Annotated in this window: 185 protein-coding genes, 2 tRNA genes, 2 pseudogenes and 3 riboswitches (2 of these 192 cut by a window edge); of the genes and pseudogenes, 111 read left to right on the forward strand and 78 right to left on the reverse strand. The window is 73.5% G+C overall.

Features of this window, described 5'->3' with window-relative positions; genetic code table 11:
• Positions 1–463 carry the 5' end (the start) of a glycine oxidase ThiO gene (gene thiO / locus ATJ88_RS04685; RefSeq protein ID WP_098462821.1) on the reverse strand. Its footprint begins 770 nt before the window's first position, so only the first 463 of its 1,233 coding nucleotides appear in the window; it begins with the start codon at positions 461–463; its stop codon lies off the left edge, out of view.
• Positions 454–558: riboswitch (TPP riboswitch) on the reverse strand. Its footprint overlaps the gene before it by 10 nt.
• A 101-nt stretch (positions 559–659) precedes the next feature.
• Here thiO and thiE point away from each other — a divergent pair.
• From thiE to ATJ88_RS19105, 3 genes are all read left to right on the forward strand, one after another.
• Positions 660–1,307, forward strand: coding sequence for a thiamine phosphate synthase (gene thiE / locus ATJ88_RS04690; protein ID WP_098462822.1), 648 nt, complete (start codon positions 660–662; stop codon positions 1,305–1,307).
• Positions 1,308–1,432: 125 nt separating this feature from the next.
• A complete protein-coding gene (gene guaA / locus ATJ88_RS04695) occupies positions 1,433–3,031 on the forward strand; it encodes a glutamine-hydrolyzing GMP synthase (RefSeq protein ID WP_098462823.1) in 1,599 nt (532 codons plus the stop codon).
• Positions 3,032–3,227: 196 nt separating this feature from the next.
• Complete coding sequence (locus ATJ88_RS19105) at positions 3,228–3,935, forward strand: hypothetical protein (RefSeq protein WP_342744836.1); 708 nt, start codon at positions 3,228–3,230, stop codon at positions 3,933–3,935.
• An 84-nt stretch (positions 3,936–4,019) separates the two neighbouring features.
• On the opposite strand, the gene ATJ88_RS04705 is transcribed toward ATJ88_RS19105, so the two are convergent.
• Positions 4,020–4,787 (reverse strand): hypothetical protein, encoded by a 768-nt coding sequence (locus ATJ88_RS04705; protein ID WP_098462824.1) that lies wholly within the window; start codon positions 4,785–4,787, stop codon positions 4,020–4,022.
• Positions 4,784–6,343 carry a PspC domain-containing protein gene (locus ATJ88_RS04710; protein ID WP_170023517.1) on the reverse strand — a complete coding sequence of 520 codons (1,560 nt, stop codon included), beginning with the start codon at positions 6,341–6,343 and terminating at the stop codon, positions 4,784–4,786. Before ATJ88_RS04710 ends, ATJ88_RS04705 begins: the two co-directional genes overlap by 4 nt.
• A gap of 126 nt (positions 6,344–6,469) precedes the next feature.
• Between ATJ88_RS04710 and ATJ88_RS04715 the strand changes: the two genes are divergently transcribed.
• Genes ATJ88_RS04715 through ATJ88_RS04730 form a run of 4 tightly spaced genes read left to right on the forward strand, consistent with a single transcriptional unit; the run spans position 6,470 to position 9,269 of the window.
• On the forward strand, positions 6,470–7,759 hold the full coding sequence (locus ATJ88_RS04715) for an ATP-binding protein (RefSeq protein WP_098462826.1): 1,290 nt from the start codon (positions 6,470–6,472) through the stop codon (positions 7,757–7,759).
• Positions 7,756–8,445 carry a response regulator gene (locus tag ATJ88_RS04720; protein WP_098462827.1) on the forward strand — a complete coding sequence of 230 codons (690 nt, stop codon included), beginning with the start codon at positions 7,756–7,758 and terminating at the stop codon, positions 8,443–8,445. Before ATJ88_RS04715 ends, ATJ88_RS04720 begins: the two co-directional genes overlap by 4 nt.
• 42 nt (positions 8,446–8,487) lie before the next feature.
• Complete coding sequence (locus ATJ88_RS04725; protein WP_098462828.1) at positions 8,488–8,925, forward strand: helix-turn-helix domain-containing protein; 438 nt, start codon at positions 8,488–8,490, stop codon at positions 8,923–8,925.
• On the forward strand, positions 8,922–9,269 hold the full coding sequence (locus ATJ88_RS04730) for a HepT-like ribonuclease domain-containing protein (RefSeq protein WP_098462829.1): 348 nt from the start codon (positions 8,922–8,924) through the stop codon (positions 9,267–9,269). The genes ATJ88_RS04725 and ATJ88_RS04730 overlap by 4 nt, the downstream gene beginning before the upstream one ends.
• Before the next feature lie 82 nt (positions 9,270–9,351).
• On the opposite strand, the gene ATJ88_RS04735 is transcribed toward ATJ88_RS04730, so the two are convergent.
• From ATJ88_RS04735 to ATJ88_RS04755, 5 genes are all read right to left on the reverse strand, one after another.
• Positions 9,352–9,735 (reverse strand): hypothetical protein, encoded by a 384-nt coding sequence (locus ATJ88_RS04735; protein ID WP_098462830.1) that lies wholly within the window; start codon positions 9,733–9,735, stop codon positions 9,352–9,354.
• A 77-nt stretch (positions 9,736–9,812) separates the two neighbouring features.
• On the reverse strand, positions 9,813–10,535 hold the full coding sequence (locus ATJ88_RS04740; protein ID WP_098465121.1) for a sirohydrochlorin chelatase: 723 nt from the start codon (positions 10,533–10,535) through the stop codon (positions 9,813–9,815).
• 56 nt (positions 10,536–10,591) lie between these two features.
• The gene (gene cobA, locus ATJ88_RS04745; protein WP_098462831.1) at positions 10,592–11,878 is read right to left on the reverse strand and encodes a uroporphyrinogen-III C-methyltransferase; all 1,287 of its coding nucleotides are present in this window, start codon (positions 11,876–11,878) and stop codon (positions 10,592–10,594) included.
• Between the two features lie 25 nt (positions 11,879–11,903).
• Positions 11,904–12,785: a phosphoadenylyl-sulfate reductase gene (locus ATJ88_RS04750; protein ID WP_098462832.1), complete on the reverse strand. Its 882-nt coding sequence runs from the start codon at positions 12,783–12,785 to the stop codon at positions 11,904–11,906.
• The gene (locus ATJ88_RS04755) at positions 12,782–14,515 is read right to left on the reverse strand and encodes a nitrite/sulfite reductase (protein WP_098462833.1); all 1,734 of its coding nucleotides are present in this window, start codon (positions 14,513–14,515) and stop codon (positions 12,782–12,784) included. Before ATJ88_RS04755 ends, ATJ88_RS04750 begins: the two co-directional genes overlap by 4 nt.
• A 372-nt stretch (positions 14,516–14,887) precedes the next feature.
• Between ATJ88_RS04755 and ATJ88_RS04760 the strand changes: the two genes are divergently transcribed.
• The 4 genes from ATJ88_RS04760 (at position 14,888) to ATJ88_RS04775 (ending at position 16,871) form a co-directional block, all read left to right on the forward strand.
• The gene (locus ATJ88_RS04760) at positions 14,888–15,262 is read left to right on the forward strand and encodes a hypothetical protein (RefSeq protein ID WP_098462834.1); all 375 of its coding nucleotides are present in this window, start codon (positions 14,888–14,890) and stop codon (positions 15,260–15,262) included.
• A gap of 127 nt (positions 15,263–15,389) precedes the next feature.
• On the forward strand, positions 15,390–15,872 hold the full coding sequence (locus ATJ88_RS04765) for a DUF456 domain-containing protein (RefSeq protein WP_098462835.1): 483 nt from the start codon (positions 15,390–15,392) through the stop codon (positions 15,870–15,872).
• Complete coding sequence (locus ATJ88_RS04770; protein ID WP_098462836.1) at positions 15,869–16,399, forward strand: hypothetical protein; 531 nt, start codon at positions 15,869–15,871, stop codon at positions 16,397–16,399. The genes ATJ88_RS04765 and ATJ88_RS04770 overlap by 4 nt, the downstream gene beginning before the upstream one ends.
• 22 nt (positions 16,400–16,421) lie before the next feature.
• Entirely contained in the window at positions 16,422–16,871 is a 450-nt protein-coding gene (locus ATJ88_RS04775; RefSeq protein WP_098462837.1) for a GNAT family N-acetyltransferase, read from the forward strand.
• A 15-nt stretch (positions 16,872–16,886) separates the two neighbouring features.
• Here ATJ88_RS04775 and ATJ88_RS04780 read toward each other — a convergent pair whose 3' ends face one another.
• Together ATJ88_RS04780 and ATJ88_RS04785 are read right to left on the reverse strand one after the other, a co-directional pair.
• Entirely contained in the window at positions 16,887–17,264 is a 378-nt protein-coding gene (locus tag ATJ88_RS04780) for a VOC family protein (protein ID WP_098462838.1), read from the reverse strand.
• A gap of 88 nt (positions 17,265–17,352) precedes the next feature.
• Complete coding sequence (locus tag ATJ88_RS04785; RefSeq protein ID WP_098462839.1) at positions 17,353–18,993, reverse strand: DUF389 domain-containing protein; 1,641 nt, start codon at positions 18,991–18,993, stop codon at positions 17,353–17,355.
• Positions 18,994–19,066: 73 nt separating this feature from the next.
• Between ATJ88_RS04785 and ATJ88_RS04790 the strand changes: the two genes are divergently transcribed.
• Positions 19,067–21,715 (forward strand): UvrD-helicase domain-containing protein, encoded by a 2,649-nt coding sequence (locus tag ATJ88_RS04790; RefSeq protein WP_098462840.1) that lies wholly within the window; start codon positions 19,067–19,069, stop codon positions 21,713–21,715.
• Between the two features lie 100 nt (positions 21,716–21,815).
• Entirely contained in the window at positions 21,816–23,894 is a 2,079-nt protein-coding gene (locus ATJ88_RS04795) for an acyltransferase family protein (protein ID WP_098462841.1), read from the forward strand.
• Between the two features lie 155 nt (positions 23,895–24,049).
• Here ATJ88_RS04795 and ATJ88_RS04800 read toward each other — a convergent pair whose 3' ends face one another.
• Positions 24,050–24,595 (reverse strand): Clp protease N-terminal domain-containing protein, encoded by a 546-nt coding sequence (locus tag ATJ88_RS04800; RefSeq protein WP_098462842.1) that lies wholly within the window; start codon positions 24,593–24,595, stop codon positions 24,050–24,052.
• Positions 24,595–24,801 (reverse strand): helix-turn-helix domain-containing protein, encoded by a 207-nt coding sequence (locus tag ATJ88_RS04805; protein ID WP_098462843.1) that lies wholly within the window; start codon positions 24,799–24,801, stop codon positions 24,595–24,597. Before ATJ88_RS04805 ends, ATJ88_RS04800 begins: the two co-directional genes overlap by 1 nt.
• A gap of 465 nt (positions 24,802–25,266) precedes the next feature.
• On the opposite strand from ATJ88_RS04805, the gene sucC reads away from it, so the two are divergent.
• From sucC to purN, 4 genes are all read left to right on the forward strand, one after another.
• A complete protein-coding gene (gene sucC, locus ATJ88_RS04810) occupies positions 25,267–26,436 on the forward strand; it encodes an ADP-forming succinate--CoA ligase subunit beta (RefSeq protein ID WP_098462844.1) in 1,170 nt (389 codons plus the stop codon).
• Between the two features lie 33 nt (positions 26,437–26,469).
• Positions 26,470–27,366, forward strand: coding sequence for a succinate--CoA ligase subunit alpha (gene sucD, locus ATJ88_RS04815; RefSeq protein WP_098462845.1), 897 nt, complete (start codon positions 26,470–26,472; stop codon positions 27,364–27,366).
• Positions 27,367–27,496: 130 nt separating this feature from the next.
• On the forward strand, positions 27,497–28,747 hold the full coding sequence (locus ATJ88_RS04820; protein WP_098462846.1) for a cell division protein PerM: 1,251 nt from the start codon (positions 27,497–27,499) through the stop codon (positions 28,745–28,747).
• A 42-nt stretch (positions 28,748–28,789) separates the two neighbouring features.
• Complete coding sequence (gene purN, locus ATJ88_RS04825; RefSeq protein ID WP_098462847.1) at positions 28,790–29,431, forward strand: phosphoribosylglycinamide formyltransferase; 642 nt, start codon at positions 28,790–28,792, stop codon at positions 29,429–29,431.
• Between the two features lie 92 nt (positions 29,432–29,523).
• Here the strand turns inward: purN and ATJ88_RS04830 are convergent, their stop codons facing one another.
• Complete coding sequence (locus tag ATJ88_RS04830) at positions 29,524–30,603, reverse strand: SDR family NAD(P)-dependent oxidoreductase (protein ID WP_098462848.1); 1,080 nt, start codon at positions 30,601–30,603, stop codon at positions 29,524–29,526.
• A gap of 59 nt (positions 30,604–30,662) precedes the next feature.
• Between ATJ88_RS04830 and ATJ88_RS04835 the strand changes: the two genes are divergently transcribed.
• The 5 genes from ATJ88_RS04835 (at position 30,663) to purH (ending at position 36,674) form a co-directional block, all read left to right on the forward strand.
• Positions 30,663–31,247 carry a TetR/AcrR family transcriptional regulator gene (locus tag ATJ88_RS04835; RefSeq protein WP_098462849.1) on the forward strand — a complete coding sequence of 195 codons (585 nt, stop codon included), beginning with the start codon at positions 30,663–30,665 and terminating at the stop codon, positions 31,245–31,247.
• A 399-nt stretch (positions 31,248–31,646) separates the two neighbouring features.
• Complete coding sequence (locus ATJ88_RS04840) at positions 31,647–32,927, forward strand: extracellular solute-binding protein (protein WP_098462850.1); 1,281 nt, start codon at positions 31,647–31,649, stop codon at positions 32,925–32,927.
• A 71-nt stretch (positions 32,928–32,998) separates the two neighbouring features.
• On the forward strand, positions 32,999–33,964 hold the full coding sequence (locus ATJ88_RS04845) for a carbohydrate ABC transporter permease (RefSeq protein WP_098462851.1): 966 nt from the start codon (positions 32,999–33,001) through the stop codon (positions 33,962–33,964).
• Complete coding sequence (locus ATJ88_RS04850; RefSeq protein WP_098462852.1) at positions 33,961–34,860, forward strand: carbohydrate ABC transporter permease; 900 nt, start codon at positions 33,961–33,963, stop codon at positions 34,858–34,860. The genes ATJ88_RS04845 and ATJ88_RS04850 overlap by 4 nt, the downstream gene beginning before the upstream one ends.
• Positions 34,861–34,892: 32 nt before the next feature.
• A riboswitch (ZMP/ZTP riboswitch) is annotated at positions 34,893–35,007 on the forward strand.
• A 38-nt stretch (positions 35,008–35,045) separates the two neighbouring features.
• Complete coding sequence (gene purH / locus ATJ88_RS04855) at positions 35,046–36,674, forward strand: bifunctional phosphoribosylaminoimidazolecarboxamide formyltransferase/IMP cyclohydrolase (RefSeq protein ID WP_098462853.1); 1,629 nt, start codon at positions 35,046–35,048, stop codon at positions 36,672–36,674.
• 160 nt (positions 36,675–36,834) lie between these two features.
• Here the strand turns inward: purH and ATJ88_RS04860 are convergent, their stop codons facing one another.
• Positions 36,835–38,127 (reverse strand): NAD(P)/FAD-dependent oxidoreductase, encoded by a 1,293-nt coding sequence (locus ATJ88_RS04860; RefSeq protein WP_245852128.1) that lies wholly within the window; start codon positions 38,125–38,127, stop codon positions 36,835–36,837.
• Positions 38,128–38,225: 98 nt separating this feature from the next.
• Here ATJ88_RS04860 and ATJ88_RS04865 point away from each other — a divergent pair, with 98 nt between their 5' ends.
• Positions 38,226–38,555, forward strand: a complete 330-nt coding sequence (locus ATJ88_RS04865; protein ID WP_098465123.1) for a DUF3017 domain-containing protein — start codon at positions 38,226–38,228, stop codon at positions 38,553–38,555.
• 138 nt (positions 38,556–38,693) lie between these two features.
• Here the strand turns inward: ATJ88_RS04865 and ATJ88_RS04870 are convergent, their stop codons facing one another.
• Positions 38,694–39,779 carry an aquaporin gene (locus ATJ88_RS04870; protein WP_141538611.1) on the reverse strand — a complete coding sequence of 362 codons (1,086 nt, stop codon included), beginning with the start codon at positions 39,777–39,779 and terminating at the stop codon, positions 38,694–38,696.
• Between the two features lie 205 nt (positions 39,780–39,984).
• Here ATJ88_RS04870 and ATJ88_RS04875 point away from each other — a divergent pair, with 205 nt between their 5' ends.
• From ATJ88_RS04875 to ATJ88_RS04910, 8 genes are all read left to right on the forward strand, one after another.
• On the forward strand, positions 39,985–40,971 hold the full coding sequence (locus tag ATJ88_RS04875; RefSeq protein WP_098462854.1) for a malate dehydrogenase: 987 nt from the start codon (positions 39,985–39,987) through the stop codon (positions 40,969–40,971).
• A gap of 130 nt (positions 40,972–41,101) precedes the next feature.
• Positions 41,102–44,713 (forward strand): ATP-binding cassette domain-containing protein, encoded by a 3,612-nt coding sequence (locus tag ATJ88_RS04880; protein ID WP_098462855.1) that lies wholly within the window; start codon positions 41,102–41,104, stop codon positions 44,711–44,713.
• A gap of 192 nt (positions 44,714–44,905) precedes the next feature.
• Positions 44,906–50,758, forward strand: a complete 5,853-nt coding sequence (pulA, locus tag ATJ88_RS04885; protein ID WP_098462856.1) for a pullulanase-type alpha-1,6-glucosidase — start codon at positions 44,906–44,908, stop codon at positions 50,756–50,758.
• 353 nt (positions 50,759–51,111) lie between these two features.
• Positions 51,112–52,269 carry a multiple monosaccharide ABC transporter substrate-binding protein gene (gene chvE / locus ATJ88_RS04890; RefSeq protein WP_098462857.1) on the forward strand — a complete coding sequence of 386 codons (1,158 nt, stop codon included), beginning with the start codon at positions 51,112–51,114 and terminating at the stop codon, positions 52,267–52,269.
• A 131-nt stretch (positions 52,270–52,400) separates the two neighbouring features.
• Positions 52,401–53,960, forward strand: coding sequence for a multiple monosaccharide ABC transporter ATP-binding protein (gene mmsA / locus ATJ88_RS04895; protein WP_098462858.1), 1,560 nt, complete (start codon positions 52,401–52,403; stop codon positions 53,958–53,960).
• Complete coding sequence (gene mmsB, locus ATJ88_RS04900) at positions 53,957–55,135, forward strand: multiple monosaccharide ABC transporter permease (protein WP_098462859.1); 1,179 nt, start codon at positions 53,957–53,959, stop codon at positions 55,133–55,135. Before mmsA ends, mmsB begins: the two co-directional genes overlap by 4 nt.
• Positions 55,136–55,213: 78 nt before the next feature.
• A complete protein-coding gene (locus tag ATJ88_RS04905; protein ID WP_425432655.1) occupies positions 55,214–56,419 on the forward strand; it encodes an ROK family transcriptional regulator in 1,206 nt (401 codons plus the stop codon).
• Positions 56,416–57,168, forward strand: coding sequence for an ATP-binding cassette domain-containing protein (locus tag ATJ88_RS04910; protein ID WP_098462861.1), 753 nt, complete (start codon positions 56,416–56,418; stop codon positions 57,166–57,168). Before ATJ88_RS04905 ends, ATJ88_RS04910 begins: the two co-directional genes overlap by 4 nt.
• A gap of 22 nt (positions 57,169–57,190) precedes the next feature.
• Here the strand turns inward: ATJ88_RS04910 and ATJ88_RS04915 are convergent, their stop codons facing one another.
• Positions 57,191–57,709, reverse strand: a complete 519-nt coding sequence (locus tag ATJ88_RS04915) for a MarR family winged helix-turn-helix transcriptional regulator (RefSeq protein WP_342744837.1) — start codon at positions 57,707–57,709, stop codon at positions 57,191–57,193.
• Positions 57,710–57,814: 105 nt separating this feature from the next.
• On the opposite strand from ATJ88_RS04915, the gene ATJ88_RS04920 reads away from it, so the two are divergent.
• Positions 57,815–58,429 carry an NADPH-dependent F420 reductase gene (locus ATJ88_RS04920; protein WP_098462862.1) on the forward strand — a complete coding sequence of 205 codons (615 nt, stop codon included), beginning with the start codon at positions 57,815–57,817 and terminating at the stop codon, positions 58,427–58,429.
• 28 nt (positions 58,430–58,457) lie between these two features.
• On the forward strand, positions 58,458–59,336 hold the full coding sequence (locus tag ATJ88_RS04925; protein ID WP_098462863.1) for a VOC family protein: 879 nt from the start codon (positions 58,458–58,460) through the stop codon (positions 59,334–59,336).
• A gap of 120 nt (positions 59,337–59,456) precedes the next feature.
• Here ATJ88_RS04925 and ATJ88_RS04930 read toward each other — a convergent pair whose 3' ends face one another.
• The 5 genes from ATJ88_RS04930 to purU form a co-directional block, all read right to left on the reverse strand.
• Entirely contained in the window at positions 59,457–60,293 is an 837-nt protein-coding gene (locus ATJ88_RS04930; protein WP_098462864.1) for an ABC transporter permease, read from the reverse strand.
• Positions 60,290–61,123: an ABC transporter ATP-binding protein gene (locus ATJ88_RS04935; protein WP_098462865.1), complete on the reverse strand. Its 834-nt coding sequence runs from the start codon at positions 61,121–61,123 to the stop codon at positions 60,290–60,292. Before ATJ88_RS04935 ends, ATJ88_RS04930 begins: the two co-directional genes overlap by 4 nt.
• Positions 61,124–61,181: 58 nt before the next feature.
• Entirely contained in the window at positions 61,182–62,027 is an 846-nt protein-coding gene (locus tag ATJ88_RS04940) for a DUF4097 family beta strand repeat-containing protein (protein ID WP_098462866.1), read from the reverse strand.
• 109 nt (positions 62,028–62,136) lie between these two features.
• Positions 62,137–62,655: a toxin-antitoxin system HicB family antitoxin gene (locus ATJ88_RS04945; RefSeq protein ID WP_098462867.1), complete on the reverse strand. Its 519-nt coding sequence runs from the start codon at positions 62,653–62,655 to the stop codon at positions 62,137–62,139.
• 195 nt (positions 62,656–62,850) lie between these two features.
• The gene (gene purU / locus ATJ88_RS04950; RefSeq protein WP_098462868.1) at positions 62,851–63,738 is read right to left on the reverse strand and encodes a formyltetrahydrofolate deformylase; all 888 of its coding nucleotides are present in this window, start codon (positions 63,736–63,738) and stop codon (positions 62,851–62,853) included.
• Between the two features lie 29 nt (positions 63,739–63,767).
• Between purU and ATJ88_RS04955 the strand changes: the two genes are divergently transcribed.
• The 18 genes from ATJ88_RS04955 (at position 63,768) to ATJ88_RS05040 (ending at position 90,787) form a co-directional block, all read left to right on the forward strand.
• The gene (locus ATJ88_RS04955; protein ID WP_098462869.1) at positions 63,768–64,331 is read left to right on the forward strand and encodes a GNAT family N-acetyltransferase; all 564 of its coding nucleotides are present in this window, start codon (positions 63,768–63,770) and stop codon (positions 64,329–64,331) included.
• 38 nt (positions 64,332–64,369) lie between these two features.
• Entirely contained in the window at positions 64,370–65,392 is a 1,023-nt protein-coding gene (locus ATJ88_RS04960) for a LacI family DNA-binding transcriptional regulator (RefSeq protein ID WP_098465125.1), read from the forward strand.
• Between the two features lie 115 nt (positions 65,393–65,507).
• Complete coding sequence (locus tag ATJ88_RS04965; protein ID WP_098462870.1) at positions 65,508–67,121, forward strand: xylulokinase; 1,614 nt, start codon at positions 65,508–65,510, stop codon at positions 67,119–67,121.
• A 28-nt stretch (positions 67,122–67,149) separates the two neighbouring features.
• Positions 67,150–67,860 (forward strand): L-ribulose-5-phosphate 4-epimerase, encoded by a 711-nt coding sequence (locus ATJ88_RS04970; protein ID WP_098462871.1) that lies wholly within the window; start codon positions 67,150–67,152, stop codon positions 67,858–67,860.
• A gap of 100 nt (positions 67,861–67,960) precedes the next feature.
• Positions 67,961–69,472: an L-arabinose isomerase gene (araA, locus tag ATJ88_RS04975; RefSeq protein ID WP_098462872.1), complete on the forward strand. Its 1,512-nt coding sequence runs from the start codon at positions 67,961–67,963 to the stop codon at positions 69,470–69,472.
• A 224-nt stretch (positions 69,473–69,696) separates the two neighbouring features.
• A complete protein-coding gene (locus ATJ88_RS04980; protein ID WP_098462873.1) occupies positions 69,697–70,716 on the forward strand; it encodes a LacI family DNA-binding transcriptional regulator in 1,020 nt (339 codons plus the stop codon).
• Positions 70,716–72,272, forward strand: coding sequence for a sugar ABC transporter ATP-binding protein (locus tag ATJ88_RS04985; RefSeq protein WP_098462874.1), 1,557 nt, complete (start codon positions 70,716–70,718; stop codon positions 72,270–72,272). The genes ATJ88_RS04980 and ATJ88_RS04985 overlap by 1 nt, the downstream gene beginning before the upstream one ends.
• Before the next feature lie 212 nt (positions 72,273–72,484).
• Complete coding sequence (locus tag ATJ88_RS04990) at positions 72,485–73,498, forward strand: ABC transporter substrate-binding protein (RefSeq protein ID WP_098462875.1); 1,014 nt, start codon at positions 72,485–72,487, stop codon at positions 73,496–73,498.
• Between the two features lie 102 nt (positions 73,499–73,600).
• Positions 73,601–75,139 carry a sugar ABC transporter ATP-binding protein gene (locus tag ATJ88_RS04995; RefSeq protein ID WP_098462876.1) on the forward strand — a complete coding sequence of 513 codons (1,539 nt, stop codon included), beginning with the start codon at positions 73,601–73,603 and terminating at the stop codon, positions 75,137–75,139.
• Positions 75,139–76,215: an ABC transporter permease gene (locus ATJ88_RS05000; RefSeq protein ID WP_098462877.1), complete on the forward strand. Its 1,077-nt coding sequence runs from the start codon at positions 75,139–75,141 to the stop codon at positions 76,213–76,215. The genes ATJ88_RS04995 and ATJ88_RS05000 overlap by 1 nt, the downstream gene beginning before the upstream one ends.
• Positions 76,216–76,304: 89 nt before the next feature.
• Positions 76,305–77,279 (forward strand): galactofuranose ABC transporter, permease protein YjfF, encoded by a 975-nt coding sequence (gene yjfF / locus ATJ88_RS05005; RefSeq protein ID WP_098465126.1) that lies wholly within the window; start codon positions 76,305–76,307, stop codon positions 77,277–77,279.
• A 131-nt stretch (positions 77,280–77,410) separates the two neighbouring features.
• Positions 77,411–82,561 carry an alpha-L-arabinofuranosidase C-terminal domain-containing protein gene (locus tag ATJ88_RS18540; protein WP_098462878.1) on the forward strand — a complete coding sequence of 1,717 codons (5,151 nt, stop codon included), beginning with the start codon at positions 77,411–77,413 and terminating at the stop codon, positions 82,559–82,561.
• A gap of 210 nt (positions 82,562–82,771) precedes the next feature.
• Complete coding sequence (locus ATJ88_RS05015; protein ID WP_098462879.1) at positions 82,772–83,785, forward strand: LacI family DNA-binding transcriptional regulator; 1,014 nt, start codon at positions 82,772–82,774, stop codon at positions 83,783–83,785.
• A 439-nt stretch (positions 83,786–84,224) separates the two neighbouring features.
• On the forward strand, positions 84,225–85,901 hold the full coding sequence (locus tag ATJ88_RS05020; protein ID WP_211287465.1) for a glycoside hydrolase family 13 protein: 1,677 nt from the start codon (positions 84,225–84,227) through the stop codon (positions 85,899–85,901).
• 118 nt (positions 85,902–86,019) lie between these two features.
• Positions 86,020–87,414, forward strand: a complete 1,395-nt coding sequence (locus tag ATJ88_RS05025; protein ID WP_098462880.1) for an ABC transporter substrate-binding protein — start codon at positions 86,020–86,022, stop codon at positions 87,412–87,414.
• The gene (locus tag ATJ88_RS05030; protein WP_245852130.1) at positions 87,411–88,397 is read left to right on the forward strand and encodes a carbohydrate ABC transporter permease; all 987 of its coding nucleotides are present in this window, start codon (positions 87,411–87,413) and stop codon (positions 88,395–88,397) included. The genes ATJ88_RS05025 and ATJ88_RS05030 overlap by 4 nt, the downstream gene beginning before the upstream one ends.
• A 1-nt stretch (position 88,398) precedes the next feature.
• On the forward strand, positions 88,399–89,316 hold the full coding sequence (locus ATJ88_RS05035) for a carbohydrate ABC transporter permease (protein ID WP_098462881.1): 918 nt from the start codon (positions 88,399–88,401) through the stop codon (positions 89,314–89,316).
• Positions 89,317–89,449: 133 nt separating this feature from the next.
• Complete coding sequence (locus tag ATJ88_RS05040; RefSeq protein ID WP_141538612.1) at positions 89,450–90,787, forward strand: helix-turn-helix domain-containing protein; 1,338 nt, start codon at positions 89,450–89,452, stop codon at positions 90,785–90,787.
• 79 nt (positions 90,788–90,866) lie between these two features.
• On the opposite strand, the gene arfA (ATJ88_RS05045) is transcribed toward ATJ88_RS05040, so the two are convergent.
• On the reverse strand, positions 90,867–92,396 hold the full coding sequence (gene arfA / locus ATJ88_RS05045; protein ID WP_098462883.1) for an arabinosylfuranosidase ArfA: 1,530 nt from the start codon (positions 92,394–92,396) through the stop codon (positions 90,867–90,869).
• 141 nt (positions 92,397–92,537) lie between these two features.
• Between arfA (ATJ88_RS05045) and ATJ88_RS05050 the strand changes: the two genes are divergently transcribed.
• The 11 genes from ATJ88_RS05050 (at position 92,538) to ATJ88_RS05100 (ending at position 106,480) form a co-directional block, all read left to right on the forward strand.
• Positions 92,538–93,554 (forward strand): LacI family DNA-binding transcriptional regulator, encoded by a 1,017-nt coding sequence (locus ATJ88_RS05050; RefSeq protein ID WP_245852131.1) that lies wholly within the window; start codon positions 92,538–92,540, stop codon positions 93,552–93,554.
• A gap of 182 nt (positions 93,555–93,736) precedes the next feature.
• Positions 93,737–95,113 (forward strand): ABC transporter substrate-binding protein, encoded by a 1,377-nt coding sequence (locus ATJ88_RS05055; protein WP_170023519.1) that lies wholly within the window; start codon positions 93,737–93,739, stop codon positions 95,111–95,113.
• A gap of 73 nt (positions 95,114–95,186) precedes the next feature.
• Entirely contained in the window at positions 95,187–96,164 is a 978-nt protein-coding gene (locus ATJ88_RS05060; protein ID WP_098462885.1) for a carbohydrate ABC transporter permease, read from the forward strand.
• The gene (locus ATJ88_RS05065; RefSeq protein ID WP_098462886.1) at positions 96,164–97,078 is read left to right on the forward strand and encodes a carbohydrate ABC transporter permease; all 915 of its coding nucleotides are present in this window, start codon (positions 96,164–96,166) and stop codon (positions 97,076–97,078) included. The genes ATJ88_RS05060 and ATJ88_RS05065 overlap by 1 nt, the downstream gene beginning before the upstream one ends.
• A gap of 80 nt (positions 97,079–97,158) precedes the next feature.
• Positions 97,159–98,673: an arabinosylfuranosidase ArfA gene (gene arfA, locus ATJ88_RS05070; protein WP_098462887.1), complete on the forward strand. Its 1,515-nt coding sequence runs from the start codon at positions 97,159–97,161 to the stop codon at positions 98,671–98,673.
• 308 nt (positions 98,674–98,981) lie between these two features.
• A complete protein-coding gene (locus ATJ88_RS05075; RefSeq protein WP_098462888.1) occupies positions 98,982–101,051 on the forward strand; it encodes a carbohydrate-binding module family 20 domain-containing protein in 2,070 nt (689 codons plus the stop codon).
• A 58-nt stretch (positions 101,052–101,109) separates the two neighbouring features.
• A riboswitch (ZMP/ZTP riboswitch) is annotated at positions 101,110–101,196 on the forward strand.
• Positions 101,197–101,278: 82 nt separating this feature from the next.
• On the forward strand, positions 101,279–102,562 hold the full coding sequence (gene glyA, locus ATJ88_RS05080) for a serine hydroxymethyltransferase (protein ID WP_098462889.1): 1,284 nt from the start codon (positions 101,279–101,281) through the stop codon (positions 102,560–102,562).
• Between the two features lie 103 nt (positions 102,563–102,665).
• Positions 102,666–103,553, forward strand: coding sequence for a bifunctional methylenetetrahydrofolate dehydrogenase/methenyltetrahydrofolate cyclohydrolase (locus ATJ88_RS05085; RefSeq protein WP_098465130.1), 888 nt, complete (start codon positions 102,666–102,668; stop codon positions 103,551–103,553).
• A 171-nt stretch (positions 103,554–103,724) separates the two neighbouring features.
• Positions 103,725–104,207, forward strand: coding sequence for a VOC family protein (locus ATJ88_RS05090; protein WP_098462890.1), 483 nt, complete (start codon positions 103,725–103,727; stop codon positions 104,205–104,207).
• A gap of 67 nt (positions 104,208–104,274) precedes the next feature.
• On the forward strand, positions 104,275–105,093 hold the full coding sequence (locus ATJ88_RS05095) for an exodeoxyribonuclease III (protein WP_245852133.1): 819 nt from the start codon (positions 104,275–104,277) through the stop codon (positions 105,091–105,093).
• Between the two features lie 157 nt (positions 105,094–105,250).
• The gene (locus ATJ88_RS05100; RefSeq protein WP_098462891.1) at positions 105,251–106,480 is read left to right on the forward strand and encodes a Na/Pi symporter; all 1,230 of its coding nucleotides are present in this window, start codon (positions 105,251–105,253) and stop codon (positions 106,478–106,480) included.
• A gap of 64 nt (positions 106,481–106,544) precedes the next feature.
• Here ATJ88_RS05100 and galK read toward each other — a convergent pair whose 3' ends face one another.
• Entirely contained in the window at positions 106,545–107,774 is a 1,230-nt protein-coding gene (gene galK / locus ATJ88_RS05105) for a galactokinase (protein WP_098462892.1), read from the reverse strand.
• Between the two features lie 49 nt (positions 107,775–107,823).
• Complete coding sequence (locus tag ATJ88_RS05110; protein WP_098462893.1) at positions 107,824–108,972, reverse strand: Mrp/NBP35 family ATP-binding protein; 1,149 nt, start codon at positions 108,970–108,972, stop codon at positions 107,824–107,826.
• 60 nt (positions 108,973–109,032) lie between these two features.
• Between ATJ88_RS05110 and ATJ88_RS05115 the strand changes: the two genes are divergently transcribed.
• On the forward strand, positions 109,033–109,845 hold the full coding sequence (locus ATJ88_RS05115) for a YflT domain-containing protein (RefSeq protein WP_098462894.1): 813 nt from the start codon (positions 109,033–109,035) through the stop codon (positions 109,843–109,845).
• Between the two features lie 81 nt (positions 109,846–109,926).
• Here the strand turns inward: ATJ88_RS05115 and ATJ88_RS05120 are convergent, their stop codons facing one another.
• A complete protein-coding gene (locus tag ATJ88_RS05120; protein ID WP_098462895.1) occupies positions 109,927–111,444 on the reverse strand; it encodes an aminopeptidase P family protein in 1,518 nt (505 codons plus the stop codon).
• Positions 111,441–112,268 carry an alpha/beta fold hydrolase gene (locus tag ATJ88_RS05125; RefSeq protein ID WP_098462896.1) on the reverse strand — a complete coding sequence of 276 codons (828 nt, stop codon included), beginning with the start codon at positions 112,266–112,268 and terminating at the stop codon, positions 111,441–111,443. The genes ATJ88_RS05120 and ATJ88_RS05125 overlap by 4 nt, the downstream gene beginning before the upstream one ends.
• Positions 112,269–112,373: 105 nt before the next feature.
• Between ATJ88_RS05125 and ATJ88_RS05130 the strand changes: the two genes are divergently transcribed.
• Together ATJ88_RS05130 and ATJ88_RS05135 are read left to right on the forward strand one after the other, a co-directional pair.
• Positions 112,374–113,225 (forward strand): PHP domain-containing protein, encoded by an 852-nt coding sequence (locus ATJ88_RS05130; protein WP_098462897.1) that lies wholly within the window; start codon positions 112,374–112,376, stop codon positions 113,223–113,225.
• Positions 113,222–113,860: a MarC family protein gene (locus tag ATJ88_RS05135; RefSeq protein ID WP_245852135.1), complete on the forward strand. Its 639-nt coding sequence runs from the start codon at positions 113,222–113,224 to the stop codon at positions 113,858–113,860. Before ATJ88_RS05130 ends, ATJ88_RS05135 begins: the two co-directional genes overlap by 4 nt.
• A 14-nt stretch (positions 113,861–113,874) precedes the next feature.
• On the opposite strand, the gene ATJ88_RS05140 is transcribed toward ATJ88_RS05135, so the two are convergent.
• Both ATJ88_RS05140 and ATJ88_RS05145 read right to left on the reverse strand, forming a co-directional pair.
• Positions 113,875–114,174, reverse strand: a complete 300-nt coding sequence (locus ATJ88_RS05140) for a DUF1905 domain-containing protein (RefSeq protein WP_098462898.1) — start codon at positions 114,172–114,174, stop codon at positions 113,875–113,877.
• Positions 114,175–114,319: 145 nt separating this feature from the next.
• A complete protein-coding gene (locus ATJ88_RS05145; RefSeq protein WP_098462899.1) occupies positions 114,320–115,990 on the reverse strand; it encodes a DEAD/DEAH box helicase in 1,671 nt (556 codons plus the stop codon).
• Between the two features lie 219 nt (positions 115,991–116,209).
• Here ATJ88_RS05145 and ATJ88_RS05150 point away from each other — a divergent pair, with 219 nt between their 5' ends.
• Positions 116,210–116,935 (forward strand): ferritin-like fold-containing protein, encoded by a 726-nt coding sequence (locus tag ATJ88_RS05150; RefSeq protein WP_170023521.1) that lies wholly within the window; start codon positions 116,210–116,212, stop codon positions 116,933–116,935.
• A 37-nt stretch (positions 116,936–116,972) separates the two neighbouring features.
• On the opposite strand, the gene ATJ88_RS05155 is transcribed toward ATJ88_RS05150, so the two are convergent.
• Positions 116,973–117,197, reverse strand: coding sequence for a DUF3107 domain-containing protein (locus ATJ88_RS05155; protein ID WP_098462901.1), 225 nt, complete (start codon positions 117,195–117,197; stop codon positions 116,973–116,975).
• A gap of 152 nt (positions 117,198–117,349) precedes the next feature.
• Here ATJ88_RS05155 and ATJ88_RS05160 point away from each other — a divergent pair, with 152 nt between their 5' ends.
• Positions 117,350–120,748, forward strand: coding sequence for a UrvD/REP family ATP-dependent DNA helicase (locus tag ATJ88_RS05160; protein ID WP_245852137.1), 3,399 nt, complete (start codon positions 117,350–117,352; stop codon positions 120,746–120,748).
• The gene (locus ATJ88_RS05165) at positions 120,745–124,308 is read left to right on the forward strand and encodes an ATP-dependent helicase (RefSeq protein ID WP_098462903.1); all 3,564 of its coding nucleotides are present in this window, start codon (positions 120,745–120,747) and stop codon (positions 124,306–124,308) included. Before ATJ88_RS05160 ends, ATJ88_RS05165 begins: the two co-directional genes overlap by 4 nt.
• Before the next feature lie 28 nt (positions 124,309–124,336).
• Here ATJ88_RS05165 and ATJ88_RS05170 read toward each other — a convergent pair whose 3' ends face one another.
• Complete coding sequence (locus ATJ88_RS05170) at positions 124,337–125,260, reverse strand: phosphotransferase (RefSeq protein WP_098462904.1); 924 nt, start codon at positions 125,258–125,260, stop codon at positions 124,337–124,339.
• A gap of 103 nt (positions 125,261–125,363) precedes the next feature.
• Here ATJ88_RS05170 and nudC point away from each other — a divergent pair, with 103 nt between their 5' ends.
• Positions 125,364–126,308: an NAD(+) diphosphatase gene (gene nudC, locus ATJ88_RS05175; protein ID WP_098462905.1), complete on the forward strand. Its 945-nt coding sequence runs from the start codon at positions 125,364–125,366 to the stop codon at positions 126,306–126,308.
• A 30-nt stretch (positions 126,309–126,338) separates the two neighbouring features.
• Here the strand turns inward: nudC and ATJ88_RS05180 are convergent, their stop codons facing one another.
• Positions 126,339–126,605, reverse strand: a complete 267-nt coding sequence (locus tag ATJ88_RS05180; protein WP_098462906.1) for a mycoredoxin — start codon at positions 126,603–126,605, stop codon at positions 126,339–126,341.
• 61 nt (positions 126,606–126,666) lie between these two features.
• Here ATJ88_RS05180 and ATJ88_RS05185 point away from each other — a divergent pair, with 61 nt between their 5' ends.
• The 3 genes from ATJ88_RS05185 (at position 126,667) to ATJ88_RS05190 (ending at position 129,583) form a co-directional block, all read left to right on the forward strand.
• Positions 126,667–128,700, forward strand: a complete 2,034-nt coding sequence (locus tag ATJ88_RS05185) for an ATP-dependent helicase (protein ID WP_098462907.1) — start codon at positions 126,667–126,669, stop codon at positions 128,698–128,700.
• A gap of 178 nt (positions 128,701–128,878) precedes the next feature.
• Positions 128,879–129,043 carry a hypothetical protein gene (locus ATJ88_RS18300; protein ID WP_211287466.1) on the forward strand — a complete coding sequence of 55 codons (165 nt, stop codon included), beginning with the start codon at positions 128,879–128,881 and terminating at the stop codon, positions 129,041–129,043.
• 168 nt (positions 129,044–129,211) lie between these two features.
• Complete coding sequence (locus ATJ88_RS05190; protein WP_098462908.1) at positions 129,212–129,583, forward strand: WhiB family transcriptional regulator; 372 nt, start codon at positions 129,212–129,214, stop codon at positions 129,581–129,583.
• A gap of 84 nt (positions 129,584–129,667) precedes the next feature.
• Here ATJ88_RS05190 and ATJ88_RS05195 read toward each other — a convergent pair whose 3' ends face one another.
• Positions 129,668–130,729, reverse strand: a complete 1,062-nt coding sequence (locus tag ATJ88_RS05195; RefSeq protein WP_098462909.1) for a HesA/MoeB/ThiF family protein — start codon at positions 130,727–130,729, stop codon at positions 129,668–129,670.
• A gap of 127 nt (positions 130,730–130,856) precedes the next feature.
• On the opposite strand from ATJ88_RS05195, the gene ATJ88_RS05200 reads away from it, so the two are divergent.
• Positions 130,857–131,405 (forward strand): M48 metallopeptidase family protein, encoded by a 549-nt coding sequence (locus tag ATJ88_RS05200; protein WP_245852138.1) that lies wholly within the window; start codon positions 130,857–130,859, stop codon positions 131,403–131,405.
• Positions 131,406–131,410: 5 nt separating this feature from the next.
• On the opposite strand, the gene ATJ88_RS05205 is transcribed toward ATJ88_RS05200, so the two are convergent.
• Positions 131,411–132,850 (reverse strand): zinc-dependent metalloprotease, encoded by a 1,440-nt coding sequence (locus ATJ88_RS05205; protein WP_098462911.1) that lies wholly within the window; start codon positions 132,848–132,850, stop codon positions 131,411–131,413.
• A gap of 135 nt (positions 132,851–132,985) precedes the next feature.
• Between ATJ88_RS05205 and ATJ88_RS05210 the strand changes: the two genes are divergently transcribed.
• The 4 genes from ATJ88_RS05210 to ATJ88_RS05225 all read left to right on the forward strand — a co-directional run bounded on the left by ATJ88_RS05210 (position 132,986) and on the right by ATJ88_RS05225 (position 137,802).
• Complete coding sequence (locus ATJ88_RS05210) at positions 132,986–134,164, forward strand: YlbL family protein (protein ID WP_245852139.1); 1,179 nt, start codon at positions 132,986–132,988, stop codon at positions 134,162–134,164.
• A 142-nt stretch (positions 134,165–134,306) separates the two neighbouring features.
• Positions 134,307–137,339, forward strand: a complete 3,033-nt coding sequence (locus ATJ88_RS05215) for a UPF0182 family membrane protein (protein ID WP_098462912.1) — start codon at positions 134,307–134,309, stop codon at positions 137,337–137,339.
• Between the two features lie 97 nt (positions 137,340–137,436).
• A tRNA-Met gene (locus ATJ88_RS05220) sits at positions 137,437–137,513 on the forward strand.
• 212 nt (positions 137,514–137,725) lie between these two features.
• Positions 137,726–137,802, forward strand: a tRNA-Met gene (locus ATJ88_RS05225).
• 321 nt (positions 137,803–138,123) lie between these two features.
• Here the strand turns inward: ATJ88_RS05225 and ATJ88_RS19130 are convergent.
• From ATJ88_RS19130 to ATJ88_RS05250, 5 genes and pseudogenes are all read right to left on the reverse strand, one after another.
• Positions 138,124–138,597, reverse strand: a pseudogene (locus tag ATJ88_RS19130) (endonuclease/exonuclease/phosphatase family protein); the annotation flags it as partial.
• Position 138,598: 1 nt separating this feature from the next.
• Complete coding sequence (locus tag ATJ88_RS05235; RefSeq protein WP_098462914.1) at positions 138,599–139,204, reverse strand: GNAT family protein; 606 nt, start codon at positions 139,202–139,204, stop codon at positions 138,599–138,601.
• 3 nt (positions 139,205–139,207) lie between these two features.
• Positions 139,208–139,912: a VOC family protein gene (locus tag ATJ88_RS05240; RefSeq protein ID WP_098462915.1), complete on the reverse strand. Its 705-nt coding sequence runs from the start codon at positions 139,910–139,912 to the stop codon at positions 139,208–139,210.
• A gap of 119 nt (positions 139,913–140,031) precedes the next feature.
• The gene (locus tag ATJ88_RS05245; protein ID WP_141538613.1) at positions 140,032–141,210 is read right to left on the reverse strand and encodes an IS30 family transposase; all 1,179 of its coding nucleotides are present in this window, start codon (positions 141,208–141,210) and stop codon (positions 140,032–140,034) included.
• A 307-nt stretch (positions 141,211–141,517) separates the two neighbouring features.
• Positions 141,518–142,519 carry an endonuclease/exonuclease/phosphatase family protein gene (locus ATJ88_RS05250; RefSeq protein ID WP_098462917.1) on the reverse strand — a complete coding sequence of 334 codons (1,002 nt, stop codon included), beginning with the start codon at positions 142,517–142,519 and terminating at the stop codon, positions 141,518–141,520.
• A gap of 201 nt (positions 142,520–142,720) precedes the next feature.
• On the opposite strand from ATJ88_RS05250, the gene ATJ88_RS05255 reads away from it, so the two are divergent.
• From ATJ88_RS05255 to ATJ88_RS05270, 4 genes are all read left to right on the forward strand, one after another.
• Positions 142,721–143,227: a dsRBD fold-containing protein gene (locus ATJ88_RS05255; RefSeq protein WP_098462918.1), complete on the forward strand. Its 507-nt coding sequence runs from the start codon at positions 142,721–142,723 to the stop codon at positions 143,225–143,227.
• 106 nt (positions 143,228–143,333) lie between these two features.
• Complete coding sequence (locus ATJ88_RS05260) at positions 143,334–144,191, forward strand: ABC transporter substrate-binding protein (protein ID WP_170023525.1); 858 nt, start codon at positions 143,334–143,336, stop codon at positions 144,189–144,191.
• 7 nt (positions 144,192–144,198) lie between these two features.
• Positions 144,199–145,074, forward strand: coding sequence for an ABC transporter permease subunit (locus tag ATJ88_RS05265; protein WP_098462920.1), 876 nt, complete (start codon positions 144,199–144,201; stop codon positions 145,072–145,074).
• On the forward strand, positions 145,071–145,844 hold the full coding sequence (locus ATJ88_RS05270; RefSeq protein WP_098462921.1) for an amino acid ABC transporter ATP-binding protein: 774 nt from the start codon (positions 145,071–145,073) through the stop codon (positions 145,842–145,844). The genes ATJ88_RS05265 and ATJ88_RS05270 overlap by 4 nt, the downstream gene beginning before the upstream one ends.
• A 33-nt stretch (positions 145,845–145,877) precedes the next feature.
• Here ATJ88_RS05270 and ATJ88_RS05275 read toward each other — a convergent pair whose 3' ends face one another.
• Together ATJ88_RS05275 and ATJ88_RS05280 are read right to left on the reverse strand one after the other, a co-directional pair.
• A complete protein-coding gene (locus tag ATJ88_RS05275; protein ID WP_098462922.1) occupies positions 145,878–146,540 on the reverse strand; it encodes a response regulator transcription factor in 663 nt (220 codons plus the stop codon).
• A gap of 34 nt (positions 146,541–146,574) precedes the next feature.
• A complete protein-coding gene (locus ATJ88_RS05280) occupies positions 146,575–147,885 on the reverse strand; it encodes a sensor histidine kinase (protein ID WP_141538614.1) in 1,311 nt (436 codons plus the stop codon).
• 184 nt (positions 147,886–148,069) lie between these two features.
• Here ATJ88_RS05280 and ATJ88_RS18305 point away from each other — a divergent pair, with 184 nt between their 5' ends.
• Together ATJ88_RS18305 and ATJ88_RS05290 are read left to right on the forward strand one after the other, a co-directional pair.
• Positions 148,070–148,960, forward strand: coding sequence for a hypothetical protein (locus ATJ88_RS18305; RefSeq protein ID WP_170023527.1), 891 nt, complete (start codon positions 148,070–148,072; stop codon positions 148,958–148,960).
• Positions 148,961–149,119: 159 nt separating this feature from the next.
• Positions 149,120–150,352 (forward strand): DUF2235 domain-containing protein, encoded by a 1,233-nt coding sequence (locus ATJ88_RS05290; RefSeq protein WP_098462924.1) that lies wholly within the window; start codon positions 149,120–149,122, stop codon positions 150,350–150,352.
• 3 nt (positions 150,353–150,355) lie between these two features.
• Here the strand turns inward: ATJ88_RS05290 and ATJ88_RS05295 are convergent, their stop codons facing one another.
• From ATJ88_RS05295 to ATJ88_RS05305, 3 genes are all read right to left on the reverse strand, one after another.
• Positions 150,356–150,730 (reverse strand): universal stress protein, encoded by a 375-nt coding sequence (locus tag ATJ88_RS05295; protein WP_098462925.1) that lies wholly within the window; start codon positions 150,728–150,730, stop codon positions 150,356–150,358.
• A 48-nt stretch (positions 150,731–150,778) separates the two neighbouring features.
• A complete protein-coding gene (locus tag ATJ88_RS05300) occupies positions 150,779–151,234 on the reverse strand; it encodes a SufE family protein (RefSeq protein ID WP_098462926.1) in 456 nt (151 codons plus the stop codon).
• Between the two features lie 657 nt (positions 151,235–151,891).
• Positions 151,892–152,797, reverse strand: a complete 906-nt coding sequence (locus tag ATJ88_RS05305; protein ID WP_098462927.1) for a sulfurtransferase — start codon at positions 152,795–152,797, stop codon at positions 151,892–151,894.
• A gap of 177 nt (positions 152,798–152,974) precedes the next feature.
• On the opposite strand from ATJ88_RS05305, the gene ATJ88_RS05310 reads away from it, so the two are divergent.
• From ATJ88_RS05310 to ATJ88_RS05325, 4 genes are all read left to right on the forward strand, one after another.
• Positions 152,975–154,249 carry a helix-turn-helix domain-containing protein gene (locus tag ATJ88_RS05310; protein ID WP_245852142.1) on the forward strand — a complete coding sequence of 425 codons (1,275 nt, stop codon included), beginning with the start codon at positions 152,975–152,977 and terminating at the stop codon, positions 154,247–154,249.
• A gap of 161 nt (positions 154,250–154,410) precedes the next feature.
• Complete coding sequence (gene exaC, locus ATJ88_RS05315; RefSeq protein WP_098462928.1) at positions 154,411–155,934, forward strand: acetaldehyde dehydrogenase ExaC; 1,524 nt, start codon at positions 154,411–154,413, stop codon at positions 155,932–155,934.
• A gap of 13 nt (positions 155,935–155,947) precedes the next feature.
• Complete coding sequence (locus tag ATJ88_RS05320) at positions 155,948–156,379, forward strand: DUF779 domain-containing protein (protein WP_098462929.1); 432 nt, start codon at positions 155,948–155,950, stop codon at positions 156,377–156,379.
• Between the two features lie 116 nt (positions 156,380–156,495).
• On the forward strand, positions 156,496–157,509 hold the full coding sequence (locus ATJ88_RS05325; protein WP_211287467.1) for a hypothetical protein: 1,014 nt from the start codon (positions 156,496–156,498) through the stop codon (positions 157,507–157,509).
• 127 nt (positions 157,510–157,636) lie between these two features.
• Here the strand turns inward: ATJ88_RS05325 and ATJ88_RS05330 are convergent, their stop codons facing one another.
• From ATJ88_RS05330 to ATJ88_RS05355, 6 genes are all read right to left on the reverse strand, one after another.
• Positions 157,637–158,116 (reverse strand): HNH endonuclease, encoded by a 480-nt coding sequence (locus tag ATJ88_RS05330; protein ID WP_098462930.1) that lies wholly within the window; start codon positions 158,114–158,116, stop codon positions 157,637–157,639.
• Between the two features lie 344 nt (positions 158,117–158,460).
• Positions 158,461–161,484: a DEAD/DEAH box helicase gene (locus ATJ88_RS05335; RefSeq protein ID WP_098462931.1), complete on the reverse strand. Its 3,024-nt coding sequence runs from the start codon at positions 161,482–161,484 to the stop codon at positions 158,461–158,463.
• Positions 161,481–162,998 (reverse strand): EH signature domain-containing protein, encoded by a 1,518-nt coding sequence (locus ATJ88_RS05340; protein ID WP_170023529.1) that lies wholly within the window; start codon positions 162,996–162,998, stop codon positions 161,481–161,483. Before ATJ88_RS05340 ends, ATJ88_RS05335 begins: the two co-directional genes overlap by 4 nt.
• On the reverse strand, positions 162,995–163,816 hold the full coding sequence (locus ATJ88_RS05345; protein WP_245852143.1) for an OmpA/MotB family protein: 822 nt from the start codon (positions 163,814–163,816) through the stop codon (positions 162,995–162,997). The genes ATJ88_RS05340 and ATJ88_RS05345 overlap by 4 nt, the downstream gene beginning before the upstream one ends.
• Positions 163,813–165,432 carry an anti-phage ZorAB system protein ZorA gene (gene zorA, locus ATJ88_RS05350; protein WP_141538615.1) on the reverse strand — a complete coding sequence of 540 codons (1,620 nt, stop codon included), beginning with the start codon at positions 165,430–165,432 and terminating at the stop codon, positions 163,813–163,815. Before zorA ends, ATJ88_RS05345 begins: the two co-directional genes overlap by 4 nt.
• A gap of 183 nt (positions 165,433–165,615) precedes the next feature.
• A complete protein-coding gene (locus ATJ88_RS05355; RefSeq protein ID WP_098462934.1) occupies positions 165,616–166,470 on the reverse strand; it encodes a hypothetical protein in 855 nt (284 codons plus the stop codon).
• Between the two features lie 324 nt (positions 166,471–166,794).
• On the opposite strand from ATJ88_RS05355, the gene ATJ88_RS05360 reads away from it, so the two are divergent.
• The 7 genes and pseudogenes from ATJ88_RS05360 to ATJ88_RS05385 all read left to right on the forward strand — a co-directional run bounded on the left by ATJ88_RS05360 (position 166,795) and on the right by ATJ88_RS05385 (position 174,660).
• Positions 166,795–168,876, forward strand: coding sequence for a hypothetical protein (locus ATJ88_RS05360; RefSeq protein ID WP_141538616.1), 2,082 nt, complete (start codon positions 166,795–166,797; stop codon positions 168,874–168,876).
• 65 nt (positions 168,877–168,941) lie between these two features.
• Complete coding sequence (locus ATJ88_RS05365) at positions 168,942–170,510, forward strand: class I SAM-dependent DNA methyltransferase (RefSeq protein WP_098465136.1); 1,569 nt, start codon at positions 168,942–168,944, stop codon at positions 170,508–170,510.
• 13 nt (positions 170,511–170,523) lie between these two features.
• Positions 170,524–171,663: a restriction endonuclease subunit S gene (locus ATJ88_RS05370; protein WP_245852599.1), complete on the forward strand. Its 1,140-nt coding sequence runs from the start codon at positions 170,524–170,526 to the stop codon at positions 171,661–171,663.
• A gap of 255 nt (positions 171,664–171,918) precedes the next feature.
• Positions 171,919–172,188, forward strand: a pseudogene (locus ATJ88_RS18700) (Abi family protein); the annotation flags it as partial.
• Positions 172,189–172,352: 164 nt separating this feature from the next.
• Entirely contained in the window at positions 172,353–172,682 is a 330-nt protein-coding gene (locus ATJ88_RS18705) for an Abi family protein (protein ID WP_245852712.1), read from the forward strand.
• On the forward strand, positions 172,679–173,416 hold the full coding sequence (locus tag ATJ88_RS05380) for a DUF6994 family protein (RefSeq protein ID WP_245852145.1): 738 nt from the start codon (positions 172,679–172,681) through the stop codon (positions 173,414–173,416). The genes ATJ88_RS18705 and ATJ88_RS05380 overlap by 4 nt, the downstream gene beginning before the upstream one ends.
• A gap of 53 nt (positions 173,417–173,469) precedes the next feature.
• On the forward strand, positions 173,470–174,660 hold the full coding sequence (locus tag ATJ88_RS05385) for a Fic family protein (protein ID WP_098462937.1): 1,191 nt from the start codon (positions 173,470–173,472) through the stop codon (positions 174,658–174,660).
• 4 nt (positions 174,661–174,664) lie between these two features.
• Here the strand turns inward: ATJ88_RS05385 and ATJ88_RS05390 are convergent, their stop codons facing one another.
• From ATJ88_RS05390 to ATJ88_RS05400, 3 genes are all read right to left on the reverse strand, one after another.
• On the reverse strand, positions 174,665–176,317 hold the full coding sequence (locus ATJ88_RS05390; RefSeq protein ID WP_098462938.1) for an exonuclease domain-containing protein: 1,653 nt from the start codon (positions 176,315–176,317) through the stop codon (positions 174,665–174,667).
• A gap of 61 nt (positions 176,318–176,378) precedes the next feature.
• Positions 176,379–177,128 (reverse strand): hypothetical protein, encoded by a 750-nt coding sequence (locus tag ATJ88_RS05395; RefSeq protein WP_141538617.1) that lies wholly within the window; start codon positions 177,126–177,128, stop codon positions 176,379–176,381.
• 82 nt (positions 177,129–177,210) lie between these two features.
• The gene (locus ATJ88_RS05400) at positions 177,211–178,029 is read right to left on the reverse strand and encodes an HNH endonuclease (protein WP_141538618.1); all 819 of its coding nucleotides are present in this window, start codon (positions 178,027–178,029) and stop codon (positions 177,211–177,213) included.
• Positions 178,030–178,223: 194 nt separating this feature from the next.
• On the opposite strand from ATJ88_RS05400, the gene ATJ88_RS05405 reads away from it, so the two are divergent.
• The 3 genes from ATJ88_RS05405 to ATJ88_RS05415 all read left to right on the forward strand — a co-directional run bounded on the left by ATJ88_RS05405 (position 178,224) and on the right by ATJ88_RS05415 (position 183,809).
• Positions 178,224–179,468, forward strand: coding sequence for a hypothetical protein (locus ATJ88_RS05405; RefSeq protein ID WP_098462941.1), 1,245 nt, complete (start codon positions 178,224–178,226; stop codon positions 179,466–179,468).
• Between the two features lie 97 nt (positions 179,469–179,565).
• The gene (locus ATJ88_RS05410) at positions 179,566–182,889 is read left to right on the forward strand and encodes a type I restriction endonuclease subunit R (protein ID WP_098462942.1); all 3,324 of its coding nucleotides are present in this window, start codon (positions 179,566–179,568) and stop codon (positions 182,887–182,889) included.
• A gap of 284 nt (positions 182,890–183,173) precedes the next feature.
• Complete coding sequence (locus tag ATJ88_RS05415) at positions 183,174–183,809, forward strand: DUF4230 domain-containing protein (RefSeq protein ID WP_170023531.1); 636 nt, start codon at positions 183,174–183,176, stop codon at positions 183,807–183,809.
• A 190-nt stretch (positions 183,810–183,999) separates the two neighbouring features.
• Here ATJ88_RS05415 and ATJ88_RS05420 read toward each other — a convergent pair whose 3' ends face one another.
• From ATJ88_RS05420 to aceA, 4 genes are all read right to left on the reverse strand, one after another.
• Positions 184,000–184,932 carry a CHAD domain-containing protein gene (locus tag ATJ88_RS05420; protein ID WP_098462944.1) on the reverse strand — a complete coding sequence of 311 codons (933 nt, stop codon included), beginning with the start codon at positions 184,930–184,932 and terminating at the stop codon, positions 184,000–184,002.
• A gap of 238 nt (positions 184,933–185,170) precedes the next feature.
• A complete protein-coding gene (locus ATJ88_RS05425; RefSeq protein ID WP_098462945.1) occupies positions 185,171–185,602 on the reverse strand; it encodes a hypothetical protein in 432 nt (143 codons plus the stop codon).
• Between the two features lie 200 nt (positions 185,603–185,802).
• Positions 185,803–187,533 carry a malate synthase A gene (gene aceB, locus ATJ88_RS05430; RefSeq protein ID WP_098462946.1) on the reverse strand — a complete coding sequence of 577 codons (1,731 nt, stop codon included), beginning with the start codon at positions 187,531–187,533 and terminating at the stop codon, positions 185,803–185,805.
• Between the two features lie 61 nt (positions 187,534–187,594).
• The gene (aceA, locus tag ATJ88_RS05435; RefSeq protein WP_098462947.1) at positions 187,595–188,935 is read right to left on the reverse strand and encodes an isocitrate lyase; all 1,341 of its coding nucleotides are present in this window, start codon (positions 188,933–188,935) and stop codon (positions 187,595–187,597) included.
• Positions 188,936–189,123: 188 nt separating this feature from the next.
• Here aceA and ATJ88_RS05440 point away from each other — a divergent pair, with 188 nt between their 5' ends.
• Positions 189,124–190,635 (forward strand): XRE family transcriptional regulator, encoded by a 1,512-nt coding sequence (locus tag ATJ88_RS05440; protein WP_245852148.1) that lies wholly within the window; start codon positions 189,124–189,126, stop codon positions 190,633–190,635.
• A 19-nt stretch (positions 190,636–190,654) separates the two neighbouring features.
• On the opposite strand, the gene ATJ88_RS05445 is transcribed toward ATJ88_RS05440, so the two are convergent.
• From ATJ88_RS05445 to ATJ88_RS05515, 15 genes are all read right to left on the reverse strand, one after another.
• Positions 190,655–191,881 (reverse strand): acetyl-CoA C-acyltransferase, encoded by a 1,227-nt coding sequence (locus ATJ88_RS05445; RefSeq protein ID WP_098462949.1) that lies wholly within the window; start codon positions 191,879–191,881, stop codon positions 190,655–190,657.
• A complete protein-coding gene (locus ATJ88_RS05450) occupies positions 191,878–193,014 on the reverse strand; it encodes an alpha/beta fold hydrolase (protein ID WP_245852150.1) in 1,137 nt (378 codons plus the stop codon). The genes ATJ88_RS05445 and ATJ88_RS05450 overlap by 4 nt, the downstream gene beginning before the upstream one ends.
• Positions 193,011–193,712: a CoA transferase subunit B gene (locus tag ATJ88_RS05455; RefSeq protein ID WP_098462950.1), complete on the reverse strand. Its 702-nt coding sequence runs from the start codon at positions 193,710–193,712 to the stop codon at positions 193,011–193,013. The genes ATJ88_RS05450 and ATJ88_RS05455 overlap by 4 nt, the downstream gene beginning before the upstream one ends.
• A 3-nt stretch (positions 193,713–193,715) precedes the next feature.
• A complete protein-coding gene (locus ATJ88_RS05460) occupies positions 193,716–194,558 on the reverse strand; it encodes a CoA transferase subunit A (RefSeq protein ID WP_098462951.1) in 843 nt (280 codons plus the stop codon).
• Positions 194,555–195,532, reverse strand: coding sequence for an alpha/beta fold hydrolase (locus tag ATJ88_RS05465; protein WP_245852152.1), 978 nt, complete (start codon positions 195,530–195,532; stop codon positions 194,555–194,557). Before ATJ88_RS05465 ends, ATJ88_RS05460 begins: the two co-directional genes overlap by 4 nt.
• A complete protein-coding gene (locus tag ATJ88_RS05470; protein ID WP_098462952.1) occupies positions 195,529–196,284 on the reverse strand; it encodes a 3-hydroxybutyrate dehydrogenase in 756 nt (251 codons plus the stop codon). Before ATJ88_RS05470 ends, ATJ88_RS05465 begins: the two co-directional genes overlap by 4 nt.
• A complete protein-coding gene (locus ATJ88_RS05475; RefSeq protein ID WP_098462953.1) occupies positions 196,281–196,973 on the reverse strand; it encodes a TetR/AcrR family transcriptional regulator in 693 nt (230 codons plus the stop codon). The genes ATJ88_RS05470 and ATJ88_RS05475 overlap by 4 nt, the downstream gene beginning before the upstream one ends.
• Positions 196,970–198,502 carry a class I adenylate-forming enzyme family protein gene (locus tag ATJ88_RS05480; protein WP_098462954.1) on the reverse strand — a complete coding sequence of 511 codons (1,533 nt, stop codon included), beginning with the start codon at positions 198,500–198,502 and terminating at the stop codon, positions 196,970–196,972. Before ATJ88_RS05480 ends, ATJ88_RS05475 begins: the two co-directional genes overlap by 4 nt.
• Entirely contained in the window at positions 198,499–199,659 is a 1,161-nt protein-coding gene (locus ATJ88_RS05485; protein ID WP_098462955.1) for a branched-chain amino acid ABC transporter permease, read from the reverse strand. Before ATJ88_RS05485 ends, ATJ88_RS05480 begins: the two co-directional genes overlap by 4 nt.
• Complete coding sequence (locus ATJ88_RS05490) at positions 199,656–200,528, reverse strand: branched-chain amino acid ABC transporter permease (protein WP_098462956.1); 873 nt, start codon at positions 200,526–200,528, stop codon at positions 199,656–199,658. Before ATJ88_RS05490 ends, ATJ88_RS05485 begins: the two co-directional genes overlap by 4 nt.
• A complete protein-coding gene (locus ATJ88_RS05495; RefSeq protein ID WP_098462957.1) occupies positions 200,525–201,238 on the reverse strand; it encodes an ABC transporter ATP-binding protein in 714 nt (237 codons plus the stop codon). Before ATJ88_RS05495 ends, ATJ88_RS05490 begins: the two co-directional genes overlap by 4 nt.
• Positions 201,235–202,047 (reverse strand): ABC transporter ATP-binding protein, encoded by an 813-nt coding sequence (locus ATJ88_RS05500; protein WP_098462958.1) that lies wholly within the window; start codon positions 202,045–202,047, stop codon positions 201,235–201,237. The genes ATJ88_RS05495 and ATJ88_RS05500 overlap by 4 nt, the downstream gene beginning before the upstream one ends.
• Positions 202,048–202,049: 2 nt before the next feature.
• On the reverse strand, positions 202,050–203,252 hold the full coding sequence (locus tag ATJ88_RS05505) for a substrate-binding domain-containing protein (protein WP_098462959.1): 1,203 nt from the start codon (positions 203,250–203,252) through the stop codon (positions 202,050–202,052).
• 189 nt (positions 203,253–203,441) lie between these two features.
• Positions 203,442–204,830 (reverse strand): Na+/H+ antiporter NhaA, encoded by a 1,389-nt coding sequence (gene nhaA, locus ATJ88_RS05510; RefSeq protein ID WP_245852154.1) that lies wholly within the window; start codon positions 204,828–204,830, stop codon positions 203,442–203,444.
• 125 nt (positions 204,831–204,955) lie between these two features.
• Positions 204,956–205,525, reverse strand: coding sequence for a DUF1697 domain-containing protein (locus ATJ88_RS05515; RefSeq protein ID WP_098462960.1), 570 nt, complete (start codon positions 205,523–205,525; stop codon positions 204,956–204,958).
• A gap of 251 nt (positions 205,526–205,776) precedes the next feature.
• Here ATJ88_RS05515 and phoH2 point away from each other — a divergent pair, with 251 nt between their 5' ends.
• Entirely contained in the window at positions 205,777–207,117 is a 1,341-nt protein-coding gene (gene phoH2 / locus ATJ88_RS05520; protein ID WP_245852155.1) for an RNA 5'-3' helicase PhoH2, read from the forward strand.
• A 36-nt stretch (positions 207,118–207,153) separates the two neighbouring features.
• Here phoH2 and ATJ88_RS05525 read toward each other — a convergent pair whose 3' ends face one another.
• The gene (locus tag ATJ88_RS05525) at positions 207,154–208,314 is read right to left on the reverse strand and encodes an FUSC family protein (protein ID WP_098462961.1); all 1,161 of its coding nucleotides are present in this window, start codon (positions 208,312–208,314) and stop codon (positions 207,154–207,156) included.
• 67 nt (positions 208,315–208,381) lie between these two features.
• On the opposite strand from ATJ88_RS05525, the gene ATJ88_RS05530 reads away from it, so the two are divergent.
• Positions 208,382–208,870, forward strand: coding sequence for a MarR family winged helix-turn-helix transcriptional regulator (locus ATJ88_RS05530; protein ID WP_211287468.1), 489 nt, complete (start codon positions 208,382–208,384; stop codon positions 208,868–208,870).
• Between the two features lie 341 nt (positions 208,871–209,211).
• On the opposite strand, the gene ATJ88_RS05535 is transcribed toward ATJ88_RS05530, so the two are convergent.
• The 4 genes from ATJ88_RS05535 to ATJ88_RS05550 all read right to left on the reverse strand — a co-directional run bounded on the left by ATJ88_RS05535 (position 209,212) and on the right by ATJ88_RS05550 (position 212,571).
• Complete coding sequence (locus ATJ88_RS05535) at positions 209,212–210,645, reverse strand: class II fumarate hydratase (protein WP_098462963.1); 1,434 nt, start codon at positions 210,643–210,645, stop codon at positions 209,212–209,214.
• A gap of 110 nt (positions 210,646–210,755) precedes the next feature.
• On the reverse strand, positions 210,756–211,406 hold the full coding sequence (locus ATJ88_RS05540) for a carbonic anhydrase (protein ID WP_098462964.1): 651 nt from the start codon (positions 211,404–211,406) through the stop codon (positions 210,756–210,758).
• A complete protein-coding gene (locus ATJ88_RS05545) occupies positions 211,403–212,323 on the reverse strand; it encodes a carbohydrate kinase family protein (protein WP_245852156.1) in 921 nt (306 codons plus the stop codon). The genes ATJ88_RS05540 and ATJ88_RS05545 overlap by 4 nt, the downstream gene beginning before the upstream one ends.
• A gap of 2 nt (positions 212,324–212,325) precedes the next feature.
• Entirely contained in the window at positions 212,326–212,571 is a 246-nt protein-coding gene (locus ATJ88_RS05550) for an exodeoxyribonuclease VII small subunit (RefSeq protein ID WP_098462965.1), read from the reverse strand.
• Positions 212,572–212,694: 123 nt separating this feature from the next.
• Between ATJ88_RS05550 and ATJ88_RS05555 the strand changes: the two genes are divergently transcribed.
• Entirely contained in the window at positions 212,695–214,314 is a 1,620-nt protein-coding gene (locus ATJ88_RS05555) for an ABC-F family ATP-binding cassette domain-containing protein (protein ID WP_098462966.1), read from the forward strand.
• A gap of 27 nt (positions 214,315–214,341) precedes the next feature.
• Here the strand turns inward: ATJ88_RS05555 and xseA are convergent, their stop codons facing one another.
• Complete coding sequence (gene xseA / locus ATJ88_RS05560; RefSeq protein WP_098462967.1) at positions 214,342–215,628, reverse strand: exodeoxyribonuclease VII large subunit; 1,287 nt, start codon at positions 215,626–215,628, stop codon at positions 214,342–214,344.
• Between the two features lie 41 nt (positions 215,629–215,669).
• On the opposite strand from xseA, the gene ATJ88_RS05565 reads away from it, so the two are divergent.
• Positions 215,670–216,707, forward strand: coding sequence for a 4-hydroxy-3-methylbut-2-enyl diphosphate reductase (locus ATJ88_RS05565; RefSeq protein ID WP_098462968.1), 1,038 nt, complete (start codon positions 215,670–215,672; stop codon positions 216,705–216,707).
• A 10-nt stretch (positions 216,708–216,717) separates the two neighbouring features.
• On the opposite strand, the gene ATJ88_RS05570 is transcribed toward ATJ88_RS05565, so the two are convergent.
• Positions 216,718–218,277 carry a DNA recombination protein RmuC gene (locus ATJ88_RS05570; protein WP_098462969.1) on the reverse strand — a complete coding sequence of 520 codons (1,560 nt, stop codon included), beginning with the start codon at positions 218,275–218,277 and terminating at the stop codon, positions 216,718–216,720.
• An 81-nt stretch (positions 218,278–218,358) separates the two neighbouring features.
• Between ATJ88_RS05570 and ATJ88_RS05575 the strand changes: the two genes are divergently transcribed.
• The 9 genes from ATJ88_RS05575 to ATJ88_RS18310 all read left to right on the forward strand — a co-directional run.
• Positions 218,359–219,186: an ABC transporter ATP-binding protein gene (locus ATJ88_RS05575; protein ID WP_098462970.1), complete on the forward strand. Its 828-nt coding sequence runs from the start codon at positions 218,359–218,361 to the stop codon at positions 219,184–219,186.
• Positions 219,162–220,766: a hypothetical protein gene (locus tag ATJ88_RS05580; protein ID WP_098462971.1), complete on the forward strand. Its 1,605-nt coding sequence runs from the start codon at positions 219,162–219,164 to the stop codon at positions 220,764–220,766. The genes ATJ88_RS05575 and ATJ88_RS05580 overlap by 25 nt, the downstream gene beginning before the upstream one ends.
• A 47-nt stretch (positions 220,767–220,813) precedes the next feature.
• A complete protein-coding gene (locus ATJ88_RS05585; RefSeq protein WP_170023533.1) occupies positions 220,814–221,866 on the forward strand; it encodes a GNAT family N-acetyltransferase in 1,053 nt (350 codons plus the stop codon).
• Between the two features lie 90 nt (positions 221,867–221,956).
• Positions 221,957–223,042 (forward strand): redox-regulated ATPase YchF, encoded by a 1,086-nt coding sequence (gene ychF, locus ATJ88_RS05590; protein WP_098462973.1) that lies wholly within the window; start codon positions 221,957–221,959, stop codon positions 223,040–223,042.
• 435 nt (positions 223,043–223,477) lie between these two features.
• Positions 223,478–225,298 carry an ABC transporter substrate-binding protein gene (locus ATJ88_RS05595; RefSeq protein WP_098462974.1) on the forward strand — a complete coding sequence of 607 codons (1,821 nt, stop codon included), beginning with the start codon at positions 223,478–223,480 and terminating at the stop codon, positions 225,296–225,298.
• 203 nt (positions 225,299–225,501) lie between these two features.
• On the forward strand, positions 225,502–227,022 hold the full coding sequence (locus ATJ88_RS05600) for an ABC transporter permease (protein ID WP_098462975.1): 1,521 nt from the start codon (positions 225,502–225,504) through the stop codon (positions 227,020–227,022).
• Between the two features lie 57 nt (positions 227,023–227,079).
• Positions 227,080–228,081 carry an ABC transporter permease gene (locus tag ATJ88_RS05605; protein ID WP_098462976.1) on the forward strand — a complete coding sequence of 334 codons (1,002 nt, stop codon included), beginning with the start codon at positions 227,080–227,082 and terminating at the stop codon, positions 228,079–228,081.
• The gene (locus ATJ88_RS05610; protein ID WP_098462977.1) at positions 228,081–229,904 is read left to right on the forward strand and encodes an ABC transporter ATP-binding protein; all 1,824 of its coding nucleotides are present in this window, start codon (positions 228,081–228,083) and stop codon (positions 229,902–229,904) included. Before ATJ88_RS05605 ends, ATJ88_RS05610 begins: the two co-directional genes overlap by 1 nt.
• A gap of 2 nt (positions 229,905–229,906) precedes the next feature.
• A protein-coding gene (locus ATJ88_RS18310; RefSeq protein ID WP_098462978.1) for a hypothetical protein crosses the window boundary here: on the forward strand, positions 229,907–230,686 show its start. The gene runs 2,025 nt beyond the window's last position; the window shows 780 of its 2,805 coding nt (coding positions 1–780); its start codon is at positions 229,907–229,909; its stop codon lies off the right edge, out of view.

Genomic DNA, 230,686 nt, shown 5'->3' on the forward strand with positions numbered 1-230,686 from the left:
CCCGCGGGTCGACGGCGTGGTCGCCGGGCACCCATGCGGCGGCGGCGAGGCGCTGCCCGAGCAGGGGCTCGTGGCGACGGGCCTCGGCCACGGTGAGCTCGTGCGAGGTGACCTGGTGACGGGCGTGCAGGTCGACGACGCGGCGCAGCAGGGCGGCGTCGGCCGCGTCGTACGCCAGGGTGAGGGTGCCGGACTCCCGCAGCCCGACGCCGATGCCGGTGGAGGCCTCGAGGTCGGCGGCGAACCGCAGCCAGTGCGACGCCCCGGCGAGGTGCAGGTGCAGCGCGGCGCTCTCGGCGAACTCCGCCTCGGTGGCGGGGGCGAGCATCCCGGCGGCCGCGTGGGTGGCGCCGTCGCCCGGGACGGGGTCGAGGACCGTGACGGCGAGCCCCGCCTCGAGGGCGCGCCAGGCCGCGGCGAGACCGATGATCCCGCCCCCGACCACGACGAGGTCGCGTTGCATGAGGTGCTCCCTTCGCTGGCATGACCCAGATCAGGTTCGACGGTCGGCGCCCACGCGCCCTCTCAGCCCTGCGCAGGGCTCCCGTGCTCGGCCCACCCTACCGGCCCGCGTCGGGCCCGGTGACGTGGGCGGACGTCGACGGTGCCGGGGCGGCGGCCGGTGGCCCGCGCCGCGGACGACGCTAGGCTCGCGGCTCGTGACCGCCGTCGACGCCCGCACCCGCCTGGCCGCCGCCCGCCTCTACCTGTGCACGGACGCCCGTGAGGAGCGCGGCGACCTCGAGGACTTCCTGCACGCCGTGCTCGCCGGCGGGGTGGACGTGGTGCAGCTGCGCGACAAGTCGTTGGACGTGGCCCGCGAGCTGGAGCTGCAGGAGGTCGTCGCCCGGGTCGCGGCGGAGCACGGCGCGCTGTGGGCGGTCAACGACCGGGCCGACGTCGCCGGGCTGACCGGCGCCCCCGTGGTCCACATGGGGCAGGGGGACCTGCCGACGTACGCCGTGCGCACGCTGCTCGGCCCGGACCCCGTGCTGGGCCGGTCCACGCACTCGGCCGCGCAGGCCGCCGCCGCGGACGCCGACCCGGGCGTCGACTACTTCTGCGTGGGGCCGCTGTGGGCCACCCCGACCAAGCCGGGCCGGGACGCCGTCGGGCTCGACCTGCTGCGCGCCGTCGCCGCCTCGGACCCGGCGACACCCTGGTTCGCGATCGGCGGGATCGACGCCGAGCGCCTGGACGCCGTGCTCGACGCCGGGGCGACGCGCGTCGTGGTGGTGCGGGCGATCACGCGGGCCGCGGATCCCGAGCGGGCGGCGCGCGAGCTGCGCGACCGCCTCGCCGGCTGACGTCGCCCCGGCGCCCCGACCGCCGCCGTCGCGCCACGGGCGGCCCGACCGGCGGGCCCGCGGGTATGACCGAACCGACGCCGGGACCGGCCGGAGGCGTGCGCGCGGGCGACTATCCTGGTCCGGTGACGTCTCCCGCCACCACCCCCGACAGCGACCCGATCACGCCCCGGCCTGTTCTCGTCGTCGACTTCGGCGCCCAGTACGCCCAGCTCATCGCCCGCCGCGTGCGCGAGGCCAAGGTCTACTCCGAGATCGTGCCGCACACGTTCACGACGGAGCAGATGCTGGCCAAGGACCCGGCCGCGATCATCCTGTCCGGAGGGCCGTCGTCGGTGTACGCCACGGGCGCGCCGTTCGTCGACCCGGCGCTGTTCGAGGCGGGCGTGCCCGTCCTCGGCATCTGCTACGGGTTCCAGGCGATGGCGGCGGCGCTCGGCGGCACGGTCGCCCAGACCGGTGCCCGCGAGTACGGCGGCACCGAGGTCGAGGTGTGCTCCGCCGGCGTGCTGCTGGCCGGCACCCCCGAGCACCAGACCACGTGGATGAGCCACGGCGACGCCGTGCACGAGGCGCCCGCGGGCTTCGAGGTGCTCGCCACCTCGCCCGGCTCGCCCGTCGCCGCGTTCGAGGACGGTTCCCGCCGCCTCTACGGCGTGCAGTGGCACCCGGAGGTCAAGCACTCGGCGCACGGCCAGGCCGTGCTGGAGCACTTCCTCTACGAGGGCGCCGGCCTGGCGCCCGACTGGACGCCCGGCAACGTCATCGCCGACCAGGTGGCCGCGATCCGCGCCCAGGTGGGCGACTCCCGCGTCATCTGCGCGCTGTCCGGCGGCGTCGACTCGGCCGTCGCGGCCGCGCTCGTCCAGCGCGCCGTCGGCTCGCAGCTGACCTGCGTGCACGTCGACCACGGCCTCATGCGGGCGGGCGAGGTCGAGCAGATCGAGCGCGACTTCGTCGCCTCCACCGGTGTCAACCTCGTCATCCGCGACGAGAAGGAGCGGTTCCTCGCCGCCCTCGCCGGGCACTCCGACCCGGAGACGAAGCGCAAGATCATCGGCCGCGAGTTCATCCGCGTGTTCGAGGACGCCCAGCGCGACATCGTCGCCGACGCCGGCGCGCACGGCGAGGAGGTCAAGTTCCTCGTCCAGGGCACCCTGTACCCGGACGTCGTCGAGTCCGGCGGCGGCGAGGGCGCGGCCAACATCAAGAGCCACCACAACGTGGGCGGCCTGCCCGACGACCTCCAGTTCGAGCTCGTCGAGCCGCTGCGCACCCTGTTCAAGGACGAGGTCCGCGCGGTGGGGCGTGAGCTCGGCGTCCCCGAGGAGATCGTCGCCCGCCAGCCGTTCCCCGGCCCGGGCCTCGGCATCCGCATCGTCGGCGAGGTGACGGCCGAGCGGCTCGACATCCTGCGCCAGGCCGACGCCATCGCCCGCGAGGAGCTGACGAAGGCCGGCCTCGACGGCGAGATCTGGCAGTGCCCCGTCGTGCTGCTCGCGGACGTCCGCTCCGTCGGCGTCCAGGGCGACGGCCGCACCTACGGTCACCCGATCGTGCTGCGCCCCGTGTCGTCCGAGGACGCCATGACGGCCGACTGGACGCGCCTGCCCTACGACGTGCTGTCGGTCATCTCGACCCGCATCACCAACGAGGTCAGCGAGGTCAACCGGGTCGTGCTCGACGTGACGAGCAAGCCGCCGGGCACCATCGAGTGGGAGTGACCTCCCGCTCCCCGAGCACCGCGGCGCCCTGCGGAGCCGCCCACGCACGCCCGGCCGGGTCCACCCGGCCGGGCGTGCGTCGTCCCGGGACCCTGCGGACGTAGCCCCTGTTCGCAGCGCGGAATCGACCGTCACGGGCTACCTTGCTGAGTGAAGCACCTCACAGTTTCTTCACCAGCGACGAGAGGTATGAGCCATGTCGAGCACCGTCACTGTCCGTCCTCCGAAGGGTGCCCGGGGGATCGGGCTGTTCTCCGTCATCGTCGGCATCGTCCTCATCGTGGCGGGTGCCGTCGTGTGGGTCGTGGTGTCGCAGACGCTCGCCGACGAGCAGATCACCGTCTCCGAGGACGCGAGCTTCCTCGCGGGCGACGAGGTGGACGGGCCGTTCTCCGCGTTCGCCCAGGCCGAGGTGATCAACAAGCACGCGCTCGAGGCCTCGGGCGGCATGACCTACGCCGAGCTGGACCAGGAGGACCCGACCCGCGCCACCGTCATGAACGCGTCGTTCCTGCGGGCGTCGCTGTTCACGTCGGTCGTCGCGTTCGGCGTGTGCGCCCTCGTCATCGGGCTGGGCCTGATGTTCATCCTCATCGGCGTCGCGCTACGGCGGCTCGCCGGCGGGTCGGAGGTGTCCGTCGAGTCGCCGACGTACGCCTCCAGCGGCTCCATGTCGCAGCCCGCCGCAGCCCCGGTGGCCCCGGCCGCGCCTGCCGCCGCCCCCGCCGCTGCCGCCGCTCCGCCCGCCGCCCCCGGCGCCCCGCCGCGGCACTCGGCGGTCACCGGCGACGAGTCCACCACGGACGCCGGCACGCGCCCGACCGCACCGGGGACGACGCCCCCGGTCGAGCAGACCGAGCCGGTGGACCCGAACCGTCGCGAGGACGGCACCGACCGCACCTGAGCCCCGCGCGCGAACGGCCTGGACGCCACCGTGGTGACGTCCAGGCCGTTCGCGCGCGCCGGGCATCCGGCCGGGGCGTGCCGGTCAGTCGGCGGTGGGGCGGCGGCGCCGCCGGCGGGCCGCCCCCACCAGCGACCCGACGACCAGCAGCACGCCCGCGACGGCGAGCAGCAGGATCGTCGCGAGCTGGACGTCGATGGCGGCGCCCGCCGCCTGCGCGACCAGGCCCAGCCCGACCACCGCTACGACCAGGCCCCACACGACGGTGCTGGTCCGCGGGCCCGTGCTCACCAGCGGTGCCGTCGCCGTCGCGACCGGGGTCGTCGCGGCAGGTGTCGCAGGTGTCGCCGGGGCACCGCCGGCGTAGCCGGTGAACGCGTCCGCGGCAGGCGTGCCGGCGTCGGCGGAGACCGGCCGCGGCGGGTTCCACCGCTCCGGCTCCGGCTCCACGGACAGCGTCCGGGTGTCACCCGCCGCCTCGTCGCCCGCGCCGAGGACCTGCGTGTCCCCGGGTGCCGGCGCGGCGTCGGCGGGCAGGACCTGGGTGTCGCCCGGTCCGGCGTCGGGGGCGACGGCCTCCAGGAGCTGCGTGGACGGCGGCGGCTCCGGGGCCGATGCTGGCTCCTCGTCGGGCTCCCCGGCCTCGTCGACCGGCGCCGAGCCGTCGAGGGGCACGGTCTCCTCGCTCGTCGCCGTGTCGCCGTCGTGCGCCGCGCCGGCGGACGTGCCGGCCGGGCTCCCGGTGGACGCGTCAGCGGTGGGGGTGAGGTCCGCGTCGACGGTCTCCGGCGCGGTGGACGCCGGGTCGGCGTCCGGGTGCTCGGGCAGGTCGCGGGTCGGGTCGGTGCTCACTGGATCTCCTCGATGACGAGCTCTCCGGCGCGGGCGTCGACGTCGAGCAGCAGCACGACGCCTCCGTCGGACGCTTCGACGGTGCGGTAGGTGGCGGGCCCGCCGGTGAAACCGTTGACGGACAGGTACTGGTTGTCGACGTCCCACGCGAAGTGGCCCGCGTTGAGGTCGACGACGGCCTCGACGGCGACGCCGTCGGGGATCTGGACGACGGCGCGTCCGCCCGTCATCTCGACGGGCACGACCACCGGCGACCCCGGCTCGACACCGGCCAGGTCGAGCTCGGTGAGGTCGAGCGTGGCGTCGCCGAACTGGATGCGGTAGCCGCCGGCGGCGTCCTCGACCGTGCGGGGCGTCAGCTCGCCCTGCCCGAGGACGGTGCCCGACGAGGTGGCGACCTGCGGGCCGTCGACCCAGGACCAGTCGTCCCAGTCCCAGCGGTCGTGCGTGGCGGTGAAGGGCCACGTCACGGCCGCGGCGATCAGGCCGAGGACTGCCAGCGCGGTCAGCCCGCCGCCGCGTCGGCCGCGCAGGCCCGCGACGACGAGGCCACCGCCCAGCAGCACGAGCGTGCCGCCGAGCCACAGCGCCCACGCCGGGGCGGTGACACCGAGGACGACGGTGGCGGCGAGCATCCCCGCGCCGAGCAGCAGGGACAGGCCGACGACGACGCCCACGCTCGCGGCACCGGCCCGCGGCGTGCGGGGGCGGGGCGGGGGCGGCGGACCGACGGGCGGCAGGGGTGCGGCGGGAGGCGCCGGCGGGACGGTGCCGGCGTCCCACGGCTGGGTGCCGCGGTCCCGGTGGTGCCGGGGCCGGGCCTGCTGGTCGCCGGCCCACCCGGGGGCGGGGGCCGCGGGCGCCGACGGCTCGGCCACGTAGTGCGCGCGGGGCGCAGGGGTGAACGCCTCGGCCGCGTGGGTCGTGCGACCCGACGGCGCGTCAGCCGAGGCCACGGGAGGGTCCTGGAGGTCCGCCGTCCCGGGGGCGGCCGACGGCGTGGCGCCGGGGGTCCAGGCGGCAGGCGGCGGGCCGGTCGGTGACCAGTCCTGCGGGCGAGGTCCGGCGTCGCGTCGCCGCGAGCGGACCAGCCTGACGACGAGCCACACGACGGCGACCCAGAACGCGATCCACAGCAGCCCGACGACCCACTCGGCCGGGCCGCCCCACCAGGGCCAGCTGCCGCTCCAGGTGAGGCCGACGACCAGCATGATGCCGGCCCCGACGACGGCGACGTCGAACGTGCCGCGGAACGTCTCCTCCAGGTGGATGCGGCCGTCGGACCGCTCCGGCAGGAGCAGCCACGCCACGGCGTACAGCACCAGGCCGAGGCCGCCGAGGAACGCGCTGAGCACGAGCAGGCCACGCACGAGCAGCGGGTCGAGCCCGTAGCGCTCGCCGACCCCGGCGGCGACGCCGCCGATCCACCGGTCGTCGGAGCGGGCGACGCCCATGCGTCGCACGGAGTCGAAGAACTGGGCGCCGGCGGGGCGCCGTGGCGGGTTCTGCCCCGCCCCGGGCGGGACGCCGGGGTCGGAGGTCTCGTTCGTGGTCATGTCAGCATCATGTCGCCGGGCGCGCGGGCGCGGCATGGGGTGATGCCCTGAAACCGTCCCTGATTCGCCGGGGGTGACACCCTCAGGACCGCACCGTGGGGCCTCGGGGCGTGACACGATCGGAGCGTGACCAGCACCGACCGTCCCGCCCGCCTGCCGTGGCGCCGTCCTCGTGACGGCCGCCTGGTCGGCGGCGTCTGCGCGGGGCTGGCCGTGCACCTGGGGGTGGCCGCCTGGCAGGTGCGGGTCGTGCTCGCGCTGCTGACCCTCCTCGGGGGAGCCGGCGCCGTGCTGTACGTGTTCTGGTGGCTGACGGTCCCCGCCGGGGACCCGCACGACGCGGCCGCGCAGGTGCGGCCCCCTGCGGTGTCCCGGCTGGCGCCGCGGCTGCGCCGGGACGCGACGTCCGGGTCCGGGCTGTCCACGCGGGACGTCGTGGTGGGGGCGGTGCTGCTGGTGGGGGCGGCGCTCCTGCTGGCGGTGCGCGCCGGGTGGGACCTGCCCACCACGTGGCTGCCCCTGGCGGTGGTCGCGGGGGGCGCGGCGCTGGCGTGGAGCCAGCTCGACGCCGTGCAGCGGGCGCGCGAGGCACCGGCCTCCCGCACCGGCGTGCTGCTGCGGCTCGTCGGCGGCCTCGTCATCGTCACGGCGGGCGTCCTGCTGCTGTTCGCGCAGGGCACGCCGGGGCGCGAGCTGCTGACGGTCACCCTGGCGTCGCTCGCGGTGCTCATCGGGGTCGCGCTCGTGCTGGCCCCGTGGTGGTTGCGGCTGGTGCGCGAGCTCGGCGACGAGCGCGCGGCCCGCGCCCGCGAGGCGGAGCGCGCCGACATCGCCGCGCACCTGCACGACTCCGTGCTCCAGACCCTGTCCCTCATCCGGGCGCGCGCCGACGACGCCGAGGAGGTGGCCCGCATGGCGCGCGCCCAGGAGCGTGAGCTGCGGGAGTGGCTGTACGACGACCGGCCGCCCGCCGGGACCTCGCTCGCCGCCGAGCTGCGCACCCTCGTGGGGGAGGTGGAGGACGGCCGCGCCACCGAGTTCGAGACGGTGGTGGTGGGGGACTGCCCGCCCACGGAGGCGACCACCGCGCTGCTCCAGGCCACCCGGGAGGCCCTCGTGAACGCGGTCGTGCACGGCGCCGCTCCCGTGACCGTCTACCTGGAGGTCACCGACGCCGCCGCGGAGGTGTTCGTCCGGGACCGCGGTGACGGGTTCGCCATGGACGACGTCGCGCCCGACCGGTTCGGGGTGCGAGAGTCGATCCTGGGCCGCGTGCACCGTCGCGGCGGCACCGCCGAGGTCGTCTCCCGCCCCGGGTGGGGCACCGAGGTGCGACTGCGGATGCCGCGCACCGCCCGCAGCACGTCCAGCGCCGAGTCGCCCACGCCGGCGCCCACCGAAGGGACCCGACCATGACCGACCCCCGTCCGACCGGCCCCGTCACGACCGGCGCCCCCGTGCCCGTCGTCCTCGTGGACGACCACCACATGTTCCGCACCGGCGTGCGCGCCAGCCTCGACGCCCGCGTCGTCGTGGTCGGGGAGGCCGCGGACGTCGACGAGGCCGTCGCCGTCGTGCACGAGCACACGCCGCCGGTCGTGCTGCTCGACGTCCACCTGCCCGGCGGCAGCGGCGGCGGTGGCGCCGAGGTCGTGCGGCGCTGCGCGGACCTCACCGGCACCACCCGGTTCCTCGCCCTGTCGGTGTCCGACGCCGCGGAGGACGTGGTGGACGTCATCCGGGCCGGGGCGCGCGGCTACGTCACGAAGAACATCTCGGCGTCCGACCTGTCGGGCGCGGTGGTGCGGGTCGCGGGCGGCGACGCCGTGTTCTCGCCGCGACTGGCCGGGTTCGTCCTCGACGCGTTCGGCACGGCCGCGGGTGACGTCGCCGTCGCCGACGACGAGCTCGACCGCCTGTCCAAGCGGGAGCAGGAGGTCATGCGCCTCATCGCCCGCGGGTACACGTACCGCGAGGTCGCCGGGGACCTGTTCATCTCCGTCAAGACCGTCGAGACCCACGTGTCCGCCGTGCTGCGCAAGCTCCAGCTCTCCAACCGCAACGAGCTCACCCGGTGGGCCGCAGCGCGCCGACTCCTCTGACCGCCCTGCCGGAGGAACTGTTATCAGTGATAACGTCGAGGCATGGTCGATCTGCGGGTGGAGCGTGAGGAAGCGGGCCTGACCCAGGCTCGCCTGGCCGAGCTCGCCGGCATCGCGCCGTCGAACCTGTCCGCCTACGAGTCCGGGAAGCGGTCGGCCTCGCCCGCGATGATCGCGCGGATCCGCAGGGCGATGGTGCGCCCCTCGGACCGGCTGCAAGCCCACCGGGACGAGGTCGCCCGGATCATCGAGCGCAACGGTGGGCTCAACCCCCGGGTCTACGGGTCGGTGGCGCGTGGCGACGACACCCCGGCGAGCGACCTCGACCTCCTCGTGACCGTGCCGCCCGAGGCGGCCTGGACGTTCGTCTCCACGGCCCGCGAGCTCTCCGAGCTCCTCGGCGTCCACGTCGACGTGGTCAGTGACGGCGGGCTGAAGGAGAAGCACCAGCAGCTCCTCGACGAGGCCGTCCCGCTGTGACGCCACGCACCGAACGGCTGCTCCACGACCTCGTCGAGCACGCCGCCGCGGCCGCCCGCCTCGTCGACCGGGGCCGGCCCGCCTACGACGCCGACGAGATGCTGCGCTACGCGGCCGAGGACCTCCTCATCCGTCTGGGCGAGACGGTCGCGCGGATCGACCGGGACGACGACAGGTTCGTCGGGGCTCACCCCGGCCTGGAGCTGCGGCGCCTCAAGGACGCACGCAACCTCGTCGCCCACGGGTACGACATCGTGGACCCCGCCCTCGTCTGGTCGATCCTCGAGCACAACGTGCCCACCGTCGCCGAGCGGGTGCGGAGGCTGCTCGACGGTTCCGCCTGATCGCGCGCCTGTCGGTCCGCCGCGTCCCGGATGCCGTCCGTGAGCAGGTGACATGCAGTGCCGTCAGGTCCACGCCGCGGGATCATCGAAGGACGGTCTGCCTATCCGTGGTCACGCCGTCGCGCTCCCCGGTGAAGGAGAGCGCGAGGGTCCCGTCCAGGCGGACGTCGCGCTCTCCCTCCGGGAACCCCGGTAGCCGGGTCGCGTCGAGCAGACGCCGCAGGACGTCGGGCCCGGGTTCGGCGGGGTCGGCCTGGAGGACGAAGGGCGGGCCGCCCGCGAACCGTGGCGTGGGTGCCGCGAGCCGGACGACCTCCTCCGCGACGACGACCCCGGCGACGGCTTGCAGGGCGTAGAAGCCACGGGCCGTGCGGATCGTCGGCGTCTCCACGGGCTCGGCGACGAGCTCGCTGAGGACCACCGCCCGACCGACGTCGAGCCCGCCGTCCCTGGCGGCGGCGAGCACACGGGCGAGCGCGTCGGTCGACTCCGGTGTCGTCGTGCCGGGATCGTCCCGCGACTCCGCCCGCAGGGCAACCGGTGTCAGTCGGCGGCGACGCCCGCGGCAGCCCGGTAGCGGTCCACGACGATGCCGACCAGCTCGACGGGTGGCGCCTCGTCGGCGGGTAGCAGGGGAGCGGTGGTGACGTCGCCGCCGGCCTTCTCCGCGAGGGTCTGGAAGTAGCCGGGGGCGACGAGGTAGCTGGCGGTGACGATGCGGGCGCCCGGCCGGTCGGCGCGGACGGCGGCGACGACGTCGGGCAGCCGCGGCACGGCGTTGGCGATGTACCCGACGCGGACCTCGTGCCCGGTGCGCTCGGCGAGCAGGGCGCCGGTGCGCTCGCAGTCGGCGACGGCGCGGTCGTCGGACGACCCGGCGGCGGCGAGGACGACCACGTCGCCCGCCGCGAGCCCGGCAGCGCGCAGCCGCCGCTCCAGGAGGTCGACCAGCCGCTCGTCGGGGCCCAGGGCCCCCGCGAGGTGGACGCTCTGCCCCGCCTGCGTGGCGGCGTCGACGTCCTCGCGCAGGTCGACGTGGACGTGGAACCCGGCGGACAGCAGCAGGGGCACGATCACGGTCGCGGTGCCCGTCAGCGCGGCCAGGCAGGTGGGGACGTCGGGCTGCTGGACGTCGACGAACCCGCCGCGGACCGGGGCCTCGCCGTCCAGGCGGGCGGCGACGGCGTCGACGAGCCCGGCGACGGCTGCGGCGCCCGGCGCGGACGACGTGCCGTGCGAGATCGCGAGGAGGGTCGGGGCGGTCATGCCCGTCACGCTACGCCGCGCACCTGTCGCGGTGGTGTCGGTGGTGTGACGCCGTGTCACGGGGTGCTCACCGGGGTCTCGCCGGCGGTGTGAGCCGTCCAGCCCGGGGCGAGGCGCACGACGTCCCCGATGACGGTGACGGCGGGCGGGCGGACCTGCGCGGCGGCGGCGCGCTCGCCGATGTCGGCCAGCGTGCCGAACGTGGCGCGCTGACGCGGGCCGTACCCGTCCTCGACGACGGCGACGGGGGTGTCCGCGGGGCGTCCCGCGGCGACGAGCGCGGCCGCGGTCGTGGCGAGCCGGGTGACGCCCATGAGGAGCACGAGGGTGTGCTCGGGACCGCCGGGGACGTCGTCCACCGCCTCGTGCGCGGTGAGCACGCTGAACCCGGCGGCCACCTGGCGGTGCGTCACGGGAATGCCGACGGACGCGGGCACGGACACCGCGGACGTCACGCCCGGCACGACCTCGACCTCGACGCCCGCCGCGCGGCACGCGAGCACCTCCTCGCCGCCGCGGCCGAACACGTACGGGTCGCCACCCTTGAGCCGCACCACGTCCCGGCCCGCCAGGGCGTGCTCCACCAGGAGCTCGTTGATGCGTTCCTGGGGGACGGGGTGGTTGCCGGCGGTCTTGCCGACGTCGATCACCTCGACGTCGTCGGCGAGCGTCGCGAGCAGGTCGCGCGGCCCGAGCCGGTCGGTGACGACGACGTCGGCGGCCGCCAGGAGTCGCCGCCCTCGACCCGTGACGAGGCCCGGCGCGCCCGGCCCGCCGCCCACGAGGGCCACCCGGCCCGGGCGGCCGGTCGTGCGGCCACGGCGCAGCGGCAGCTCCCCGGCGTCCAGGGCGGCCGCCACGGCGTCGCGCAGCCGGGTGGCGCGGCGCGGGTCACGGCCCGCGTGCACGGCCACGACGACCCCGCCTTCCCCGGGGGTCCCCGTGGCGTCGGATCCGTCGGTGGCGTCGACGGGGACGTCGTCGAGCCGGGCGACGGCGGGCACCCACGCGGTGGCGGCCGCGGCGTCCGAGGCCACCACGCAGAACGTGCGTGCCGCCTCGGCGTCGGCCGCCACGGCCGCGTCGACCTCGGGCACGCCCGTCGCGGTGTGCACGAGCCACGCGCCGTCGAGGTCGCCGGACGCGTACGGGCGGGCCACGTGCTCGACGTCGCCGGACGCCACGAGCGTCGCCAGCGGCTCGGTGAGGTCGGGGGCCACGACGCGCACGCGGGCGCCCGCGTCGAGGAGGCCGCGGGTGCGGCGCGCGGCGACCGGCCCGCCGCCGACGACGACGACGAGCCGGTCGCGCACGCGCAGGCCGAGGGGGTACAGGTCGGTCACGTCTCGATCTTCGCGCAGGAGGGGGTCAGATGTGCAGGCCGCACTCGGTCTTGTCCACGCCCGACCAGCGGCCGGCGCGGGGGTCCTCCCCGGCCGACACCCGCCGGGTGCAGGGCTCGCAGCCGATCGACGGGTAGCCGTCGTTGAGCAGCGGGTTGACCGTCAGCCCGTGCCGCAGCGCGTAGCCGACGAGCTGGTCGTCGCTCCACGCCGCGATCGGGTTGATCTTGACCAGGTTGTTGTTGTGGTCGAACGTCACCAGCGGGGCCTTGGCCCGGGTGCCGGAGTCCGCGCGGCGCAGGCCGGTGGCCCACGCCTCGTAGCCGCCGAGGATCTCGCGCATCGGCTCGACCTTGCGCATGCGGCAGCAGGACTCGGGGTCGCGGGCGAACAGGTCGGCGCCGTACGCCTCGTCCTGCTCGGCGACGCTGAGCCGCGGCCGGACGTCCACCACGGTGACCTCGATGGAGTGCGCGACGGCGTCCCGCGTGCCGAGCGTCTCGGCGAAGTGGTAGCCGGTGTCGCCGAACAGGACGTCGACCCAGGGGAGCTGGCGGCTGACCAGGTACGACAGCACCGAGTCGGTCATGGAGGACGCGACGGCGAGGGAGTCGCCGAACTGCTCGACGGCCCAGGCGATGACGTCCTCGGCCGACGCCTCGTCGGGTGCGCCGATGCCGGAGCCGCCGAGCTCGGCCTGGCCGCGCCGGGCGATCTCGGACAGCTCCGCGATGGACCGCTGCCGGCGTTCGCGCCCGTCGACCCGGGCGTTGCGGCGGGCGCGGGACTGCTCGCGCTGGGCGGCCCGGCGGCGCGCCTCGGCGGCGGCACCGGCGAGCGACGACACGGGGGCGACGGCGGGCGCGGACGTCGGCGCGACGCCGAGGCTGACGGGGACGGCGGTCATACGAGCGCCTCCTCGTCGGCGCGCAGCGCCCACGCGGCGAACGTCTCGCCGTCGGACCGCTGGTCGGCGAACCGGCGCACGACCCGGTCGACGTAGTCCGACAGCTCGGTGGCCGGGACCTTGAGGCCGCGGACCGTCCGGCCCAGGCCTCCGGCGTCCTGCCCGGTGCCGGCGAGGCTGCCGCCCAGGTGCACCTGGAACCCCGGCATCTGCTCGCCGTCCACGGTGATGATCTGGCCCTTGAGGCCGATGTCGGCGGTCTGGATGCGGGCGCACGAGTTGGGGCAGCCGTTGACGTTGAGCGCGATGGGGACGTCCAGCTGCTCGGTGACGTCCGCGAGGCGCTCCTCGAGCTCGTCGATGACGCGCGCCGCGGTGTCCTTGGTGTCGACGATCGCGAGCTTGCAGAACGCGATGCCGGTGCAGGCCATCGTGGAGCGGCGGAACAGCGACGGCCGGGCGGTGAGGCCGAGCGGCTCCAGGCCCTCGACGAGCTCGTCGACGCGGTCCGCGGGCACGCCGAGGATCACGATCTTCTGGTGGGCGGTCAGGCGCGCGGCGTCGGCGCCGACCTTCTCCAGGAGGTCGGCCAGGCCCGACAGCGTGTTGCCGCCCACGCGCCCCACGACGGGTGCGGCGCCGACGTAGTAGCGGCCGTCCTTCTGCTCGTGCACGCCGACGTGGTCGCCCGGCCGCGTGGCGGGTGCCGGGGGCGGGCCGTCGGCGAGCTCGTAGCCCAGGTACTCGTCCTGCAGCACCCGACGGAACTTGGCGGCACCCCAGTCGGCGAGCAGGAACTTCAGGCGCGCCTTGTTGCGCAGACGGCGGTAGCCGTAGTCGCGGAAGACGCTCGCCACGCCCTCCCAGACGGCGGGCGCCTGCTCGGGGGTGACGAACGCCCCGAGGCGCTCGCCCAGCCGGGGCGCGGTGGACAGGCCGCCGCCGACCCACAGGTCGAAGCCGGGGCCCAGCTCGGGGTGCACGACGCCGACCAGCGCGATGTCGTTGATCTCGTGCGCGACGTCCAGGCTGGGGTGGCCGGAGATCGCCGTCTTGAACTTGCGGGGCAGGTTGGCGAGGTCCGGGTTGCCGATGAACCGGCGCTTGATCTCGGAGATGACGTCGGTGGCGTCGAGGATCTCGTCGGCCGCGACGCCCGCGACGGGGCTGCCGAGGAACGGGCGGGGCGAGTCGCCGCAGGCCGTCGTCGTCTCCAGCCCGACGGAGTCCAGGCGGCGCCAGATCTCCGGCATCGCCTCGACCTCGATCCAGTGGTACTGGATGTTCTGCCGGTCGGAGATGTCCGCGGTGCCGCGGCCGAACTCGGCCGAGATGCCGCCGAGCACGCGCAGGGCCGCCGGCGACAGGGCGGCACCGTCGGTGCGGACCCGCAGCATGAAGTAGCGGTCCTCGAGCTCGTGCGGCTCCAGGGTGGCGGTGCGGCCGCCGTCGATCCCGGGCTTGCGCTGCGTGTACAGGCCCCACCAGCGGAACCGGCCGTGCAGGTCGTCGCCGGGGATGGAGTCGAAGCCGTCGCGGGCGTAGATCGTCTCGATCCGCTCGCGCACCTCCAGCGGCGGGCCCTCCTGCTTGAACTCCTCGTTGTGGTTGAGGGGGGTGGTGCCGTCGACCTTCCACTGGCCGTTCGGCCGGGGGGCGCGCGCCGGGCGGGCCGGGCGGGCCGGCGCCGCGGCGGCCTGGTCGTCAGGGGTCGTGGTCTGCGTCGTCATGTGGGGGGAGATCCTCGGGTCCTCGGGGTGCGGGACGCGCGACGACAGGTGCTCAGCGGGACGGGCCGAGACCGACGGCGCGCGCCGGTGCTCAGGTCCGCGGGGTGCGGGTCGGGCTGAGGTGGGGCGCGATCAGCGACAGCAGCACTGACAGCTGCGCAGGCACATGCGCAGGCTCACCGACATCTCGCGACGCATCGCGAGGGGGGAGAGCGCAGCCGTGGTCATGGAGAGGAATCTAACCCGCCGGGGCGACCGCGGGAAACCCCCGGTCCGCATCGTGGGACGATCTCACGAAGTGAGACTTGTGAAGTATGTCGCAAAGTTCGACGGAGGTTTCTGACACCGGTGTCACCTCGATACGCTGCCCCCATGGAGTTCGTCTACAACCTGCTCGCGTTCCTCCACTTCGTCGGCTGGGCGATCGTCCTCGGCGGGTACCTCGCGTCGCTGCGCAGCCCCGGCCTCTACCGCGGTGTGTTCCACGGTGCCCTCGCCGCGCTCGTCGGCGGCGTCGGCATGGTCGGCGTCGCGGAGTCCAGCGGCCTGTGGGATGACGGCGGTCCCGACATGGCGAAGGTCGCCGTCAAGCTGACCTTCGCCCTCGTCATCGCCGTCCTCGCGTTCCTCGCCAAGCGGCAGGGCGCCAAGGGCGACAACGGCACCGGGGCCGTCGCCCCCGGTCTCAAGCACACCATCGGCGCCCTGACGATCGTCAACATCGTCGTCGCCGTCTTCTGGAACTGACACCCCCCGCTCCCCGCACGACGACGCCCCGTGACCACGACGTCACGGGGCGTCGTCGTCCCGTCCCCGCTCGTCCGCGGCAGCGCCGCTGGTGTCGTCGTCGGGGTGACGTGGGACAGTACGGCCCATGAGCGTCCTCGGTGAAGTCCTCGTCGGCCTGGCCATCGCCGTCGGGCTCGTCGGCATCGTCGTGCAGATCCTGCCCGGCAACGCCCTCACCTTCACCGCGATCCTCGTGTGGGCGTGGGTCACCGGCGGCACCGCCGCGTGGGTCTGCTTCGCCGTCGCCGCCCTCGCCATCGGGCTCGCCGAGCTCGGCCAGTGGCTGCTGGCCGGCCGGCACATGCGCCGAGCCGAGGTCCCCTGGGGCGTCCTCGCCGTCGGCGGCCTCGCCGGTGTCGTCGGGTTCTTCGTCGTCCCCGTCGTCGGCCTGTTCCTCTTCTTCACGCTCGCCGTCATGATCCTGGAGTACCTGCGCCGTCGCGACGCCCGCGCCGCCTGGCGCGCCACCGTCGCCGCCCTGCAGGCCATGGCCATCACCATCGGCGTCCAGCTCCTCGGTGGGCTCGTCGCCGCCGGGGCGTGGGTCGTCGGGCTGATCGTCACGTGACCGCGCCCGACGACGTCGAGAGCATCTCCGACGCCGAGGTCGCGGACGGGTACTTCCGATTCTTGACGCTGTTCCATGGCGACCGGGCTGCACGGCTCGCCTCCGAGGAGCTCTCGCACTTCTACGACGCCGTGTGGGACCGGGCCGTGTTCAGCGCCGACCCGTTTCCCATGCTCGGTGCGCTGATCGACCGGGCCACCGACGACGAGCTCGGCCAGGTCGGGGAAGGGGTCATCGAATCGATGATCGACCTGCCCCAGCACTGGCCCGGCCTGGAGGAGCGGTGCCGCCTGGAGCCCCGGTGGCGCGCGGCGCTCCGCTGCGTGTGCGCCGACGCCGACCTCGTCGCCCGGATGCCGCCCGTCCTGCGGGAGACGCTCACCCACGACCCGTGGGAGTTCGTCGACCTCACCGGCCTTCCGGAGGACGGGGAGCACGAGGAAGCAGAGGAGCACGGGCAGCGCGGGAGGCGGGGGAAGCGCAAGGACCGCGCGCCCCAGCGACGTCGACGCACCCGCGGTCGCTGAGCGGCCGTCCGCGCGTGCGAGCATGGGGGCCGTGCAGATCCTCACCCAGCCGCTCGACGCCCTCGACCCTCGGACCGCGTACGGGATGTGGCGGTTGCGGCAGGACGTGTTCGTCGTCGAGCAGGAGTGCGCGTACCCGGACCTCGACGGCCGCGACCTGGAAGCCGGGACCCGGCACGTGGTGCTGCTCGACGAGGGCCGGGTGGTCGGCACGGCGCGCGTGCTCGACGACGGCGACGTCCAGCGGATCGGCCGGGTCGTGTGCCACCCCGACGTGCGGGGGACCGGGGCGTCGGGCGAGCTGATGCGCGCCGCGGTCGACGCCGCGACGCAGGACGCGCCGGAGCAGGACGTCGTGCTGGGCGCGCAGTCGCCGCTGGTGGGGTTCTACGGGCGGTTCGGGTTCGTCGTCGACGGGCCGGAGTACCTGGAGGACGACATCCCGCACACCCCGATGCGGCTGCGCCGCTGAGGTCCGGGCGGCCCGTCAGGCGGGCGGCTCCATGACGTACAGGGTGTTGCCGTCCGGGTCGCGCAGGGCGAACATCGGCGGCGCGGTGTCCCACAGCAGCAGGTCGCCGACGTCGACGCCGGCGGTGGTCAGGGTCGCGTGGTCGGCGGCGGCGTCGGCCGTCATGAGCCGGATGCCGGTGTCCCGCCCTGCGGCGAAGCCGTCCTCGGCGCGGACGAGGGCGAGCCGGACCGGGGTGTCCGGCAGCGCGACCTCGACCCAGCGGAAGTCGTCGGCGAGGTGCTCGTCGAGGCTGACGGTCAGTCCGAGGACGTCCCGGTAGAAGCCGAGGGCGGCGTCCTGGTCGGTCACGGGGATCGCGACGGCGTGCAGGCTGCGCAGGTGGGTGGTCATGGGCGCTCCTCCCGGCCGCACGGTGCGGCCTCGTCCGGGCAGACCCTGCACGCCGCGGGGACTCATCGGTGGTCCGGCGGCGCGTCGGTCAGCCGGTGGTGGCGGGCAGGCGCTCGGTGACGACCGGGGTGACGGCGACCTCCACGGCCCACGACCCGCCGAGGGCGTCGTCGAGCGCGGTGCGCAGGGCCGCGACGTCGGGCAGGTCGTCGGCGGGTCCGGTGAGGTCGACGGTGACGGTGTCCCCGGCGACGGTGACGTCGGCGAGCCGCAGCGTGCTGTCCTGGCCGAGCCACGTGCCGACGGCGTCCTGCGCGGTGCGCTGCTGGCCCGTGGTGGTGAGCAGGCCGTCCGTGGTGAGCAGCAGCGGCAGCAGGATGAGCAGCGCGGCGGTGACGAACGGCGCGAGGGTGAGGACGATGCGGCGACCTCCCCGGCGCAGTGCGGCCGGGTCCGCGACGCCGGCGAGCACGAACACGACGGCGGCGGACAGCACGATGGAGACGAAGTTCGTGCCGAACAGCAGCAGGGCGCCCGCGGCGTCGTCGGGCCGCCCGGCACCGAGGGACACCCCGACGACGGACAGCGGCGGGACGAGGGCGACGGCGATCGCGACCCCGCCGAGGGAGGACGCGACCCGGCGGTCTGCGGTGGCGAACGCGCCGGCCGCGCCCGCGGCGAGGGCGACGAGCATGTCGAGCAGGGTGGGGCTGACGCGGGACGCGATCTGCGAGTTCGTCTCGAAGGGGACGACGCTCGGCACCCAGGACGAGATGACGAACGCCAGGCCGACGGCGACGGCCGTCCCCGCGAGGATGAGGGCCAGGGAGCGCAGGGTGCGGGTCGCCCAGCCGGAGACGAGCGCCGCGGCGAGCCCCAGGATGGGGGTCATGAGGGGCGCGACGAGCATGGCCCCGATGACGACGGCCGTGGAGTCCTGGAGCACGGCGAACGTCGCGATGGCGACGCTGAGCACGAGCATGGTCCACCACGCGACGCGCTTGGCCGCGACCTCGGGAGGTTCCAGGTACAGCTGCTCGGCGAGCTCGTCGCGGCGCTCGCCGCCGACGTCGGCGTGCTCCACCCACGACCAGAGGATCTCCGTGAACGACGGGTACAGGCCCTCGGGCTTCGGGACCCGCCCGCTGGCGATGCGGTACCCGTACGCGAGGACGATGGTGCCGCCGACGATCGCGACGACGCCGACGAGGGCGGCGAGCCAGTCGGTGTAGACGCCCGGGGTGGCGACGACGACCACCGACAGGGCGAGGCCGACGCCCGCGCTGGCGTACCGCGGGGCGCGGCGGGCGCGGTCCCGGCTCACGACGGCGAGCAGCAGGGTGAGCAGCGAGCGGACGAACAGGTACACGGCGCCGAGCAGGATCGTCGCGGCGAGCGCCACCTGGGAGTAGGCGAGGAAGACGGCGGCGAGCGCGAGCGAGACGAGGCCGCGCAGCGCGGACGCGACCCGGGTGACGACACGCAGGTGGCGTCGTCGCGCGGTGGTCCACAGGTCGTTGAGGCCGGAGGCGAGCAGGCCCAGTCCGACGACGACCACGGTGATGTTGTGCGACAGGGCGGGCACGAGCACGAGGACGAGCCCCACGCCGAGGGCGACCGTGCCGCCGATCGTGGACGGGTTGACCAGGCGTGCCGGGTGCGCGAGCAGGTCCGACGACGCTGCCGGTGGCCCGGCGGGGGTCGCGTCCGCGGACGCCCGCTGCTCCATGCCGGAAACATAGCGGCAGGCGACGTGCTCGGCGCGTCCAGATGTCCCCGGCACCGCCTACGCTGGGACAGCCATGACTTCGCTCTTCGACAGCCTCTCCCTGCCCGGTCTCGACCCTGCCCGGACGAGCGGTTCCGCACCCCTGCCCACGACCGCCCCTCGGTGGGACGACGACGCGGCGGCGCCGGACTGGGTGCCGCACCCGGGTGCCGGCGCTCCCGGCGGCCCGGAGGACGGCGACGACGGCGGCGAGGAGGCCGCGGCGCTGCTCGACGGGCTCAACCCGGCGCAGCGCGACGCCGTGGTGCACGCGGGGTCGCCGCTGCTCATCGTGGCGGGCGCCGGGTCGGGCAAGACGCGCGTGCTGACGCACCGCATCGCGCACCTGCTGGCGACGCGCCGCGCGCGCCCCGGTCAGATCCTCGCGATCACGTTCACCAACAAGGCCGCCGCGGAGATGCGCGAGCGCGTGGAGCAGCTCGTCGGCCCGGCGGCGGGCCGCATGTGGGTGTCCACGTTCCACTCGGCGTGCGTGCGGATCCTGCGGCGGGAGGCGAAGACGCTCGGGCTGCGCTCCAGCTTCTCCATCTACGACGCGGCGGACTCCCAGCGCCTCATCACGCTGGTGTGCCGCGAGCTCGACCTCGACATCAAGAAGTACCCGCCGCGGTCGCTCGCGAACAAGATCTCCGACCTGAAGAACGAGCTGGTCGACCCGGACGCGTACGCGCAGCGGTCCGCCGACGACGCCCCGGCGGGCGGCTGGCGGGAGCGCGCGCTCGCGGGCGGCGGCCTGGCCGACGGGGGCGACCGGTTCGACGCCGTCCTGGCCGACGTCTACCGGCGCTACCAGGCGCGGCTCGCGCAGGCGCACGCCCTGGACTTCGACGACATCATCATGACGACGGTGAACCTGCTGCAGGCGTTCCCCGCCGTGGCGGAGCACTACCGGCGCCGGTTCCGGCACATCCTCGTCGACGAGTACCAGGACACGAACCACGCGCAGTACGTGCTGGTGCGCGAGCTGACCGGCGTGCGCACCGAGGACGACGAGGGCTACGCGCTGGAGCCCGCCGAGCTGACGGTGGTGGGCGACGCCGATCAGTCGATCTACGCGTTCCGCGGCGCCACGATCCGCAACATCGTGGAGTTCGAGGAGGACTACCCCGACGCCCGCACGATCCTGCTGGAGCAGAACTACCGCTCGACGCAGAACATCCTGTCGGCGGCGAACGCGGTCATCGCCCGCAACGCGGGCCGCCGCGAGAAGCGGCTGTGGACGGACGCGGGCCCGGGGGAGAAGATCGTCGGCTACGTCGCCGACGACGAGCACCACGAGGCCCGGTTCGTCGCGCAGGAGATCGACCGCCTCGGGGACTCCGACGGCGTGCGCCCCGGTGACGTCGCGATCTTCTACCGCACCAACGCGCAGTCGCGTGCGCTGGAGGAGGTGCTGATCCGCGTCGGGCTGCCGTACAAGGTGGTCGGCGGGACGCGCTTCTACGAGCGCCGGGAGGTCAAGGACGCCGTCGCGTACCTGCGGGCGCTGGCCAACCCGGACGACGACGTGTCGGTGCGGCGCGTGCTCAACGTGCCCAAGCGTGGCCTGGGGGACCGGGCCGAGGCCCTGGTGGCCGGGTTCGCGGACGCCGAGCGGGTGTCGTTCGGCGCGGCGCTCGGCCGCGTGGACGAGATCCCCGGCATGACGACGCGCACCCTCAAGCCGCTGCGGGCGTTCGCCGAGATGATGGCGGAGCTGCGCGGCATGGTCGAGGCCGGCGCGACCCCGGCCGAGGTGCTGGGCGCCGTCCTGGACCGCACCGGCTACCTGGCGGAGCTGCGCGCCAGCGACGACCCGCAGGACGCCTCCCGCGTGGAGAACCTCGCCGAGCTGCACGCCGTCGCCGTCGAGTTCACGGAGGCCGACCCGGAGGGCGACCTCGGCGACTTCCTGGAGCGCGTGTCGCTCGTCGCGGACGCCGACCAGATCCCCGCCGAGGACGTCGCCGACGGCGGCGCGGAGCACGAGCACGACGCGGAGCCCGTCGAGGACCCGGGCGTCGTCACCCTCATGACGCTGCACACCGCCAAGGGCCTCGAGTTCCCCGTCGTCTTCCTCACCGGCCTGGAGGACGGCACGTTCCCGCACATGCGCTCCCTGCACGACGACGGCGAGCTCGCCGAGGAACGGCGCCTCGCCTACGTGGGCATCACGCGCGCCCGCCAGCGCCTCTACCTGTCCCGGGCGGGCACCCGGTCGGCCTTCGGCATGGCCAACGAGTTCCCGCCCAGCCGGTTCCTCGAGGAGATCCCCGCCGAGCTCCTCGACTGGCGCCGCGCCGAGTCCGCGACGCAGACGCTGCGTCGCGGCGGCTCCGCGTGGGGCGGCGGCGCACGGTCGGGCCAGGGCGCCGGGACCGGGTGGACCGGTGGCTCGGGTGCGACGTCCGGACGCGTCACCACCCGCCGCGAGACCCCTCGCCGAGCGGCCGCCGTCGCGTCGGGCGGCGGGACGGTCGCCGGGTTCGGGTCGGCGACCCCGCGCCAGGACGCCGACATCCCCTCGCTCGCCGTGGGGGACAAGGTCACCCACGACGCCTACGGCGTGGGGCGGGTCGTCGCGCTGGAGGGCGCGGGCCACAACGCGGTCGCGCGCATCGACTTCGGCGCGGACGGCACCAAGCGGCTCCTGCTGCGGTTCAGCCCCGTCACCAAGCTCTGAGCCGGTCGTCGTCGTGCCTCCCGCGTCCTGACGCGGCGCGACGCTAGCCTGTCCCGCGACGGCGCGTCGCCGGACGTACCCCCTGGTCGCGGGAGCGCCCATGGTCGTGGAGGTCGGGTCGGCACAGGACGGCTTCCGTCGTGTCCCTGACCGGGAGACCGCCTCGCGGCGCCCCCGGGCCCCGTACGGCTCGACCGCGCGGGCCGCCGCCGGCGCGGAGCGCGCCGGTGGCGCAGCGCGGCGTCGGCGCCGGCCCACGGCGACGTCGTCCGCAGCACGGGTCCTCGGCCTCGACGCGCTGCGCGCCCTCGCCGTGACGCTCGTCATCGTCTACCACGTCGCCCCGGCGTCCCTGCCGGGCGGGTTCCTCGGCGTCGACGTGTTCTTCGTCGTCAGCGGCTTCCTCATCACCACGCTGCTGCTGCACGAGCTGTCCACGACCCGTCGGGTCCGGCTGCGGGAGTTCTGGCGACGCCGCGCCCGGCGCCTGCTGCCCGCCCTCGCCGTCGTGGTGGTGGTGTGCGTCCTGGCCGCCCGCGTCGTGCAGCCCGACCTGCTGGTCGGCATCGGCCGGCAGGTGCTCGGCGCCGCGACGTTCAGCACGAACTGGCTGGAGATCGCCGCCGGGCAGAGCTACTTCGACGACACGCAGCCGGTGCTGTTCCAGACGTTCTGGTCGCTGGCCGTCGAGGAGCAGTTCTACCTGCTGTGGCCGGTGCTGCTCGTCGTCCTCATCGTCGTGACCCCCACGCCCCGGGCCCGCGTGCGCGTGGCTGCCGCCGGCGCGGTCGCCTCCGCCGTCGCGATGGCGGTCCTGTACGCCCCGGGCGGCGACCCGACCCGCGTCTACTACGGCACCGACACCCACGCGTTCGGCCTGCTGCTCGGCGTCGCCGCGGCGCTGCACGCGAGCACCGGCGCCCGGCTGCTGTCCGACCGGGCCGCCCGCTGGGCCGTCCCGGTCGGGCTCGGCGGCCTGGGCATCCTCGTGGCGACCCTCCACGACGACACCGCGTGGCCATACCGCGGCGGAATCCTCGCCGCGTCGCTGCTCGCGCTGCTGCTGGTGGCGCGCTGCGCCGACGCGACCACCGACGAGGCCGTCTCCGGGCGCCGCACCGGCGGTGTGCGGCTCGCCGAGGCGCGGCCGCTCGTGTGGGTCGGGGCACGCTCCTACGGTCTCTACCTGTGGCACTGGCCCGTCATCCTGCTCGTCGACGCCGTCGTGCAGGCGCAGCCCGGCACCGTCCTGTGGTGGCGCGGCACCGCCGTCGCGATCGGCCTCACCGTGCTGGCGTCCGCGGCCTCGTACCGCTGGATCGAGACGCCGGTGCGGAGGCACGGGTTCCGGGGCACCGCCGTCCGGGTGCGCGCCGCGATCGACACGTTCGGTCGGCGGCCCGTGCTCGCCCGCACGCTCGCCGGGGCGGCCGGGCTCGCCGTCGTCGCGGCGGGTGTCGTCGTCGCGACCGCTCCCGCCGTCTCGCAGGCCGAGCTCGCGGTCGAGCAGGGGCAGGCGATGATCGCCGTGCAGGCGGCCGCCACCGCGCAGGACGGGTCCGACGGCGCGGAACCCGCCGGCACGAAGGCCGATCGGGACGGCAGCACGGCGTCCGGCGGGAAGCAGGGGGCGAAGGGCGGCGAGAAGACGGCGGAGGAGCCCGCCGACCGGCCTGCCATGCGGGCGAGGATCACCGGCGACCAGATCTCCGCCTTCGGCGACTCCGTGCTCTCCGGCGCCGCGCCCGCCCTGTTCGAGAAGTTCCCCGGCATCGCGATCGACGGCGAACCCATCCGCAAGTGGGTCGACGCGCCCGCGATCATCGAGGCCGCCGACCGCCGCGGCGAGATCCGCGACGTCGTCGTCCTCCAGTTCGGCACCAACGGCGGGTTCGCGTGGGCCGGGGCCGAGGAGTCCCTCGACCAGATCCTCGACCTGCTCGGGCCCGACCGTGACGTCGTCCTCGTGGCCACCGTCGGCGTCAGCGACTGGGTGCCCAGCACCAACGAGCGGCTCGACCAGATCGCCGCGGAGCGGGACAACGTGTGGGTGGCGCCGTGGGACGACGTCGTCCGTGACCACCCCGGCCTGCTGCACGCCGACCGCACCCACCCGAACGTCGAGGGCACCTACGCGTACGCCAAGGTGCTCAAGCAGACGCTCGCGCAGATCGACTGACGCCGCCCGGCGCCCCCTCCCGCGAGTCAGCGCACACCCCGCCGACTCAGCGCAGACGTCCGCGAGTCAGCGTTGGATCCGCCGAGTCAGCGCTGGCTTCGCCGAGTCAGCGTGCACATCTGCGAGTCGGCGCCGCCCCGGAGGGCGTGTGCCGGTCACGCGGCCCGTTCGACGACGTCCCGCAGCGTGGGGACGTCGGAGCCGGCGTCGTGCAGCGCGGCCTCCAGCACCCGGCCCCCGGGGCAGTCGGCGCGCAGCAGGCCGAGGAGCAGGTGCCGCGTGCCGATGCTCCTGTCATGGAGGCGGACCGCCTCTCGCAGCGACAGCTCGAGGGCCTTCTTCGCGTCGCGGGTGAACGGCACGTGGCCGCCGCGTCGGGCGGGACGGCGCCCGGCGCGGTCGAGCGCCCCCTCGCCGAACAGGCGGTCGGTCCGGCGACGCAGCGCGGCGACGTCGATCCCGACGGCGGCGAGGGCGTCGTCGTCGAGCGGGTCGCCGGAGGTGACGGCGCGTCGTGCACGGGCGGCGACGTCGGCGGGTGCCAGCCCCGTGTCGTGGACGGCGGCGAGGACGGGACCGGCGCCGTCGAGCATCGCGACCAGCAGATGGCGGGTGTCGATGGTGGCGGACCGGGTCTCGCGCGCCACCTGCTGGGCGCCGACGACGACCTCGCGGGCGTCGCGGGTGAACCTCTCGAACATCAGGACCTCCGGGAGTGCTTCTTGTGGACCGCCTGCCGCGTCACGCCGAGGGCGTCGGCGATGTCCTGCCACGACCAGCCGAGGTCGCGGGCGCGTTCGACCTGCAGCACCTCCAGCCGGTCGGCGAGGTCGCGGAGCGCCCGGACGGCGCGCATGCCGTCGGCCGGGTCGTCCCCGGCGGCGGTGGCGATGGTCTTCTCCGTCATGGCGTCAACCTAGGTTGACACCCGGGGGGCTGTCAACCTTCGTTGACATCGGTGCTCACGCCGACTCGCGCGATCTTGCGCTGACTCGGTGGGCCGTGCGCTGACTCGCGCGACGGTGCGCTGACTCGACGGATCCAGCGCTGACTCGCGGGAGCCTGCGCCGACGGCCCTGACGTGCACCGACCCGGGACGCGGACCGCGACGTCGCGCCCGGCGGTACCGGTGGCCGCGGCCGTGCACCGCGCTGCACCGCGCTGCACCGCGCGGCGCCGGGGCCCGCGGAGTTCCCGTGCGAGGCCTGCTCTTCGTGTGGGATCCGTCACCCGATCGGGGCATCTGGGGACCCGGGGTGCCGCCGCCCCCGCACACGCGGCTACTCTGGGCGGGGATGTCTTGACGTCGAGACATCGCCACAGGCCGGCCCTTGCCGACCCAGGGGCTCAACCGATGGAAGGACGCAGCAGGGTGGACCTGTTCGAATACCAGGCTCGCGACATCTTCGAGAAGCACGGTGTTCCCGTGCTCGGCGGTGTCGTCGCGACGACGCCCGAAGAGGCTCGCGCAGGCGCAGAGAAGCTGGGCGGCGGGACCGTCGTCGTGAAGGCCCAGGTCAAGACCGGTGGCCGCGGCAAGGCCGGTGGCGTCAAGCTCGCGCACTCGCCGGCCGAGGCGCAGGAGAAGGCCGCCGAGATCCTCGGCATGGACATCAAGGGCCACACGGTCCACCGCGTGATGATCGCGCAGGGCGCCAAGATCGCCGAGGAGTTCTACTTCTCCGTGCTGCTGGACCGCTCGAACCGCAACTACCTGGCCATGTGCTCGGTCGAGGGCGGCATGGAGATCGAGCAGCTGGCCGTCGAGCGTCCCGAGGCCCTCGCCAAGGTGGCCGTCGACCCGATCGTCGGCATCGACGAGGCCAAGGCCGCGGAGATCGTCGACGCCGCGGGCTTCGCCGACGACCTCAAGGCCCCCGTCGCCGACGTCATCCGCAAGCTCTGGACGGTCTTCACGGCCGAGGACGCGACGCTGGTCGAGGTGAACCCGCTGGTCCGTACCGAGGACGGTGCGATCGTCGCCCTCGACGGCAAGGTCACCCTCGACGAGAACGCCTCCGAGGTCCGGCACCCGGACCACGCCGAGCTCGAGGACGCCGCGTCCACCGACCCGCTGGAGGCCAAGGCCAAGGCGAACGGCCTCAACTACGTCAAGCTCGACGGCGAGGTCGGCATCATCGGCAACGGCGCGGGCCTGGTCATGTCGACCCTCGACGTCGTCGCCTACGCCGGCGAGGCGCACGGCGGCGTGAAGCCCGCCAACTTCCTCGACATCGGTGGCGGCGCGAACGCGCAGGTCATGGCGAACGGTCTCGACGTCATCCTCAACGACCCGCAGGTCAAGAGCGTGTTCGTCAACGTGTTCGGCGGCATCACCGCCTGCGACGAGGTCGCCAAGGGCATCGTGGGCGCGCTGGAGATCCTCGGCGACGAGGCCACCAAGCCGCTCGTCGTCCGCCTCGACGGGAACAACGTCGCGCTCGGCCGCCAGATCCTGGCCGACGCCGCGCACCCGCTCGTGACCCTGGCCGAGACCATGGACGGCGGCGCCGACAAGGCCGCCGAGCTGGCCAACGTCTGACCGCCGGAACCTGAGAGCAGAGACACCAACACCATGTCGATCTACCTGAACTCCGACTCGAAGATCATCGTCCAGGGCATCACGGGCGGGATGGGTGCGAAGCACACCGCCCTCATGCTCGACTCGGGCGCCCAGATCGTCGGCGGCGTGAACGCCCGCAAGGCCGGCACGACCGTCGAGCACAAGGACCACGAGGGCAACGACGTCACCCTCCCGGTCTTCGGCACCGTCAAGGAGGCCATGGCCGAGACGGGGGCGAACGTCTCCGTGCTCTTCGTGCCGCCGGCCTTCACCAAGGACGCCGCGATCGAGGCGATCGACGCCGAGATGCCGCTGATCGTCGTCATCACCGAGGGCGTGCCCGTCCAGGACACGGCCGAGGTCTGGGCCTACCTGCAGGGCAAGTCCACGCGCATGATCGGCCCGAACTGCCCGGGCATCATCACGCCGGGCGAGTCGCTGGCCGGCATCACCCCGCACACCATCACGGGCAAGGGCCCGGTCGGTCTCGTGTCGAAGTCGGGCACCCTGACCTACCAGATGATGTACGAGCTGAAGGACTTCGGCTTCTCGACCGCCATCGGCATCGGCGGCGACCCGATCGTCGGCACCACGCACATCGACGCGCTCGAGGCGTTCGAGAACGACCCCGAGACCAAGGCGATCGTCATGATCGGCGAGATCGGCGGCGACGCGGAGGAGCGCGCGGCGGCCTACATCGCCGAGCACGTCACCAAGCCGGTCGTGGGCTACGTCGCGGGCTTCACCGCCCCCGAGGGCAAGACGATGGGTCACGCGGGTGCGATCGTGTCCGGCTCGGCCGGCACCGCGCAGGCGAAGAAGGAGGCCCTCGAGGCCGTCGGCGTGAAGGTCGGCAAGACGCCGTCCGAGACCGCTGCGCTCATGCGGGAGATCCTCCAGGCGCTCTGAGTCGAGCAGCCCTGACGCCGAGGCGTCGGGTCCGGTCGCGGCACCACCTCCGGGCGGTGCGCGGGACCGAACCCGGCGCCTCGGCGTTTTGGTGCCCGACGACGGCGGGCGGACGGGCGACGATGGGGGCGTGAGCAGCACCTCCCGCACCTCCCCGCCCCGGCTCCTCGAGCAGATGGCCGCCGTCGCCCCGTGGCGGGCCCGCCTCGCGCTCGCGTCGTCGGGCGTGTGGGCGGCGCTGCAGGCGGTCGGGCTGTCGTTCGCGGTGGTGGCCCTGTTCGCCGTCGTGGTGGTGCTCGACGCCCCGTCCACGTCCGGGACCGACGGCGGCCTGTCCGCCGGCGTGGGCGTCGCGACCGGTCTGTGGCTGCTCGCCCACGGCGTGCCGCTGTCCGCGGGCGCCGCGACGGTGACGCTGGTGCCCCTCGGGCTGACGGCGCTCCTGGTGTTCACCGCGCACGTGTCCGCGAAGCGGTCCGCCGCGCCGACGCTCGCCGCCTGGCTGGGCGGCACGGTCCTGTACACCGGGGCGGTCGTCGCGCTGACGGTCGCGCTCGACCTGGCGGGCACCGCCGCCCCCGACGGGGTCGGCGGGCTCGTCGTGCAGGTGGGCGCGGCCGTGCTCGGCGGCCTCGTCGTGGGGGGCGGCGGCATGGCGCTCGGCATGTTCTCCGCGCCGGACGGCCCACTGCTGGCGGGCATCACGCCCCGCCTGGACCCGTGGCTGCCGGACACCCTGCGCCTGGGCCTGCGCGCGGGGCTCGTGGGCGTGGCGCTGCTGGTCGGGCTCGCGGCGGTGCTCGTCGGGGTGTGGGTCGTCACGGGGCGGGACGCCGTCGCCCAGGTCGCCGACGGCCTCGGCGGGAGCTGGCTGGGCGTCACCCTGCTCGTCGTCGTGCAGCTCGTGCTGGTGCCCAACCTGGTGGTGTGGGCGTCGGCGTGGATCGCCGGGCCGGGCTTCGCCGTCGGGACGGGCAGCGCGTTCACCACGGCCGGGTCGCACGCGGAGGTCCTGCCCGCGGTGCCGCTCCTGGGTGCGCTGCCCGGCGACGCGTGGAGCCCTTCGGTCGCGGTGTGGGCGCCGGTCCTGGTCGTGGCCTGCGGCGCGGCCGCCGGCTGGTTCGCGTGGCGCAACCTGGAGCCGGGCCTCGTCGGCGGGCGAGACGTCGCGTGGATCCTCGCGGGGACGACCCTGTCGGCGGGCGCCACGACGGTGCTGCTCCAGTGGCTCGCGGGCGGCGCCGCCGGTGCCGGCCGGCTGGCCGACGTCGGCGCCGACCCCTGGGTGACGGGCGGGGTCGTCGCCGCCGAGGTCGGGGGAGGAGCAGCCGTCGTCCTGGTCGCCGCGTGGGCCGTCGAGGCCCGTCGCCGGGCCGCGTGACGGCCGGGTCGAGGGCCGCCGGGCGCCGCATAGGGTAGGGCCGTGCAGACTCCGTCCGGCCATCCCGTCGCCCCCGCCCCCGGCGCCCGCCTCGTCGTCCTCGCGTCGGGCGGCGGCTCCAACCTCGCCGCGCTGCTCGCCGCGCACGACGACCCCGCCTACGGCGCCCGGGTCGTGGGTGTCGTCTCGGACAAGCCGGGCGCGGGCGCGCTCGACCTGGCGCGGGAGGCGGGCGTGGCGTCCGTCGTCGTCGCCCCGGCCGACTTCGCGGACCGCGCCGCCTGGAACGAGGGCGTCGCCGAGGCCGCAGCCGTGTTCCGGCCGGACTGGGTGGTGCTGGCGGGCTTCATGCGCATCCTCGCGCCGTCGTTCCTCGGCCGGTTCCCGGGGCGGGTGATCAACACCCACCCCGCGCTGCTGCCGTCGTTCCCCGGCGCGCACGGCGTGCGGGACGCGCTGGCCTACGGCGTGCGGCAGACCGGCTGCACGGTGCACGTCGTGGACAACGGCGTGGACACCGGCCCGATCATCGCCCAGGCCGCGGTGCCGGTGCTGGACGACGACGACGAGTCGTCGCTGCACGAGCGGATCAAGGTGGCCGAGCGGTCGCTGCTCGTCGAGACGGTCGGCCGGGTGGCACGTGAGGGCCTCACCGTGGAGGGTCGCCGCACGCGGATCGGCTGACCCTCCGCCGGGACGGGGACGGCCCGTGCCACCCGGGGCGTCGGGCGGCACGGGCCGTGACCGTGAGGGCCGGTCCCGGCCCCGGGGTGACGTCAGGCGGCGGACCAGCCGCCGTCGGACGCCAGGACCTGCCCGTTGACGTTCGTCGAGTCCTTCGACAGCAGGAACGTGATCGACGCGGCGAGCTGCTCGGGCATGGCGATGTCCGCCATGATCCCCATGCCGGCCTGGACGCGACCCATGCCGAACTCGTCCACGTCCCGCGGCTGCATGCCGGTCGCGACCCCACCGGGCGCGACGGCGTTCACGCGCACGCCGGTGCCCGTGTACATGTAGGCGGCGTTCTTGGTGAGCCCGACGACGGCGTGCTTGGAGGCCGTGTAGGCGGCGCCGGCGGCCGAGCCGCGCAGGCCCGCCTCGGACGCGACGTTGACGACGCGCCCCTCGGCGGCCGCGAGCATGCCGGGCACGACGGCGCGCATGAGCTTCATCGTCCCGGTGACGTTGACGCCCAGGACCCGCTCCCAGGTGCCGTCGTCGACGGAGTGCACGGGCGCGAACCGGTCCATGATCCCGGCGACGTTGGCGAGGGCGTCGATGCGGTCCCCGGCGGCCTCCACGACGCGCGCGACGGCGGCGGAGTCGGTGATGTCGGCGACGACGGGCACGATCGCGGCGCCCTCGGGAAGCGTGGCGGCGAGGTCGGCGGCGAGCTCGTCGAGGCCGGACCGCGTCATGTCGACCGCGACGACGCGGCCGCCCTCGCGGGCGACGCGGGACGCGGTGGCGCGGCCGATGCCGGACGCGGCGCCGGTGACGACGACGGTCTGCCCGGTGAATCGGCCGGGGGTGATCTCCTCGACCCACTCGGCGGGTTCGGGCGCGACGGTCTCGCTCGCGGGCGCGGCGGTCCCGGTGGCGGCGTCGGTCGCGGCGGGGGCGGTGTCGCCGGCGGCGCGGAGCTCGGCGGCGCGGGCGACGAGGGCGTCGGCGGCCTCGGCCGGGAACTTGCCGCGGGAGAGCTTGACGAGCCTGCCGAGGGAGAGGCGACGGGCCGGCGCGAGGGACGAGGGGGTGGTCCCGGCCTCCGCCAGCATCTCGGTGAGCACGCGCTCGCCGACAGGGTCGGCGAGCCACTCGGCGACGGTGTGCTTGAGGGTGAGCTCGGTCATCGGAGGTCCTTCGTCGGTACCGGACACTGTTGTCCGGATGTGGTCACTACACTAGCACCGTGACCACCGAGGCAGGCAGCAGCTCGCGCCGCAGCAACCCCGGCCCCCGGGCCGCGGCGCGCAACCGGGCGGCGCTCCTCGCCGCCGCCCGCGAGGTGTTCGCCGAGCACGGCGCGCACGCCCCGCTCAACGCCGTCGCCCGGCGCGCCGGCGTCGGCCAGGGCAGCCTCTACCGGCACTTCCCCGACCGCGTCGAGCTCGTCATCGCGCTCTTCGAGGAGCAGGTCGTCACCCTCGAGCAGCGCGGCGCCGACCCGGACGCGCGCCTCGCCGACCTCCTCGGGCTCATCACCCGCCACGCCATGGACTCCGTCGTCAGCATCGACCTCGTGTCCGCCCGGCCCGAGGAGCGCCCCGACCCCCGGCTCACGGACCTGCGCTCCCGCGTCGCCGACGTCCTGGCGACCCGTGTCGACGACGCCGTCCGCACCGGCGCCGTCCCGCCCGGGACCACCGTCGAGGACCTCCTGCTCGGCGTCGAGCTCGTCACCGCCGCCCTCACCCGCCGCCCCGCCGTCGAGCGCGCCGTCTACGCGGCGCGCGCCTGGGCGCTGCTCGGCTTCGAGGCCGCGCCCCCGCGCTGAGCGGCGCCGTCCCGTGCCGGCGGGCACCGAGTCGGGATGCGTCGCGACGACTCCCGAGGCTCCGCGCGGACTCGCGCCGTCGTGCGCTGACTCGCGTTGGCCTGCGCTGAGTCGCGTTCTCCCGCGCTGAGTCGCGCCGCCGTGCACTGACTCGCGGACCCTGCGTTGACCTGCACCGATGTCGGACCGCGCCGGACTGCGTTTTCCTCGCGCCGGGGCGTCGGCCGGGGCGTCCGGCCCTGCCCGGCGACGGCCGTTGCGGGCGTGTTGCGGTCTGGTAACAGTTAGAGAGGCGAGGTAGCAAAAAGGTCGAGCGATGGCCAGAGTGTGAGCCACACCACGTCCGAGGGTGGGTGGGGGCCGGTACCCGGGCGCCACCACGACGTCGAAGGAGCTCACGTGAAGCGCACTCGTTCTCTCGCCGCGGTCGCGACCGCGGCGGCCGCCGCCCTGGTCCTCACCGCCTGCGGAGGCACCGACGACGACACCGCGGGCGGTGACGGCGACACCGGTGACCTGACGGTCTGGTTCATGGACGGCTCCGTGCCCGACGACGCGCAGGCGTGGCTCACCGACGAGTTCGCCGCGCAGAACCCGGGCTCGACGCTCACGATCGAGATCCAGCAGTGGGACGGCATCGTCGAGAAGCTCCAGACGGCCATGGCCTCGGAGTCCCAGACGCCCGACGTGGTCGAGGTCGGCAACACGCAGTCGCCGACGTACACGGCGGTCGGGGCGTTCGCCGACGTGACCGACGAGGTCGACGGCTGGGGCGGCGACGACCTCATCCAGTCGTTCATCGACATCGGGTCGGTCGACGACACCGTCTACACCGTCCCGTTCTACGCGGGGTCGCGCATCTTCTACTACAACAAGGACCTGTTCGCGGCCGCCGGCGTCGAGCCGCCCACCTCCCTCGACGACTTCACGGAGGTCGTCTCCACCCTCACGGAGGCCAACCCCGAGGGGACCGACGGGTTCCAGGGCGCCTACATCGCGGGCGTCGACCAGCACACCCTCGAGGCGTGGCTGTACACGAACGGCGGCCAGTACGCCGTGCAGGAGGGCGACCAGTGGGTCGGCAACCTGTCGAGCCCCGAGTCGATGGCCGCCATCGAGCAGGTCGCCGCGCTCTACGAGGCCGGCGTGCTCGGCGCCGAGGACTCCGTCGACGCCGCGCAGGAGCCGTGGAACGACTTCAACGAGGGTCGCGTCGCGATGTTCTCCGGCCTGACCTGGTCGTACCCGAACATCGCCGAGGAGCTGCGCGAGAACGACAAGGTCGGCGTCTTCGCGGTGCCCGGCCTGGAGGACGGCACGCTCGGCAAGACGTTCGCGGGTGGCTCGAACCTCGGCATCGCGGCGAAGAGCCAGCACCCCGAGCTCGCCGCCAAGGTGCTCGACCTGGTCTACTCCGACGACTTCCAGATCATGATGGCGCAGAACGGCTGGGTGCCCGGCAACACGACGTTCGCCGACGCGCAGGGCACGGCCGACAACGCGGCGCTCCTCGCCGAGGTCGCCGCGAACTCGCAGCTCACCCCGCCGGCCCGCTACTGGGCGCTCGTCGAGGGCGAGAACCTGGACAAGGACTTCTGGAAGGCGATCGCCACCGGGCAGGACCCGGCCACCGTGGCCGCGGACACCGACGCCCGCATGGAAGAGCTCCTCAACAAGTGACGTGACGACGCCGGGCGGGGCCGCGACGGTCCCGCCCGGCGTCGCCGTCCCCTCGTCACCCGGAGGTACCCGTGGCCGCACCCACCGCGCCGACACCACCCAGGACGACCCGTTCGTCACCCCGCCCCGCGCGACGCCGAGACCAGGGCTCGCGGCTGCCGTACGCGCTGCTCCTCGGGGCGACCGCCGTCGTGCTGCTCGCCCTCGGCTACCCGCTCGTGCGGCAGTTCGTCCTCGCGTTCCAGGACTACGGGCTGGAGCAGCAGTTCGGCGCCCCGGCCGAGTTCGTGGGGCTGGACAACTTCACCACCGTGCTCACCGACCCGTACACGTGGGAGGTGTTCGCCCGCTCCATCGTGTTCTGCCTCGTCACGGCCGCGGTGACGATCGTCGTCGGCGTGTTTGTCGCCGTCGTCATGATGCGGATGTCCGGGTGGGCGCGCCTGCTGCTGCAGACGGTGCTCCTGCTCGTCTGGGCCGTCCCGATCGTGTCGTCGCTGACGGTGTGGCAGCTGTTGTTCGACACCCGCTTCGGCGTCGTCAACTGGGTCCTGGAGCGCGTCGTGCCGTGGTGGCCCGACGACTACAACTGGCTGGGCCAGGCGACCGGCATGCTCACCATTGCCTCGATCATCATCATCTGGATGTCGGTGCCGCTGGTCGCGTTCATGGCGTACGCGGGCCTGAGCCAGGTCCCCGAGGAGGTCCACGAGGCCGCCGAGCTCGACGGCGCCGGGGTGTGGGCCCGCTTCTTCGGGGTCACCGTGCCGATGGTCGCCCCCGTGCTGCTGCTCATCGGCCTGCTGCAGATCATCTGGGACCTGCGGGTGTTCACGCAGATCAAGATCCTCCAGGACGCCGGCGCGCCGCTCGACGACACCGACGTGCTCGGCACGTACATCTTCCGGCTCGGCATCGGGCAGGGCGAGTTCGGGATGGCGGCCGCGACGGCCACGATCGTGCTCGGCCTGACGGTCCTGGTGACCCTGCCGTACGTCCACCAGCTCTTCAGGAACGACCGGGAGGTCTCGTCATGACCGCCGTCACGGAGGCCCCCGCACCGGCCGAGGCACGGACCGTCCCGACCGAGCGGCGGCGGGGACGGACCCGCGGTGCGCGCGTGCGGCGCGCGGCGAACGTGTTCGCCGTCGTCACCGCCGTCGTGTGGTTCTTCCCGCTGTACTGGATGATCAGCTCCGCGCTGCTGCCCAACTCCGAGTTCCGGTCGTCGACGCCGACGTTCGTCAACACCCATCCGACGACCGAGCACTTCGCGGGCGTCCTCGGCGACGACCGCTTCTGGTCGGCGATGACGGTCAGCCTCCAGGTCACGGGGATCTCGGTCGTGGTCGCGGTGTCGATGGCGTTCCTCGCGGCCGTCGCGATCTCCCGGTTCCGGTTCCGCGGCCGCAAGGCGGTCATCGCCTGCATCCTCGTCATCCAGATGATCCCCGCCGAGGCGCTGTTCATCTCCCAGTACAAGATGCTCGACGGCTGGGACCTGCTCAACAGCGTCGTCGGTCTGTCGATCCTTTACGTGGGCATCATCGTCCCGTTCAACATCTGGATCCTCAAGGGGTTCGTCGACGGCGTCCCGGTGGAGCTGGAGCACGCCGCGATGATCGACGGCTGCACGCGCGTCGGGTCGTTCGTGCGGATCACGCTCCCGCTGCTCGGCCCGGGCCTCGTGACCGGCGCGATCTTCGCGACGATCACGGCGTGGAACGAGTACACCCTCGCGCTGGTGGTGATGAGCGACGGCAACCAGACGCTGCCGCTGTGGCTCCAGTACTTCTCGGGAGCCAACCAGGCGACCAACTGGGGCGGCATCATGGCCGGCTCGCTGCTCATCGCCCTGCCGGTGATCGTGCTCTTCATGACGGTGCAGACCCGCATGGCCGCCGGGCTCACCGCGGGGGCGGTCAAGGGCTGAGGGCCTCCGGGTGCCGGGGCGCCCGGTAGGATCGAGGCGGCCGTGACTGGCGAAGGTGGACAACCACCGGGGAGCGGCCGCCTCGACGCCCGGACCTGACGGGCGCCGTCGAGACCGCCGTGAGCGCCGCCCGCCTGGGCGCCAGGGTTTCCGCGAAGACCTACCCGCGAGGAGACCACACCACGATGTCTGCCGCCCCCACCACCCCGGACGTCCAGCTCGCCGACGACGCGCAGCGTCCCGTGCGCCGCGCCCTGCTGAGCGTCTACGACAAGACCGGGCTCGTCGAGCTCGCCACCGCCCTGCACGCCGCGGGCGTCGAGCTCGTCTCCACGGGCTCCACCGCGTCGCGCATCGCCGACGCCGGGGTGCCGGTCACCCCCGTGGAGGACCTCACCGGGTTCCCCGAGTGCCTGGAGGGTCGCGTCAAGACGCTGCACCCGCGCGTGCACGCCGGCATCCTGGCCGACACCCGCAAGGCGGACCACCTGGCGCAGCTCGCCGAGCTGGGGATCGGCACGTTCGAGCTCGTCGTGGTGAACCTCTACCCGTTCGCCGCGACGGTCGCCTCGGGCGCCGCGCCGGACGCCGTCGTCGAGCAGATCGACATCGGCGGCCCCTCGATGGTGCGTGCCGCCGCGAAGAACCACCCGAGCGTAGCGGTCGTCGTCGACCCGGCCCGCTACGACGACGTCGTCGCGGCCGTCACCGGCGGCGGCTTCACGTTCGCCGAGCGCAAGCGTCTCGCCGCCGCGGCGTTCGCGCACACCGCGCAGTACGACGTCGCCGTGGCCGCCTGGTTCGCGTCGGTGTACGCGCCCGACGCCGCCGCGATCGAGTCGGGTCTGCCGGACGTCGCGGGCGCCGCCTATGAGCGCGCCGACGTGCTGCGCTACGGCGAGAACCCGCACCAGCGCGCCGCCCTCTACCGGGCCGTCGACGGCTCGACGGGCCTCGCGCAGGCCACGCAGCTGCACGGCAAGGCGATGAGCTACAACAACTACGTGGACGCCGACGCCGCGTGGCGCGCCGCCCACGACCACGCCGAGCCGGCCGTCGCCATCATCAAGCACGCGAACCCGTGCGGCATCGCGGTGGGCGAGGACGTCGCGCAGGCCCACGCCCGCGCGCACGCCACCGACCCGGTGTCCGCGTTCGGCGGCGTCATCGCCGCGAACCGGGTCGTGACGAAGGCCGCCGCCGAGCAGATCGCCCCGGTGTTCACCGAGGTCGTCGTGGCGCCGGGCTTCGAGCCCGAGGCGCTCGAGGTGCTCCGGGCCAAGAAGAACATCCGCCTGCTCGTCATGGACGCCCCCGCGGACGGTGCCGCTCGCGTGGAGACCCGCCCGGTCTCCGGCGGCCTGCTCGTGCAGGAGGTCGACCGGTTCCAGGCCGACGGCGACGACCCCGCCGCGTGGACCCTCGCCGCCGGCGAGCCCGCCGACGAGGCCACCCTCGCCGACCTCGCCTTCGCGTGGCGGGCCGTGCGCGCCGCGAAGTCGAACGCGATCCTGCTCGCCGCGGACGGCGCCGCCGTCGGCATCGGCATGGGCCAGGTCAACCGCGTCGACTCGTGCCGACTGTCCGTCGAGCGGGCGAACACGCTCGCCGACGGCGCGGAGCGGGCTCGTGGCGCCGTCGCCGCGTCGGACGCGTTCTTCCCGTTCGCCGACGGCCTGCAGGTGCTGCTCGACGCGGGCGTGCGTGCCGTCGTGCAGCCCGGCGGGTCGATCCGGGACGAGGAGGTCGTCGAGGCGGCCCGGGCGGCCGGCGTGACGATGTACCTCACCGGGACGCGCCACTTCGCGCACTGACGCCCTCGGGCCGGACTCCGGTCGGCCCGTCCGCCTCCGCCGAGCAACGAGCGTGCCGGCAGCCTCCCCTCACGGACCGTCCGAGGAGACTGCCGGCACGCTCGTCGCGTCTCGGCGTCCCCGGGAGGTGGAGAGCGGCCCGGCGGCAGGCGCCGTGCGCTCAGCCCGCGAGGGCGTCGCGCAGGCGCACGGCCGGGTCGGCGGCGGCGTCGAGGTCGACGACCAGCGGTGCGGGCCGGTTCATGGCCTTGCGCACCGCGCCGACGTCGCGGGGGGAGTCGACCAGGAGCACGGCGTGCACGGTCGCGGCGCCGTCACGCGTCGTCCCGGCGGCCCGCCCGTCCGTCGGCCCGGGCTCCACGGCGTCGGTCCAGAACGCCGCCCACGCGCCGTCGCCGGGCGTGCCACGCAGGACGGTGGGGTCGCCGCCGGGCATCCCGAACAGGGCGAGGTCGTGGCCGAGCTGGCGCGAGAACACATAGGGGGCGTGCGGCGCCCCGGCGTCGAGGCCGAGCAGCGCCCGCACGGTGTCGTCGGGGTCGTGCAGCGCCGAGGACCAGTGCCCGCCCGGCACCCGCCCGAGGACCGGGTGCGGCCGGGTCGCGGCGTCGCCGACGGCCCACAGCCCGGGCACGCCGGTGACGGCGCCCCGCGCGTCGACCCGCAGCGTGCCGACGTCGTCGAACGCGTCCGGGGGCAGGGTGGCACGCAGCCACGCGGTGGCGGGCCGGGCGCCGACGGCGGCGAGCACGACGTCGCCGGGGACGTGCTCGCCGGAGCCCAGGGTGACGCCGTCGGGGCGGACGCTGCTCGCGGGGGAGTCGAGGAGGAGCCGCACGCCGGCGTCGGCGAACCACGGGGCGAGCAGGCCGCCGACGCGGGTGCCGAGCTGGCGGGCCAGCGGCGCCGGTCCCGCCTCGACGACGGTGACGTGGGCCCCCGCCCCGGCGGCCACGCCCGCGACCTCGGACCCGACCCAGCCCGCCCCGACGACGACCAGCCGCACCCCGGCGCCCAGGTCGCGGCGCAGCCGCTCGGCGTCGGCGGCGGTGTGCAGGACGTCGGCTCCCCAGCCGGGCGGGACGACGGGGCGGGAGCCGCACGCGAGCACCACCGCGTCGGCGGCGAGGCTGTCGCCGGAGCGGGTGGTGACCGTGCCGGGCCGCCAGGCCACCGCGGGGTCGTCGAGCCGGACCTCGTCCGCGAGGACGCCGACGTCGACGCCGATGTCGGCGGACAGCCAGACGGGCTCCGGGCGGGTGAACAGGTCCTTGGACAGCGGGGGGCGGTCGTACGGGGGGACGCCCTCGTCGCCGAGCAGCACGACCCGGCCGGTGAAGCCGTGGGCACGCAGCGCCGCGACGCTCTGCGCGCCGGCGAGCCCGGCCCCGACGACGACCACGGTGCCGGGCGGCGAGGGACGGTCGGCTGCGGAGGCGCGGGCGGTGCTCACCCGGCCGACCCTACCGGGCACCGGCACGACCCGGAGGGGGCGTCCCGGCCTCCCGACCGGGGCCCGGACGGGCACCGCCCGACGGTACGCTCGTGGTCGTGGTCCCCGACTCCTCGCCCCCCGCGACCCCTCGCTGGCACGCCGTCGACGCCCCGGCGGCGTCCGGTCGCGCCGCGCCCAGCCCGGTGCCCGCCATCCTGGTGGTCCTCACCGGGATCGTCGCCACGGTCGTGCTGGGACTGACGGTCGACGCGCGGACGGGGGCGCTGACGCTGGCCGCGACGCTGGCGGTCGCCGGTGCCTGGCGCGCCACCTCGCCGACGGGGCCGGCCGGGCTGGCGATCCGCAGCCGCGGTTTCGACGTCTTCCTGTGCTGGTCGGCGGCCACCGGGCTGTCCGTGCTGGCCCTCACCGCGCCCGGCATCTGAGCGGACCGGCGGCCCCCGCCCCCGCGTCACGACCGCGGGCGCCCGGGACGGCGGCCGCCCCCCGACGCACGGAAGCCCGCGAGCAGCTGCTCGCGGGCTTCCGTGCGTCCGGGCCCGGTCGGCCCGTCGGACGTGGTGTCAGGGCTTGGCGGGCGGGGTGGCGTCGTCGCCCTCGGTGCGGGGCTCGTCCGTGGCGTCCACGACGGGCTCCTCGACGACGGGCTCGTCGACGACGGGCTCGGCGGCGACCGGCTCGTCCTCGACGACCTCGGTGACGACGACCTCCTCGACGACGTCGTCCTGCCGCGCCTCGACGGCGGCCGCGGTCGCGGTGGCCGTCGCGGCGACGGCCGCGGCCTGGGCGGCGGCGGGAGCGGTGCCCGGCTGCTCGTCCCAGGTGGGGTCCGCGACGCCCTCGGTCAGCTCGTCCGTGGCGGGCAGCGGGGCGAACGCGCGGGCGAACAGCGCGGCGAGGGCGGCGCCGACGAGCGGCGCGACGACGAACAGCCAGTACTGCTGGCCGACCTTGCCGTCGCCCCAGGCGTCCGGGGAGACGAGGGAGGCCAGCGACCGCGCCGGGTTGAACGACGTGTTCGTCACCAGCCATGAGACGATGTGCAGCGCGCCGAGGGTGAGGCCGATGACGACGGCCGGGTAGGCGATCTTCGCGCGCGGGTTGGTCACGCCGAGGATGACGCCGACGAACACGGCGGCGATGAGGATCTCGACGACGAGCGCGGGCAGCAGGTCGAACGTGGCCTGGCCCTGCGTGATCGTGTTGAGCGGCGAGAAGTCGCCGAACCCGTTGGCGGTGGAGGCGAGGACCTCGCCCTTGCTCGCCTTGCCGACCAGCGCGGCGTACGAGTCGGGGATGATGAGGAGCAGGAGGGCGCCGCACGCGGCCGCGCCGACGAGCTGGGCGACCCAGTAGGGCGCGAGGTCGGCCCAGCGGGCGCGACCGGCCAGCGTGAGACCGAACGTCACGGCCGGGTTGAAGTGCCCGCCGGACAGGTGCCCGACCGCCGCGATGGCGGCGATGAGCGCGATGCCGCCGGCGAGGGCGACCGTGAGGATCGAGCCGCCGTTGGCGGCGTTGAACGTCGCGGTGCCGACGATGCCGAGCACCAGCACGAAGGTGCCGAACGCCTCGGCGGCCAGGCGGGTGAACAGGCGGGGCGGTGTCGGCGCCCCGACCTCGACGTCGGTCAGGGTGTGCTCGGCCATGGTGGTCCTTTGCTGGTCGTCGGGTGAGATCACGTGCGCCGGTGCCGGGCGCGCGGTGATGCTGGCACCGGAACCTGGGAGGCGCCTGTGTGGCCGGCGCCACGTCCACGGTGCGACTCCTGCACCGTACCGTGCGGCGTCGGATCGGGGCGGCAACCGGGCCGTCGGAGGTGACTGCACCGGTCGGGTGCGCCAGAGTAGGGCCATGACTGCTCCCGTGAACGTCACCGTGACCGGCGCCGCCGGCCAGATCGGGTACGCACTGCTGTTCCGCATCGCCTCCGGCGCCATGCTGGGGCCCGACACCCCGGTGCGGCTCAAGCTGCTCGAGATCCCGCAGGCCGTCAAGGCGGCCGAGGGCACCGCGATGGAGCTCGACGACTGCGCCTTCCCCCTGCTGGCCGGCATCGACGTCGACGACGACGCCGCGCGGGCCTTCGACGGCACGAACGTCGCGCTGCTCGTCGGGGCCCGGCCCCGCGGCCCGGGCATGGAGCGCGGGGACCTGCTGGAGGCCAACGGCGGGATCTTCGGGCCCCAGGGCCGGGCCATCAACGACCACGCCGCGGACGACGTCCGCGTCCTGGTGGTGGGCAACCCGGCGAACACCAACGCCCTCATCGCGGCGGCGCACGCCCCGGACGTCCCCGCCGCCCGGTTCACGGCCATGACCCGCCTGGACCACAACCGGGCGCTGTCCCAGGTGGCGCACAAGGCCGGGGTGCCGGTCGCGCAGGTGCGGCGTCTCGCGATCTGGGGCAACCACTCGGCCACCCAGTACCCCGACCTGTTCCACGCCGAGGTCGCGGGCGCCCCGGCGGACGCGCTCACGGCCGACACGGCGTGGCTCACGCAGGAGTTCGTGCCGACGGTCGCCAAGCGTGGCGCCGCGATCATCGACGCCCGGGGCGCGTCGTCGGCGGCGTCCGCGGCGAACGCGGCGATCGACCACGTGCACGACTGGGTGCTGGGCACCCCCGAGGGCGACTGGACGAGCGCGGGGGTCGTGTCCCGGGGCGAGTACGGCGTGCCCGAGGGCCTCGTCTGCTCGTTCCCCGTGACGTCGTCGGACGGGGAGTGGCACGTGGTCGAGGGTCTGGAGATCGACGACCTCTCCCGCGGGCTGATCGACGCCAGCGTGGCGGAGCTGGAGGCGGAGCGCACGGCGGTGCGCGAGCTCGGCCTCGTCTGAGACCCGCGCGCCCGGGTCGCCCGCCGCAGGGCGCCCGTCCGGTCGACCGGACGGGCGCCCGCGCGCGACGCTCGGGCGCCCGGAAATTCCGTCGAGGAATGTCGGTCCCGCGACGTACTGTCGACGGGCCATGATCGATGCACCCTCCTCCCTCGACCCGCGCCGTGTCGCGGACGCCGACCCGTCCGCCCGCCGCGCCGTCGACCCTGCCCGCCGCCTGGACTGGCGGCGCCTGCGCGCCCCGCTGGCGGCCGTCGCCCTGCTCGCCCTGACCCTGGGCGCGGTCGGCGCCGCCCTCGGCACCGTCGTCGCCGGCGGCCTGGCCGAGGACCCGACGCTGTCCGCCCTGCTGCTCCTCGCCCTCTGCGTCGTCGGCGCCGCCCTGCTCGACTCCGTCGGGCAGGTCGTGTGGGCGGGCGTCGTCGACCGTGCCGAGGGCACGCTGCGCGGCGACCTGCTGACCGCCGCGCTGCACCAGCCGCTCGCCACCCTCACGGAGCAGGCCGTCGGCGAGGTGCTCGACCGCGTCGACGACGACACCCACGCCGTCGGCACCCTGGTGCGCCGCCAGCTCTGGGGTGCCGGGCGCACCCTGGTGGGCGTCGTGCCCATGTGGGTCGTGGCGGGCGTGACCTGGTGGCCCGCGTGGATCCTGTTCCCGGCGCTCGCCGCCCTCGCGGGTGTGCTGGTGCGGCCGATGCTCGGCGAGATCGCCCGCCGCAAGGTGGTCGAGGAGGCGGCCTGGACGGACCACGCCGCGGCGTTCGAGGAGTCCGTCGCCGCGCGCGACGACCTGCGCACGAGCCTCGGCCAGGCGTTCGCGATCCGACGTCTGGCGCAGCGCTCCGCCGACGTGCACGCCAAGTTCCGGTCCGTGGTGGCCGTCGAGACCCGCATGCTGCGCCGTGCGGGCCTGGTGCTGGCGAGCCTCCTGGCGGGCGTCGCCGTGACCGGTGCCGCGCTGGCCGCCGACGGCGACCTGCCCGTGGCGAACCTCGTCACCCTGTTCCTCGTCACGGCGATGTTCGTCGGCCAGGTCGACAACCTCGTCCACCACCTGCCGGACATCCAGGAGGGTGTGGGCGCGGTGACGCGCCTGCGCCAGATGCTCGCCGTCGTGCCGGAGCCCGTCGGGGGCGACCGCGTCCCGGCCGGGCCGGTCGGGATCGAGGTGCGGGACCTGCACTTCTCCTACGCGGAGGGCACGTTCGCCCTGCAGGGCGTCGACCTGCGCGTCCCCGCGGGGCAGACGATCGCGCTCGTGGGGCGCACGGGCTCCGGCAAGTCCACGCTCGCGTCGCTGCTGTCCCGCGCCGTCGAGCCGGAGCGCGGCAGCGTGTTCCTCGGCGGTGCCGACGTGCGCGACCTCGACCTGCAGCACCTGCGCGCCGCCGTCGGCGTCGTCACGCAGCGCACCGAGATCCTCGCGGGCACCCTCGCGGAGAACGTCGCGCTGTTCTCCGACGTGCCGCGCGCGGACGTCGAGGCTGCCGTGCGCGAGCTGCGGCTCGACGACTGGGTCGCGGGTCTCCCCGACGGCCTGGACACCCTGCTCGGTCCGGGCGGCACCACGCTGTCCGCGGGCGAGGAGCAGCTCGTCGCCTTCGCGCGCCTGCTCGTGCGCGACGTCCAGGTGGTGGTGCTCGACGAGGCCACCGCGCGCATGGACCCGCTCACCGAGTCGCGCGTCGTCGCGGCGTCCGAACGGCTGCTCACCGGGCGGACGGGCGTGCTCGTCGCGCACCGGCTCACCACGATCGAGCGGGCCGGGCTCGTGGCGGTGCTCGACCACGGCCGTGTCGTGCAGCAGGGCCTGCGCGCGGAGCTCGCGCGCACGCCCGGCCGGTACCGCGACCTGCTGGTGGCGAGCGCCGCGCACGGCGGCGACGTGCTCGACGAGGACGAGCCGGACACCGCGGCGGGGTCCGTGGACACCGGGACCGCGGCCGACGGTGCGGTCGACGACGGCCCGGTGACGCCCGGCACGGACGACGACGGACGCCCGCAGGCCGTGGGCGGCCGGCGCCGGCGCGGCACCCCGCCGCCGGCCCGCGACCCGGGTGACGGGCCGAGCCTCGCCCGGGGCGTGCTGCACGCGCTCGTCGTGCGGCCTGCGTGGGGCGTGGTCGGCGGCGTCCTGTTCCTCGTGGCGAGCCTCGTGTCCGCCCAGGGGGCGGTGACGGGCTTCCTGTGGGGCCGCGCGGTCGAGGGCATCGAGGACGGCTTCCCCACCGTCCTGCTCGTGACGTTCACGGTGCTGCTCGTGGCGGCGCCCCTCGCCCTGGCCTACGCGATCTACCTGTACCCGCGCTGGTGGATCGAGGTGCTGCTGCGTGTGCGCATGTCGGTGATGACCGGCCAGACGCGCCAGCAGCGGCTCGCCGCCACCCCGCCGGGCGAGATCGTCGCCCGGGCGATGGACGCCGACCGGTTCGTCCGGTACGCGGACCGCTGGGTCGACTTCGTCAACGGTCTGGTCATCGCGGGCGTCACGGCCCTCATCAGCGGGTCGTGGCTCGCCGGGGGCGTGCTGCTCGCCGTCATGGTGGTCTCCGCGGGCGCCTCGGCGATCGGCCGGCCGATCGCGGGGCGGTCGGCCACGCAGTCGTCGGCGGCCCGCGCCCGGTTCGGGCGGGCCCTGGTGTCGGCGCTGGACTCGGCGCGCACGGTCAAGCTCGCCGCGCGGACCCCCGAGGTGCACGCCCACCTGCGCGAGGTCGACGGCGGGCGGGTGCAGGCCGCGGTGTTCGAGCACCGCGTGCAGGCCGCGCTCGACGGCGTCCCGCAGGTGATGATCCAGCTGGGCGTGGTCGCGGCCTGGGGCGGTCTGCTCGCGGGCACGTGGGACCTCGCCACGGCGCTGCTCGTCGCCAACGCCGTGAACGGCTTCGGCTGGTTCGGCACGGTCGCGGGCGCGGTCGTCACCGAGGCGCCGGGCACGCGGTCGTGGCAGCGGGCCACCAGCCGGTTCGCGGGCGGAGCGGACCTGGTGGACCTGCCGGACGGGGTCGACCTGCTCACGGGGGAGGCCCCGGCGCCGGTGGCGGGCACGCGCCGGCCGCTCGAGCACCTGGAGCTGTCCGGGATGGCGGCGGTCCACGACGACGGCACGATCGGCGTCTCGGGCGTCGACCTCGCCGTGCGGCGGGGCGAGCTCGTGCTGCTGCTCGGCCAGGTCGGGTCCGGCAAGTCGAGCATGCTGTCCGCGCTGGCGGGCCTGGTCCCGCACACGGGGGCGATCCGCTGGAACGGCACGGACGTGACCGACGCCGAGGCGTTCCTGCGTCCCGGGCAGGTGGCGCACGTCGCGCAGCTCCCGCGGGTGCTGTCCGGCACGTTCGCGGACAACGTGCGGCTCGACCACGAGCGGGACGTGCACGGCCCGGTCGCGGCGGCCCGCCTGGAGCAGGACGTGTCGGAGGCGGGCGGGCACGACGCCCTCGTCGGGCACCGCGGGGTGCGGCTGTCCGGCGGGCAGGTGCAGCGTCTGGCCCTGGCGCGGGCGCTGGCGGCGGACGCCGAGCTGCTGCTCGCGGACGACGTGTCGAGCGCGCTCGACGCCGCCACGGAGATCGAGCTGTGGGCGGCGCTGCGCGAGCGCGGCACCACCGTGGTCGGGGCGACGTCCAAGGGCGCTGCCCTGGCGCGGGCGGACCGCGTGGTCGTGCTCGTCGAGGGCGAGGTGGCCGCCGTCGGCCCGTGGGACGACCTGTCGTCCCGGTGGGGGCACCTGGCCGGCTGACCCGCCGCGCCGGGGGTCGACCCGCCGCCGGCACCTGGACCGGGGTCCGTCCCTCCCGGGGGACGGGCCCCGGTCGTGCGTCCGGTCGAGAAAAGGCGCTCCCGACCATTGCTGCAAACTTTCAGCAACGGTACAGTCGGCCCGAGGTCGCGACGCCGCGCGCGCCCCCCGGTCGACGAAGGAGTCCCCGTCATGGTCCGTCCCCTGCCCCTGCCACGCTCGCGGGCGGTGGTCGCCGCCGCGGCGGCGCTCGCGGTCGCCGTGCCCGCCCTCGGCGGAGCCCTCGCGCTCACCGCCACCGCACCGGCTCCCGCGGCCGCCGCGGACCGCACCGCAGCCCTCGTCGGCAGCCTCCAGGCGGCCCTCGGCTGCGCGTCCGACTGGGACCCCGCCTGCCCGGAGACCGAGCTGGTCCCGACCGGCGACGGCACCTACGCGGCCGAGTTCGACGTCCCGGCCGGCTCCTACGAGTACAAGGTCGCGATCGACGACGCCTGGGACGAGTCGTACGGGCGCGAGGGCGGCGCCGACAACGCGCCCCTCGTCCTCGGGGGCGACACCCGGCTGCGCGTCACCTACGACGACACCACCCACCTCACCGCGCTGACACCGCTGGGTCTGGCGGGGGAGTACGACGCCGCCACGGACGACACCCTGGTCGCGGCGCCGGCGCGCCAGGCCGGCGGTGACGAGCAGTTCTACTTCGTCATGACCGACCGGTTCGCGAACGGCGACACCTCGAACGACACGGCGGGGCTCGGCGACGACCCGCTGGTGTCCGGGTTCGACCCGACGGACAAGGGCTTCTACTCCGGCGGCGACCTGGCCGGCCTGCGCGACAGGCTCGACTACGTCGAGGGCCTGGGCACCACCGCGATCTGGCTGACGCCGTCCTTCAAGAACCGGCCCGTGCAGGGCAGCGGGGACGACGTGAGCGCGGGGTACCACGGGTACTGGATCACGGACTTCACGCAGATCGACCCGCACCTGGGCACCAACGCCGAGCTCGAGGCGCTCATCGACGACGCCCACGCCCGCGGCATCAAGGTGTACTTCGACATCATCACCAACCACACGGCCGACGTCGTCGACTACGCCGAGGGCGCCTACGACTACGTCGACCAGGCGACCTCCCCGTACCGCGACGCGGCGGGGAACGTGTTCGACCCGGCCGACGTGGCGGGCACGGCCGACTTCCCGGAGCTGGACGCGGCGACGTCGTTCCCGTACACGCCGGTGGTCGCGGCGGAGGACGCGGACGTCAAGGTCCCGGCCTGGCTCAACGACCCGACGCTCTACCACAACCGCGGCAACTCGACGTGGTCCGGCGAGTCCGTCACCTACGGCGACTTCTCGGGCCTCGACGACCTCATGACCGAGGACCCGACGGTGGTCGACGGGTTCGTCGACGTGTACACGGACTGGGTCGACCTGGGGATCGACGGCTTCCGCATCGACACCGTCAAGCACGTCAACCGCGAGTTCTGGGACACGTGGACCACGGAGGTCATGGACTACGCCCACGCCGCGGGCAAGGACGAGTTCTTCATGTTCGGCGAGGTGTACGACGCCGACGCGCGCCTGCTGTCGCCGTACGTCCGCGAGACGGACATGAGCTCGGTCCTCGACTTCGCGTTCCAGGCGTCGGCGACGAGCTACGCGAGCGGGAACAGCGCGCAGGGCCTGGCGGGGCTGTTCGCGAGCGACGACCTGTACACGACGCCGGACACGTCGGCGGCGGCGCTGCCGACGTTCCTCGGCAACCACGACATGGGCCGCGTCGGCTTCATGCTGGCGAACACCGACGACCCGCTGGCCCGGGACGAGCTCGCGCACGAGCTGATGTACCTCACCCGCGGCCAGCCGGTCGTCTACTACGGCGACGAGCAGGGCTTCGCGGGCGCGGGCGGCGACAAGGACGCCCGGCAGACGCTGTTCGCCACGCAGGTGCAGGAGTACGCCGACCAGCCGCTGGTCACCGGCGAGACCGCCGGCAGCGTGGACCGGTACGACACCGACGCCCCGCTGTACACGCACATCGCGGAGCTCGCGGCGCTGCGGTCCTCGACCCCGGCGCTCACCCAGGGCGCGCAGGTCGAGCGCCACGCGGCGAACGGCGCGGGGATCTACGCCACCAGCCGCGTCGACCGCGACGAGAAGGTCGAGCACCTCGTCGCGTTCAACAACGCGGCCGGCGAGCGTTCGGCCACGTTCACCACCCTCACGCCGGGTGCGACGTACGACGTCCTGTACGGGCCCGACGGCGGCACCCCGGTGGAGGCCGACGCCGCCGGCGAGGTGACGCTCACCCTGCCGGGCACGTCCGCCGTCGTGCTGGTCGCCGACCGCACCGTCGGCGCGGACACCTCGGGCGACGTCGCCGTGGAGGTCCCGGCCGCCGGGGCCGCCGTGACGGGCACCGCCCCGGTGCGTGCCGCCGTCGACGACGCCTGGGCGGAGACGTCCTTCGCGTGGCGCGAGGTCGGCACGACCGACTGGAACCCGCTCGGCACCGCCGAGGACACCACGCCGCGCGTGTTCCACACCGTCGGCTCCCTGCCGGCAGGGACGCTCGTCGAGTACCGCGCCGTCACCGTGGACGCCGACGGCGACCGCGCGGCGGCCTCCACGTTCGCCTCCGTGGGCGTGGACGTCTCGGGCACCCCGGGCGAGGAGGAGCCGGAGACCGACGTCGACATGGTCACCGTGCCCGGCAACCACAACAGCGAGATGGGCTGCGCCGGCGACTGGACGCCCGACTGCGAGGGCGCCCGCCTCACCGAGCGGGCCGACGGCGTCTGGTCCGGCACGTTCGACCTGCCCGCCGGCACCTACGAGTACAAGGTCGCGATCAACGGGTCGTGGGACGTCAACTACGGCGCCGGCGGCGTCCCGGGCGGCCCCAACGCGACGTACACCCACGACGGCGGCGAGGTCACGTTCTACTGGGACCCCGTGAGCAAGGACTTCTCGTCCACCGCGCAGGGCCCGATCATCACCCTGCCTGGCTCGTACCAGGAGGAGGCCGGCTGCCCCGGTGACTGGCAGCCCGACTGCCTCGCCACCTGGGCCAAGGACCCCGACGGCGACGGCACCTACACGTGGTCGACCGCCGCGCTGCCCGGCGGCGCCTACGAGGTCAAGGTCGCCCACGGCCTGTCCTGGGCCGAGAACTACGGCGTCGGCGGCGCCCGCGACGGCGCGAACTACTCCTTCTCCGTGGGGCAGGGTGAGACCGTGACGTTCTCGTACGACCTCGCGACCCACGAGCTGACGATCGGCACCGAGAACCCGCCGCTCGCGGGCACCGGTCAGCAGGCCGCGCACTGGGTGCGCGCCGACCTGCTGCTCGCCCCCGACGACCTCGGCTCCGGCGACGACTGGACCCTGTGGACCGCCCCGGCCGGCGGCCTGGAGATCGGGCCCGACGGCGACGACGGTCCCGACACCGTCACCGGACCCGACGGGGGAGACCTGCCCGACGGCGCGGCCTCCTACGCCCTCGAGCCCGGCGGCGACGTCCCCGACGACGTGACCGCGGACTTCCCGGCGCTCGCGGGCCACACCGCGCTCGTGCCGACGGTGGACGGCGAGCCGCTGGACCGGTCGACGGTCGAGGACCTGCTCACCGGCCAGCTCCTGGTGACCCGCGCCGACGGCGACACGCTGACCGCGGCCACCGGCGTGCAGGTGCCCGGCGTGCTCGACGACCTGTACGCGGACGCCGCGGCGGACCGTGCGCTGGGCGTCGTCGTCCACCCGAGCCTCAAGTGGGCGTCGTTCGCGCTGTGGGCGCCCACGGCGCGCGACGTCGACCTGCTGGTGTGGCCGGCGGGCCGATCGCTGGACGCGGAGCCCGACCGGTTCGACACCGCCCGGCAGGACGACGGGGCGTGGACGCTCGACGGCAAGCAGGTCGACAAGAGGTACCCCTGGTACGGCGCCCGCTACCGCTACGCGGTGGAGGTCTACGTGCCGGCGACGGGCGCGGTGGAGACGAACGTCGTCACCGACCCGTACGCGGTGGGGCTGACCACGGACTCGACGCACGCCGTCGTGGTGTCGCTGGACGACAAGGCGTTCGCGCCGAAGGTGTGGCGCACCACCGCGCAGCCCGTCGTGGAGCGGCCCGTGGACCAGACGATCTACGAGCTGCACGTGCGGGACTTCTCGGTGGCGGACACCACCGTCCCGGAGAAGCTGCGCGGCACCTACCTGGCGTTCGGCGAGTCCGGGTCGGACGGCATGCGGCACCTGCGCGAGCTGGCCGCGGCCGGCATGACGACGGTGCACCTGCTGCCCACGTTCGACATCGCCTCGATCCCCGAGGACCCTGCGGACCAGCGCACCACCGGTGACCTGTCCGGGTTCGCGCCGGACTCGACCGAGCAGCAGGCGGCCGTGGCCGCGGTGCAGGCCGACGACGCCTTCAACTGGGGCTACGACCCGTACCACTTCTCGACCCCGGAGGGCTCGTACGCCGTCCACCGCGAGGGCGGGCAGCGGACGGCCGAGTTCCGCACGATGGTGGGTTCGCTGCACCGCGCCGGCCTCCAGGTGGTGCTCGACCAGGTGTTCAACCACACCGCGGCGAGCGGCCAGGCGGAGAGGTCGGTGCTCGACAAGGTCGTGCCGGGCTACTACCACCGGCTGGACCCGACCACGGGCGCGGTCGCGACGAGCACGTGCTGCCAGAACGTCGCGACCGAGCACGCCATGGCCGAGCGGCTCATGGTCGACTCGGTGGTCACCTGGGCGCGGGACTACAAGGTCGACGGCTTCCGCTTCGACCTCATGGGGCACCACCCGCGCGACAACATGCTGGCCGTGCGCGAGGCGCTCGACGCCCTGACGCTCGACGAGGACGGGGTCGACGGGTCGGCGGTGTACCTGTACGGCGAGGGCTGGAACTTCGGCGAGGTGGCCGACGGCGCGCTGTTCACGCAGGCCGCGCAGGGCAACCTGGGCGGCACGGGCATCGGCACGTTCAGCGACCGCCTGCGCGACGCGGTGCACGGCGGGTCGCCGGTGGACGGCGCGTCCACGTTCACGCAGGGCTTCGGCACCGGGCTGTTCACCGACCCGAACGGGCGCGAGGCCCGCACGGGGGAGCCCGGCACGGTGAACGACGGCGGGGTGGACGAGGCGGCCGACCTCGCCCACCAGACGGACCTGGTCCGCCTGGGCCTGGCCGGCAACCTGCGCGACTACGCGTTCGTCACGGCCGACGGCGAGCTCACCCGGGGCGAGGACCTCGACTACCGGGGCTCCCCGGCCGGGTACGCCGACTCGCCGGAGGAGGTCGTCACCTACGTCGACGCGCACGACAACGAGACGCTGTTCGACCTGCTGACGCTCAAGCTGCCGCAGGCCACGTCGATGGACGACCGGGTGCGGATGAACACCCTGTCGCTGGCGACGGCCGCGCTCGCCCAGACGCCCTCGTTCTGGCACGCGGGCACGGACCTGCTCCGGTCGAAGTCGCTGGACCGCAACTCCTACGACTCGGGCGACTGGTTCAACGCGATCGACTGGTCGGGTCAGGACAACGGGTTCGGCCGCGGTCTGCCGATGGCTGCCGACAACGAGGACAAGTGGCCGCTCATGGCGCCGCTGCTGGCCGACCCCGCGCTGGCGCCGTCCTCCGCGCAGATCGCCACGGCGTCCGACCGGGCGGCCGAGCTGCTGGCGCTGCGCTCCTCGACGCCGCTGTTCCGGCTCGGGTCGGCCGCGGCGATCCAGGACAAGGTGACGTTCCCGGGCTCGGGCCCGGAGGCGACGCCGGGCGTGATCGTCATGGCGGTCGACGACACCGTGGGGGCGGACGCCGACGGTCGGCTCGACGGCCTGGTCACGGTGTTCAACGCCTCGCCCGAGCCGGTCACCGTCGAGGTGCCAGGCTGGGCCGGGCGTGACCTGCGGCTGTCGAGGGTCCAGGCGGGCGGTGGCGACCCGGTCGTGAAGGAGACCCGCTGGGACGCCGGGGCGGGTGTCGTCACGGTGCCGGCCCGTACGGTCGCGGTGCTGGAGCAGCGTCAGCGCTGAGTCCGTCCGCGTCGCAGGGCCCGGCGGTGGGGTGACGACCCCCACCGCCGGGCCCTGCGGCGTCCGGCGAGACCCCCGGGCGGTCGCTCTGTGTTCGGGCCTCGAAGTGATGCCGTGTCCGCGGGCGGACGCGGAGGAAGGCTCGTGGCCTCAGCCGGAGGCCAGCGAACTCAATGGTTTCGGCCTTGTGACCAGATCGTTACCGTTCTTCGCCCCTTCCGCCTTTGACTTCGAGACTCGAACGCAGGAAAGTGGATCCCGGTCACTCGGTGACCCGGTCCAGGCCCCGTGCGGGCACCGGCGGTGAAGGTCGCCGCACGGGAGGACACTCGACGACGAGAAGGAGCGCGAGGATGCGACTCGGCAAGAAGATGGGCGTGGTCGCCGCGGGTGCGGCGCTGGCGCTCACCCTGACCGCCTGTGGTGGCGAGGGCGCCGGTTCCGGCAGCACCGACGGTGCGGCGGGCGACGGCGACGACAACGTCCAGGTCGGCGTCGCCATGCCGACGCAGACCTACGAGCGCTGGATCCAGGACGGCAACAACGTCAAGGAAGGGCTCGAGGAGCTCGGCTACACGGTGGACCTCCAGTTCGCCAACGACGACATCCCGACCCAGACCCAGCAGATCGACTCGATGATCACCGAGGGCGTCGACGTCCTCATCATCGCGTCCATCGACGGTACGGCCCTGACCAGCCAGCTCGAGGCCGCCGCGGCCGCGAACATCCCGGTCATCGCCTACGACCGCCTCATCCGCGACAGCGAGAACGTCAACTTCTACACGACGTTCGACAACTTCGCGGTCGGCGTGGCCCAGGCCAACGCGCTCCTGCGCGGCCTCGGCTACCTCGACGAGAACGGCGAGCCCACCGGTGAGGAGGGCCCGTACAACATCGAGCTCTTCGCCGGTTCGCCGGACGACAACAACGCCGGGTTCTTCTTCGACGGCGCGATGTCGATCCTGCAGCCGCTCCTCGACGACGGCACCCTCGTCGTCCCCTCCGGGCAGACGTCGTTCGACACCGTCTCCACGCAGCGCTGGGAGCTCGAGACCGCCCAGAGCCGCATGGAGGACCTGCTGACCTCCACCTACACCGGCAACGACACCGAGCTCAACGGTGTCCTCGCGCCGGCGGACGTGCTCTCGCGCGGCATCCTCAACGCCCTCACGGGTGCCGGGATGGGTCCGACCATCGAGGACGGCCTGCCCGTCGTCACCGGTCAGGACGCCGAGATCGCCAACATCAAGCTGATCAACGACGGCGTCCAGTCGTCCACGATCTTCAAGGACACGCGTCTGCTCGCCGAGCAGGCCGTCACCGCCACCGAGTCGTTCGTCAACGGCGAGGAGCCGGAGGCGAACGACACCGAGACGTACGACAACGGCGTCAAGGTCGTCCCGTCCTACCTCCTCGAGGTCGAGACGGTCTTCAAGGAGGACATCGAGCCCGTTCTCGTGGACTCCGGCTACTACACCATGGACGAGGTCGAGGCCGGACAGGCGGAGTGATCCGCCCGGTCTGAACGACCCCACCACCCCGGGCGGGCGCGTCCGTCGTCGCACGACGGCGGGCCGCCCGCCCCGGGTCCGCCCGCGAACGGACCGGCGGACCACCCATCGAAGGAGGGACGAGAGCGCAGATGAGCACCATTCTGGAGATGCGCTCCATCACCAAGGAGTTCCCCGGCGTCAAGGCGCTGTCGGACGTCACCCTCACCGTGGAGCAGGGCGAGATCCACGCCATCTGCGGTGAGAACGGCGCCGGCAAGTCGACGCTCATGAAGGTGCTGTCCGGCGTCTACCCGCACGGCACCTACGACGGCGAGATCGTCTTCGACGGTGCGTCGGCCGAGTTCGGGTCGATCAACGACTCCGAGGACCGCGGCATCGTCATCATCCACCAGGAGCTCGCCCTGGTGCCCTATCTGTCCGTCGCCGAGAACATCTTCCTCGGCAACGAGACCCGCGGGCGCTTCGGCCTGATCGACTGGAACGACGCCAACCAGAGGGCCGCCGCTCTCCTCGAACGGGTGGGCCTCGACGAGAACCCCATCACGCCCATCGGCCAGCTCGGCGTCGGCAAGCAGCAGCTCATCGAGATCGCCAAGGCGCTCTCGAAGGAGGTGAAGCTCCTCATCCTCGACGAGCCCACCGCGGCGCTCAACGACACCGACTCCGAGCACCTGCTCGAGCTCCTGCGTGCCCTGCGCGCGGAGGGCATCACCTGCATCATCATCTCGCACAAGCTCAACGAGATCGAGGAGATCGCCGACCGCACCACGATCATCCGTGACGGCCGGACCATCGAGACGATCGACATGCGGGCGCCCGACTCGACCCAGGACCGCATCATCCGCGGCATGGTCGGCCGGGACATCGAGCACCGGTACCCCGAGCGCACCAGCGTCCTCGGCGACGAGGTGCTGCGCGTCGAGAACTGGAGCGTCGACCACCCCACCCAGGCCGGGCGTCAGGTCATCGTCGACGCGTCGTTCAACGTCCGGGCCGGCGAGGTCGTCGGCATCGCCGGTCTCATGGGCGCGGGACGCACCGAGCTGGCGATGTCCATCTTCGGCCGCTCCTACGGACGCAACATCCGTGGCGAGATCTACAAGGACGGCAAGCGCATCCAGGTCCGCGACGTCGCCGAGGCGATCACGCACAACCTCGCCTACGCGACCGAGGACCGCAAGCACTACGGCCTCAACCTCATCGACGACATCCGGCACAACATCTCGCTCGCCGCGCTGCGCAAGCTCGCCACTCGAGGCTGGGTCAACCGCAACGAGGAGCTGCGCGTCGCCGAGGAGTACCGCGGGTCGCTCAACATCAAGACGCCCAACGTCGTCGCCGAGGTCGGCAAGCTGTCCGGCGGCAACCAGCAGAAGGTCGTGCTGTCCAAGTGGCTGTACACCGACCCGGACGTCCTCATCCTCGACGAGCCGACGCGAGGCATCGACGTCGGCGCGAAGTACGAGATCTACACGATCATCAACAAGATGGTCGCAGCGGGGAAGGCGGTCGTCGTCATCTCCTCCGAGCTGCCCGAGCTGCTGGGCATCTGCGACCGCGTGTACACCCTCGCCTTCGGTCGCATCACCGGTGAGCTCCCCGTCGCGGACGCGACGCAGGAGCGACTCATGGAGCTCATGACCATCGAGCGCGACCAGCCCCTGCCCACGAAGGAAACCGCCTCATGAATGCCATCGACTCGGTCCGGAACGTCGTGACCCGGAACATGCGCCAGAGCGGCATCGTCGTCGCGTTCGCCGTCATCGTCGCGATCTTCGCCGCCCTGCACCCCGCGTTCCTGTCCCCGACCAACCTGACGAACATCGTCCTGCAGTACTCCTACATCCTGATCCTCGCGATCGGCATGGTGATGATCATCGTCGCCGGACAGATCGACCTGTCCGTCGGTTCGGTCGTCGCGCTGACGGGAGCGGTGTCCGCGGTCGTGGTCATCCGCGAGGGCATGCCGTGGTGGGTGGGCGTCCTGGCCGCCCTGGTCGTCGGTCTCCTCGTCGGCATGTGGCAGGGCTTCTGGGTCGCGTACGTCGGGATCCCCGGCTTCATCGTGACCCTGGCGGGCATGCTGATCTTCCGCGGCCTGACGTTCCTCGTGCTCGACAACCGCTCGCTGTCGCCGTTCGGCGGGACGTACTACGACATCGCCAACGGGTTCCTCAACGGTCTCTTCGGCGGGTACGGCTACGACGCGTTCACCCTGGTGATCTTCGGCATCGGTGTCGCCGGCTACGCCGTCAGCCAGTGGCGCAGCCGTCAGGGCAAGATCGCGTACCAGCAGCAGGTCGAGTCCATCCCGCTGTTCGTCGTCAAGCTCGTCGCCGTCGCCGCCGTCGTCATGTGGTTCGGCTACCAGCTGTCGGTCTCGCGCGGCCTGCCGGTCGTGCTGATCATCCTGGCCGTGCTGATCATCGCCTACTCGCTGGTCACCCAGAACTCCGTGTTCGGTCGTCACGTGTACGCCGTGGGCGGCAACCGCCACGCCGCCGAGCTGTCCGGCGTCGCGGTGAAGAAGGTCAACTTCTGGATCTTCGTCAACATGGGCGTGCTGGCCTCGGTCGCCGGCGTCGTGTTCTCCTCGCGCATGAACGGCGCACAGCCGGGCGCGGGCAACATGTTCGAGCTCGACGCCATCGCGGCCTGCTTCATCGGCGGCGCCTCCACCACCGGTGGTGTGGGCCGCGTCGGCGGAGCCGTCATCGGTGGTCTGATCATGGCCGTCATGTCGAACGGCATGCAGCTCATGGGCGTCCCGCAGTCGACGCAGCAGGTGGTCAAGGGCCTCGTGCTCCTGCTCGCCGTGGCGTTCGACATCTGGAACAAGCGCCGCGCCTCGGTCGCGCGCTGACCCACACCCCGACGGCGGGCGGGTACCGGCACGGACGTGTCGGCCACCCGCCCGCCGTCGGCGTCTAGACTCCCCCGGGTGAGAGGACGGCGACCGATGGCGGGCACGCAGTCGTCGTTGCGCGAGGCGAACCGCTCGCGCGTCGTCGACGCCGTCAAGAAGCACGGCGGGCTCACGCAGGTCGAGCTCACCGGTGCCACCGGGCTGTCGCCGGCCACCGTGTCGGTGATCGTCAAGGAGCTGGTGGCCGCCGAGGTCGTCGAGGTCCGCAGCACCGTCCGCTCCGGTCGTCGCGCCCAGCTCGTGACGCTCGCCCACCGCGTGGGACTGGTCGCGGGGATCGTCGTCGGCCACCGGCACCTGCGGGTCGCCGTCGCCGACGTCGCGCACGAGATCCTCGCGGAGCAGGCGCTGCCCCTGCCGGCCGAGCACCGTCCCGACACCAGCCTCGACCGCGCCGCGCTGCTCGTCGTCGACCTCCTCGAACGGGTCGGCTCCGAGCTCGACGACCTGCTCGGCATCGGCCTCGGGGTGCCCGCCCCCGTCGACCCCGTGACGGGCATGATCAGCGTGCGCGGCGTGATGCGCGGGTGGGACTCGGTCCAGATCGCCCAGGTGCTCGAGAAGCGGCTGGCCCGCCCCGTCTACGTCGACAACGACGCCAACGTCGGCGCGCTCGCCGAGTCCACCCTCGGGGTGGGCCGGGAGTGGCGCGACATGATGTACGTCAAGGTGTCCCACGGCGTCGGCGCCGGCGTCGTCCTCAACGGTCGCCTGCACCGCGGCGCCGACGGCACCGCCGGCGAGATCGGTCACGTGCAGGTCGACCCCGCGGGCCGCATCTGCGGGTGCGGGAGCCGGGGCTGCCTCGACACCGTCGTCGGCCTGCCGGCCCTGCTGGAGCCGTTGCGCACCAGCCACGGCAACCTCACCCTGCGCGACCTGGTCCGGCTCGCCCGGGAGGAGGACCCCGGCTGCCGTGAGATCGTCGCCGACGCCGGGGCCCGCGTCGGGTCCGTCGTCGCGGCCGTCGCCACCGGCCTCGCACCCCAGGTGGTCGTCGTCGGCGGCGAGCTCGCCGAGACGGGGGAGACGTTCCTCGGTCCGTTGCGCGCCGAGCTGCGGCGACGCACCATGCTGAGCCAGGCAGGAGGTCCTGACGTCGTACCGGCGACGCTGGGCCTGCGGGCGGAGATCACCGGGGCGGTGGCGCTCGCCCTGGAGAACACCGACGTGTTCGACCGGTCCGACAGCAGGGACGAGGAGAGGGCAGAGCGACGATGACGACGCTGCCGCAGCCGGTGGGCCGCACACCGCTGCTCGCGTTGCGCGAGGTGAGCAAGTTCTTCGGGGCCGTGGAGGCCCTGGTGGGCGTGGACCTGGAGGTCCACGCCCACGAGGTCGTGGCTCTCGTGGGGGACAACGGCGCGGGGAAGTCGACGCTGGCGAAGGTCGTCGCCGGCGTGCTCGCGCCCGACGCCGGTCAGATCGAGATCGAGGGCCGTGCCGTCGCCATGGGCTCGCCGTCGGCGGCCAAGAACCTCGGCGTCGCCAGCGTGTTCCAGGACCTCGCGGTCGCCGAGAACCTCGACGTCACCGCCAACGTGTACCTCGGCCAGGAGCTGCGCAACCGGTTCGGCCTCCTCGACGACGGCCTCATGGAGAACGAGACCCGGCGGCTCCTCGAGCACCTCACGGTCCGTATCCCGAGCGTGCGCACACCGCTGGCGCACCTGTCCGCCGGGCAGCGTCAGGCCGTCGCCATCGCGCGGACCCTCATCGGTGACCCGCGCATCGTCGTGCTCGACGAGCCGACCGCCGCCCTGTCCGTGGCGCAGACCGGCGAGGTGCTCACGCACATCGAACGGCTGCGCGAGCTCGGGCTCGGCGTCGTGCTCATCAGCCACAACCTCAACGACGTGCGTGCCGTCGCGGACCGCATCGAGGTGCTGCGCCACGGGCGCAACAACGGGTCGTTCCCCGCGACCGCGAGCCACGAGTCCATCCTGGCGGCGATCACCGGCGCGGCCTGACCGGCCGACGCGGCAGCGCCGCCTACCGCGGGTGCTCGCGGCCGAACGTGTCGTTCGGGTCGACGTGCACGAGGATCTTCGCGAGCACGGCGGACAGCGCGGCGACGTCGTCGGCGTCGAGGTCGTCGTAGACGTTCTCCAGCACGGTGCGGGCGTGGCCGGGGGCGCTGAGGACGAGCTTGTCCCAGCCGTCGTCGGTGAGGCGGGCGACGGTGGCGCGGCGGTCCCGGGGGGCGGCGCAGCGGGCCACCAGGCCGCGCTCCTCGAGGCGCTTCGCGACGTGCGACAGCCGGGGCAGGGTGCTGTTGGTCAGCCGGGCCAGCGCGCTCATCTGGAGCTCGCGACCCGGTGCCTCGGACAGCATGGCCAGCACGAGGTACTCGAAGTGCGTGAGGTCGGCGTCGCGGCGGAGCTGCTGGTCGAGGAGGCCGGGCAGGAGCCCGATGACGGCCTGGAGCCGCAACCAGCTGCGCATCTGGTCGTCGTCGAGCCAGCGGGGCTCGGCCGCGCCGTGCCCGGGGTCGTCCGTCGTGTCCGGCACCGTGACCGTCCTCTCTCCACCTGATGGTTGACGAGACAACTTTACCTCGCTACGTTAGTTGTAGCGTCAACCAAACGGGTCGACGACACGTCTCAGGAGGACGACATGGCCAGCATCTCCATCATCGGCACCGGCAACATGGGCTCCGCGATCGCGCGCCTCGCGCTCGCTGCCGGCAGCGACGTCCAGGTCGTGGCCCGCGACGGCGCCAAGGCCGAGGGCGTCGACCCCGCCGCCACCGCCGCCACGTTCGGTGACGCGCTCACCGGCGACGTCGTCGTCCTCGCCCTGCCCTACCCGGCGCTCGACGACGTCGTCGCCACCTACGGCGAGCAGCTCACCGGCAAGGTCGTCGTCGACATCACCAACCCGCTCGACTTCGCCACCTTCGACGACCTGGTCGTGCCCGCCGACTCCTCGGCCGCCGCCGGACTCGCCGACCGTCTGCCCGGCGCCAAGGTCGTCAAGGCGTTCAACACGAACTTCGCCGCCACGCTGGCCACCGGCACCGTGGGCGGCCTGCCCACCACCGTCCTGGTCGCCGGGGACGACGCCGACGCCAAGGCCGCGCTCGCCGCGACGCTCGACGGCTCCGGCGTCCGCGTCGTCGACGCCGGCTCCCTGCGCCGCGCGCGCGAGCTCGAGGCCGTCGGGTTCCTCCAGCTCACCCTCGCCGCCGGCGAGAAGACCGGCTGGGACGCCGGTCTCGCGCTGGTCTGACCCGACCACCACGACGGAGGATGGACTCATGACGACGGCACGCCCCGCGGGGGACCTGCTCGCGGCCGACACGACGATGGGGGCGGTCACGCTCCACGTCGGCGACCTCGCGACCATGACCGACTACTACCGGGACGCCCTCGCGCTGACGGAGCTCCCCGCGCTCGCGGGCCCCGGACGGGTGGCCCTCGGTCGCGGGGCGACGCCCGTCGTCGTCCTCCAGCACACGCCGGGGCTCCCGGCCACGGCCCGGAACCAGGCGGGCCTGTTCCACACGGCCGTCCTGTTCGAGACCGAGGAGACCCTGGCCGCGGCCGTCGCCCACGCGGCGCGCCACCCGCTGTCGCGGTTCGTCGGGAACTCCGACCACTGGGTGTCCCGGGCGTTCTACTTCACCGACCCGGAGGACAACGGGATCGAGCTGTACTGGGACCGGCCGCGCGACGCCTGGACCCACACGTCCGGCGGCGTCGACATGGGCTCCGACTGGTTCGACCCGCAGGCGTTCCTCACCGAGCACCTCACCGAGGACGCCCTGCGGGGCACCGCGGGCCAGGGCGCCCAGGTGGGGCACGTCCACCTCCAGGTCGGCGACATCCCCACCGCGTCGACGTTCTACGTGGACACCCTCGGGTTCGAGGTCATGGCGACGTTCCACGGTGCGCTGTTCATGGCGGCGGGCGGCTACCACCACCACGTCGCCGTCAACACGTGGAACAGCGCGGGGGCCGGCCCGCGTGCCGCGACCCTCGGCCTCGGGCAGATGGCCCTCACCGTGCCGACCGCCGACGAGGTCGGCGCCCTGCGCGACCGGTTGAAGCACGTCGGGGTCGCGACCCGCGACGACGGCCGCACGCTGCGGTTCGACGACCCGTGGAACACCCTCGTCGAGGTCTCCGTCGGCTGACGGCACCACCAAGGAGCCGCCGGGACGGGACCCCGCCCCCGGCACGACGCCGCAGGGCCGCACCGATCCGGTGCGGCCCCGCGGCGTCCGCGACGGCGGTCCGGGCGACGACCGGCGACGTCAGATGCGCCGCTCGCGGCGGTAGAGCGAGCGGGACCAGGCGTGGCCCGCCGCGCCGATGACGACGATCCAGCCGAGCGCCAGGGCGACGGTGCTCGTCTCCAGACCCGCCCCGCCGGCCAGCAGGCCGCGCACGGTCTCGATGATCGGCGTGAACGGCTGGTACTCGGCGAACCAGCGCAGGCCTGCCGGCATCGTCTCGACGGGGACGAATCCGCTGCCCAGGAACGGCAGGAGCAGCAGGATCATCGGGGCGTTGCTGGCCGTCTCGACGCTGCGGGAGCTGAGCCCCATCGCGACGCACAGCCAGTTGAGCGCGATCGCCAGCGCCGCCGTCAGCCCGAGCAGCGCCAGCCACTCGAGCGGTCCGGCGTCGGGCCGGTAGCCCATGGCGAAGGCCGCCCCGATCACGAGCACCAGGGCGACGAGCGCCTGGACGGCGAACCCGATGACCTGGCCGGACAGCACCGACCCGGGAGAGATCGCCATGGTCTTGAAGCGGGCCATGATGCCGCCCGCGGCGTCCATCGCGGCGCTGGTGGCGAGCGAGGTGGCGCCCCCGACGACGGTGATGGCGAGCAGCGCCGGGGTGATGTACGCGAGGTAGGCGGCCCGGCCGTCGGCCCCCGGCGTGACACCGGGCACGACGCCCGCGCCGAACGCCCCGCCGAACACGTAGACGAACAGCACCAGCATGACCAGCGGTCCGGCGACGAGGAACACCGTCAGGCCGGGGTAGCGCACCGCGCGGAGCAGGGTGCGGCGCACCATCGTGGTGACGTCGGCGACCGGGCGGGGGCGCGCGGTCACGGGCACGGGGGTGGCGACGGCGGTCATCGGACGTCCTCCTTCGGGTTCGGGCCGACGGGGTCCCCGGCGGTCCCTGCGGTGCTGTCGTCGGTGCTGTCGTCGGTGGGGGGTTCGGTGAGGGCGAGGAACACGTCGTCGAGCGTGCCGGCGTCGTGCACGGCCTTGAGCTCGGCGGGCGTGCCCTCGGCGACGACGCGGCCCTCGTGCAGCACGGCGACGGCGTCGGCGAGGCGGTCGGCCTCCTCCAGGTACTGCGTGGTGAGCAGGATCGTGGTGCCGTCCGCGACGAGGCGGCGCACCTCGTCCCACAGGGTGCGGCGGCTGCGCGGGTCGAGGCCCGTGGTGGGCTCGTCGAGGAACACGACGGCGGGGGAGCCGACGAGCGTCATCGCGAGGTCGAGCTTGCGCTTCATGCCGCCGGAGTAGGCCGCCACAGGCTTGCCCGCCGCCACGGTCAGGCCGAACTGGTCGAGCAGCTCCGCGGTGCGGCGTCGCCCGGCCGCACGGCCCAGGTGGTGCAGGTCGGCCATGAGGCGCAGGTTCTCGGCGCCGGTGAGGAGGTCGTCGACGGCCGTGACCTGGCCGGTGACGCCGATGGCGGCGCGGACGGCGTCACCGTCGTGGGCGACGTCGTGCCCGGCGACGCGGACGGTGCCCGCGTCGGCCCGGAGCAGGGTGGACAGCACGCCCACCGTGGTGGTCTTGCCGGCGCCGTTGGGACCGAGCAGGGCGGTCACCGTCCCGGCGGGGACGGTGAGGTCGACGCCGTCGAGCACGAGCTGGGGGCCCTGCTTCGACGGGTAGGACTTGCGCAGACCGGTGACGTGGATCGCCGGTGCGAGGGCAGGGGAGGTCATGGCGTTCTCCAGGTGGGGGTCGGGCGACGGGCACAGGTGCGGGTGCGGGCGGTGCGGCTCAGGCGTGCGGGCGACGGACGACGACGTCGCCGTAGCCGGTGCTGGCGTGGATCTCGGCGGTGGCCTCGTCGGCGACCGGGCCGTCGGTGGGCGTGAGCTGGTTGCGGACCGTGCCGTGCTCGGTCGCGAGGTCGAGGTAGGCGGCGGTGCCCTCCGGCACCCCGACGTCGATCGACCCGAACGACGTGGTGAGCGCGACGCTGCCGGACTCGAGGGCGTCCACCCGGATGCTGCTGTGCGCGGAGCGGGCCGTGACGGCGCCGCGCACCCGGCGCACGGTGATGTCGCCGTGCGCGCCCTGCACGGTGAGGGCGCCGCTGACGGTGCCGACGGTCGTGGTGCCGTTGGAGGCCTTGACCGCGACCTCGCCGGCGACCTCGTCGACGTGGACCGAGCCGGCGCTCGCCTTGACGTTCGCGGTGACGGCCCGCCCGACGTGCACGGAGCCGGCGCCCACGGCGAGGGTGAGCCGGTCGACGACCCCCAGACGGGCGTCGCCGGCGGACAGGGACATCTCGACGGCGTGCAGTGCGCCCTCGACGTGCAGCGAGCCGGTCCTGCCGCGCACCTCGGACCCGGTGGGCAGCTCGACGGTGACGTCGGCGGTGCCGGCCGCGAACGGCAGCACCCACTGCTTCCACGAGCCGGGGTAGGTGACGGCGACTCCGTCACCGGTGCGCTCGACGCGGACCTCCTCGGCGGCGCGGACGCTGCCGGACCGCGACGGGTCGCTCGGCAGGACGGTGACGACGACGTCGTCCCGGTCGCTCGCCACGACGTGGAGCCGGGCGAAGGGGACGTCCACGGTGACGGGGACGGGGCGGGGGGCGGGGAACGTGGGCATGACGAGGTCTCCCTGGGTCGGGTCGTGACGATGTGGTGTCTGGTCCCGGCCGGTGGGCGGCCGGTGGTGTCGCGGTGGTGTCAGGTGCGGCGGGGTGCCGTGCCGGGTGTCAGCGCACCCAGCCGGTGACGCGGCCGGAGCCGTGCTGCGTGGGCCGCGCGGCGGGTCGGCCGGTGGACTGCTCGAGCGCCGCGGCGACGGCGCGCACGAGCCACGTGTTGACGGAGACGCCGTCGCGGGCGGCGGCGACCTCGGCCTGGGCCTTGAGGTGGTCGGGCAGGCGCAGGGTGGTGCGGGTGGTGGCGCCGCCCTCGGCGTCGGCCGGCTCCGCGGCCTGCGCGGTAGCGGCCGGCGCGGGGGGCGGTGGGGTGCCGGTCGGGGTGCTGCGGGGGGCGGTGACGACGAACTCGGGCGACCCGGCGCGCAGGCGGACGTCGACGGAGCCGGGGGCGAGCTCGGCGGAGATCTCCCCGGCGGCGTCGGACAGGGCGCCCAGGAGGGCGAGCCGCGCGGCGGCGTCGAGGGGTGCGGTGAGGCGGGCGGCGAGCTCGCGGGCGTCGTCCCCGCCGGCGGCGGCCGCGGTGGCGAGCTGCTGCTGCAGCTCGGCGACGTACTGGTCGAGGTTCATGACGTCAACTATGACACCATGATGGTGTCACTGCAAGGGGTTTGGCGTCATTCGTGGCGCCAGATGGTGTCGTGATGGTGTCGCCCGACCGTCGCCGCGGCGTCGTCGCAGGTCACCGGCGCCCGGGACGACAGCGGCCCGGGCCGGCAGGTGCCGGCACGGGCCGCGCGGTGCGGCGGGCGAGCCCGCCGAGGCTCAGTGGAAGACGACCGTGCGGTGCCCGTTGAGCAGCACCCGGTGCTCGGCGTGCCAGCGCACGGCGCGGGCCAGCGTGCGCCGCTCGACGTCCTCGCCGAGGGAGACGAGGTCCGTCACGGCGCGCGAGTGGTCCACGCGCTCGACGTCCTGCTCGATGATCGGGCCCTCGTCCAGGTCGCCCGTGACGTAGTGCGACGTCGCCCCGATGAGCTTGACGCCCCGGTCGTGCGCCTGCGCGTAGGGCCGCGCCCCCTTGAACGACGGCAGGAACGAGTGGTGGATGTTGATGACGCGTCCCGACAGGTCGCGGCACAGGTCGTCCGACAGGATCTGCATGTACCGGGCCAGCACGACCAGCTCGACGTCGAGCTCGCGCACCAGCGCGCGCAGCCGGTCCTCGGCCTCGCCCTTCGTCGCGGCGGTGACCGGCACGTGGTGGAACGGCTTGCCGTAGAACGCGGCGTGGTCCGCCAGGTCGGTGTGGTTGCCCACCACGCCGACGACGTCGATGGGCACCTGGCCGGAGCGCTCCCGGTAGAGCAGGTCCACCAGGCAGTGCGCCGCCCGGGACACCATGAGCAGCGTGCGCACGGGGCGGCCGACGACGTCGAGCTGCCACGTCATCGCGAACCGGGCCGCGACGTCGCCGAGCGCCGCCTCCAGCTCGGGGCGGGCGGAGGCCGACTCGACCTGCATGCGCAGGAAGAACAGTCCCGACACCGGGTCGCCGAACTGCTGCGACTCGGTGATGTTCCCGCCGTGCTCGGCGAGCACGCCGCTGACGGCGTGCACGATGCCGGGGCGGTCGGGGCAGGACAGGGTGAGGACCCACTCCGTCGGGCGTGCCGGCGAGGTCGGGTTCGGCTGCGTGGTCACGCACGCCATTGTCGCCCACGGTCTGCCACGATGGGGCCATGAGCGACACCACCGTCAACCCTGCCGCCGGTGCCGACGGCGACGCACCGACCCGGATCGCGCTCGTCACCGACGAGCACGCGGGCGAGCTCCTCACGCTGCGCCGCGCCGCCTTCGTGTCCGAGGCGCAGCTCTACGACGACCCGAACATCCCGCCGCTGACGCAGACGCTGCACGAGCTGCGCGAGGACATGGCCCGCGACGACGTCGTGACGATCGGGGCGTGGGAGGGACACCGCCTCGTCGGGTCGATCCGGGTGGAGGTCGAGGGGTCCCGCGCGACGCTCGGCCGGCTGGCCGTGGCGCCGGACCAGCAGGGCAAGGGTCTGGGGACGACGCTGCTGTTCGCGATCCTCGACCACCTGCCGGAGGACGTCGCGGAGATCTGGGCGTTCACGGGCAAGGACTCCCGGCAGAACCTCGCGATGTACACGAAGCACGGCTACGAGGCCCAGTACGACGAGGCCGCGGGCGAGCTCACCTACACGTACCTGCGCCGCGTGCTGCACGCGGTGGACGCCCGCCGGGAGGCGCCGGCGGGCTCCCCGGCCGACCGGCCGTGACCGTGGCGGGGGCTCGCCGGGTGGCGCGTCGGCCGTCGATGGCGGACGTGGCCGCGGTGGCCGGGGTGTCGCACCAGACGGTGTCGCGGGTCCTCAACGGGCACCCGAGCGTGCGCGAGGAGACGCGGGGTCGCGTGCTCGCGGCGATCGACGAGCTGGGGTACCGGCGCAACAGCGCGGCCCGGGCCCTGGTGACGTCGCGGTCGGCGACCCTGGGCGTCGTGACCACGGGGTCGGCGCTGTTCGGTCCGACGAGCACCCTCATCGCGGTGGAGGAGGCGGCGCGCGACCGGGGCTACTTCGTGTCGGTGGCGACGCTGCGGACGTACGACACCGCCTCGATGCACCAGGTGCTGGAGCACTTCATGGACCAGGGCGTCGACGGGATCGTGGTGATCGCGCCGCACGACGAGGTCGCGGCGGCCGTGGAGTCGTTCCGCGCCCCCGTGCCGGTGGTCGTGGTGGCCGCCCTGGACGACCCGTCGGGCGCGGTGCACGCGGGGGAGGGCTCGTCGACGATGTCGCTCGCGGTCGACCAGCGTCTGGGTGCGCGGCGCGCGACGGAGCACCTGCTGGACCTGGGCCACCGGGACGTGGTGCACGTCGGCGGTCCGCACGACTGGTTCGACGCGCGGGAGCGTGCGGCGGGCTGGCGCGAGGCGATGGAGTCGCGCGGCCTGGTGCCGGCGCGGCCGCGGGTGCGGTCGTGGTCGGCGGCGGACGGGTACGCGGCGGGTCGGGACCTGGCGGAGGCGCTGGCGGCGGGGGAGGGCCCGACGGCGGTGTTCGCGGGCAACGACCAGCTGGCGCTGGGCGTGCTGCGGGCGTTGTGGGAGCGTGGTGTGCGGGTGCCGGACGACGTGTCGGTGGTGGGTTTCGACGACGTGGACGGTGCGGCGTACTTCGTGCCGCCGTTGACGACGGTGCGGCAGCCGTTCGCGGCGCTGGGCGCGCGGGGCGTGGAGATGCTGCTGGCGGCGCTGGAGGGTGCGTCGGTGCCGGTGCAGCGGATCGAGCCGGAGCTGGTGGTGCGGTCCTCGACGGCGCCGCCGCCGCGCTGAGCGGCTGTCGGCGGGTGCCGGTCGACGTGTGTCGACCGGCACTGACCGGCGGGCTTGGGCAGGGCGCGTGTGAGCGCTAACATTGGTGTGACGACCGACAAGGAGTGAATCGGCGATGACGCTGCCAGACCAGGTGACCGAGGTGCGCGACGCCCTCCTCGCAGGACGCACCACCCTCGGCATCGAGCTCGGCTCGACCAACATCAAGGCCTCCCTCGTGGGACCCGACCACGCCCCGATCGCCAGCGGCTCCCACGCCTGGGAGAACGAGCTGGTCGACGGGCTGTGGACGTACTCCCTCGACGCCGTCCACGCCGGCCTCCAGGGTGCCTACGCCGCCCTCGTCGCCGACGTCGAGCAGCGCTACGGGGTGCGACCTACCACGTTTGCCGCGCTCGGCGTCTCGGCGATGATGCACGGCTACCTCGCGTTCGACGCCGACGGTGAGCTGCTCGTGCCCTTCCGCACCTGGCGCAACACCAGCACCGGCCCCGCCGCCGCGGAGCTCTCCGCGCTGTTCGGGCACAACATCCCGCTGCGCTGGTCGATCGCGCACCTCTACCAGGCCATCCTCGACGACGAGCCGCACGTCGGGCAGGTCGCGTCGTTCACGACGCTCGCCGGGTACGTGCACCGCGCGCTGACCGGCCGCCACGTGCTCGGCGTCGGCGACGCGTCCGGCATGTTCCCCGTCGACCCCGCCACCGGCGACTACGACGCCCGCATGCTCGCCCAGTTCGAGCACCTCGCCGCGGCGAAGCGCCCCGGCCTCGACGTGGCGGGCTTCCTGCCCGAGGTGCTCCCCGCGGGCGCCGACGCCGGCCACCTCACCGACGCCGGCGCGGCCCTGCTCGACCCGACCGGCGAGCTGCGCCCGGGCGTCCTGCTCTGCCCGCCCGAGGGCGACGCCGGCACCGGCATGGTCGCCACCAACTCGGTCGCGCCCCGCACCGGCAACGTCAGCGCCGGCACGTCGATCTTCGCGATGGTCGTCCTGGAGAAGCCGCTCGCGTCCGTCCACCACGAGCTCGACCTCGTCACCACCCCCGCCGGTGACCTCGTCGCGATGGTGCACTGCAACAACGGTGCGAGCGAGCTCGACGCCTGGGCCGGTCTGTTCCGCGAGTTCGCCGGAGCGCTCGGCGGCCCCGACGACGCCGACGCCGTGTTCGGCACCCTGTTCACCGCGGCCCTCGACGGCGCGGCGGACGGCGGCGGCCTGCTCGCCTACAACTACCTCGCGGGCGAGCCCATCACCGGCCTGGACGCCGGCCGTCCCCTGTTCGTGCGCACCCCCGACAGCCGCCTCACCCTGGCGAGCTTCATGCGCACCCAGATCTACGGCGCGTTCGGCACCCTCGCGCTCGGCATGCGCGTGCTCGACGGCGAGGGCGTCGCGATCGACGCGATGTTCGCCCACGGCGGCATGTTCCGCACCGCCGGCGTGGCCCAGCGCCTGCTCGCCGCCGCCGTCGACGCGCCCGTCGCCGTCGGCCGCACCGCCGGGGAGGGCGGTGCGTGGGGCATCGCCGTGCTCGCCGCGTTCGCCGCGGCGTCCGCCGCGGAGCCCGGCCTCACCCTCGCCGGCTACCTCGCCGACCGCGTCTTCGCCGACGCCGAGCTCGACGTCGTCGACCCCGACCCGGCCGACGTCGCCGGCTTCGCCACCTACCTCGAGCGCTACGCCGCCGGGCTCGCCGTCGAGCGCGCCGCCGTCGCGTCGCTCTGACCCGCCCCCGCGAACGGAGAACCCCCGCATGGCCATCACCGAGGTCCCGGCGCACCTGCGCGCCGCCGTCGACGCCGCGAAGAAGAAGGTCGCCGACCTGCACGCCGAGCTGCCCCGCTGGGAGCTCGTCGTGTGGACGGCGGGCAACGTGTCCGAGCGCGTGCGCGACACCGAGGGCGACCCCGACGGCGCCGACGACCTGCTCGTCATCAAGCCGTCCGGCGTCTCCTACGACGACATCACCCCCGACGCGATGGTCGTCTGCGACCTGCAGGGCAACCTCGTCGAGGGCGACCGCTCGCCGTCGTCCGACACCGCCGCGCACGCCTACGTGTACGCGCACATGCCCGAGGTGGGCGGCGTCGTGCACACCCACTCCACGTACGCGACCGCCTGGGCGGCGCGCGGCGAGGAGATCCCCTGCGTGCTGACGATGATGGCCGACGAGTTCGGCGGTCCCGTGCCCGTCGGCCCGTTCGCGATCATCGGCGACGACTCCATCGGCCGCGGCATCGTCGCGACCCTCCAGGGATCCCGCAGCCCCGCCGTCCTCATGCGCAACCACGGGCCGTTCACCATCGGCGCCGACGCGAAGGCCGCCGTCAAGGCCGCCGTCCTGTGCGAGGAGGTCGCCCGCGCGGTGCACGTGTCGCGCCAGCTCGGCGAGCCGCTGCCCATCGCCCAGGAGCACGTCGACGCGCTCTACGCCCGCTACCAGAACGTCTACGGCCAGCGCTGACCCCGGCGGGCGCCCCGCGGGGCGCCCACCCCGGCCGGAACCGGCCGGGCAGGTCGCGCAGGTCGACCCCGCACCCCCCGTCCCCGTGAAAGGAAGTCCCATGTCCAAGCCCTACGGCGACCGCGAGGTCTGGTTCCTCACCGGCAGCCAGGACCTCTACGGCCCCGAGACGCTCGAGCAGGTCGCCGCGCAGTCGCAGGAGGTCGCCGCCGTCCTCGACGCGTCCGACGACGTGCCCGCCACGGTCGTGTGGAAGCCGGTCCTCAAGGACTCGGACTCCATCCGTCGCGCCATGCTGGAGGCCAACTCCCGCGACGACGTCCTCGGCGTCGTCACGTGGATGCACACGTTCAGCCCCGCGAAGATGTGGATCGCGGGCCTCGACGCGCTGCGCAAGCCGCTGCTGCACCTGCACACGCAGGCGAACGTCGAGCTCCCGTGGGCCGACATCGACATGGACTTCATGAACCTCAACCAGGCCGCGCACGGCGACCGCGAGTACGGGTACATGCTGTCCCGGCTCGGCGTCGCGCGGACCACGGTCGTGGGGCACGTGACCAACCCGGCCGTGCAGCGCCGCGTCGGCACCTGGGTCCGCGGCGCCGCGGGCTGGGCCGCCACGCACGAGCTGACCCTGGTGCGGTTCGGCGACAACATGCGCAACGTCGGCGTCACCGAGGGCGACAAGACGGAGGCCGAGCTGCAGTTCGGCGTCTCGGTCAACACGTGGGGCGTCAACGACCTCGTCGCCGCGGTCGACGCCGTCGAGGAGTCCGCCATCGACGCGCTCGTGGCGCAGTACGAGGACCTCTACGACGTCGCGCCGGAGCTGCGCGCCGGCGCCGAGCGGCACGACTCCCTGCGCTACGCGGCCCGCCAGGAGATCGCCATGGAGGCGTTCCTCGTCGAGCGCGGCGCCAAGGCGTTCACCACGAACTTCGAGGACCTCGGCGCGCTGCGCCAGCTGCCCGGCCTGGCCGTACAGCGCCTCATGGCCAAGGGCTACGGGTTCGGCGCCGAGGGCGACTGGAAGACCGCCGTCCTCGTGCGCGCCGCGAAGGTCATGGGCGAGGGCCTGCCCGGTGGCGCCTCCCTCATGGAGGACTACACCTACGACCTCACCCCCGGCTCGGAGCTCATCCTCGGCGCGCACATGCTGGAGATCTGCCCGTCGCTGACCACCTCGACCCCGCGCATCGAGATCCACCCCCTGGGCATCGGCGGCAAGGAGGACCCGGTCCGCATGGTGTTCGACGCCGACGCGACCGAGGGTGCCGTCGTCGTGTCGCTGGCCGACATGCGCGACCGGTTCCGCCTCACGGCCAACGTCGTCGACGTCGTCCCGCCGACGCACGAGCTGCCGAAGCTCCCGGTGGCCCGCGCCGTCTGGGCCCCGCGCCCCGACTTCGCGACGTCGGCCGAGGCCTGGCTGACCGCGGGCGGTGCCCATCACACGGTCATGTCGACCGCCGCCGGCATCGAGGCGTTCGAGGTGTTCGCGCAGATCGCGGGCACCGAGCTGCTCGTCATCGACGAGGACACCACGCGTCGCGGGTTCGCCGACCAGGTCCGCTGGAACCAGGTCTACTACCGCCTGGCGCGCGGGCTCTGACCCGCTCCTGAGCCCCCTGGGCCGCCCTCCGGCCGCAACGTGCGTGCCGGCTTCGCACCTCATCCGACGCGATGAGGTGCGAAGCCGGCACGCACGATGCGTCACCGCGGTGGGCGGCAGGAGCCGTGACAGCGCGGGACGGCAAGGGGGCCGGACCCCCACGGACGGCGGTAACCTGTGCTCGCCGCGCCGATCAGTGACCGGCGCGATCCGATGGAGGCCCGATGGCGAACCCCGGCGTCGAGAAGCCGAACATCCGGCAGGTCGCGCAGCTCGCCGGCGTGTCGCACATGACGGTGTCCCGGGTGCTCAACGACCACCCGAACATCCGCGAGGCCACGCGGCGGCGCGTCGAGGACGCCATCGAGCAGCTCGGCTACCGGCCCAGCATGACCGCCCGCGCGCTGGCCACCCAGCGCAGCAACCGCATCGGCGTCCTCGTGGAGAGCGCCACCACGTTCGGGCCCACCAGCACCCTGTACGCCGTCGAGTCCGCGGCCCGCGCGTCCGGCTACGAGGTCAGCTCCGTGTTCCTCCAGGCGGGCGCCAAGATCACCCCGCAGGAGGCCGTCGACCACCTGGTGGCGCTCGGGATCGACGCCCTGTGCGTCGTCGCGCCCCGGTCGTCGTCCATCGCCGACCTGCGCCGCATCGCCGTCGGCGTGCCCGTGCTCGTCGTCAAGCCGGACAAGGACCCGACGTTCCTCACCGTCACCGTCGACCAGCGGGCCGGGACGGCGCTCGCCGTCGACCACCTCGTGGCGCTGGGCCACCGCGACATCCTGCACCTGGCGGGCCCGCTCGACTGGCTCGACGCCCGCGCCCGCGAGCGCGCGTTCCACGCCCGGGCCAAGTCCTGGGGGGTCCGCGAGCGCCCCATCGTGGTCGGTGACTGGTCGGCGGACTTCGCCTACGAGTTCGCGCGCGGCATCCGCGAGCTCCCCGACTACACGGCCGTGTTCGTCGCCAACGACGACATGGCGGTCGGACTCGTCCACGGGCTGCACGAGCGGGGGTTCTCCGTCCCGGACGACCTCAGCGTCGTCGGGTTCGACGACATCCCGCTGGCCCGGCACGTCATCCCGCCGCTGACGACCGTGCGGCAGAACTTCGCCGCGCTCGGCGTGTCCGTCGTGGAGGTCCTGCGGGCCGCGATCGAGGGTCGGGAGATCCCGGACGCCACCCGCATCTCGGCCGAGATCGTCACGCGCGCCTCCAGCGCGCCGCCGCGGAAGACCGACTGATGCCGCCGGAGCGGACCGCGACCCCGGCGGTCGAGATGCGCGGGATCACCGTGGAGTACGGGGGCGTGCGGGTGCTCGACGGCGCGGACCTCACCCTGCGTGCGGGGGAGGTGCACGCGCTCATGGGGGAGAACGGCGCGGGCAAGTCGACGCTCATCGGCGCGCTGACGGGGACCGTGCCGATCCTGGACGGCACCGTCCTCCTGGACGGGGTGCCGTCCACGCCGACGAGCGTGGCCCGCAGCCGGGCCGAGGGTGTCGCGACCGTGTTCCAGGAGTCGCACCTCAGCCCGCACCTGTCGGTGGCCGAGAACATCATGATCGGGCACGAGGTGCGGGGCCGGTTCGGCATCCGCTGGGCCCGGAACCGGGACCGGGCGTCGGCGGTGCTGGCCGCCCTGGGCATCGAGGACGTGGACCCGCGCGCGCCGCTGGGCTCGCTGCCGCCCGCGACGAAGCAGCTCGTGGCGGTCGCCCGCGCCATCGTCCTGGAGCCGCGGGTGCTCGTCCTCGACGAGCCGACCTCCAGCCTCGACGAGTCCGAGGCCGCCCGCCTGCTCGGTGTGGTGCGCCGCCTGCGCGACCAGGGCGTCGCCATCCTGTTCGTCTCCCACTTCCTGGAGCAGGTGCTGGAGGTGAGCGACCGCATGACCGTGCTGCGCGGAGGTCGGGTCGTGGCGGAGTACCGCACGGCCGACGTGGACCGGGCCGAGCTGATCTCGAAGATGATCGGCGAGGACATCGACGCGCTCCAGGCGTTGCACTCCGAGCGTCTGGAGCACCACTACGCGGACTCGCGCCCCGTGCGGCTGCGGGCGTCGTCGATCGGCCGGCGGGGGACGCTCGAGCCGACGGACGTCGAGCTCTCGCCGGGGGAGGTCGTGGGGTTCGCGGGGCTGCGCGGGTCGGGCCGTACGGAGCTCGCGCGTCTCATGGGCGGGGTGGAGCGCCCGGACCGGGGCGAGCTGTGGCTGGACGGCGCCCGCGTGCAGCTCCGCGGCCCGGCGGCGGCCCTGCGGCACCGGATCGCGGTGTCGAGCGAGAACCTGCGCACGGAGGGGATCGTCGCCGAGCTGTCGGTGCGCCAGAACATCGTCCTGGGACTGCAGGCGCTGCGCGGCTGGACGCGGCCGTTGTCGCGGGCCGAGCAGGACGCGGTGGTCGACACCTACCTGGACGCCCTCAACCTGTCCCACGAGGACCTGGACCGTCCGGCGGGCGAGCTGTCGGGCGGCACGCAGCAGAAGGTGATGCTGGCCCGGCTGCTGGCGACGCGGCCGCACGTGCTGATCCTGGACGAGCCGACGCGCGGCATCGACATCGCCGCGAAGCTCGACATCCAGCGGCGGGTCGCACGGCTGGCCGGCGAGGGCGTGGCCGTCGTCTTCATCTCCTCCCAGCTGGAGGAGGTGGTGCGCCTCAGCGACCGCATCGTGGTGCTCAAGGACCGGGAGAAGATCGGGGAGCTGAGCAACGGTCCCGGGGTCACGGTGGACACGATCGTGGAGATGATCGCGGCGGAGCTCGACGGGTTCGCGTTCGACGACGAGGGCTGATCCACCGGCGGCACCGGCCTGTCGCCGTCGCGGCGGTCGCGCCGGTCACCGGCGGTGTTACGAGATCGTGACTCGCGTTCACCCGGCCAGCCATTGTGACCGGTCACATCTGTCGCTATGTTAGCGGTCACAACGCCAAGCGTTCGCCGGAGGGTCGGAGCTGACCCGCAAGGCCGGAAGCACCGGCCGCCCGGCATCTCGAGGAGGAGACCATGGCACGTTCGACCTTCACCCGCGGCGCCGTCGCCGCGCTGTCCGCCGTCGCGCTGCTCGCGCTCGGCGCCTGCTCCAGCGAGCAGGCCGGGAGCACCGACGGGTCCACCGGCGCCACCGAGGAGGCGATGTCCGGTGACGAGACCATCGCGATCGGCTTCTCGCAGGTCGGCGCCGAGTCCGGCTGGCGAGCCGCCAACACCAAGTCCATCCAGGACACCCTGACCGCCGAGAACGGCTTCGACCTCAGCTTCTCCGACGCCCAGCAGAAGCAGGAGAACCAGATCCAGGCGATCCGCTCCTACATCGCCCAGGGCGTCGACGTCATCGCGTTCTCCCCGGTCGTCGAGACCGGCTGGGACCCGGTGCTCCAGGAGGCCAAGTCCGCCGGCATCCCCGTGATCCTCACCGACCGCGCCGTCGACTCCGAGGACGACACCCTCTACGAGTCGTTCATCGGCTCCGACTTCGTCCTCGAGGGCGAGATGGCCGGCGAGTGGGCCGCCGAGCAGTACGACGGCGAGGGCTACAAGGTCGTCGAGCTGCAGGGCACCACCGGCTCCGCGCCCGCCATCGACCGCAAGGAGGGCTTCGGCAGCGCGATCGAGGGCACCGACCTGGAGATCATCGACTCCCAGACCGGCAACTTCACCCGCACCGAGGGCAAGCAGGTCATGGAGGGCTTCCTCCAGAAGTACGACGACATCGACCTCGTGTTCGCCCACAACGACGACATGGGTCTCGGCGCCATCGAGGCCATCGAGGCCGCCGGCCTGACCCCGGGCGAGGACATCAAGATCATCACGATCGACGCCGTCAAGGACGGCATGACCGCCCTGTCCGAGGGCAAGATCAACTACATCGTCGAGTGCAACCCGCTGCTCGGCCCGGACCTGGCCGAGATCGCCCAGAAGGTCGTCGCCGGCGAGGAGGTCGAGAAGCGCATCGTCGTCAAGGACGAGGCGTTCGACCAGGAGGCCGCCACCGAGGCCCTGCCCACCCGCGAGTACTGACGCACCGCCGGCCGGGCGCCACGGCGCCCGGCCGGCGTCGTCCCGCGAACCCCGCGGCGGGGTGCCCCCGCGCACCCCGCCGCGCACCACGGAAGGTCCGAGATGACGAGCCCCGAACCAGCGGTGCGGCCTGTCGTCGAGATGACCGGGATCTCCATCGAGTTCCCGGGCGTCAAGGCGCTCGACCAGGTCGACCTCCGCCTCTTCCCGGGTGAGGTGCACGCCCTCATGGGCGAGAACGGCGCCGGGAAGTCCACCCTCATCAAGGCGCTCACGGGCGTCTACGGCATCGACGCCGGCGACATCGTCGTCGACGGCGAGCCCCACCGGTTCTCCGGCCCGGGCGAGGCCCAGGCCGCGGGCGTCGCGACGGTGTACCAGGAGGTCAACCTCTGCGAGAACCTCACCGTCGCCGAGAACATCATGCTGGGCCGCGAGCCGCGGCGGCTCGGGGCCATCGACTGGCGCGCCACCCGGCGCGAGGCCGCCCGGCACCTCGCCACGATGGGCCTCGACATCGACCCGGCGTCGTCGCTCGGCTCCCACTCCATCGCCGTGCAGCAGCTCGTGGCGATCAGCCGCGCGATGGTCGTCGACGCCAAGGTCCTCATCCTCGACGAGCCGACGTCCAGCCTCGACGCCGACGAGGTCGCCCAGCTGTTCGCCGTCGTGCGCCGGCTGCGCGACCAGGGGGTCGCGATCCTGTTCGTGTCGCACTTCCTGGACCAGGTCTACGAGATCTCCGACCGCATGACGGTGCTGCGCAACGGCCGTCGCGTGGGGGAGTACCTCACGCCCGAGATCGACCGGCTCCGGCTCGTGTCGACCATGATCGGGCGGTCGATGGAGGTCCTGGAGGACCTCCAGGTCACCACCGACCACACGGTGCACGTCGAGGAGGGCGCGACGCCGTTCCTCCAGGCCGTCGGGCTCGGCCGCAAGGGCAGCGTGCAGCCGTTCGACCTCGACGTGTACGCGGGCGAGGTCGTCGGCCTGGCCGGGCTGCTCGGCTCGGGCCGCACGGAGGTGGCGCGGCTGCTCGCGGGCGCCGACCACGCCGACGCCGGCACCACGCGCGTCCAGGGCGCCGACGTGCGCCTGCGGACCCCGCGCGCCGCCATCGACCGCGGCATCGCGTTCTCCTCGGAGAACCGCAAGGCCGAGGGCGTCGTCGGCGACCTCACGGTGCGTGAGAACATCGTCCTGGGCCTGCAGGCCGACCGTGGCTGGCTGCGGCGTCTGCCCGGGAAGCAGGTGGACGAGATCGTCGCGAAGTACGTCGAGGCGCTCAACATCCGCCCCGCCAACCCGGACGCGCTGCTGCGCAACCTGTCGGGCGGCAACCAGCAGAAGGTGCTGCTGGCCCGCTGGCTCGCCACGGCGCCGCAGCTGCTCATCCTCGACGAGCCGACCCGCGGCATCGACGTCGGGGCGAAGGCGGAGATCCAGAAGCTCGTCGCCGAGCTCGCCGAGCAGGGCATGGCGGTGGTGTTCATCTCCGCCGAGCTGGAGGAGGTGCTGCGCCTCAGCCACCGGATCGCCGTCCTGCGGGACCGGGTGAAGGTCGCCGAGGTCGTCAACTCGGGCGACGTCGGCGTCGACGACGTCGTCGAGCTCATCGCGAGCGGAGGGAACCACTGATGGCCGCCACCACGAAGGCCCCGGCACCCGGCGGGACGGATCCCGTCTGGCGCCGCGCGGCCCGGCACAGCCTGTTCTGGCCCGTCGTCGCCCTGGTGGCGCTGCTGCTCGCGAACACCGCGTTCAGCCCCGACTTCCTCGCGGTGTCGATCCGCGACGGGCACCTGTTCGGTGCGCCGATCGACATCCTGCGCAACTCGGCGCCGCTGATGCTGGTGGCGCTCGGCATGACGCTCGTCATCGCGACGCGCGGCATCGACCTGTCCGTCGGGGCGGTCGTCGCGATCTCCGGGGCCCTGTCGCTCAGCTACATCGCGACGTCGCCCGACCCCGGGTCCCCGGTCACGGTGCTCACCGCGATCGCGCTGGCGCTCGGCGTGTGCCTCCTGCTGGGGGTGTGGAACGGGTTCCTCGTCGCGGTGCTCGGCATCCAGCCGATCATCGCCACCCTCATCCTCATGACGGCGGGCCGCGGCATCGCGATGCTCATCACCGAGGGGCAGATCACCACGGTGACCAGCGCGCCGTACAAGACGCTCGGCACCGGCTTCTTCGCCGGCCTGCCGGTGGCGATGCTCATCGCCTACGGGGTGTTCGTCCTCGTGGCGCTGCTGACGCGCCGCACCGCGCTGGGGATGCTCGTCGAGTCCGTCGGCATCAACCCGGCCGCCAGCCGGCTGGCGGGCGTCAAGGCCCGCACCATCGTGTGGACGGTGTTCGCGCTGTCCGGGCTGTTCTCCGGCCTGGCCGGGCTCATCCTCGCGTCCAACGTCATGGCCGCCGACGCGAACAACGCCGGGCTGTTCATCGAGCTCGACGCGATCCTCGCCGTCGTCATCGGCGGGACGTCCCTCCAGGGCGGCAAGTTCTCCCTGTCGGGCACGTTCGTCGGGGTGCTCATCATCACCACGCTCACCCTCACGGTGACGATCGTCGGCATCTCGCCGCTGGTCACGCCGCTGTTCAAGGCGCTGGTCGTCATCGCCGTCACGCTCGCGCAGTCCCCGCGCACCCGGGCGGCGTTCGCCGCGCGGGCCCGACGACGGGCGACCCGACCCGAGGAGGTGGCCGCCTGATGGCCGCCGACGTCACTCCCGTGACCCCGGAGCAGCACCGTCGCCCGGACGACCCCGCGGCGTCCGGACCCCGGAAGGAGGGGCCGCGCATGGCCTCCGTCTCGCGTCGGCTCCGCGTCGACCGCCGCTACATGCCCGTCGTCGGGACGTTCGTGGTCCTCGCCCTGATCCTCGCGGTCGGCGGCGTGCGGTACGAGAACTTCCTGTCCCTGACGGTGCTGGCGAACTTGTTCATCAACAACTCGTTCCTCATCGTGCTGGCCGTGGGCATGACGTTCGTCATCCTCACCGGCGGGATCGACCTGTCGGTGGGGGCGGTGCTGGCCCTGTCCGCGGTGACCGCCGCGTACCTCATCGACGCGGGCTGGCCGGTGGCCGTCGCGATGCCGCTGGTGGTGCTCATCGGGTCGCTCATCGGCCTGCTCCTGGGCGTGATGATCCACGTGTTCGAGGTGCAGCCGTTCATCGCGACCCTGGCCGGCATGTTCTTCGCGCGCGGCCTGTGCTTCGTCATCGCGCCGGAGTCGATCCCGATCAACGACCCGACGTTCGCCGCGATCGCGGGCTGGACCACGTGGGTCGGCGGCTACTGGCGGATGACGACCGGCGTGGCCGTCTCGCTGGTCGTGGTGGCCGTCGCGTTCTTCCTGCTGCACTACACGCAGTTCGGCCGCACGGTGTACGCCATCGGCGGTGGTGAGCAGTCGGCGCGCCTGATGGGTCTGCCGGTGGCGCGCACGAAGGTGCTCGTCTACGTGGTGTCCGGCACCTGTGCCGGGCTGGGCGGCCTGCTGTTCGCGATGTACTCCCGGTCGGGCTACTCCCTGACCGGTGTGGCGATGGAGCTGGACGCCATCGCGGCCGTCGTCATCGGCGGCACCCTGCTCACCGGCGGGACCGGGTTCGTGCTCGGTTCCGTGCTCGGTGTGCTGGTCCTGGGTCTGATCCAGACCGTGATCACCTTCGAGGGCACGCTGAGCTCGTGGTGGACGAAGATCTTCATCGGCGGTCTGCTGCTGGTGTTCGTCGTCCTGCAGCGTGTGCTCACCGCACGGCGCGTCTAGCGCCGTGCCCGGTCCGGGTCGTCCGTCGTCGGGCGGCCCGGACCTCGTCCCCCTGTCCGTCCGACGAGACCACCCCGGCGCTCACCAGATGTGAGCGCTCACACTGACACGCTCAGCGAGGAGTAGTCACGATGTACAACGCCGTACGACGATCAGCACCACCCCTGGCCCTGGCACTCGCCCTGGCCCTGCCCGCCTCGACGACGGCCCTGCCGGCCGCGGCGCTCGCCGCCCCCGCGGCAGCCGCGACCAGCCTGCCGACCGCCGTCGACGTCGTGGACGCCGACCACGCCGCCTACGTCTTCCCCTACTTCGCCGGGGAGGGCGCCGACGGCGAGAAGATCTACCTCGCGGTCAGCGAGGACGAGGACCCCACCACCTGGCACACCCTCAACGACGGGGAGCCGGTCCTCGAGTCCACCCTCGGCACGCAGGGCCTGCGCGACCCGTTCCTGATCCGCCACCCCGAGACCGGCGTCTACTACCTGCTCGCCACCGACCTGCAGATCTACGGCGGCGGCGACTTCGGCACCGCCCAGGAGACCGGCAGCCGCTCGATGATGGTGTGGTCCTCGCCCGACCTCGTCACCTGGTCCGAGCAGCGCGAGGTCGAGCTCGCCCCCGAGAACGCGGGCAACCTCTGGGCGCCCGAGGCGCACTGGGACGCGACGGCGAACGACGGCGAGGGGGAGTTCGTCGTCTACTGGGCGTCCGCCCTCTACGACGAGGACCTCGACCCCGCCGACCGTGACATCGCCACGTCCTACCAGCGGATGATGTCCTCCACCACGCAGGACTTCACCGAGTTCACCGAGCCGCAGCCCTGGATCGACATGGACCGCGGCGCGGGCCGCGGCATGATCGACTCCACCGTCGCCGAGGTCTCCGACGGCGCCGACGGCAGCGTCTACCACCGGCTCACCAAGGACGAGGCCGACTACACGGTCCGCCAGGAGTCCTCCACCGACCTGCGGCTCACCCAGGGCGTCACCGACGGCGACGGCTGGGACCTGATCGCCGAGCACGTCGGCGTCGGGCAGCCCAACCCGTGGGGCGGCACCTTCACCGCCGGCGAGGGCCCGACCATGTTCCCGTCGCTCACCGACGACTCCTGGTACCTCATGATGGACCAGCCGTCGTACCACGGCGGCCAGGGCTACATGCTGTTCCGCACCGACGACCTCGCCTCCGGCGACTGGACGTCGATGCCCGACGTCGAGCTGCCGAGCAACCCGCGCCACGGCACCGTCCTGCCGATCACGGCGGACGAGCAGACCGCGCTGCTGGAGGCCTACCAGCCCGACCTGCTCGCCGAGGGTGTCGCCCTCGACCGCAGCGAGGTCCGCCTCACCGCCGGTGCCACGACGACGCTGAGCGCCACCGTCACACCGATCACGGCCGACGACCGCTCGGTGACGTGGGGCAGCGACGACGAGGACGTCGCGACCGTGGACGCCGACGGTGTCGTCACGGGCGTCGCCGACGGGACCGCCACGATCACCGCGACCTCGCCGTTCGGCACGGCCGCCGCGACCGTCACCGTCACCACGCCGACGGCGGCCCCGCTGCCCGACGGGGCGTGGGTCGACCCGTTCGACGGCGACCAGCTCCGCGACCGGTGGAGCATCGCTCGCGAGGAGGCGTCCGCGTGGTCCCTCGGCGGCGGCGCGCTCACGCTGCAGTCGCAGCCGGGCGACACCTACCAGGGTGACAACAGCTACGAGAACGTGTTCCTCCTCGACGTCCCCGCGGGGGACTTCGTCGCCCAGACGGCGCTCGCCGCGACCCCGCAGCGCGACTTCCAGGGCGCCGGCATCATCGCCTGGCAGGACCACGACAACTACGTGCGTGCGGGCCTGACCCACGCGTCCGTGTTCGGCGGCGACCCCGTCGGCATCGAGACCGGCACCGAGACGGGCGCCGTCTACGGCGCCACGTTCGCCGCCCGCCCCGGCTCCACCGGGGAGACCGTCCGCCTCACCCGCACCGGGGACACGATGACCGTCGCCGTGTGGGACGACGTCGACTGGACGCAGGTGGCCACCACCACCCTGGCGGCCGACGTCACCCAGGTCGGCCTCTACGCGCTGGCCGCGGGCAGCGCGCCCAGCCACGAGGTCGAGTTCGACTACTTCGCGCTCGTCGAGCCCGAGGGCGCCGACATCGTCCCCGACGGCGAGTTCACCCTCGCCGGGACGGACGGCCGGCACCTCGTCGACGACGACGGCCTCGCGCTGGTGACCGAGCGGCCGCTGGTCACGACCGGCTTCGTCGCCACCCCGACCGGCGACGTGCCCGGCCCGGTCACGCTCGCCACGCCCGCCGGCGACCCGCTGGTGCGCGCCGGCGACCGGCTCACCGTCGGCGACGCCGGCACCGAGCCCGTCGAGCTGCGGCTCACCGACGTCGGCGGCGGCAAGATCGCCGTCCTCGTGGGTGACCGGGCGCTCACCGAGGGTCCGGACGGCACGCTCGTCCTCGGCGACGTCGACGACGCCGCCCGGCTCGTCGTCGTGCCGGTCGAGGTGACCGAGCACGCGCTGACGATCGACGCCGACGCCGAGCGCACCGACATGAGCGACGACCTCTACGGCGCGTTCTACGAGGACATCAACTACGCGGCCGACGGCGGCCTGTACGCCGAGCTGGTCCGCAACCGGTCGTTCGAGTTCAACACCTCGGACAACGCGTCCTTCACCGGCCTGACCGGCTGGTCGAGGGTCGGCGGCGGCACCATCGCCGTCGAGTCGGAGCGCTCGCAGTGGCTCAACGATTCCAACCGCTACTACCTGACCGTCCGCTCCGACGGCACCACGGGCGTGTCCAACGCGTCCTTCAACGAGGGCGTCGCCGTCACCGACGGCGCCTCCTACGACGTGTCCGTGTGGGCGCGCACCACGACCGCGCAGGACCTCACGGTGCGGGTGGTGTCCGCCGACGGCGCCACCACGTACGCCACCGGGAAGGTCGCGGTCGACGGCTCCGACGCCTGGAAGCGGTACACGACCACGCTGAAGGTGACCGGCACCGCGAACGACGCCCGGTTCCAGGTCGTCACCGGCGCCGCCGGCACGGTGCGGCTCGACATGGTGTCCCTGTTCCCGCAGGACACCTGGGTCGGACCGGTCAACGGCAAGAGCCCGCTGCGCAAGGACCTCGCCGAGATGGTCGCCGACCTCCACCCGCAGTTCCTGCGGTTCCCCGGCGGCTGCGTGACGAACGTCGGCACGTTCGACACCTACCTCGGCTCCGACGGTCAGGACCGCCGCCGCACGTACCAGTGGAAGGAGACCATCGGGCCCGTCGAGGAGCGCCCGACCAACTGGAACTTCTGGGGCTACAACCAGTCGTACGGCATCGGCTACCTCGAGTACATGGAGTGGGCCGAGGACCTCGGCGCCACCCCGCTGCCCGTCGTGTCCGTCGGCGCCAACGGCTGCGGCTCCTCCATCCCCGAGATGCACGTCGGCGACGAGAACTTCGACCGGTGGGTCGCCGACACCGTGGACCTCGTCGAGTTCGCCAAGGGCGACGTCGACACCGAGTGGGGTGCCGTGCGCGCCGAGCTCGGCCACCCGGAACCGTTCGACCTGCGCTACATCGGCCTCGGCAACGAGGAGAACACCGACACGTTCCAGGCGAACTTCCCCGCGTTCCGTGACGCCGTCGAGGCCGCCAGCGCCGAGCACGGCTGGGACGTCACCATCATCTCCAACTCCGGTCCCGACGACACCGGCGCCCGGTTCGACGAGCTGTGGGAGTTCAACCGCGACCAGGGCGTCGACATGGTCGACGAGCACTACTACAACGACCCCTCCTGGTTCCTGCAGAACGACGAGCGGTACGACTCCTACGACCGCGAGGGCCCGCACGTGTTCCTCGGCGAGTACGCCTCGCGCGGCAACACCTGGGGCAACGCGCTCGCCGAGGCGGCCTACATGACGGGCCTGGAGCGCAACTCCGACCTCGTCGAGCTGGCCTCCTACGCCCCGATGTTCGCCAACGAGGACTACGTGCAGTGGTCCCCGGACATGATGTGGTTCGACAACGACGAGTCGTGGGCGTCGGCGAACTACTGGAACCAGCACCTGTTCATGAACAACGTCGGCGACGAGGTCGTGCCGAGCACCCACACCGGCCCGCCGGCCGTGGGCAGTGAGGACCTCGACGGCGGGGTGTTCCTGTCGACCTGGTCCACCCGGGCCGCGTACGACGACGTCACGGTGACCGACAACGCCACGGGTGACGTGCTGTTCTCCGACACGTTCTCCGACGCGTCGCAGTGGTCGCCCGTCGCGGGCTCCTGGGCCGTCACGGGCGGGGAGTACGTCCAGTCGTCGGGGACCGTCAACGACGCCCGCAGCATCGTCACCGACGCCTACGGCAAGGACTGGTCGAACTACACCCTGGAGCTCGACGCCCGGAAGATCTCCGGCAACGAGGGCTTCCTCGTCGGGTTCGCCGCCGGCGGCGCCAACGACTACTACTGGTGGAACCTCGGCGGGTGGAACAACACCCGCTCCGTCCTCCAGCGGGCGTCCGGCGGGTCCGCGAACGAGGTCGAGGCCCTCGAGGGCCAGCGCCTCGTCACCGGCCAGGACTACCACGTCAAGGTCGTCGTCGAGGGCCGCACCATCGAGCTCTACCTCGACGGCGAGCTCCAGATGACCTACACCGAGCCCACCGAGAAGTCGCTCTACCAGGTCGTCACCCACGACGACGCCACGGGTGAGCTCATCGTCAAGGTGGTCAACCCGGGCGCCGCCACCGCCCGCACGGACGTGTCCGTCACCGGCGCGTTCGACGTCGCGGCCGACGTGGCCGTCACCGAGATCGTGGCCGACGCGTCGGCCACCAACACCAAGGCCGACCCGGACGCCGTCGTGCCGGTGGACCGTGCCTGGGACGGGGGAGCGAACGAGTTCACGTACGACTTCCCGGCCCGCTCGGTGACGTTCCTGCGGCTCGCCGAAAAGCCCGCCGAGCCGACCCACCCCGCCTGGGAGGCCGGCACGGTGTACACCGCGGGCGACCTCGTGACGTTCGAGGGATCGACGTGGCTGGCGACCTGGTGGACGAAGAACCAGGAGCCCGGCGCCTCCCCGTGGGGTCCGTGGCAGGAGATCGTCGAGGCGGCGGACGGCACCGCGGTGTGGACGCCGTCGCGGATCTTCACCGCCGGGGACGTCGTCGTGCACGACGGCGTGCGGTACACGGCGCAGTGGTGGACGCGGAACCAGGAGCCGGGCGGCAAGCACGGCCCGTGGAAGGTGACGCCCTGACCGGTCGGCCGACTGACGGTCGGCCCGACTGACGGTCGAGCCGACCGACGACGCGACGAGCGTGCCGGCCGCTCCCTCACGAGAGCCTCATGAGGGAGCTGCCGGCACGCTCGCTGCGTCCCGGGGTGGTGCCCCGGGGGGCACCCACCTGGACGCAAGTGGTCCGCAAGTCTCGCAAGCGGTTTGCGTCGCACGGTGTAACCTCGGACCATGTCGAGGCGACTGGCCGAGGTGGCCGCCAAGGTGGGAGTCAGCGAGGCGACCGTGAGCCGCGTGCTCAACGGCAAGCCCGGCGTGTCCCAGGCAACGCGCGACGCCGTCCTCACCGCCCTCGACGTCCTCGGCTACGAACGCCCCACCAAGCTCCGCGGCGACCGCAACCGCCTCGTCGGGCTCGTCCTGCCCGAGCTCGCCAACCCCATCTTCCCCGCGTTCGCCGAGGTCGTCGGCGGGGCTCTCGCCCAGCAGGGCTTCACCCCCGTGCTGTGCACCCGCACCGCCGGCGGCATCACCGAGGCCGAGTACATCGACCTCCTCCTCGGCCAGCAGGTCTCCGGCGTCATCTTCGCCGGCGGTTTCTACTCCGAGCGCGACGCCGACCACGCCCACTACCGGCGCCTCGAACAGCTCAACCTGCCGGTCGTGCTCATCAACGCCTCGATCGAGACCCTCGACTTCCCGCACGTGTCCTGCGACGACCTCGTCGCCACCCACCAGGCGCTCGAGCACCTCGTCTCCATGGGCCACGAACGCATCGGCCTGCTCCTCGGCCCCGCCGACCACGTGCCGTCCGAGCGCAAACTCGCCGCCGCCCGGGCGTTCGCCGCCCGCCACGGCATCGACCTGCCCGAGGAGCGCGTCGTCCACAGCCAGTACTCCCTGGAGAGCGGCCAGGCCGCCACCAACCGCCTCCTCGAGGCCGGTGTCACCGCCGTCCTCAGCGCTTCCGACCCGCTTGCCCTCGGCGCCATCCGCGCCGTCCGTCGCGCCGGCCTCGACGTCCCCGGCGACGTCTCCGTCGTCGGCTACGACGACTCCGCGCTGATGAACTCCACGGACCCCGCCCTCACGACGGTGCGTCAGCCCATCGACGCCATGGGACGCGCCGCCGTCGACCTCCTGGCCAGCATGATCGCGGGCGCCGAGGTCTCCCGCGACGAGCTCCTCTTCGAGCCCGAGCTCGTCGTGCGCCGCTCCACCGCGGCGGCCCCGCGCGCCTCCTGATCTGGGCCTGCCGCGGTTGCGGCGGTCCGGTGGGCGGGTGGTGGCGCGCGGTCGCGCGCACGGGCGCAGGGCGCCCTCCGCTCCCGGTCTGACGACCGCGCGCCACCACCCGCCCACCGGACCTCGTCCAGCCCCTCGCCTCTCGCGGCAGACGTGACTCGACGTGCGCCGACAGCGGAGGTGGACGGGGCGGGGTGACCGCGCGGCGTCGTCGAACCGGAAGTGGACGGCCCCCTGGGGCCCGTGAACGCGACGTCGCGCGGTCACCCCGCCCCGGCCGCCGTCGGGACCACCCGCCCCGGCCGTGCCTCCGCGTCCCGCCGGAACGTCAACAAGCAATGATCGCGATTCGATAACGCAACTGTCGAGTTCTTGCGTAGATCATGTCGGCTGGTTACTGTCGGGCTCGACGACGACGTTCGAACAGAAGGGCTCGACGGTGAGCACGCTCCACGACGCCGACTGGTGGCGGCACGCGGTGATCTACCAGGTGTACCCGCGGTCCTTCGCGGACGGTGACGGCGACGGGACCGGCGACCTCGCCGGGGTCCGGACGCACCTGCCGTACCTGCGGGACCTGGGGGTCGACGCGATCTGGTTCACCCCCTGGTACGCGTCGCCCCTGGCGGACGGCGGGTACGACGTGGCGGACTACCGGCGGATCGACCCGGCGTTCGGCACGCTCGCGGAGGCGGAGGCCCTCATCGCGGAGGCCCGTGAGCTGGGGATCCGGACCATCGTCGACGTCGTGCCCAACCACGTGTCCGACCAGCACGCCTGGTTCCGGGCGGCGCTGGCCGCCGGGCCGGGGTCGCCGGAGCGGGAGCGGTTCTGGTTCCGCGACGGCCGCGGCCCGGGCGGCGACGAGATGCCGACGTCGTGGGAGTCGAGCTTCCAGGGGGACACGTGGACGCGTGTCACCGAGGCGGACGGCACGCCCGGCCAGTGGTACCTGCACCTGTTCACCCCGCAGCAGCCGGACCTCAACTGGGACCACCCGGACGTGCGGGCCGAGCACGAGGACGTCCTGCGGTTCTGGTTCGACCGGGGCGCGGCAGGGATCCGCATCGACTCCGCGGCGCTGCCGGTGAAGGACCCGGCGCTGCCGGAGGTGCCGGACGCCTGGGGGCCGGGGGAGCACCCGCACCTGGACCGCGACGGACTGCACGACGTCTACCGGGCGTGGCGGGCCGTGGCGGACTCCTACGCGGAGCCGCGCGTGCTCGTGGGCGAGATCTGGCTGCCGGACGCCGAGCGGTTCGCGCTGTACCTGCGAACGGACGAGATGCACACGGCGTTCAACTTCGACTTCATGACGCGGCCCTGGGAGGCGAAGGCGCTGCGGGAGTCGATCCGCACGACCCTGGAGGCGCACGAGCCCGTGGGCGCGCCCGCCACGTGGGTGCTGTCGAACCACGACATCACGCGCCCGGTGACGCGGTACGGCCGCGAGGACTCGTCGTTCGACTTCGCGGCGAAGCGGTTCGGCACGCCGACGGACCTCGATCTCGGGCGGCGTCGCGCCCGGGCGGCGGCCCTGCTGACGGGGGCGCTGCCGGGCACGCTGTACGTGTACCAGGGCGACGAGCTGGGGCTGCCGGAGGTGGAGCTGCCGCGCGACGTGGTGCAGGACCCGATGCACTTCCGCTCCGGCGGCGTCGACCCGGGCCGGGACGGCTGCCGCGTGCCGCTGCCGTGGACGCGGGAGGGCCGCTCGGCGGGCTTCTCGCCCGAGGACGCGACGGGGGAGCCGTGGCTGCCGCAGCCGGCGGGCTGGGGCGAGCTGTCCGTCGCGGCGCAGGAGGCCGACCCGACGTCGATGCTGCACCTGTACCGCGCGATGCTGGCCGCCCGCCGTGCCGAGCCGGCCCTCGCGGGTGAGGAACTGACCTGGGTGGCCCTGCCCGCCGCGGGCGACGACGTGCTCGCGTTCGCGCGGACGGCGCCCGGGCCGGGCGGCGGCACGCTCGTCTGCGCCGTGAACCTCGGGCCCGCGGCCGTCCCGCTGCCCCGCGGGGCCGACGTCGTCCTGGCGTCGTCCCCCCTCGACCCGGCCCCCGCACCCGACGCGGGGCCCGACCTGCCGCCGGACACCGCCGTCTGGTACCGCCCGTAGGGCCGCCACGCCGTCCACGGACCCGCCGCGGACGGCACCACCTGTGCACCACCGCACCACCCGCACCACCCGATCGCAGAGCCCCGCACGCACCGTGCGGGCCGACCAAGGAGTGACGATGAAGTCAACGCGACGCACCACCGCGCTCGCCCTCGCCGGGGCGCTGACCCTCGGAGCCGCGCTCACCGCGTGCAGCGCCGACGACGGGCAGGGCACCGCCCCCGCGGAGGCCGAGGAGACGTCCGACGAGCCGGTGACGATCCAGGTCGCCATCGACGAGGGCCTGGAGGAGGGGGCGGTCGAGGCCGTCAAGACGCGCATCGACGAGTTCGAGGCGGAGCACCCGAACATCACGGTGGAGACCCAGGAGTACACCTGGGTGGGCACGACGTTCGCGGCGGACCTCGCCGGCGGCACCCTGCCCGACGTCTTCACCGTCCCGTTCACGGACGGCCGCGGGCTGATCGAGCGGCAGCAGATCGCCGACATCTCGGGGCTCGTCGCGGAGCTGCCGTACGCGGCCGACCTCAACCCGAACGTCGCCGCGGCCGGGCAGTCCTCCGACGGCGGGCAGTGGGCGATGCCGATCGCCGCCTACGGCCAGGCCATCCACTACAACCGGGGGATCTTCACCGAGGCGGGTCTCGACCCCGACGCCCCGCCGACCACATGGGACGAGGTCCGCGAGGCCGCGGCGACGATCAGCGAGAAGACCGGCAAGACGGGCTTCGCGGAGATGACGTCGTCGAACACGGGTGGCTGGATCCTCACGACCCTGGTCTACGCGATGGGCGGCCGGGGCGAGCAGGTCGACGGCGACACGGCGACCGCGACCGTGGACACCCCCGAGTACGCGAAGGCGCTGGAGTACCTGAAGGCCATGCGCTGGGACGACGACTCGATGGGCGACGAGTTCCTCTACGACTGGGGCACCAGCCACGCCGACTTCGGCGCCGGCAAGATCGGGATGTTCGTCTCGGGCGGCGGCGACTACGGCAACCTCGCCACGCAGAACGCGATGAACCCCGACGACTACGGCGTCACCGTGCTCCCGCTGGAGGGCGACGACGCCGCCGTGCTGGGCGGCGGCACGCTGGCCGCCGTCAACGCCAAGGCGACGCCCGCCGAGCAGGCCGCCGCGGTCCAGTGGATCGACTTCTACTACATGGCGAAGCTGACGGACGAGCAGGCCGCCGTGGCCGACGCGCAGGCCACCGCCGACCAGGGTCAGCCCGTGGGCGTGCCCATCCTGCCGGTGTTCGACCAGGAGTCGGAGGAGCAGCGCCAGGCCTGGATCGCGGACCTCACCAACGTGCCGCTGGAGCAGTTCGCGCCCTACAGCGACTTCATCTACGACCAGCCGCTCGAGGCGGAGCCGCCGGTCGCGACGCAGGACCTGTACGCCGCGCTCGACCCGGTGGTGCAGGCCGTCCTCACGGACGAGGACGCCGACGTGGCCGCGCTGCTGGCGGAAGCCGAGGCGAACGTGCAGAACCTCATCGACCGGGGATGACGATGGCCCTGCACGCCACGAGCGTCCCGTCGTCGGGCACCGTGCCCGACGGCGGGGCGCCCGCCCCCGCCACGACGTCGCCCCGGCGGCGGCCCCGGCGCACACCCCTGACGTGGGTCCGCGGCGGCGGCCTGTCCACGCTGGTCGTCGCGCTGCCCCTGATCGTCGTGTTCGGCCTGTTCTCCTGGTTCCCGATCGTGCGCGCGGTCGTCATGAGCTTCCAGTACACGAACCTCGTGCAGCCCGCCGAGTGGGTCGGCCTGGACAACTTCACGTACGTGCTGGGCGACCCGCTGCTGGGCACGGCCGTGCGCAACACCCTGTACTTCGCCGGCCTGGCGCTCGTGCTCGGGTACCCCGTGCCGCTGGTCGCCGCCGTCCTCATGAGCGAGGTGCGGCGTGCCAAGGGCCTGTACTCGGCGCTCGCCTACCTGCCGGTGGTGGTGCCGCCCGTCGTGGCGGTGCTGCTGTGGAAGACCTTCTACGACGCGTCCGAGACCGGGGTGTTCAACACCATCCTCGGAGGGGTCGGCCTCGGGCCGTTCCCGTGGCTCCAGGACCCGTCGTGGGCGATGCCGTCCCTCGTGCTGGAGGCGACGTGGGCCGCCGCGGGCGGCACCGTCATCATCTACCTCGCCGCGCTCACCGGGGTCGCGCCCGAGCTGTACGACGCCGCCGAGGTCGACGGGGCGGGCGTGTGGCGCAAGGTCTGGCACGTCACCCTGCCGCAGCTGCGGGGCGTGCTGTTCGTGACGTTCATCCTGCAGATCATCGGCACCGCGCAGGTGTTCACCGAGCCGTACCTGTTCACCGGCGGCGGTCCGGCGAACTCCACGACGACCATCCTGCTGATGATCTACAACTACGCGTTCGGCGGGCGCGGCGACTACGGCGCGGCGACCGCGCTCAGCCTCCTGCTCGCCCTCGTCCTGGCGGTGCTGTCCGCCGTGTACTTCCGGCTCACCGCGAAGTGGAGCGACTGACATGGCCGTCACCACCCCCGCCCGCCGTCGCGCGACCCCGCCGGCCGAGCGCGGCCTCGTCTCCGGCTCCGACCTGCGCCGACGCAGCGTCCGCACCACGTGGCGCACCGCGCACGTCGCGCTGCTCGTCTCGCTCGTCGTCGTGGGGCTCGGCCCGATCCTGTGGCTTTTCAAGGCCGCGGTCACCCCCACGCAGGACACGCTGCGCACCCCGATGGCGCTGTTCCCGCACGGCGTGGACTGGGCCAACCTGTCCGAGGCCTGGACCCGGTTCGAGATCGACCACTACTTCTTCAACACCCTGTGGCTGGCGCTCGGCTCGTGGTTCGTGCAGCTCCTCGTGGCCGTCAGCGGCGGCTACGTCCTGGCGGTGCTGCGCCCCCGGTACGCCCCGGCGCTGACCGCCCTGGTGCTGTCCACCCTGTTCGTGCCCGCCGTCGTGCTGCTCGTCCCGCTGTACCTCACGGTCCTCGACGTGCCCGTGCTGCACGTGTCGCTCGTCAACACGTTCTGGGCGGTGTGGCTGCCCGCCGGTGCCAGCGCGTTCAACGTGCTGCTCGTCAAACGGTTCTTCGACAACCTGCCCGGCGAGATCTTCGAGGCCGCGCGCGTCGACGGCGCCGGGCCGTTCCGGGTCGGCTGGTCGATCGTGCTGCCGATGTCGCGGCCGATCCTCGGCGTCGTGTCCGTCTTCGCGTTCATCAGCGCGTGGAAGGACTTCCTGTGGCCCCTGCTGGTGCTGCGCGACGTCGCCAAGCAGCCGCTGTCGGTGCGCCTGCCGGCGCTGCAGGACTACGTGGAGCTCGACGTGTTCCTCGCGGCGCTCGCGATCTCCACCGTCATCCCCATCGTGATCTTCCTGCTGTTCCAGCGCACGTTCCTGTCGGGCGCGGGGATGAGCGGCGCGGTCAAGGGGTGAGCCGCCCGGTCGTGACCGGCCCGCGGTGCGTCGGCGCTGGTCACGATCGGCTTGCGATCGGCCCCCCAGCGTTGACGGCCGGAAGTCCGGGGTGCTGATATATGACGGCTCATACGACAAATCGGAGGACGACGTGACACAGCAGGACCGGGCCGCGACGAGCGGCTCGCCGCGACAGGTGCGTTACCGAGGGCGGCACCTGCCGATGATCGCCGTCGTCGTCGCGGCGACGATCGCGACCGCGCTGGCCTACCGCGGCATGGTCCTGTTCGGCCTCGAGGTCGCGCACATGACGCCCGTCGAGGCGTACGGCATGGCGGGCTTCCTCGAGGTCAGCCTCGTGGCGGTCGCGCTCATGGCGCGCAACGCCGCGCTCGAGGGCCGCCCCTACGGCGTCCTGCTGACCCTCACGTGGGTGCTGTCCGGCACGTCCGGCGTGTTCGCCGCGCTGCACGAGGTCGCGGTCCCCACCGAGTCCACCCCCTACATGGTGGTGTTCCGGTTCGTCCCGCCGCTGGTCGCCGCCCTCATGTGGCACCTCGCGCTCGTGGGCGAGCGGCACATGGTCACCGGCCACACCCTGGACGAGCGCCGCCGCGAGAGCCGCGTCCACCAGTACGTCACCGCCCTGGAGCAGTGGCGCGACGCCCGCGTCGACAGCTCCGGCAGCGCCTCCGACCTGCGCAAGGTCCGTGCCGCCCACCAGAACCAGCGCGCGGCCCGCGACGGCGCGCTCAAGCTCCTGACGGTCGAGGACTTCGAGCGCCGCATGCAGGTGTGGGTGGAGCGCCTGGAGGCCGCCGAGCGGCACGGCAACCGCCTCGACCTCATCGGGGCGAGCTCGGTCAAGCGCGGGACCGCCCGCGGCCCGCTGAGCCCGGCCGACGCCGCGGCCGCCGAGCGGCAGTCGGCCCCGGTCCCCGTCGCCGAGGCCCGCGAGCTCACCGCGCTCGTCACCGAGTCGGCCCGGGACGCCGCACCTGCCCGCCCCGCCGAGGCGCCCGCCGTCGCGGCGACCACCACCGCACCCGGCGTCGCCGACGACGACCAGCCCTACGTGCCGGACACCGCGTTCGAGGACCTGGAGTTCGGCGCGAGCGTCCGCAAGGCGCTCGGCAACCGCGACTCCCTGCCCTGGGACCAGCCCGCGCCCGAGGACGCCGCCGCGCCCGCCGTCGAGCCGCCGACCGCGACCGGTCACACCCGCCGGGTCGAGGTGTTCGACCTCGTGCAGCGCGGCGCCGCCGCCGAGCAGGCCCAGGCGGCCGTCGAGACCGCCGGTGCCACCGCCGACGATGACCCGACCGCCGAGCGGGACCGCCGCATCGTCGATCTCTCGCGGCAGGGCTACAACCAGCGTGAGATCGCCGAGCAGGTGGACGTCTCCCGGTCGGTCGTCAGCCGCGTCGTGCGCCGCTACAAGGACCAGCAGCCCGCCGGCGACGAGGACCGCCAGCTCGTCGACGCCTGACAGGTCTCACCCGTGAGCGTCCCTGCAGGTCTCCGTCGACGAGCGTCGGAGACCTGCAGAGGCGGTCGCGGTGCCGCGGTCAGACCCGGGCGAACGTGCCGGCGAACGCCGTCCACGACTCCGGGGCGAGGCGCACCGTCGTCGAGCCCGTGACGGTGCCGACGACGACGGCGGAGGTGTCGACCACCGACCAGCAGGCGTCGGCGACCTTCGCGGCGTGCTCCGGGCCGTGCACCGCCTGCTCGTGGTCGGCGACCATCCGCCAGCCCTCGGTGAGCTCCAGGGCGGCGCCGACGTGGGCGAGGTCGACCTCGACCTCGCGGTCCGAGCGGTTGGTGACGAACAGGCCGAGCGTGCCGTCGTCGCCCACCGTGGCGGCAGCGGTGACGGTCGGGACGGAGCCGTGCCGGGCGGTGTCGTACGCCGTCGCGTCCACGCGGACGTCCAGCGCCGTGCCGTGCGCGAGCCGTGCCGTCGTGGCGAACGGGTGGAACGTGGGCTGGCGCCAGGCCTCGCCGCCGGGCTCGGTCATGATCGGCGCGATGACGTTGACCAGCTGGGCCAGCGCGGCCACGGGGACGCGGTCGGCGTGGTTGAGCAGGGTCACGAGCAGGTCGCCGACGACGACGGCGTCGAGACCGGAGTAGACGTCCTCGATGATGCGCGGGGCGTCGCGCTGGATCGGCAGGTTGGTCTCGCCCGGGAAGCGGGTCTCGAGGTACCAGACGTTCCACTCGTCGAACGAGATGGTGATCTTCTTGTCGGAGCGGCGCTCGGCGCCCACGGCGTCGGCGGAGGCGACGACGCGGTCGATGAATCGGTCCATGGCGGTGCCCGACGCGAGGAACGACCCGCGGTCACCGCCGACCTCCTCGTAGTAGGCGTGCATGGAGATGTGGTCGACCAGGTCGTAGGTGTACGACAGCACGGTGCGCTCCCAGTCGCCGAAGGTCGGCATCTGCATGGACGAGGAGCCGCAGACGACGAGCGAGATCGACGGGTCGACGAGCTTCATGGCCTTGCCCGCCTCGGCGGCGAGCTTGCCGTACTCGTGGGCGTCCTTGTGGCCGATCTGCCAGGGGCCGTCCATCTCGTTGCCGAGGCACCACAGGCGCACGCCGTAGGGCTCGGTGCGGCCGTGGGCGATGCGCAGGTCGGCCCACCGGGTGCCGGCCTCGCCGTTGCAGTACTCGACGAGCGCGGCGGCCGCGGCGACGCCCCGGGTCCCGAGATTGACGGCCATCATCGGCTCGACGCCCTCGCGCTCGGCCCACTGGAGGAACTCGTCCGTGCCGACCAGGTTGGGCTCGACGGTGCGCCACGCGAGGTCGAGGAACGGCTTGCGCTGCCCGACGGGGCCGACGGCGTCCTCCCAGACGTAGTTGGAGACGAAGTTGCCACCCGGGTAGCGCACCATCGACACGCCGAGCTCGCGGGTGAGGTCGGCGACGTCGCGGCGGAACCCGTGCTCGTCGGAGCTCTCGTGGCCGGGCTCGTAGATGCCGGTGTAGACGGCGCGGCCGAGGTGCTCGACGAACGAGCCGAAGAGGCGACGGTCGACCGTGCCGCGGCGGAAGTCGGGGTGGAGGGTGATGCGGGCGTCAGCCATGGGTCTCGGTGTTCCTCTGTGAACGGGGGCGTCGGTGCCTAAGCAGTTACAACGATGTAGAGTGAACCATGACGGTGCTGTCCGGCACCAGCGGAAGGTTCTTGGCCTACGCTGAGTCGCGTTGAGCAGGAGGAATGTCACGTGGCAGTGACCATGCACGACGTCGCGCGCCGCGCCGGCGTCTCCATCAAGACCGTGTCGAACGTCGTGAACGACTACCCGCACGTGCGTGCCGAGACACGTCGGCGCGTGCAGGAGGCGATCGACTCCCTCGGATACCGGCTCAACACGACCGCGCGCAACCTGCGCCAGGGGCGGACCGGGATGATCGGCCTGGCGCTTCCGGAGCTCTCGCTGCCCTACTTCGCCGAGCTGGCGGACTCGGTCATGCGTGCCGCCGAGGAGCGCGGGGTCGTCGTCCTCCTCGAGCAGACGGGCGCCCAGCGTGAGCGGGAGCTGCAGGCGCTCGACTCGCCCCAGCGACGCCTCACCGACGGGCTGCTGTTCTCCCCGCTCGCTCTCGAGCCGGAGGAGACGGACCGTCTGGAGGTCGACTACCCGATGGTCCTGCTGGGCGAGCGGATGTTCGGCCCGGTCGACCACGTGACCATGGCGAACGTCGAGGCATCCCGGGCGGCGACGCTGCACCTGGTCGAGCGCGGGTGCCGTCGGATCGCCGTCATCGGCGCCCACCCGGGCGAGACCATGGGGTCGGCCCGTCTCCGCTTCGACGGATACCGTCGGGCGCTGGCCGAGGCCGGTCTGCCGTTCGACCCGGATCTCGTGGCCGAGGCCGGCCTCTGGCACCGCTCCACGGGTGCAGCGGCCATGACACGACTGCTGGATGCCGGGACGGTGATGGACGGGGTGTTCGGCATGAACGACGCCCTGGCCCTGGGGGCCCTGCACGTGCTGCACTCCCGTGGCGTCCCGGTGCCGCAGGACGTCGCGGTGATCGGCTTCGACGACATCGACGACGCCCGCTACTCGGAGCCGCTGCTGAGCTCCGTCGCGCCAGGGCGCGAGCAGATCGCCCGCACGGCCGTGGACATGCTGCTGGAGCGGATCGAGGGGTCCACGGTGGAGCCGCGCCGTGTGGTCGCCTCGTTCGAGATCGTCGCCCGGGAGTCCAGCCTGCTGGGACGACGAGCGCACTGAACGTCCCGCCGCCGTGGTCGGTGACGAACCGGTCACGATGCGGTGGACGGGCTTGCCAACGATATACAACGGTGTAAACATAGCCCTACTCCGATGTACAACGTTGGAGAAGGGGGATGCCAGAGCGGGCGTCCCTCGCTGGAGGCCAAGGCGGCCCCCGCGCACATCAAGGAGGATTACGAATGCGCATCTCACAACGCCGTGGAGCACAGGTCGCCGTGGCCGCGCTGGCGGCCGGAGCGCTGCTCACCGCCTGCTCGTCGGACGGTTCCGGCGAGGGCGGTGACGGAAGCACGGAGGCAGCGGGCGGTGACGCGACCTGCACCAACGAGATCGTCAACCCGGACGCCACGCAGGTCTCCGTGTGGGCCTGGTACCCCGCGTTCGAATCCGTGGTCGACCACTTCAACGAGACGCACGACGACGTCCAGGTCTGCTGGACGAACGCCGGTCAGGGCGCTGACGAGTACAACAAGTTCTCGACCACCATCGAGGCCGGATCCGGCGCGCCGGACGTCATCATGCTCGAGTCGGAGATCCTGCCGACGTACACGATCCTGAACTCGCTCGCCGACCTGTCGGAGTTCGGTGCAGGCGAGCTGGAGAGCCAGTTCACCACCGGCGCCTGGTCCGACGTCGTCAGCGGCGACTCGGTCTACGCCGTGCCCGTCGACGGCGGCCCGATGGGCATGCTGTACCGGGCCGACATCTTCGAGGAGTACGGCGTCGAGCCGCCCACGACGTGGGACGAGTTCGCCCAGGCGGGTCAGGACCTGCGGGACGCCGGCTACGAGGGCTACATCACCAACTACCCGACCAACGGCAACGCGCTGAACTACGCGCTGTTCGCGCAGAACGGGTGGACCCCGTTCGCGTACGACCCCGCGAACCCGCAGGAGATCGGCATCGAGGTCGCCACGCCGGAGGCGGAGCAGGTCCTGTCGTACTGGAAGGGCCTGATCGACGAGGGCCTCGTGTCCACGGACGACGCGTTCACCTCGGACTACAACACCAGCCTCGTCGACGGCACCTACGCCGTCTACCTGGCGGCCGCATGGGGCCCGGGCTACCTCCAGGGGCTCTCCGACGCCGACTCCGAGGCCGAGTGGAAGGCCGCGCCGCTGCCGCAGTGGGACACCAACGACCCCACCCAGGTCAACTGGGGCGGCTCCACCTTCGCGGTGACCGAGCAGGCGTCCGACAAGCAGGCCGCGTACACGGTGGCGTCCGAGCTGTTCGGCAACATGGACGCCTGGGAGCTCGGCATCGACGAGGCCGCCCTCTTCCCGCAGTGGAACGAGGCGCTCGAGTCCGACTTCTTCGTGAACAAGGAGTACGAGTTCTTCGGCGGGCAGCAGATCAACAAGGACGTGTTCCTCGAGGCCGCGAACGGCTACGAGGGCTTCTCCTTCAGCCCGTTCCAGGTCTACGCCTACGACCAGCAGACGCAGGCGCTGTTCGACATGGTGGAGTCCGGTGGTGACGCCGCCACCACGCTGCAGACCATCCAGGACGCTCTCGTGTCCTACGCCCAGCAGCAGGGCTTCACCGTCAAGTGACCGACGGGTCGCCGGCCCGGGCCACCGGGCCGGCGACCCCTCGGTCCGGTCAGGATCGCGCAGGGAGTAGACCATGACAACGTCGTCGGCAGCAGTCGACCGAGGCGCCGGACCCGTCACGACGGGCGAGAGGGGCACGAGCTCCCGCCGGACGGCCTCGACCAGCACCATCGACAGCAAGCGGCAGTGGTGGGGATGGCTCTTCGTCGCCCCGTTCACCGTCGTGTTCCTGCTGTTCCTCATCATCCCGCTCGGCTACGCGTTCTGGATGAGCCTGCACAACAAGGGGCTCGCGACCGGCGGAGAGTCCGTCTTCGTCGGCCTCGACAACTACGTGCGAGCGTTCACCGACCCCGTCTTCCTCGAGGGGTTGCTGCGGGTCGCCAAGTTCGTGGTCGTCATGGTCCCGATCCAGATCGGGCTCGCGCTCCTGTGCGCGCTGGTGCTGGACACCCTGGCGACCCGGCTGTCCAAGGCGTCGCGCCTGCTCATCTTCGTGCCGTACGCGGTCCCCGCGGTCATCGGTGCGCTGATGTGGGGCTTCCTCTACAGCCCGCGGTTCGGCCCGGCCACCGACGTCTTCGGGCTCTTCGGCATGACCGCACCGAACTTCCTCAGCTCGTCGATGATCTTCGCCTCCCTGGTCAACATCGTGACCTGGCAGTGGGTGGGCTACTACATGATCATCATCTACGCGGCGCTGCGGACGATCGACCCGTCGATCTACGAGGCCGCGCGCATCGACGGGGCGAACGGCCTCCAGACGGCGGTGCGCATCAAGGTGCCGATGGTGTCGTCGTCGATGGTCATGGTCGTCGTCTTCTCGCTCATCGGGACCCTGCAGTTCTTCACCGAACCGACGGTGCTGCGCTCCGTGGCGCAGGGCGCGATCCCCCCGGACTACACGCCGAACATGTACGCCTACTCCCTGGCGTTCTCCTACAGCCAGTTCAACTACGCGTCCACGATCGCGTTCGCACTGGGCATCTTCGTGTTCATCGGGTCGTACATCTTCCTGTACCTGACCCGCAAGCAGAGCGGACTCAAGTGATGACGACGGACACCTCCACCAGCCCGGCCCCGACGCAGCGTGAGCGCCGCCCTGGCAGGGGTGCGAAGGGCGGCCGCCGGATCGGCTCGCACGCGTTCCTGGTGCTCATGGCCCTGTACTTCGTCGTCCCCCTGTGGTTCCTCGTGGTGGGGTCCACCAAGACGAACAGCGGTCTGTTCGTCGGTTCCGGCGGGGCGCTGTGGTTCAACGACGACTTCTCCCTCGTGGACAACATCCGGGGGCTCTTCGAGCACCAGGGCGGCATCTACTGGATCTGGCTGCGCAACTCGTTCATCTACGCGCTCGCCGGCGGCATCGGTGCCACCGTGCTCGCGATCCTCGCCGGGTACGGGCTCGCGAAGTACCACTTCAAGGGGCGTACCGCGTACTTCACCGTGCTGCTCGGGTCCGTCATGGTTCCGCTGACGGCGCTGACGATCCCGACCTTCGTGCTGCTGAGCGACATCGGGCTCATCAACACGATGTGGGCCGTCATCCTGCCGTCGCTGCTCAGTCCCATCGGGGTCTACCTCGTGCGGGTGTACTCCCAGGAGGCGATCCCGAGCGAGATGCTCGACGCCGGACGCGTCGACGGTGCCGGGGAGGTGCGGCTCTTCGTCCAGGTGGCCCTGCCGCTGCTGCGACCCGCGATCGTCACGGTGCTGCTGCTGACCACGGTGTTCAGCTGGAACAACTTCTTCCTGCCGCTCGCGGTGCTGCGCGACACCGACCTACTGCCCGTGACGGTCGGCCTCAACCAGTGGCAGGCCCTCTCCAACGCCGGCGCCGGCGGCGAACAGGTGTGGAACCTCATCGTGACCGGTGCGTTCGTGTCGATCATCCCGCTGATCGCGGCGTTCCTCGGCCTGCAGAAGTACTGGCAGGGCGGGCTCTCCCTCGGGTCGATCAAGTAGTCGACCCGCCCCACGCCCCGGCGGGCACCGCGACCGCGGTGCCCGCCGGACCCATCGTCGACCCCGTCAGGGGAGGAACCATGCTGTCCGCCACCGTCACCGTCGACCCGGCCTTCGTCGTCGGCCCCGTGCGTCGCCGCACGTTCGGCTCGTTCGTCGAGCACCTCGGTCGCTCCGTCTACACCGGGATCCACGACCCCGGCCATCCCACCGCCGACGCCGACGGGTTCCGCGGCGACGTCGTCGAGCTCACCCGTGAGCTCGGCGTGTCGACCGTGCGCTACCCGGGCGGGAACTTCGTCTCCGGCTACCGCTGGGAGGACGGCGTCGGGCCGGTCGAGGACCGCCCGCGCCGTCTCGACCTGGCCTGGCACTCGACCGAGCCCAACCTGGTCGGGGTCGACGAGTTCATGCGCTGGGCGGCACGCACCGGCGTCGAGCCGATGATGGCCGTGAACCTCGGCACGCGCGGCGTCCAGGAGGCGCTCGACCTGCTCGAGTACTGCAACGTCCCCGGCGGCACCGCCTGGAGCGACCTGCGCCGGGCGCACGGGGCCGAGGAGCCGTACCGCGTGAAGATGTGGTGCCTCGGCAACGAGATGGACGGGCCGTGGCAGATCGGTGCGAAGACGGCCGCCGAGTACGGGCGCCTCGCCGCCGAGACCGCCCGGGCCATGCGCATGATCGACCCCGACCTCGAGCTCGTCGTGTGCGGGTCGTCCAACTCCGGCATGCCGACCTTCGGCGCCTGGGAGCACACGGTGCTCACCGAGGCGTACGAGCACGTCGACCACGTCTCGGCGCACGCGTACTACTGGGAGTCCGACGGTGACCTCGCCTCGTTCCTCGCGTCCGCTGTGGACATGGACCACTTCGTCGACTCCGTCGCCGCCACGGCCGACGCCGTGCGGGCCGCGGGCAAGCGGAGCAAGTTCATCAACATCTCCTTCGACGAGTGGAACGTCTGGTACCAGAAGCGTGCCGAGTCCCGTCCGCCGTCGGGAGACGACTGGCCCGTGGCCCCGGTCCTGCTCGAGGACCGGTACAACGTGGCCGACGCCGTCGTCGTGGGCAACCTGCTCATCAGCCTGCTGCGGCACACCGACCGCGTGCACGCCGCCTCGCAGGCCCAACTGGTCAACGTCATCGCCCCGATCATGACCGAGCCGGGCGGACGCAGCTGGAAGCAGACGATCTTCCACCCGTTCGCGCTGACCTCCCGGCACGCGGCGGGCGAGGTGCTGCGGCTCGCGATCGACTCCCCGACGACCGGTACGGCCCGGTTCGGCGAGGTCCCGGTGCTCGACGCCGTGGCCACCCACGACGCCGAGACCGGTGAGGTCGTGGTGCTGGCCACGAACCGGTCGGTGACGGACGAGGTCACGCTCGACGTCGACCTGCGCGGGTTCGCCGGCCTGCGGGTCGTGGAGGCGCTCACGCTGTCCAACCCCGACCACACGTGGACGGCCACCGCCGACGACGACTCGTCGGTCGTGCCGCGGACGAACGGGTCCGCGCGGCTCACCGACGCCCGGCTCGGCGCGGTCCTGCCGCCGGTGTCCTGGAGCATCGTCAGGCTCGGGCCCGCGTCGTGACGCGCCGGACCCACCAGGGCGTCGTCGTCGGGCGTCCGCACGCGGTGACCCCGACGCCGCCGACGCCCTGACGGTCCGGCAGCCGTCGCGCGTCGTCCGGAGCCCGCGCACCACGTCGGGTGCGCGGGCTCCGTCGCGTCCGGGGCCGACCCCTGTAGGCGCTTGCAAGTCTTGCAGTAACGTTGCACGCGCATCGACAGGATGCTCCCGCCAGAGGCGGCCCACCGGCCGCAGCACCGCCCGCCCGGCACCGACGCCGGGCAGGACGCACCGGGTCCGACGACGGTCCCCGACGAAGGAGCAGAGCAATGCCGCTCGCACATCGATCCCGCACCACCGCACGCCCCCACCGGGCGCTCGCCGCGCTCGCCGCCGTCGGCGTCGCGGCCGCCGGCCTCCTGGCCCTGCCCGGGCCGGCCGCCGCCACGACACCCGTCCCCAGCCCCGTCGTGGACTCGGCGAACGGGCGCGGCAACGTCATCGCGAACCTGTTCCAGTGGACCTGGGACTCCGTGGCGGCCGAGTGCACCTCGACCCTCGGCCCCGCCGGGTACGGCTGGGTCCAGGTCTCCCCGCCGCAGGAGCACGTGCGCGGCACCGCGTGGTGGACCTCCTACCAGCCCGTCAGCTACCGGATCGAGTCCAAGCTGGGCACGCGCGCCGAGTTCGCGGCGATGGTCGACACGTGCCGCGACGCCGGTGTGGGCGTCGTCGTCGACGCCGTCGTCAACCACACCACGGGCGCCGACCAGGGGTCCGGCACCGGGGTCGCGGGCAGCCCGTTCGGCGTCGACTCGTTCCCCGGCCTCTACTCCGCGGCCGACTTCAACGACTGCCGCACCAGCATCACGAACTACTCCGACCGCTACCAGGTGCAGAACTGCCGCCTGCTGTCCCTGCAGGACCTGCGCACCGGGTCGGCGTACGTCCGCGACCGGATCGCGGCGTACATGAACGACCTCATCGACCTCGGGGTCGGGGGCTTCCGCATCGACGCGGCGAAGCACGTCCCGGCGGCCGACCTGGAGGCGATCCGGGCCCGGCTGTCGGACCCGGACGTCTTCTGGGTGCACGAGGTCATCGGCGCGGCCGGTGAGCCGGTCCGTCCCGCGGAGTACCTGGGCAGCGGCGACTCCCACGAGTTCGACTACGCCCGCGAGCTGCGGTCCCGGTTCGACGGCAGCATCGCCGGGCTGCGCACGATCGGCGACGGCAAGCTCCCGTCCGCGAACGCGGGCGTGTTCGTCGACAATCACGACACGGAGCGCAACGGCGAGACGATGAACTACAGGTGGGGCGCCAAGTACCTCCTGGCGAACACCTTCCTGCTGTCGTGGCCGTACGGGTCGCCCACCGTCTACTCGGGCTACACGTGGACGGACAAGGACGCCGGTGCGCCCGGCGCCACGCAGACGACGGTGCCGGACGCGTCCTGCGGGTCGGCGGCGTGGACGTGCACGCACGCCGCGACCGAGGTCCGGGGGATGGTCGGGTTCCACAACGCGGTGGCCGGCACGGCGGTCACGAGCTGGTGGGACGACGGCGGCAACCACATCGCCTACGGGCGCGGCGACGTCGGCTACGTGACGATCAACAACACGGCCTCGGCCGTCACGCGCACCTACTCCACGTCGCTGCCCGCCGGGACCTACTGCGACGTCGTCGCCGCCGACGACTGCTCGCGGACCTACACGGTCTCCGGGGCGGGCACGTTCTCGGCGACGGTCCCCGCGTACGGGGCGCTCGCGCTGCTCGCCGCGGGCGGCGACGGCGGGTCCGACGGCGGCACCACCACCGTGTACTACGCGACCGACGCCGCCTGGTCGGCGTACCGCGTGCACCACCGCGTCGGTTCGGGGGCGTGGACGGCGGTGCCGGGAGCGCCGATGACGGCCGCGTGCACGGGCTGGGTGTCCCGCGAGATCGACACCGACGGCGCGACCGTCACCGCGGCGTTCACCGACGGCTCCGGCACGTGGGACAACAACGGCGGGCGGGACTACACGCTCAGCGGTGAGCACGTCGCCGTGCGGGGCGGTCAGGTCACCGCCGGGGACCCGTGCGCGTCGTCGGGCGGCGGGCAGGCGACGGGCGAGACCTCCGTGTCGGTCACCGCGACGACGGCGTGGGGCCAGGACGTGCGGCTCGTCGGCTCGCTGCCGGAGCTCGGGTCGTGGGCGCCGCAGCAGGGGGTGCGGCTCGGTGCGGACGCCTACCTCGTGTGGTCCGCCACGGTCGACCTGCCGCCCGGCACCGCCTTCGAGTACAAGTACGTCAAGGTGGACGGCTCGGGCGCCGTCGTGTGGGAGAGCGGTGCGAACCGCACGGCCACCGTGGGCCAGGACGGCGTGCTCGCCCTGGACGACACGTGGCGCTGACGCCGTGACCGTCCGGCGCCGGACCGTCCGGGCGACGGTCCGGCGCCATCGGCTAGGATCGCGGTGTCGCGACTGGCGTACAGGTGGATCACCACCGGGGAGCGACGCGCTGTGTGGCGAGGGGTCGGTCGCCTGGGCCCTGTCGCTCGACCGAGCAATGCCCGAACGCCGTTCCGCCAGGAGCGGCACCACGTTCGTCCACCGCCGACACAGCATGGAGACGCCCGATGAGCACTCCCGACCCCACGTTCGACGCGCCGCTGGCCGAGGTCGACCCCGAGATCGCCGCCGTCCTCGACGGCGAGCTGGCCCGCCAGCGCGACACGCTCGAGATGATCGCGTCCGAGAACTTCGTGCCCCGTGCCGTCCTGCAGGCCCAGGGTTCCGTCCTGACCAACAAGTACGCCGAGGGCTACCCGGGCCGCCGCTACTACGGCGGCTGCGAGCAGGTCGACGTCGCGGAGAACCTCGCGATCGCCCGTGCCCAGGAGCTGTTCGGCGCCGAGTACGCGAACGTCCAGCCGCACTCCGGCGCGCAGGCCAACGCGGCCGTGCTGCACGCCCTCATCAACGCGGGCGACAAGATCCTCGGCCTGGAGCTGGCCCACGGCGGTCACCTCACGCACGGCATGAAGATCAACTTCTCCGGCAAGCTGTACGACGTCGGCGCGTACGGCGTGGACCCGACCTCGCACCGCATCGAGATGGACGAGGTCCGCAAGAAGGCCCTCGAGCACCGTCCTGACGTCATCATCGCCGGCTGGTCGGCGTACCCCCGTCACCTCGACTTCGCGGCGTTCCGCGAGGTCGCGGACGAGGTCGGCGCCAAGCTGTGGGTCGACATGGCGCACTTCGCGGGCCTGGTGGCCGCGGGCCTGCACCCGTCCCCGGTGCCGCACGCCGACGTCGTGTCCTCCACGGTGCACAAGACCATCGGCGGTCCCCGCTCCGGCTTCATCCTGGCCAAGGACGAGTACGCCAAGAAGCTGAACTCGGCGGTGTTCCCGGGTCAGCAGGGCGGCCCGCTCATGCACGTCATCGCGGGCAAGGCGGTCGCGTTCAAGATCGCCGGCAGCGAGGCGTTCAAGGAGCGCCAGGAGCGCACCCTGCGCGGCGCGCAGATCATCGCCGAGCGTCTCGGCCACGCCGACGTCGCCGACACCGGCGTGTCCGTCCTCACGGGCGGCACCGACGTGCACCTCGTCCTCGTCGACCTGCGGAACTCCGCGATGGACGGCCAGCAGGCGGAGGACCTCCTGCACTCGGTCGGCATCACCGTGAACCGCAACGCCGTGCCGTTCGACCCGCGCCCGCCGCGCGTCACCTCCGGCCTGCGCATCGGCACGCCGGCGCTCGCCACCCGCGGGTTCGGCGACGCCGAGTTCACCGAGGTCGCGGACATCATCGCGACCGCGCTGCGCGACGGCGCGTCGGCCGACGCCGACGCCCTGCGCGCCCGCGTCGCGAAGCTCACCGCGGACTTCCCGCTCTACCCGGGCCTCGCCCAGTAACGACCCCGCCGAGCATGCGGTGGCGGCCCGTCACCACCGAAGGACGGGCCGCCACCGCATGCCCGACCGCCACCACGGCATGTTCGACCCCCAGGGAGCACCCATGACCGCACAGATCCTCGACGGCAAGGCCACCGCGGCCACGATCAAGGGCGAGCTGCGCGAGCGCGTCGCGGCGCTGCGCGAGCGCGGCGTCGTGCCCGGCCTCGGCACCCTGCTCGTCGGCGACGACCCGGGCTCGCAGTGGTACGTCGCCGGCAAGCACCGCGACTGCGCGGAGGTCGGCATCGAGTCCATCCGGGAGGACCTGCCCGGGGACGCCACGCAGGAGGAGATCGAGGCGGCCGTGCGCCGGCTCAACGAGGACCCCGCCTGCACCGGGTTCATCGTGCAGCTCCCGCTGCCGAAGGGCATCGACACCAACCGGGTGCTCGAGCTCGTCGACCCCGCCAAGGACGCCGACGGCCTGCACCCGACCAACCTGGGCCGGCTCGTGCTGCGCGTCAACGAGGAGATCGACTCCCCGCTGCCGTGCACCCCGCGCGGGATCATCGACCTCATGCTGCGGCACGACGTCGACCTGCACGGCAAGGAGGTCGTGGTGCTGGGTCGCGGTGTCACCGTGGGCCGTCCCATCGGCCTGCTGCTGACCCGTCGCGCCGTCAACGCGACGGTCACGCTGACGCACACCGGCACCCGCGACCTGCCGGAGCTCGTGCGCCGCGCCGACGTGATCGTCGCCGGGGCCGGCGTCAAGCACCTCGTCACGGCCGACATGGTCAAGCCGGGCGCCGTGCTCATCGACGTCGGCGTGTCCCGCGAGACCGACCCGGCCACGGGGAAGTCCAAGGTCGTCGGCGACATCGACCCCGCCGCCCGCGAGGTCGCGTCCTGGTACTCGCCCAACCCGGGCGGCGTCGGGCCGATGACCCGCGCCATGCTGCTCGCGAACGTCGTCGAGACCGCCGAGCGGGCGGTCGCCGCCGTCTGACCCGTTCCCGGCAGTCGCGCGACGAGCGTGCTGGCTTCGTACTCCATCCGACCGGATGAGGTACGAAGCCAGCACGCTCGTCGCGCTTCCGGGAGGAGCGACCGATGAGTTCGACGCCCCCGCGTGGTCCCGACTCCTGAGACCCCGACCGGCGGGGCGCGAGGAGGAGTCATGGTCACCGTCAGACCGCACCTGTGGTTCGCCGACGACAACGCCCACGAGGCCGCCGTCTTCTACGCCGAGCACGTGCCCGACTCCCGCGTGGGCCGCGTGCTCACCGCGCCCGAGGGCGTGCCGGGCGCGACGGCCGGCAAGCCGTTCATCGTGGAGTTCACGGTCGGCGGGATCGACGTCATCGGCCTCAACGCCGGGCCGGCCCTGCGCCTCGACGAGGCGTTCAGCCTCTACCTGCTGTGCGACGGCCAGGAGGAGGTCGACCGGTACTGGGACCTGTTCACCGCCGACGGCGGCAAGCCCGGCCAGTGCGGCTGGTGCACCGACCGGTTCGGGGTGAGCTGGCAGGTGATCCCCCGGCAGCTCGAGGAGCTCAGCGGCGACTACTCGACGCCCGCGAACCGGCGCGTCATGGAGGCGATGCTCCAGATGACGAAGATCGACGTCCCCGCGCTGGAGGCCGCCCACCGAGGCGACTGACCTCGGCGTCCGGTCCGCGGAAGGATCGTGACCTGCGCCGCTGACGATGTCGGCGCGGTGTGGTGGGATGTCCGGCGTGCTGACCGTCGCCACCGCCAACGTCAACGGGATCCGAGCCGCCGTCCGCCGCGGCATGGACGCCTGGACCGCCCACCGAGCCCCCGACGTCCTGCTGCTCCAGGAGGTCCGCGCCCCCGAGGAGGTCGTCACCGCCCAGTTCGCGGGCTGGCACGTCGCGCAGCTGCCCAGCGCGATCAAGGGCCGCGCCGGCGTCGCGGTCGTCTCCCGCCTGCCGATCACGGCCTCGCGCGCCGGCCTGCCCGGCGACGACGGCACCGAGCCGGACGTCGACACCGGCCGCTGGCTGGAGGCCGACCTCGCGCTGCCCGACGGCGGGCGGCTCACCGTCGTGTCCGCGTACCTGCACTCGGGGTCGACGAAGCCGGGGGAGGAGCACACGATGACCGCCAAGTACGCGCACCTCGACAGGGTGTCCGCCCGGCTCGACGGGCTCGTCGCGGACGACGCCCCCGTCGTCGTGGCGGGCGACGTCAACATCGCGCACCGCGAGGTGGACATCGCGAACTGGAAGGGCAACCTCAAGAGCGCGGGGTTCCTCCCCGCCGAGCGCGCGTACGTCGACCGGTGGCTGGCCGGCGGGTGGACCGACCTCGGTCGTGCCCACGGCGGCGACGGCCCGGGCCCGTACACCTGGTGGACGTGGCGCGGCCAGGCGTTCGACAACGACAAGGGCTGGCGCATCGACTACCAGCTCGCCAACCCGGCGCTCGCGGAGCGGGCCGTCAAGGTGGAGGTCGACCGGGCGACGACCTACGACGCGCGGTGGAGCGACCATGCGCCGCTGCTGGCCACCTACGACCTGTGACGGGACAGGTGGCCGTGTGATGGACGAGACGGTGCGAGTTCACCTGCCGTTCACCTGGGCTCTGGGTGCGGGACACCGAGGACTGGTTGCCTCAGGGGTGCCATGACGTGCTGCGGTCGCCACCCGGTGACCGCCCCACCCCCACCCGGGAGCTCACATGACCGCCGTCCTGCCCCAGGCACCCGTGTCCGTCGCCACCCCGGCGTCGTCGACCCCGCGCCTGGTCAGCCCGTTCGAACGGTTCGGCCTGACGGGTCGGCGCCTGAACGCCGCGAACTGGCTCGGTGTCGTCGCGGGCGTCTACGTGCTGGTCACCGCCGTCGAGCTCATCGGCTCCGGCTTCAAGGCCGCGACGGGCGACTCCGCGGAGGCGCTCTTCGGGTTCGCGTCCAACCCGTTCGTGGGCCTCATGGTGGGCGTGCTGTTCACGGCGCTGGTGCAGTCCAGCTCGACGACGACGTCGGTGACGGTCGGTCTGGTCGCCGGCGGCCTGCCCATCCAGATCGCGATCCCCATGCTCATGGGCGCGAACATCGGTACCACGCTGACGAACACGCTGGTCAGCCTGGGCGCCGCCCGGGACAAGGAGGCGTTCCGCCGGGCGTTCTCCGCCGCGACGGTGCACGACTTCTTCAACCTGCTGGCCGTTGCGATCTTCCTGCCGCTCGAGATGATGTTCGGCCTGCTGGAGCGGACGTCGGGCTGGCTGGCGGGGGCCGCGTCGGGTACGGACGGCGGGTTCGTCGCCACGATGTTCGGCGCCGTGGGCAGCGTCGTCGACACGATCACGGAGCCCCTGGCGAACCTGTTCGCCGGCGCGACCTCGTTCCTGCCCGGCGCGTGGCACGGTGTCGCGATGATCCTCCTCGGGATCGGTCTCATCCTGTTCGTCATCAACTGGCTGGGCCGCCTGCTCAAGGTGCTGCTCGTGGGCCGCGCCGCCGAGGTCCTGCACCGGTCGATCGGTCGCGGCCCGGTGACCGGCATGGCCAGCGGCGCGCTGGTGACGATGATGGTGCAGTCGTCCTCGACGACCACGAGCCTCATGATCCCGCTGGCGAGCTCCGGCACGTTCTCGCTGCGCCAGATCTACCCCTTCACCGTGGGCGCCAACATCGGCACCACGGTCACGGCGCTCATCGCCGCGTTCGCCTTCACCGGCCCGGAGGCGACGGTCGCCCTCCAGGCGGCGTTCGTGCACGTGCTGTTCAACGTGTTCGCCGCGGCCGTCGTGTTCGGCCTCCCGCTGCTGCGCCAGGTCCCGCTGCGGGCCGCGACGCGGCTCGGCGGCCTGGCCGCCACCCACAAGGTGTGGGCGGGCGTGTGGGTGCTCGGCGTCTTCGTCGGCATCCCGGGGGCGCTCATCGCCGTCACCACCCTGTGGTGACCACCCGCCGCTGACGCGGACGAGGCCGGACCCCGCGGGGGTCCGGCCTCGTCCCGTCGGGGGGTCAGCCCGCGGGCTGCGAGGGCGGGGAGAGCAGGAACCCCGGCGCGGTGAGGCCGGCGTCCTCGAACGCCGCCTGGATCGCGGCGACGACCGGCGCGACGGCGTCGGCGCGCAACAGCGCGATGGCGGAGCCGCCGAACCCGCCGCCGGTCATGCGGGCGCCGAGCGCGCCGTGGGCGCGCGCCGTGTCGACGACGAGGTCGAGCTCGCGTGCGGAGACCTCGTAGTCGTCCCGCAGGGAGTCGTGGGAGGCGTCCATGAGGGGGCCGACGTCGGTGAGCCGACCGGCCTGGACCAGCTCGGCGAACCGTGCGGTGCGATCGATCTCGGTGACGACGTGGCGCACGCGCGCCTGCAGCGTCGCGCCGTCCTCGGCGTCGGCCAGGCGGGCGAGCGCGTCGTCCAGGTCGGCCGGGTCGATCGCGCGGAGGTTCTCGACGCCCAGGAGCGCGGCGGCCCGCTCGCAGGCGGCCCGGCGCGCGGCGTACTGGCCGTCGACGAGCGCGTGCTCCGCGCGGGTGTCGACGACGAGCAGGGTCAGGCCCGCCGGGACGAGGTCGAACGGCACGCGGTGGCCCGAGTCCAGGGCCGACAGCCCCGGGCGGCAGTCCAGCAGCAGCGCGTGCCCGGCCGAGCAGCGCAGGGACGCGGCCTGGTCCATGCCGCCCGTGGGGGCGCCCGCGATCTCGTTCTCCGCGCGCACGCAGGCGGCGGACAGCTCGGCGCGGCCCGCGTCGTCGGCGGCGAGCCCGAGGTCGTGCACGGCGTCGAGCGCGACGGCGACGGCGCACTCCAGGGCGGCGGACGACGACAGCCCGGCCCCGAACGGCACGCACGAGTCGACGACGGCGTCGAACCCGGTGACGGCGTGCCCGGCCTCGCGCAGCGCCCACGCGACGCCGGCGACGTAGGCGCCCCAGCCGGTGGTGACGCCGGGGCCGACGTCGGCCAGCGTCGTCTCCCAGGTCTGCCCGGGGGCCTGCGCGGAGGCGAGGCGGACCACGTCGTCGGCGCGGGAGCGCAGCGCGACGAACGTGCGGTGGGGGAGCGCGACGGGCAGGGCGAGGCCGGCGTTGTAGTCGGTGTGCTCCCCGATGAGGTTGACGCGGCCGGGCGCCGACCAGACACCGTCGGGTGCGGCGTCGGCGCCGAAGGCGTCGGTGAACAGGGTGCGGACGCGCGCGGCGCCGTCGGCGGCGGACCAGGAATCGAGCCACTGGGGAGACGTCATGGTGCTCAGTATCGCCGACCTGTGACCGCTCCCGGACCGCCGTCCGCCGTCAGGACGCGCTGACGGGCGTCACGCCCAGCTGCCGTCCCGCCAGCCCGCGGCGACGCCCCGCCACGGTGCGTGCGACGTCCCGCAGCACGCGCGCCCCGGGGGAGTCGGGCGCGGTGAGCACCACGGGCGTGCCGGCGTCGCCGCCCTCGCGCACGGCGACGTCCAGCGGCACCTGGCCCAGCAGCGGCACGTCCTGGCCGACCGCCGTCGACAGCCGCTCCGCGACCGCCGCGCCGCCGCCCGCCCCGAACACCTCCAGGCGCGAACCGTCCGGCTGCTCCAGCCACGACATGTTCTCCACCACGCCCACCAGGCCCTGCGACGTCTGCGTCGCGATCGACCCGGCGCGTTCCGCGACCTCGGCGGCCGCGACCTGCGGCGTCGTCACGACGAGGATCTCGCTGCCCGGCAGCAGCTGCGCCACCGAGATCGCGATGTCGCCCGTCCCCGGCGGCAGGTCCAGGAGCAGCACGTCCAGGTCGCCCCAGAACACGTCCGCCAGGAACTGCTCCAGCGCGCGGTGCAGCATCGGGCCGCGCCACACCACCGGCTGCCCCTCCGGCACGAACATGCCGATCGAGACCACCTTCACCCCGTGCGCGATCGGGGGCAGCAGCATCGAGTCGACGCGTGTCGGCTGCCGGTCCACGCCCAGCATCCGCGGGACCGAGAAGCCGTAGATGTCGGCGTCCACGACCCCCACGGCGAGCCCGTCGGCCGCCATCGCCACCGCCAGGTTCGCCGTCACCGACGACTTGCCGACCCCGCCCTTGCCGGACGCCACCGCGATCACCTTGGTCAGCGAGCCCGGCTGGGAGAACGGGATCACCGGGTCGCCCGAGCCGCCCCGCAGCCGGGACCGCATCGACGCCCGCTGCTCCGGCGTCATCACGCCCAGCTCCACCTCCGCGGACGCCACCCCGTCCACCTCGACCGTCGCCGCGGTGACCTCCGACACGAGCTGCGACTTCATGGGGCAGCCCGCCACCGTGAGGTCGATCCCCACCACGACGTGCGCGCCCGCGTCGGTGTCCCGCACCTCCACGGAACGGACCATGTCCAGCTCCGTGAGCGGGCGGCGGATCTCCGGGTCGACGACCGTGGACAGCGCGGCGCGGACCTGCTCGGCGAGGGTGGCGGTGCTCATCCCCCGATCGTAGGCGGACCGTGTGTGGCCCCGGTGCGCACAGTAGGAAATACTGGGCGAATGAGCTTCAGCCGCGCGACGCCCGTGCCCCGCGTCCCCACCCTGCCGCAGGGCGACGAGGTGGCGGCCTACGACTCCTACCTGGAGGCCCAGAAGGCGGTCGACTACCTGTCCGACGAGAAGTTCCCCGTGCAGCACGTCACCATCGTGGGCACCGACCTGCGCATGGTCGAGCGGGTCACCGGCCGTCTCACGTACGGCCGTGTCGCGCTCGCGGGTGCGCTGTCGGGTGCCTGGTTCGGGTTCTTCGTGGGCCTGCTGCTCACGCTGTTCGCCGGGGGCGCCTCCAGCGTGCTGCTCGTGGCCATGGCCCTCGGTGCCGGGTTCGGCCTGATGTTCTCCGTGCTGTCCTACGCGTTCACCGGCGGCCGCCGCGACTTCACGTCGCAGTCGCAGATCGTCGCGTCCACGTACGCGCTGCTGTGCGCGTCGGAGCACGCGGGCGAGGCCCGCCGCATGCTGGCCGACTCCCCGAGCGGGGTGGGCAAGCCGCGCCGACCGGAACGCCCCGCCGCCACGACGAACCCCGCGTCGCCGGCCTCGGCGCCCTCGGCCCCGGCTCCGTCGACCCCCGACCCGCGCTGGACGATGCCCGACGGCGCCCCCCGCTACGGGGCGATGCGTCCCGAGGGCGACACCCCGGCCCCGGCGCCGGAGCAGCCCGTCGCGCCGGACGCGGGCAGCGGCTCGTCGACGACGTCCGTCGCCGGCGGGGAAGGGCCGTCGAACCCGCAGCCGTCGCAGGACGCCCCGCAGCCCGGCGGCTCCGACCCGGAGGACCCGTGGGCGCCCCCGGGGAGGTCGGACCGCTGACCTGAGCGACGAAGGGGCCGGTCCGGCAGCCGTGGCTGCCGGACCGGCCCCTTCGTCGCTCGTCCGGGACGCAGGCGGGTCTCAGTCGCGCAGGCCCGCCATCCAGGCCTCGACGTCCTCCGGGCGGCGCGGCAGCCCCGCCGACAGGTTCTCGTTGCCGTCGGCCGTCACCAGCACGTCGTCCTCGATGCGGACGCCGATGCCGCGGTACTCCTCGGGCACCGCGAGGTCGTCCGCCTTGAAGTACAGGCCCGGCTCGATGGTGAACACCATGCCGGGCTCCAGCACGCCGTCGAGGTACATCTCGCGGCGGGCCTGCGCGCAGTCGTGCACGTCCAGACCCAGGTGGTGCGACGTGCCGTGCACCATCCAGCGGCGGTGCTGCTGACCCTCGGGGGCCAGCGACTCGGCCGCGGTGACGGGCAGCAGGCCCCACTCCTCGAGCCGGGCCGCGATGACCTCCATCGCCGCGGCGTGGATGTCCCGGAACCGCGCGCCCGGCACCGCGACGGCGAACGCGGCGTCCGCCGCGTCGAGCACCGCGGTGTAGATGCGCCGCTGGACGTCGGTGAACGTGCCGTCCACGGGCAGCGTGCGCGTGACGTCGGCGGTGTACAGCTCGTCGACCTCGACGCCCGCGTCCACGAGCACCATCTCGCCGCGGCGCACCTGGCCGTCGTTCGTGATCCAGTGCAGCGTGGTGGCGTGCTCGCCGGCCGCGGCGATCGTCTCGTAGCCCACCGTGTTGCCCTCGAGGCGCGCGTGCGCGTCGAACGTCGTCTCGATGACGCGCTCGCCCCGACGGTGCTCCACGGCGCGCGGCAGCGACCGGACGACGGCCTCGAAGCCGTCGATCGTGCGGCCCACGGCCTCCCGCATGAGCTCGATCTCCAGCTCGTCCTTGACGAGGCGCAGCTCGGAGGCTGCCTCCGCGAGGGCGGCGTCCGACGCGTCCTCGGCGATGCCGTACTCCTCGCGCAGCGCCTCCACGACGGCCGTGATCTCGTCGTCGGCCTCCGCCACGACGAGGATCCGCACGCCGTCGACGCCGAGGTCCTTGGCCAGCGCCTCGCGCAGCTCGTCGACGTGCCGGGCCTCGACGCCCGTCGCCGTCGTGACGTCGTCCAGGGAGGGCCGGGCGCCGACCCAGAACTCGCCGTACCGGGAGTCCGCGTAGAACTCCTCGGTGTCGCGGGGGGCGAGGGGCCGCACGTACAGCACCGCGTGGTGGTTCGAGCCGTCGTCGCCGGCGCCCTCCGCCGTGGGGTGCAGCACCAGCACGGCGTCGGGCTCCTGGTCGGTGCCGAACCCGGTGAGGTGCGCGAACGCCGAGTGCGGGCGGAACCGGTAGTCCGTGTCGTTGGACCGCTGCTTCAGCGGGCCGGCGGGGAGCACCAGCCGCGTCCCAGCGAACGCCGCGGAGAGCCGGGCGCGGCGGGACGCGGTGAACGGCACCGCGCGACCCGGCGTCACGCCGAGGTCCGCGCGGGGTCCCCACCCGGAGGTGATGAAGTCCTTGAAGGCCTGCGAGTCGGGACGCTGGGACCGGTTGCTCCCGCGGTCCTCGAGCTCCTGCTCGACGGAGGTCGTGTCGCTCATGCCCTCAGTGTCGCACCCTCGGCGTCGCCCGCGACGGCCCGGGCGCCGCGCCGCGTGAAGTCCGACAGGGCGCGCGACAGGATGCGGTTGTACACCTGCGGCGCCTCCAGCTGGACGTCGTGGCCGGTGCGGGGCACCACGACCAGCGCGCCCCGCTCCGCCGCGCGCAGGTGGGCCTGCTCCTGCCAGCGCAGGTGGCAGCGGGACCCGTTGACGAGCCACACCGGGACGCGGACCGCCGCGAGGTCCGCCAACGACGACCGGCCCGCGAGCTGGCCGAGGGCGTCCGTGACGAGACCCCACGCGGGGCGGGTCGACCCGTCGGGCGACGTGCGCGGCCGGGGGGTGCCCCGGCCCCAGCGGGCGCGGACGGACGCCGCGGTCCGCGCCACCCGGTCCGCCGCCCCGCGGTACAGCGCGACCGGCTTGCCGAGCGGGTCCGTGCTGCACCCCGACGCGACCACGCCGGCCAGGCGGCCGAGCGTGCCGGCACGGGACAGCCCGGCGGCCCAGCCGAGCGTCACGTACCCGCCCAGCGACTGACCCACCACGACGACGGGGAGGTCGGCCGGCAGCGACGCGACCGCCTCGTCGAGCACCGCGTGCGCCCGCGCCAGCGTGAAACGCTCCCGGATGCGCGACCCGTGCCCGGGCAGGTCCACGGGTGCCACCGCGTGGCCGGCCCGCCGCAGGTGCGCCTCCTGCGCCGCCCAGGTCCGTGAGCTCTGCCGCATGCCGTGCACGAGCACCACGCCCAGCGGCTCAGCGGCCGGGGACGCGGGCGGTGTCGGGGACGTGGGCGGGGGAGCGAGGAGGAACGTCATGGTCCTCCCATCGTGGCGCGCGGGCCCGCACGACGGGCGTGCGGCCCGGGCGGGGCCGGTGGAGACCGTGTGGGGGAGCGGCCGCCACCTCTCTACACTTGGCGCGTGATCGACCTGCACACCCACTCGCGCGCCTCCGACGGGACGGAGACGCCGCGCGAGCTGCTCGCGGCCGCCGCCGCGGCCGGCGTGCGCGTCGTCGCGCTCACCGACCACGACACCACGGCGGGCTGGGCCGAGGCCGCCGAGGCCGTCGCCGCGACCGGCGTGGCCCTGGTCCGCGGCATCGAGCTCTCCACCCGCGCCGCGACGCCCGACGGCGGCATCAGCGTCCACCTGCTCGCCTACCTGCCCGACCCGGCGCACCCCGACCTCGTCGCCGCGATGGACCGCACCCGCGACGACCGCGTCGCCCGCGCCCGCCGCATGGTCGACCTCCTCGCGCAGGACCACCCCCTCACCTGGGACGACGTCCTCGCGCAGACCGCCGACGGTGCCACCGTGGGCCGACCGCACCTCGCCGACGCGCTCGTCGCCGCCGGCGTCGTCGCCGACCGCGACGAGGCGTTCGCGACGATCCTGCACCCCGGCGCCCGCTACTACGTGCCGCACTACGCCCCCGACACCGTCGACGCGGTGCGCGCCGTCCTCGCCGCCGGCGGCGTCCCCGTCATGGCGCACCCCCGCGCCGGACGACGTGGACGCGTCGTCACCGACGACACGATCGCCGAGCTCGCCGCCGCCGGGATGGCCGGGCTCGAGGTCGACCACCGCGACCACGACGACGTCGAACGGTCCGCGCTGCGCGGCCTCGCCACCGACCTCGGGCTGCTCGTCACCGGGTCCAGCGACTACCACGGCACCGGCAAGCTCAACCGGATCGGGGAGCGCACCACCGCCCCCGAGGTCCTCGACGCCATCGCCGCACGCGGGCTGCTGGAGGTGCTGCACCCGTGAGCTCCGTCATCGACATGACCCTGTTCACCCAGGCGTTCGTCACGCTGTTCGTCATCATGGACCCGCCCGGCACGATCCCCGTGTTCCTCGCCCTGACCTCGACGATGGGCGCCAAGCAGCGCAAGCGGGCCGCCCTCCAGGCCGTCGGGGTGGCGTTCGGCGTCATCGTGTCGTTCGCGCTGTTCGGGCAGCAGCTCCTCGCCTACATGGGGATCTCGCTGCCCGCCCTCCAGGCCGCAGGCGGCCTGCTGCTGCTCATCGTCGCCATGCAGCTCCTCACCGGGCACTTCGAGAACGGCGAGGCGACCGCCGCCACCGCCGGCGCGAACGTCGCCCTCGTCCCGCTCGGCACACCCCTGCTCGCCGGACCCGGCGCCATCGTCGCCACCATGGTGTTCGTCCAGCAGGCCCACACCACCGACGGCTCGTGGGTGCCCTCGGCCGTCGCCATCACCGTCGCGATCGTGCTCGTCCACGTCTGCCTCTACCTCGCCATGCGGTTCGCCGACGCCCTGCACCGCGTCCTGCGCGACTCCGGCGTCACCCTCATCACCCGCATCGCCGGCATCCTGCTCGCCGCCATCGCCGTGCAGCACATCGCCGACGCCGTCGTCGAGTTCGTGCAGACCGCCTGACCGGCCCTACCGGCTCAGAGGTCGACCGTCACCAGCCGGACCGTGACGGGCGCGTCCGGCTCCAGACCCTCCGCCCGGCGCACCTGCTTCTTCATCGGCAGCACGTACGCCCTGCGCTCGTCCGACGGGAACACCGACGTCCGCCACGTCGTCGACCCCACCGTCACCTCCACCCGGATCGACCCGAAGCCGCGCGGCGGCAACGGCAGGTCCGCCAGCAGGTCCGACTCGTCCGGGGGCACCGTGACGAACCACCAGGCGTCGTCCTGACGGGCCTGCCACTGCCACAGGGGTGCGGTGAAGGTGAGCTGCACCCTCCCGACGTTACGACGCGCCGGTGACAGGCGGGCCCGGGTGCGGTGCGGTGCGGGTCGTCCGCGCGAACGTCGCTGCGCTCCCGACGACGAACGGCCCGCCCCGCGGAGGCGGGACGGGCCGGACGTCGAGAGGGGGCCGAGATCAGTCGGTGCCGGGGGCGGGGGCGCCGCCCTGGGCGCCCGGGGTGCCCTGGCCGTCGGGACGGCCGCTGCGCGTGCGGCGACGACGGCGACGACGCTGGGCCTCGCCCGAGCCCTCGCCCGCGGGCTTGTCGGCCGCCGGGGCACCGGTCGCGCGCTCGCCGCCGGACCGCTCCTGACCGCCGGACCGCTGGCCCTGGCCGCCACGGCTGCGGCCGCCGTCACGCTGACCACCACGGCCACCGTCACGACCGCCGGAGCGGGAGCCACCGCGGGACGGCGACGACGAGCCCGTGCGCTTGCCGGTCTCGCCCAGGTCCTCCAGGACCTCGGCGTCCAGACCGCCCAGCTCCTGCTTGGCCTTCGGCAGGCGGCCCTTGGTGCCCTCGGGGATGCCGAGGTCCGAGTACAGGTGCGGCGACGACGAGTACGTCTCGACCGGCTCCGGGAACCCGAGGTCCAGGGTGCGGTCGATGAGCTGCCAGCGCGGCACGTCGTCCCAGTCGACGAACGTGACCGCGGTGCCCTTGTTGCCCGCGCGGCCGGTGCGGCCGATGCGGTGCAGGTAGGTGCGCTCGTCCTCCGGGCACTGGTAGTTCACGACGTGCGTGACGTCGTCGACGTCGATGCCGCGGGCCGCGACGTCCGTGGCGACCAGCACGTCGATGTGGCCGTGCCGCAGCGCGCGCAGCGCCTGCTCACGGGCGCCCTGGCCGAGGTCGCCGTGCAGCGCGCCCGCGGCGAAACCGCGGTCGCGCAGCTCGTCCGACACCTTCGCGGCGGTGCGCTTGGTGCGCGTGAAGACGATGGTGCGGCCACGACCCTCGGACTGCAGGATGCGCGCCAGGACCTCGATCTTGTCGAGCGCGTGCGCCCGGTAGACCACCTGGCGGGTGTTCTTCACCGTCGCGCCGTCGTCGTCCGGGTCGGCCGCGCGGATGTGCGTCGGCTGCTTCATGTAGCGGCGCGCCATCGACACGACGGCGCCCGGCATCGTCGCGGAGAACAGCATCGTGTGGCGCACCGCGGGGGTGCGGGCCAGGATCTTCTCGACGTCGGGCAGGAACCCGAGGTCCAGCATCTCGTCGGCCTCGTCGAGGACGACCGTGGCGGCGCGGGTCAGGTTCAGGTGCCCCTGGTTGAGCAGGTCCACCATGCGGCCCGGCGTGCCGACGACGACCTCCGCGCCACGGTTCAGCGCCTCGATCTGCGGCTCGTACGCGCGACCGCCGTAGATCTGCACGATGCGCACGCCGCGGTGCTTCGAGGCGGTCTGCAGGTCGTTGGCGACCTGGACGGCGAGCTCGCGCGTCGGGGCGACGACGAGCGCCTGCGGCTTGCCCGGCGCGGGCAGCGCGTCGAACTCGGGCTCGCCCGGCGCGGCCACGCGGTGCAGCAGCGGCACGCCGAACCCGAGGGTCTTGCCGGTGCCCGTCTTGGCCTGACCGATGATGTCGTGGCCCTGCAGCGCGACCGGCAGCGTCATCGCCTGGATCGGGAAGGGGTGGGTGATGCCCGCGTCGCGCAGGGCGTCGACGATCTCCTCGCGGACGCCGAAGTCGGCGAAGCTCACGTCCTGGGCCTGGATGGCCGCGGGGGTCGAGAAGTCGGGCGTGTCGGTGGTCGCCGGGGCCGTGGTGGCGTCGTCGGCGGCGGTGTCTGTGGTGGTCACTGGTGCCTTCGCAGGTCGTCGGCGCGGGGACCACGAGGCCAGGCCGCGGGTCGTCGCAGCGCCGAGGTGGTCGGCAGCCGATCGCGTATTTCACGTCGCGCGGTGCGCGCGGGGGGTCAGCATCGAGACGACCGGGCAACCGAGGTACGCCTGCCATGGTATCCGACGCCGCCCCGGACCGGGGGAGGCGTGCGTCACGGTGCCGCCTATCCTGGGGCGGTGAGCAGTGCATCCACGGGCGCCGCCGGCGTCGACCCCACCGTCCCCGCCGGCGTCGTCGAGCTCGTGGGGCTGGCCGCCTACACCGAGCTCGCGGAGTTCGGCCTGCTGGCCGCCCGGTCCGTGGACGCGCCCACCCTGGCCGCCCGGCAGGCGCTCGCGGACGGTGCGGCGCGCGCCCTGGCCCGGGAGCACGCCCTGCTGCGGCTGGTGTCGGACGGCTCCGCGGAGGCCGCCGGGCAGGTGCTGGGTCCGTTCGCCGGGGCGTTCGTCGACTTCGACGTGCGCACCCGCACCGACGACTGGGCCGAGGGGCTGCTCCGCGGCGTCGTCGGGCACGGCGTGGCGCAGGACTTCGCCCGCACCCTCGCGGCCGGCGTGCAGGGGCACGTCGGCACGTCCCTGCGGACGGTGCTGGAGCGTCCGGCGCCGGGACGCGAGGCGGAGGCCGCGGCCGGGGCGGACGCGGAGGCGGTGCGCCTGCTGGACGACCTCGCGGTCCGTGACGAGGTGCTGGCCGCGAGGCTCGCCCTGTGGGGCCGTCGCGTGGTCGGGGAGGCGCTGAGCCTCGTCACCGTCCACGTCGACACGCGGCCGCACCTCGCGGCACTGGTCGGGGACGCCGCCCGCACGCTCGGCGCCGACGGCGACCCGCGGTCCTGGCTCGTGGCCCGCCTCACGGCGGAGCACACGCGGCGCATGGACCGGCTCCGGCTGGCGGCCTGAGCGTCCGCCCGGGCCGCCGCCGGTGGTCCGGGCGGCGTCAGAGCGAGCCGAACCCGACCGGACGCTGCTCGCCGCTGCCGATCTCCACGTAGCCGATGGTCGACGACGGCACGATCACGAGCCGACCCTTGGCGTCGGTGATCTCCAGGGGGGTGCCGTCCTCCAGCGCCTTGCGCACGGCCTTGGCCGCGCCCTCGGGCTTGAGGTCGGTCTCGACCACCAGCTCGCGGGTGAGGTTCTGCACACCGATCGTGATCTCCACGTTGACTCCTTCGCGATCGGCGTCGCGCACCGCGACGCCGGCTGGTACCTGGCCGTCCCGATCCTATGCACGCCCGGGGCGCGAGGACGGCGTCGTCCGCGCAGGGTGAACGCGGTGCGGCCCGTGTCGGTGGCCCGTGGTCGAATCCTCCCGTGACCGCCACCGTCCGCCTCGTGCCGCCGGCCCCCGCGCCCCGCGCCGGGGCCGCCGTCGTGCTGGACCCCCAGCAGCAGGCCGCGCTGGACGCCGCGGCGGTCGAGCCCGTGACGCTGGTGGTCGGTGCACCGGGCACCGGGCGGACCACGGTCGTGCGCGAGGTCGCCGTGCGCGCGGTCGAGGCCGGGACGGACCCCGGTCGGGTGCTGGTGCTGGCCGCGTCCCGCCGGGCCGCGGCGCGTCTGCGCGACGAGGTCACCGCGGCCACCGGGCGCACCATCGGCGCACCCATGGTCCGCACCGCGGCGTCGGCCGCGTTCGCGGTGCTGCGCGCGCGCGACGAGGCGCTCGGCGATCCCGCCCCCACCCTCGTGTCCGGTCCCGAGCAGGACCTGGTTCTCGGCGAGCTGCTCGCCGGCCACCTCGACGGCGAGGGCGTGCCCCTGCCCCTGCCGCCGGGCCTTCCCGCGGAGTCCCTCGGCCTGCGCGGCCTGCGCCAGGAGCTGCGCGACCTGCTGATGCGCGCGGCCGAGCGTGGGCTCGGCCCCGAGGACCTCGCCGACCTGGGACGGCGCCACGACCGTCCCGAGTGGGTGCTCGGCGGGCAGCTCTACGACGAGTACCTCGCCGTCTCCGCCCTGCGCGGCGCCACCCCCGACGTCGGGGCGCGCTACGACCCGGCGGTCGTCGTCGACGAGGCCGCCCACGCCCTGGCCACGTGGTCCGACACCGTGCCGGACGTCCCCGTGCCGTCGTGGGACCTGGTCGTGGTCGACGACTACCAGGAGGCGACCGTCGCCACCGCCCGCCTGCTGGGCGTGCTGCGCGCCGGCGGCGCGCGCCTGCTGCTCGCCGCCGACCCCGACCTCGCCGTCCAGGGGTTCCGCGGCGCCGCGCCCGCGCTCGTGGGCCGGGCCGGGGCGCGCGGTGACGAGGTCGGCGCCCTCGACGCCCACCCGGTCGTCCTCGGCACGGCGTGGCGCCAGCCCGCGCCCCTGCGCGCGGTCACCCGCGCGGTCACGTCCCGCGTCCCGACCGTCGGCGGGCCGCTGCACCGCGGGGCGGACGCCCGCCCGGGACCGGAGGACGACGGCGACGGGCCGACCGACGGGTCGTCGGCCTGGACCGGGACGGGCGGCGACGCCGGGGCGGCACGCGTCGACGTGGCGGTCCTCGCGGGGGCGGCCCAGGAGGCCGCCTACGTCGCCCGCGAGCTGCGTGCGGAGCACCTGCTGCACGGCACGCCCTGGGAACGGATGGTCGTGGTGGCCCGCAGCGGCGATCGCCTCGCCGCGCTGCGCCGCGACCTCGTGGCGGCGTCGGTCCCGGTCGCCCTGCTGGGCTCGGACGTCCCGCTGCGCGACGAGCCGGCCGTGGTGCCGCTGCTCGCCGCCCTGCGCATCTGCGCGGGTCCCGGTGCGCTGGACCGGATGCTCGCGGACCTCCGCCTCCCGGCCGACGGCGTGCCCGACGACACGCCGGACGACGCCCCCGGAGCCCTGGACCCGGCCGCGGCGGCGCTGCTGCTCACCTCCCCGGTCGGCGGCCTGGACGCGGTCTCCCTGCGGCGCCTGCGCCGTGCGCTGCGCGCCGAGGAGCTGTCCGGCGGCGGCGGCCGGTCCTCGGACGCGCTGCTGGTCGAGGTCCTGGGCGACCCGGACCGGGCCGCGACCCTGCCGCCGGGCGTGCGGCGCGGCCCCACCGCCGTGGCGCGCGTGCTCGCCGCCGGACGCGCGGCGGCCGCCGCCGAGGGCGCCACCGCGCAGACCGTGCTGTGGGCCGTGTGGGCGGCGACCGGCCTGGCCGACCGGTGGCGCGACCTCGCCCTCGCCGGGGGCCCCGCGGGTGTGCGCGCCGACCGTGACCTCGACGCCGTGCTCGCGCTGTTCCGCGCCGCCGAGACGTACGTCGAGCGCATGCCCGGCGCGCCCGTCGCGTCGTTCGTCGACTACCTGTCCTCGCAGGACCTCCCCGCGGACTCCCTCGCGGCGTCCGCGACGGGTGCCCGGGCCGTCGAGGCCCTCACCCCGGCCGGGGCCGCGGGGCGCGAGTGGGACGTCGTCGTGGTCGCGGGGGTCCAGGACGGCGTCTGGCCGGACCTGCGGCTGCGCGACTCGCTCCTCGGGTCGCAGGCGCTGGTGGAGCTCCTCGCGGGTCGCAGCCGGGACGCCCACGGCGTCGGCAAGGAGGCGCGCACGCAGGTGCTCGCCGACGAGCTGCGCTCGTTCGCCGTCGCCACGTCCCGCGCCCGCCGGCGGCTGCTCGTCACCGCGGTGGAGGACGCCGAGGAGACCCCGTCGGTGTTCTGCGACCTCGTCTCGCCACGCGGCGACGACGGCGAGGGCCCCGACCCCCGTCGCGTGCGCGTGGGGCCGCCGCTCGACCTGCGTGGTGTCGTGGCGGCCGCCCGCGCCGAGCTCGTGCGGGAGGCCGCCGCCGACCTCGGCCGGCCCGCGGCGACGGGCACGGACACCCACGCCGGGCCGGACGCGTCGCGGGCGGCGGACGGAGGGTCGCACGCCGCCGGCACGGCGGCCGCGCTCCTCGCCCGGCTCGCCGACGCCGGGGTGGCGGAGGCCGACCCGCGCACCTGGTACGGCGTCGCGACGACGTCCAGCGACGCCCCCCTGTGGGGGCCGGACGACGTCGTGACCGTCTCCCCGTCGAAGGTCGACACGGTGACGACCTGCGCCGTGCGGTGGGCGTTCGAGTCGGCGGGCGGCACCGCCCCCGACGCGACCCACCAGAGCCTGGGCACGCTCGTGCACAGCATCGCCGAGGACCACCCCGCCGGGTCGCTCACCGTGCTGCGCGCGGAGCTGGACCGGCGCTGGCCGGAGCTCGCGCTGCCCGACGGCTGGCCGGCCCGCCAGCTGCGCCGCCGGGCCGAGGCGATGGTGGAACGGCTCGCCGCCTACACGGCGCAGGCGGGAGAGCCGGTGCTCGTCGAGCCCGCGTTCGAGGTCCCCGTGGGCCGCGCCCTGCTGCGCGGCAAGATCGACCGTGTCGAGCGCGACGGCGACGACGCCGTCACCGTGGCCGACCTCAAGACCGGCCGCAGCGCGACTTCGAAGGACAAGGCCGCGGAGAACCCGCAGCTCGGCGCCTACCAGCTGGCGGTCACCGAGGGTGCGCTCGACCTGCCCGACGGCACGCGCAGCGCCGGGGCCCGCCTCGTCTACGTCGGCACCGACACCAAGGGCCCGTCGCTGCGCGAGCAGGCCGCCCTCGACCCGGAGCCGGACGGGTCGAGCTGGGCCCGTACCCTCGTCACCGAGGCCGCCGACACGATGGCGGCCGCCACGTTCACCGCGCGGCAGAACGACCTGTGCGGGATGTGCCCCGTGCGCCGCAGCTGCCCGGTGCAGACCGAGGGAAGGACGGTGATCCCGTGACGACGCCCCCCGGCGGCCCGGTCCCCGACGACGCCGCGCCCGACACCCTCGCGGACGAGGAGTGGTGGTCGGCGCTCGGCGCGGACCACCGCGACGCGGGCCTCGGGTTCCCCGAGCTGGAGCCGTCGCCGCAGGCCCCCGCAGCCCCGCGGTACTCGGCCCGGGACATCGCGGAGAAGCTGCGGCGGCCCGCGCCCACGGACGAGCAGGTCGCCGTCATCGAGGCCCCGCTGGAACCGGTGCTGGTCGTGGCCGGCGCCGGGTCCGGCAAGACGGAGACGATGGCGGCACGCGTCGTCTGGCTCATCGCCAACGGGCTGGTCGAGCCGGAGGAGGTGCTCGGCCTGACGTTCACGCGCAAGGCCGCGGGCGAGCTCTCGACCCGCGTCCAGTCGCGCCTGGCCCAGCTCGCGCGCGCGGAGGGCCGCACGACGGCCGACCTCGACCTCCTCGCACGCCCCACCGTGGCGACCTACAACGCGTACGCGGCCTCCCTCGTGGCCGACCACGGGCTGCGCCTCGGCGTGGAGCCGGGCTCACGGCTGCTCGGCGAGGCCAACCAGTGGCAGCTCGCCGCCGAGGTGGTCGAGTCGTGGGACGGCGACCTGCGCACCGACAAGGCGGTCAGCACGATCGTCGGCGCGGTGCTGTCGCTGTCCGGCGCCCTGGGCGAGCACCTGCGGGACGTCGAGGAGGCCCGCGCCGCGCTCGAGGACATCGTCGAGCGGCTCGACGCCCTCCCGCTCGGGCCGCGGCAGCGGCAGCGCACCCAGGACGTGGAGAAGCTCATCGGGTCGGTCGCCGAGCGGGCCCGCCTCCTCGACCTCGTCGTCGAGTACCGGCGGCGCAAGCGCGTCGCCGACTCCCTCGACTTCGGCGACCAGGTCGCGTTCGCCGCCGAGCTCGCCCGCGGCGTCCCCGCGGTCGGCGCCGCCGAACGGGCCCGGTACCGGGCGGTGCTGCTCGACGAGTACCAGGACACGTCCTACGCGCAGGTCGAGCTGCTGGCCGGGCTGTTCGGCGGCGGGCACGCCGTGACCGCCGTCGGCGACCCGCACCAGTCGATCTACGGCTGGCGCGGGGCCTCGGCGGCCGGCCTGTCCCGGTTCCCCGACCGCTTCCGCCACGTCGACGGTGGCGCGGCCGCCGTCCGCTACCTCAGCACCTCGTGGCGTAACGACGCCGCCGTGCTCGCCGCCGCCAACGTCGCGTCCGGCCCCCTGCGGCGGACCGCCTCCGCGGCCGTCCAGGTGCCCCCGCTGGACCTGCGCGCCGGCGCCGGTGACGGCGTGGTGCGGGCGCACGTCGCCGCCACCGTCGAGGACGAGGCCGAAGCCGTCGCCGAGTTCGTCGCGGCGCGGTGGCGGCGCGCCACCCGGCCCGACGGGTCCGACCGCGTCACCGCCGCCGTGCTGTGCCGTGCCCGGTCGCAGTTCGCGGGGATGGAGACCGCCCTGCGGCGTCGCGGGCTCCCGGTCGAGGTCGTGGGCCTCGGCGGGCTCCTCACCACCCCCGAGGTCGTCGACGTCGTCGCCCTGCTGGAGGCCGTCCACGACCCGTCGCGCGGCGACTCCCTGCTGCGCCTGCTCACCGGACCCCGCGTCAACCTCGGTGCCGCCGACCTGCACGCCCTCGGGTCGTGGGCGGCCGACCTCGCCCGTCGCGACGCACCCCGCCGGCCCGGCAGCGACGCTCCCGACGCCGACGGGTCGGACGACGTCACCGTCGTCGAGGGCGACGTCGTCGACCACCGCTCCCTGGTCGACGCGCTCGACGACCTGCCCGAGCCCGGCCGGGCCGCGCGCGACGGCCGCGTCCTCACCCCGGACGGGCGCACCCGGCTGGTCGCGCTGGCGCGCCTGCTGCGGGACCTGCGCTCCCTGACGTACCTGTCCCTGCCGGAGCTCGTCGTGGCGGCCGAGCGTGCGCTCGGCCTGGACGTCGAGGTCGCGACCGCGGAGCTCCTCGCCGACGGGCTCGCCGCCGTCGGCCCGTACGCCGCCGACGGCGTCAGCCGGCGCGGGCGCGAGCACCTCGACGCGTTCCGCGACGTCGCGGCGTCGTTCGCGCAGTCCGCGGACGTCGCGACGCTGGGTGCGTTCCTCGCCTGGCTGGGCGTGGCCGACGACCAGGAGCGCGGACTCGACATGCCGGTCCGCGAGCCCGACCCCGACGCCGTGCAGATCATCACGGCGCACGCCGCCAAGGGGCTCGAGTGGGACGTCGTCGCGGTGCCCGGCCTCGTCGACGGCGTGTTCCCGACCGTCGCGGAGACGTCCAAGGGCCGCACCTCCCCGGGCTGGCTCTCGGGCCTCGGGGAGCTGCCCTACCCCCTGCGCGGGGACGCCGCCGACCTCCCCGAGCTCCGGCTCGGAACCGTGGCCGACACCAAGGAGCTCGTGGCCCTGCGCGACGAGTTCGTCCTGGAGTGCGGCGCGCACCAGCTCGCCGAGGAACGACGGCTCGCCTACGTCGCGTTCACCCGCGCCCGCCGCGAGCTGTTCTGCACGGCCCACTGGTGGGGGACCGCGGCCCGCCCCCGGACCCTGTCCCCGTTCCTGCTGGAGCTCGCCGAGGCCGGGCTCGTCGACGCCGACGGCTGGGAGCCCGCCCCCGACGGCACGGACAACCCGCGCGACGGCGAGGTCCCGACCGGGGTGTGGCCGGCGCCCGAGCCCGGCCGGCGCCCGGGGGCCTCCGGCGGCGCCACCGGACCGACGTCCGGCGCCCACGTCGAGGACGACGTCACCCACGACGGCGACCACCCCGTCGACGCACCCTCCGCCCGCGAGGTGCTCCGCCGGACCGCCGCACGCGTCGCCGCGGCCGTCGACGACACGCCGGCCGACGGCAGGCTCGTCGACGAGGCCGGGCACGACCTCGTCGGCCTGGCCCGGCTGCTCCTCGCCGAGCGGGCCGACCGGGTCGAGCCGACCGTCGAGACCCCCGCCCACGTGTCCGCGTCCGGGCTGGTCCGGCTCGCCCGCGACCGCGACGAGTTCGCGCGCCAGCTCCGCCGTCCCGTCCCCGTCGAACCGACCGTGCACGCCCGCCGCGGCACCCTGTTCCACGCCTGGGTCGAGCAGTACTTCGGCGCCGCCTCCCTCCTCGACGTCGAGGACATGCCCGGCGCCGACGACGCCGACCCCCACGACGACGTCGTGCTGGACGACCTCAAGGAACGGTTCCGGCAGACGCGGTGGGCGGCGCTCACCCCCGTCGCCGTCGAGCAGGACATCGAGACCCCCGTCGCAGGCGTCATGGTCCGGTCCCGCATCGACGCCGTGTTCGTCGACCCCGACGCGCCGCCCCCCGCCCCGGGCGAGCCGCCCGCCGTCGTCGTCGTCGACTGGAAGACCGGCCGCGAGCCCCGCGACCCCGCCGACCGGGCGCAGCGCGAGGTCCAGCTCGCCGCCTACCGCCTCGCCTGGTCCCGCTGGAAGGGCGTCCCGGTCGACAAGGTCAGCGCCGCGTTCGTCCACGTGGCCGACGGCACCACCATCCGCCCGGCGGAGCTCCTGGACGAAGCAGGCCTGGAAGCCCTGGTCCGGGGCGGCTGACCTTCCGCCGTGCGCGAGTGCCTCCGCCTCAGGCGGGGGCGTCCTCGCGCGTCGCCTCGTCCAGGTCCGCCAGCATCGACTCGGCGTCCGCGACGACGTCGGCGAGACCACGGCGCACGCCGTGCAGCAGCCAGCGGGCCAGCGCGAGCTCACCGACGAGCAGCGCCCGGTCGACGAGCCTCGGGTCGGTGAGCTCGGTGCGGCGGAGCTGGTAGGCCTCCATGATCGCGTCGACGCAGTCGGGCGGCGCCGCGGCGAGGAGCCACGCGAGGTCGTCGGCGGGGTCGGCGACGCGCGCGTCCGACCACCCGCTGATGCTGGTGACGCGGTTGCCGGAGACGAGCACCTGGTCGGGCGCGAGGTCGCCGTGCACGACGACGGGCTGGAACCGCCAGAGGCTGACGTCCTCCAGGGCGTGCTCCCAGCGGCGCAGCAGGTCGGTGGGGACGCGGCGGGTCGCGGCGGCCTCGTCGAGCTCGACGAGGCGCCGCTCGCGGTACTCGGCGGCGGTGTACGAGGGGAGGCCGCACGCCTCGACCACGGCGGCGGGGAGCTCGTGGACGGCCGCGAGGGTGCGACCGAGGTCGGCGGCGAGCCCGGGTCCGGGACGCAGCGCACCGACGTCGAGCGGTGCGCCGGTGAGGCGCTGGTGCACGACGGCGCGACCGCCCTCGGGGAGCAGCGCCGACCCGGCGATCTGCGGCACGGTGAAGGGCAGCACCCCGGCCTGCACGTACAGGTGGAGCGACTCCAGCAGCTCGATCTCGGCCTCGAGCGCCGCGCCGGCGAGCGCGGTGGTGGGAGCACGCACCATCCACTCGTCGCCGTCGACGGTGGTGACGACGGCGACGTCGTAGTCGCCGGGGACGTCGTCGGCGTGCACGGTCCTCGCGTCGAGGCCGGGGACGGCGGCCGTCGACAGGGCGGCGAGGGCGAGCGGGCTGCGGGGCACGTGCTCACCGTAGTGCGGCGGCGACGGCCGCGGGACCCTGCGGGCCGGGCGTGTCCGGTGCGGGGCGCCGGGCGGCCCGGCGTCGCGGGGTACGGTCGCTCGCGTGGACGTCCTCGACCTGCCCTTCACCCGGACCCGGCACGACCGTGCGGCGCACCGCCGCACCGAGCCGGACCTCGTCGCGCGAGCCCTGGCCGACCCGACCACGCGGGCGGTGGTGCTGCACCGCGGGCGGCTGGCCGTGGCGGGGGAGCCCGCGCGTGCGGCGCTGCTGCCGGCGTCCGGGCTGCCGGACGGGCTCGCCCTGTTCCTCGGGGAGCACGACGGGGCGGCGTGCCTCGCGGTCGTCCTGCCCGCCGACGACGACCCGGCCCCCCCGGCGGGGGCGGACGCGTGGGCGGGCCTGCGCGACATCGCCCGGGAGCAGGTGGCGGCGCTCGCGGCGGACGACGACGCGGCGGTGCTGGCGCACGGGCTGGCCGTCGAGGCGGTGGCGCTGGCGGGCTGGCACGGCACCCACGGGTACTGCCCGCGCTGCGGGGCGCCCAGCGAGGTGGTGCAGGGCGGCTGGGCGCGGCGCTGCCCGGTGGACGGCCGCGAGTCGTACCCGCGCACGGACCCGGCGGTCATCATGGCGGTCGTCGACGACGACGACCGGCTGCTCCTGGGTCACGCGGCGACGTGGGCACCGGGCCGGTTCTCCACCCTGGCGGGGTTCGTCGAGGCGGGGGAGGCGCTGGAGGACGCGGTGCGGCGCGAGGTCGCCGAGGAGGCGGGCGTGACGGTCGGGTCCGGGCCGGGGGACGTGGTCTACCGGGGGTCGCAGCCGTGGCCGTTCCCGGCGTCGCTGATGCTGGGCTTCCGTGCCCGGGCGGTCACCACGGAGGTCCGCACCGACGACGACGAGGTGACGGACGCGCGCTGGTTCACCCGCGCGGGGCTGCTGGCCGCGGTGGAGGCGGGGGAGGTGGGCCTGCCGGGGCGGGCGTCGATCGCCCGCGCGCTCGTCGAGGAGTGGTACGGGGGCGAGCTGCCCGGCTCCTGGTGACCTCGGGGCCACCAGGGCCGGGCGTCGTCGTCAGCGGGTGAGCGCGGCCCGGACGTCGGCGAGCGTCGGGTTGGTGGCGGCGCTGCCGTCCGGGTAGACGACCGTGGGGACGGTCCGGTTGCCGCCGTTGACCTGCTCGACGTAGGCGGCGGTCTCCGGCTGCTCCTCGATGTCGATCACCGTGTAGCGGATGCCCTCGGAGTCGAGCTGCGTGCGCAGCCGCCGGCAGTAGCCGCACCAGGTGGTCGAGTACATGGTGACGGTGCCGGGCTCGGGGAGCGACGGGGTGGCGGTCATCGGGGGGATCTCCTGTGGACGGGGGTGGCGGTGTCGGTCTCGGCTGCGACAATCGCAGACGATGTCCCTCACGACCAACTCAGCCGGTGCCCCGCTTCATCCCGACGCGATCCTCGACGCGCTCGACCCCGAGCAGCGGGAGGTCGCGCTCGCCCTGACCGGTCCGGTCTGCGTCCTGGCGGGCGCGGGCACGGGCAAGACGCGCGCGATCACGCACCGCATCGCCTACGGGGTGCGCACGGGCGCGTACGCCCCGACGTCGGTGCTCGCGGTGACGTTCACGGCGCGGGCGGCCGGTGAGATGCGGACCCGGTTGCGCGACCTGGGCGTGGCCGGGGTGCAGGCCCGCACGTTCCATGCGGCGGCGCTGCGCCAGCTCGGCTACTTCTGGCCGCGGATCGTGGGCGGCGCGCCGCCGCAGATCCTGGAGCACAAGGCCGCGGCGGTGGCGGAGGCCGCGCGCCGGCTCGGGGTGGCGGTGGACCGGGTGGCGGTGCGCGACCTCGCGAGCGAGGTGGAGTGGGCGAAGTCGTCGCTGGTCGGCGCGGACGACTACGAGAAGGCCGCGGCCGCCGAGGACCGCGCGGAGCCGTCCGGGCACGACCCGCAGACGGTGTCCCGGCTCATCGCGGCGTACGAGGACGTCAAGACGGAGCGGGGCGTCATCGACTTCGAGGACGTCCTGCTCATGCTGGCCGACATGCTGGGCTCGCACCCGCACGTCGCCGACCAGGTGCGCTCGCAGTACCGGCACTTCCTCGTCGACGAGTTCCAGGACGTGTCGCCCCTGCAGGAGTACCTGCTGGGCCTGTGGCTGGGGGACCGCAAGGAGCTGTGCGTCGTCGGGGACCCGTCGCAGACGATCTACTCGTTCACGGGGGCCACCCAGCACTATCTCCTGGACTTCCCGCGCCGGTACCGCGGCGCGCAGGTGATCCGGCTGGTGCGGGACTACCGCTCGACGCCGCAGGTGGTGCACCTGGCCAACGACGTCCTGCGCCGGGGCCGGGTGACGAACGCCCTCGAGCTGGTCGCGCAGCGGCCCGCGGGCCCGCCGGTGGCGTTCACCACGTACGACGACGACGAGGCGGAGGCCGCCGGGATCGCGGCACGTGCCGCCCGGCTCGTGGCGAGCGGGGTGCGTGCGAGCGAGATCGCGGTGCTGTACCGCACGAACTCCCAGTCGGCGGCTTTCGAGTCGGCGCTGTCCGACGCCGGGGTGAGCTATCAGGTGCGTGGCGGCGACCGGTTCTTCAACCGCAGGGACGTGCGTGACGCCGTCGTCCTGCTGCGGGGTGCCGCGCGCTCGGCGGACCCGGACCAGCCCATGCCGGAGCAGGTGCGCGACGTGCTGCTGTCGGCGGGCTGGGCGGAGAAGCCGCCCGCCGCGCGGGGTGCGACGCGCGAGCGCTGGGAGGCGATGCAGGCCCTCGTCGGGCTCGCCGACGACCTCGCCGCCGCAGCGCCCGAGGACGCGCCCGCGACCCTGGAGGGTCTGGTCGCGGAGCTCACCGAGCGGGCGGCCGCGCAGCACGCCCCCACGGTGGAGGGCGTGACCCTCGCGTCGTTGCACGCCGCGAAGGGCCTGGAGTGGGACGCGGTGTTCCTCGCGGGGATGAGCGAGGGCCTCATGCCGATCTCCCTGGCGGAGACCGACGACGGCGTGGACGAGGAGCGGCGGCTGCTCTACGTCGGGGTGACCCGCGCCCGGGAGCACCTGGAGCTGTCGTACGCCCGGTCGCGGAACCCGGGAGGTCGGGCGTCGCGCAAGCGCACCCGGTTCCTCGACGGGCTCTGGCCCGACGACCGCCGGGCCGGGGCGGGCCGGGCGCAGCGCGGTCAGGCGCGGGCCCGGCTCGGCGAGGCCGACGCGGAGCTGTTCGACGCGCTGCGCGAGTGGCGTTCCTCGGTGGCACGGGAGACCGACAAGCCGGCGTACACCGTGCTGGGTGACGCGACGCTCGCGGCGATCGCCGAGCTGCGGCCCGGGTCGACCGCCCAGCTCGCCCGGATCAACGGCATCGGCCCGGCGAAGATCGACCGGTACGGCCAGACGCTGCTCAGCCTCGTGGAGACCGCCGGGCGCGGGACCTGACCGGCGTCCCCGGGTAGCCGGACGAGGCCCGGGGAGGGCCGTCGCGGGACCGGAGAAAAAAGTTCGGGAAAAAAGATGTGGCGACCCCGGCGGCGAGGTCTATGCTCGTCCTGACCGAGTTCGTGGCGGTCCGTGCCGAGAGGTGCGGGCCCGAGACAGTGAGGAGGTGGGTGAAGAGATGGAGATCATGAAGCCGTTCATCGGCGCGATCGGCAACGTCACGGGGGAGAACTCTGCCCTGCGTGGACCTGTGCCGACCGTGCGTCTGCGCGCGCGTCACGCCACCGGCGAGCTCCTCGCCGATCTCGCACCCAGCTCCGCCACCTGGAGTCAACCGGTCTGAGCACCGGTCCAGGCCGCGGAGTCCAACTGGGACCCGCGGCCTTCGTCTTTCCCCACCGGGAAGTCGGCCCTCACCGGCCGGACGAACCGGAACCCCGATCACGGGGATCCACCGCAGGTCCTGAACATCGACGTTCACACCACACCCAGGACCTGACGGAGGAACATCGTGCGTCTCGCACAGCTGTTGGACGAGCGGCTGGTCGACGCGGCCCCCGCCGGTGGTGTCCGCCACTGGACCCCTCACCAGCCCGTGACCCAGGACCCGAACGAGGCCGCAGAGCTGGACCGCCAGTTCGCCGCTCTGCTGCCCTGCCGCACCAACGACCCCGAGCTCTGGTTCGCCGAGCACACCACCCAGGTGGAGCAGGCCAAGGCCCTGTGCCGCTCCTGCCCGCTCCAGGCGGGCTGCCTGGCCGGTGCCATCGAGCGAGCCGAGCCGTGGGGCGTCTGGGGCGGCGAGGTCTTCGTGGACGGCGCCGTCGTCGCCCGCAAGCGTGGCCGGGGTCGGCCGCGCAAGTCGGAGCAGGCGGCCGCCTGACACACCCACCCCAGCGGGGCCCGTCGCACGAGCGACGGGCCCCGCTCCCGTACCCGCGGACGTTCGCGCGTCCTTCGCCGGCCCTCAGGAGGGCACGGGCCGCGGCGCGGTGCACCCGCACGCCGGATGCGGGTCGAGGGGACGCAGCCGCGGCAGGGCGTCCGGCAGGCGCACCTCCGCCACGGCGTCGCACAAGCCGGGCCGGGTGCCGTCGAGGTGGCTGAGCACCTGCCCCGCGGCGACCGCGGCGACCGTCGTCGCGAGCACGGTCTCCTGGCCCGTGACCCCCTGCCAACCGCGCAGCTGGCGCGCCAGCTCCGGCCACCGGGGGTCGTCGTCGCCCGCCTGGTGGTGCCGGCAGGCGACGCACGCCGACGTGCCCGGCAGGACGAACGGCCCCACGAGCACGTCCGCCTCGCGCACGACCACGGACAGGTGCGGGACGCCGAGACCCGTGAGCCGGGCGAACGCCTCGGGCCGGTCGACCCGGTCGGCGACGACGACCACCGCGGACGGCGGGTCGTCGTCGCGCCACCGGGTCGCGCCCGTCCCTGTGCGGGGCGTCAGCGCGGCCAACGAGCCACGGAGCGCGTCGGCACGCCGCCGACCGACGTCCGCCGCGGCGTAGGTGCCCACCCCGAGGTCGGTGACCTGCACGGGGAGGTCGTCGTCGAGCAGGAGGCTCCCGACGCCGGCGGCCGCGAGGTGGGCGGCCACCAGCGACCCGATGCGCGCCAACCCGACCACGGCGACAGTCCGTGCGGCGCGGCGCGCGAGCGTCCCGAGCCCGTCGCCGTCGGGCAGCAGCGCAGCGAGCGCGGGGACGTCGGCGCCGCCCGCGGCGACGGCGGTGACCTCGGGACGCGAGCGCGCCGGTGCGAGCACGAGCCCGCCGCGGGCGAGGGTGGCGAGGACGTCGTCGCGCCGGTCGGCGGCGACGCCGTGGCGCGCGGCCGACCGGCGGAGCGATCCGTGCCGGTGGGCGGCGACGTCGCAGAGCCAGCGCACCTCGCGCTCGTGCAGACCCGTCAGGACGAGGGCCCACCGGGGGTCGGTGCCGAGCTGGACCTCGCCGTCGCCGCGGTCGAGCACGGGCATGCCGGGGCGCAGCACCGGCTCGGGAGGTCGGGGGCGGGTGCGCGTCATGGCTGCACCGTGCCACGGGTGTCGGGGCGACGTCATGGCTGTGTCGCAGTCCTGTGGACAACGCCTCGGGGTGGGCGGCGGTGTGTCAGAAGTCACGAGTGCGCCGTCCAGACGGTACTGTCAGGGCGTGGCCCAGGACACGACGGCGTCCGTCGAGGTCCGGCGGAGCCGTCGCCGGACCGCCACGGTGAGCGCGTACCGCGACGGGGATCGGACCGTCGTGGCCATTCCCGCGCGCTTCTCGCAGGCGCAGGAGCGCGAGTGGGTCGCCAAGATGCTGGCCCGCCTGGAGGACAAGGAACGCCGCCGCCGCCCGTCCGACGACGAGCTGGTCGAGCGGGCCCAGGAGCTCTCCACGCGCTACCTGGACGGCCGGGCGCACCCGACGAGCGTCCGCTGGGCGGCCAACCAGGAACGGCGCTGGGGGTCCTGCACGATCACGGACGGCTCGATCCGGCTGTCGTCACGGCTGCAGGGCATGCCCGAGTGGGTGATCGACTACGTGCTGCTGCACGAGCTCGCGCACCTGCTGCACGCCGGGCACGGCCCGGAGTTCTGGAAGCTGCTCGACGCCTACCCGCGCACCGATCGGGCGCGCGGCTTCCTCGAGGGCGTCTCGTTCACGTCCGACGGCGCCCAGGAGGGCGACGCCGACTCGGGGTCGTCGCCCTCCTAGAGACCTCAGGACGCCGGGTCCGCGGGGGAGCCCGGCTCGTCGGGCAGGTCGCCGAAGATCTGCGCGAGCGCCGCGTCGACGTCGGACTGCTCGTCGGCCTGGGCCGTCCGGCGGGCCTCGTACCCCGTGGGGTCGTCCAGGTCCTCGGTGCCGGGCAACAGGTCCGGGTGCTCCCACACGGCGTCGCGGGCGGCCGGCCCGCCGGTGGCCAGCAGGTGCGCGAACAGCGCGGCGGCGTCGCGGGAGCGGCGCGGCCGCAGCTCGAGCCCCACCAGGGAGCGGAACGTGTGCTCCGCGGGACCGCCGGCGGCGCGGCGCCGGCGGATCATCTCGCGCAGCGGCACCGAGTGGGGCAGGTGGGCGAGCGCGGCCGTGGCCGCGACCTCCGACACCCAGCCCTCGACCAGCGCGAGCGCGGTCTCGAGGCGCAGGAGGGTGGACTCCTGCTCGGGCGTGTGCTGGAGGCCGAACACGTCGCCCGACAGGGCGCCCCGCAGGGCCTCCGGGTCGGACATGTCGACGTCGCGCACCTGCGCCTCGAGCGCGTCGAGGTCGATGGTGATGCCGCGGGCGTACTGCTCGACGAGGGCGTGCAGGTGCGCCTTGAGCCACGGCACGTGCACGAACAGGCGAGCGTGCGCGGCCTCGCGGAGGGCGACGTACAGCTGGACCTCCTCGTAGGGGGAGTCCAGGCCGTCGGCGAACGCGGCGACGTTGGTCGGCAGCAGGACGGTGGCGGGCTCGTCCAGGAGCGGCACACCGACGTCCGTGGACCCGAACACCTCGCGCGACAGGGTGCCGGCCGCCTGCCCCACCTGCATGCCGAACACGGCGGAGCCGAGGCCGCGCATCATCGCCGCGGGATCCATGCCGCCGAGCATGCCGCCGGGGAACGCGGGCGCGCCGGGGAAGGACTCCCCGCCGGGCAGGCCGAGGGCGTCGGGGCCGTCGCCGAGCTGGTCGCGCATCACGGTCGCCAGGGCGTCCGCCACGGACGCCGCGACAGGGGCGACGAGCCGCTGCCACGCGGGCAGCGTCGCCTCGACCCACTCGCTGCGGCTCCACGCGCGCGCCGGGCCGCCCGACGGCGGCAGGTCGGTGACGGCGTCCAGCCACAGCTCGGCGACCTTGAGCGCCTCGGTCGCGGAGCGCGCCTGCGCGCCGTTGAGCGACGGGTCGCCCTCGGCCACGGCGACCTGACGGGCGAGGTCGTGCGCCACCTCGGTGTTGACGGGCCCCTCGCCGGTGAACATGCGCTGCAGCTGGGCCATCAGCCGCTGCATGGTCCCGGGGTCGGGCGGCGCACCGCCCATGAGGGCAGCGGGGTCGAGCCCCTGGGCGCGCATCTGGGCCAGCACCTCGTCGGTGCGGTCCCCGAAGATGCCGCGCAGGGCCTCGTGCAGCCGGCGGTCGCGCTCCTGGGGGTCCTCGGGCAGGTCGCTCATGGCAGGTCGTCGGCTCCTTCCGGTACGGCGTTCGCCGCACGCTCACGGTAACCGGGTCCGACGTCCCGGGAGCGGGGACGGTTCCGGCTTTCGCTCACGGCGCACCCGCGCCCGCGGATCGGCGATGATGGGGCGGTGAGCTTCGAACGCGGCCAGGACCCTGTCGAGTCGTCCGGTCAGGCGCTGGCTGCGCCGCAGGGCACCGAACCGTGGCACGGCGACGACGACCCCCGCGTCACGCGGCACCGCGCCGGCCCGCGCGCGACCACCCTCGTCGTCTCGATGCTGGTGGCGTCGGTGACGGCGGCGGTGCTGCTCGTCATGCCCACGGCCTACGCGATCCGCACGCCCGGGCCGACCGAGGACACGCTCGGCACCCAGGAGCAGGGCGAGGGGCAGAGCGCCACCGAGGTGCCGCTCATCGAGATCGAGGGCGCCGAGACCTATGCCGCCTCGGGCGAGCTGCGCCTGACGACCGTCTCGGTGTACGGCGGTCCGGGGGGCGACGTCCTGTTCGGGGACGTGCTGTGGGGCTGGTCGTCGCAGGAGCGGTCCGTCCAGCCGGTCGAGTCGATCTTCCCCGAGGCGGTGACGTCCCAGGAGCAGCAGGAGCTGGGCCAGGCGCAGATGCTCAGCTCGCAGGAGTCCGCGACCGTCGCGGCGCTGACCGAGCTCGGGTACGAGGTGCCGACGACGATGACGGTCGTCGAGGCTGCCGCGGGGACGGGCGCGGACGGCGTGGTCGAGCCCGGCGACGTCATCGTCTCGCTCGACGGGGAGCCGCTGGAGACGTACACCGAGCTGCTGACCGCGCTCGACGCCGTCACCCCCGGCGCCGATGTCGTCCTGGGCGTGGAGCGTGACGGCGAGCCGACGGACCTCACCGTGACGACGGGGCAGGGCGACGGCCGGGCCCTGCTCGGCGTGCTCATCGACCCGCGGTACGACTTCCCGGTGGACGTGACGATCCAGATCGAGGACATCGGCGGTCCGAGCGCGGGGACGATGTTCGCCCTCGGGATCATCGACCGGCTCACGCCCGAGGACGAGCTGGCCGGGGCGGTCGTGGCCGGCACCGGCACGATGGACGTCGACGGCCGGGTGGGCGCGATCGGCGGCATCGAGCAGAAGATGTACGGCGCGCTGCGTGACGGGGCGCAGTGGTTCCTGGCGCCGGAGGGCAACTGCGGCGAGGTGGTCGGGCACGAGCCCGACGGCCTGGAGGTGGTGAAGGTCGCGACGCTCGCCGAGGCGCGGGCCGCGATGGAGGCGATCGGTGCCGGCACGGGGGAGGACCTGCCGCGCTGCGGGTGACGATCGTGACCGACTCGTGAGCGTCCCGGTGCCCCCACGTGTCGGAATCGTGGGAACCTGGAGCAGCGCCGGGGCGTTGAGATGGGAGTCCCGCGTGTCCGAGCACGCGTCCAGCCACGAGCACGAATGAGGTGCCCGCACCGTGTCCTTCGCCCCACCCCGCCGTCAGGACGGTCCACCGGCCCGGCGACGCAGCCCGCTGCTGATCACCCTGCTGGTGCTCGGTGCCCTCGTGGTCGCGCTGCTGTTCCTGACGAACTTCTGGACCGAGATCCTCTGGTTCGACCAGCTCGGCTTCTCGGACGTGATCTGGACGCAGTGGATCGCCCGGGCCGTGCTGTTCGTCGCGGCGTTCCTCGTCATGGGCGGGGCGGTCTTCGCCTCGTTCTCGATCGGGTACCGGACCCGGCCGGTGTACGCGCCGTCGACGCCCGAGCAGGCGACCCTCGACCAGTACCGTGAGGCGGTCGAGCCGCTGCGCAAGGTCGTCACGTACGCGGGCCCGGTCCTCATCGGTCTGTTCGCGGGTGTCGCGGCGTCGTCCCAGTGGCGCACCGTGCTGCTCGCGCTCAACGGCCAGTCGTTCGGCCAGGACGACCCGCAGTTCGGCATCGACGTCGGCTTCTACGTCTTCACGCTCCCGGTGATCCGGTTCGCGGTGAGCTTCCTCATGGCCGTCGTGGTGATCTCGGGCATCGCGGCCGTGGTCACGCACTACCTGTACGGCGGCCTGCGGATCGGTCCGGTCGCGCAGGGCGAGTCCCGCACGACGACGGCGGCGCGGGTCCACCTCGCGGTGCTGGGCGCGGTGCTGATGCTGCTCATCGGCGCGAACTACTGGCTGGACCGCTACACGATCCTGTCGGACCGGGGCGACCGCTACGACGGCGCCTCCTACACCGACGTGCACGCCGTCATCCCGTCGAAGGAGATCCTCACGGGTGTCGCGGTCATCGTGGCCGTGCTGTTCCTCGTGGCGGCGTTCCGCGACTCGTGGCGCCTGCCGGCGATCGGCGTGGGTCTGATGGTGGTGTCCGCCATCGCCATCGGCGGTATCTACCCGGCGGTGGTCGAGCGCTTCCAGGTGCAGCCCAACGCGCAGAGCCTCGAGGCGCCCTACATCCAGCGCAACATCGACGCGACGCGGCAGGCGTTCGACATCGAGGACGTCGATTCGAAGACGTACGACGCCACCACCGAGGCGACGCAGGGCCAGCTCCGCGACGACGCCGAGACGACGACGCAGGTCCGTCTGCTCGACCCGCAGGTGGTCAGCCCGTCGTTCCGCCAGCTCCAGCAGAACAAGCAGTACTACAACTTCACCGACAACCTCGCGGTCGACCGGTACGAGATCGACGGGGAGTCCCGCGACACCGTCATCGCGGTGCGCGAGCTCAACCTCGGTGGTCTGGCCGACCGCAACTGGGTGAACGACCACACCGTGTTCACGCACGGGTTCGGCGTCGTCGCGGCCTACGGCAGCCAGCCCGGCCCCGACGGGCAGCCGGCGTTCTTCGAGGGCGGCATCCCGACGCAGGGCGCCCTGTCGGAGATGTTCTCCTCCGGCTACGAGCCCCGGATCTACTTCAGCCCGGAGGCGCCGTCGTACTCGATCGTGGGTGCGCCGGAGTCCGAGTCCGGCTGGGAGCTCGACTACCAGGCGGACGAGGAGGGCGGCCAGCAGGTCCTCACCAAGTTCCCGACGGACGAGGTCGAGGCCGGCCCGGAGATCGGGTCGTTCCTGCACAAGCTGCTGTACTCGCTGAAGTTCGGCGACGAGCAGATCTTCTTCTCCGAGCGCGTCACCGAGGCCTCGCAGATCCTCTACGACCGCGACCCGCAGGAGCGCGTGGCGAAGGTCGCGCCGTGGCTGACCCTGGACAACAAGGTGTACCCGGCGGTCGTCGACGGGCGCGTGAAGTGGGTCGTGGACGCCTACACGACGTCCGACGCCTACCCGTACTCGGCGAGCCAGCCGATGCAGGAGGCGACCACGGACTCCCTGACGCTCGCCGCGCAGGGCGTGCCGGTCGAGCTGCCGCCGGAGGTCAACTACATCCGCAACTCGGTGAAGGCCACCGTGGACGCCTACGACGGCTCGGTCACGCTGTACGCGTGGGACCCGGAGGACCCGGTGCTGCAGGCGTGGAGCCAGGTGTTCCCGAACTCCCTGGAGCCGATCTCGGAGATCTCCGGCGACCTCATGTCGCACGTCCGCTACCCGGAGGACCTGTTCAAGGTGCAGCGCACGCTGCTCGAGCGGTACCACGTCACCGACGCGGTCCAGCTGTTCTCCGGCTCGGACGAGTGGGCGACGCCGAACGACCCCGTCGTCAGCACGACGGCCGAGAGCTCGAAGCAGCCGCCGTACTACATGACGCTGCAGATGCCGGAGGAGGAGTCGCCGGCGTTCTCCCTGACGAGCACGTTCATCCCGGGTGGCAACACCGACCGGGAGATCCTCACGGGGTACCTCGCCGCGAACGCCGACGCCGGCTCGGAGGCCGGGGAGGTCGCCGAGAGCTACGGCAAGCTGCAGCTCCTCGAGCTGCCGCGCGACGCGACGGTCCCGGGCCCGGGCCAGGTGCAGAACAACTTCAACTCGAACCCGACGATCTCTGAGCAGCTGAACATCCTCGGGCGCGGCGACTCCGAGGTGGTGCGCGGCAACCAGCTGACGCTGCCGGTGGGTGGCGGTCTGCTGTACGTGCAGCCGGTGTACATCCAGTCGGGCTCGGGCACCCAGTTCCCGCTGCTGCGGCGCGTGCTGGTCGCGTTCGGTGACCAGACGGGCTACGCGGAGACCCTCGACGAGGCGCTGGACCAGGTGTTCGGCGGCGACTCGGGCGCCCAGGCGGGCGACGCGGACCAGGCGGAGACGGACGTCCCGACGGACGACGTCGTCGTGGACCCCGAGACGGGCGAGGCGACCCCGTCGCCCTCGCCGTCGGCCACCACCGCGGAGCCGTCGCCGACGCCGTCGGAGACGACGCAGGCCCCGGCCGGCGACCCGCAGACGCGTCTCGACGCGGCGCTGCAGGAGGCCAGCCAGGCGCTGACCGACTCGAACGAGGCGCTCCAGGACGGCGACTGGGCCGCGTACGGCGAGGCCCAGGACCGGCTCCAGGCCGCGCTGGAGGACGCGCTGGCCGCCGAGGGCGAGCTGTCCGAGTGACGTCCGGGGCGGGTGGGTCGCACCTGTGAGGTGCGTCCCACCCGCCCGGATCGACTGGACTTCGCCCGATTCGATGCCGTAATGTTCAGGGAGTCGACGCGGGGTGGAGCAGCTCGGTAGCTCGCTGGGCTCATAACCCAGAGGTCGCAGGTTCAAATCCTGCCCCCGCTACCACATCGAAGGCCCCCGACCGGTTCACCGGTCGGGGGCTTTCGTCATGTCCGGGTCCCAGTGGGGATTCTTTCGCGCCGGAGGTGTCGGCAGGGTCGGCGCCCCGCGGCCCGGGACGCAGCCTCGTGGTGCCGGGTGCCGGCGATCGCCGGGACCTGGTGCGACGGAGGCGGTTGGACGCAGACGGTTGCCATGGCGTAGTGTTCAGGAGTCGCCGCGGGGTGGAGCAGTTCGGTAGCTCGCTGGGCTCATAACCCAGAGGTCGTAGGTTCAAATCCTGCCCCCGCTACCAAGGAAGGCCCCCGACCGGATCTCCGGTCGGGGGCCTTCGTCATGCGCGGATGCCGCGCGTCGGCCCGGACGTCAGCCGCTCTCGTGCAGCACCGTGATCACGGGGAAGTGGTCGGAGTACCCGTCCTCGTCGACGGGCTTGCCCATCCCGCCGAACGGCAAAGGCCGGGGATAGGCGCCGGTGTCGACCATGGCCGGGTGCCGGTGGACCTGCGCCGACCCGGGCACCACGTGCAGCGGCGCGTCCTCGCCGACGAGGTTCCGGGGCGATCGCCCGGTAGCCCGCGGACTCCAGACGGCCGCCGCTGCGGCTCGGCCAGTGGTTGCCCAGCACCACGAGCCTGCGTCCGCCGGCGAGCGTCTCGAAGGTGACCTGCACGATCTCCCGGGTGGCGTTGCGTCGCATGACCACGTGGAAGAACACGGCCTCGTCGCGCGGTTCCGGCACCCGGAACAGGTCGGCGTCGTAGAGGAAGGCGACGTCGATCCCGCGGGCGTCGTCGGTGTCGGCGTGCACCACCTCGTACCGGCGGGGCGCGGGCAGGGCGGCGTTCACCCGGTCGCGCAGCCGGTCGACGACGAACCGGTTCTCGACCTCGCAGACGCCGAGCAGGTCCGGTCCTGCACCAACCCGGAGGGAGCCGTCGGGCCACCCGGGTGATACGGGACCGGGCGGGCGCGCGCCCCCGGTGCGTCGCGAGAACCGGCAGAACGCGAGGTCGGGCTGGACGACGTCGAGAGGCGCAGTCTCGCGCCCGCGTGCACCGCGAAGCGCACCGGGGCGGCCGGCCTCCAGCTCAGGCCGGGTCGACGGTCCGCACCATGACGCAGTTCTTCAACCCCTTGGGCCGGTCGTAGGTGAACCCGAGCCGTTCGTAGAGCCGGCGGGTGCCGTTGTAGAGGAAGGACGACGACATCTTCCTGGTCTGGTCGGTCAGGTCGTGGGGATAGCTCTCGACCCTGCCGCCTCCGGCACGGGCGATCTGGTCGAGCGCACCCCTGATCGCCAGCTCCGTCACACCGCGCCGCCGGTGGCGCTTGTCCACGAAGACGCAGGTGATCCGGTAGTCCGGCACCACCGTCACGGTGGCCTCGTACTCCTTGCGGTGGTGGATGCCGGGCAGCTCAACCGGCGTGCCGTACTCCGCCCACGCGACGGCCTCGTCGCCGTCCATCACGAGGGCGGCGTGCGCCTCGCCCCGCTCGACGTAGGCCTTCTTGCGCGCCCGGTTGTCCTCCGCACTCCGGCCGCCCTCGGGCGCCTCCGGGTGGAACCAGATGCACCAGCACCCGCCGAAGATCCCACCGTGCCGCTGGACCAGCGCCTCGAAGGCCGGCCACGTCCCGGGCCCGAGCGGCGCGACGGTGTACGACGTCTCGGCGGACGACTGCTCGGCGCCCATGCGTCAGCCCTCCGTCACGGCGGAGGTGTCCACGCACAGGACCCCTCGGTTGCCGTCCTGGTCGGCGATCACGGTGAGCCCCGGCGCCTGGCTGTCGTCGACCACCTCGCCGCCGGCCGCCACGGCGGCTGAGACCCGCTGCTCGGCCACCTCGGGCGCCACGTAGACCTCGACGTGGACCCGCTGGTGCGGGGTGCTGGCCTCGTCACCGGCCGTGAACCACAGGTTCGGCACCCGTCCGGTGGCGTCCCGGATCTCGTCACCCGGCGTCCCTCGGCCCTGCGCCGCGGCGTCCCCGGTCAGCAGGGCCGCCCAGACAGGTGCGACGGTCGCGGAGCGAGTCGTGTCGAGGCCGAGCTCGATCTCGCTGACCGAGGCCGGGTCGGCATCGAGTCGGTGGTCCGCCGCGATCTCGGTGATCCGCTGAGCGAGGTCGAGGTCCCGCCGGGTCACCCACTCGACGACGTGCTCGACGTCCCCGTCCCGGTAGACGGCGTCGTCCGAGACCAGCTCGAGGTCGACGTGGTCGTGACCGACCGATACGCGCAGGTGGTGCCCGAGGTCGACACCCAACTCGCCGACCGCGGCGACGAACCGCGCTCCGGCGGCGAAGTCGTCGACCAGGTAGCGCGCGTGCAGTCCCTGGGCCAGCTTGCGCCAGTCGATGAGTCGGGCCTCCGCGATCTGCGTCCCCGTCATCATGTCCATGGCGAACGACGCTACCCGTGATCCACGTCACAGCGCGCGGCGGCGGGCAGGTCGCGGACATGACGAAGGCCCCCGACCGGATCTGGCGGTTTCCAGGGGTCCTCGCAACACCTGATGGTTTATGTGGCCGTCAGTAGACCACGCAGACGCTCGGCTGGGGTATCCCAGTCGAGCGTCTTGCGTGGTCGGCCGTTGAGTTCCTGGGCGACGTGTTCGAGGTCTTCGGGCCCGTAGGCCCGCAGGTCGGTGCCCTTGGGGAAGTACTGACGCAGCAGACCGTTGGTGTTCTCGTTCGATCCGCGCTGCCAGGGCGAGTGCGGGTCGCAGAAGTAGACCGGCACGTTCGTGGCAATCGTGAACTGGCGATGGGCGGCCATCTCGCTGCCCTGGTCCCAGGTCAGCGAGCCACGCAGGTGCGCGGGCAGGGTCCCGATCAGCGGGACCAGAACGTCGCGGACCTCCTCGGCGGTGTGTCCACCGGGCAGATGTCCGAGGAGCACGTAGCGGGTGGTGCGTTCCACCAGGGTCACGATCGCGGACTGCGAGGCGGTACCCACGATCAGGTCACCTTCCCAGTGGCCGGGCACGGCCCGGTCGGCGACCTCGGCCGGTCGTTCGGAGATCATCACCATCTCGTCGGCGAACCGGGGCGTGCGCTGCTCCGCGCTACGGCGCGGCTTGCGGCGGGTGCGTCCGGTGCGCAGCGCGGCCGCGACCTCACGACGCAGCCCGCCGCGGGCCTGGACGTAGAGCGCCTGGTAGATCGTCTCGGTACTCACCCGCATGCTCTCGTCGTTCGGATACTCCTTGACCAGAGCGTGACAGATCTGTTCGGGCGACCACCGCACCGCGAGCTTGGCGGTCACGTACTGGCGCAGCGGACCATTCACGGCGAGCTTGGCCCGCTTGGGGCGCGCCCGAGACGCCACCCAGGACCGCTGGGCCGCATGGGGTCGGTAGACCCCGCCGGCCGACCGGGCGTCGATCTCGCGCTTGATCGTCGAGGCCGGGCGCCCCAGCGCCCGCCCGATCGCCCGCAACGAGGCGCCCTCACGGCGCAGGTCAGCGATCTGCTCCCGCTCCGCCAACGTCAAGAACCGTGGATCCAGCTCGGCCTCCAGCGCAGCGAGCGAGGGCGTGATGGCCACTTCCACATGAGTCGTCACGCCCGTGGTGTAGTCCACCCGGCGACCATCCGGGTAGATGCGAGCCCCGCGAGCCTTCCGTACCCCGGCGTCCCAGTCCAGCGCGGTACGCACGTTGACCCCGACCTGCTGCGCGGCCCGCCGCCGGGACATACCCGTGCGGCGAAGCTGTTCGTACTCGACCCTGCGCGGATGCGGGCCACGCCCACCCTGCCCCTCAGAACGCCGACCAGCCTTGCGCACCCACCCGGCAGCCGTATGCCTGTTCACCCCGACCACGCGCGCCGCGATCGTCGCACTCGCTACCTCGTCGAAGACCTCGAAGAACCGCGCCCTGAGCTCTGGTGAAACCACGATCCCCGCAACCCCCTGAAATCCAGGGTGTTGCGGGGACCGCTAGAACCGGCCTCTCCGGTCGGGGGCCTTCGTCATGCGCGGATGCCGCGCGTCGGCCCGGACGTCAGCCGGTCTCGTGCAGCACCGTGATCACGGGGAAGTGGTCGGAGTACCCGTCCTCGTCGACGGGCTTGCCCATCCCGCCGAACGGCAAGGGCCGGGGATAGGCGCCGGTGTCGACCATGGCCGGGTGCCGGTGGACCTGCGCCGACCCGGGCACCACGTGCAGCGGCGCGTCCTCGCCGACGAGGTTTCGGTTCACGAGGATCTGGTCGAGGACGTTCGGCTCGTTGTCGAAGTAGAACGTCCCCTCGGGCTCGCCGGCCACCGGCCACATGAGGTTCCACAGCAGGTGCGTGCGGGCCTTGCGGACCTTCACGGCCTGCCGCGTGCTCAGCGCGTGCTGCACCAGGGAGGCGTCGAACGGCTCGTCGTTGAAGTCGCCCATGGCCAGGACGGCGGTGTCGGCGCCGAGGACCTCCATCGCCCGCTGGTGGAAGTATCCGAGGGTCTCGCCCGCGATCGCCCGGTAGCCCGCGGACTCCAGACGGCCGCCGCTGCGGCTCGGCCAGTGGTTGCCCAGCACCACGAGCCTGCGTCCGCCGGCGAGCGTCTCGAAGGTGACCTGCACGATCTCCCGGGTGGCGTTGCGTCGCATGACCACGTGGAAGAACACGGCCTCGTCGCGCGGCTCCGGCACCCGGAACAGGTCGGCGTCGTAGAGGAAGGCGACGTCGATCCCGCGGGCGTCGTCGGTGTCGGCGTGCACCACCTCGTACCGGCGGGGCGCGGGCAGGGCGGCGTTCACCCGGTCGCGCAGCCGGTCGACGACGAACCGGTTCTCGACCTCGCAGACGCCGAGCAGGTCCGGTCCTGCACCGTCGTTCATGCCGGCGACCACCGTGGCGAGCTGGGCGATCTTGCGGTCCCGCAGGGCCGGGGTCCAGCCCACGACGCCCTTGCCGATGGCGCGGGCCACCTTCTCGGGCCGGCGTCCGAGCGCCTCGGCGCCCTCCTCGTCGAAGAGGTTCTCGAGGTTCCACCACGCCACGACGTAGTCGCGCATCGTTCCTCCTGGGCCGGGCCGGACGGGGGCAGCACTCACCCGGAGGGAGCCGTCGGGCCACCCGGGTGATACGGGACCGGGCGGGCGCTGCGAGCCCGCCCGTGCCGCGCGACGACGGTCGGGCGCCCGCCCGTCGCGAGCGGGCCGGACCGGGCGCACCATGGGAGGAGACCCTCGACGGCGAGACGGAGGTGACCGGAGATGCACGCGTCGGTGGGGGACAGGATCGTGACGGCGTCCGGAGTGGTCGGCGGGTCGGTGCGCGCCGGTGTCGTGGTGGAGTGCCCGCACGGCGACGGCTCCCCGCCGTACCGGGTGCGGTGGTCGGACACGGGGGAGGAGACGCTGGTGTTCCCCGGCCCGGACTCGCTGGTGCAGCCCGAGGGCGACACCGGCGGGGCCGCGGGCGAGGACGCGCCGCGGACGGCCCGGTCGACGACGTGGCACGTCCGCCTCACGCTCGTCGAGGCCGCGGGCAGCACCACCGCCGAGGCGGTGCTGGTGGCAGGGCCGCCGGAGCACGCGGACGTCGGCCCGCTGCGCTCGGTGGGGCACGCCCGCAGGGCGCCGCAGGACGAGGAGATCCCTGTCATCGGCGACGAGGTGGCCGCGGGCCGGGCGCTGCGGCGGCTGGCCGACGCGATGCTGGGCCAGGCGGAGGACGACATCACCGCGGTGACCGGTGAGCAGGGGCACGTGCACGCGTGACGGGCGGCACACCGGCGGGAGGTTCACCCGGACCGCGCCCCCGCCTAGGCTCGTCCTCGGCCCGCGACGGTGACCCGCGCCGTCGTCCCGACCTCGGAGGAACATCGTGCGTACCCGTCGCGCCCTGGCAGCCCTCGCCCCTGTCGCCCTGCTCGCCCTGACCGCCTGCTCGGCCGACGGCGGCGACGCCGGGACCGGGGCGACGGCGGAGTCGACGGCCGCGGCCTGCGCGCCGGGCGACCTGCCCACCCTGACCGACGGCACGCTGACGGTCGGCGCGGGGGAGCCGTACGAGCCGTGGTACGTGGGCGAGCCGTCCACCGGGGAGGGCTTCGAGTCCGCGCTGGTGTACGCCGTCGCGGACCGGCTCGGGTACACGGCGCAGGAGGTCGTGTGGGAGTCGGTGACGTTCGAGCAGATCATCTCCCCGGCGATCAAGCCGTTCGACCTCGCCGCCTACCAGACGACGATCACGCCCGAGCGGACGGAGGCCGTCGACTTCTCCAGCCCCTACCTGACGAGCCGCCAGGGCGTCATCGTCGCGGACACCGGCGAGTACTCCGACGCCGCGTCGCTGGCCGACCTCGACGGGGCGCGCGTCGGCGTGACCGCCGCCCAGACGTCGCTCGACGCCGCCGAGTCGGCGTGGGGCGACGCCGTCGAGGTCGTGCCGTTCAACGGCGCCGGCGACGGCATGACCGCGCTCACCTCCGGCACGATCGACGCCATGGTGATGGACGTCGACCAGGGCGTGGCCGCGTCCACCGTCTACTTCCCCGACACCCACGTCGTCGGCACGCTGCCGCCCGTCGGCGAGCCGGAGCAGCTCGGCCTGGTGCTCGACAAGGACTCGGCGCTGACCGCGTGCGTGTCCGATGCGGTCGACTCCCTCGAGGCCGACGGCACCCTCGACGAGCTGCGCACGACGTGGCTGAAGTCGGACGACATCACCGAGCTGTCCTGACCCGCCGATGAGCCCGGCCGACCCCGTCCCCTCCGAGCGCGCGCGGGCGCGCGCCGCCTTCCGGCGCGCCCAGCACCGCCGCGCGCTCGCCGTGGCCGGGGTCGCGTCCGCGCTCGTCGTCGCGCTCGTCGTCTGGGTCGTCACCACGGCGCCCGGCTGGGAGCGGGCCCGCGACGCGTTCTTCTCGCCCGAGCGGGCGTGGGAGGTGCTGCCCGAGGTCGCCGAGGGCCTGTGGCTGAACCTGCGGGTGTGGGTCGTGGCGTCCGTCGTGGGGCTCGTCGTCGGGCTGCTGCTCGCCGTCGTTCGCACCTCGCGCATCCCCGCGCTGTTCCCGGCGCGCGTCGCCACCGTGCTGTACGTCGACGTGTTCCGCGGCGTGCCCGTGCTGCTGGTCCTGCTGCTCGTCGGGTTCGGGCTGCCCGCCCTGCGCCTGACGTGGCTCCCCACCAGCGCGGCGTTCCTCGGCGGGCTCGCCATCGTGCTCACGTACACCGCCTACCTCGCGGAGATCTTCCGGTCCGGCATCGAGTCCGTGCACCCCTCGCAGGTCGCCGCCGCCCGCTCGCTCGGGCTCACCCGCGGCCAGACCGTCCGCCGCGTCGTCCTGCCGCAGGCGGTTCGCAACGTCACCGCACCGGTGGCGAGCGTGCTCGTCTCCCTGCAGAAGGACTCCGGGCTGATCTCCATCCTCGGTGCCGTCGACGCGATCCGTGCCGCGCAGATCGCGACCACCGGCGACTACAACTTCACGCCCTACGTCGTCGCCGGCGTCCTGTTCCTGCTGGTCTCCATCCCGCTCACCCGGCTCGTCGACGCCTGGTCCGCGCGGCAGGGCTGGCGCGGCAGCCTGCGCGGGGTCGCCGGGGCCGGAGCGCTGCGATGACCGCCCCCGTCGCCGCACCGGCGCTGCTCAGCCTGCGCCAGGTCCGCAAGACCTACCCCGCGGGTCCCGGCCGCCGCGCCGGGCGCAAGGTCGTGCTCGACGGCATCGACCTCGACGTCGCCGAGCACTCCTGCGTCGTCCTCGTCGGGTCTTCCGGGTCGGGCAAGTCCACCCTGCTGCGTGTCGTCGACCTCCTGGAGGACGTCGACGACGGCCAGGTGCTGCTCGACGGGGTCGACGTCGCCGACCCGTGGGTCGACGCCGACGCCGTCCGCGCGCGGCTCGCCATGGTGTTCCAGCAGTACAACCTGTTCCCGCACCTGAGCGTGCTGGACAACCTCACGCTCGCGCCCCGCGTCGTGCACCGGCGCGACCGCGCCGAGGCCGCCGCGGCCGGGACCGCCATGCTGGAGAAGGTCGGCCTGGCGCACCTCGCGTCCGCCTACCCCGACCAGCTCTCCGGCGGGGAGCAGCAGCGCGCCGCGATCGCCCGTGCGCTGATGAGCGGCCCCGAGCTGCTCCTGCTCGACGAGGTCACCTCCGCGCTCGACCCCGAGCTCGTCGGCGAGGTGCTCGACCTGCTGACCGCCCTGCGCGCCGAGGGCACCACGATGCTGGTGGCCACCCACGAGATGGGGTTCGCCCGCGAGGTCGCCGACGAGGTCGTGTTCCTCCACGACGGACGCGTGCACGAGCGCGGCACGCCCGCGCAGGTGCTCGACGACCCGCGCGAGGACCGCACGCGCGAGTTCCTGCGACGCCTGCGCTGACCTCGCCGCCCGGCGCCGCCCCCCGGCGCGGCGTCAGTCCTCGCGTGCGGCCCCCGCCCGGTCGACGACGACGGCGAGGGCCTCGCGGGAGTCCACCCCCAGCGTGCGCATCGCGCTCGACAGGTGCTGCTTCACCGTCGACGCGGACAGGTAGGTGCGCTCCGCGATCTGCGGGTTCGACAGGCCGAGCGGCAGCCACGCCACGACCTCGCGCTCGCGGTCCGTGAGCGCGGCGAGCCGGTCCTGCGCCTCGCGGCGACGGTCCGTCCCCGCCCGTTCCGCGCCGCGGCCGTCGATGAGGGAGCGCTGCGCGGCCGGGTCGAGACCGCCGTGCCCGGCCGCGACGTCGCGCAGCACCTTGACGATGTCGTCCGGGTCCGCCGTCTTGTGGACGAACCCCACGGCACCCGCGTCGAGCGCGGACCGCACCGCGTCGTCGGACCCGAACGACGTCAGGGCCACGACGGACGGCGGGTCGGCCAGCCGCCGGAGCGCCGCCGTCGCGGCGATCCCGCCGACGCGCCGCATCTGGATGTCCATGAGGACGACGTCGGGACGGTGGGCGGCCACCGCGTCGGGGACCTCGTCACCGTCCGTGGCGACCGCGACGACGTCGACGTCCCGGGCCGCCGCCAGGACGGCGGAGAGCAGGCCGCGCACCAGGGGGTCGTCGTCGACGAGGAGGACTCGGATCACGACGCCCGACCCTAGCCGGACGCACCGACACGCGTCACCGGCCGGGGGAGTGGTCGACCTCCGCCCACGGCAGCCGGGCCGCGACGACGAACCGGCCCGCGTCCGGTCCCGCCGTCAGCGTGCCGCCGAGCCGCTCCGCGCGCTCCTGCATGCCGGTGACGCCATGGCCCGTGCCCGCCCCCGCCGGCAGCGTCGACAGCGGGTTCTCGACCCGGATCTCCACGCCCCGGGCGCGACCCGCCCGCACCGTGACCGACACCGGCTCGCCGGGCGCGTGCTTCAGGGCGTTCGTGAGGGCCTCCTGCACGATGCGGAACGTGGCGCGGGTGACGTGCGGCGCCGCCAGGTGGGACTCGGTGACGAACACCGTGCCCCACACCTGCGCGCCACCGGCCCGCAGCCGGTCCAGCAGCGGCACCAGGTCCTCCAGCGTCGTGCCGGGCAGCAGGTCGCCGTCGTCGGTGCGCAACGAGTGCAGGAGCGTGCGCAGCTCCGCGACCGCCCGCTGCGCCGACGCCCGCACCTCGCGGGCGGCGTCCCGCGTCGGCTCGTCGTCGGGGTGCTGCACCTCCAGGACCGACGCGCGCAAGGAGATCGTCGCGATGTGGTGCGCGACCGTGTCGTGCACCTCGCGGGCGATGAGCTCGCGCTCCTCCTGCCGGGTCATGCGGTCCTGCAGGACGGCGCTGCGCGCCTCCACCGCGGCCGTCGCCTCCCGGGCGTCCCGCGAGTCCTGCCGCGCCGCGGCCGTCATCGCGCGGGACCGGCGCACCACGCCGGCCGCCACGGACACCCCGAGGAAGAACAGCCCCCAGCCGACGAACGCCACGATCCCGGGCTCGTAGGAGGTCGCGCCCGCCTCGTCGACGACGCTGAACACCCGCGCGCCGAGGGGGCGCGCCGCGTCCCGCCACAGTGCCGCCGCAGTGCCGGCGGTCACCGCCGCGGTGCACAGCACGACCGTCCGGGTCCGGGCCACGGCCCACACCCACGGCAGCGCCAGCAGCGCCGCCGCGGCGTCCACCGGCAGCAGCACCGGCGCCACCGACGCCGCCAGGCAGATCGGCACCGGGAACTCGCGGCGCAGCACCAGACAGCCGGCCAGGACCAGGCCGGCGATCATCGCCAGGATCGAGCCCAGCATCGCCAGGTCGTCGTCACCGGACGTCGGAGCCGTGAGCGCGACCGCCACCAGGGAGCTCGTGCCCGCCACGACGACGGCACCCACCGTGCCCAGCCGGGACCACGTCGACCGCCCGGCCGGGCGCCGGGACGGAGGCGGGTACGAGAGCCCGGCGGGCGGGACGGAGGCCGTGGCAGGCGCCGGGCCGAGCGGGACGGACATGGCCCCGAGGGTACGCAGCGCCACCGACGCGGACCACACCCGACCGGGCAGCGGATGCCGACCGACCGGGCAGGGCGGTCCTGACCGACCGGGTGATGTGCCCGGTTCGTCCCGGCGGCGAGGCTGTGGACGTCCCCCCGAGCAGGCCCCACGGGCTGCTCACCACGTCGTCCGAGGAGTCCCCGTGTCGTTCCCCGCCCCGCAGGCCCCGGCGCCTGCCGCCCCGCCCGTCCCGCCGGCGAAGGGCAACGCCCTCGCCGTCGCAGGTTTCGTCGTCGCCCTCGTCTCGCTGCTGTTCTGCCTCGTGCCGATCGTCAACAACCTCGCCCTCCTCGGCGCCGTCGTCGGCCTCGTGCTCGCGGTCGTCGGCGTCGTCAAGTCCCGCCGCGGTGCCCCGCGCGGCGGTCTCGCGATCGCCGGCGTCGTCCTGGCCGTGCTCGCCGGCATCGGCGTCCTCGCCTCCCAGGCGTTCTACGGCAAGGTCGTGGACGAGGTCACGGCCGAGCTGTCCGACACCCCGACCGCCGCGGGCGACGACACCGACTCCACCGACGCCGAGACCGACGACGCCGCCGGGGCCACCGACGCCGTCGCGGACACCGAGCCCGCCGACCAGGTCGACGCCGCCGCGGACGACGACGGCGGGGCCGGCGCCGCCGACGGCACCCGCGAGCACCCCTACCGGTTCTCCGAGACCGTCAGCAACGACGACTGGACCGTCGACCTCGGCAAGCCCTACGAGGCGTGGGACGAGGTCCACGCCGAGAACCAGTTCAACGAGGCCCCCGCCGACGGCACCGAGTTCTGGATCGTCCCCGTCGAGGCCACGTACACCGGCGCCGACACCGGCACGCCGTGGCTCGAGCTCACCGTCGAGTTCGTCGGCGACGACGCGGTCACCTACTCCGACTCGTGCGGCGTCGTGCCCGACGACCTCATCGACGTCGACGAGCTCTACGAGGGCGGGACGGGCAAGGGCAACGTCTGCGTCGCCGTCCCCGCCGGCGCCCACGGCACCTGGACCCTCACCGCCGGCTGGTTCTCCGACCCCGTGTTCTTCGCCACCCGCGGCTGACCCGCCGCGCACCGGCAGCGCGCAGGTCGCCCGCACCGACCCGCCGCGCCCGCCGCCACCGGACCGGACGTGCCGGACCTGCCCCCCGACAGGCCCGGCACGTCCTCCGCTGTATCTGCCGCACCACCCCGCCCCTCCCTCCCCGACAGGAGGTGTGCCATGAAGCGACTCGTCCTGTGCTGCGACGGCACGTGGAACCACGCCGTCAACTCCCGCGTCACCAACGTGGAGAAGCTCGAACGGTGCGTCGTCCAAGGACTCGTGCCGAACCCCGACGGCGACGACGCCGTCCAGATCGTCGGCTACGTCGGCGGCGTCGGCGCCCGCGGCTACAAGGTCGACCAGCTCCTCGGCGGGGCCTTCGGGTACGGCCTCACCCGCAACGTCGTCGACGGCTACCGGTTCCTCGCCACCACCTCGGCCGAGCACGACGAGATCTACGTCGTCGGGTTCTCCCGCGGCGCGTTCACCGCCCGCAGCGTCGTCGGCATGATCTCCCAGGTCGGACTCCTCACGCCCGAGGCCGTCGACGCCGGGATGCTCGACGACGCGCTGCGCACCTACCGCATCCCCCTCGACGCACCCGGCGCCAAGGAGACCAAGGCCGCCTTCAAGGCCGAGCACTCCGCCAGCCCCCGCGTCCGGTTCCTCGGCGTCTACGACACCGTCGGCGCGCTCGGCGTCCCCGGCATCACCCGCGGCCGCAGCCGGTTCCACGACGTCGTCCTGTCCGGCATCGTCGACACCGCCCGCCAGGCCCTCGCCATCGACGAACGGCGCATGACGTTCACGCCGTGCCTGTGGCGCGTCCCCGACGGCGACACCCCCGGCCGCGTGCAGCAGGTCTGGTTCCCCGGCGCGCACAGCGACGTCGGCGGCGGCGCACCCCGCTCCGGCCTGTCCGACGTCGCGCTCCACTGGATGGCCGACGAGCTCGAACGCGCCGGCCTCGTGCTCGACCGCGACCGACTCGCCCGTCAGCGCGGCCACGACCCCCTCGTGCTCGACCCCCGACCCCACGTCCTGTTCCGCGCCCTCAACCTCGGCCGCCGCGTCGTGTCCCGGTCCGGCCTGGTCGACGGCCGCCAGGTGTTCCGCGACGGACTGCGCGTCCTCGCCCTCGAACCCCCCGCGACGCCCGGCACCGCCACGGCGTCCGCCGTCGTCACCGCACCGACCGACGGTGACACCCCGGCGACCCCCGCCGCCGCAGCGCGCTGGGCCGACGCCGTCGCCCTCGCCGACACCGCCACCCGGTACGCGCAGCGCGACCACTACACCGAACGGGCCCGCAACCTCGCCTGGTGGGTCGAAGCAGCCGGCGGCCTCGACCTCGTCCCCACCGTCGACGTCGGCGCCGCCGACGACGAACGGCCCCTCCTCACCGCCTGAAGGTCAGGCGTCGTACACGTCCTTCACCACCAGCACCGGCACCGACGCGTCCAGCAGCACCCGCTGCGTCGTCGACCCCATGAGGAACGTGCCCTGGCTCGACCGCTTCCGCGACCCCACCACCACCAGCGTCGCACCCACCTCGTCCGCCGTGTCCAGGATCGCGTCCGCCGGCTCCGTGTGCTCACCCCGGTACGTCACCGCCACCTCACCCGCACCCAGCAGCGCCGCCAGCTCCGCCGGCGTCGGGTCCGACGCCGGCTGAGGGTCCAGCACCAGCACGTGCAGGGGGACGTCACGACTCTGCGACTCCTCCAGCGCCGTCCGGACAGCCGCCTCCCCGTGCGGGGAGGCGTGATACGCCACGAGCACCGTCATGGGGCCACTCTCGCACAGGCGGCGGCGTCGTCGCAGCGTCGCCGGAGGTCAGGCACGCGCCGCCAGCTGTTCCACGACCTGCCGCTTCGCCCGCGTCAGCATCCCCGTCATCCCGTTCAGCCGCAGCGCGGACACCGCCCGCGTCAGCCCCAGCTGCATCGGGAAGTCCTCCGGCACGTCCACCACCTCCTGCGGCGACAGACCGGACAGCCCCTGCGCCAGGATCGACGCGAAACCCCGCGTCGTCGGCGCCTCCGCCGGGGCAGACGCGTAGAAGTGCACCACCTCGTCGTCGTCCACCTCCGCGAACGCCCGCACCGGCGACTGGCACTCCTCGACCTTCTCCAGCAGACCCGGCGCCAGCGCGTACCGCTCCGGCAGCTCGGGCAACTCGCGCGAGAACTCCAGCAGCAGCTGCAGCCGCTCCGGCTCGGTCAGCGCGAGGAAGTCCTCCCGGATCTCCTCCAGCGAGGCGGGCAGCGGCTTCACGGCGTCGTCGGTCATGGTTCCATCCTGTCGTACTTCGGGTGTCGTGCGGTCGCGCGGTCGTCGGTCGGGGTGCGGCGGGGTGGGGCGGGGTGGGTGGGGCGGCGCCAGGTCGCGTTCACGGGCCCCAGGGGGCCCTCCACTTCGGGTCTGACGACCTGGCGCCGCCCCACCCACCCCGCCTCGTCACTCACGTCGCGTGCATGGTCGAGCGTCGTCGCGTGACGAGTCGTGCTCGCAGACCCTCGTGGTCTCGCATGTGTTCGCCTCGGTGGCTCGCCCTGCTGTCGTTCCGTCATCCGCGCGACCGGTCGTCCGTACCGGTCAGGCCGCGGTTCTGGTCGGACGTGCCTCGTCGGACCTTGCGCGTGGTCGACCTCCAGGATGCCGGTCGGAGCGGCGTCGGCAGGTGCGGTCCCGTAGCCCGGTACGGCGCGGACGTCGACGAACGACGAGGACGTGGCGCAGGGAGGCGGCGCATGGTCGTCATCCCCAAGTGGAGGGCCCCCTGGGGCCCTTGAACGTGACCGTGCGCCGCCTCCCCGCGCCACGTCCGGACGTGACCAGAGAGTGCGGCGCCTCCCTGCGCCACGTCCGGACGTGACCAGAGAGTGCGCCGCCTCCCTCCGCCATGTCCGGACCGACCCGGCGAGCTGGACGCAGACCGGGGGAGCGTCAGGCCGCGGGGGCCTCGCCCGGCTGGTCGCCGGCGACGATCGGGACGCGGACGGCGTTGCCCCACTCGGTCCAGGAGCCGTCGTAGTTGCGGACGTCGTCGATGCCGAGGAGGTAGCGCAGCGCGAACCAGGTGTGGCTGGAGCGCTCGCCGATGCGGCAGTAGGTGATGACCTTGTCGTCGAGCTGGAGGCCGAGCCCGCCCTCGCGGTAGATGGCCTCGAGCTCGGCGCGGGGCTTGTAGGTGCCGTCCTCGGACACGGCGGTGGCCCAGGGGACGTTGCGCGCGGTGGGGATGTGCCCGCCGCGGAGCACGCCCTCCTCCGGGTAGTCGGGGATGTGGAGGCGCTCGCCGGTGAACTCCTGGGGGGAGCGGATGTCGACGAGGGGTCCGTGGCCGAGGTGGGCGAGGACGTCCTCCTTGAAGGCGCGGAAGGTGGTGTCGTCGCGCTGGACGTGCGGGTAGTCGACGTGCGCGGGGGCGGGGACGTCGGTGGTGAGGTCGCGGCCCTCGGCGACCCAGAGGTTGCGGCCGCCGTCGAGGAGGCGGACGTCCTCGTGGCCGAAGAGGGTGAAGACCCAGGCGGTGTACGCGGCCCACCAGTTGTTCTTGTCGCCGTAGAGCACGATGGTGGTGTCGCGCCCGATGCCCTTGGAGCCGAGGAGGTCGGCGAAGCCGGGGCCGTCGAGGTAGTCGCGCTCGACGGGCAGCAGGAGGTCGGTGTGCCAGTCGATCTTCACGGCGCCGGGGATGTGGCCGGTCTCGTAGAGGAGGACGTCCTCGTCGGACTCGACGACGACGAGGTCGGGGTTGCCGAGGTTCGCGGCGAGCCACTCGGTGGTGACGAGGCGCTCGGGGTGGGCGTACTCCTGGAGGCGGGGGGTGGGGTCGAGCGGTGCGGACATGGTTCCTCCTGGTCGGTGGGTGCGGCGGGTTCTGGGCTCACCCTAGGCCTGCTCTCACCGGGGACGACACCCGTTGTCCAGAATGTGGGACCACGATGTGAGACAGGATCGGCGGACGCGCCCGCCCACCGCGCCTACACTGGCCGCACCACCGCACGACGACGTCGGAGGTTCACGGTGCAGGGTCGCGTCATCAGGTCCACGGTCCCCTCGCGAGAGGTCGCCGCCGTCCGGCGCGACCGCCGCTGGGTGCTCGACGCCCACGGGGCGTTCCTCGACACCGGCCTGCTGCCGCCCGCCCTCGACCCCCTCGTCGCGGAGTCCTGGCGCCGCAGCCGCAGCAGCGGCGTCGACCCCGACGACCCCGCCACCCGCACGGGCCTCACCGGGGCCGAGCTCGACACCTACCGCGCCACCCACCCCCTCGCCCCCCTCATGCCGCTCGTGCGGGACCTCGTCGTCGACGGGGCCGCCGACGACGGGCTCGTCGTCGCGGTGTCCGACGACGTCGGTCGTCTCCTGTGGGTCGAGGGCGACGCCCGCACCCGCCGCACCGCCGAGCAGGTCGGGTTCGTCCCCGGCGCCGTCTGGCGCGAGCAGGACGTCGGCACCAACGCCCCCGGTACCGCGCTCGCCACCCGGCGGGCCGTGCAGGTGCTCGGCGCCGAGCACTTCGCCCGCCCCGTGCAGGCCCTCAACTGCGTCGCCGCACCCATCCACGACCCCGCCGGACGAGTCCTCGGCGTCCTCGACGTCACCGGCGGCCGCGCCGCCGGGTCCCGCGTCGCCCTGTCGCTCGTCCGCGCCGCCGTCGGCAGCCTCGAACGCGAGCTCGCCGCCCTCGCCCGCACCCCCGGGCACCCGGCCGGCACGGCACGCCCCGCCCTCACCCTGCTCGGACCCACCCCCACCCTGCGCCTGCCCGACGGCGTCCACCGCCTCTCCGGCCGGCACGCCGAGATCCTCGCCCTCCTCGGTGAGCACCCCCGCGGCCTCACCGCCGACGAGCTCGCCGTGCTCCTCCACCCCGGCGACCTGTCCGACGTCACCGTGCGCGCCGAGATCTCCCGGCTGCGCCGTGTCGCCGGGGACGTCGTCACGGGCTCGCGCCCCTACCAGCGCGCCGCCGGGCTGCGCTCCGACGTCGACGTCGTCCATGAGCACCTCACCCGCGGCGACGTCCGCGCGGCGCTCGCCGCCTGCCCCGGACCCCTGCTGCCCCGTTCCGGCGCGCCCGGCGTCGAACGGGCCCGCGCCGACCTCACGGCCGACCTGCGCGCCGCCGTCCTCGCGACCGGCGACGTCGACGTCCTCGAGGCGTGGACACTCACGGACCACGGCGCCGACGACGTCGAGGCGTGGCAGCGGCTCGTGCACCTCGCCACCGCCGGCAGCCCCCGCTGGCACCGCGCCCGCGCGCACCTCGCCGTCGTGGACTCCGCGCTGCGCTGAGCGGCGACCGCCGGACGACGGCCGCCCGCACGTCACCCGCCGCTGCAACGCGGATGCAACCCCCGCACCCCTAACGTCGGCCGCACGGCGCGACGAGGCGCCGTCGCCGCCGGCCCGACCCGGCCCCGCGGCGAGGTGAGCAGTGCGAGGAGGCACGCACCATGACCGTCTACGCACCCCCGGGACAGCCCGGGTCGATTGTCGAGTACCGCAGCCGCTACGACCACTGGATCGGCGGCGAGTACGTCGCCCCCGCCCGCGGCGAGTACTTCGAGAACCCCAGCCCCGTCACCGGCAAGACCTTCTGCGAGGTCGGCCGCGGCACCGCCGAGGACATCGAGAAGGCCCTCGACGCCGCGCACGGCGCCGCCCCCGCCTGGGGTCGCACCAGCGCCACCGAGCGCGCCGTCATCCTCAACAAGATCGCCGACCGCATGGAGGCGAACCTCGAGAAGATCGCCGTCGCGGAGTCGTGGGAGAACGGCAAGCCCGTCCGCGAGACCCTCGCCGCCGACATCCCCCTCGCCATCGACCACTTCCGCTACTTCGCCGGCGCCATCCGCGCCCAGGAAGGGTCCATCTCCGAGATCGACGCCGACACCATCGCCTACCACTTCCACGAGCCCCTCGGCGTCGTCGGGCAGATCATCCCGTGGAACTTCCCCATCCTCATGGCCGTGTGGAAACTCGCCCCGGCGCTCGCGGCCGGCAACGCCGTCGTCCTCAAGCCCGCCGAGCAGACCCCGGCGTCGATCCTGTTCCTCATGGACATCATCGGCGACCTCCTGCCGCCGGGCGTCGTCAACGTCGTCAACGGGTTCGGCGTCGAGGCCGGCAAGCCGCTCGCGTCGTCGTCGCGCATCCGCAAGATCGCCTTCACGGGGGAGACCACCACCGGCCGGCTGATCATGCAGTACGCGTCGCAGAACATCATCCCCGTCACCCTGGAGCTCGGCGGGAAGAGCCCCAACATCTTCTTCTCCGACGTGGCCTCGGCGCGCGACGACTTCTACGACAAGGCGCTCGAGGGCTTCACGATGTTCGCCCTCAACCAGGGCGAGGTGTGCACCTGCCCGTCCCGGGCCCTCATCCAGGCCGACATCTACGACCAGTTCCTCGGTGACGCCCTCGAGCGCACCCGCGCCGTCAAGCAGGGCGACCCGCTCGACACCGAGACGATGATCGGCGCGCAGGCCAGCAACGACCAGCTCGAGAAGATCCTCTCCTACATCGACATCGGCAAGGCCGAGGGCGCGAAGGTCCTCACCGGCGGGCACCGGGCCGAGCTCGACGGCGACCTCGCCGGCGGCTACTACGTCACCCCCACCGTGTTCGAGGGCAAGAACGACATGCGGATCTTCCAGGAGGAGATCTTCGGGCCCGTCGTCGCCGTCACCGAGTTCGCCGACTTCGACGACGCCATGAAGGTCGCCAACGACACCCTCTACGGCCTCGGCGCCGGCGTGTGGTCCCGCGACGGCGGCATCGCCTACCGGGCCGGGCGCACCATCGAGGCCGGCCGCGTGTGGACCAACTGCTACCACGCGTACCCGGCCGCCGCCGCGTTCGGCGGGTACAAGGGGTCCGGCGTCGGGCGCGAGAACCACAAGATGATGCTCGACCACTACCAGCAGACCAAGAACCTCCTGGTCAGCTACTCCGGCCAGAAGCTCGGCTTCTTCTAGGCCGGGAGCCACGATGTCCGACGACGCCACGGCAGACACGGCGGGTGCCGCGCACCCGCCGGCCCGCGTCGCCGTCACCGACGCCGCAGCCGGGCTCCTCGCCCGGCTGCGGCGCCGGCACGGCGACCTCATGTTCCACCAGTCCGGAGGCTGCTGCGACGGGTCCAGCCCCATGTGCTACCCCGACGGCGACTTCCTCGTCGGCGACGCCGACGTCCACCTCGGCGACCTGCCCCTGGTCGACCCCGACGACGACGCCGCGTTCACCGTGCCCGTCTGGATGTCGCGGGCACAGTTCGAGTACTGGAGCCACACGCACCTCACCATCGACGTGGTGCCCGGCCGCGGTGCCGGGTTCAGCGTCGAGGCGCCCGAGGGGGTGCGGTTCCTCATCCGCTCGCGCCTGTTCACCGACGCCGAGGCGGACGCGCTCGCCCTCCGGTAGGCACGACGGGCGTCGCCGGGGTGCGGGGCGGCCGACGCGTCCGGCCGGTCCGTGGCCCCGACGGGCGGGACAGGGGGGTCTGGGCGCGGCGGGGACGAACAGGTATGTTCTGGGCCGTGAGCACCGAAGCCGACGCCCTCCCGTCCGTCTCGTCCCTCCCGGCCTGGCTCGTGCCGTCCGTGTACCTGAACTGGTCCACGGACTGGCTGCGCGAGTCCGTCGCCATCGCGACGCGCTCCCGCGAGCACTCGCTGCCCGGCGGACCCGACGGCCCCAAGCGCGGCGACGTCGTCGTCACGGTGCTCGGCGACGCGGGCGTCGTCGCGTCCGTGGAGCTCATGGGCTCGTCCGACGGCGACTCCTGGGTCACCGACGAGCTGTTCGGCCCCGACCGCCCCATCGTGTGGGCCGACCTGTTCGACGGCGCCGACGCCTACATCGGCTCGTCCGGCTGGCTCCCCGCCGAGCACGCCCGCGCCGTGCTCGACGGCGTCGCCAACCAGTTCCACGACGGCCCCGTGCACACCATCGACCCCGGCGACTGCGGGTCCGGGCGCACCGCCCCCGACGTCCACGTGCTCCGCATCATCGGCCACCGCGCCGTCACCGGCTGGGCCATGCGCCGCGAGGAGCGCTGCGCCACCTGCGAGCGGTTCGTCGACGTGCACGAGCTCCACGCGCACGACGACGGCGCCGTCCGCCTCGGCACCACCACCGCCGGCGGCCGCACCCTCGACCAGGTCATCCGCGACGTGCACCTCCTGTGCGGGCAGTGCCACGACCTCATGCACGCCCACACCGTGTCCGCGCAGCGCAACCGCCTGCGCCCCCAGTGCCCCGGCTGCGGCGTGCGCGGCAAGACCAAGCGCATCGTGTGGGGCATGACGTTCTCCGACGACGTCGTCTCCGCCGAGCCCGACGTCGTCTACGGCGGCTTCGAGGTCCCCGTGCCCGCCCCCGAGTGGTACTGCACGGAGTGCCACGCCAACTTCGGCAGCACCGTCGTCGCGTCCCGCGTGCTCGACGCCCACGGCCCCGCCGTGCCGCAGCCCGTCACCGGTGCCATCACGCGCGTGAGTGCCGACGAGGCCGCCGACGCCGACCGCTGGGAGCCCGCCGAGGGTCGCTGAACTCCCGACGCCGCAGGGCCTCACGCACCCGTCCGGGTGCGTGAGGCCCTGCGGCGTTCACGAGGGCTGTGGTCGGGCGTGCGACCGGGACGCGGCGCGCATCGCGCGACGCTCCGAGGGGGCGCGGTCAGGCGGCCGCGAGGGCCCGTGGACGTCTGCGACGCCGGACGACGGCGTGGTCGGCGTCCGGCACGTACGGCGTCACCCGCAACGGCATCCCTGCCTCCAGGGGCGTCCGGTCCGCCTTGCGGTGGTTGCAGGGCTCGCACGCCGCCACCAGGTTCAGCCACGAGCTGTCCCCGCCGCGGGACCGCGGCACCACGTGGTCCACCGTCTGCGCCGGACCGCCGCAGTACGCGCACGCGCCGTCCCGCCGCTTCACGCCGTCCTTCGTCACCGAAGGGCGACCGCCACCCCGGTACACCCACCGCATCGTCACGTACCGCACCAGCCGCAGGACCCGCGGCATCGGGTAGGGGCCGAACGACGCACCCTCCACGAACTCCTCCACCACCGCCACCTCCCGCACCAGCATCGTGATGGCGTGCTTCACCGACACCCGGTGCAGCGGCTCGTAGCCGGCGTTGAGGACCAGCACGTCGGCCACGGTCCTGCTCCTTCCGGTGGTGCGCCCGACCTGGATGGTCGGTGCGCAGATGGGCGGCTCCTCGTCGGATCGATGAGTAGGGCGGCGGCGATCGCGCAGCAACCGCCGGACGGGCGCCCATGTGACGTCCGTCACGACGAAACTAGAGGTGAGATGCGGGGAAGTCCAGCATTTTCGTCCCGACGGACGTCGCGCCCGCGTCACCCGGGGTCGAAATCGCCTGTTTCGCACCTTTCCGCGTGCGTCGGCGGGCCGGTCCGCGACTCAGCGCACATCCCGCCGAGTCAGCGCGGCGGTGCGCGAGTCAGCGCAGATCCCGGTGAGTCAGCGCGGACCCTGTCGAGTCAGCGCAGGCCGAGCGCTCGTGCGACCTCGTCCTCGGAGACGGTCTCGGGGACGACGACGGCACCGGAGAGTGCCGTTTTGCTCCGCAGGAGACGGTCCAGGTTGACGTCGAACGACTCGACGTCGGGGTGCAGCGCCATCGGGTAGTAGACGTGCACGGGGCGCGTCTGGCCGATGCGGTAGACGCGGTCGGTGGCCTGAGCCTCCTTCGCGGGATTCCAGTGCCGCTCGAGGTGGATGGCGTGGTTGGCCCCGACGACGGTGAGTCCGACGCCGACGGCCAGTGGCGACATGATGATGACGCCGAACCCGGACCGGGCTTCGAACCGGCGGATCCGCTTCACCCGTGAATCGCTCGATCCTGTCGCCGGTGTGTCTCCGTTGACGACGTCGACGGGGACGCCGTAGCGCTCCCGGAGCCAAGTGGCCAGGGCGCGCTGCATCGCCTTGGTGCGCACGAACACGATCGCCTTCTCGTCGGCCGCACGGATCCTGTCCAGGATCGGTGTGACGGCCATGGCGGTGCGGGCGGACTGCGCGAGCGCGTCCGACGATGCCAGGAGGTCGTCGTGCACGAGGCCGGGGTGCAGACAGACCTGACCCAGGTCGTGCAGAGCGCCGAGCATGGCGCCCTTCTTGCCGGCTCCGGCCCGATAGCGGGCGACGGCATCGTCGTACGCCTGCCGCTGGGCCTGCGGCATCAGGGCGGCGTGCTCTCCGCCGTCGTGCACGTGCTTGGCGGGCAGGTCGGTGAGGTGATCCTCCTTGACGCGGCGCAGCATGAAGGGGCCGACCGTCTCCCGCAGGGCCCGGCCGAGCTCGCCCTTTCGCTCACCCGCGGCCTCGTTCATCGGGGCCTCCCACCGCTCGCGGAACTGCGGCCAGGTGCCGAGGAGGCCCGGCTGCGCGAGGTCGAGCATGCTCCAGAAGTCGCGCAGGGAGTTCTCGACGGGTGTCCCTGTGGCCGCGAGCTTGAACCGCGCGCGCAGGGCCTTGGCTGCACGGGTGCGCAGGATGTCGGGGTTCTTGACGTTCTGAGCCTCGTCGAAGACGACGACGCCCCAGTCCGCCTGGGACAGCGACACCTGGTAGCGCGCGACCGTGTCGTACGTGGTCAGCACGAGCCTGCCGGGTCGGTCCAGCCGGGATTCGCCGTACTGCGCCCCGACCCGCAGCAGCATGAGCCCAGGCAGCAGGTCGTCCCGGACCATGCCGCGGTCGTCGAGCTGGTCCTCTGCGACGGCGGACTCCTTGCCCTTGCCCGTCCGGAAGTCGGTCACGCCCTCGCCCTGGAGGACCACGACGTCGTCGAACGGGCCGGCGGGGGAGCCGAAGACGGCCTCGATCTCCCGCAGCCAGTTCTCCAGCAGGGCGACAGGCATGACAGCCAGGTGCGGGCGGGGGTCGAGCCCGCGCTCACGCTCCGACCGAACGGTCTCGCCGAGGGCGGCAAGGGTCATGAACGTCTTGCCGAGGCCCATGTCGTCGGCGAGCAGTGCGCCTCGGATGCGGGCGGGGTCGTGGTCCGCGCCGTCGAGCGACGCCTGCATGAGGCGCGTCATCCACTCGATGCCCTCGACCTGGTGCGGGAACGGCGAGAACTTCAGACCCGCGTGGTCGATCGGGCGGTCGGGTGCGGCGGCGTCGGCTGCTGCGCGGAGGCGGTCGGCCAGCTCGTGGGCGTCGTCGAGCTCCCACCCGACCTGGACCTGGGGGCCGGTGGGCGACGCCTCGGTCACCGTGTCGTCATGCTCGTCGCCGGGCGTCACCCCGAGTTCCTCCAGGCGGCGTCGGGCCTGTTCCTGACACTCGCGGACGCGGTCCCGGTCGGAGATGTCGACGAGGTGGTCGCCGATCGGGACGACGTCGGCGTCGTGCTCCCAGGCGTTCTGGATCTGTGCGTCGATCTCGTCGTGCTCGGCCAAGGACTGCGGACGTTCGACGAGCACCTCGGGGGCGGTGGCGCCGTGCTCGTCCGAGATCCACCGCGGCCCCTGCTGCGTGGCCTGGGCGAAGCTCACGGGCGCGATCCGGCCGAGCCCTGCCACCAACCAGGCGAACGTCATCTCGACGTCCACCTTCGCAGGGTCGAGGAACGAGCCGGGCGCCTCGAGGAACTGACGAACCTGCTCCTTCGGGATGCTGCGCCGGCGCTGGACCTCACGGACACCCTCGAGCTGCTCGCGCTCGAGCAGCACCAGGTCCTTCGCGACCCGCAGCACACCGCCATCGGCATCAGGATCCGACGGGAGCTGGTGCCAGCGCTGGTCGAGGGCATCCGGGTGGAGCCCGTCCCCGAGGTTCGGTGTCAGTCGCAGCGACCCGTCCGGCTGCGGGGAGACGGTCACACCGACCTTTCCCGGTTCGACCGTGGTGAAGCGGTCGAAGTGGTGCAACGTCAGCGAGAAGGTCGGGTCTGCGACGGCGGACCCGCCGTGCTCGGCCATCCGCTGGGCCCCCTGGAGCTCGGCGACCAGACGCATGTTGTGCGCCTCGGACCGATGCCCGACGGGGACGGACGAATGACGTTCGACGGCGCGCAGCGCACGCAGCGCCGGCGGGCTGAGCCGGAACGTCCGCTCGTAGGGCGCCATCCCCACGGTCAGGAGCGCACCGCTCCGGCGGTACGCCTCGTCGTACTTGTCGAGGCGGACCGCGAGGTCGACCGCGAAGTCCGGACGCACCGTCGTCCCCGCGATCGCGGTCCCCAGGCGGCCCGCGAACCGGGCGGGGAGTCCCAGGATCCGGGCCTCGTCGTCGTCGAGCCGGGCGAGGTCGTCCGCCGTCACCTCGAAGCCGAGGTCGGTCGCCCGCGCCCTGCCCTCGTCGGCCAGCGCGTCCAGGACGAGGAACTGTCGGGTGATACCGACGTGCGCCTCGCCGTCGAAGAGCGCGCGCAGGCGGTCCGGCGTCGTGGTGAAGGTCGTGACGTCGCCGTGAACGACATCGAAAGCGGGTGCAGCGCCCGAGGCAGGGTCCGGTCGCGTCGCGGGAGCGCGGCGGAGAAGGTCGCGGAGCCTCATCGGCGCCTCCAAAGGGGCGCGGCCGGTGCGCGGCCGGCGCGGCGGCGGACGAGCGAGGTCAGGTCGTCGTCCGTGAGCAGCTTCGACTCCTCCAGCGTGATCCCACGTTCCCGGAGGAAGTCGAGAGCGCCGCGAACCCAGCCGCCGCTCGCGTCGTGGGTCCAGGCCGCGTAGGAGTCGGCACCGTCCGGGTGTCTGTTCCGGTGGATCGAGGGGATCACGTTGATGAGCTGGTGCCGGGTGTAGCCACGATTTCGAGGTTCGGCGAGCTCTGGTCCCGGCGGTCCCATGTAGACGTGCAGGCGGAAGCTGTGGGATCCCTCCACCAGGTGGAAGTCGCCGCAGTCGACCATGACGACGGCGGTGTCCTTCGCCTGGTCGACGAATCGCGGTGCGTCGAGGAGGCTGACGTTCGTCACGCGGCGGACCGTGGCGCGGATGTCGTCGCCGAGGATCAGCCGGGCGTTGCGGACCAGACCGGACTCGTACAGCCCGAGCAGGAAGCGCTGCCGGCGCGGGAACATGCGCTGGAGGCTGTCGTTGCCGCTCTCCTCCCCGTAGAGCTGGACGGCGTCGAGGAACGCCCGCAGATCGGCTCCGGACATCCACCGCACGGCTCGTGCGCGCAGGTCGGGGTCGACATGACCCCACCATTCGTGCCAGGTCGTGCTCTGCTCGTGTCGCGGGTCCCCGCCGATCGCGAGGGCAGCATCGACCCACTGGCCGCTGGGGACGACGTCCGGCTTGTCGCACAGTGCCGACAGCACGGCGATGCCGAACCGACGGTCCTCGGAGTCGCGCCGGAGCCGGGTCGCCCGACCTGTGGCGTCGGTGAGGAACGGGTGACCCTCGACCGAGGCGTCGGCGCTCGCGATGAGGGCGAGGTAGTACTCGTCGCGCAGCACCTGGGCGTATCGACCCTGGTCGTCGCCGCACAGCGCGCGCGCCGTCGGGTCGTCCTCGAGTCGCCGCCCCTGCGCGATCAGCTCGCGTGCCAGGAGCCGAGGTCCGTCGGCCGCGGCGACGAGGTGGGGCGAGGTCCTGAGGACCTCGACGACGTCGGCCTGGTCCCGGGTGCGGCACCCGCTCACTGCGCGCGCTACCGCCTGCCGAGCGGCCTCGAAGCGTCCGCCCTCCCAGTCGTCGAGCTCGTCGTAGTAGGTCAGGAGGGCTGAGACGAGCGAGTGTGCCGTGCCGCGGGACACGGCGCCCGACGCGGCGACCGCGCCGAGCACGGCTGGTGTCATGGAGCGTTGGGCCGTGCGGCGGTCGGTCGCCCAGATCTCGGCCACCGCGCGGGCGAAGAGTCGTCCGTGGAGCCGCTCCCGGACCGTGGCGGTGTCGCGGGCCTCCAGGAGGCGCCGAGCCTCGACCAGGACCGGCGGAAAGCGGTGACCGGTTCCGGCGGTCCGCCGGATCGTCTCGGCCCGGTCGGCGAGCGCGTCCCAGACGTCGAGCTCGCGGTCCGGCCACGCGTCGCCGGCCACGACGGGGGGCGGGAGGACCAGTGTCACGAGTCGGACCCGGCGGCCGATGCACCGATCGAACCGTCGACGATGTCGGCGAGCTCGTCGGCCGTCGGCCCCTTGACCGTGAAGCGGATGTCGATGCGCCGGTTGGCGGCCATCTGCTGCTCGGACGCCTGGGAGATCTCGACGGGACGGGAGTCGGCGTAGCCAGACACGGAGAAGACGGGTTGACCGTCTTCCCGCAGCAGGGCGGTGAGTGCGGTGCGTGGCGGGAGCTCCTCCTCCCAGAGTCGCCACAGCGAGATGGCCCGGAAGGTGGACAGGCCCCAGTTGCCGGTGCCCTCGAGTCCGCTGAACGCCTCGCTGTCGGTGTGACCCTCGACGAAGACGGTGTCGAGCGCCTCGAACCGTCGGTCCTGGCGGACGGTCTCGGAGATGACGGTGCCGATGGTCAGGGCGACGCCCCGATGCGCGTCGTGGATCTCGTACGACCCGGAGTCGAAGCCGAGGGCGGAGGTCGGGATGTGCAGGACGGCAGCGTCCTCACTGATCTCGACGGCGATTCCCCGGCCCTTCAGCTCGGTGGAGATCTCGCGGACCAGGGCGGAACGGATCTCTTCGCGTTCGCTGAGGGTCGCGACCTGGGTCTCCAGCCGGTCGCGCTGCGTGGCGAAGAGCGACTCCGCTTCCTGGGCCTCGGCCTGCTGCGCGACGAGCTCCTGCTGCTTGTAGGTCAGGGACAGCACGAGCAGCACGACGGCAAGGAGGAAGACGAGCAGGAGCGCCGACATCAGGTCGGAGAAGGAGATCCAGTGCGACGAGTCCTCGTGGGACGGTTCGCGGTTCCGCGTGGGCCGGCTCATGCGGCGGCCTCGACCTCATCGCGACGACGGGCCTCCAGCGCGGTGTCGATCTCCTCCACGGTGGCGGACAACGCCTTGGCGGCGTCGAGCATCGTCGAGGTGAAGGCGCTGGTGCTCTCGTTCCACGTGCTCATCCGGCTCGTGGTGTGTCGCTCCACCGCCTCGGAGTACTCGGTGAACCAGGACGACAGCGAGGTCCGGAACCCGTCGATCTCGCGGGTGAGGGCTGTCAACGACTCCTCCTGGTGCTCACGCAGCCCTGTGAGATAGGAGTCTTGCTGCTCGCGCATCGCGGCGAGCAGGGAGCGCTGCTGCTGGTCGAGCCCGTCCAGCCCGTCCTCGAGCAGTCCGGCCGCGCCGTCGATCTTCGCGGCGGCGGACACGGTGGAGACGGTGAGGACGCCGAGTCGCTCGGTGAGCCCTTCCAGGGAGGTGGTGGCCTGGGCCTGCTGCGCCGTGACGGAGTCGAGGGTCTCGGTGCTGCGGTCCAGCAGGTCGCCGAAGGTGGTGCTCGTCGAGGCGAAGGACTCGGAGGTCGCGCGGAGGTGCTCGGCGGCGGGCACGAGCTGCTGCCCGACCTCGTCGAGCCGTCCCGTCGCGGTCTCGAGGCGATCGACCACGGCAGGCAGGTGCTGGGAGAGCAGCTGGACCTGCTGGCTCGTCAGCTCGCGGATCTGGACCATCCGCTCGTGGTGCTCGTCCGCCTGCTGGGCCAGCTTCTCGCCGAGGTAGTCGATCGTCTGGGTCAGCGCCCTCGTCGAGGAGTCGAGGCGGTCGGCGAGCGTCGTCCCCAGGGCCTCGAAGTGTGCCGCGAACTTGCCGACCAGCTGCTCGAACACCTGCTCCGACTGGCGGGCGGCATGCTCCGTGAGTCGTTCCATGGCCGGCGCGACGGCCGCCTGGAGTGACGCGCCGATCTGCTCGCCGAGACTCGAGAGGTGCTCCTGGCTCGCCGAGGAGCTGTGCATGATGCTGACGAGGGACGCCTCGGCGGTCTGCTTCTCGAAGCGTTCGTCGATCGTCGCCTGGAGGCGGCGGATGTCGCGCGAGATGCCGCGGCTGCGGCCCTTCTCGAGGGCCTGGACCACCACGCTCCCGACGACACCGACCACCGACGTGATGAAGGCGAACCGCGCACCGTTGATGAGGGTGCCCACACCTTCGGTGAGGTGGTCCGTGTCCCCGTTGAGGTCGATCGCGGAGAGCCCGACGGCGAGCCCGGTGAAGGTTCCGAGCACGCCGAGGACGGTGAGCACGGCCGGACGCGTCAGAAGGATCCTGCTGTGCAGCAGCTCGGGCGCCAGGGCTTCCGACCGGAAGTGGTAGTCCGCGTCCTGGGTGTTGAGGAGCCGGCCGTCGGGGGATGTGACGAGGGTCTCGTCGAACTCGCCCCACAGGTGGGCGACTTCCCGTTCGTGCTCCTTCGCCGTGCGTGCCAGGTGGGCGCGGTGCTCCGCCCGGTACGGACCCGGCGTGTCGACCACGGCCTGTACACCGTTGATCCTGCGCTTCGCCGTGGCGCGGGCGACCTCGATCTGGATGGCGGTGGTGAGCGCCAGGGCGACGATGACGGCGCAGAACGCGTAGGTGATGACGGTCATAGTGTCGGTGGTCACGAGGAGCTCTCTGATCTGTGGTGCACGGGGAGCGACCGGTGGTCGCGGCGATCGTGCCACGGGTGCCTCAGGCGACATGCCGCCCGATTGGGTGAAATCGTTCTCAAACCATCACGATTCGGTGACGGCGGGCGATGACGCGCCGGGTCTCCGTGAGAGCCCGGCGCGTCATCGCCCGGCCGTTCACCCCTTCGCGCGGAAGAACACGGGGTCGCTGAACCACCCGGCGGTCAGCGTCCAGGAGCCCTCGGCCCCTGCCGGGACGGCGAGGCAGACGTTGCCCGTCCCGGTGCCGCCCTCGTAGAGCTCGCCCACGTCCATGAGGTCGTCCGGGATGACACCGCAGCGGTCGCTGTAGGTCACGCTGTCGTCGCCGACGAACTCGACCGTGAGCTCCACCCACGGCGTGGCGCTCTCGGTGCCGGTGTACGTCGCCTCGACCGGCACGATCCAGTACTCCATGCCGTCGGCCGGCGCGTCGTTGAACTGGTTCTCTGCGCGGACGTCGTCCCACGCCTCGCGCGGCTTGCCGAGGTCGATGGTCCAGTCGTCGTTGCCGACGGTGTCCGAGAAGCGGTAGGGGTTCGCCCGGGTACCGGCCTCGGCCTCCTCCGTCGGCTCCTCCGTCGGCTCCGCGGCAGCGTCCTCGGCCGCGTCGTCGGCCGGCTCGGCGCTCTCGGCGTCGTCGTCGGCGGTGGCCGCCGCGGCGGGTGTGTCGTCGAGCGACTCGGAGACGTCGTCGATCACGGAGCTGTAGTACGCCTGGGAGGCGAGGACGCCGACGCCGGCGAGGACCGACAGGATGATGCCGGCGACGGCGAGGCCTCGACGAGGGGCGCCGCGACGAGCCTTGACCAGGCCGAGGATCGCGAGGACGAGCCCGACCAGCGCCAGGAGGAACGCCACGTTGTTGACGATCGGGACGAGGCACAGGGCGACCGCGACGAGGGCGACGACGAAGCCGGCGACGGCGATCCCGTTCGAGTGGGCCGGGGCGGGGGTGGCAGGCACGGGCGCCTGCGGGAGCGAGTGGCTCATGAGCACTCCTTCTGTGTGGTGAGCCGGGCCGGCCGGCTCTCGGGGCGGGAGCTGGGCGCTGCCGCCGTCGGGCGGTGCACACCCGTGGGTGTCGGTCAGAGCGGGGTCGTCTTGGGGCGGGTGGCCGTCAGGATCCAGAGCAGGACGGGGGCGGTCGTGCCGGCGATCTCTGCGACGAGCTGGAAGGTCGTGGACATCGGTGCTCCTTCGGTGGGACTGCCGAAACCCTCGCAAGCGCTGACTGTTGAGCCGAAGCAGAAGACCGATAAGAGGGCTTATCAAGCCGCATAGCGTGCTCGATGGTCCTTCTCCTAGGCTTGCCGCATGCACCCTCAGACCTCTGCTGCCGGAGTCCCGGAACTGCTGGGCGAGCTCGTCGTCTCGATGCCGGACATCGCGGAGATCGCACACGTCGAGCGCCCGGTGGTGTCGACGTGGCGACGCCGGTACGCCGGTGCGGACCGGCCGTTCCCGGAGCCTGTGGCGGAAGGTGCGGATGGCTCACTCCGCTTCCGCGCCCTCGACGTCGCCGACTGGATCGACGCGACCGGGCGGGGCAACAACCCCCACTTCCGCGCCGACGTCGCGCTGCGGGCCTCGTTCGCCGTGACGGACCCGGACCGCGCGCATCGGCTGCGGAACGGGCTGGCCGCGATGCTCTGCCTCAAGGACCTGGCCGAGCGGCCCCTCACCGAGCTCGACGACGGCGACCTCCTCGATCTCGCGGACGAGCTGGACCCCGAGGACGCCTTCCTCTACTCAGAGGTGGCGGACCTGGGGCAGGACCTGCCCACCGCCGCCGCGCTCGCCGACCTTGCGGCCGAGGCCGCGTACACGCCGGGCAATGCTGCGGAGGCTCTGGCCCACGGTGGCCACCGCGCTCGACGACGGATGCCGGCGTCGGCCCTCGTCCCGACGGCGCTGCACGTCGCGGCACGGGTGGCGGCGCAGATTCACGAGGACGGCCCGATCGCCGACCCGTACCCCGGTGCCGGCGACCTGCTGCGTGCCGTGCTCGCGGGTCACGACAGCGTCGTGCCGCCGGCGCTGCTCCCTGCGGGTCATCGCGCCGCGAGGCGTCGTCTGGTGGCGCACGGCTGGGAGGTCGGGACGCTCACGGTCGACGGAGTCACACCGGTCCCGCCGGGCGACGCCCTCGTGGTCGCACAGCTCCCGCCCACGGGGTCGCCGGAGCAGCCGGTGCTCGAGGTGCTCGGCCGGCTCGAAGAGCTGGTGCTCGGGCTGCACGAGCACCAGCGGGCCGTCGTCGTCGGCCCGGCGAACGCCCTCGTCGACGCCCTGGAAGGCGACGCCGAGTCGGTCCGCTCCGGGTTGCTGCGCACCGAGAAGCTGCGTGCCGTCGTCCTGCTGCCTCCGGGCATGATCGTGGACCGCTCGCGGCAGCGACTCGCGCTGTGGATCCTCGGTGCGCCGCCGTCCGACGTCGCCATCGCCGAGCGCTGGACGATGGTCGCCGACCTGTCGGACCGCGCCGTGCCCGAGCTGCTCGACCCCGCGGTGGTCGAGGACCTGCTCATTGACGTCGCTGCCTCCATGGGCGGGCCGCGCGACGTGGCGTCGCACGCCTTTCGCTTCGCGCGGTTCGTCCGGATGGCGCCGCTGCTCGCCAGTGGCGGCAGCGTCGTCGCGGCAGGGCGCCCGACGATCGCCGGGGTCAGGGAGGACGACGGCGCGACCGCGCTGCGCCTCCGCGATCTCGCCGCGTCGCTCGACGGTGGTTCCCGCGCGCCGCTCGACCTCGCGGTCCGGCGGAGCCCGGCCACCGGGGTGCGGTCGGTACCCCTGTGGGCGCTCGCCGAGCAGCGCCTTCTCAAGAAGTTCGCCGGCAACCGGGTCGACCCCGACCTGATCGTCGACGCGCCCCCGCGGGACGCCACCCTGCTGCGCGTGGTGGGAGTCCCTGAGCTGACCGGGCAGCGGGAGTGGGGCACGCGCGGCGTCGACCGGCTCCGGCTGGTCGAGTCCCACCCGTCGGGACGGCTCACGGAGCCGGGCGACGTCGTGTTCACGTCCGCGCCGCACCCGGCCGCCGTCGTCGACCACGAGGGGTTCTCCGTGGTCGAGTCACCCGCGCAGATCCTGCGGGTCCTGCCGCCCGCACCAACGGCCGACGGCGGGAGCCCGGCCGCCGTCGTCGTGCCGGAGGTCCTCGCCCGCGACGTCGCCGCTCAGCCGCCCGGCGCCAAGTGGTGGCGGGCATGGGAGACGCGGCTGGTGCCTGCCGACCAGGCCGGGGAGGCCGCACGCGTGCTGCGCGCGGTGCGGGAGCGCGCGGCGGCTGCGCGCCGGGAGCTGCGCGCGCTGGACGAGCTCGCCGGGACGCTGGCCGACGGCGTGACCGCGGGTGTCGTACGGATGCGCTTGGATGGGGGCGAACCCCTGTGAGGAAGGAACTACGAGTGCCACCGAGGACGAAGGCCCCCACGCCGTCGGTCGCCACGGCGACCACCATGAAGGAGCTGAAGGACACGCTCTGGAAGGCGGCCGACAAGCTGCGCGGGTCGATGGACGCCAGCCAGTACAAGGACGTGATCCTGGGGCTCGTGTTCCTCAAGTACGTCTCGGACGCGTTCGCCGAGCGGCGCGAGGCGATCCTCGCCGAGTGTCTCGCCGACGGGCTGAGCGCCGAGGACGCCGAGCCGCTGCTCGAGGACGTCGACGAGTACCGCAGCGCCGGCGTGTTCTGGGTGCCGGAGCGGGCGCGGTGGGGGTACCTGGCCCAGCACGCCAAGGGCCGGGTGGCGACGCTCGACGAGCATGAGGCGTCGATCGGCCAGCTCGTCGACGACGCGATGAGCCACATCATGGGGTCGAACCCGGCGCTCGCGGGCACGCTGCCCACGACGTTCAACCGGGACAACGTGGACCAGCGGCGGCTCGGCGAGCTCGTCGACCTGTTCTCCTCGGCGCGGTTCACGGGCGTCGGCGTGGACGGCGAGAAGGTCTCCCGGGCGCGCGACGTGCTCGGCGAGGTCTACGAGTACTTCCTCGGGAAGTTCGCCGCGGCCGAGGGCAAGCGTGGTGGCGAGTTCTACACGCCGCCGGGTGTGGTGCGCGTGCTCGTGGAGATGCTCGAGCCGTACGCCGGGCGCGTGTACGACCCGGCGTGCGGGTCGGGCGGCATGTTCGTGCAGGCCGAGAAGTTCCTCGAGCGGCACGGCGCGAACCCGCAGGCGATCAGCGTCGTCGGGCAGGAGCTCAACGAGCGCACGTGGCGCATGGCCAAGATGAACCTGGCCGTGCACGGGCTCACCGGGGACCTCGGGCCGCGCTGGGGCGACACGTTCGCCCGCGACCTGCACCCGGACCTGCAGGCCGACTACGTCATGGCGAACCCGCCGTTCAACATCAAGGACTGGGCGCGGGCCACCGACGACGCGCGCTGGACCTACGGCGTGCCGCCCGCGGGCAACGCGAACTACGCGTGGATCCAGCACATCCTGTCCAAGCTGGCGCCGGGCGGGTCGGCCGGCGTGGTGATGGCCAACGGCTCGATGTCCTCGAACTCCGGGGGAGAGGGCGAGATCCGGGCCCAGCTCGTCGAGGCCGACCTCGTCTCGTGCATGGTGGCCCTGCCCACGCAGCTCTTCCGGTCCACGGGGATCCCCGTGTGCGTGTGGTTCTTCGCCAAGGCCAAGGGGGCCCGGGCCGGCGAGGTGCTCTTCATCGACGCCCGGAACCTCGGGCACATGGTCGACCGCGCCGAGCGGGCGCTGTCCGAGGAGGACATCGCCCGGATCGCCGGGACATACCACGCCTGGCTCGGGACTCCCTCGGCCGAGGGCGTCGAGTACGCCGACGAGGCCGGGTTCTGCTACTCGGCGACGCTCGGCGAGATCAAGGACGCCGGGTATGCGTTGACCCCGGGTCGGTACGTCGGCGTGCCCGAGGTCGAGGACGACGGCGAGCCGATCGAGGAGAAGATCGCGCGGCTGACGGGCGAGCTGTTCGCGCAGTTCGACGAGTCGGCGCGGCTGGAGAAGGTCGTCCGCGAGCAGCTCGGGAGGGTCCGTGGCTAATATCCAAGCTGGAGTGCTGGGCGATTTTTGCAGGTTCAGGGCCGGCGGACCTTTTCCTCAGAGTGAGCAAGGCAACAAATCTGGGGAAGTTCCGTTCATCAAGGTAAGCGATCTCTCGAAAAATGGGAACTCGCCCGCCATTGTCAATGCCAACAATTGGCTTCATGGGGACCAGTTGGAGCGGCTTCGCCCAGTACTAGCGCCAGCAGGGAGCGTTGTTTTCGCAAAGATCGGTGAGGGTCTTAAGGCAGAGCGACTGAGGCGATTGTCGCGCGATACGGCGATCGACAACAACTTAATGGTGGCAGTTCCGAACGAAGAGCGAGTTGTCCCAGGCTTCCTGTTTTACTACTTGCAGACAGTCGGAATCTCAAACTTGGCTGTTGGCAGCGCACTCCCGTATCTCAAGCAGTCCGACCTGAGTGACCTCCCTTGCCAGCTCCCAAGCCTCGGCGTCCAGGCGGCGATCGCCGACGTCCTGGGCGCCCTCGACGACAAGATCGCGGCCAACACCCAGCTCGCCACCACCGCCGACGAGCTCGCTGGAGCCCTACTACGGAGCCACGTCGATCCCACCGCTCGGACAACGCTCACCGACATTGCCGAGGTCATCATGGGCTCGTCCCCGACCGGCGAGACCTTGAACGAGGAAGGCGAAGGCGTCCCCTTCTTCCAGGGCGTGAGGGACTTCGGGTTTCGCTTCCCGGCGCGGCGGGTCTGGACCACAAGCCCGACTCGGTTCGCCGAAGAGGCGGATGTGCTCGTCAGTGTTCGAGCGCCGGTCGGATCGATCAATGTTGCCTCCGAGCGGTTGTGCGTCGGCCGAGGCCTCGCAGCGGTCCGGGCGCGAGATGGCCGCCAGGCGACTCTTCTCCATCTGTTGCGGCATGTGCCCGACGTCTGGCTGCCCTTCGAAGCCGAGGGGACTGTCTTCGGATCCATCAACCGTGCTCAGTTGCACGCTCTGGACCTCCCAGTTGTGCCAAGAGACGTGGCTGGGAGTCTGGAGTCCGAAATCTCCGCCTTGGAGAGCCGGATCCGCTTCGCTGTGGTTGAGAACCAGAAGCTTGCTGCCACGCGCGACGCCCTCCTGCCCGCCCTCATGTCCGGCAAGCTCCGCGTCGAGGGGGCCGCAGAGGTGGCCGGGCTGTGACTGATCGCGCGGAGCTCGTCGGGTCGCTGGGTTCAGAGGCCGAGTTCACCCGACGGGCCCGCGCGCTCTCTTGCCACCAGGTCGCACCCACGCGTAGATTCGAACCACTAGATCCCCCACGCCTCTCAGCGATGCGCAAATCGGGGGATTTTCTTTGCCCGGGAGCGATCGATGACGACGGCTCCGCCGGTGCGTTCGCGGGGCACCCGGCGCTACACGAAGCCGGCGCTCGACCACGAGGACCTCGTCGACCGGATGATCGACCGCGGTCTGGTCGTCCCCGATCGCGACCGCACGCTGCGCTACCTGAGGCACATCGGCTACTACCGGTTCTCCCCGTACCTCATCCCCTTCCGCGTCACGCCGTCGAGCGAGAAGTTGCGCGACGGCACGTCGTTCGACCAGGTCCTCGACCTCTACGTCTTCGACCGAGAGCTCCGACTGCTGGTCATGGACGCGATCGAGCGCATCGAGGTCGCAGTCCGGGCTGCGTTGACAGACTCCATGTCGCTGCAGCACGGCGGCCCCTTCTGGTACACGGATCCGCAGCACTTCCGCGACCGGGAGAAGCACAGGAAGTCGCTCGCCATCGTCCGCAAGGTGTGTCGGGGCCAGGTCCGGGGCCGCGAGGACTCCCTGGTCGATGACCTCTCCCACCGGTCACTTCCTGGCTGTGGACCTACGTGCGGGTGCGCAACATCTGTGCCCACCACGGCCGGCTCTGGAACGTCGGGCTCGGCGTCTACCCGGCGATCCCCAAGCCGTCGACCATCGAATGGCTCAGCGACGCGGAGGTCCTCACCGCTGTCCCGGACCGCCGGAAGCGGCTGTACCCGGTCCTCGCGTCCCTGCAGAGCGTGCTCGGCGCCGTCTCCCCGCGGTCGTCGTGGGCTCAGCGGCTCAGCGACCTCCTCGACAAGCACCCTGACGTGCCGCTGCGGGGCATGGGCATTCCCGCCGACTGGCGGGACGACACCTTCTGGGCGTCCCGCCTGACACCGACGACGAACGGACGGTGACGACCGTGCAGATCGATACCTCGTTCGACGTCCGGACGGACTCGGGCGGTCGCGACCCCGACACGCACAGTCCGACCCTGCGGAGCTACCACCAGTACCTCTGGAGCAAGCCCCTCCCGGACGGGCGTCCGTTCGACCTCGTCGCGACGACGCCCGGCGCCTACCTCCACCACCGGTCGACGGTCGGCGAGTTCTGGCTGGCCAGCGACTCGGTCATGCAGACCTTCACTCACTGGGAGGTCACGAAGAGGCTTGTCGCGGAGCTTCCCGACGACTACGTCGACTGGGTCCGCACGATCACCTACACGATCGGCGGCATGCTGATCTTCCCGGGGAATCGTGTCGACGGGAAGATGACGATCAACGGTGCCCGAGGATTCACCCGACGCATCGCGGACCGCGTCGATCTCACGCTGGAGTGCATCCGGTTCCACTACAGAGGGGAGCCGAGCCCGCTGAGTGCGGTGCTCGCGCGCTACGGCGACTTCTTCGACCTCTTCACCGACTTCGAGGGGTACGTCGAGTTCTTCCTGCTCGAAGACCTGATGACCAGTGACGGCGGCGTGCGTTTCTTCATGCCGTTCGACGGATTCGCCTCGCCGTCGGTCCCTCGCGACCTCGAGACGTACGCCGAGCTCCTCCGTCGTTCGACCGACTTCGTCGAGGCGCGGAACCGGCGGATCGCCGGGTGGGTGGCGTCACCCGCGCGCGGCCCGGGGCGCCACATCCGGTAGTCCGACGGTCCGTTAACATCGTTTCTTGGCGTATCCGATGTTAACGTGAGGTCGTGTCGTCGGATGCGAGCTGGCCGTCGTTCGGGACCGAGCTCCTCGACTGGGAGTCCTCGGACAGCGAGTACGGTCCCCGCGCGGGCAGGAGCCTCCGTCGTGGGCCGTACGAAGCGGCCGTCCCACCGCGTATCGCCCGCGCCGCGCTCGCGCTCGACGGTCCGACGGCCGCGCTGGTCGCCGAGGCGAGCGCCGAGGTCGCCCGACTGGACGGCGAGTCCCTCGGATCGCTGATGTCGTTCGCTTCCTTGCTGCTCAGGACGGAAGCTGCCAGCTCGTCGCAGATCGAGAACCTGACCTCGTCGCCGACGGCCATCGCGCTGGCGGAGCTGGGTCGGCGCGGACGAGCCAACGCCGACGAGATCGTCGCCAACGTCAGCGCCATGACACAGGCGCTCGACGTCGCCGACCGGCTGGACGCCGACGCGATCCTGACGATGCACCAGGTCCTGATGCGTGACCACATGCCCGGCGCCGCCGGAGCGTGGCGGGACGCCGCCGTGTGGATCGGCGGCTCGGCTCGCAGCCCTCACGGGGCGGACTACGTGGCGCCGCGAAGCGACCAGGTTCCGGACGCGATGGAGGATCTTGCCGCCTTCATCGCACGCGACGACCTGCCGGCGCTCGTCCAGGCGGCCGTCACGCACGCGCAGTTCGAGAACATCCATCCCTTCCCGGACGGCAACGGCCGGACCGGACGAGCGCTCATGCACGCCCAGCTCCGCCACGCCGGCCTGACGCGGCATGTCGTCGTGCCGATCTCGGCCGGGCTCCTCACCGAGACCGAGCGGTACTTCGCCGCGCTGACCGCCTTTCGCTCCGGGAATCCTGTCCCGATCGTCACCGAGGTGTGCGAGGCGGTCTTCCCTGCGCTGCAGAACGCGCGCCAGCTGATGAGCGACGTCTCCGACGCGCGCGGACGGTGGTCGGACGCCATCCGGGCACGCCGTGGCGCGGCCGCCCGGCGTCTTGCAGACTTCCTCGTGGAGCGGCCGGTCGTCGACTCGCGCCTCGCGGCGGAGCTGCTGGGTGTCACGACGGCGAACGCCCAGGTGGCGATCGACCGCCTTGTTGAGGACGGCGTGCTCGAGCAGATCGGCCGAGGTGCCCGCGACCGCGTCTGGCAGGCGGTCGAGGTGATCGAGGCGATGGAGCGCTTCGCCGACCGAGCGCACCACCGAGGCCTCTGAGGAGTCACCCCTCGCCGTGCAGAGCCCTCTCATAGGCCTCGGCCACGGCCCGGGGGAGTCGGCCGCGGTCGCCCACCTCATGCCCGTTCTCTCGGGCCCAACGGCGGACGGCCGCGGGGTTCGGAACGGTGGATCCGGCCGACGCGGGCTGCGGCGTGGCCCGAACCTGGGCTCCCGCTGCCTCTGGCCGCACCGGCGATGCCTCGACCGCGGTGGCGGCCGGCTGGAGGTGGGCGAGCAGCACCTCGAAATGGTCGGGGTGGACCGTCCGGAGATCGAGGTCGGCAGCCTTCGCCGCCTTGCCGCCGGCGAAGGAGCCATCGGTGACCAGCATCGCGGTCGTGCGCGAGACGCTGCTCATGACACGGACCCCGAGCTCCTCGGCACGCTGCTCCAGCCGAGCGCGCTGGGCGTCGCCGCACCCGGTGAAGACGACCTTGTCGCCGACCCGCAGGGGTTCGCCGTGCGACCAGCCGACGGGCAGAGGACCGAGGCCGGCGCTCAGCCGTGCCGCGCGGGCCTCGTCGGCATGGCCGATGAGACGGCGAACGGTCGCCGGCTGCACCTGGAGGAGCTCCGCGATCGTCGAGAGCTCCGACCGCTCGTCACGGGAGACGTGGCCGTCGTCGAGCGCCCGGTGTGCCAGTGCCGTGACGAACGCCAGGTGGGCCGCCGCGACCTCGTCGGGCGCGAGCCCGTACGCCTCGATCAGGTCGGCGAGTGCTCCGGCCTCCGACGCGGACACGACGCCGTCCTCCAGGACCTCCAGCAGCAGCTCGAGGTAGGGGGTCGTGCCCACAGGAGCGCCGTCGTCGAGCAGCTCCGTCAGACCCAACGCGGTGAGCTGTTGGACCAGCGGAGCCTGCTTGGGTCGGGGCGGGGTCACCCTCCGCGGCCGGTTCCTCGGGGCCCCTGCCGCTCCGGGCAGCATGGTGAGCGGCGCTCGCGACGGCCCCTCGGGCCAGGTGAACGCTCGGGTGTCGACTCGGGCGCGGTCGAGCTCGGCATGCACGGGGACGCGCGGCATCGTCAGGTATCGGTTCATCAGCCGCCCCGTCGCGCGGGCGTCGCCGAGGGCGGAATGCGCGTCCGTCAGCCGGACGTCCGCCGCAGCACAGCAGTCCGCGAGCCGCCGCCGCTCGAGGTGCGGCAGGTAGTGGTGGCTTCCCTGGAGCGTGCAGTAAGCGGGCAGGAACGGCAGATCCCATCCGCTGCGCTGGTACTCGGCGCGCAGGAACGCGAGGTCGAACCGGGCGTTGTGCGCGACGACGGTGCTCCCACCGAGCAGGAGCGCCACGTCGCGCGACTGCTCCCGGAAGAGCGGGGCCGGGGCCACGTCACCATCGGTGATGCCGTGGACGTGGGTCGCGCCGACCGGGCCCTCCGGGTTGAAGCGCGTCGACCATTCGTCGATGACCGAGCCCTCGTGGTCGAGCCGCACGACGGCCAGCTCGAGGATGCGGTCCTGTCGAGGGCTCAGGCCTGTGGTCTCGACGTCGATGACGGCGTAGGCGGCTTCGGCCGGCTTCCTGTCAGCCGGATTCCTGTCGACCGGTTGCGGAACCGGCGCGTCCGGCTGCGCCGACTTCCTCGTCCCGAAGAGTCGTCCGAGGATCCCCACTGCTGCACCAGCGCCTTCCGCCTCTCGGGGCCGCATTGATCAACCCCGCGAGGATGTCACGGACATCCGCCCGGTGTGCCAGGCGTCCGGGGTGAAATCAGGCGCAGGCGTCGCACGATCCGGTCGCAGGCAACGTCATGAAGCAGCTCGGGCAGACGGCTGGTACGGGTGGGGCAGCCGACGTCGCCGGACGCACACGACGACGTGGGGCGGGCGGCGTGGCGGGTCGCACCTCGCCGCGCAGCGCTGCGTGGACCAGCCCGCGGTAGACGGAGATCTGCCCACGGTGGACGCTCGCGTTCGCCCTCGACCAGTGCGGCACCTGCAGGATCGTCAGCGGCCCGGAGGCGGCGATCCCCCGGGAGATCGTTCCGGCCCACGCGGTGATGCGTCGGTAGGACTTCACCCCGAAGCAGATGATGCGCGGTGCCGCCTCGCCGGTCGCGCCGAGCAGGTGCATCTGGCTGATGAGCGAGGAGATCTCGGCATCGATGTTGTGCTCGTGGACCTTGCGGATGTCGCTCTCGCGCTGCTCGTGCAGGTCGGTCATGTAGGCGCCCCACACCTCGGTGCCGCGGAAGGCCTCGGCCAGGAAGTGGTCGTTGTGGAACGCGCTCGTGTGGAAGTTGGCCCAGGGGACGGAGGCTCCTGCGGGGGAGACCGGACGACCCGCGGAATCTCGCGCCACCGAGGACTGGTTGAGGCCGACCAGAACGTCGCGCGCGTGGAGGACGTCATCCAGCGCAGGGCCGACGGGCAGACAGAGGTCGCTGCGGTCGTCGAAGGGCTCGGTCTGCGTGGCGGCGCCCCACACGGCCCACGACGCGTCGAAGCGAAACGCGGACATCGTGTCCAGGAGGCTCAACGTGGTTCCACCGTCACCGCCCCCAGCGGACGTGTACCTCGGGTCGAGGTCACCCGGGGCAGACTCAACTGATCTGACCGGCGGCCTCGACGCGATGGCGCGCAAGGCGCCGGGGGCTCGGACGTTCGGCGGGGTCGTCCGGAAGCCGGAGCCTCTGGCCGTGGAGCTTGCGGTACTCGCTCTTGCGGATGTCGGGGTGGAGGACGACCCGGGAGTCCTCGTCGATCCACAGCAGCCCGCTGTCGAACAGGTTGTGGATGTCGGCGCGGAGCAGCAGGCCGTTCTCGAGGATGTTCGTGGACGCGCCGTCGTACCGGTCGATGTGCGCGGCCTGGAGGGTGGCGGGGACGTCCGAGCCGGTGACGGCGCAGCGGCCGGCGTAGGCCGTGAGGAGTGTGGCGCGGAACAGCGCCTGCCCCTGCCGTGCGGTGACCAGCTGCTCCCGGCGGATCCTGCCCCGGCCGGCCGCGTCGTCGACCGCGTCGACGTCGACGCGGGCGTGCAGCTGGGCGATCTCGTCGGGTGTCGCCTTGCGCATCGACTGGACCCGGGTGGTGGTCTCGACGACGAGCGGTTCGGCGGCGAGCCGACGCGACTCCTCGCTGTCGAAGTCGACGCCGAACCACAGGGCGCCCTCGTCGTCCGGCGCGACGGACGACGTCACCACCCCGACACCGACGACGGCTGCGACGGGCAGGGACTCCCGGACCCAGACGTGGTCCCCGACCGTGAAGTCCGTGTATCGGCGCGGAAGGTGCCAGTGCAGTTCGCGCTCGACCTCGGCGCTCCGGAACAGGTCGCGCGGGGCGATCGTCCGGCCGTCGTCGGTCTCGTAGCCCCACGTCTCCGTGCGCGGGTTCACCGGGTAGAGCCAGTCGGTCATGTCACTCCTTCGCGATCCACGGGCGAGGCAAGTCTGTCGTACCCCCGTCGGACCGGTCGGAGCGTGCGGGGTGAAATCGCACGAACCTGCGGTGACCATCAAAGAGGCCGGCACCGGAACGCTAGGGTGCACGACGACCGAGATCGCGGGCCGCGGCTCCGACTCGGCAGTGACGAGCGATCCGGGAGTCGACGATGGATGACCTGCAGCTGATCAGTGACGGCAACGGGCTGGCCGTCATCGGGAACCCGGGGGCGGTCGACCGATTCCTTACTTCGCAGGGTCTCCCGTCCCAGGATCTCGGACTGCCGCGGCTCGGGACGGTGCTGGCCGGCGGTGCGGGGACCGCTCAGGTGGCGTCGGACGTCGTCGCGACGTCCGGGCGGTGGGTGCAGCTGACCAAGGAGTCGGCGGAGATGGCGAACAAGCTCGGCCTGATGAAGGGCTCGAGCAGCGAGGTCGCGCGCGCCGTCGTGACGGACAAGGGCAAGATCAAGCACATCGTCGAGTTCGCCAGGACGCCCGGGTCCTTCATCGCGAATCCTGCCCGACTCGCCGGAGCCGCGGGACTCATGGCCCAGCTGGCGATGCAGCAGGCCATGGACGAGATCACGGACTATCTCGCCGTGATCGACGAGAAGGTCGACGACGTGCTCCGCGCCCAGAAGGACGCCGTCCTCGCCGACATGATCGGTTCCGGGCTCGTGATCGACGAGGCGCTGACCGTCCGCGAGCACACCGGGCGCGTCTCGGAGACGACCTGGTCGACGGTGCAGGCCGAGAAGAAGGCGATCGCCACGACGCAGGCGCACGCGCTGCGGCGACTCGACGCGCTCGCCGAGAAGCTGGAGCGCAAGTCCAAGGTCGTCGACCTCGCGAAGGTCGCGTCGGAGGCGGTGACCGAGGTCCAGGAGTGGCTCGCCGTCCTCGCGCGATGCTTCCAGCTCCAGGACGCGCTGGGCGTCCTCGAGCTCGATCGTGTCCTCGACGCGGCCGACCCCGACGAGCTCGACCGGCATCGTCGAGGCCTTGCGAAGGCCAGGCAGGATCGCCTCGAGCTCATCGAGCGAAGCACCGTCCGCCTGCTGGAACGCATGGACGCCGCCGCCGGCAGGGCCAACACCAAGGTGCTGCTCAACCCGACGGCCTCACCCCGCGTCGTGCGGTCGAGCGAGCGGGCCGCCACCGCCGTCGGTGAGCTCCACGACCGGTTGGGCATCGAGTCGGCGCGGACGTCGACGACGGAGCGACGGTGGGTCGAGGCCGTGGGGGACGTCCGGGACAAGGTGGTCGAGACAGGGTCCGAGGGGATCGGAGCCGCGCGTCGCGGAGGCAGTCACGCGCTGGGCCGGGCGAAGGCGGTGACCGGCAAGCTCTCCGACGACCTCGCCGAGCGGGTTGCGAGGCGCAGGGCGAACGACGACGCCGGGGATGCCTGACCCGGAACGGGCCGTTCCGGGCGCTGGCGCCTCGATAGGCCCCTTATCGCGTGGCTACCGGCATCGCCCGCAGAAGTCCGCGACGATGTAGTCGTTCGTGACGACCACCAGGGGAGACACCGTGCACCACCCGAGCGAGGCCGACTGGGAGCAGCTCGCCCGCGAGCACCTTGCCGAGTTCGGCTGGGCGCCGCTGGAAGGCAAGCAGATCGCACCCGGCGCCACCTCCGCCGTCGGACACCCGGGGTACACGGCGCTGGGCGAGCAGCCGCAGCGCGAGTCGTGGACCGAGCTCGCGATCCCGTCCCGCATGAGGGCCACGCTGCGACGGCTGAACCCGGAGGTGCCGCGCGAGCACCTCGACCAGGCCCTCGCCGAGATCCTGCGACCGCGCTCGCAGGATGCGATCACCGAGAACCACCGCATCCACTCCTACCTCACCGGCGGCTACCGGCTCAGCTACACCGCGGACGGTGCCGAGCATCACCCGACGGTACGGCTCGTCTCCACCCACGAGCACGAGAACGAGTGGCTCGTCGTCAACCAGGTGACCGTGATCGACGGCGACATCGAGCGTCGGTTCGACCTCGTCCTCTACCTCAACGGCATGCCCGTGGTGATCGTCGAGCTGAAGAACGCCGGAAGCAGGCAGTCCGACGTCGCCGCCGCGCACGCCCAGCTCGCCACCTACGTCCGTGAGCTGCCGACGGCCTTCCGCTTCTGCGTGCTCACGCTCGTCAGCGACGGCGTGGTGGCCAAGTACGGCACACCGTTCACCCCGCTCCACCACTACGCGCCCTGGAACGTGGACGACGACGGCCGCGTCATCGGGCCCGACGGCGGCACGCAGGCGGACCTCCACCTCGTGGACGACGACGGTCTGCCCGGTCGGGTTGAGCCCGCCACGCCGCTCGAGATCACCCTCTCCGGCCTGTTCAACCCGGAACGGTTCCTGCAGCTGCTCCGTGGCTTCGTCGCCTTCGACGCCGGCGACGACGGCCTGGCCAAGAGGGTCGCCAAGCCGCACCAGTACTTCGCGGTGACCAAGGCGATCGGCGAGACCGTCCGGGCCGTGGACGGCGACGGCAAGGCCGGCGTCGTCTGGCACACGCAAGGCTCGGGCAAGTCGATGGAGATGGAGCTGTACGCCGCGGCCGTCGCACGTCACCCGGCACTGCTCAACCCGACGATCGTCGTCATCACCGACCGCACCGACCTCGACGACCAGCTCTACGAGACGTTCCAGCGCTCCGAGCTGCTGCCCGAGGCGCCGCGCCAGGTGATGCGCCGCGCGGAGCTGCGCGACGAGCTGGCGAACCGGCGCACGGGCGGCATCTACTTCACCACGCTGCAGAAGTTCGGACTCACCCGAGCCGAAAAGGAAGCCGGGGCCAAGCACCCCGTGCTGTCAGACCGGCGCAACATCGTGCTCATCGTGGACGAGGCGCACCGCAGCCACTACGGAGACCTCGACGGCTACGCCTGGCACCTGAAGAACGCCCTGCCGCACGCGACCCTCATCGCCTTCACCGGCACGCCGATCTCCGAGCACGACCGGGACACCGAGGCCGTGTTCGGCGACGTCATCGACGTGTACGACCTCACCCGGGCCGTGGCCGACGGCGCCACCGTGCCGGTGTTCTTCGAATCCCGCCTCGTCAAGGTCGGCTTCCCCGACGGCGTCGGCTCCGAGGAGATCGACGCCGCCGCGGACGAGGCCACAGTCGGGCTCGACGACGCCGAACGGGACCGCATCGAACGGTCCGTCGCGGTGGTCAACGCCGTCTACGGCGCCCCCGCGCGCCTCGACGCACTCACGCAGGACCTGCTCGACCACTGGGACGCCCGGCGGGACGCGGTGGCAGAGAGCGTCCGGCCTGCGTCGGACCTGGAGCGAGACGACGCGCACTCCCCGGGCGCGCCCGGCAAGGCGCTCGTCGTGTGCTCCACCCGGGAGATCTGCGCCCGGCTCTACGAGCACCTCGTCGCACGGCGGCCCGAGTGGCACACCGACGAGCTGACGACCGGCAAGATCAAGGTTCTGTACTCGGGGACACCACAGGACCCCGAGCACATCGCAAGACACGTGCGCCGCCCCAGCGAGAACGCGGCACTCAAGAAGCGGCTCAAGGACCCGGACGACGAGCTCGAGATCGTCATCGTCAACGACATGCTCCTCACGGGCTACGACTCGCCCTCGCTGCACACCCTCTACCTCGACCGACCACTGCGCGGTGCGCTGCTCATGCAGACGCTTGCCCGCGTGAACCGTACGTTCCGGGGCAAGGACTCCGGGCTGCTCGTCGCCTACGCGCCGGTCGCCGAGAACCTCGCGGCGGCGCTCGCCGAGTACACCGTGCGCGACCAGGCCGAGAAGCCCGTGGGGCAGGACCTCGACGCCGCCGCGAAGGTGGCGCGCGAGCACGTGCGCCAGGTCGCCGCACTGGTGGATTCCAGCGGCTGGCGCGAGGAGCTGGCCGCACGGCGCGGCCAGCCACGTCGGCTGATCCATGCGGCGATGCGCGCCGTCAACCATCTGCGCAGCCCGCGGACACCCGGGAACCAGGTCGGGCCGGACCAGGAGTCGCTCGGCGACGCCTTCCGCCGGCTCGCACCCGCGCTGCGGCGGTCCTGGGCGCTCGCGGGTCGGCACGACTCGCTGGCCGGGCTCGCTGACGACGTGCGCTTCTACGAAGAGGTGCGCACATGGATGGGCAAGATGGACGCCGAGGAGCGTCAGGCGGCCGGCGAGCCCATCCCCGACGAGGTGCAGCGGCTCCTCAACCAGCTCACGGCCACCGCCGTGCACGCCGGAGACGTGGTGGACATCTACGAGGCCGCCGGGCTCGAACGACCACGGCTCGACCAGATCGACGAGGCCTTCCTGGCCCGCGCGCAGGCGGCACCGAACCCGCAGGTGGCGATCGAGGCGCTCCGCTCGCTCATCCTGGCCGAGTCCCGCAGGTCCACCGAGGGCAACCTCGTGCGGCGTCGGATGTTCTCCCAGCGTCTCGCCGAGCTCATGAACCGCTACACCAACGCGAACCTGACCTCGGCCGAGATCATCACCGCACTGGTGGAGATGGCCCAGGACGTCGCGGCGGAGGCGTCCCGCGGCGAACAGTTCGACCCGCCGCTCGGGCACGACGAGCTCGCGTTCTACGACGCCGTCGCCACGAACGAGTCCGCCGTCGAGCTCCAGGGCGACGCGAAGCTCGCCGAGATCGCCAGAGAACTCGTCCGGGTCATGCGGACCAACGAGACGGTCGACTGGACCGTGCGCGACGACGTCCGAGCCAAGATGCGCGCCTCCATCAAGCGGCTGCTCATCAAGCACAAGTACCCGCCGGACAAGCGGCAGGACGCGATCATCCTGGTCATGGACCAGATGGAGGCCCTGGCGACGCGCCGAGCGGCCTGAGGTTCGAGGGTCACGACAGTTCACCCCACGACCGATGCGGGCGGACGCGACGACCGGCCCTAGATTGGCCACCGACCGACGACAAGGGTGCGACCGTACGAAGGCGCGGAGTGGGGATCGAGAACTCGTGCAGGAAGTGTTGCCCAGAGCTGATGTCGAGGTCGCAGGAGCGCATCGTTCCCGGACGATGCCGGGGGGTGCGAGCAGTGCCTGGTCCTGAGGACAGCGCCGCTGCCGGTCCGCACCGCTCGCGCTCCGGCTTCGGGCGGCTCCTTCTGGGCGCCGTGCTAGCCCTTCTGCTGACGCCCCCGCTGCTCCTGGCCGCGGCGTGGGGAGCGGACAAGACGGGTCTGATCGACCTGGGTGCCCTGGCAAACCCCTTCGCCACCGAGGAGGTCGACCGCTCCGAGACTCCCGTGCTCCTGAGCGTCCAGAACCTCGCCCGCTTCGTCGCGGCGCAGGGCAGCTACCAGGTGGTACTGGATCTCGAGCAGGACACGAAGTACGTTCCGGACTGGCTCATGGGTGAGCGCACGATCTTCGTCGCGGAAGGCTCGGTCGATGTCTACGTGGACTTCCGCGACCTGCCGCAGGACGCAGTCCTCGTGGCGGAGGACGGAGCCGCGGTGACCATCTCCCTGCCGGCACCCGTGCTCGGGGAACCGACGATCGACCTCACGAACAGCAGGGCGCTCTCCGAGACGCGGGGCCTGATCAACCGGGCCGGCGACTTCTTCGCGGACGACCTCGACAGTCGCCAGGAGACGCTGCTGAAGGCGGAGGAGAAGCTCGCGGACGTGGCCCGGGAGAGTGGTCTGGAGGGCACGGCCGAGGAGAACACACGCAAAACGCTCGAAGGCCTGCTCCGAGGCCTGGGGTACGAGACGGTGGAGGTCCGCTTCGAAGCTGACGGTCGGTGAGGGCGTGCCAGAGGCGCCTGTGTGACCTGCGTCGACCAGGCGAACGTCAGCGGCCGGGAAGGCGCGGCTCCTTGCTGATGCCGCAGGACCGGTCCCGCGCTGACTCGCGTGCAGCCGCGCTGACTCGCGTGCAGCCGCGCTGACTCGCGTGCAGCCGCGCTGACTGGCGGGGAGCTGCGCTGACTCGCGGTCAGGAGACCGCCTCGAGGAGCTGGTCGACGGCGCTCGCGGCCTCGGCCGCAGCGGTCTCGGCCCGGCGCTGCGCGGCCCGGGCGAGGCGGTCGTAGGGCGAGCGGTCGCCGCCCTCCGCCTCGACGACCGCGGCGACCTCGCCGACCCAGCGGGCGAGGAGCACGGCGTCGCGGTGGTCGCCGAGCGTGGACTGGACCTGCTTGCCGGCGGCCCCGAGGTGGTCGGCCGACGAGCCGAGGACGCGCGTGGGGGTGTCGGTGACGGCCGCCACCGCATGGGCGAGGCGGCGCCCGGCCTTGCGCAGGCGGTGTGCGGCTGCGAGCAGTTCGGCGCCGTCGGTGCTGGTCGGGTCGACCAGGTCGCCCGTCGCGGCGGCGAGCTGCGCCAGGTCGACGTCGGTGGCAGCCCGGGCTGCCCGTCGGCCCGCTTTGCGGAGCCGTCGCCGGGCGACCTTGCGGGCCCTGCTGTCGGCGGCGTCGGTCAGGGGTGGGTCGGCGACCCCACGCACGAGGTCGGCGGTGAGGCGGCGCATCTCGTCGCCGGCGCACCACTCGACGAGGGCGCGGTGCGCGACGGCGTGCTGCGCATCGAGGTCGGCCACCAGCCGTTCGCGGGCCTCCAGCGGGACGCGTGAACGGCGCCCGACCTGCTCGACGTCCTCGCGTCGCACCTCCAGGTCGCGCACCTCGCCGAGCACCTCGCCGAGCGTGGCCAGCCGCCCGCGCAGCTCGACGGCGGCAGCGTGGTCGAACACCGGCTTGTACACCGCCAGCACCGTGCGGAGCTTGCGCACCGACGTGCGGAGCCGGTGCACGCCGTCCGGCTCGTCGGTGACGGCTCCCGGCACCTGCTGCTGGATGCGCCGGACGTGCTCGGCGAGCACGTCCGGGAACACGTCGCCGACGAGGTCGTCCTGTCGTGAAGCCGCCATCGCCCCACGTTAGAAGCCGTCGGGCAATCCGCCAGTCCGGACCTGACCACCGCTCTTCCACGCCGCCATCGGGCATGCCGGACGAACGTCGGCTCGCGCCTCTGAGTGCTGACTCGCGTCGCAGAGCGCTGACTCACCGGGCTCTGCGCTGAGCCGCCGAACCGTGCGCTGACTCGCGTCGATGAGCGCTGACTCGCGGGAGGGCGCGCGGGGTCGATGGCGGCCGCGGCGGCGGGAGTCAGACGGCGTCGTCGAGGGTGAGGGGGCGGACGGCGCCGCCGCCGGAGACGAACAGGCCGTGGAGGCGGAAGTCGTGGGTGGCGGCCTGCTCGCGCAGGGCGAGGTTCCAGGCGCGGTCGGAGTCCGTCATGGCGTCGCCGTCGGGGCGGACGTAGACGGCGACGACGCTGCCGTACGGGACGGACTGCTCGGTGACGGACGCGATGACCATGCCGAAGCGGGCGGCGTCGTCGGTGCCGGGCCGGTCGGGCACGTCGCGGACGGGGACGGCGACGCCGGAGAAGCGTCGTTCGGCGTCGATCCAGGCGAGGCAGAGGGTGCGGCTGCGGGGGAGCGCGGCGGCGGCGAGCATGCGCGCGAGGCGGAGGCGGTCGGCGTCGTCGAGGACGGGGTCGCCGGTGCGCACGGCGGGGACGGTCTCGGTGTTCATGGGGTCACCCTGCCGGAGCGGGGGCGGCCTCGCGGAGGTTATCCACAGGTCCTTCGGTCGGGGTCGGACGGCGCGCCCGTGAGGCCGTCCACCGACCGTGGCGTCCCGACGGACGAGCATGCCCTGGCGGACCGTCGGCTGGTGGTGACGGTCCGCCAGGGCATGCTCGGCGGGAGGCGGTGGCGGGGTGGGCCGGCCGCCTACAGGTAGCGCGCGTACGCGCCGGTGGTGAGGAACGGCGGGAAGGCGTCGCCGAGGGCGATCTCGCGGAAGATCGCGGCGGCGTCCTCCAGCCGGTCCCCGGCCTGACGGGGCTCGGTGGTGAGGAGCTCGCGCACCATCGCCTCGCACAGGTCGCGGGTGATGGTGACGCCGTCGTCCGTGGTGGTGGCGGAGCGGATCCACTGCCACACCTGCGACCGGGAGATCTCCGCGGTGGCGGCGTCCTCCATGAGGTGGTCGATCGCGGCGGCCCCGGTGCCGCGCAGCCAGGAGGCGACGTACCGGATGCCGACGGAGATGTTGGTGCGCAGCCCGGCCTCGGTGACGGTGGCCCCCGCACGGCGGGCGGACGCGACGTCGAGGAGCTGGGCCTGCCCGACGGTGACGTCGTCGCGCCGGCGCGCCACCTGGTGGGGGGCGTCGCCGAGGACGGCGTCGAACGCCTCGCGGGCGATCGGGATGAGGTCGGGGTGGGCGACCCAGGAGCCGTCGAACCCGTCGCCGGCCTCGCGCTGCTTGTCGGCGCGGACCTTGGCGAACGCCTGCTCGGTGACCTCCGGGTCGCGGCGGTCGGGGATGAACGCGCTCATGCCGCCGATGGCGTGCGCGCCCCGCCGGTGGCAGGTGGCGACGAGCAGCTCGGTGTAGGCGCGCATGAACGGGGCGGTCATGGTGACCTGCGCGCGGTCGGGCAGGACGTAGGAGTCGCCGCGGTCGCGGAAGCACTTGATGACGCTGAACAGGTAGTCCCAGCGGCCGGCGTTGAGGCCGGCGCAGTGCTCGCGCAGCTCGTGGAGGATCTCCTCCATCTCGAACGCGGCGGGCAGCGTCTCGATGAGCACGGTCGCGCGGATCGTCCCGCGAGGGATGCCGAGGGCGTCCTGGGCGGTCTCGAAGACCTCGTTCCAGAGCCGGGCCTCGCGGTGCCCCTCGAGCTTCGGCAGGTAGAAGTACGGTCCGCGGCCCCGGGCGATCAGCTCGGCGGCGTTGTGGAAGAAGTACAGGCCGAAGTCGACCAGGGAGCCGGACGCGGGCTGGGTGGAGCCGTCGGTCCCGGTGTAGGCGAGGTGCTTCTCGAACAGGTGCCAGCCGCGGGGCCGGAACACGATGGTCGGCAGGTCGGTGAGCTCGGTGGAGCGCAGGGCGTAGTGCTTGCCCGGGGTGCGGCCGCCGTCGGGCGACGGCCCGTCGAACGACAGCGTGCCCCGGATCGCGGCGTGCAACGCCTGCTGGCCACCGACGACGTTCTCCCAGGTGGGGGAGGACGCGTCCTCGGCGTCCGCGAGCCAGACCTTCGCCCCGGAGTTGAGGGCGTTGATCGTCATCTTGGGGTCGGTGGGCCCCGTGATCTCGACGCGGCGGTCCTCCAGGCCGGGGGCGCCGGTGGACCCGGCGACCTGCCACGACGGGTCGTCGCGCACGGGCCGGGTGGTGGGCAGGAAGTCGGGGTCGTCGCCGTCGGCGATCTGCCGGGTGCGGCGCTGGCGGGCGAGCAGCAGCTCGCAGCGGGCGTCGGCGAACCGGTCGTGCAGGAGCGCGAGGAACTCCAGGGCGGCGGGGGTGAGGATCTCCTCGGACCCGGGCACCGGCTGCCCGACGACGTCGATCGTGCCCTCGGCGACGGTGGCGGAGTCGGCGAGCGCGATGCCGCGGGGCGGCGTCGGGGGGTGCTCGGTGCGGGTGCGGGGCGGGTCGGCGATGGTGGTCATGGTGTCCTCCTGGGGGTGCCGGCCGCGGGACCGGCGGACCGGTCCCGCGGCGGCGGGCGAGTCAGAACTGGGCGGCCTCGGTGGAGCCGGCGAGGGCGAGGGTGGCGGCGTCGGGGTTGAGCGCCGTGGACACGCGGTCGAAGTAGCCGGTGCCCACCTCCCGCTGGTGCTTGGTCGCGGTGTAGCCGCGGGTCTCGGAGGCGAACTCGGCCTCCTGCAGCCGGACGTAGGCCGTCATCTGCTCACGGGCGTACCCGTGCGCCAGGTCGAACATGGAGTGGTTGAGGGCGTGGAACCCGGCCAGGGTGATGAACTGGAAGCTGAAGCCCATGGCGCCGAGCTCGCGCTGGAACTTCGCGATGGTGTCGTCGTCGAGGTGCTTCTTCCAGTTGAACGACGGCGAGCAGTTGTAGGCGAGCATCTGGTCGGGGAACTCGGCCTTGACCGCCTCGGCGAACCGGCGCGCGAGGTCGAGGTCGGGCGTGCCGGTCTCCATCCAGATGAGGTCGGCGTAGGGCGCGTAGGCGTGGGCGCGGGCGATGCACGGCTCGATGCCGTTGCGGACCTCGTAGAAACCCTCGCCGGTGCGGCCGCCGGTGAGGAACGGCCGGTCGCGCTCGTCGACGTCGGAGGTCAGCAGGGTGGCGGCCTCGGCGTCGGTGCGGGCGATGACGACGCTCGGCACGTCCGCGACGTCCGCGGCCAGGCGGGCGGCGTTGAGGGTGCGCACGTGCTGCTTGGTGGGGATGAGCACCTTGCCGCCGAGGTGGCCGCACTTCTTCTCGCTGGCGAGCTGGTCCTCCCAGTGCACGCCCGCGGCGCCGGACGCGATCATCGACTTCATGAGCTCGTAGGCGTTGAGCGGGCCGCCGAACCCGGCCTCGGCGTCCGCGACGATCGGCGCGAGCCAGCTGCGGGTGGGGGCGCCGTTCTCGGACACGTCGATCTGGTCGGCGCGCAGCAGCGCGTTGTTGATGCGGCGCACGACGGCGGGCACGGAGTTCGACGGGTAGAGCGACTGGTCGGGGTAGGTCTGCCCGGACAGGTTGGCGTCGCCGGCGACCTGCCAGCCGGACAGGTAGATGGCCTTCAGGCCGGCCTTGACCTGCTGCACGGCCTGGTTGCCGGTGAGCGCGCCGAGGGCGTTGACGTAGTCCTCCGTGTGGAGCAGGTCCCACAGGGTCTCCGCGCCGCGGCGGGCGAGCGTGTGCTCCTCGGTGACCGAACCGCGCAGCGCGACGACGTCCTGGGCCGTGTAGTCGCGGGTGACGCCGGCCCAGCGGGGGTCGGTCGCCCACTGCTCGGCCAGGGCCTCCGCGGTGGTGACCTGGTCGCCCGTGCGGACGGCCGTGCCGGCCGGGGTCGCGTCGGTCCGGGTCTCGGTGTCGAGGGTCGCGGTCATGGTGGTCGCCTTCCGGTGGTGGGTGCCTGCGGCGAGGGGGAGACGGCGGCCCGGGCGGGGCGGGGAGGGCTCCTCCCGGGCCGCCGTCGTCGTCCCTCGATGACGACTCTGGGCCCCGCGCCACCCCCGTGACCACCTCCACGGCGAAGAACTTTCCCGGTTCTTCTCCTTCTCAGAAGGTGTGCCGCATGTCACCCTGGGGCATGGCCACGACCACCACGCAGCGACCGGTCCCGCCCGCCCCGGCGGCGCCCGTCGACGCCGCCGAGCCGGACGCGCTGACCATCGGACGACGGATCCGGCACCTGCGCGCGCGGCGCGGCATGACGCTGGGCGACCTCGCCGACGCCATCGGACGTGCACCGTCGCAGGTCTCGATGCTGGAGAACGGCAAGCGCGAACCGACCATCGCCCGATTGCAGGCCGTGGCCCGCGCGCTGGGCACCACGGTCGACGAGCTGCTGTCGCCGGAGGCACCGTCGCGGCGGGACGCGCTCGAGATCGAGCTGGAGCGCGTGCAAAGAGGGCCGCTCTTCTCGGCGCTCGGGGTGAAGTCGGTGCGGGTCGGCAAGTCGCTGCCGACGGACGCCCTGGAGGCGATCGTGGCGCTCCAGGCGGAGCTGGAGCGGCTGCACTCCGAGCGGGCGCTCACCCCGGAGGAGGCCCGCCGCGCGAACACCGAGCTGCGTGCCGACATGCGCGCGCAGGACAACTACTTCCCCGACCTGGAGCTCGTGGCGCGGTCCCTGCTCGACGACGTCGGGCACACGCACGGCCCGGTGCCGCAGCGGGCCGCCGTGGAGATCGCCTCCCACCTGGGCTTCACCATCCACTACGAGTCGGACGTCCCGCACTCGACGCGCGCCGTCATCGACCAGCGGCACCGGCGCGTCTACCTGCCGAGCAACGGCATCCGCGGCCGCTCGGACGCGCGGTCGGCGCTGCTGCAGGCGTTGTCGTCGCACGTGCTCGAGCACACCGAGCCGCAGAGCTACGGCGAGTTCCTGCGGCAGCGGGTCGAGGCGAACTACCTGTGCGCGGCGCTGCTGCTGCCGGAGCGGGAGGCGGTGCGGCACCTGCGGGACGCGAAGGACGCCCGGGCGATCTCCATCGAGGACCTGCGGGACGCGTTCGCGGTCTCCTACGAGACGGCGGCGCACCGGTTCACGAACCTCGCGACGCGGCACCTGGGGATCGACGTGCACTTCATGAAGGTCCACGAGTCGGGAGCGATCCACAAGGCGTACGAGAACGACGGCGTGCGGTTCCCGGCGGACGCCCTGGGCACGGTGGAGGGGCAACACGTCTGCCGGCAGTGGACGGCGCGGGTGGTGTTCGGCATCGCCGACCGCCTCAGCCCGTACTACCAGTACACGGACACCCCGACGGGCACGTACTGGTGCACCTCCCGGGTGACGGACACCCCGGACGGCCGGTTCTCGGTGAGCGTGGGCGTGCCGTACGCGCAGGTGAAGTGGTTCCTCGGCCGGGAGACGACGGCCCGGTCGACGTCGCGGTGCCCCGACGAGTCGTGCTGCCGTCGCCCGCGGGCGCCGCTCGCGCAGCGGTGGGACGGCCAGGCGTTCCCGAGCGCCCGCCCGCACGCGTCGATGCTCGCGGCGATGCCGTCGGGCGCGTTCCCGGGGGTGGACACCACGGAGGTGTACGAGTTCCTGGAGCGGCACGCGCCCCGGTCCTGAGCGGGGCGCGTGCCGGCGGTCAGGCCTCCAGGAGGAGGGCGTCGCCCTGCCCGCCGCCGCCGCACAGCGCGACGACGGCGCGCACGCGCTCCTCGCCCGCCGCGCGGCGTCGCGCCAGCTCGTGCGCCGCGTGCACGGCGAGCCGCGCGCCGGACGCCCCGATGGGGTGGCCGAGCGAGATGCCGCCGCCGTGCGGGTTGACGATGGCGGGGTCCAGCCCGAGCACGCGCGTGGACACGGCGGCCACGACCGCGAACGCCTCGTTGATCTCGACGTGGTCGAGGTCGGCGGCGCTCCAGCCCTGCCGGGCCAGGGCCGCGGTGATCGCGTTCGCCGGCTGCGAGTGCAGGGACGTGTCGGGCCCGGCGACCTGCCCGGCGGCCCGCACGGTCGCCAGCACCGGAACCCCCGCGGCCTGCGCCCGCGCGCGTGTGGTGAGCACGAGCGCGGCGGCGCCGTCGGAGATCTGCGACGCGTTCCCGGCGGTCACCGTGCCGTCGGGGGAGAACGCGGGGCGCAGGCGGGCGAGGGTCTCGACGGTGGTGTCGGGGCGGACGCCCTCGTCGGTGGTGACGACCACGGGCTCCCCGCGCCGCTGCGGGACGGCGACGGGCGCGAGCTCGGCGTCGAGCAGGCCGTCCTTCGCGGCGGCGGCCGCCCGCTGGTGCGAGGCCGCGGCGAGCGCGTCCTGGTCCTCGCGGGACACGAACACGTCCCCGGTGTTGTGCTGCTCGGTGCTCAGGCCCATGGCCTGGCCGTCGAACGCGTCGGAGAGACCGTCGCGGGCGATCGCGTCGAGCAGGGTCGCCTCCCCGTACCCGAACCCGGCCCGCGCACCGGGCAGCAGGTGGGGGGCGTTCGTCATGGACTCCTGCCCGCCGACGAGCACGACCCCCGCCTCCCCGGTGCGGAGCAGACGGGCGCCGTCGATGACGGCGGTGAGGCCGGACAGGCACACCTTGTTGAGGGTGACGGCGGGGACGCCGGGGGCGACACCCGCCGCGAGGGCGGTCTGCCTGGCCGGGTTCTGGCCGGCGCCGGCCTGCAGCACCTGGCCCACGAGGACGGCGTCGACGTCGGTGGCGAGGTCGCCCGCGGCGGCCAGCGCGGCCCGGGCGGCGACGGCGCCCAGGTCGACCGCGGTCAGGGGTGCCAGCGCCCCGCGCAGCCGTCCCTGGGGGGTGCGGGCGGCGGCCACGACGACGACGTCGTCGGGGGTGGGTGCGGTGGTGGGGTCGGCGGTCATCGGGCCATCTCCTCGTCGAGGGCGGGGCCGGGGTCGCCGGCCGCCGCGCCGGTGGGGGCCGCGGGGAGGGTGGCGCGCACGGCGTCGACGACGAGCGCGAGGACCTCCTGCGGGCGCTCGAGGTGCGGCGAGTGGCCGACGCCGTCGAGCACGACTTCACGGTACGCCCCGCCGCGGGTGGCGTAGGCGTCCAGCACGGCCCGGGTCTGCCCGACCATGGGCTGCGGCGGGCAGACGTCCCGGCCGGGCCAGCCGGGGACGGCGCCGAGCTCGCCGAGTCGGGCGAGGTCGAGGGCGGACGTGTCGGACACGATCGCGTCCAACGCTCCCCGGACCCACAGCACCGGCGGCTGCGGGGTGACCGCGGCGAAGCCGGACAGGTCGAGGTACCGGGGCGAGATCGCGTTGTTCATGCCGCGGGTGCCCGGGGCGACGCCCGGCCAGTGCTCCGACGTCGTGGTGTCGCCGGGGTAGTGGTCGTCGCCGGTGCGGGTGCTGAGCACCGAGTCGAGCAGCGCCTCCTCGCCGGCGGCGATCGTCGTGGGGTCGGCGACGTAGAAGGCCCGCAGCACGCCGCGCGGCGACCCGGGGTCGTCGGAGCGGTCGCCCGCGGCGATCGCGGCGACGAACGCGGGGTTGGCGGTGCCGCCGCCGGACCCGGCGTGGTCGGGCGCCGTGGGGGTGCCCGCGAGGTCGCGGGTGCCACCGAACCCGTACGGCGACATGGGCGCCTCGAGCACGAGGCCCGCGAACCGGGTGGCGTCGTCGATCGCGAGCCGGAGCACGACGCCGGCGCCGGCCGAGTGGCCGAGCGCCGTGAGCGGCGGCGCGCCCGCCGCGGCCAGACCGAGCGCGTCGACGACCGCGGTGACGTCGTCGGCGAGGTCGCGCAGGCCGCGGGTCGCGTCGATCGGCAGGGGGTCGCTGTCCCCGAACCCCCGCAGGTCGACGGCGACGCCGCGCACGTCGGCGGGCAGCGCGGCGAGCAGGTCGGTGAAGAACGCGGACGACGAGCAGTTGCCGTGCACGCACAGCAGGGTGGCCGTCGCGCCCTCGTCGGGGCCCGTGTCGCGCACGTGGAAGCTGCCGCGCGCCGTGGCGACGTCCGCGCGGTGCAGCGGGCGGCCGCTCACGCGTCCTCCCCGACCGCGGCGGGCGGGCGCAGGGCGTGCGGGGCGGCGGCGAGCGGCGCGTCGTCGAGCTCGACGGTCAGCGGCGGCTCGGTCGCGGCGCGCACCTCGTCGACGGTGACGCCCGGTGCGGTCTGGCGCAGCACCAGCCCGGCGTCGGTCACGTCGATCACCGCCAGGTCGGTGATGACGCGGTGCACCACTGCGCGTCCGGTGAGCGGCAGGGTGCACTCGTCGACGATCTTCGGCGAGCCGTCGCGGGCGGTGTGCTCCATGAGGACGATGAGCCGCGCCGCGCCGTGCACGAGGTCCATGGCGCCGCCGGGACCCTTGACCATCTTGCCGGGGATCATCCAGTTGGCGAGGTCGCCGGCCGCGGACACCTGCATGGCGCCGAGCACGGCCGCGTCGATCTTGCCGCCGCGGATCATGCCGAAGCTCAGCGCCGAGTCGAAGAACGCGGCACCGGGCAGGGTGGTGACCGTCTGCTTGCCGGCGTTGATGAGGTCGGGGTCGACCTCGTCCTCGGTGGGGAACGGCCCGACGCCGAGGATCCCGTTCTCCGACTGGAGCACCAGGTGCTTGTCGGCGGGCACGTGGTTGGGGATCAGGGTCGGCAGGCCGATCCCGAGGTTGACGTACCAGCCGTCCAGCAGCTCGGCCGCCGCCCGGGCGGCCATCTCGTCGCGGGTGAGCGCCATCGCTCAGTCCTCCTTCCGGGTGGTGGCGGTCTCGGGCTCGCGCACGGTGCGTCGCTCGATGCGCTTGGGCGCGTCGGGGCCGACCACGACCACCCGGTGCACGAACACGCCGGGCAGGTGGACGGCGTCCGGGTCGATGTCGCCCGGCTCGACGAGCTCCTCGACCTGGGCGATGCAGACGCGACCCGCCATCGCGGCCAGCGGGGAGAAGTTCCGGGCCGAGCGGTGGAACACGAGGTTGCCGAACCGGTCGCCCTTCGCCGCGTGCACCAGCGCGAAGTCGGTGGTGATCGCCTCCTCGAGGACGAACTCCTGCTCCCGCACGCCGTCGGCGCCCGCGACGGGGAACGTCCGCACCTCCTTCGGCGCGCTGGCCTGCGCGACGCCGCCCGCGCCGTCGTAGCGCTGCGGCAGGCCGCCCTCGGCGACCTGCGTGCCCACGCCGGTCCGGGTGAAGAACGCGGCGACGCCGGAGCCGCCCGCGCGCAGCTTCTCCGCGAGGGTGCCCTGCGGCGTCAGCTCGACCTCGAGCTCGCCGGACAGGAACTGCCGCTCGAACTCCTTGTTCTCGCCCACGTACGACGACGTCATCTTGCGGATGCGCCCGGCGCCCAGCAGCACGCCGAGGCCCCAGTCGTCGACCCCGCAGTTGTTGCTCACGACCGACAGGTCGCGGGTGCCCTGGGCGAGCAGCGCCTCGATGAGCGCGATCGGGTTGCCGCAGAGCCCGAACCCGCCGACGGCGAGCGACGCGCCGTCCGAGACGTCGGCGACGGCCTCGGCGGCGCTGCCGACGACCTTGTCGAGCCCGGTCGGCTCGGCGGTCGGGGGAGTGGGTGTGCTCATCGGACCTCCTTCGTGGGGGCGCCCAGCAGGGCGCGCGTCTCGGCCGCGACGGCGGCGCTGCCGTCGGTGCCCATGACGATCGTGTAGTGGTTGACGTCGGGGACGTCGCGGGGCCGCAGCGCCGGGACCCGTGAGGTCCAGGTTGCCAGGTGCTCGGGCGGGTAGAGGGGCGCGGGGTCGTCGAGCAGGCCGCGGGGCGCCCGCAGCACGACCGTCGGCCGGTCGAGCCGGTCGAGCGCGGCGGCGACCGGGCCGTCGCCGTGCAGGTCGAGGGAGTCGGCGGCCACGGCCCCGGCGTCGCTCGCCGGGCGCAGGCCGCCGGGGGCGGGCACGAGGTCGTAGTCGACGTAGTCGAGCACGGCGGGTCCCAGGAGGTCGGCGAACGCGGGGTGCTGCGCCCAGAACTCCCGGTAGGCGCCGACGTCGGGGAACGTGCGCTGCAGGCGTTCGGCGGCCGGCCCCAGGACCGCGGCGAGGCGTGCGGCCGGCGGCGCGTCCGGGTCGACGCCAGGGGGGTCGGGCAGCGGCACGCCGCCGTCCACGAGCAGCAGCCCCGCGACGAGGCCGGGGTGCCGGTCGGCGAGCACCACCGAGACGAACGCCCCCATCGAGTGCCCCACGACCACGACCGGCGCCCCGGCGACGGCGCGGACGACCGCGGCGACGTCGTCGGCGTGCCGCACCATGCCGAACGGGCCGGGCAGGGTGTTGCTGCGCCCCCGTCCCCGCAGGTCGGGGGCGACGACCCGGACCCCAGCCAGCTCGCCGACGAGCGTGGTCCACGCCCGGTGCGAGGCGGTGATGCCGTGCACGGCGAGCACCGTCGGGGCGTCGTCCACCGGCTCGCCGGCGGCGTCGACGGCGTCCCACACGCCGACCCGCAGCGGGCCGCCGTCGACGGCCACGTCGAGGGCGCGGTAGCGGTGGCCGGGCACCGTCTCGTGCGCGGCCGCGGCGCGCACCGGCGCTGTCACCGGGCGCTCCAGCCGCCGTCGACCGTCCACGACCCGCCGGTCACCAGGGACGCGCTCGGCCCGGTCAGCCAGGTGACGAGGTCCGCGATCTCGGCGGGCTCGGCGAGCCGCTTGATCGCGGACTCGGTGAGCAGGACCTTCTCCAGCACCTCGTCCTCGGGGATCTGGTGGACGCGCGCCTGGTCGGCGATCTGCTTCTCCACCAGCGGGGTGCGGACGTACCCGGGGTTGACGCACGTGCTGGTCACGCCGTGCGGGCCGCCCTCCAGGGCCGTCACCTTCGACAGGCCCTCCAGGCCGTGCTTCGCCGCGACGTACGCCGACTTGAAGGGTGACGCCACCAGACCGTGCACGGACGACACGTTGACGATCCGGCCCCACCCGCGCTCGTACATCCTCGGCAGCGCGGCCCGCACCAGGAGGAACGGCGCCTCCAGCATGACGCGCTGGATGAGCCGGAACGCCTCCGGGTCGAACTTCTCGATGGGGCTGACCCGCTGGATCCCGGCGTTGTTGACCAGCACGTCCACGTCGAGGACGAGGTCGTCGAGGGCCGTGGTGTCCGACAGGTCGACCACCCACGCCTCGCCGCCGACCTGGTCCGCGACGCGCGCCGCGGCGTCCGCGTCGACGTCCGCGACGACCACGTGCGCGCCGCGCGCCGCCAGCGCCGCGGCGCACGCGGCCCCGATGCCGCTGCCCGCGCCCGTGACGAGGGCGCGACGCCCGGTGAGGTGCTTCTCGTCGCTCATGGGGTGGGTCCTTCCTGGGTGGGGTCGTCGGCGGCCGGCCCGGGGGACGGTGCCCGGTGGGGCGCCAGCGCCCGCTCGATGAACAGCATGGTCTGGTCGAACACGTCGTCGGGGATCTCCGGCAGGCGGCCGTCGGCGCCGGGCCCGCCGGCGTCGGCCGGGCCGTCGGCCCCGCCCCACAGCACCCAGCGCATCCCCACGATCTCGCCGATGCCCATGAGGGCCCAGGCGGCGACCGTCGGGTCGACGTCCCCCACCTCGTCGTCGGCGCGGGCCTTCTCCAGCCCGGTCACGTAGCCGGACACGATCTTCTGGTAGTGGCGGCGCAGGGCGTCCGGCGCCACGAACTCGGCCTGCCGGATCACCCGGTACAGCGCCGGGTGCTCCGCGGTGAAGCGGAAGAACGCCCGGAAGCCGGCCCGCTCCGCCTCCAGGCGGGTCGTGGCCTGCGAGCTCGCCTCGTTCATGGCGTGCCGCACCCGCTGGTTGAGGTCGTCCACCAGCTCGGTGAACACCGCGTGCTTGCCGTCGAAGTACAGGTAGAACGTGCCCATCGCGACACCGGCGGCCTCGGTGATCTTCACGATCGACGCCTCGTGGTAGCCGAGGTCGGCGAACACCTGCTCGGCGGCGGCGAGGATCTTCGCGCGGGTCCGGTTCCCGCGGGCGGTGCGGGGCGGGGTGCTCATCGGGCCTCCTGCGGGCGTCGGGCACGCAGCGCGTGCCGGGGGATCTTGTCGAGGGAGGTGCGGGGCAGCCGGTCGACCAGCTCCACGTGGTGCGGCACCTTGAACGCGGCCAGCTCGGCCCGGCAGAACGCCAGGAGGTCCTCGGTGTCGGTGGGACGGTCGGTCCGCGCCACGACGAACGCCCGGCCCACCTCGCCCCACCGCTCGTCCGGGACACCGACGACGGCGGCCTCCACGACACCCGGGTGCCGGCGCAGCACCCCCTCGACCTCGGCGGGGCTGACGTTCTCCCCGCCCACGATGTACAGGTCCTTGAGGCGGTCCACCACCCGGTGGTAGCCGTCGGCGTCGCGCTCCACGAGGTCCCCGGTGCGCAGCCAGCCGCCCGCGAAGGCGGCCGCGGTGGCCTCCGGGTCGCGGAAGTACCCGGCGAACACGCCCGGTCCCCGCACCAGCAGCTCGCCCGTCGCCGCGCCGTCCAGGTGCTCGCCCGTCACCGGGTCGGCCAGCGCCACGTCGACGTGCGGGTACGGCTTGCCCGCCGAGCCGGGGCGCTCGCGGGCCTCGTCGTCGGGCAGGCAGAGCACGTTCGGCCCGGCCTCGGTGAGCCCGTACCCCTGGGTGAGGGCGACGCCGCGGCGGTGCCAGGTGCGCAGCAGGGGTTCCGGCATGGGGGCGCCGCCGACGACGGCGGTGCGCAACGACGTGAGGTCGGCGGCGGCGAACCCGGGGTGCGCGGCCAGCATGAGGTACTGGGTGGGCACGCCCATCATCGTGGTGACCCGCCGCTCGGCGAGGAGCTGGAGCACCCGCTCGGGCTCGAACGTGCGCTCCAGGACGACGCGGGCCCCGCTCCACCAGGCGAGCAGCGGCTGGATGTTCCAGCCGCCGGCGTGGAACTGCGGCAGGACGGACAGCACGACGTCGTCGTGGGACATCTCGACGGTGCGGGAGAACGCGAGGTTGGTCCAGAAGCAGCTCGCGTGGGTGAGCAGCGCACCCTTGGGGCGCCCGGACGTCCCGGACGTGAACAGCAGGAGCAGGGGGTCGTCGTCGCGCACCTCGCGGCGGGCCGGGGCGGGGTCGCGGCGCCGGGTGGGTGGCGGGACGGCGGCCTCGACGCCGGAGCGGCCGAGGCCGGTCGTGGCGGGCGGCAGCGCGAGCCGTTCGAGCGCGGTGGCGGCGAGCGTGGCGAACTCCTGCTCGACCAGGACGAGGGCCGGGTCGGACCGGTCGAGCTGCTCGGCGAGCTCGCGCGGGGACAGCCGCCACGACAGGGGTGCCAGCACGAGGCCCGCCTGCGCGCAGGCGAAGAACAGCACGACCTGGTCGGCGCTGTTGCCGGTGACGGTCGCGACGCGGTCCCCGACGCCGTACCCGGCGTCGGCGAACGCGGCGGCCAGCCGGGTCGCGCGGTCGTCGAGGTCCCGGTAGGTCAGGGTGACGCCGCGGTCGTCGACGGCGACGCGGTGCGGCGTGGCGGTGGCCCGGTCGCGGGTCCAGCGACCCAGGGTGTGCAGACCGGTCATGCGGACTCCTCGACGACGTCCCGTGCCTCGCGGCGGGCGGCCCCGCGGTCGGTGCGCCCGGAGCGGCGGGCCAGGCGGTCCGTGGCCCCGGCGATGCCGCCGGGCACGAACAGCACCACGAGGATGAACAAGGTTCCCAGGATGAACAGCGGTTCGCTGAGCGGCACGCGGAGCACGGGCGGGAGCCCGGCGATCGCGTCGGACGCGGCGAGCGCGCCGAGGCGCTGGTCGAGCAGCGTGTACAGCACCCCGCCGACGACCGCGCCCCACCGGGACCCGACACCGCCGAGCACCACCATGACGAGCAGGGTGAGCGTGAAGTCCGACGACGTCACGCGCGGCACGGCCCCGGACTGGAGCAGCAGGTGCGCCATCCCGACGGCCGTCGCGAGGACGGCGGCGACGACGAACACGAGCAGCTTGACGGCGTAGGGGCGCCCGCCGATGACGCGGACGCGCATCTCGTTCTCGCGGGTCGCGGCGGCCACGTGGCCCGCCCGGGAGCGCTCGACCCAGAGCACGACGGCGTAGACCCCGACGAGCACCGCGAGGGAGAGCCAGTACAGGTTCCGGGTGTTCACCACCCCGACCAGCGCGTCCGGGACGCCGGTGGTGTCCAGGGCGAGGCCCTCCTCGCCGCCGGTGGTGCCGCCGGGGTTGCGGCGCACGAGCACGTTGCCGGCCTGGGCGAACGCGAGGGTCACCATGGCGAAGGAGATCCCGGTGACGCGCAGCGAGATCGCGCCGACGACGTGGGCGACGACGACGCCGCCGACGAGGACGACGCACGCGGCCGGCAGCAGCGGCAGGTCGGTGCGGTCGAGCACGATCGCCAGCCCGTAGACGCCGACGGCGAAGTACAGCGCGTGGCCGAAGCTCAGCAGCCCCGCGACGCCGAACAGCAGGTGGTAGCTGAGCGCCAGGGCGCCGACGAGCAGGGCCAGGGAGAGCACGTGCAGGGTGCCGGGGGTGTAGGTGGGCCCGGGCAGGACGCCCGGCAGGGAGATCGCCAGCAGCGGCAGGCACGCGAGCAGCGCCACGAGGGCGACGCCGCCGAGCAGGAGGTTCCAGCGCCGCAGGCCCGGGGTACGGCGCGCGGGGGTGGGGGAGGCCGCGGCGGGTGCCGCCGGGGGTGCGTCGGTCTGCTGCGTGGTCATGCCTTGCTCCCCAGGAGGCCGGTGGGACGGACGAGCAGCACGAGCGCGAGCAGGAGCACGACGACGAGGTCGCCGAAGCCCCAGTAGTAGTTCGCGAACTGCTGCAGGACGGCGACGAGCACGGAGGCGATCGCGGCGCCGGTGAGCGACCCGAGGCCGCCGATGACGGTGACGATGAACGCGAAGATGAGCAGCGACGCGCCGAGGTGGGGCGAGACGTACCCGAAGTACTGGGACGCGAGGACCCCGCCGAGGCCGGCGGCGGCGCCGCCGATGGAGAACACCAGGGTGAACGCCTTGCGGACGTCGATGCCGAGCGCGGTCACCATGGCGCGGTTCTCGACGCCGGCGCGGATGATGAGCCCGTAGCGGGTGTACCGCAGGAACAGCACGATGGCGCCGAGGACGACGAGGGCGGCCGCGATGGCGAGGAACCGGTCGTTGGGGATCGGCGCGCCGGCCACGACGGTGGTGCCGCGCAGCCAGGCGGGGCCCTGGATGAAGACGGGGTCGGAGCCCCAGGTGCCCTCGAAGAGCGCGACGGTGGCCAGCGCCAGGCCGACGGTGACGAGGACCTGCTCGATGTGCCGCTGGTAGAGCGGACGCACCAGCAGCAGCTCGGTGAGGGCGGCGAACGCGGCGCCGACGGCGGCCCCGACGACGAGCGACAACGCGAAGGTGCCCCAGTCGTCGGCGCCCAGGCGCCGGGCGACCTCCCACCCGGCGAACGCGCCGAGGGTGAGGAAGGAGCCGTGCGCGAAGTTGAGCACGCCCATCAGCCCGTAGATGAGGGACAGCCCGGACGCGACGAGGAAGTACAGGGCACCGAGGCCGAGCCCGGTGATCAGGAGCAGGACGATCGTGCTCATGCGGCGTTCTCCGAGGTGTGCACGCCGAGCAGGCGCTGGATGCGGTCGGGGTCGTCGAGCAGCTCGGCGGCGTCGCCGGTGTGCACGACGCGGCCGGCGTCGATGACGACGACCGAGGTGGCGAGGCGTTCGATGACCTCGAGGTTCTGCTCCACGAGGAGCACGGGCACGGTGCGGGCGGCCTCCGCCAGCGCGGTGGCGACCTCGCCGACGATCTTGGGGGCGAGGCCCTTGGTGGGTTCGTCGACGAGCAGCAGCCGGTTGTCGTTGAGGAGCGCCCGGGCGAGGGACACCATCTGCTGCTGGCCGCCGGACAGCGTGCCGGCGCGCTGCGCGGACCGACGCACGAGGTCGGGGAAGAGCTCGGCGACGAGCTCGCGGCGCGGCGCGGCGTCCCGCTCGGCGAGGCGGAGGTTCTCCGCGACGGTCAGCCCGGCGAACACCTCGCGGTCCTCCGGGACGTAGCCGACGCCGCGCCGCACGATCCGGTCGGTGGGCAGCCGGTCGACGCGCTCCCCGGCGAGCTCGACGACGCCGGTGCGGTCGTACAGGCCGAGGACGGCCTTGAGCGTGGACGTCTTGCCGACGCCGTTGCGGCCGAGGACGGCGGTGACGCCGGTCGCGGGGACGTCGAAGGTGACGTCCTCGACGACCTGCTGGCCGGCCACGGTGGCGCGCAGGCCGCGGACGCTGAGGATGGGCTCGGTCACGCGACGTCTCCCAGGTAGGCGCTCTGGACGGTGGGGTCGGACATGACCTTCTCGGGGGTGTCGCAGGCCAGCAGCTCGCCGTGGTGCATGACGGCGACGCGGTCGACCAGCCCGAGGACGACGTCCATGTGGTGCTCGACCATGAGCACGGTGCGGCCGCTGCGGTGCAGCCGCCGGATGACCTCGCTGAGGCCGGGCACGTCCGCCGAGGACACGCCCGCCATCGGCTCGTCGAGCAGGATGACGGCGGGGTCGGTGGCGAGCAGCACCGCGATCTCGAGCTTGCGCTTGTCGCCGTGGGACAGGTCGCCCGCGGCGACGTGGAGCCGGTGCTCCAGGCCGACCTCGGTGAGGTGCTCGACGGCGCGCCGGGTGGCGGCGTCGCCCCGGGAGGGGAACCGCAGGACCGACAGGCCGTGGCCGAGGTGGGTCTGCGCCGCGAGGCGGACGTTCTCCAGCACGTCGAGCCGCGGGAAGACGCTGGATGTCTGGAAGGTGCGGCCCAGCCCGGCGCGGGCCCGCCGGGCGACCGGGTCGCCGGTGACGTCGCGCCCGGCGAGGTGCACCGACCCGGAGGTCGGACGCAGGACGCCGGAGACGAGGTTGAACAGCGTCGTCTTGCCGGCCCCGTTGGGGCCGATGACGCCGACCATCTCGCCGGGCGCCACCTCGAGCGTGACGTCGTGCAGGATCTGCGCGCCGCCGATGCGCAGGCCGAGGCCGTGCACGGCGAGGGCCGGCCCGGTCGCGGCCGCGGGTGCGGCGTCGGGAGGCACGGCGGGTCCCGTGCCGGGCTGGTGCTGCGTCATGGTCAGCCGGCCTCCGGCGGGGCGACCTGGTCGCCCGGGACCTCGGCGACGAGCTCGGGGACCCAGTGGTCGCCGTCCTGCACGAGCCGCACCTGGTACATCGGCTGGATCACGGCGTGGTCGGACGCGCGGACCGTCGTGGAGCCCTTGGGGCCGTCGAACGTCCAGCCCTCGAGCGCGCCGACCATCGCGTCGACGTCGTCGCCGCCCTCGGCGACGGCGTGCACGATCATCTGCGCCGCGACGAACCCGTCCGGGGTGAACAGGTCGGGGGTGCCGCCGGCCTCCTCGACGGCGGCGACCATCGCGTCGTTGACGTCGTTGTCGGGCGCGGCGGGGAAGTAGTGGTTGAGGAAGTCGACCTTGGCGGCGGCGTCGCCGTACGCGTCGAACGTGGCGGCGTCGCCGAGGCCGGTGACGACGGTGGTGGCGTCGAGCACGCCCTGCTGGTCGAGGCCCTGCCACATGGCGCCGGAGGTGGCGCCGGCCCACGCGACGAACACGAGGTCGGGGTCGGCGTCGACGACCTGGCGGGCGAACGGCGTGAACTCGGTGGCGTCCTCCGGCACGAGGACGCTCGTCACCTCGGCGCCCTGCGCGCCGAGGACGGCGTCGACGGCGGCGAGGTTGCCCTGGCCGAACGCGTTGTCCTGGGCGAAGACGAGGACCTGGGCGCCGTCGGGGTCGACGAACGTGCCGGCGGTGGCGACGTCCTGGAGCGACTGGCGGCCGGAGCGGAACGTGTAGTCGTTGATCCCGGTGACGGCGTCGGCGGCCGCGGGGCCGGAGACGTACAGCACCTGGTTCTGCTCGGCCTGCTCGGCGAGCTTGAGCGCGATGCCCGAGGAGACGGTGCCGCCCATGATCTGCACGCCCTGGCCGATGAGGTCCTTGGCCTGGGTGACGGCCTTGTCGGGGTCGCCGGCGTCGTCGAGGTAGGTGACCTCGACCGGGCGGCCGTCGATCTCGCCGGTGCCGTCGGTGGCGTGGTCGAGCCCGGCCTCGAAGCCCTGGCGGTAGGCCTCGCCGTAGGCGGCCAGCGGTCCGGTCTTCGAGTAGATGATGCCGACCTCGACGGGCTCGGCCGTCGCCGTCGTCGCGTCGTCGTCGCTTCCGCCGACGCCGTCCTGGGGCGCGCACGCGGTGAGCGCGAGCGCGGTCGTGGCGGCGGCGGCCAGTGCGAGGTACTTCTTCGTGACCCGCATGTCTCTGCCCTTCGTTGGGTGCTCATCCGTCAAACATGACAGGTGATTCAGGTATGAGGATCTTGGGGTGGCCGACCTCCGGAAGTCAAGGCGCCGGCACCGCCGAGCGGTCACGATCCGGTCACGGGACGACGCAGGCCGCCACCCCGGGCGGGGTGGCGGCCTGCGTGCGGACCGGGGCGCGGGACGTCAGTGCGTCTCGCGGTCCTGCTCGTCGCCGATGAACGACGTGACCTCGTCGGGGACGTCGTCGCGGTTCATGTCCGGACCGCGCTCCTGGCGCGCGTCCCAGCGCAGCATGAGGGCGCCGAGGACCGCCGCGACCACCGACGCCAGCAGGATCGCCGCCTTCGCGCCCAGCGTGTGCTCCGAGCCGTGCTCGAACGACAGCTCCGCGATGAGCAGCGACACCGTGAACCCGATGCCGGCCAGCAGCGCGACCGGCAGCAGGTCGCGCACGCCGATGCCCTGCGCCAGGCGCAGCGGCGTGACCCGGGTGACCAGCCACGTGGTCCCCAGCACGCCGACCACCTTGCCGACCACGAGGCCCGCGACGATCGCCACGACGATCGGCTGACCCAGCAGCTCGGCCGGGCCGCCGCCGTCGACCAGGTTGACGCCCGCCGCGAAGAACGCGAAGAGCGGCAGCGCCAGGCCCTGCGACCAGGGCTTGACCTTCTCCTCGTAGTGGTGGGTGCGGGACTCCTCCTCGCCGTGCGACGGACGCGCCGCGACCGTGAAGCCCATGAGGACACCGGCGACCGTCGCGTGCACGCCCGACGCGTGCATGAGCGCCCACGCCACGACGAACAGCGGCACCAGCAGCCACCAGCGCGGCCGTCGCGAGCGGACGTACCAGCCGAATACCGCGATGACCGCCAGCGACCCGAGCAGCGCGCCGAAGTGGATCTCCGAGGTGTAGAAGACCGCGATGACGGTGATCGCCAGCAGGTCGTCCACCACGGCGAGGGTCAGCAGGAACGTGCGGATCGCCAGCGGCAGGCCCTTGCCGAACACGGCGAGGACGGCCAGCGCGAACGCGATGTCCGTCGCCGTGGGGATGGCCCAGCCGTGCAGGGCGCTCGAGTCGCCCAGGTTCACGACCAGGACGGCGTAGATGACCGCCGGGACGATCATGCCGCCGACCGCGGCGAGCATCGGGACGCCGGCCTGCTTCGGGCTGCGCAGCGAGCCGGCGACGAACTCGTGCTTGAGCTCGAGGCCGACCACGAAGAAGAAGACGGCGAGCAGGCCGTCCGCCGCCCAGGCCGCGAGGGACAGGTCGAGGTGGACGTGGACGGGGCCGATGTACGCCGGCCCCACCACCGTCTCGGTGAGGGAGGTGTAGGCGTCGCGCCACGGGGAGTTCGCGAAGATCAGCGCCAGCACCGCGGCGCCGATCAGCAGCGCGCCGCCGGTGGTCTCGCGCGAGACCCAGCGGGACAGGCGGGCGCCGAAGGACGGGTGGGAGACGTCGGTGCTCAGGGTGTGCTCCTTGCAGGGAGAGGTGTCGGTGCGTCGACCGGCGTTCCAGCCGGCGTCACCGACCAGACTTCCCGGCTCACCACAGGCGAACACCCTACCGGGTCACGACCGTCCGCACGTCCCGTGCCCCGGTCGACCGGCGGCCCCGCCCGTCGTCGCCGTCGGCTGCCGCCCGCCCGATGCCGGCCCGCCGCCGCCGGTCGCGCCGGTCGCGGCGGTCACGCCGAGGCCATCTCCAGCAGCCGGGTGACGGTGCGCCAGTTGCGGCCCGTCGTCCAGGTCCCGGCCGCCCGGTCGATCCGGTCGCCGGTCAGCCGGCTGCGCCCCACGCCGTCGACGTGGTGGACGTACAGCACGCCCTGCGCGGCGACGACCCGTTCGGGGCCGTCGTGGTCGGCCGCGAGCGCGGCCACGCCGTCGGCGTCCACGTCCTGCGGCCCGACGTGCAGCAGCAGCCGCGCGGGCTCGTCCCGGGCGGCGTCCGGGAACGGGACGGCCTCGACCAGACGGGCCAGGCGCGGGCCCGGGACGACGACGAACGGCACGCGGGTCCCAAGCCGGTCGGCCAGGGCCGCCTCGAGGGCGTCCGTGACCCGGTCGGTGGCCTGCGCGGACGCGGCGCCCGTCGGGTCGTCGGGGTCGTCGGTCACGACGAGGTTGCCGCTGTTCGCGTAGGTCCGGGCGTCGTGCAGCCCGGCGTCCTGCGCGCCCGCCCGCAGGTCGGCCGCCGCCACCCGCCGGTGGCCGCCCACGTTGACCCCGCGCAGCAGCACCACGTACGTCGTCATCGCTCCATCGTGCCCCCGGTCACGGGGGCGTGAACTCTGCGTGACGAGTTCGCGACGCGCCGCCGGTGTGACACCCGTCACCGTGCGACGGTCGTAACGTGGCGCGCAGGACGCCCACCCAGGGTGTCCTCGGGAGGCCGTCAGATGGAGTGCACGCTCCGTGCCGGAGGGCCGGCCCCGGTCCTCGCGCACGGCGCTCCGACCGGTCGCCCGCCCCGCACACCGTTCCGCTCTGCGCGAGGGAGCACATCGTGGCCCACACCGAGAACACCAGCACCGCCCGTCGGACCTTCGTGGTCGACACGTCCGTCCTGCTGTCCGACCCGCGAGCGATCTACCGCTTCGCGGAGCACGACGTCGTGCTGCCCGTCGTCGTCGTCACCGAGCTCGAGGCCAAGCGGCACCACGCCGAGCTCGGGTACTTCGCCCGCAGCGCCCTGCGGGCGCTCGACGACCTGCGCATCGAGCACGGCCGGCTGGACGCCCCGATCCCCATCGGCGGGGACGGCGGGTCGTTGCGCGTCGAGCTGAACCACTCCGACCCGGGGGTGCTGCCCGCCGGTTTCCGGCTCGGCGACAACGACACCCGCATCCTGTCCGTCGCGGCGAACCTCGCCGCGGAGGGCCTCGACGTGACCGTCGTGTCCAAGGACCTGCCGATGCGGGTCAAGGCGTCGGCCGTGGGGCTGCGCGCGGAGGAGTACCGCCACGAGCTGGCGGTGGACTCCGGCTGGACGGGCATGCGCGAGCTGACCGTCACCGACGATCAGATGACGGAGCTGTACGACGGCACCGAGGTCGACCTCGCGGCGCTCGACCCGGCGGTGCTGGCGGAGGCCGGCGCGCTGCTGTGCCACACCGGACTGGTGGTGCACAGCGCGGGCGGGTCGGCGCTCGGCCGGGTCACGGCCGACAAGCGGGTGCGGCTCGTGCGCGGCGACCAGGACCTGTTCGGCGTCCACGGCCGCTCCGCGGAGCAGCGGGTCGCGGTCGACCTGCTGCTCGACGAGGAGATCGGCATCGTCTCGCTCGGGGGGCGGGCCGGGACCGGCAAGTCGGCGCTCGCCCTGTGCGCCGGGCTGGAGGCGGTGCTGGAGCGTCGTCAGCACCGCAAGATCATCGTGTTCCGCCCCTTGTACGCCGTGGGCGGGCAGGAGCTCGGCTACCTGCCGGGCAGCGAGTCGGAGAAGATGAACCCGTGGGCGCAGGCGGTCCACGACACCCTCGGCGCGCTGGTCTCCCCGGCGGTCCTCGACGAGGTGATCGACCGCGAGATGCTCGAGGTGCTGCCGCTCACCCACATCCGCGGCCGGTCGCTGCACGACGCGTTCGTCATCGTCGACGAGGCCCAGTCGCTGGAGCGCAACGTGCTCCTCACGGTGCTGTCCCGCATCGGGCAGTCGTCCCGCGTGGTCCTCACCCACGACGTCGCGCAGCGCGACAACCTGCGGGTGGGGCGGCACGACGGCGTGGCGGCCGTCATCGAGGCGCTCAAGGGGCACCCGCTCTTCGCGCACGTGACCCTCACGCGGTCGGAGCGCTCGCCCGTGGCGGCGCTCGTCACCGAGATGCTGGAGGGCCTGGAGGTCTGACCCTCCGGTCGCGTGCCGGGGCGTCGTGGCGGCGGGTCATCCCGTCGTCGCGGCGCCCCGCTCGCGTGCGTGGACCAGGACGACGGCCAGGACGCCGAGCGCCGCGCCGAGCACGGTGTCCAGCGCGCGCGCGGCGGCGGTGCCGGCGGGGTCCGCGGGGGCGGCGAGCGACGTCATGAGCAGCGCCATCGGCGTGATGGTGAGCATCGCGAGCCCGTAGTGGCGGCCGACGACGACCTCCGTGACGACCTGGAGCGCCACCACGACGACGCACGTCGCGGCGAACCCGAGGTGCGCGGCGAGCAGCGGCCAGGCGAGCAGGGCGCCGACGACGGTGCCCACCCCGCGCTGGAGCGCCCGCACGACGGCGTGCCCGGTGGTGGCGCCCTGGAGCGTCGCGGTGGCGCCCATCTGCGCCCAGGCGGGGTGCCCGAGCCCGGCGGCCTGCGCGACGGCGCCCGCCGCGAGGGCGGCGAGCGTCACGCGGACCCCGCCGAGCCGCCAGCCGGGCTCGTGCCAGGTCGCACGGACGGTGGCGAGGACGCCAGGGGTCGCTCCCGCGGGAGCCGGCTCGCGGGTCGCCGTCGCGCCGCGCCCGGTCGCGGGACGCCCCGTCGCGCGCCGGGTCATGCGTCGCAGGACGCCGCCGTGCCGGACGACCCACCCGCTGGTCGCGACGAGCCAGGCCACGGCGGACCCGGCCGCGACGGCGAGGCCGCGCTCCGCGACGCCGGACCAGTCGGCGGCGGCGGCCATGCCGCCGGCGGCGGCGAACACGACGATGGTCCCGCCGGGCGGTCCGGTGCGCACGAGCAGGCACAGGACGGTCGACCCGGCGGCGACGAGCGCGACGACGCCGAGCACGACCGGGGCGGGCGCGCCGGCGGTCGTGAGGGTCGCGACCGCGACGAAGGCCCCGGTGAGCACGGCGCCGAGCAGGGCGACGACCGCGGCGCGGCGGCGGTAGGGGTCGAACCGTCCGTAGAGGGAGGCGAGCGCGCCGAGCGCGGCGAACCCGGCCAGGTCCTGGTGGCCGGTCGCCGCCGCGAGGGCGAGCGCGAGGGCGACGGCGGCGCCGCAGCGCAGGGCGGCGAGGACGCCCGCGGTGGTGGTGGGGGACGGGGCGGCACGCCAGGCGGCGCGCAGGTGGCCGGGGTCGATCACGTCGCGGGCGGCGGTGAGCACGGGGGAGGTCATCGGGACCAGGATAGTTCACGAGTAAAACACTGCGAAAATAAAGCGGTCGCGCACCTATCCTGGGAAGGTGGACTACATCGACCGCGTGCGCGCCCAGTGGGCCGAGCGGCTGCCCGACGTCGACACCTCGCCCGCGGAGGTGGGGGCGCGCGTCCGCCGCGTCGCGGCCCTGCTCGACCTCGCCACGGAGGCGGACGTGACCGGCCGTGACGTGACCCGCGCCGAGCTCGACCTGCTCACCGCGCTGCGCCGCGCGGGGCGACCCCTGCGAGCGGGCGAGGTCACCACGATGACGGGGGCGCCCGGCGCGTCCATCACGAAGCGCCTCGACCGCCTGGCCCGGGCGGGTCTGGTGGAGCGGACGGTCGCCGAGCGGGACCGGCGGGGCGTCGTGGTGGCCCTCACGGCGGCGGGGGAGGAGCTCGTCGACGAGCTGTTCCCGCGCCAGGTCGACCGGGAGCGCGCGGCGCTCGTGGACCTGTCCGAGGCGGAGCGGGCCGAGCTCGGGCGCCTGCTCGCCGTCGTGCTGCGCCGCCTCGATCCCGTCGACTACTGAGTCGACCGACGGTCGCCGGCCTTCGGTCCCACCGGCGGAGAGGTCGAGAGGGCGTGCCGCCTCGTGTGGAACCCCCCAGCCCCGCGCACCGGCAGCACGCCCTCCCGCTGCCCCGGACCCTAGCAGGTGAGGTAAGCCTTACCAAAGAGGCGTCCAGCAACTGAGACCCAGGTCACGGTCGAGCGGGTCGCGACGGGCCCAGGTCACGACCGAGCCATGTCATGACCGAGCGAGGGGTGGGGTCCTCCGGTGCGTCGTCGTCAGACGGGAAGCGCAGGCCGCGGAGCGACCGTGAGCGCGACGACGCACCGGAGGACCCCACCCCTCGCGGGCGGCAGCGATCAGGCCTGCGGCGGACGCGTCATCGACAGGACGTCGAGCGCCTCGTCGAGCTGCGCCTCGGTGACCTCGCCCCGCTCGACGAAGCCCAGGTCGACCACGGCCTCACGCACGGTGATGCCCTGCTTGACGGAGTGCTTGGCGACCTTGGCGGCGGCCTCGTAGCCGATGACGCGGTTGAGCGGCGTGACGATCGACGGCGACGACTCGGCGAACGCGCGGGCCTTCTCGACGTTCGCGGTGATGCCGTCGACGGTCTTGTCCGCGAGGACGCGCGAGGCGTTGGCGAGCAGGCGGATCGACTCCAGGACGCCCTGGGCGATGACGGGGATCTGCACGTTGAGCTCGAAGGAGCCGCTGGCGCCGGCCCAGGCGACGGTGGCGTCGTTGCCGATCACGCGGGCGGCGACCATGAGGACGGCCTCGGGGACGACGGGGTTGACCTTGCCCGGCATGATCGAGGAGCCCGGCTGGAGGTCGGGGATGAAGATCTCGCCGAGGCCGGTGTTGGGGCCGGACCCCATCCAACGCAGGTCGTTGCAGATCTTGGTGAGCGACACCGCGATGGTGCGCAGCGCGCCGGAGAGCTCGACGAGGCCGTCGCGGGCGGACTGCGCCTCGAAGTGGTCGCGCGCCTCGGTCAGCGGCAGGCCGGTGTCCTCGCGCAGCAGCTCGATGACGCGCTGCGGGAACCCGGCGGGGGTGTTGATGCCGGTGCCCACGGCGGTGCCGCCGAGCGGCACCTCGGCGGCGCGGGGGACCGCGGACTGCAGGCGCTCGATGCCGTAGCGGATCGCGGCGGCGTACCCGCCGAACTCCTGGCCGAGGGTGACGGGGGTGGCGTCCATGAGGTGGGTGCGGCCGGACTTCACGACGGTGGCGTACTCGTCGGCCTTGGCGCCCAGTGACGCGGCGAGGTGCTCGAGGGCGGGCACGAGGTCACGGACGACACCGGCCGTGGCGGCGACGTGCACCGAGGTGGGGAAGACGTCGTTGGACGACTGGGAGGCGTTGACGTGGTCGTTGGGGTGCACGTCCTTGCCGAGCGAGCGGGTCGCGAGGGTGGCGAGCACCTCGTTGGTGTTCATGTTCGACGACGTGCCGGAGCCGGTCTGGAACACGTCGACGGGGAAGTGGGCGTCGAGCGTGCCGGAGGCGACCTCGTCGGCGGCGGCGACGATGGCGTCGGCGACGTCCTGGTCGAGCACGCCGAGCTCGGCGTTGGCGCGCGCGGCGGCCTTCTTCACGCGGGCGAGGGCCTCGATGTGGCCGCGCTCCAGCGGGGTGCCCGAGATCGGGAAGTTCTCGACCGCGCGCTGCGTCTGGGCGCGGTACAGGGCCTGGGCCGGGACGCGGACCTCACCCATCGTGTCGTGCTCGATGCGGTACTCGGTCTCGGGCGCGTCTGCGCCGCCGGCGACGGTGTCGGAAGTCATGCGTCCATCGTGCCGTACGCCGGGAGGCGGGACGGTGTGAGAGGTGTCACGCGCCGGGTCCGGCGGCCCCGCTCGGGGCGCGCGGGACCCGGCACGCGGAGGCCGGCGGGTCAGCCCAGCGGCTGCTCGCCGACGTCGCCCGCGACCTCCACGAGACGGGCGGAGCCGTCCTCGAGGTCGTACTCGACGCCGACGATCGCGACGCGCCCCTCGGTGACGGCCGCGTCGAGCGCGGCGGAGTACCCGCGCAGCAGGCCGACGGTGTGCCGCACGTGCGCGGTGCGCAGGCGGTCGGCGAACGGGGCGCCCTCGGCGTCCGCGGTGGACCCGGCGTCGGGGGAGCCCGCGAGGTGCGCGATCGACGGGATCACCTTGTCCACCACGGCGCGCACGAACCCCGGCGGCTGCTCGCCCGTGCGCAGCGTGTTGGCGGTCGCCGCGACCGCGCCGCACGAGTCGTGGCCCAGCACCACGATGAGCGGCGCCCCCAGGACCTCCACCCCGTACTCGATCGACCCGAGCACCGTGGTGTCCACGACGTGCCCGGCCGTGCGCACGACGAACAGGTCGCCCAGGCCCTGGTCGAAGATGATCTCCGCCGCGACGCGCGAGTCGGAGCAGCCGAACAGGACGGTGTGCGGGTGCTGCGCCGACGCCAGCTCTCGGCGGCGGGTCGCGTCCTGGGAGGGGTGGATCGGGGCGTCGGCGACGAAGCGGTCGTTCCCGGCGCGCAGCGCGGTCCAGGCCTCGGTGGGGGTCATGCTTCCTCCAGCTCGGTCGCCCACGGCGGGTTGGCCCCGGCGCGGGAGACGGTGACGGCTGCCACGGCCACGCACCGTGACAGCAGGTCCTCGACGGTGGCGTGGTCGACGGCGCGCAGCGCCGCACGGCGCCCCGCGCCCAGCAGGTCGGCGCCCCACAGCCCGTCCAGGAGGGCGCCCATGAACGAGTCGCCGGCCCCGACGGTGTCGACCACCGTGACGGGGCGGGCGGGCACGTGCACCTCGCCGTGGTCGGTGACGGCGGTGGCGCCCTCGCCGCCCGCCGTGACCACGACCAGCGGCGCGCCGAGGTCGTGCACCCAGGCGCGGGCGACGTCGAGCGGCGCGGCGCCGCCGGACAGCCACGCGAGGTCCTCGTCGCTGACCTTGACGACGTCCGCGAGGCGGACGACCTCCTCCACGCGCCGGCGGGCCTGCGCGGGGTCGCCCATCAGCGCCGGACGGGCGTTCGGGTCGTAGGTGATCGTGGCGGTCGGGCGGGCGGCGGCGACCAGGGCGCGTACCTGCGTCGCGCCCGGTTCCAGCACCGCAGCGACGGACCCGGTGTGCACCGCCAGGGTGTCCGCGGCGACCGGCGAGCCGGCGGGCACCTGCCAGTCGAGGTCGAAGTCGTAGGTCGCGGCACCCGACGCGTCCAGGGTCGCCCGCGCGACCGACGTCCGCGGGGCGTCGTCGCTGCCCGGCGTCGTCGTCACACCGGAGGCCGCGAGCCACGCGCGCACCGCGTCGCCGCGGGCGTCACGGCCCAGCCACGTCAGGAGCCGCGCCTCGCGGCCGAGGCGACCGAGCGTGAGCGCGACGTTCGCGGGGGACCCGCCGGGGTGCTCCGCGACCGCGCCGTCGGGGCGACGCACCACGTCCACGAGCGCCTCGCCGACGGACAGCACGTGCGCCACGGTCAGTCCTCCTCGTCGGCGTCCGCCCCGGGGCCCGACGCGGCCTGCGCCGCGGCCAGGCGCTCCCGGGCGCCGTCCAGCCACTGCTGGCACCGGGCGGCCAGCGCCTCGCCCCGTTCCCACAGCGCGAGCGAGTCCTCCAGGGGCTCGCCGCCGGCCTCCAGCCGCGCGACGACCTGGACCAGCTCGTCGCGCGCCTGCTCGTAGCTCAGGGCGGACACGTCGGTGCTCGGCTCGTCGGTGCTCACGGGGACAGTCAACCCCACCCGGCGGGGACGGGTCGTCCCGTCTCGCGGTGCGACCGCGTGCGGCCCGTCACAGCGGGGCGAAACACGTCGCCGCGGGGCGGGCGTCCGTGCGACCCTCGCCCCATGGGTCATCTGGAGGTGGCGCACGTCGAGCACGTGCTGCCCGACGGTCGCACGCTGCTCGACGACGTCTCGTTCCGGGTCGGTGAGGGCAGCGCCACCGCCCTGGTCGGACCCAACGGCGCCGGCAAGACGACGCTCCTGCGGATCGTCACGGGCGAGCTGCGCCCGGACGCCGGGACGGTCACGGTCAGCGGCGGGCTCGGCGTGATGCCGCAGTTCGTCGGCTCGGTCCGGGACGCCACCACCGTGCGCCAGCTCCTCGCGTCGGTGTCGCCGGCACCGGTCCGGGACGCCGCGCGCGCCCTGGAGGACGCCGAGACCGCCGTCATGGAGGTCGACGACGAGGCCGCGCAGATGGCGTACGCGCAGGCGCTCGCGGACTGGGCGGAGGTGCGCGGCTACGACGCCGAGACCCTGTGGGACGTGTGCACGACGGCGGCGCTCGGCGTCGGCTTCGAGAAGGCGCAGTGGCGCGAGGTGCGCACCCTGTCCGGCGGCGAGCAGAAGCGGCTCGTCCTGGAGGCGCTGCTGCGCGGCCCCGACGAGGTGCTGCTGCTCGACGAGCCGGACAACTACCTGGACGTGCCGGGCAAGCGGTGGCTGGAGGAGCAGCTCCTCGCCACCCGCAAGACGATCCTGTTCGTGTCCCACGACCGCGAGCTGCTGTCGCGCGTCGCCGACCGGATCGTGGCGCTGGAGCCGGGTCCGTCGGGTGCGGACGCCTGGGTGCACGGCGGCGGGTTCGCGACGTTCCACGACGCGCGCCGCGAACGGTTCGCCCGGTTCGAGGAGCTGCGCCGCCGCTGGGACGAGAAGCACGCCCAGCTCAGGAAGCTGGTGCTGACCCTGCGGGCCCAGGCGGCGAGCAGCCCCGACATGGCCTCGCGGTACCGGGCCGCCCAGACCCGCCTGCGCAAGTACGAGGAGGCGGGTCCGCCCCCGGAGCCGCCCCGCGAGCAGGACATCACGATGCGTCTGCGCGGGGGTCGCACGGGCACCCGGGCGATCACCTGCGAGGCCCTGGAGCTCACCGGCCTGATGAAGCCGTTCGACCTCGAGGTGTTCTACGGCGAGCGCGTCGCGGTCCTCGGGTCGAACGGGTCCGGCAAGTCGCACTTCCTGCGGCTGCTCGCCGGGCAGGACGTCGCCCACACGGGGGAGGCGCGTCTCGGGGCACGGGTCGTGGTGGGGCACTTCGCCCAGACCCACGCCCACCCCGAGCTCGTCGGGCGCACGCTGCTCGACATCCTCTGGGCCGACCACGCCAAGGACCGTGGCGCCGCCATGTCGGTGCTGCGCCGCTACGAGCTCCAGCAGGCCGCCGAGCGGCCCTTCGACCGACTGTCGGGCGGGCAGCAGGCGCGCTTCCAGGTGCTGCTCCTGGAGCTGTCCGGCTGCACCGCGCTGCTGCTCGACGAGCCGACGGACAACCTCGACCTGGACAGCGCCGAGGCGCTCCAGGAGGGTCTGGAGGCGTTCGACGGCACCGTGCTCGCCGTGACCCACGACCGCTGGTTCGCCCGCGGCTTCGACCGGTTCCTCGTGTTCGGCGCCGACGGCACCGTCCGCGAGACGCCCGAGGCGGTCTGGGACGAGGGCCGGGTGGCCCGCGCCCGCTGACGCGGGAGCGGACCGCGGCCACCGGGACTACCGGACGACGGTCGTGACCTCCGCGTCGATCGCGCCCGCCGCGAGCCGCACGTGCACCGCGTCGCCCGCGGCGACCTCGTCGGCGTCGCGCACGACCGCGCCGTCGGCGCGCTGCACCACGGCGTAGCCGCGCTCCAGCGTGGAGGCGGGGGACAGGGCCCGCACCTGCGCCGCGAGCCGACCCACGTCGCCGGACGCGGTGAGCAGGGCCGCGCGCAGCAGGTGCCGCGCGTGCCGCACGTGCTCGACGACCTCCCGCTCCCGGGCGTCGACCATCGACGCGGGGCGGGCCAGCACCGGCCGCGACCGGAGCGCCGCCAGGCCGTGCCGCTCCCGCTCGAGGCGCCCGGTCAGCGCGGCCAGGGCCCGCTGCCGTGCCTGGGCGACGCGCGCCCGCTCCTCGGCGACGTCCGGCACGACCCGCTTGGCGGCGTCCGTCGGGGTGGAGGCGCGGTGGTCGGCGACGAGGTCGAGCAGCGGGGTGTCGGTCTCGTGGCCGATGGCGCTGACGAGCGGGGTGCGGCAGGCCGCCGCGGCGCGCACGAGCGTCTCGTTGCTGAACGGCAGGAGGTCTTCCACGGACCCCCCGCCGCGTGCCACGACGATCACCTCGACGTCGGGGTGCGCATCGAGCTCGGCGAGGGCGCCGCTGACCGCCCGCACGGCGTCGACGCCCTGGACGGCGACCTCGCGGATCTCGAACCGCACCTGCGGCCAGCGCGCCCGGGCGTTGACGACGACGTCGTGCTCCGCCTTCGACTCGCGCCCGCACACCAGGCCGACCACGGCGGGCAGGAACGGCAGCGGCTGCTTGCGGTCGAGGTCGAACAGCCCCTCGGCCGCGAGGACGCGGCGCAGCTGCTCGATGCGGGCGAGGAGCTCGCCGACACCGACCTGGCGTACCGCGGACGCCCGCATCGACAGCCGGCCCGTCTTGGTCCAGAACTCCGGCTTGGCCTGCACGACGACGTGGTCGCCCACCTGCGGCGGGGAGGTCTGGCCGTCGAACGCGCGGGTGAGCATGTGCACCGGCAGCGACGCCTCGGCGTCCGTGTCGCGCAGGGTGAGGAACTGCATCCCGGCGCCGCGACGGTACGTGTGCTCCACGACCTGGCCCTCGACCCACACCGACGACATCCGCGCCACGTAGCCCTGGATCTTCGCGGCGAGCAGCCGGACCGGCCAGGGGCGCTGCGCCGTGGTGTCGGCCGCCATCTCGGGCAGGGGCAGCGTGGTGTCGGAGGCGTCGTCGGGGCGGTGGTCGGCGGTCACGGCGTCCAGCATGCCGCACGCCACCGACCCGGGGCGGCTCCTACACTGGCAGCGTGACCGAGACCCTCCCGGCCGGGACCTCCCGCGACAGGCGGGTGCTGCTGGCGGCACCCCGCGGCTACTGCGCCGGCGTCGACCGTGCCGTCGTCGCGGTCGAGAAGGCCCTGGAGACGTACGGCGCGCCGGTGTACGTGCGCAAGGAGATCGTCCACAACAAGCACGTCGTGGAGACCCTCACGGAGCGCGGCGCCGTGTTCGTCGACGAGACCGACGAGGTGCCCCGCGGCGCCCGGCTCGTGTTCTCCGCGCACGGCGTGTCGCCGGCGGTGCGGGACGCCGCCGCGGGCCGCGACCTCGACACGATCGACGCGACGTGCCCCCTCGTGACGAAGGTGCACAAGGAGGTCCAGCGGTTCGCGCGCGACGACCTCGACATCCTCCTCATCGGCCACCACGGGCACGAGGAGGTCGAGGGCACGGCGGGGGAGGCGCCCGCGCACGTGCAGGTCGTGGGCTCGCCCGACGAGGCCGACGGGGTCGAGGTCCGCGACCCGGCGCGCGTGGTGTGGGTCTCGCAGACCACCCTGTCGGTGGACGAGACGATGGAGACCGTGCGCCGGCTGCGTGAGCGGTTCCCGCTGCTGGCCGACCCGCCGAGCGACGACATCTGCTACGCGACGCAGAACCGGCAGGTGGCGGTGAAGAAGCTCGCGCCGGAGTGCGACGTCGTGCTCGTGGTGGGGTCGGCGAACTCGTCGAACTCGGTGCGGCTGGTCGAGGTGGCGCTCCAGGCCGGGGCGGCGGCCGCCTACCGCGTCGACCGTGCCGCCGACGTCGAGGACGCCTGGCTGGACGGCGCGACCACCGTCGGTGTGACCTCCGGCGCGTCCGTCCCGGAGATCCTGGTGGACGGTGTGCTGCGGCTGCTCGCCGACCGCGGCTTCGGCGAGCCCGAGGAGGTCCGCACCGCGACGGAGGACCTCATGTTCTCGCTCCCGCGGGAGCTGCGCGCCGACCTGCGCGAGGCGGGCGCGGGGGACGAACGCCCGCGCCCGGCCGAGCGGCGCACGCTGCCGCTGCGGCCCGTCTGACGTTCGCCGGTCAGCCCGCGGCCGCGTCGGACGCGCCGTCGTCCGCGGTGCGCTCCAGGGCGGCCCGGTCGGCCTCGACCAGCGCTTCCACCGACGACCGGTCGTCGGTCACCGCGAGGTCGCCCAGGTCGACGACGGCGCCCTCCGCCCCGGCCAGGAGCTCGGGCCGGACGATCGGGCGGGTCGTCGCCTCGACGGCCTTCAGCGGCTCCAGGGGCGTCGACGCGTCGGCGACCTTGAGCTCGACCATGCGGCGCGCGGACGGCACGACCCGCGTCTCCAGGGTGGCGACGAACGCGTTGTAGTCGTTCGTGGCGGTGGTCATGGAGCGGCCCAGCTTGGTGATCTTCGCCGTCATGGTGACGAGGCGCCCGTACAGCTCCTTGCCGGTCTGGAGCACCTTCTGGGCGTCCTCCGCGACGGCGTCCTGCTGCCACGCGTAGCCGACGGTGCGCAGCAGCGCGACGAGCGTCATCGGGGTGGCGACGACGACCCGCTTGCGCATCGCGTACTCCATGAGGTCGGGCCGCTGCTCGACCGCGGCCGCGAGGATCGGCTCCGCGGGGACGAACAGCACGACGAACTCCGGGGCGGCGTCGAACTGCGACCAGTACGCCTTGCCCGCCAGGACGTCGACGTGCTTGACGAGGTCCTTGGCGTGGGCGTCGAGCTGCTTGACGGCCTCGTCGGACGCGGTCGCGGACTGCGCCTTGAGGTAGGCGGACAACGGCACCTTGGAGTCCACGACGACGTTCTTGCCGCCGGCGAGGTTGACGACGAGGTCCGGGATGAGCGCGGTGCCCTCGGCGTCGGTGCGGTGCACCTGCACGTCGAAGTCGACGTGGTCGAGCATGCCCGCCGCCTCGACGACGCGGCGGAGCTGGAGCTCGCCCCACACGCCACGGGTCTGGTTGGAGCGCAGCGCGGCGACGAGGTCGTTCGTCCCGGTGCGCAGCTCGGTGTTGACCGTCTCCAGGTGGCGCAGGTGCTCGGTGAGGGTGCTGTGCCCCTCGCGACGGGCCTTCTCGGCGTCGTCGACGTGGCGGTTGACCTGGTCGAGCGTCTTGCTCATGGGGTCGAGCAGCGACCGGATCGCCTGCTCGCGCCGGGCGAGCGTCTCGTCGTTCTTCACGGTGCTGGCCTGGAGGCGCTGCTCGGCCAGCTCGAGGAACTGCTGGTTGCTGGAGGTGAGGACCTCGCCCGCCAGCGCCCGGAACTGCTGCGCGGCGCGCTCCTGGTCGCCCTTGACCTCGGCGAGCTGTCGCTCGGCCTCGGCCCGGAACTCTGCGAGGCGGCGCTCCGCCTCCTCGCGGGCGGCGTCGAGGCGCCGCTCGGCGTCGTCGGCCGCGCGCTCCAGGCGCAGCTCGCCGTCCTCGCGGGTCGCGGCGACCTGCTCGCGCAGCGCGGCGGCCTCCCGCCGGGCCGCGTCCAGCTCCGTGCGGGCGCGCACCGCCTCCATCTCCTGGGAGCGGTGCTGCCCGGAGGTGCGCAGCGCGTGCCACAGCCAGCCGATCACCGTCCCGGCCACCAGCGTGCCGAGCGAGATGAGCAGCGCGGTCGTCGTCTCCATGGCGCACAGGCTGTCACGCGGGTCCGACACGGCCGGTGAGGCGCCCCGACGCACGCGCGGACCGGCCGCTACGGTGACCGGGTGAACCCACCCGCCGCACCCGAGCCGGGCCCCGCCGGGCCCCCGTCCGCCGCCCCGGACCCCGACCCGACGGCGGCCCTCAGCCTGCGCGGCCTGTGGCGCCGGTTCGGGGAGAAGATCGCCGTCGCGGGCGTGGACCTCGACGTGCCCGCGGGCTCGTTCTTCGGCCTGGTCGGTCCCAACGGCGCCGGCAAGACGACGACCCTGTCCATGGCGACCGGCCTGCTGCGGCCCGACTTCGGCACCGTGCACGTGCTCGGCACCGACCTGTGGGCGCACCCGGAGGTCGCCAAGCCGCGGCTCGGGGTCCTGCCCGACGGGCTGCGGCTGTTCGACCGGCTCACCGGCGCCCAGCTCCTGCACTACGCCGGCCTGCTGCACGGGCTCGACCGCCCCACGGTCGCCGCCCGCGCCGAGGACCTCCTGGTGGCGATGGACCTTGCGGCCGACCGGGACACCGTGGTCGTCGACTACTCGGCGGGCATGACCAAGAAGATCTCGCTGGCCTGCGCGATGATCCACGCGCCCCGGGTGCTCGTCCTCGACGAGCCGTTCGAGGCCGTCGACCCCGTCAGCGCCGCCAACATCCGCGACATCCTGGGCCGCTACGTGGACGACGGCGGCACCGTCGTCGTGTCCAGCCACGTCATGGACCTCGTGCAGCGCATGTGCACCCACGTCGCGGTCATCGCGGGCGGGCACGTGCTCGACGCGGGCACCGTGGACGACGTGCGGGGCGGGCAGACCCTGGAGGACCGGTTCGTCGGGCTCGTCGGCGGACGCAGGCAGGCAGGAGGCCTGGCGTGGTTGCGCACCTCGTCCGACTGAGGCTCACGCTGCTGGCCGGCACGCTGCGCCGCAGCGTCTGGCAGACGATCGGGCTCGCCGTCGGGCTCCTGTACGGCCTGTCGGTGGTCACGCTGCTGGTCGGTGCCGCGATCCTCGGCGGCCGGACCGACCCGGTGCTGACCGGCCAGGTCCTCACCGTCGGCGGCGCGCTGGTCGTGCTGGCCTGGTGGGTGGTGCCGCTCTTCGCGTTCGGCCTCGACGCCACGCTGGACCCGCTGCGCTTCACGACGTTCGCGATCCCGCGCCGGACCCTGCTGGCGGGTCTGGCCGTCGCCGGCCTGGTCTCGGTGCCCGCCGCCGTCACGGCGCTGGCCGCCGCCGGGTCGGCGTTCGCGTGGGCGTCCGACCCGCTCGCGCTGCTCGCGGCGCTGCTCGGCGCGGTGGCCGTCGTCGCACTGTGCGTGGTCGGCTCCCGGGCCGTCACCACGCTGTGCGCGCCGCTGCTCGACTCGCGCCGCTACCGCGAGGTGCTCATGCTCGCCGCCATCGTGCCGGTGCTCGCCGTCGGCCCGTTCTTCGCCTGGATGTCGTCCCTGGCCGCGTCGAGCGGCGTCACCATCCGCCTCGGCGGGGACGGGACGGCCGGCGCGGTGGCCGCCGCGGCGTCCGTCGTGGGCTGGACTCCGTTCGGGGCACCCTGGGCGTGGGCGGGCTCCGTCCACGAGGGCGCGTGGGGCCGCCTCGCCGTCCAGGTCGCCGTCGTCGCGCTCACCCTGACGCTCGCCGTCGTGGTGTGGGACCGGGCCCTCGCCCGGGCGCTGGTGTCGCCGCGCGGCGGGGCGGACGGGGGTCGCGCCCGCGGCCTCGGCTGGTTCGCCCGGGTGCCCGCCACCCCGACGGGGGCCGTCGTCGCCCGCTGCGCCACCTACTGGCTGCGCGACCCGCGGTACGCGGCGTCGCTCGCGCTGGTGCCGCTCCTGCCGCTGGTCGTCGTGGTCATCGGCGTGACCAGCGGGGCGGGTGCCGGGCTGCTGCTGCTCCTCGCACCGCTGGCCGCGTTCGTCCTCGGGTTCGGCCTGTCCAACGACGTGGGCTACGACAACACGGCGTTCGCCCTGCACGTCGCGACGGGGGTCCCGGGGCGGGCCGACCGCTGGGGCCGGGTGGTGCCCGTCGCCGTGCTCGGGGTGCCGTTGGTGGTCGGTCTCGCGGTCGCCGCGACGGCGGTCGCGGGCCGCTGGTCCGACCTCCCGGCGGTGCTCGGGGTGAGCCTCGGCGTCCTGGGGACCGCGCTCGGCGTGTCCAGCGCGGCCTCCGCGCGGCTCGTCTACCCGGTCCCGAAGCCGGGGGAGAGCGCCTTCAAGACGCCGCAGGGCGCGGCGATGGCGTCGATGGTCGCCCAGACGGTCGCGTTCCTCCTCACGGCTGCCCTCCTGGTCCCCACGCTCGCGGTCGGGCTGCCCGCGCTGCTGGCGCCGAGCGCGGCGCTCGGCGTGGTGACGATGGGGGTGGGGCTCGCCTCGGCGGGCGTCGTGCTGGTCCTCGGCGTCCGGCACGGTGCACGCACCTACGAGCGGCGGCTGCCGGAGCTGTTGGCGCAGGTCACGGCGTTCGCCTGACGACCCCCGCACCCGGGCGTGTCGCAGCACCCTGACAGAATGTGGGCGTGATCCCCACGAACGAGCGCCCGTCCGTGACCCTTCCCGAGCACTGGACGGCGGTGGTTCCCGAGCTCGAGGACGTCCCACGTCTGGGCGAGCTCAGAGGCAGGCAGGCGCAACCGTTCACCGGGTCCGCGGGCTACGACGCCGCCACGGTCGAGGCCGAGGTCGCGGGCCAGATGTCGTGGACGCGGCGGCAGACGGTCGTGCGGGACGCGGACGGCGTGATCCGCGCCTGGGCGCACGCCCACGACCGTGCGGCGGGCCGCGCCGTCATCGGCGTCGAGATCGACCGGACGCTGCCCCGTGACGTGCAGGACCGCCTGGCCGCCTGGTGCTACGACTGGCTGACCGAGGCCGCCGTCGAGTTCGCGCGGCTGCGCGAGCAGGACGTGACCCAGCTCGACGCGGGCGCCTTCGCCGGCGACGACACCCTGCGCGGCTGGCTCACCGCGGCCGGGTTCGAGCGGGCCCGCACCTGGTGGCAGATGTCCCGCCCGGTCACGGCGGACGACGCCGCCCCGGACGCGCTGCCCGCGCCGAAGCCCGGCGTGACCGTGCGCCAGGTGGCGCACCACGACAACGGCCTGCCGGTCGCCGAGGACCTCACCGCCGTCCACCGGGTGCTGGAGGAGGCGTTCCGCGACCACTTCAACTCCTACCTGGAGAGCTTCCCGGAGTTCGTGCAGCGCCTGCGCGAGGACCCGGGCCACCGCTGGAACCACTGGTGGCTCGCCTTCGTCGACGACCCCGCGGACCCCGAGGCCGAGCCCGTCCCGGCGGGAGCCCTGGTGGCCACGGTCTCGCCCGCGGACGACGGCGGCGTGGAGGGCACCTACGTCGACTACCTCGGCTCGACCCCGGCGGCGCGCGGGCGGGGCGTGGCCACCGCGATGCTGCACGCCGTGGTCGCGGACGCCGCGGGCCGCGGCCGCAACCGGGTCGGGCTCGAGGTCGACGCCGACAGCCCGACGGGCGCCGAGGCGCTCTACGTGCACCTGGGCTGGCGCACGAAGTACACGACCGAGTCCTGGCACCGGGACGTCCGCGTCGACTGACCCGTCCGGGCGTGCCCGGGGCGGTGCGCGGTGCCGCCGCCCCGGGGCGCCGCCCGGCCCCGGGGCGCCCGGCGCGTAGACTCGTCCGACGTGGCTCTCACTATCGGCATCGTCGGCCTGCCCAACGTCGGCAAGTCCACCCTGTTCAACGCGCTGACCCGCAACTCCGTGCTCGCGGCGAACTACCCGTTCGCGACGATCGAGCCGAACGTCGGCGTCGTCCCCCTGCCGGACGCCCGGCTGGGTGCGCTCGCGGAGATCTTCTCCTCCGAGCGGGTGCTGCCGGCCACGGTGTCGTTCGTCGACATCGCGGGCATCGTCAAGGGCGCCTCCGAGGGCGAGGGCCTGGGCAACAAGTTCCTCGCGAACATCCGTGAGGCGGACGCGATCTGCCAGGTCACCCGGGCCTTCGACGACGGCGACGTCGTGCGCGTCGAGGGCTCGACCGACGCCTCGGGCGACATCGAGACCATCTCCACCGAGCTGATCCTCGCCGACCTCCAGACGCTGGAGAAGGCGCTGCCGCGGATGGAGAAGGAGGTCAAGATCAAGAAGGGCGACCCGGTGCTGTTCGCCGCCGCCCAGCAGGCCCAGGCCATCCTCGAGGAGGGCACGACCCTCTTCCAGGGCGCGGCCGCCGCGGGTCTCGACCTCGCCGAGATCGCGTCGCTGCAGCTCATGACGGCCAAGCCGTTCATCTACGTGTTCAACACCGACGACGCGGGCCTGGCCGACACCGCGATGCAGGACCGGCTGCGCGAGCTCGTCGCGCCGGCGCACGCGATCTTCCTCGACGCGAAGTTCGAGGCCGAGCTCGTCGAGCTCGAGCCGGAGGAGGCCGCGGAGATGCTGGCCGAGACCGGCCAGACCGAGTCGGGCCTCGACCAGCTCGCGAGCGTCGGGTTCGACACGCTCGGGCTGCAGACCTACCTCACGGCGGGCCCGAAGGAGGCCCGCGCCTGGACGATCCGCAAGGGGTGGACGGCCCCGCAGGCCGCGGGCGTCATCCACACGGACTTCGAGCGCGGGTTCATCAAGGCGGAGGTCATCTCGTTCGAGGACCTCGTCGAGGCCGGGTCCGTCGCCGCGGTGAAGGCGGCGGGCAAGGCCCGCATCGAGGGCAAGGAGTACGTCATGCGCGACGGCGACGTCGTGGAGTTCCGCTTCAACGTCTGAGGTGCGCCGCCCGCAGGGCGTCGTCGTGGTCGCAGGCCGGTCCACGACGGCGCCCTGCGGCGTCCCCAGTGGCGTCCCGCGGCGGCGCGGGCCACGATGTGCGCCCCGACGGAATTCCGCCGCGCGATGGCACGAGAATCGTCCGCCGCCTGAATTCGCGATGGATATAACGCGAATACAGGGGGGGTTAAGTGATGCCCGAGGACCGGTGTTTCCCGCGGGTTTCGGCGCAACCGCCCAAATCGCGCCACGTGCTACTCGGCAGTCTCAGATCGATAACAATCAAACGTGATCGGGCTCTCATGGCAATTGTTCGCCCCGGGCGATGGGTAGCGTGTGGCCAACACCACGGACCTCCCTGTGGTGACGTTCGTCTCCTGCACCCGGGAGGCGGCGGGCATCGACGGGGGGGCCCTTCCCATGAGGAGGAACCCAGTGAAGATCAGGCGTTCAGGCGCAGCCTTCGCGGCCGTCGCGGCCGGCGCGCTGCTGCTCTCGGCGTGCTCCAGCCCTGCGGCGGAGCCCGAGGCGGAGGAGACCACCGCCGGCGAGACCGCCGCGGCGGAGACCCCGACCGACCCGTGCAAGGTCGAGACCGGCGTGTCCGAGACCGCTGCCGGCGAGGTCAAGTACTCGGTCGGTGAGGACGAGTTCCTCGGCTACAACACCAACACCCCCGAGACGTACTCCACGTACAACAGCGCCGTCACCGAGCGCATCCTCGGCGGCTTCTGGTACTTCGGCGTCGACGGCACCATCTGCACCGACGACTCGTTCGGCACCTACGAGGCCGTCTCCGAGGACCCGCTGCAGGTCGCGTACACCATCGCGGACGACGCCGCCTGGTCGGACGGCACCCCCGTCACCTACGCGGACTTCCTCCTCGACTGGGCCACCCAGGCGATCACCTCCGACGGCAAGGTCAGCGACGACGCGTCCGAGACCCCGCTGTTCAACCACGTCTCCGGCCTCACGCTGGGCGACTACGTGCCCGAGGGCCCGCAGGCGGACTCCGCTGACGCCAAGTCGTTCCAGTACGACTACGAGCGCGTCTACGCCGACTGGAAGATCCTCATCGGCTCCCCGCTCCCGGCCCACGTCGTGGCCGACCAGATCGGGGTCACCACCGACGAGCTGGTCACCGCGATCCAGGAGCTCGACATGTCGGTCCTCGAGCCGGCCGCCGAGTTCTGGAACACCGGCTGGCTGATGACCGCCGGCGAGCTGGGCGACCCGGCCCTCACGCCGTCCTCCGCCGCGTACGGCTTCAAGCCGGACGGCTGGACCGCCGGTCAGTCCATCACGCTGACCGCCAACGAGAACTTCTGGGGCACCCCGGCCTCGACGCAGGACCTCACGTTCCGCTTCGCCGCCGCCGACACCCACGTGCAGGCGCTGCAGAACGGTGACCTCGACGTCATCGAGCCGCAGGCCACGGTCGACACCGTCGCCCAGCTCGAGCAGCTCGGCTCCTCGGTCACGATCACCACCGGCCAGACGCTCACCTGGGAGCACCTGGACTTCAACTTCAACAACGGCATCTTCGCCGACTCGCTCGAGGCCCGTGAGGCGTTCGCCTACTGCGTCCCGCGCCAGAAGATCGTCGACGACCTGATCAAGCCGATCGACGAGTCCGCGGTCGTCATGAACGCCCGCGAGGTCTTCCCCTTCCAGGACTCGTACGAGGACGTCGTCGCGGCCTCCTACGACGGCCGCTACGACGAGGTCGACCTCGACATGGCCAAGGAGAAGTTCGCCGCGGCCGGCCTGGAGGAGGGCACGGAGCTCCGCATCGGCTACTCCGCCCCGAATCCGCGCCGTTCCGACGAGGTCGCCGCCATCAAGGCGTCGTGCGACCAGGTCGGCTTCAACGTCGTGGACGCCGGCTCGGCCGAGTTCTTCGACAAGGACCTGCCGAACGGTGACTACGAGGTCGCGCTCTTCGCGTGGGCCGGCTCCGGCCAGATCGCCTCGGGCCAGAACATCTACGCCACGGGCCAGCCGCAGAACTACGGTGGCTACTCGGACGAGACCGTCGACGCGGCCTGGGACACCCTCGCCTCGACGGTGGACGAGTCGGTCCACACCGAGCAGACGAAGATCATCGAGAAGCAGCTCTGGGACACGCTGTTCGGCATCCCGATCTTCGCCCACCCGGGCGTCGGGGCCTTCAGCTCGGACCTGAGCAACGTGCGTGACACCGCCGCCCAGTCGGGCATCGTGTGGAACGCCGAGCAGTGGGCTCGCGCCTCCTGACGGTCTGACACCGCACCTGCCGTGGGGCAGGGGGCCGACGCCCCCTGCCCCACGGTTCTGCCGCCTGACGTGCGGCGTCCCCCGCATCCTCCGGCCCCCGCTCGCGTGTCATCCGCGCCCCCGGTCGAGCCGTAGAGTGTGCTGACCCTGTCCCTCCCGGTTGAGTGGCGGCGACGATCTCGCCGCCTGTGAAGAGGCACCACGTGCTCAAGTTCATCCTCCGACGGCTCGGCGTCTCCGTCCTCGTGCTGTGGCTCGCGTCGATCCTCATCTACTGGCTCGTCACGATCTCGGGCGACCCGCTGCAGGACCTGCGCGAGTCGAACGCCGAGAACAAGCAGCAGCTGATCCAGGCGCGCATCGACCTCATGCGGCTCGACGAGCCGTGGTGGGACCGGTACTGGGACTGGCTCAAGGGCGTCGGCGGATGCTTCACGGGCAGCTGCGACCTGGGCACGAGCATCAACGGCCAGAGCGTCCTCGACATGACCGCCCAGGCGGCCGGCTCCACGCTGCGCCTGGTCACGCTCGCCACGCTGCTGGCGATCGTGGTGGGCATCACGCTCGGCATCCTCACGGCCATCCGCCAGTACTCGGGCTTCGACTACACGGTGACGTTCCTGGCCTTCCTGTTCTTCTCGCTGCCGGTGTTCTGGGCGGCGGTGCTCCTCAAGGAGTACGGCGCGATCCGCTTCAACGACTGGATCGCCAGCGGCGACATGGAACCACCCATGGTGCTGGGCATCGCGCTGATCCTCGCGGTCGTCGTCCCCGCCGTCCTGGGCGGCACGTGGAAGCGCCGCCTGGCCACCGGTGCCGGCGTGTTCGTGTTCGTCGCCGTCGTGCTCTACGTGCTCAACATCTTCGACTGGTACCGCAACCCGTTCTTCGGGATCGGCATGGTGCTGCTCACCTCGCTCGGTGCCGGCGTGCTGGTCACCGCGATCGTCGCGGGCTTCGGCAACCGGCGCGTCCTCTTCGGGGCGCTCACCACGGCGGTCGTCGGGACGCTCAGCTACCTGGTGTTCGCGAACCTGCTGCTCGAGCCCAGCTCGTGGTGGGTCCTCATCGGCCTGTTCGTCGTCGCGGTCGCCGTGTCCGTCGCGATCGGCGCCGCCTGGGGCGGCTACGCCCGCCGCCAGGCGATGCTCGTCGCGGGCGTCACCGGCGTGCTCACCTCGCTCACGATCGTGTTCGACATCCTCGTGGCCAACTGGTCGAGCTTCCTGGGGCTCAAGTCGCGCCCGATCTCCACGATCGGGTCGCAGACCCCGAACTTCACGGGCGACTTCTGGGAGTCCGTGCTCGACACGGGCATGCAGCTCCTGCTGCCGACCATCCTGCTGACCCTCATCTCCGTGGCGTCGTACTCCCGCTACACGCGGTCCTCGATGCTCGAGACGATGAACCAGGACTACGTGCGCACCGCGCGGTCCAAGGGTCTGTCCGAGCGCGCCGTGGTCACCAAGCACGCCTTCCGCAACGCCCTGATCCCCATCACGACGATCGTCGCGTTCGACTTCGCCGCCCTCATCGGTGGCGCGGTCATCACCGAGCGCGTCTTCGGCTGGAAGGGCATGGGTGCCATGTTCAGCGAGGCCCTCACCCACGTCGACCCCGCGCCCGTCATGGCGTTCTTCCTCGTCACCGGCACCGCCGCGATCGTCATGAACATGGTGGCGGACATCGCGTACGCGTTCCTCGACCCGCGGATCCGGCGGTGAGCCCCGTGAGCCACCGCACCGTGAACCCCACGACCGACCGCACCGCCGGAGACCACCATGAGTGACATCAGGAACAGCGACCCGCACGGGGAGGACTACCAGCCCATCCCGTCCGTCGCCGGCACCGACGCCCAGGGCGGCGTCGGCGCGGGGCTCGACACGGCCCCGCTGCCCACCGAGGAGAAGTCCTACAGCCAGGGCCAGCTCGTGCGCCGCCGGTTCTTCCGGCACAAGGGCGCCATCACCGCCATGATCGTGCTGGCGGTCGTCATCGTCGTCGCCTTCACGTCGATCGGCATCGGCCCGATCCCCGGCTGGTGGGACAAGGACCCGTTCTCGCAGTACGACAAGATCGGCACCGGCGCCCCCACGTGGGCGCACCCGTTCGGGCAGGACACGATCGGCAAGGACTACTTCGCCCTCGTCATGCTCGGCACCCAGAAGTCGATCATCATCGCCCTGGGCGTCGGCCTGCTGTCCACCGCGATCGGCACCGTCATCGGCGCGCTCGCCGGCTTCTACCGCGGCGTCGTCGAGTCGCTGCTCATGCGCCTCACCGACCTGCTCATCGTCATCCCGCTGCTCGTCCTCGCCGCCGTCCTGGGCAAGATCGCGCAGCCGTGGGGCATCTGGGGTCTCACCCTGATGCTCGGCATCGTCACGTGGACGGGCCTGGCACGCCTCGTGCGCGGTGAGGTGCTCTCCCTGCGCGAGCGCGACTTCGTCGTCGCCGCGACCGCGGTCGGTACGGGCAACAGCCGGATCATCTTCAAGCACATCCTGCCGAACGCCATCGGCACGATCATCGTGTCGGCCACGCTCGCGATCTCGTCGGCGATCCTGCTCGAGACCTCGCTGAGCTTCCTCGGGTTCGGCGTGCAGCCGCCCGACACCTCGCTGGGCCTGCTCATCTCGCAGTACCAGACGGCGTTCACGACGCGACCCTGGCTCTTCTGGTGGCCGGGTCTGATGATCCTCGCGATCGCGCTGAGCGTGAACTTCATCGGCGACGGGCTGCGCGACGCGTTCGACCCGCGGCAGAACAGGAGCAAGGGCTGATGACCACCCTCGACCTCACCTCGGCCGAGCCCGCCACCCCGGGCGACGCCGTCCTGGAGTTCACCGACCTCCGCGTCACGTTCGGCACCGAGTTCGGCGACGTCCACGCCGTCAAGGGCATCTCCCTGGAGGTGCACCCCGGCGAGGTCGTGGCCCTCGTGGGCGAGTCGGGCTCCGGCAAGTCCGTCACCTCGACGACGGCCCTCGGCCTGCTGCCCGGCAACGCGCGGGTGTCCGGCTCGGTGCGCGTCGGCGACAAGATCGTCACGGAGCTCGACCCGGCGGCGCTGCGCAGGCTGCGCGGCAACGACGTGGCCATGGTGTTCCAGGAGCCGATGACGGCGCTCAACCCCGTGCTGACCATCGGGGACCAGCTCACCGAGGCTCTGCAGCTCCACAACATCGCCTACGGAAAGCAGGCCACGGCCCGTGCCGCCGAGCTGCTGCGCATGGTCGGCATCCCCGAGCCGGAGCGCCGCCTCAAGCAGTACCCGCACGAGCTGTCCGGCGGTCAGCGTCAGCGCGTCGTCATCGCCATGGCGATCTCCTGCGACCCCAAGGTGATCATCGCCGACGAGCCGACCACGGCCCTCGACGTCACCGTGCAGGCCGACATCCTCGACCTGCTGCGGTCGCTGAAGGACAAGCTCGACACCGGCATCCTGCTCATCACCCACAACATGGGCGTGGTGGCGGACATGGCCGACCGCGTGGCCGTCATGTACAAGGGCGACCTCGTGGAGTCGGGCACCGCGGAGCAGGTGCTCACCGACCCGCAGCACGAGTACACCAAGCGGCTGCTGGCCGCGGTGCCGCACCTGGGCGAGGGTGGCGCGCAGGACGAGACCGCCGCGGTGGTCGAGCCCGCACCGGAGGCCGAGACCCCGGCCGCCACGGTGCCGGCGCTGAGCCTCGACAACCTCGTCATCGAGTACCACCGGATGGGCAAGCCCGCGTTCCGCGCCGTCGACGACGTCTCGTTCTCCGTCCAGCCGGGCGAGATCGTCGGTCTCGTCGGCGAGTCCGGCTCGGGCAAGTCGACCATCGGCAAGTGCGCCCTCGGCCTCATCCCGGCCGTGTCGGGCGCCGTGCGGATCCTCGACCAGGACTACGCCAAGCTGAGCAAGAAGGACCTCAAGGCGCTGCGGCGCCGCATCGGCGTGGTGTTCCAGGACCCGGCGGCCTCGATCAACCCCCGGTTCCCGGTGGGCGAGGCCATCGCCGAGCCGCTGGTCGTGCACGACGTGGGCGACGCGAAGTCGCGGCAGCAGCGCGTCATGGAGCTCCTCGACGCCGTCGAGCTGCCCCGGTCGTTCTACAACCGCTACCCGCACGAGCTGTCCGGCGGGCAGCGCCAGCGCGTGTCGATCGCGCGGGCGCTCACCCTGGAGCCGGAGCTCCTGGTCGCCGACGAGCCGACGTCCGCGCTCGACGTGTCGGTGCAGGCCGCCGTGCTGGACATGTTCACCAGCCTCCAGCAGGAGTTCGGGTTCGCCTGCCTGTTCGTCAGCCACGACCTCGCGGTCATCGACATGCTGGCCCACCGGGTCGTCGTGCTGCAGAACGGCAAGATCGTCGAGCAGGGCTCGCGCGACGAGGTCCTGCGCCACCCGCGCGAGGACTACACGCGCCGTCTCCTGGCCGCGGCGCCCGTGCCGAACCCGGCCGAGCAGCGGCAGCGCCGCGAGGACCGGCACCGCCTGCTGGCGGAGCTCGGCGAGGAGATCGTCGAGCTGCACGTCGGCGAGGACCCCGCACCGCGGAAGACACCCGGCTCCGAGGGCGGCAGCGCGCTCGGCACGGGCGCGTCCCACGGCGGCTGACGATGCCGCTCGCGGTGCGGCGCGCCCTCGCCCGCCGCGGACTGCTGGGCCTGGTCGCCCTGCTCGTGGTCGCCGTCGCGGCCACGGGCGGGACGGCCGCCGGGACGTTCGTCGCGACGACGACGGCGTCCGCCCGGGCCGCGCTCGGCGGCCCCGACCCGGCGGGCCTCGTCGTCAGGACCCGGCTCGCCGCGGACCCCACGGCGCAGGAGGACCGGTTCCGCGCGACCGTGGACGACCTGTTCGCCGGTGCACCCGTGCAGGTGTCACGCGTCGAGTCGACCGCCGACGGGGACACCCCGTTCGTCACGTGGACCCTCGTCCCGGACGTCGGTGTGCTGCAGCCCGACGACCTCGCGGGCCTCGTCGCCGGCAGCATCGGCCTGCGCGACACGCTGCGGCGTGACGACGCCGTCGCGGTGCGGGGCGTCACCGTCACGGGCGACCTGGGGGAGCGGGCGGCGGTCGAGCACGCCGCGCTGGGGGCGGCCCGCGCCGTCGTCACCGTCCCGGCCCTGCTGCTGCTGCTCCTGAGCCTCGTCGCGCTGACGCAGGCGGGCCGGGTGCTCGCCGGGGCGCGGGAGCCCGAGGTCGAGCTGCTCGTGGCGCGCGGTGCCTCACCCCGGCGGCTCGTCGCGGGGGCCGCGGTCGAGGCCGTGGTCGTGGGCGGCGCCGCGGCCGTGGCGGGCGTCGCGCTGGCCGCTGCGCTCCTGACCGGGCGGGGACCGGGGACACCCGGGCCGGTCGCCGCGGCGGGAGCCGTCACCGCCGTCGCCGCCGTC

Source organism: Isoptericola jiangsuensis (genome assembly GCF_002563715.1).
GTDB lineage: Bacteria > Actinomycetota > Actinomycetes > Actinomycetales > Cellulomonadaceae > Isoptericola > Isoptericola jiangsuensis.

Bases quoted from the DNA above. Each gene is read 5' to 3' on its own strand.
- ATJ88_RS05270 (WP_098462921.1), top strand. From the start codon at position 145,071: ATGACCGCCCCCGTCGCCGCACCGGCGCTGCTCAGCCTGCGCCAGGTC.
- ATJ88_RS04995 (WP_098462876.1), top strand. From the start codon at position 73,601: ATGACGAGCCCCGAACCAGCGGTGCGGCCTGTCGTCGAGATGACCGGG.
- ATJ88_RS05055 (WP_170023519.1), top strand. From the start codon at position 93,737: ATGCGCATCTCACAACGCCGTGGAGCACAGGTCGCCGTGGCCGCGCTG.
- ATJ88_RS05405 (WP_098462941.1), top strand. From the start codon at position 178,224: ATGGATGACCTGCAGCTGATCAGTGACGGCAACGGGCTGGCCGTCATC.
- ATJ88_RS05180 (WP_098462906.1), bottom strand. From the start codon at position 126,605: ATGACCGCCACCCCGTCGCTCCCCGAGCCCGGCACCGTCACCATGTAC.
- ATJ88_RS04925 (WP_098462863.1), top strand. From the start codon at position 58,458: ATGACGACGGCACGCCCCGCGGGGGACCTGCTCGCGGCCGACACGACG.
- ATJ88_RS05500 (WP_098462958.1), bottom strand. From the start codon at position 202,047: ATGACGCAGCACCAGCCCGGCACGGGACCCGCCGTGCCTCCCGACGCC.
- ATJ88_RS04920 (WP_098462862.1), top strand. From the start codon at position 57,815: ATGGCCAGCATCTCCATCATCGGCACCGGCAACATGGGCTCCGCGATC.
- sucD (WP_098462845.1), top strand. From the start codon at position 26,470: ATGTCGATCTACCTGAACTCCGACTCGAAGATCATCGTCCAGGGCATC.
- ATJ88_RS05185 (WP_098462907.1), top strand. From the start codon at position 126,667: ATGTCCCTCACGACCAACTCAGCCGGTGCCCCGCTTCATCCCGACGCG.
- ATJ88_RS04970 (WP_098462871.1), top strand. From the start codon at position 67,150: ATGGCCATCACCGAGGTCCCGGCGCACCTGCGCGCCGCCGTCGACGCC.
- xseA (WP_098462967.1), bottom strand. From the start codon at position 215,628: ATGCTGGACGCCGTGACCGCCGACCACCGCCCCGACGACGCCTCCGAC.
- ATJ88_RS18300 (WP_211287466.1), top strand. From the start codon at position 128,879: ATGGAGATCATGAAGCCGTTCATCGGCGCGATCGGCAACGTCACGGGG.
- ATJ88_RS05470 (WP_098462952.1), bottom strand. From the start codon at position 196,284: ATGAGCGACGAGAAGCACCTCACCGGGCGTCGCGCCCTCGTCACGGGC.
- ATJ88_RS04935 (WP_098462865.1), bottom strand. From the start codon at position 61,123: ATGACCTCCCCTGCCCTCGCACCGGCGATCCACGTCACCGGTCTGCGC.
- ATJ88_RS04955 (WP_098462869.1), top strand. From the start codon at position 63,768: ATGAGCGACACCACCGTCAACCCTGCCGCCGGTGCCGACGGCGACGCA.
- exaC (WP_098462928.1), top strand. From the start codon at position 154,411: ATGACCGTCTACGCACCCCCGGGACAGCCCGGGTCGATTGTCGAGTAC.
- pulA (WP_098462856.1), top strand. From the start codon at position 44,906: ATGGTCCGTCCCCTGCCCCTGCCACGCTCGCGGGCGGTGGTCGCCGCC.
- ATJ88_RS05075 (WP_098462888.1), top strand. From the start codon at position 98,982: ATGCCGCTCGCACATCGATCCCGCACCACCGCACGCCCCCACCGGGCG.
- ATJ88_RS18540 (WP_098462878.1), top strand. From the start codon at position 77,411: ATGTACAACGCCGTACGACGATCAGCACCACCCCTGGCCCTGGCACTC.
- ATJ88_RS05000 (WP_098462877.1), top strand. From the start codon at position 75,139: ATGGCCGCCACCACGAAGGCCCCGGCACCCGGCGGGACGGATCCCGTC.
- ATJ88_RS05455 (WP_098462950.1), bottom strand. From the start codon at position 193,712: ATGGCGCTCACCCGCGACGAGATGGCCGCCCGGGCGGCGGCCGAGCTG.
- glyA (WP_098462889.1), top strand. From the start codon at position 101,279: ATGAGCACTCCCGACCCCACGTTCGACGCGCCGCTGGCCGAGGTCGAC.
- ATJ88_RS05065 (WP_098462886.1), top strand. From the start codon at position 96,164: ATGACGACGGACACCTCCACCAGCCCGGCCCCGACGCAGCGTGAGCGC.
- ATJ88_RS04775 (WP_098462837.1), top strand. From the start codon at position 16,422: ATGGGGGCCGTGCAGATCCTCACCCAGCCGCTCGACGCCCTCGACCCT.
- ATJ88_RS05060 (WP_098462885.1), top strand. From the start codon at position 95,187: ATGACAACGTCGTCGGCAGCAGTCGACCGAGGCGCCGGACCCGTCACG.
- mmsA (WP_098462858.1), top strand. From the start codon at position 52,401: ATGAGCACCATTCTGGAGATGCGCTCCATCACCAAGGAGTTCCCCGGC.
- ATJ88_RS05125 (WP_098462896.1), bottom strand. From the start codon at position 112,268: ATGACGTTCCTCCTCGCTCCCCCGCCCACGTCCCCGACACCGCCCGCG.
- ATJ88_RS05570 (WP_098462969.1), bottom strand. From the start codon at position 218,277: ATGGAGACGACGACCGCGCTGCTCATCTCGCTCGGCACGCTGGTGGCC.
- ATJ88_RS04740 (WP_098465121.1), bottom strand. From the start codon at position 10,535: ATGACCGCCCCGACCCTCCTCGCGATCTCGCACGGCACGTCGTCCGCG.
- ATJ88_RS05365 (WP_098465136.1), top strand. From the start codon at position 168,942: ATGAAGGAGCTGAAGGACACGCTCTGGAAGGCGGCCGACAAGCTGCGC.
- ATJ88_RS05355 (WP_098462934.1), bottom strand. From the start codon at position 166,470: ATGAGCCACTCGCTCCCGCAGGCGCCCGTGCCTGCCACCCCCGCCCCG.
- ATJ88_RS04880 (WP_098462855.1), top strand. From the start codon at position 41,102: ATGATCGATGCACCCTCCTCCCTCGACCCGCGCCGTGTCGCGGACGCC.
- ATJ88_RS05240 (WP_098462915.1), bottom strand. From the start codon at position 139,912: ATGGACATGATGACGGGGACGCAGATCGCGGAGGCCCGACTCATCGAC.
- ATJ88_RS05425 (WP_098462945.1), bottom strand. From the start codon at position 185,602: ATGAACACCGAGACCGTCCCCGCCGTGCGCACCGGCGACCCCGTCCTC.
- ATJ88_RS05030 (WP_245852130.1), top strand. From the start codon at position 87,411: ATGACGATGGCCCTGCACGCCACGAGCGTCCCGTCGTCGGGCACCGTG.
- ATJ88_RS05420 (WP_098462944.1), bottom strand. From the start codon at position 184,932: ATGGCGGCTTCACGACAGGACGACCTCGTCGGCGACGTGTTCCCGGAC.
- ATJ88_RS05345 (WP_245852143.1), bottom strand. From the start codon at position 163,816: ATGAGCCGGCCCACGCGGAACCGCGAACCGTCCCACGAGGACTCGTCG.
- purU (WP_098462868.1), bottom strand. From the start codon at position 63,738: ATGGCGTGCGTGACCACGCAGCCGAACCCGACCTCGCCGGCACGCCCG.
- ATJ88_RS04940 (WP_098462866.1), bottom strand. From the start codon at position 62,027: ATGCCCACGTTCCCCGCCCCCCGCCCCGTCCCCGTCACCGTGGACGTC.
- mmsB (WP_098462859.1), top strand. From the start codon at position 53,957: ATGAATGCCATCGACTCGGTCCGGAACGTCGTGACCCGGAACATGCGC.
- ATJ88_RS05095 (WP_245852133.1), top strand. From the start codon at position 104,275: ATGTCCGGCGTGCTGACCGTCGCCACCGCCAACGTCAACGGGATCCGA.
- ATJ88_RS05390 (WP_098462938.1), bottom strand. From the start codon at position 176,317: ATGCGGCCCCGAGAGGCGGAAGGCGCTGGTGCAGCAGTGGGGATCCTC.
- ATJ88_RS04960 (WP_098465125.1), top strand. From the start codon at position 64,370: ATGGCGGACGTGGCCGCGGTGGCCGGGGTGTCGCACCAGACGGTGTCG.
- ATJ88_RS05610 (WP_098462977.1), top strand. From the start codon at position 228,081: ATGACCACCCTCGACCTCACCTCGGCCGAGCCCGCCACCCCGGGCGAC.
- ATJ88_RS05100 (WP_098462891.1), top strand. From the start codon at position 105,251: ATGACCGCCGTCCTGCCCCAGGCACCCGTGTCCGTCGCCACCCCGGCG.
- yjfF (WP_098465126.1), top strand. From the start codon at position 76,305: ATGGCCTCCGTCTCGCGTCGGCTCCGCGTCGACCGCCGCTACATGCCC.
- ATJ88_RS04990 (WP_098462875.1), top strand. From the start codon at position 72,485: ATGGCACGTTCGACCTTCACCCGCGGCGCCGTCGCCGCGCTGTCCGCC.
- ATJ88_RS05235 (WP_098462914.1), bottom strand. From the start codon at position 139,204: ATGGGCGCCGAGCAGTCGTCCGCCGAGACGTCGTACACCGTCGCGCCG.
- ATJ88_RS05395 (WP_141538617.1), bottom strand. From the start codon at position 177,128: ATGTCCGCGTTTCGCTTCGACGCGTCGTGGGCCGTGTGGGGCGCCGCC.
- ATJ88_RS04790 (WP_098462840.1), top strand. From the start codon at position 19,067: ATGACTTCGCTCTTCGACAGCCTCTCCCTGCCCGGTCTCGACCCTGCC.
- ATJ88_RS04830 (WP_098462848.1), bottom strand. From the start codon at position 30,603: ATGACCGAGCTCACCCTCAAGCACACCGTCGCCGAGTGGCTCGCCGAC.
- arfA (WP_098462883.1), bottom strand. From the start codon at position 92,396: ATGGCTGACGCCCGCATCACCCTCCACCCCGACTTCCGCCGCGGCACG.
- ATJ88_RS04930 (WP_098462864.1), bottom strand. From the start codon at position 60,293: ATGACCGCCGTCGCCACCCCCGTGCCCGTGACCGCGCGCCCCCGCCCG.
- ATJ88_RS05475 (WP_098462953.1), bottom strand. From the start codon at position 196,973: ATGAGCACCCCGCCCCGCACCGCCCGCGGGAACCGGACCCGCGCGAAG.
- ATJ88_RS04720 (WP_098462827.1), top strand. From the start codon at position 7,756: ATGACCGACCCCCGTCCGACCGGCCCCGTCACGACCGGCGCCCCCGTG.
- ATJ88_RS05360 (WP_141538616.1), top strand. From the start codon at position 166,795: ATGCACCCTCAGACCTCTGCTGCCGGAGTCCCGGAACTGCTGGGCGAG.
- ATJ88_RS04780 (WP_098462838.1), bottom strand. From the start codon at position 17,264: ATGACCACCCACCTGCGCAGCCTGCACGCCGTCGCGATCCCCGTGACC.
- ATJ88_RS04800 (WP_098462842.1), bottom strand. From the start codon at position 24,595: ATGTTCGAGAGGTTCACCCGCGACGCCCGCGAGGTCGTCGTCGGCGCC.
- ATJ88_RS05535 (WP_098462963.1), bottom strand. From the start codon at position 210,645: ATGACTTCCGACACCGTCGCCGGCGGCGCAGACGCGCCCGAGACCGAG.
- ATJ88_RS05295 (WP_098462925.1), bottom strand. From the start codon at position 150,730: ATGACGGTGCTCGTGGCGTATCACGCCTCCCCGCACGGGGAGGCGGCT.
- ATJ88_RS19105 (WP_342744836.1), top strand. From the start codon at position 3,228: ATGTCGAGCACCGTCACTGTCCGTCCTCCGAAGGGTGCCCGGGGGATC.
- ATJ88_RS05250 (WP_098462917.1), bottom strand. From the start codon at position 142,519: ATGCGCGACTACGTCGTGGCGTGGTGGAACCTCGAGAACCTCTTCGAC.
- ATJ88_RS05515 (WP_098462960.1), bottom strand. From the start codon at position 205,525: ATGACGACGTACGTGGTGCTGCTGCGCGGGGTCAACGTGGGCGGCCAC.
- ATJ88_RS04850 (WP_098462852.1), top strand. From the start codon at position 33,961: ATGACCGCCGTCACGGAGGCCCCCGCACCGGCCGAGGCACGGACCGTC.
- ATJ88_RS04725 (WP_098462828.1), top strand. From the start codon at position 8,488: ATGGTCGATCTGCGGGTGGAGCGTGAGGAAGCGGGCCTGACCCAGGCT.
- araA (WP_098462872.1), top strand. From the start codon at position 67,961: ATGTCCAAGCCCTACGGCGACCGCGAGGTCTGGTTCCTCACCGGCAGC.
- ATJ88_RS05205 (WP_098462911.1), bottom strand. From the start codon at position 132,850: ATGAGCGACCTGCCCGAGGACCCCCAGGAGCGCGACCGCCGGCTGCAC.
- purH (WP_098462853.1), top strand. From the start codon at position 35,046: ATGTCTGCCGCCCCCACCACCCCGGACGTCCAGCTCGCCGACGACGCG.
- ATJ88_RS04980 (WP_098462873.1), top strand. From the start codon at position 69,697: ATGGCGAACCCCGGCGTCGAGAAGCCGAACATCCGGCAGGTCGCGCAG.
- ATJ88_RS04710 (WP_170023517.1), bottom strand. From the start codon at position 6,343: ATGACCACGAACGAGACCTCCGACCCCGGCGTCCCGCCCGGGGCGGGG.
- ATJ88_RS05085 (WP_098465130.1), top strand. From the start codon at position 102,666: ATGACCGCACAGATCCTCGACGGCAAGGCCACCGCGGCCACGATCAAG.
- ATJ88_RS04945 (WP_098462867.1), bottom strand. From the start codon at position 62,655: ATGAACCTCGACCAGTACGTCGCCGAGCTGCAGCAGCAGCTCGCCACC.
- chvE (WP_098462857.1), top strand. From the start codon at position 51,112: ATGCGACTCGGCAAGAAGATGGGCGTGGTCGCCGCGGGTGCGGCGCTG.
- ATJ88_RS05320 (WP_098462929.1), top strand. From the start codon at position 155,948: ATGTCCGACGACGCCACGGCAGACACGGCGGGTGCCGCGCACCCGCCG.
- ATJ88_RS05305 (WP_098462927.1), bottom strand. From the start codon at position 152,797: ATGTCCGCACCGCTCGACCCCACCCCCCGCCTCCAGGAGTACGCCCAC.
- ATJ88_RS05505 (WP_098462959.1), bottom strand. From the start codon at position 203,252: ATGCGGGTCACGAAGAAGTACCTCGCACTGGCCGCCGCCGCCACGACC.
- ATJ88_RS05015 (WP_098462879.1), top strand. From the start codon at position 82,772: ATGTCGAGGCGACTGGCCGAGGTGGCCGCCAAGGTGGGAGTCAGCGAG.
- ATJ88_RS05525 (WP_098462961.1), bottom strand. From the start codon at position 208,314: ATGACCTCCCCCGTGCTCACCGCCGCCCGCGACGTGATCGACCCCGGC.
- ATJ88_RS05115 (WP_098462894.1), top strand. From the start codon at position 109,033: ATGAGCTTCAGCCGCGCGACGCCCGTGCCCCGCGTCCCCACCCTGCCG.
- ATJ88_RS04870 (WP_141538611.1), bottom strand. From the start codon at position 39,779: ATGGCCGAGCACACCCTGACCGACGTCGAGGTCGGGGCGCCGACACCG.
- ATJ88_RS04805 (WP_098462843.1), bottom strand. From the start codon at position 24,801: ATGACGGAGAAGACCATCGCCACCGCCGCCGGGGACGACCCGGCCGAC.
- ATJ88_RS04760 (WP_098462834.1), top strand. From the start codon at position 14,888: ATGGAGTTCGTCTACAACCTGCTCGCGTTCCTCCACTTCGTCGGCTGG.
- arfA (WP_098462887.1), top strand. From the start codon at position 97,159: ATGCTGTCCGCCACCGTCACCGTCGACCCGGCCTTCGTCGTCGGCCCC.
- ATJ88_RS05290 (WP_098462924.1), top strand. From the start codon at position 149,120: ATGAAGCGACTCGTCCTGTGCTGCGACGGCACGTGGAACCACGCCGTC.
- ATJ88_RS05540 (WP_098462964.1), bottom strand. From the start codon at position 211,406: ATGACCCCCACCGAGGCCTGGACCGCGCTGCGCGCCGGGAACGACCGC.
- ATJ88_RS05035 (WP_098462881.1), top strand. From the start codon at position 88,399: ATGGCCGTCACCACCCCCGCCCGCCGTCGCGCGACCCCGCCGGCCGAG.
- ATJ88_RS05195 (WP_098462909.1), bottom strand. From the start codon at position 130,729: ATGACGCGCACCCGCCCCCGACCTCCCGAGCCGGTGCTGCGCCCCGGC.
- galK (WP_098462892.1), bottom strand. From the start codon at position 107,774: ATGACGTCTCCCCAGTGGCTCGATTCCTGGTCCGCCGCCGACGGCGCC.
- ATJ88_RS05480 (WP_098462954.1), bottom strand. From the start codon at position 198,502: ATGACCGGTCTGCACACCCTGGGTCGCTGGACCCGCGACCGGGCCACC.
- ATJ88_RS05555 (WP_098462966.1), top strand. From the start codon at position 212,695: ATGGGTCATCTGGAGGTGGCGCACGTCGAGCACGTGCTGCCCGACGGT.
- ATJ88_RS05255 (WP_098462918.1), top strand. From the start codon at position 142,721: ATGCACGCGTCGGTGGGGGACAGGATCGTGACGGCGTCCGGAGTGGTC.
- ATJ88_RS04785 (WP_098462839.1), bottom strand. From the start codon at position 18,993: ATGGAGCAGCGGGCGTCCGCGGACGCGACCCCCGCCGGGCCACCGGCA.
- ATJ88_RS04795 (WP_098462841.1), top strand. From the start codon at position 21,816: ATGGTCGTGGAGGTCGGGTCGGCACAGGACGGCTTCCGTCGTGTCCCT.
- ATJ88_RS05300 (WP_098462926.1), bottom strand. From the start codon at position 151,234: ATGACCGACGACGCCGTGAAGCCGCTGCCCGCCTCGCTGGAGGAGATC.
- ATJ88_RS04875 (WP_098462854.1), top strand. From the start codon at position 39,985: ATGACTGCTCCCGTGAACGTCACCGTGACCGGCGCCGCCGGCCAGATC.
- ATJ88_RS04765 (WP_098462835.1), top strand. From the start codon at position 15,390: ATGAGCGTCCTCGGTGAAGTCCTCGTCGGCCTGGCCATCGCCGTCGGG.
- ATJ88_RS05090 (WP_098462890.1), top strand. From the start codon at position 103,725: ATGGTCACCGTCAGACCGCACCTGTGGTTCGCCGACGACAACGCCCAC.
- ATJ88_RS05605 (WP_098462976.1), top strand. From the start codon at position 227,080: ATGAGTGACATCAGGAACAGCGACCCGCACGGGGAGGACTACCAGCCC.
- aceA (WP_098462947.1), bottom strand. From the start codon at position 188,935: ATGACCGCGACCCTCGACACCGAGACCCGGACCGACGCGACCCCGGCC.
- ATJ88_RS04985 (WP_098462874.1), top strand. From the start codon at position 70,716: ATGCCGCCGGAGCGGACCGCGACCCCGGCGGTCGAGATGCGCGGGATC.
- aceB (WP_098462946.1), bottom strand. From the start codon at position 187,533: ATGACCACCATCGCCGACCCGCCCCGCACCCGCACCGAGCACCCCCCG.
- ATJ88_RS04910 (WP_098462861.1), top strand. From the start codon at position 56,416: ATGACGACGCTGCCGCAGCCGGTGGGCCGCACACCGCTGCTCGCGTTG.
- ATJ88_RS05265 (WP_098462920.1), top strand. From the start codon at position 144,199: ATGAGCCCGGCCGACCCCGTCCCCTCCGAGCGCGCGCGGGCGCGCGCC.
- ATJ88_RS05400 (WP_141538618.1), bottom strand. From the start codon at position 178,029: ATGACCGACTGGCTCTACCCGGTGAACCCGCGCACGGAGACGTGGGGC.
- ATJ88_RS05280 (WP_141538614.1), bottom strand. From the start codon at position 147,885: ATGTCCGTCCCGCTCGGCCCGGCGCCTGCCACGGCCTCCGTCCCGCCC.
- ATJ88_RS05485 (WP_098462955.1), bottom strand. From the start codon at position 199,659: ATGACCACGCAGCAGACCGACGCACCCCCGGCGGCACCCGCCGCGGCC.
- ATJ88_RS05245 (WP_141538613.1), bottom strand. From the start codon at position 141,210: ATGTCCCGGCGGCGGGCCGCGCAGCAGGTCGGGGTCAACGTGCGTACC.
- ATJ88_RS05335 (WP_098462931.1), bottom strand. From the start codon at position 161,484: ATGAGGCTCCGCGACCTTCTCCGCCGCGCTCCCGCGACGCGACCGGAC.
- ATJ88_RS04755 (WP_098462833.1), bottom strand. From the start codon at position 14,515: ATGACGACGCAGACCACGACCCCTGACGACCAGGCCGCCGCGGCGCCG.
- ATJ88_RS05110 (WP_098462893.1), bottom strand. From the start codon at position 108,972: ATGAGCACCGCCACCCTCGCCGAGCAGGTCCGCGCCGCGCTGTCCACG.
- ATJ88_RS04965 (WP_098462870.1), top strand. From the start codon at position 65,508: ATGACGCTGCCAGACCAGGTGACCGAGGTGCGCGACGCCCTCCTCGCA.
- ATJ88_RS05460 (WP_098462951.1), bottom strand. From the start codon at position 194,558: ATGAGCACACCCACTCCCCCGACCGCCGAGCCGACCGGGCTCGACAAG.
- ATJ88_RS05490 (WP_098462956.1), bottom strand. From the start codon at position 200,528: ATGAGCACGATCGTCCTGCTCCTGATCACCGGGCTCGGCCTCGGTGCC.
- ATJ88_RS05120 (WP_098462895.1), bottom strand. From the start codon at position 111,444: ATGAGCGACACGACCTCCGTCGAGCAGGAGCTCGAGGACCGCGGGAGC.
- ATJ88_RS05440 (WP_245852148.1), top strand. From the start codon at position 189,124: ATGTCACCCTGGGGCATGGCCACGACCACCACGCAGCGACCGGTCCCG.
- ATJ88_RS05025 (WP_098462880.1), top strand. From the start codon at position 86,020: ATGAAGTCAACGCGACGCACCACCGCGCTCGCCCTCGCCGGGGCGCTG.
- ATJ88_RS04750 (WP_098462832.1), bottom strand. From the start codon at position 12,785: ATGACCGCCGTCCCCGTCAGCCTCGGCGTCGCGCCGACGTCCGCGCCC.
- ATJ88_RS05445 (WP_098462949.1), bottom strand. From the start codon at position 191,881: ATGACCGCCGACCCCACCACCGCACCCACCCCCGACGACGTCGTCGTC.